General features: G+C 60.9%; 225 protein-coding genes, 3 tRNA genes, 3 pseudogenes and 1 riboswitch (1 of these 232 only partly in view). Of the genes and pseudogenes, 113 read left to right on the plus strand and 118 right to left on the minus strand.

Going from position 1 to position 220,489, the window contains the following annotated elements; genetic code table 11:
- Positions 1–175 carry the 3' portion of a VOC family protein gene (locus EX00_RS22510; RefSeq protein WP_047463147.1) on the plus strand. 692 nt of this gene lie to the left of the window's left edge, so the window shows 175 of its 867 coding nt (coding positions 693–867); its start codon lies beyond the left edge, outside the window; it ends in the stop codon at positions 173–175.
- A 99-nt stretch (positions 176–274) separates the two neighbouring features.
- The gene (locus tag EX00_RS22515) at positions 275–1,447 is read left to right on the plus strand and encodes an AI-2E family transporter (protein ID WP_047463150.1); all 1,173 of its coding nucleotides are present in this window, start codon (positions 275–277) and stop codon (positions 1,445–1,447) included.
- 43 nt (positions 1,448–1,490) lie between these two features.
- Here EX00_RS22515 and EX00_RS22520 read toward each other — a convergent pair whose 3' ends face one another.
- The gene (locus EX00_RS22520) at positions 1,491–2,285 is read right to left on the minus strand and encodes a polysaccharide deacetylase family protein (RefSeq protein ID WP_047463153.1); all 795 of its coding nucleotides are present in this window, start codon (positions 2,283–2,285) and stop codon (positions 1,491–1,493) included.
- Positions 2,286–2,554: 269 nt separating this feature from the next.
- On the opposite strand from EX00_RS22520, the gene EX00_RS22525 reads away from it, so the two are divergent.
- Together EX00_RS22525 and EX00_RS22530 are read left to right on the plus strand one after the other, a co-directional pair.
- A complete protein-coding gene (locus tag EX00_RS22525) occupies positions 2,555–3,466 on the plus strand; it encodes a DnaJ C-terminal domain-containing protein (protein ID WP_047463156.1) in 912 nt (303 codons plus the stop codon).
- 3 nt (positions 3,467–3,469) lie between these two features.
- Positions 3,470–3,802: a chaperone modulator CbpM gene (locus EX00_RS22530; protein ID WP_047463158.1), complete on the plus strand. Its 333-nt coding sequence runs from the start codon at positions 3,470–3,472 to the stop codon at positions 3,800–3,802.
- 7 nt (positions 3,803–3,809) lie between these two features.
- Here EX00_RS22530 and EX00_RS22535 read toward each other — a convergent pair whose 3' ends face one another.
- Positions 3,810–4,199: a DUF930 domain-containing protein gene (locus tag EX00_RS22535; protein WP_047463161.1), complete on the minus strand. Its 390-nt coding sequence runs from the start codon at positions 4,197–4,199 to the stop codon at positions 3,810–3,812.
- A gap of 293 nt (positions 4,200–4,492) precedes the next feature.
- Here EX00_RS22535 and EX00_RS22540 point away from each other — a divergent pair, with 293 nt between their 5' ends.
- From EX00_RS22540 to EX00_RS22550, 4 genes and pseudogenes are all read left to right on the plus strand, one after another.
- Positions 4,493–6,586 (plus strand): S9 family peptidase, encoded by a 2,094-nt coding sequence (locus EX00_RS22540; protein ID WP_047463164.1) that lies wholly within the window; start codon positions 4,493–4,495, stop codon positions 6,584–6,586.
- 21 nt (positions 6,587–6,607) lie between these two features.
- Positions 6,608–6,706 (plus strand): annotated as a pseudogene (locus EX00_RS31245) (DUF1697 domain-containing protein); the annotation flags it as partial.
- 50 nt (positions 6,707–6,756) lie between these two features.
- Positions 6,757–7,194 (plus strand): VOC family protein, encoded by a 438-nt coding sequence (locus EX00_RS22545; RefSeq protein ID WP_047463166.1) that lies wholly within the window; start codon positions 6,757–6,759, stop codon positions 7,192–7,194.
- Positions 7,195–7,289: 95 nt separating this feature from the next.
- A complete protein-coding gene (locus tag EX00_RS22550) occupies positions 7,290–8,798 on the plus strand; it encodes a protein adenylyltransferase SelO (protein WP_047463169.1) in 1,509 nt (502 codons plus the stop codon).
- 110 nt (positions 8,799–8,908) lie between these two features.
- On the opposite strand, the gene bla is transcribed toward EX00_RS22550, so the two are convergent.
- From bla to dmeR, 3 genes are all read right to left on the minus strand, one after another.
- The gene (gene bla / locus EX00_RS22555) at positions 8,909–9,898 is read right to left on the minus strand and encodes a class A beta-lactamase (protein WP_047463172.1); all 990 of its coding nucleotides are present in this window, start codon (positions 9,896–9,898) and stop codon (positions 8,909–8,911) included.
- Between the two features lie 85 nt (positions 9,899–9,983).
- A complete protein-coding gene (gene dmeF / locus EX00_RS22560) occupies positions 9,984–10,949 on the minus strand; it encodes a CDF family Co(II)/Ni(II) efflux transporter DmeF (RefSeq protein ID WP_047463175.1) in 966 nt (321 codons plus the stop codon).
- Between the two features lie 37 nt (positions 10,950–10,986).
- Positions 10,987–11,259 carry a Ni(II)/Co(II)-sensing transcriptional repressor DmeR gene (gene dmeR, locus EX00_RS22565; RefSeq protein ID WP_047463178.1) on the minus strand — a complete coding sequence of 91 codons (273 nt, stop codon included), beginning with the start codon at positions 11,257–11,259 and terminating at the stop codon, positions 10,987–10,989.
- A 351-nt stretch (positions 11,260–11,610) separates the two neighbouring features.
- On the opposite strand from dmeR, the gene EX00_RS22570 reads away from it, so the two are divergent.
- On the plus strand, positions 11,611–12,099 hold the full coding sequence (locus EX00_RS22570) for a GNAT family N-acetyltransferase (protein ID WP_047463181.1): 489 nt from the start codon (positions 11,611–11,613) through the stop codon (positions 12,097–12,099).
- 37 nt (positions 12,100–12,136) lie between these two features.
- Here EX00_RS22570 and EX00_RS22575 read toward each other — a convergent pair whose 3' ends face one another.
- Complete coding sequence (locus tag EX00_RS22575; protein WP_404944036.1) at positions 12,137–12,763, minus strand: C39 family peptidase; 627 nt, start codon at positions 12,761–12,763, stop codon at positions 12,137–12,139.
- A gap of 110 nt (positions 12,764–12,873) precedes the next feature.
- Between EX00_RS22575 and EX00_RS22580 the strand changes: the two genes are divergently transcribed.
- Positions 12,874–13,644 carry a class I SAM-dependent methyltransferase gene (locus EX00_RS22580; protein ID WP_047463185.1) on the plus strand — a complete coding sequence of 257 codons (771 nt, stop codon included), beginning with the start codon at positions 12,874–12,876 and terminating at the stop codon, positions 13,642–13,644.
- A gap of 19 nt (positions 13,645–13,663) precedes the next feature.
- On the opposite strand, the gene EX00_RS22585 is transcribed toward EX00_RS22580, so the two are convergent.
- The 3 genes from EX00_RS22585 to EX00_RS22595 all read right to left on the minus strand — a co-directional run bounded on the left by EX00_RS22585 (position 13,664) and on the right by EX00_RS22595 (position 15,922).
- Complete coding sequence (locus EX00_RS22585; RefSeq protein WP_047463188.1) at positions 13,664–14,578, minus strand: cytochrome c; 915 nt, start codon at positions 14,576–14,578, stop codon at positions 13,664–13,666.
- A 107-nt stretch (positions 14,579–14,685) separates the two neighbouring features.
- A complete protein-coding gene (locus EX00_RS22590; RefSeq protein WP_047463191.1) occupies positions 14,686–15,132 on the minus strand; it encodes a c-type cytochrome in 447 nt (148 codons plus the stop codon).
- Positions 15,133–15,286: 154 nt separating this feature from the next.
- The gene (locus EX00_RS22595) at positions 15,287–15,922 is read right to left on the minus strand and encodes a LysE family translocator (RefSeq protein WP_047463194.1); all 636 of its coding nucleotides are present in this window, start codon (positions 15,920–15,922) and stop codon (positions 15,287–15,289) included.
- Positions 15,923–16,050: 128 nt separating this feature from the next.
- On the opposite strand from EX00_RS22595, the gene EX00_RS22600 reads away from it, so the two are divergent.
- Complete coding sequence (locus EX00_RS22600) at positions 16,051–16,752, plus strand: helix-turn-helix transcriptional regulator (protein WP_047463197.1); 702 nt, start codon at positions 16,051–16,053, stop codon at positions 16,750–16,752.
- Positions 16,753–16,835: 83 nt separating this feature from the next.
- Here the strand turns inward: EX00_RS22600 and EX00_RS22605 are convergent, their stop codons facing one another.
- Together EX00_RS22605 and EX00_RS22610 are read right to left on the minus strand one after the other, a co-directional pair.
- Complete coding sequence (locus EX00_RS22605) at positions 16,836–17,684, minus strand: metallophosphoesterase (protein ID WP_047463200.1); 849 nt, start codon at positions 17,682–17,684, stop codon at positions 16,836–16,838.
- Between the two features lie 101 nt (positions 17,685–17,785).
- Positions 17,786–18,388, minus strand: a complete 603-nt coding sequence (locus EX00_RS22610) for a superoxide dismutase (protein ID WP_047463203.1) — start codon at positions 18,386–18,388, stop codon at positions 17,786–17,788.
- A 388-nt stretch (positions 18,389–18,776) separates the two neighbouring features.
- Between EX00_RS22610 and EX00_RS22615 the strand changes: the two genes are divergently transcribed.
- The 5 genes from EX00_RS22615 to EX00_RS22635 all read left to right on the plus strand — a co-directional run bounded on the left by EX00_RS22615 (position 18,777) and on the right by EX00_RS22635 (position 20,984).
- Entirely contained in the window at positions 18,777–18,983 is a 207-nt protein-coding gene (locus EX00_RS22615) for a cold-shock protein (RefSeq protein ID WP_047463206.1), read from the plus strand.
- A gap of 198 nt (positions 18,984–19,181) precedes the next feature.
- Positions 19,182–19,397: a hypothetical protein gene (locus EX00_RS22620; protein WP_047463209.1), complete on the plus strand. Its 216-nt coding sequence runs from the start codon at positions 19,182–19,184 to the stop codon at positions 19,395–19,397.
- A gap of 251 nt (positions 19,398–19,648) precedes the next feature.
- On the plus strand, positions 19,649–19,981 hold the full coding sequence (locus EX00_RS22625) for a hypothetical protein (protein ID WP_047463833.1): 333 nt from the start codon (positions 19,649–19,651) through the stop codon (positions 19,979–19,981).
- Between the two features lie 13 nt (positions 19,982–19,994).
- Positions 19,995–20,246: a BON domain-containing protein gene (locus EX00_RS22630; RefSeq protein WP_047463212.1), complete on the plus strand. Its 252-nt coding sequence runs from the start codon at positions 19,995–19,997 to the stop codon at positions 20,244–20,246.
- Between the two features lie 48 nt (positions 20,247–20,294).
- Complete coding sequence (locus EX00_RS22635; RefSeq protein WP_047463215.1) at positions 20,295–20,984, plus strand: aspartate/glutamate racemase family protein; 690 nt, start codon at positions 20,295–20,297, stop codon at positions 20,982–20,984.
- Here EX00_RS22635 and EX00_RS22640 read toward each other — a convergent pair.
- Positions 20,981–21,325, minus strand: a complete 345-nt coding sequence (locus EX00_RS22640; RefSeq protein ID WP_047463218.1) for a nuclear transport factor 2 family protein — start codon at positions 21,323–21,325, stop codon at positions 20,981–20,983. The two genes, EX00_RS22635 and EX00_RS22640, sit on opposite strands and share 4 nt — an antisense overlap.
- A 185-nt stretch (positions 21,326–21,510) precedes the next feature.
- Between EX00_RS22640 and EX00_RS22645 the strand changes: the two genes are divergently transcribed.
- The 3 genes from EX00_RS22645 to EX00_RS22655 all read left to right on the plus strand — a co-directional run bounded on the left by EX00_RS22645 (position 21,511) and on the right by EX00_RS22655 (position 24,351).
- Positions 21,511–22,323 carry a helix-turn-helix domain-containing protein gene (locus EX00_RS22645; RefSeq protein ID WP_047463220.1) on the plus strand — a complete coding sequence of 271 codons (813 nt, stop codon included), beginning with the start codon at positions 21,511–21,513 and terminating at the stop codon, positions 22,321–22,323.
- 109 nt (positions 22,324–22,432) lie between these two features.
- Positions 22,433–23,125: a YbhB/YbcL family Raf kinase inhibitor-like protein gene (locus tag EX00_RS22650; protein WP_047463222.1), complete on the plus strand. Its 693-nt coding sequence runs from the start codon at positions 22,433–22,435 to the stop codon at positions 23,123–23,125.
- A complete protein-coding gene (locus EX00_RS22655) occupies positions 23,122–24,351 on the plus strand; it encodes an MFS transporter (protein WP_047463224.1) in 1,230 nt (409 codons plus the stop codon). Before EX00_RS22650 ends, EX00_RS22655 begins: the two co-directional genes overlap by 4 nt.
- A gap of 8 nt (positions 24,352–24,359) precedes the next feature.
- On the opposite strand, the gene EX00_RS22660 is transcribed toward EX00_RS22655, so the two are convergent.
- The gene (locus EX00_RS22660; protein ID WP_047463225.1) at positions 24,360–24,611 is read right to left on the minus strand and encodes a DUF1488 family protein; all 252 of its coding nucleotides are present in this window, start codon (positions 24,609–24,611) and stop codon (positions 24,360–24,362) included.
- 71 nt (positions 24,612–24,682) lie between these two features.
- On the minus strand, positions 24,683–24,805 hold the full coding sequence (locus tag EX00_RS32165) for a hypothetical protein (protein ID WP_267884789.1): 123 nt from the start codon (positions 24,803–24,805) through the stop codon (positions 24,683–24,685).
- A gap of 157 nt (positions 24,806–24,962) precedes the next feature.
- On the opposite strand from EX00_RS32165, the gene EX00_RS22665 reads away from it, so the two are divergent.
- Complete coding sequence (locus EX00_RS22665) at positions 24,963–25,499, plus strand: GNAT family N-acetyltransferase (protein WP_047463227.1); 537 nt, start codon at positions 24,963–24,965, stop codon at positions 25,497–25,499.
- Between the two features lie 25 nt (positions 25,500–25,524).
- Here EX00_RS22665 and EX00_RS22670 read toward each other — a convergent pair whose 3' ends face one another.
- The gene (locus EX00_RS22670; protein WP_047463229.1) at positions 25,525–26,412 is read right to left on the minus strand and encodes a branched-chain amino acid aminotransferase; all 888 of its coding nucleotides are present in this window, start codon (positions 26,410–26,412) and stop codon (positions 25,525–25,527) included.
- A gap of 206 nt (positions 26,413–26,618) precedes the next feature.
- Between EX00_RS22670 and EX00_RS22675 the strand changes: the two genes are divergently transcribed.
- The 5 genes from EX00_RS22675 (at position 26,619) to zwf (ending at position 30,831) form a co-directional block, all read left to right on the plus strand.
- Positions 26,619–27,659, plus strand: coding sequence for a zinc-dependent alcohol dehydrogenase family protein (locus tag EX00_RS22675; protein WP_047463230.1), 1,041 nt, complete (start codon positions 26,619–26,621; stop codon positions 27,657–27,659).
- A gap of 57 nt (positions 27,660–27,716) precedes the next feature.
- Positions 27,717–28,487 carry a trans-aconitate 2-methyltransferase gene (tam, locus tag EX00_RS22680; protein ID WP_047463232.1) on the plus strand — a complete coding sequence of 257 codons (771 nt, stop codon included), beginning with the start codon at positions 27,717–27,719 and terminating at the stop codon, positions 28,485–28,487.
- A 73-nt stretch (positions 28,488–28,560) separates the two neighbouring features.
- The gene (locus EX00_RS22685) at positions 28,561–28,842 is read left to right on the plus strand and encodes a hypothetical protein (RefSeq protein ID WP_047463234.1); all 282 of its coding nucleotides are present in this window, start codon (positions 28,561–28,563) and stop codon (positions 28,840–28,842) included.
- Positions 28,839–29,126, plus strand: a complete 288-nt coding sequence (locus EX00_RS22690; protein WP_047463235.1) for a type II toxin-antitoxin system RelE/ParE family toxin — start codon at positions 28,839–28,841, stop codon at positions 29,124–29,126. The genes EX00_RS22685 and EX00_RS22690 overlap by 4 nt, the downstream gene beginning before the upstream one ends.
- A gap of 184 nt (positions 29,127–29,310) precedes the next feature.
- Positions 29,311–30,831, plus strand: a complete 1,521-nt coding sequence (gene zwf, locus EX00_RS22695) for a glucose-6-phosphate dehydrogenase (protein ID WP_047463237.1) — start codon at positions 29,311–29,313, stop codon at positions 30,829–30,831.
- Between the two features lie 38 nt (positions 30,832–30,869).
- Here the strand turns inward: zwf and EX00_RS30845 are convergent, their stop codons facing one another.
- From EX00_RS30845 to EX00_RS22710, 3 genes are all read right to left on the minus strand, one after another.
- Positions 30,870–31,733, minus strand: coding sequence for a carbon-nitrogen hydrolase family protein (locus EX00_RS30845; protein ID WP_052210923.1), 864 nt, complete (start codon positions 31,731–31,733; stop codon positions 30,870–30,872).
- 124 nt (positions 31,734–31,857) lie between these two features.
- Positions 31,858–33,219, minus strand: coding sequence for a metallophosphoesterase family protein (locus EX00_RS22705; protein WP_047463239.1), 1,362 nt, complete (start codon positions 33,217–33,219; stop codon positions 31,858–31,860).
- An 81-nt stretch (positions 33,220–33,300) separates the two neighbouring features.
- On the minus strand, positions 33,301–33,696 hold the full coding sequence (locus EX00_RS22710) for a hypothetical protein (protein WP_047463241.1): 396 nt from the start codon (positions 33,694–33,696) through the stop codon (positions 33,301–33,303).
- 226 nt (positions 33,697–33,922) lie between these two features.
- On the opposite strand from EX00_RS22710, the gene EX00_RS22715 reads away from it, so the two are divergent.
- A complete protein-coding gene (locus EX00_RS22715) occupies positions 33,923–35,449 on the plus strand; it encodes a helicase HerA-like C-terminal domain-containing protein (protein WP_047463243.1) in 1,527 nt (508 codons plus the stop codon).
- Between the two features lie 127 nt (positions 35,450–35,576).
- Here EX00_RS22715 and EX00_RS22720 read toward each other — a convergent pair whose 3' ends face one another.
- On the minus strand, positions 35,577–36,356 hold the full coding sequence (locus EX00_RS22720) for a VOC family protein (RefSeq protein WP_047463244.1): 780 nt from the start codon (positions 36,354–36,356) through the stop codon (positions 35,577–35,579).
- A gap of 157 nt (positions 36,357–36,513) precedes the next feature.
- Complete coding sequence (locus tag EX00_RS22725) at positions 36,514–37,239, minus strand: DUF899 domain-containing protein (protein ID WP_047463246.1); 726 nt, start codon at positions 37,237–37,239, stop codon at positions 36,514–36,516.
- Positions 37,240–37,309: 70 nt separating this feature from the next.
- Here EX00_RS22725 and EX00_RS22730 point away from each other — a divergent pair, with 70 nt between their 5' ends.
- Positions 37,310–37,756: a MarR family winged helix-turn-helix transcriptional regulator gene (locus EX00_RS22730; RefSeq protein ID WP_047463248.1), complete on the plus strand. Its 447-nt coding sequence runs from the start codon at positions 37,310–37,312 to the stop codon at positions 37,754–37,756.
- A gap of 3 nt (positions 37,757–37,759) precedes the next feature.
- On the opposite strand, the gene EX00_RS22735 is transcribed toward EX00_RS22730, so the two are convergent.
- The 3 genes from EX00_RS22735 to EX00_RS22745 all read right to left on the minus strand — a co-directional run bounded on the left by EX00_RS22735 (position 37,760) and on the right by EX00_RS22745 (position 39,408).
- Positions 37,760–38,512, minus strand: coding sequence for an RES family NAD+ phosphorylase (locus EX00_RS22735; RefSeq protein ID WP_047463251.1), 753 nt, complete (start codon positions 38,510–38,512; stop codon positions 37,760–37,762).
- Entirely contained in the window at positions 38,472–38,855 is a 384-nt protein-coding gene (locus EX00_RS22740; protein ID WP_047463253.1) for an MbcA/ParS/Xre antitoxin family protein, read from the minus strand. The genes EX00_RS22735 and EX00_RS22740 overlap by 41 nt, the downstream gene beginning before the upstream one ends.
- 130 nt (positions 38,856–38,985) lie before the next feature.
- Positions 38,986–39,408, minus strand: a complete 423-nt coding sequence (locus tag EX00_RS22745; protein WP_047463255.1) for an organic hydroperoxide resistance protein — start codon at positions 39,406–39,408, stop codon at positions 38,986–38,988.
- A 132-nt stretch (positions 39,409–39,540) separates the two neighbouring features.
- Here EX00_RS22745 and EX00_RS22750 point away from each other — a divergent pair, with 132 nt between their 5' ends.
- Positions 39,541–40,002, plus strand: a complete 462-nt coding sequence (locus tag EX00_RS22750; RefSeq protein WP_047463257.1) for a MarR family winged helix-turn-helix transcriptional regulator — start codon at positions 39,541–39,543, stop codon at positions 40,000–40,002.
- Between the two features lie 38 nt (positions 40,003–40,040).
- Here the strand turns inward: EX00_RS22750 and EX00_RS22755 are convergent, their stop codons facing one another.
- Positions 40,041–40,781: a L,D-transpeptidase gene (locus EX00_RS22755; protein ID WP_047463259.1), complete on the minus strand. Its 741-nt coding sequence runs from the start codon at positions 40,779–40,781 to the stop codon at positions 40,041–40,043.
- A gap of 162 nt (positions 40,782–40,943) precedes the next feature.
- Positions 40,944–41,747, minus strand: a complete 804-nt coding sequence (locus EX00_RS22760; protein WP_404944040.1) for a L,D-transpeptidase — start codon at positions 41,745–41,747, stop codon at positions 40,944–40,946.
- Positions 41,748–41,905: 158 nt separating this feature from the next.
- On the opposite strand from EX00_RS22760, the gene EX00_RS22765 reads away from it, so the two are divergent.
- Both EX00_RS22765 and scpA read left to right on the plus strand, forming a co-directional pair.
- Complete coding sequence (locus tag EX00_RS22765) at positions 41,906–43,249, plus strand: methylmalonyl-CoA mutase family protein (RefSeq protein ID WP_047463262.1); 1,344 nt, start codon at positions 41,906–41,908, stop codon at positions 43,247–43,249.
- Positions 43,246–45,378, plus strand: coding sequence for a methylmalonyl-CoA mutase (gene scpA / locus EX00_RS22770; protein WP_047463265.1), 2,133 nt, complete (start codon positions 43,246–43,248; stop codon positions 45,376–45,378). Before EX00_RS22765 ends, scpA begins: the two co-directional genes overlap by 4 nt.
- 54 nt (positions 45,379–45,432) lie before the next feature.
- Here the strand turns inward: scpA and EX00_RS22775 are convergent, their stop codons facing one another.
- From EX00_RS22775 to EX00_RS22790, 4 genes are all read right to left on the minus strand, one after another.
- Entirely contained in the window at positions 45,433–46,416 is a 984-nt protein-coding gene (locus tag EX00_RS22775) for an alpha/beta hydrolase family protein (protein WP_047463268.1), read from the minus strand.
- 89 nt (positions 46,417–46,505) lie between these two features.
- Positions 46,506–48,143: a cisplatin damage response ATP-dependent DNA ligase gene (locus tag EX00_RS22780; protein WP_047463271.1), complete on the minus strand. Its 1,638-nt coding sequence runs from the start codon at positions 48,141–48,143 to the stop codon at positions 46,506–46,508.
- The gene (locus EX00_RS22785) at positions 48,143–49,153 is read right to left on the minus strand and encodes a ligase-associated DNA damage response exonuclease (RefSeq protein ID WP_047463274.1); all 1,011 of its coding nucleotides are present in this window, start codon (positions 49,151–49,153) and stop codon (positions 48,143–48,145) included. The genes EX00_RS22780 and EX00_RS22785 overlap by 1 nt, the downstream gene beginning before the upstream one ends.
- Before the next feature lie 28 nt (positions 49,154–49,181).
- Positions 49,182–49,952 carry a carbon-nitrogen hydrolase family protein gene (locus EX00_RS22790; RefSeq protein ID WP_047463277.1) on the minus strand — a complete coding sequence of 257 codons (771 nt, stop codon included), beginning with the start codon at positions 49,950–49,952 and terminating at the stop codon, positions 49,182–49,184.
- A 179-nt stretch (positions 49,953–50,131) separates the two neighbouring features.
- Here EX00_RS22790 and EX00_RS22795 point away from each other — a divergent pair, with 179 nt between their 5' ends.
- A complete protein-coding gene (locus EX00_RS22795) occupies positions 50,132–51,505 on the plus strand; it encodes a TIGR03808 family TAT-translocated repetitive protein (protein ID WP_047463280.1) in 1,374 nt (457 codons plus the stop codon).
- Positions 51,506–51,508: 3 nt separating this feature from the next.
- Here EX00_RS22795 and EX00_RS22800 read toward each other — a convergent pair whose 3' ends face one another.
- From EX00_RS22800 to EX00_RS22830, 7 genes are read right to left on the minus strand one after another with little or no spacing between them, the layout of a single operon-like run.
- On the minus strand, positions 51,509–52,291 hold the full coding sequence (locus EX00_RS22800) for a crotonase/enoyl-CoA hydratase family protein (protein WP_047463282.1): 783 nt from the start codon (positions 52,289–52,291) through the stop codon (positions 51,509–51,511).
- On the minus strand, positions 52,288–53,157 hold the full coding sequence (locus tag EX00_RS22805; protein WP_047463285.1) for a hydroxymethylglutaryl-CoA lyase: 870 nt from the start codon (positions 53,155–53,157) through the stop codon (positions 52,288–52,290). The genes EX00_RS22800 and EX00_RS22805 overlap by 4 nt, the downstream gene beginning before the upstream one ends.
- Entirely contained in the window at positions 53,154–55,142 is a 1,989-nt protein-coding gene (locus EX00_RS22810; RefSeq protein ID WP_047463287.1) for an acetyl-CoA carboxylase biotin carboxylase subunit, read from the minus strand. Before EX00_RS22810 ends, EX00_RS22805 begins: the two co-directional genes overlap by 4 nt.
- Positions 55,143–55,151: 9 nt before the next feature.
- Positions 55,152–55,535, minus strand: a complete 384-nt coding sequence (locus tag EX00_RS22815; RefSeq protein ID WP_047463289.1) for a RidA family protein — start codon at positions 55,533–55,535, stop codon at positions 55,152–55,154.
- Between the two features lie 10 nt (positions 55,536–55,545).
- Complete coding sequence (locus EX00_RS22820; RefSeq protein ID WP_047463292.1) at positions 55,546–57,153, minus strand: carboxyl transferase domain-containing protein; 1,608 nt, start codon at positions 57,151–57,153, stop codon at positions 55,546–55,548.
- A 36-nt stretch (positions 57,154–57,189) separates the two neighbouring features.
- Positions 57,190–58,353, minus strand: a complete 1,164-nt coding sequence (locus EX00_RS22825) for an isovaleryl-CoA dehydrogenase (RefSeq protein ID WP_047463295.1) — start codon at positions 58,351–58,353, stop codon at positions 57,190–57,192.
- A 30-nt stretch (positions 58,354–58,383) separates the two neighbouring features.
- Positions 58,384–61,884: an indolepyruvate ferredoxin oxidoreductase family protein gene (locus EX00_RS22830; protein WP_267884790.1), complete on the minus strand. Its 3,501-nt coding sequence runs from the start codon at positions 61,882–61,884 to the stop codon at positions 58,384–58,386.
- Positions 61,885–62,153: 269 nt separating this feature from the next.
- Between EX00_RS22830 and EX00_RS22835 the strand changes: the two genes are divergently transcribed.
- Positions 62,154–62,813 (plus strand): glutathione S-transferase family protein, encoded by a 660-nt coding sequence (locus EX00_RS22835; protein ID WP_047463301.1) that lies wholly within the window; start codon positions 62,154–62,156, stop codon positions 62,811–62,813.
- Between the two features lie 7 nt (positions 62,814–62,820).
- On the opposite strand, the gene EX00_RS22840 is transcribed toward EX00_RS22835, so the two are convergent.
- Positions 62,821–63,717, minus strand: a complete 897-nt coding sequence (locus EX00_RS22840) for a LysR substrate-binding domain-containing protein (protein ID WP_047463304.1) — start codon at positions 63,715–63,717, stop codon at positions 62,821–62,823.
- A gap of 149 nt (positions 63,718–63,866) precedes the next feature.
- On the opposite strand from EX00_RS22840, the gene EX00_RS22845 reads away from it, so the two are divergent.
- Positions 63,867–64,052: a hypothetical protein gene (locus EX00_RS22845; RefSeq protein WP_047463306.1), complete on the plus strand. Its 186-nt coding sequence runs from the start codon at positions 63,867–63,869 to the stop codon at positions 64,050–64,052.
- 119 nt (positions 64,053–64,171) lie between these two features.
- Here the strand turns inward: EX00_RS22845 and EX00_RS22850 are convergent, their stop codons facing one another.
- Both EX00_RS22850 and EX00_RS22855 read right to left on the minus strand, forming a co-directional pair.
- Positions 64,172–64,792, minus strand: coding sequence for a glutathione S-transferase family protein (locus EX00_RS22850; protein ID WP_047463837.1), 621 nt, complete (start codon positions 64,790–64,792; stop codon positions 64,172–64,174).
- 137 nt (positions 64,793–64,929) lie between these two features.
- Positions 64,930–65,286, minus strand: coding sequence for an NUDIX hydrolase (locus EX00_RS22855; protein ID WP_047463310.1), 357 nt, complete (start codon positions 65,284–65,286; stop codon positions 64,930–64,932).
- A gap of 126 nt (positions 65,287–65,412) precedes the next feature.
- On the opposite strand from EX00_RS22855, the gene EX00_RS22860 reads away from it, so the two are divergent.
- Positions 65,413–66,168, plus strand: a complete 756-nt coding sequence (locus EX00_RS22860) for a DeoR/GlpR family DNA-binding transcription regulator (RefSeq protein ID WP_047463839.1) — start codon at positions 65,413–65,415, stop codon at positions 66,166–66,168.
- Between the two features lie 7 nt (positions 66,169–66,175).
- On the opposite strand, the gene EX00_RS22865 is transcribed toward EX00_RS22860, so the two are convergent.
- The gene (locus tag EX00_RS22865; RefSeq protein WP_047463313.1) at positions 66,176–67,183 is read right to left on the minus strand and encodes an asparaginase; all 1,008 of its coding nucleotides are present in this window, start codon (positions 67,181–67,183) and stop codon (positions 66,176–66,178) included.
- Positions 67,184–67,342: 159 nt separating this feature from the next.
- On the opposite strand from EX00_RS22865, the gene EX00_RS22870 reads away from it, so the two are divergent.
- Positions 67,343–67,624, plus strand: coding sequence for a hypothetical protein (locus tag EX00_RS22870; protein ID WP_047463316.1), 282 nt, complete (start codon positions 67,343–67,345; stop codon positions 67,622–67,624).
- A gap of 74 nt (positions 67,625–67,698) precedes the next feature.
- Entirely contained in the window at positions 67,699–67,944 is a 246-nt protein-coding gene (locus EX00_RS32315; protein WP_162184555.1) for a type II toxin-antitoxin system RelE/ParE family toxin, read from the plus strand.
- On the opposite strand, the gene EX00_RS22875 is transcribed toward EX00_RS32315, so the two are convergent.
- Positions 67,927–68,565: a helix-turn-helix transcriptional regulator gene (locus EX00_RS22875; RefSeq protein ID WP_047463319.1), complete on the minus strand. Its 639-nt coding sequence runs from the start codon at positions 68,563–68,565 to the stop codon at positions 67,927–67,929. The genes EX00_RS32315 and EX00_RS22875 overlap by 18 nt on opposite strands.
- 101 nt (positions 68,566–68,666) lie before the next feature.
- Here EX00_RS22875 and EX00_RS22880 point away from each other — a divergent pair, with 101 nt between their 5' ends.
- Entirely contained in the window at positions 68,667–70,091 is a 1,425-nt protein-coding gene (locus tag EX00_RS22880) for an MFS transporter (RefSeq protein ID WP_047463323.1), read from the plus strand.
- Here EX00_RS22880 and EX00_RS22885 read toward each other — a convergent pair.
- From EX00_RS22885 to EX00_RS22900, 4 genes are all read right to left on the minus strand, one after another.
- On the minus strand, positions 70,072–71,070 hold the full coding sequence (locus tag EX00_RS22885; protein WP_047463326.1) for an NAD(P)H-quinone oxidoreductase: 999 nt from the start codon (positions 71,068–71,070) through the stop codon (positions 70,072–70,074). The two genes, EX00_RS22880 and EX00_RS22885, sit on opposite strands and share 20 nt — an antisense overlap.
- A gap of 81 nt (positions 71,071–71,151) precedes the next feature.
- Positions 71,152–72,957 (minus strand): GGDEF domain-containing protein, encoded by a 1,806-nt coding sequence (locus EX00_RS22890; RefSeq protein ID WP_047463329.1) that lies wholly within the window; start codon positions 72,955–72,957, stop codon positions 71,152–71,154.
- 210 nt (positions 72,958–73,167) lie between these two features.
- Positions 73,168–73,419: a ribbon-helix-helix domain-containing protein gene (locus EX00_RS22895; protein ID WP_047463332.1), complete on the minus strand. Its 252-nt coding sequence runs from the start codon at positions 73,417–73,419 to the stop codon at positions 73,168–73,170.
- A gap of 221 nt (positions 73,420–73,640) precedes the next feature.
- Positions 73,641–74,189: an HdeD family acid-resistance protein gene (locus tag EX00_RS22900; protein WP_047463336.1), complete on the minus strand. Its 549-nt coding sequence runs from the start codon at positions 74,187–74,189 to the stop codon at positions 73,641–73,643.
- A 150-nt stretch (positions 74,190–74,339) separates the two neighbouring features.
- On the opposite strand from EX00_RS22900, the gene betI reads away from it, so the two are divergent.
- The 4 genes from betI (at position 74,340) to EX00_RS22920 (ending at position 79,840) form a co-directional block, all read left to right on the plus strand.
- Positions 74,340–74,954 carry a transcriptional regulator BetI gene (betI, locus tag EX00_RS22905; protein ID WP_047463339.1) on the plus strand — a complete coding sequence of 205 codons (615 nt, stop codon included), beginning with the start codon at positions 74,340–74,342 and terminating at the stop codon, positions 74,952–74,954.
- Entirely contained in the window at positions 74,951–76,420 is a 1,470-nt protein-coding gene (gene betB / locus EX00_RS22910; protein ID WP_047463341.1) for a betaine-aldehyde dehydrogenase, read from the plus strand. Before betI ends, betB begins: the two co-directional genes overlap by 4 nt.
- A gap of 221 nt (positions 76,421–76,641) precedes the next feature.
- Entirely contained in the window at positions 76,642–78,291 is a 1,650-nt protein-coding gene (gene betA, locus EX00_RS22915) for a choline dehydrogenase (protein ID WP_047463344.1), read from the plus strand.
- Between the two features lie 187 nt (positions 78,292–78,478).
- Positions 78,479–79,840, plus strand: a complete 1,362-nt coding sequence (locus EX00_RS22920; RefSeq protein ID WP_047463346.1) for a chloride channel protein — start codon at positions 78,479–78,481, stop codon at positions 79,838–79,840.
- Between the two features lie 3 nt (positions 79,841–79,843).
- Here EX00_RS22920 and EX00_RS22925 read toward each other — a convergent pair whose 3' ends face one another.
- Positions 79,844–80,290, minus strand: coding sequence for an RrF2 family transcriptional regulator (locus EX00_RS22925; RefSeq protein ID WP_047463349.1), 447 nt, complete (start codon positions 80,288–80,290; stop codon positions 79,844–79,846).
- A 485-nt stretch (positions 80,291–80,775) separates the two neighbouring features.
- Here EX00_RS22925 and EX00_RS22930 point away from each other — a divergent pair, with 485 nt between their 5' ends.
- From EX00_RS22930 to cysN, 3 genes are all read left to right on the plus strand, one after another.
- On the plus strand, positions 80,776–81,513 hold the full coding sequence (locus EX00_RS22930) for a phosphoadenylyl-sulfate reductase (protein WP_047463841.1): 738 nt from the start codon (positions 80,776–80,778) through the stop codon (positions 81,511–81,513).
- 132 nt (positions 81,514–81,645) lie between these two features.
- Complete coding sequence (gene cysD / locus EX00_RS22935; protein WP_012651087.1) at positions 81,646–82,599, plus strand: sulfate adenylyltransferase subunit CysD; 954 nt, start codon at positions 81,646–81,648, stop codon at positions 82,597–82,599.
- 1 nt (position 82,600) lies between these two features.
- Positions 82,601–84,085: a sulfate adenylyltransferase subunit CysN gene (gene cysN, locus EX00_RS22940; protein ID WP_047463354.1), complete on the plus strand. Its 1,485-nt coding sequence runs from the start codon at positions 82,601–82,603 to the stop codon at positions 84,083–84,085.
- A 69-nt stretch (positions 84,086–84,154) separates the two neighbouring features.
- Here the strand turns inward: cysN and hisC are convergent, their stop codons facing one another.
- From hisC to EX00_RS22955, 3 genes are all read right to left on the minus strand, one after another.
- Complete coding sequence (gene hisC, locus EX00_RS22945) at positions 84,155–85,213, minus strand: histidinol-phosphate transaminase (protein WP_047463357.1); 1,059 nt, start codon at positions 85,211–85,213, stop codon at positions 84,155–84,157.
- Positions 85,214–85,360: 147 nt separating this feature from the next.
- Positions 85,361–86,530 carry an MFS transporter gene (locus EX00_RS22950; RefSeq protein WP_047463842.1) on the minus strand — a complete coding sequence of 390 codons (1,170 nt, stop codon included), beginning with the start codon at positions 86,528–86,530 and terminating at the stop codon, positions 85,361–85,363.
- 63 nt (positions 86,531–86,593) lie between these two features.
- On the minus strand, positions 86,594–87,526 hold the full coding sequence (locus EX00_RS22955) for a LysR family transcriptional regulator (RefSeq protein ID WP_047463359.1): 933 nt from the start codon (positions 87,524–87,526) through the stop codon (positions 86,594–86,596).
- 189 nt (positions 87,527–87,715) lie between these two features.
- On the opposite strand from EX00_RS22955, the gene EX00_RS22960 reads away from it, so the two are divergent.
- From EX00_RS22960 to EX00_RS22975, 4 genes are all read left to right on the plus strand, one after another.
- Positions 87,716–89,284, plus strand: coding sequence for an MFS transporter (locus EX00_RS22960; protein WP_047463361.1), 1,569 nt, complete (start codon positions 87,716–87,718; stop codon positions 89,282–89,284).
- A 343-nt stretch (positions 89,285–89,627) separates the two neighbouring features.
- Positions 89,628–89,975: a hypothetical protein gene (locus EX00_RS22965; protein WP_047463844.1), complete on the plus strand. Its 348-nt coding sequence runs from the start codon at positions 89,628–89,630 to the stop codon at positions 89,973–89,975.
- A 428-nt stretch (positions 89,976–90,403) separates the two neighbouring features.
- A complete protein-coding gene (locus EX00_RS22970) occupies positions 90,404–91,462 on the plus strand; it encodes a porin (RefSeq protein ID WP_047463363.1) in 1,059 nt (352 codons plus the stop codon).
- A gap of 351 nt (positions 91,463–91,813) precedes the next feature.
- Positions 91,814–92,899, plus strand: a complete 1,086-nt coding sequence (locus EX00_RS22975) for a 3-deoxy-7-phosphoheptulonate synthase (RefSeq protein ID WP_202903755.1) — start codon at positions 91,814–91,816, stop codon at positions 92,897–92,899.
- 83 nt (positions 92,900–92,982) lie between these two features.
- Here the strand turns inward: EX00_RS22975 and EX00_RS22980 are convergent, their stop codons facing one another.
- The 6 genes from EX00_RS22980 to EX00_RS23005 all read right to left on the minus strand — a co-directional run bounded on the left by EX00_RS22980 (position 92,983) and on the right by EX00_RS23005 (position 96,185).
- Positions 92,983–93,396: a DUF6314 family protein gene (locus EX00_RS22980; protein ID WP_047463366.1), complete on the minus strand. Its 414-nt coding sequence runs from the start codon at positions 93,394–93,396 to the stop codon at positions 92,983–92,985.
- On the minus strand, positions 93,397–93,924 hold the full coding sequence (gene msrA, locus EX00_RS22985) for a peptide-methionine (S)-S-oxide reductase MsrA (RefSeq protein WP_047463367.1): 528 nt from the start codon (positions 93,922–93,924) through the stop codon (positions 93,397–93,399). It lies immediately after the preceding gene.
- Entirely contained in the window at positions 93,921–94,370 is a 450-nt protein-coding gene (gene msrB, locus EX00_RS22990; RefSeq protein WP_047463369.1) for a peptide-methionine (R)-S-oxide reductase MsrB, read from the minus strand. The genes msrA and msrB overlap by 4 nt, the downstream gene beginning before the upstream one ends.
- A 188-nt stretch (positions 94,371–94,558) precedes the next feature.
- The gene (locus tag EX00_RS22995; protein ID WP_047463371.1) at positions 94,559–95,056 is read right to left on the minus strand and encodes a GAF domain-containing protein; all 498 of its coding nucleotides are present in this window, start codon (positions 95,054–95,056) and stop codon (positions 94,559–94,561) included.
- A gap of 45 nt (positions 95,057–95,101) precedes the next feature.
- Entirely contained in the window at positions 95,102–95,884 is a 783-nt protein-coding gene (locus EX00_RS23000) for a pentapeptide repeat-containing protein (protein WP_047463847.1), read from the minus strand.
- A 224-nt stretch (positions 95,885–96,108) separates the two neighbouring features.
- A tRNA-Pro gene (locus tag EX00_RS23005) sits at positions 96,109–96,185 on the minus strand.
- Positions 96,186–96,490: 305 nt separating this feature from the next.
- Here EX00_RS23005 and EX00_RS23010 point away from each other — a divergent pair.
- The 4 genes and pseudogenes from EX00_RS23010 to EX00_RS32055 all read left to right on the plus strand — a co-directional run.
- Complete coding sequence (locus tag EX00_RS23010) at positions 96,491–96,895, plus strand: hypothetical protein (protein WP_047463373.1); 405 nt, start codon at positions 96,491–96,493, stop codon at positions 96,893–96,895.
- Between the two features lie 311 nt (positions 96,896–97,206).
- Complete coding sequence (locus EX00_RS23015; protein WP_047463375.1) at positions 97,207–98,469, plus strand: hypothetical protein; 1,263 nt, start codon at positions 97,207–97,209, stop codon at positions 98,467–98,469.
- Between the two features lie 37 nt (positions 98,470–98,506).
- Positions 98,507–98,597: transfer RNA gene (locus EX00_RS23020), tRNA-Arg, on the plus strand.
- 47 nt (positions 98,598–98,644) lie between these two features.
- Positions 98,645–98,917, plus strand: a pseudogene (locus tag EX00_RS32055) (IS481 family transposase); the annotation flags it as partial.
- Between the two features lie 40 nt (positions 98,918–98,957).
- Here EX00_RS32055 and EX00_RS23025 read toward each other — a convergent pair.
- Positions 98,958–99,031 (minus strand) — tRNA-Gln (locus tag EX00_RS23025).
- 158 nt (positions 99,032–99,189) lie between these two features.
- Here EX00_RS23025 and EX00_RS23030 point away from each other — a divergent pair.
- Entirely contained in the window at positions 99,190–99,492 is a 303-nt protein-coding gene (locus tag EX00_RS23030; RefSeq protein ID WP_047463377.1) for a cupin domain-containing protein, read from the plus strand.
- Complete coding sequence (locus tag EX00_RS23035; RefSeq protein WP_047463378.1) at positions 99,489–100,397, plus strand: MBL fold metallo-hydrolase; 909 nt, start codon at positions 99,489–99,491, stop codon at positions 100,395–100,397. Before EX00_RS23030 ends, EX00_RS23035 begins: the two co-directional genes overlap by 4 nt.
- 86 nt (positions 100,398–100,483) lie before the next feature.
- Here EX00_RS23035 and EX00_RS23040 read toward each other — a convergent pair whose 3' ends face one another.
- A complete protein-coding gene (locus tag EX00_RS23040; RefSeq protein WP_047463379.1) occupies positions 100,484–101,416 on the minus strand; it encodes a DUF1499 domain-containing protein in 933 nt (310 codons plus the stop codon).
- Positions 101,417–101,650: 234 nt separating this feature from the next.
- Between EX00_RS23040 and EX00_RS23045 the strand changes: the two genes are divergently transcribed.
- Entirely contained in the window at positions 101,651–102,064 is a 414-nt protein-coding gene (locus tag EX00_RS23045; protein ID WP_047463380.1) for a hypothetical protein, read from the plus strand.
- 88 nt (positions 102,065–102,152) lie between these two features.
- Positions 102,153–102,428, plus strand: a complete 276-nt coding sequence (locus EX00_RS23050) for a hypothetical protein (RefSeq protein WP_047463381.1) — start codon at positions 102,153–102,155, stop codon at positions 102,426–102,428.
- 23 nt (positions 102,429–102,451) lie between these two features.
- Here EX00_RS23050 and ppdK read toward each other — a convergent pair whose 3' ends face one another.
- Entirely contained in the window at positions 102,452–105,118 is a 2,667-nt protein-coding gene (ppdK, locus tag EX00_RS23055; RefSeq protein ID WP_047463382.1) for a pyruvate, phosphate dikinase, read from the minus strand.
- Positions 105,119–105,303: 185 nt separating this feature from the next.
- Between ppdK and EX00_RS23060 the strand changes: the two genes are divergently transcribed.
- Positions 105,304–105,594: a type II toxin-antitoxin system ParD family antitoxin gene (locus EX00_RS23060; RefSeq protein ID WP_052210924.1), complete on the plus strand. Its 291-nt coding sequence runs from the start codon at positions 105,304–105,306 to the stop codon at positions 105,592–105,594.
- Positions 105,591–105,881: a type II toxin-antitoxin system RelE/ParE family toxin gene (locus EX00_RS23065; protein WP_047463384.1), complete on the plus strand. Its 291-nt coding sequence runs from the start codon at positions 105,591–105,593 to the stop codon at positions 105,879–105,881. Before EX00_RS23060 ends, EX00_RS23065 begins: the two co-directional genes overlap by 4 nt.
- 12 nt (positions 105,882–105,893) lie before the next feature.
- On the opposite strand, the gene EX00_RS23070 is transcribed toward EX00_RS23065, so the two are convergent.
- The 6 genes from EX00_RS23070 to EX00_RS23095 all read right to left on the minus strand — a co-directional run bounded on the left by EX00_RS23070 (position 105,894) and on the right by EX00_RS23095 (position 113,052).
- Positions 105,894–107,219 (minus strand): hemolysin family protein, encoded by a 1,326-nt coding sequence (locus EX00_RS23070; protein WP_047463386.1) that lies wholly within the window; start codon positions 107,217–107,219, stop codon positions 105,894–105,896.
- A 140-nt stretch (positions 107,220–107,359) separates the two neighbouring features.
- The gene (locus tag EX00_RS23075) at positions 107,360–110,821 is read right to left on the minus strand and encodes a chromosome segregation SMC family protein (RefSeq protein ID WP_047463388.1); all 3,462 of its coding nucleotides are present in this window, start codon (positions 110,819–110,821) and stop codon (positions 107,360–107,362) included.
- 186 nt (positions 110,822–111,007) lie between these two features.
- Positions 111,008–111,745: a DsbA family protein gene (locus EX00_RS23080; RefSeq protein WP_047463389.1), complete on the minus strand. Its 738-nt coding sequence runs from the start codon at positions 111,743–111,745 to the stop codon at positions 111,008–111,010.
- 170 nt (positions 111,746–111,915) lie between these two features.
- Positions 111,916–112,224, minus strand: coding sequence for a type II toxin-antitoxin system RelE/ParE family toxin (locus EX00_RS23085; RefSeq protein WP_234709090.1), 309 nt, complete (start codon positions 112,222–112,224; stop codon positions 111,916–111,918).
- Positions 112,211–112,486 (minus strand): type II toxin-antitoxin system ParD family antitoxin, encoded by a 276-nt coding sequence (locus tag EX00_RS23090; RefSeq protein WP_047463391.1) that lies wholly within the window; start codon positions 112,484–112,486, stop codon positions 112,211–112,213. Before EX00_RS23090 ends, EX00_RS23085 begins: the two co-directional genes overlap by 14 nt.
- A 65-nt stretch (positions 112,487–112,551) precedes the next feature.
- On the minus strand, positions 112,552–113,052 hold the full coding sequence (locus tag EX00_RS23095; protein ID WP_047463393.1) for a DUF721 domain-containing protein: 501 nt from the start codon (positions 113,050–113,052) through the stop codon (positions 112,552–112,554).
- A gap of 97 nt (positions 113,053–113,149) precedes the next feature.
- Between EX00_RS23095 and mutY the strand changes: the two genes are divergently transcribed.
- Genes mutY through EX00_RS23110 form a run of 3 tightly spaced genes read left to right on the plus strand, consistent with a single transcriptional unit; the run spans position 113,150 to position 115,240 of the window.
- A complete protein-coding gene (gene mutY / locus EX00_RS23100) occupies positions 113,150–114,238 on the plus strand; it encodes an A/G-specific adenine glycosylase (RefSeq protein WP_155294126.1) in 1,089 nt (362 codons plus the stop codon).
- Positions 114,239–114,255: 17 nt separating this feature from the next.
- Positions 114,256–114,870 (plus strand): HAD family hydrolase, encoded by a 615-nt coding sequence (locus tag EX00_RS23105; RefSeq protein ID WP_047463394.1) that lies wholly within the window; start codon positions 114,256–114,258, stop codon positions 114,868–114,870.
- A gap of 4 nt (positions 114,871–114,874) precedes the next feature.
- A complete protein-coding gene (locus EX00_RS23110) occupies positions 114,875–115,240 on the plus strand; it encodes a nuclear transport factor 2 family protein (RefSeq protein ID WP_047463395.1) in 366 nt (121 codons plus the stop codon).
- A 178-nt stretch (positions 115,241–115,418) separates the two neighbouring features.
- Here EX00_RS23110 and EX00_RS23115 read toward each other — a convergent pair whose 3' ends face one another.
- The 3 genes from EX00_RS23115 to EX00_RS23125 all read right to left on the minus strand — a co-directional run bounded on the left by EX00_RS23115 (position 115,419) and on the right by EX00_RS23125 (position 117,369).
- Positions 115,419–116,549 carry a site-specific DNA-methyltransferase gene (locus tag EX00_RS23115; protein ID WP_047463396.1) on the minus strand — a complete coding sequence of 377 codons (1,131 nt, stop codon included), beginning with the start codon at positions 116,547–116,549 and terminating at the stop codon, positions 115,419–115,421.
- 119 nt (positions 116,550–116,668) lie between these two features.
- Positions 116,669–117,043 carry an antibiotic biosynthesis monooxygenase family protein gene (locus tag EX00_RS23120; protein ID WP_047463398.1) on the minus strand — a complete coding sequence of 125 codons (375 nt, stop codon included), beginning with the start codon at positions 117,041–117,043 and terminating at the stop codon, positions 116,669–116,671.
- Entirely contained in the window at positions 117,040–117,369 is a 330-nt protein-coding gene (locus EX00_RS23125; protein ID WP_047463400.1) for an NIPSNAP family protein, read from the minus strand. The genes EX00_RS23120 and EX00_RS23125 overlap by 4 nt, the downstream gene beginning before the upstream one ends.
- 71 nt (positions 117,370–117,440) lie before the next feature.
- Here EX00_RS23125 and EX00_RS23130 point away from each other — a divergent pair, with 71 nt between their 5' ends.
- The gene (locus EX00_RS23130) at positions 117,441–118,163 is read left to right on the plus strand and encodes an ArsR/SmtB family transcription factor (protein ID WP_047463402.1); all 723 of its coding nucleotides are present in this window, start codon (positions 117,441–117,443) and stop codon (positions 118,161–118,163) included.
- 25 nt (positions 118,164–118,188) lie between these two features.
- Here the strand turns inward: EX00_RS23130 and EX00_RS23135 are convergent, their stop codons facing one another.
- From EX00_RS23135 to EX00_RS23145, 3 genes are all read right to left on the minus strand, one after another.
- Positions 118,189–118,614, minus strand: a complete 426-nt coding sequence (locus EX00_RS23135; protein WP_047463403.1) for a DUF1284 domain-containing protein — start codon at positions 118,612–118,614, stop codon at positions 118,189–118,191.
- A complete protein-coding gene (locus EX00_RS23140) occupies positions 118,611–119,201 on the minus strand; it encodes a biotin transporter BioY (RefSeq protein WP_047463406.1) in 591 nt (196 codons plus the stop codon). Before EX00_RS23140 ends, EX00_RS23135 begins: the two co-directional genes overlap by 4 nt.
- A gap of 160 nt (positions 119,202–119,361) precedes the next feature.
- Entirely contained in the window at positions 119,362–120,030 is a 669-nt protein-coding gene (locus EX00_RS23145) for a GntR family transcriptional regulator (protein ID WP_047463408.1), read from the minus strand.
- A gap of 214 nt (positions 120,031–120,244) precedes the next feature.
- Here EX00_RS23145 and EX00_RS23150 point away from each other — a divergent pair, with 214 nt between their 5' ends.
- Positions 120,245–120,937, plus strand: coding sequence for an HAD family hydrolase (locus EX00_RS23150; RefSeq protein WP_047463410.1), 693 nt, complete (start codon positions 120,245–120,247; stop codon positions 120,935–120,937).
- Positions 120,938–120,984: 47 nt separating this feature from the next.
- Here EX00_RS23150 and EX00_RS23155 read toward each other — a convergent pair whose 3' ends face one another.
- Positions 120,985–121,620: a hypothetical protein gene (locus EX00_RS23155; protein ID WP_047463412.1), complete on the minus strand. Its 636-nt coding sequence runs from the start codon at positions 121,618–121,620 to the stop codon at positions 120,985–120,987.
- A gap of 313 nt (positions 121,621–121,933) precedes the next feature.
- On the opposite strand from EX00_RS23155, the gene thrC reads away from it, so the two are divergent.
- The 7 genes from thrC (at position 121,934) to EX00_RS23185 (ending at position 129,592) form a co-directional block, all read left to right on the plus strand.
- Positions 121,934–123,331 carry a threonine synthase gene (thrC, locus tag EX00_RS23160; protein ID WP_047463414.1) on the plus strand — a complete coding sequence of 466 codons (1,398 nt, stop codon included), beginning with the start codon at positions 121,934–121,936 and terminating at the stop codon, positions 123,329–123,331.
- Between the two features lie 20 nt (positions 123,332–123,351).
- A complete protein-coding gene (locus EX00_RS23165) occupies positions 123,352–124,650 on the plus strand; it encodes a M16 family metallopeptidase (RefSeq protein ID WP_047463416.1) in 1,299 nt (432 codons plus the stop codon).
- Positions 124,651–124,701: 51 nt separating this feature from the next.
- A complete protein-coding gene (locus EX00_RS23170; RefSeq protein ID WP_047463418.1) occupies positions 124,702–125,316 on the plus strand; it encodes a GNAT family N-acetyltransferase in 615 nt (204 codons plus the stop codon).
- On the plus strand, positions 125,313–128,225 hold the full coding sequence (locus tag EX00_RS23175; RefSeq protein ID WP_047463419.1) for an EAL domain-containing protein: 2,913 nt from the start codon (positions 125,313–125,315) through the stop codon (positions 128,223–128,225). The genes EX00_RS23170 and EX00_RS23175 overlap by 4 nt, the downstream gene beginning before the upstream one ends.
- 156 nt (positions 128,226–128,381) lie before the next feature.
- Positions 128,382–128,834 carry a hypothetical protein gene (locus EX00_RS23180; RefSeq protein WP_047463421.1) on the plus strand — a complete coding sequence of 151 codons (453 nt, stop codon included), beginning with the start codon at positions 128,382–128,384 and terminating at the stop codon, positions 128,832–128,834.
- Positions 128,828–129,073 carry a DUF4440 domain-containing protein gene (locus EX00_RS31260; protein ID WP_234709091.1) on the plus strand — a complete coding sequence of 82 codons (246 nt, stop codon included), beginning with the start codon at positions 128,828–128,830 and terminating at the stop codon, positions 129,071–129,073. Before EX00_RS23180 ends, EX00_RS31260 begins: the two co-directional genes overlap by 7 nt.
- Before the next feature lie 243 nt (positions 129,074–129,316).
- Positions 129,317–129,592, plus strand: coding sequence for a hypothetical protein (locus EX00_RS23185; protein WP_047463423.1), 276 nt, complete (start codon positions 129,317–129,319; stop codon positions 129,590–129,592).
- Positions 129,593–130,471: 879 nt separating this feature from the next.
- Here EX00_RS23185 and EX00_RS23195 read toward each other — a convergent pair.
- The 3 genes from EX00_RS23195 to EX00_RS23205 form a co-directional block, all read right to left on the minus strand.
- Positions 130,472–131,527 carry a zinc-binding metallopeptidase family protein gene (locus EX00_RS23195; protein ID WP_047463427.1) on the minus strand — a complete coding sequence of 352 codons (1,056 nt, stop codon included), beginning with the start codon at positions 131,525–131,527 and terminating at the stop codon, positions 130,472–130,474.
- A gap of 140 nt (positions 131,528–131,667) precedes the next feature.
- Positions 131,668–131,859, minus strand: coding sequence for a CsbD family protein (locus tag EX00_RS23200; RefSeq protein ID WP_047463429.1), 192 nt, complete (start codon positions 131,857–131,859; stop codon positions 131,668–131,670).
- An 88-nt stretch (positions 131,860–131,947) separates the two neighbouring features.
- Entirely contained in the window at positions 131,948–132,553 is a 606-nt protein-coding gene (locus EX00_RS23205; RefSeq protein ID WP_047463431.1) for a YqgE/AlgH family protein, read from the minus strand.
- A gap of 140 nt (positions 132,554–132,693) precedes the next feature.
- Here EX00_RS23205 and EX00_RS23210 point away from each other — a divergent pair, with 140 nt between their 5' ends.
- From EX00_RS23210 to EX00_RS23230, 6 genes are all read left to right on the plus strand, one after another.
- Positions 132,694–133,533, plus strand: coding sequence for a protein-disulfide reductase DsbD domain-containing protein (locus EX00_RS23210; RefSeq protein ID WP_234709092.1), 840 nt, complete (start codon positions 132,694–132,696; stop codon positions 133,531–133,533).
- An 81-nt stretch (positions 133,534–133,614) separates the two neighbouring features.
- A complete protein-coding gene (locus EX00_RS23215; protein ID WP_047463435.1) occupies positions 133,615–134,100 on the plus strand; it encodes a peroxiredoxin in 486 nt (161 codons plus the stop codon).
- 336 nt (positions 134,101–134,436) lie between these two features.
- Entirely contained in the window at positions 134,437–134,565 is a 129-nt protein-coding gene (locus tag EX00_RS32170) for a hypothetical protein (protein ID WP_267884791.1), read from the plus strand.
- Positions 134,562–135,344: a metal ABC transporter ATP-binding protein gene (locus EX00_RS23220; protein WP_047463437.1), complete on the plus strand. Its 783-nt coding sequence runs from the start codon at positions 134,562–134,564 to the stop codon at positions 135,342–135,344. Before EX00_RS32170 ends, EX00_RS23220 begins: the two co-directional genes overlap by 4 nt.
- Positions 135,341–136,213: a metal ABC transporter permease gene (locus EX00_RS23225; RefSeq protein ID WP_047463438.1), complete on the plus strand. Its 873-nt coding sequence runs from the start codon at positions 135,341–135,343 to the stop codon at positions 136,211–136,213. Before EX00_RS23220 ends, EX00_RS23225 begins: the two co-directional genes overlap by 4 nt.
- A 20-nt stretch (positions 136,214–136,233) precedes the next feature.
- Complete coding sequence (locus EX00_RS23230; RefSeq protein WP_047463441.1) at positions 136,234–137,136, plus strand: metal ABC transporter solute-binding protein, Zn/Mn family; 903 nt, start codon at positions 136,234–136,236, stop codon at positions 137,134–137,136.
- Between the two features lie 50 nt (positions 137,137–137,186).
- On the opposite strand, the gene EX00_RS23235 is transcribed toward EX00_RS23230, so the two are convergent.
- On the minus strand, positions 137,187–137,495 hold the full coding sequence (locus EX00_RS23235; protein WP_047463443.1) for a Dabb family protein: 309 nt from the start codon (positions 137,493–137,495) through the stop codon (positions 137,187–137,189).
- Between the two features lie 527 nt (positions 137,496–138,022).
- On the opposite strand from EX00_RS23235, the gene dgt reads away from it, so the two are divergent.
- The gene (gene dgt / locus EX00_RS23245) at positions 138,023–139,447 is read left to right on the plus strand and encodes a dGTP triphosphohydrolase (RefSeq protein ID WP_052210934.1); all 1,425 of its coding nucleotides are present in this window, start codon (positions 138,023–138,025) and stop codon (positions 139,445–139,447) included.
- Complete coding sequence (locus tag EX00_RS30850) at positions 139,444–140,295, plus strand: hypothetical protein (RefSeq protein ID WP_052210926.1); 852 nt, start codon at positions 139,444–139,446, stop codon at positions 140,293–140,295. The genes dgt and EX00_RS30850 overlap by 4 nt, the downstream gene beginning before the upstream one ends.
- Here the strand turns inward: EX00_RS30850 and rnhA are convergent.
- The 5 genes from rnhA to EX00_RS23275 all read right to left on the minus strand — a co-directional run bounded on the left by rnhA (position 140,282) and on the right by EX00_RS23275 (position 144,225).
- Positions 140,282–140,722 (minus strand): ribonuclease HI, encoded by a 441-nt coding sequence (gene rnhA, locus EX00_RS23255; RefSeq protein WP_047463447.1) that lies wholly within the window; start codon positions 140,720–140,722, stop codon positions 140,282–140,284. The genes EX00_RS30850 and rnhA overlap by 14 nt on opposite strands.
- A complete protein-coding gene (locus tag EX00_RS23260; protein ID WP_047463449.1) occupies positions 140,719–141,684 on the minus strand; it encodes a homoserine kinase in 966 nt (321 codons plus the stop codon). The genes rnhA and EX00_RS23260 overlap by 4 nt, the downstream gene beginning before the upstream one ends.
- A 199-nt stretch (positions 141,685–141,883) precedes the next feature.
- Positions 141,884–142,891 (minus strand): 4-hydroxy-3-methylbut-2-enyl diphosphate reductase, encoded by a 1,008-nt coding sequence (gene ispH / locus EX00_RS23265; RefSeq protein ID WP_047463451.1) that lies wholly within the window; start codon positions 142,889–142,891, stop codon positions 141,884–141,886.
- Between the two features lie 160 nt (positions 142,892–143,051).
- Positions 143,052–143,813, minus strand: a complete 762-nt coding sequence (locus tag EX00_RS23270; protein ID WP_047463452.1) for an SURF1 family protein — start codon at positions 143,811–143,813, stop codon at positions 143,052–143,054.
- The gene (locus EX00_RS23275) at positions 143,806–144,225 is read right to left on the minus strand and encodes a DUF983 domain-containing protein (RefSeq protein WP_047463453.1); all 420 of its coding nucleotides are present in this window, start codon (positions 144,223–144,225) and stop codon (positions 143,806–143,808) included. The genes EX00_RS23270 and EX00_RS23275 overlap by 8 nt, the downstream gene beginning before the upstream one ends.
- Before the next feature lie 141 nt (positions 144,226–144,366).
- On the opposite strand from EX00_RS23275, the gene EX00_RS23280 reads away from it, so the two are divergent.
- On the plus strand, positions 144,367–145,017 hold the full coding sequence (locus EX00_RS23280; protein WP_047463455.1) for a chloramphenicol phosphotransferase CPT family protein: 651 nt from the start codon (positions 144,367–144,369) through the stop codon (positions 145,015–145,017).
- A gap of 46 nt (positions 145,018–145,063) precedes the next feature.
- On the opposite strand, the gene EX00_RS23285 is transcribed toward EX00_RS23280, so the two are convergent.
- The 10 genes from EX00_RS23285 to coxB form a co-directional block, all read right to left on the minus strand.
- Positions 145,064–145,480, minus strand: a complete 417-nt coding sequence (locus tag EX00_RS23285) for a GFA family protein (RefSeq protein ID WP_047463457.1) — start codon at positions 145,478–145,480, stop codon at positions 145,064–145,066.
- Between the two features lie 48 nt (positions 145,481–145,528).
- Positions 145,529–145,993: an SRPBCC family protein gene (locus tag EX00_RS23290; RefSeq protein WP_047463459.1), complete on the minus strand. Its 465-nt coding sequence runs from the start codon at positions 145,991–145,993 to the stop codon at positions 145,529–145,531.
- Complete coding sequence (locus tag EX00_RS23295) at positions 145,990–146,319, minus strand: ArsR/SmtB family transcription factor (RefSeq protein ID WP_047463461.1); 330 nt, start codon at positions 146,317–146,319, stop codon at positions 145,990–145,992. The genes EX00_RS23290 and EX00_RS23295 overlap by 4 nt, the downstream gene beginning before the upstream one ends.
- 243 nt (positions 146,320–146,562) lie before the next feature.
- Entirely contained in the window at positions 146,563–147,423 is an 861-nt protein-coding gene (locus EX00_RS23300; protein ID WP_234709093.1) for an MBL fold metallo-hydrolase, read from the minus strand.
- Between the two features lie 112 nt (positions 147,424–147,535).
- A complete protein-coding gene (locus EX00_RS23305; RefSeq protein WP_047463465.1) occupies positions 147,536–148,414 on the minus strand; it encodes a cytochrome c oxidase subunit 3 in 879 nt (292 codons plus the stop codon).
- A 63-nt stretch (positions 148,415–148,477) separates the two neighbouring features.
- The gene (locus tag EX00_RS23310) at positions 148,478–149,092 is read right to left on the minus strand and encodes a cytochrome c oxidase assembly protein (RefSeq protein WP_047463468.1); all 615 of its coding nucleotides are present in this window, start codon (positions 149,090–149,092) and stop codon (positions 148,478–148,480) included.
- 9 nt (positions 149,093–149,101) lie between these two features.
- The gene (locus EX00_RS31780) at positions 149,102–149,242 is read right to left on the minus strand and encodes a hypothetical protein (RefSeq protein WP_047463470.1); all 141 of its coding nucleotides are present in this window, start codon (positions 149,240–149,242) and stop codon (positions 149,102–149,104) included.
- Positions 149,239–150,198 (minus strand): heme o synthase, encoded by a 960-nt coding sequence (locus EX00_RS23320; protein WP_047463472.1) that lies wholly within the window; start codon positions 150,196–150,198, stop codon positions 149,239–149,241. The genes EX00_RS31780 and EX00_RS23320 overlap by 4 nt, the downstream gene beginning before the upstream one ends.
- Before the next feature lie 59 nt (positions 150,199–150,257).
- Positions 150,258–151,952, minus strand: a complete 1,695-nt coding sequence (ctaD, locus tag EX00_RS23325; protein ID WP_047463474.1) for a cytochrome c oxidase subunit I — start codon at positions 151,950–151,952, stop codon at positions 150,258–150,260.
- 15 nt (positions 151,953–151,967) lie between these two features.
- A complete protein-coding gene (coxB, locus tag EX00_RS23330) occupies positions 151,968–152,858 on the minus strand; it encodes a cytochrome c oxidase subunit II (RefSeq protein ID WP_047463476.1) in 891 nt (296 codons plus the stop codon).
- A gap of 338 nt (positions 152,859–153,196) precedes the next feature.
- On the opposite strand from coxB, the gene EX00_RS23335 reads away from it, so the two are divergent.
- The 3 genes from EX00_RS23335 to maiA all read left to right on the plus strand — a co-directional run bounded on the left by EX00_RS23335 (position 153,197) and on the right by maiA (position 156,006).
- On the plus strand, positions 153,197–153,808 hold the full coding sequence (locus tag EX00_RS23335; RefSeq protein WP_047463859.1) for an invasion associated locus B family protein: 612 nt from the start codon (positions 153,197–153,199) through the stop codon (positions 153,806–153,808).
- 64 nt (positions 153,809–153,872) lie between these two features.
- Positions 153,873–155,288 carry a metalloprotease TldD gene (tldD, locus tag EX00_RS23340; RefSeq protein WP_047463478.1) on the plus strand — a complete coding sequence of 472 codons (1,416 nt, stop codon included), beginning with the start codon at positions 153,873–153,875 and terminating at the stop codon, positions 155,286–155,288.
- Between the two features lie 85 nt (positions 155,289–155,373).
- Entirely contained in the window at positions 155,374–156,006 is a 633-nt protein-coding gene (gene maiA, locus EX00_RS23345; RefSeq protein ID WP_047463480.1) for a maleylacetoacetate isomerase, read from the plus strand.
- A gap of 43 nt (positions 156,007–156,049) precedes the next feature.
- Here the strand turns inward: maiA and EX00_RS23350 are convergent, their stop codons facing one another.
- Both EX00_RS23350 and EX00_RS23355 read right to left on the minus strand, forming a co-directional pair.
- The gene (locus EX00_RS23350; RefSeq protein WP_047463483.1) at positions 156,050–156,358 is read right to left on the minus strand and encodes a nucleoside triphosphate pyrophosphohydrolase family protein; all 309 of its coding nucleotides are present in this window, start codon (positions 156,356–156,358) and stop codon (positions 156,050–156,052) included.
- Positions 156,359–156,468: 110 nt separating this feature from the next.
- On the minus strand, positions 156,469–157,764 hold the full coding sequence (locus EX00_RS23355; RefSeq protein WP_047463485.1) for a D-alanyl-D-alanine carboxypeptidase family protein: 1,296 nt from the start codon (positions 157,762–157,764) through the stop codon (positions 156,469–156,471).
- 228 nt (positions 157,765–157,992) lie between these two features.
- Between EX00_RS23355 and EX00_RS23360 the strand changes: the two genes are divergently transcribed.
- Positions 157,993–159,054: a polysaccharide deacetylase family protein gene (locus EX00_RS23360; protein ID WP_047463487.1), complete on the plus strand. Its 1,062-nt coding sequence runs from the start codon at positions 157,993–157,995 to the stop codon at positions 159,052–159,054.
- A gap of 100 nt (positions 159,055–159,154) precedes the next feature.
- Here the strand turns inward: EX00_RS23360 and pdxH are convergent, their stop codons facing one another.
- Positions 159,155–159,775: a pyridoxamine 5'-phosphate oxidase gene (pdxH, locus tag EX00_RS23365; RefSeq protein ID WP_047463489.1), complete on the minus strand. Its 621-nt coding sequence runs from the start codon at positions 159,773–159,775 to the stop codon at positions 159,155–159,157.
- A 64-nt stretch (positions 159,776–159,839) separates the two neighbouring features.
- Here pdxH and EX00_RS23370 point away from each other — a divergent pair, with 64 nt between their 5' ends.
- The 4 genes from EX00_RS23370 (at position 159,840) to EX00_RS23385 (ending at position 163,325) form a co-directional block, all read left to right on the plus strand.
- Positions 159,840–160,298, plus strand: coding sequence for an RT0821/Lpp0805 family surface protein (locus tag EX00_RS23370; RefSeq protein WP_047463491.1), 459 nt, complete (start codon positions 159,840–159,842; stop codon positions 160,296–160,298).
- A 319-nt stretch (positions 160,299–160,617) separates the two neighbouring features.
- Positions 160,618–161,769 carry a DnaJ C-terminal domain-containing protein gene (locus EX00_RS23375; RefSeq protein WP_047463493.1) on the plus strand — a complete coding sequence of 384 codons (1,152 nt, stop codon included), beginning with the start codon at positions 160,618–160,620 and terminating at the stop codon, positions 161,767–161,769.
- Between the two features lie 121 nt (positions 161,770–161,890).
- Positions 161,891–162,709 carry an enoyl-ACP reductase FabI gene (fabI, locus tag EX00_RS23380; protein ID WP_047463495.1) on the plus strand — a complete coding sequence of 273 codons (819 nt, stop codon included), beginning with the start codon at positions 161,891–161,893 and terminating at the stop codon, positions 162,707–162,709.
- A complete protein-coding gene (locus EX00_RS23385) occupies positions 162,678–163,325 on the plus strand; it encodes a histidine phosphatase family protein (protein ID WP_052210928.1) in 648 nt (215 codons plus the stop codon). Before fabI ends, EX00_RS23385 begins: the two co-directional genes overlap by 32 nt.
- A gap of 34 nt (positions 163,326–163,359) precedes the next feature.
- On the opposite strand, the gene EX00_RS23390 is transcribed toward EX00_RS23385, so the two are convergent.
- The gene (locus EX00_RS23390) at positions 163,360–163,620 is read right to left on the minus strand and encodes a DUF1344 domain-containing protein (protein ID WP_047463499.1); all 261 of its coding nucleotides are present in this window, start codon (positions 163,618–163,620) and stop codon (positions 163,360–163,362) included.
- Between the two features lie 309 nt (positions 163,621–163,929).
- On the opposite strand from EX00_RS23390, the gene aroC reads away from it, so the two are divergent.
- Both aroC and ribB read left to right on the plus strand, forming a co-directional pair.
- Entirely contained in the window at positions 163,930–165,027 is a 1,098-nt protein-coding gene (aroC, locus tag EX00_RS23395) for a chorismate synthase (RefSeq protein ID WP_047463861.1), read from the plus strand.
- Positions 165,028–165,037: 10 nt separating this feature from the next.
- A complete protein-coding gene (gene ribB / locus EX00_RS23400; RefSeq protein ID WP_047463500.1) occupies positions 165,038–166,141 on the plus strand; it encodes a 3,4-dihydroxy-2-butanone-4-phosphate synthase in 1,104 nt (367 codons plus the stop codon).
- 300 nt (positions 166,142–166,441) lie between these two features.
- On the opposite strand, the gene EX00_RS23405 is transcribed toward ribB, so the two are convergent.
- Positions 166,442–167,635 (minus strand): winged helix-turn-helix domain-containing protein, encoded by a 1,194-nt coding sequence (locus tag EX00_RS23405; protein WP_047463862.1) that lies wholly within the window; start codon positions 167,633–167,635, stop codon positions 166,442–166,444.
- A 107-nt stretch (positions 167,636–167,742) separates the two neighbouring features.
- Here EX00_RS23405 and EX00_RS23410 point away from each other — a divergent pair, with 107 nt between their 5' ends.
- From EX00_RS23410 to EX00_RS23420, 3 genes are read left to right on the plus strand one after another with little or no spacing between them, the layout of a single operon-like run.
- Complete coding sequence (locus tag EX00_RS23410; RefSeq protein WP_047463502.1) at positions 167,743–168,420, plus strand: energy-coupling factor ABC transporter ATP-binding protein; 678 nt, start codon at positions 167,743–167,745, stop codon at positions 168,418–168,420.
- A complete protein-coding gene (locus EX00_RS23415) occupies positions 168,420–169,022 on the plus strand; it encodes an energy-coupling factor transporter transmembrane component T family protein (RefSeq protein WP_047463504.1) in 603 nt (200 codons plus the stop codon). The genes EX00_RS23410 and EX00_RS23415 overlap by 1 nt, the downstream gene beginning before the upstream one ends.
- 28 nt (positions 169,023–169,050) lie before the next feature.
- Positions 169,051–169,608 carry a biotin transporter BioY gene (locus tag EX00_RS23420; protein WP_047463506.1) on the plus strand — a complete coding sequence of 186 codons (558 nt, stop codon included), beginning with the start codon at positions 169,051–169,053 and terminating at the stop codon, positions 169,606–169,608.
- Between the two features lie 3 nt (positions 169,609–169,611).
- Here the strand turns inward: EX00_RS23420 and EX00_RS23425 are convergent, their stop codons facing one another.
- Entirely contained in the window at positions 169,612–170,013 is a 402-nt protein-coding gene (locus EX00_RS23425) for an acyl-CoA thioesterase (RefSeq protein WP_047463508.1), read from the minus strand.
- A gap of 168 nt (positions 170,014–170,181) precedes the next feature.
- Between EX00_RS23425 and EX00_RS23430 the strand changes: the two genes are divergently transcribed.
- From EX00_RS23430 to dxs, 4 genes are all read left to right on the plus strand, one after another.
- Positions 170,182–171,123, plus strand: a complete 942-nt coding sequence (locus tag EX00_RS23430; protein ID WP_047463510.1) for a histone deacetylase family protein — start codon at positions 170,182–170,184, stop codon at positions 171,121–171,123.
- Between the two features lie 2 nt (positions 171,124–171,125).
- Positions 171,126–171,377: an exodeoxyribonuclease VII small subunit gene (locus EX00_RS23435; protein WP_047463512.1), complete on the plus strand. Its 252-nt coding sequence runs from the start codon at positions 171,126–171,128 to the stop codon at positions 171,375–171,377.
- 74 nt (positions 171,378–171,451) lie between these two features.
- Positions 171,452–172,375 carry a pirin family protein gene (locus EX00_RS23440; RefSeq protein WP_047463514.1) on the plus strand — a complete coding sequence of 308 codons (924 nt, stop codon included), beginning with the start codon at positions 171,452–171,454 and terminating at the stop codon, positions 172,373–172,375.
- A 125-nt stretch (positions 172,376–172,500) separates the two neighbouring features.
- Positions 172,501–174,417 (plus strand): 1-deoxy-D-xylulose-5-phosphate synthase, encoded by a 1,917-nt coding sequence (dxs, locus tag EX00_RS23445; RefSeq protein ID WP_047463516.1) that lies wholly within the window; start codon positions 172,501–172,503, stop codon positions 174,415–174,417.
- Between the two features lie 148 nt (positions 174,418–174,565).
- On the opposite strand, the gene EX00_RS23450 is transcribed toward dxs, so the two are convergent.
- Positions 174,566–176,506 (minus strand): methyl-accepting chemotaxis protein, encoded by a 1,941-nt coding sequence (locus EX00_RS23450; protein ID WP_047463519.1) that lies wholly within the window; start codon positions 176,504–176,506, stop codon positions 174,566–174,568.
- A 339-nt stretch (positions 176,507–176,845) separates the two neighbouring features.
- On the opposite strand from EX00_RS23450, the gene EX00_RS23455 reads away from it, so the two are divergent.
- Entirely contained in the window at positions 176,846–177,586 is a 741-nt protein-coding gene (locus EX00_RS23455) for a TlyA family RNA methyltransferase (protein ID WP_047463864.1), read from the plus strand.
- On the plus strand, positions 177,583–178,833 hold the full coding sequence (locus EX00_RS23460; protein ID WP_047463521.1) for a class I SAM-dependent RNA methyltransferase: 1,251 nt from the start codon (positions 177,583–177,585) through the stop codon (positions 178,831–178,833). The genes EX00_RS23455 and EX00_RS23460 overlap by 4 nt, the downstream gene beginning before the upstream one ends.
- A gap of 9 nt (positions 178,834–178,842) precedes the next feature.
- Here EX00_RS23460 and EX00_RS23465 read toward each other — a convergent pair whose 3' ends face one another.
- Both EX00_RS23465 and EX00_RS23470 read right to left on the minus strand, forming a co-directional pair.
- Complete coding sequence (locus tag EX00_RS23465; protein WP_047463865.1) at positions 178,843–179,595, minus strand: crotonase/enoyl-CoA hydratase family protein; 753 nt, start codon at positions 179,593–179,595, stop codon at positions 178,843–178,845.
- 10 nt (positions 179,596–179,605) lie between these two features.
- Positions 179,606–181,384: an acyl-CoA dehydrogenase family protein gene (locus EX00_RS23470; protein ID WP_047463523.1), complete on the minus strand. Its 1,779-nt coding sequence runs from the start codon at positions 181,382–181,384 to the stop codon at positions 179,606–179,608.
- A 319-nt stretch (positions 181,385–181,703) separates the two neighbouring features.
- Between EX00_RS23470 and EX00_RS23475 the strand changes: the two genes are divergently transcribed.
- Entirely contained in the window at positions 181,704–182,705 is a 1,002-nt protein-coding gene (locus tag EX00_RS23475) for a transporter (protein WP_047463525.1), read from the plus strand.
- Between the two features lie 75 nt (positions 182,706–182,780).
- Here the strand turns inward: EX00_RS23475 and EX00_RS23480 are convergent, their stop codons facing one another.
- Entirely contained in the window at positions 182,781–183,272 is a 492-nt protein-coding gene (locus tag EX00_RS23480) for a BA14K family protein (RefSeq protein WP_047463527.1), read from the minus strand.
- A 262-nt stretch (positions 183,273–183,534) separates the two neighbouring features.
- Here EX00_RS23480 and EX00_RS23485 point away from each other — a divergent pair, with 262 nt between their 5' ends.
- Positions 183,535–184,491, plus strand: a complete 957-nt coding sequence (locus EX00_RS23485; RefSeq protein WP_234709095.1) for a glycoside hydrolase family 25 protein — start codon at positions 183,535–183,537, stop codon at positions 184,489–184,491.
- Here EX00_RS23485 and EX00_RS23490 read toward each other — a convergent pair.
- The 3 genes from EX00_RS23490 to EX00_RS23500 all read right to left on the minus strand — a co-directional run bounded on the left by EX00_RS23490 (position 184,488) and on the right by EX00_RS23500 (position 187,754).
- Complete coding sequence (locus tag EX00_RS23490) at positions 184,488–185,576, minus strand: FAD-binding oxidoreductase (protein WP_047463531.1); 1,089 nt, start codon at positions 185,574–185,576, stop codon at positions 184,488–184,490. The genes EX00_RS23485 and EX00_RS23490 overlap by 4 nt on opposite strands.
- Before the next feature lie 3 nt (positions 185,577–185,579).
- Positions 185,580–186,824, minus strand: a complete 1,245-nt coding sequence (locus EX00_RS23495) for an aromatic ring-hydroxylating oxygenase subunit alpha (RefSeq protein WP_047463533.1) — start codon at positions 186,822–186,824, stop codon at positions 185,580–185,582.
- A gap of 99 nt (positions 186,825–186,923) precedes the next feature.
- Positions 186,924–187,126, minus strand: a riboswitch (cobalamin riboswitch).
- Between the two features lie 214 nt (positions 187,127–187,340).
- Positions 187,341–187,754, minus strand: a complete 414-nt coding sequence (locus tag EX00_RS23500) for an ACT domain-containing protein (protein ID WP_047463535.1) — start codon at positions 187,752–187,754, stop codon at positions 187,341–187,343.
- Positions 187,755–187,858: 104 nt separating this feature from the next.
- Between EX00_RS23500 and EX00_RS23505 the strand changes: the two genes are divergently transcribed.
- From EX00_RS23505 to EX00_RS23515, 3 genes are read left to right on the plus strand one after another with little or no spacing between them, the layout of a single operon-like run.
- Complete coding sequence (locus EX00_RS23505; protein ID WP_047463537.1) at positions 187,859–188,467, plus strand: DUF6656 family protein; 609 nt, start codon at positions 187,859–187,861, stop codon at positions 188,465–188,467.
- A 58-nt stretch (positions 188,468–188,525) separates the two neighbouring features.
- On the plus strand, positions 188,526–189,500 hold the full coding sequence (locus EX00_RS23510; RefSeq protein ID WP_047463539.1) for an L-threonylcarbamoyladenylate synthase: 975 nt from the start codon (positions 188,526–188,528) through the stop codon (positions 189,498–189,500).
- Between the two features lie 34 nt (positions 189,501–189,534).
- Positions 189,535–190,965, plus strand: coding sequence for an FAD-binding oxidoreductase (locus EX00_RS23515; protein ID WP_047463541.1), 1,431 nt, complete (start codon positions 189,535–189,537; stop codon positions 190,963–190,965).
- A gap of 286 nt (positions 190,966–191,251) precedes the next feature.
- On the opposite strand, the gene EX00_RS23520 is transcribed toward EX00_RS23515, so the two are convergent.
- Together EX00_RS23520 and EX00_RS23525 are read right to left on the minus strand one after the other, a co-directional pair.
- Positions 191,252–194,263, minus strand: coding sequence for a DNA translocase FtsK (locus EX00_RS23520; RefSeq protein ID WP_047463543.1), 3,012 nt, complete (start codon positions 194,261–194,263; stop codon positions 191,252–191,254).
- A gap of 162 nt (positions 194,264–194,425) precedes the next feature.
- A complete protein-coding gene (locus EX00_RS23525) occupies positions 194,426–196,933 on the minus strand; it encodes a DUF1217 domain-containing protein (protein WP_047463546.1) in 2,508 nt (835 codons plus the stop codon).
- A 319-nt stretch (positions 196,934–197,252) separates the two neighbouring features.
- Between EX00_RS23525 and EX00_RS23530 the strand changes: the two genes are divergently transcribed.
- Positions 197,253–197,819, plus strand: coding sequence for a DUF6101 family protein (locus EX00_RS23530; RefSeq protein ID WP_047463547.1), 567 nt, complete (start codon positions 197,253–197,255; stop codon positions 197,817–197,819).
- Positions 197,820–197,883: 64 nt separating this feature from the next.
- Here EX00_RS23530 and ubiA read toward each other — a convergent pair whose 3' ends face one another.
- Complete coding sequence (ubiA, locus tag EX00_RS23535; RefSeq protein WP_047463549.1) at positions 197,884–198,843, minus strand: 4-hydroxybenzoate octaprenyltransferase; 960 nt, start codon at positions 198,841–198,843, stop codon at positions 197,884–197,886.
- Between the two features lie 64 nt (positions 198,844–198,907).
- Complete coding sequence (locus EX00_RS23540) at positions 198,908–199,699, minus strand: MipA/OmpV family protein (RefSeq protein WP_404944041.1); 792 nt, start codon at positions 199,697–199,699, stop codon at positions 198,908–198,910.
- A 290-nt stretch (positions 199,700–199,989) separates the two neighbouring features.
- Here EX00_RS23540 and EX00_RS23545 point away from each other — a divergent pair, with 290 nt between their 5' ends.
- Positions 199,990–200,424, plus strand: coding sequence for a hypothetical protein (locus EX00_RS23545; RefSeq protein ID WP_047463552.1), 435 nt, complete (start codon positions 199,990–199,992; stop codon positions 200,422–200,424).
- A gap of 109 nt (positions 200,425–200,533) precedes the next feature.
- A complete protein-coding gene (locus EX00_RS23550) occupies positions 200,534–200,950 on the plus strand; it encodes a hypothetical protein (RefSeq protein ID WP_047463554.1) in 417 nt (138 codons plus the stop codon).
- 87 nt (positions 200,951–201,037) lie between these two features.
- Here EX00_RS23550 and EX00_RS23555 read toward each other — a convergent pair whose 3' ends face one another.
- Both EX00_RS23555 and EX00_RS23560 read right to left on the minus strand, forming a co-directional pair.
- Entirely contained in the window at positions 201,038–202,297 is a 1,260-nt protein-coding gene (locus EX00_RS23555; protein WP_047463556.1) for an SAM-dependent methyltransferase, read from the minus strand.
- Between the two features lie 145 nt (positions 202,298–202,442).
- On the minus strand, positions 202,443–204,752 hold the full coding sequence (locus EX00_RS23560; protein WP_047463559.1) for a Tex family protein: 2,310 nt from the start codon (positions 204,750–204,752) through the stop codon (positions 202,443–202,445).
- A gap of 245 nt (positions 204,753–204,997) precedes the next feature.
- Here EX00_RS23560 and purD point away from each other — a divergent pair, with 245 nt between their 5' ends.
- From purD to EX00_RS23575, 3 genes are all read left to right on the plus strand, one after another.
- Positions 204,998–206,269: a phosphoribosylamine--glycine ligase gene (purD, locus tag EX00_RS23565; protein WP_047463561.1), complete on the plus strand. Its 1,272-nt coding sequence runs from the start codon at positions 204,998–205,000 to the stop codon at positions 206,267–206,269.
- Positions 206,270–206,390: 121 nt separating this feature from the next.
- The gene (locus EX00_RS23570; RefSeq protein WP_047463563.1) at positions 206,391–206,819 is read left to right on the plus strand and encodes a plant virulence effector HPE1-like domain-containing protein; all 429 of its coding nucleotides are present in this window, start codon (positions 206,391–206,393) and stop codon (positions 206,817–206,819) included.
- 391 nt (positions 206,820–207,210) lie between these two features.
- On the plus strand, positions 207,211–209,025 hold the full coding sequence (locus EX00_RS23575; protein WP_047463565.1) for a methyl-accepting chemotaxis protein: 1,815 nt from the start codon (positions 207,211–207,213) through the stop codon (positions 209,023–209,025).
- Between the two features lie 74 nt (positions 209,026–209,099).
- Here EX00_RS23575 and EX00_RS23580 read toward each other — a convergent pair whose 3' ends face one another.
- From EX00_RS23580 to EX00_RS23605, 7 genes and pseudogenes are all read right to left on the minus strand, one after another.
- Positions 209,100–209,594, minus strand: coding sequence for a 2-thiouracil desulfurase family protein (locus EX00_RS23580; RefSeq protein WP_047463567.1), 495 nt, complete (start codon positions 209,592–209,594; stop codon positions 209,100–209,102).
- A gap of 14 nt (positions 209,595–209,608) precedes the next feature.
- A complete protein-coding gene (gene glyS / locus EX00_RS23585; protein WP_047463569.1) occupies positions 209,609–211,837 on the minus strand; it encodes a glycine--tRNA ligase subunit beta in 2,229 nt (742 codons plus the stop codon).
- Position 211,838: 1 nt separating this feature from the next.
- A pseudogene (locus tag EX00_RS32060) lies at positions 211,839–212,293 on the minus strand (endonuclease domain-containing protein).
- A gap of 182 nt (positions 212,294–212,475) precedes the next feature.
- Positions 212,476–214,449, minus strand: coding sequence for a DUF2207 domain-containing protein (locus EX00_RS23590; protein WP_080761318.1), 1,974 nt, complete (start codon positions 214,447–214,449; stop codon positions 212,476–212,478).
- An 87-nt stretch (positions 214,450–214,536) separates the two neighbouring features.
- Positions 214,537–215,793 carry a 3-phosphoshikimate 1-carboxyvinyltransferase gene (locus EX00_RS23595; RefSeq protein ID WP_202903757.1) on the minus strand — a complete coding sequence of 419 codons (1,257 nt, stop codon included), beginning with the start codon at positions 215,791–215,793 and terminating at the stop codon, positions 214,537–214,539.
- An 87-nt stretch (positions 215,794–215,880) separates the two neighbouring features.
- Positions 215,881–216,432, minus strand: a complete 552-nt coding sequence (locus EX00_RS23600; RefSeq protein WP_047463575.1) for a LemA family protein — start codon at positions 216,430–216,432, stop codon at positions 215,881–215,883.
- A gap of 87 nt (positions 216,433–216,519) precedes the next feature.
- A complete protein-coding gene (locus EX00_RS23605; protein WP_047463576.1) occupies positions 216,520–217,479 on the minus strand; it encodes a glycine--tRNA ligase subunit alpha in 960 nt (319 codons plus the stop codon).
- Positions 217,480–217,600: 121 nt separating this feature from the next.
- Here EX00_RS23605 and EX00_RS23610 point away from each other — a divergent pair, with 121 nt between their 5' ends.
- Complete coding sequence (locus tag EX00_RS23610) at positions 217,601–217,885, plus strand: hypothetical protein (RefSeq protein ID WP_047463578.1); 285 nt, start codon at positions 217,601–217,603, stop codon at positions 217,883–217,885.
- 8 nt (positions 217,886–217,893) lie between these two features.
- The gene (locus EX00_RS23615) at positions 217,894–218,208 is read left to right on the plus strand and encodes a type II toxin-antitoxin system RelE/ParE family toxin (protein ID WP_047463580.1); all 315 of its coding nucleotides are present in this window, start codon (positions 217,894–217,896) and stop codon (positions 218,206–218,208) included.
- Between the two features lie 122 nt (positions 218,209–218,330).
- On the opposite strand, the gene EX00_RS23620 is transcribed toward EX00_RS23615, so the two are convergent.
- Together EX00_RS23620 and EX00_RS23625 are read right to left on the minus strand one after the other, a co-directional pair.
- Positions 218,331–218,522 (minus strand): NfeD family protein, encoded by a 192-nt coding sequence (locus tag EX00_RS23620; RefSeq protein WP_007695172.1) that lies wholly within the window; start codon positions 218,520–218,522, stop codon positions 218,331–218,333.
- A 16-nt stretch (positions 218,523–218,538) separates the two neighbouring features.
- Positions 218,539–219,399 (minus strand): S49 family peptidase, encoded by an 861-nt coding sequence (locus EX00_RS23625; RefSeq protein WP_047463582.1) that lies wholly within the window; start codon positions 219,397–219,399, stop codon positions 218,539–218,541.
- A 260-nt stretch (positions 219,400–219,659) separates the two neighbouring features.
- Here EX00_RS23625 and EX00_RS23630 point away from each other — a divergent pair, with 260 nt between their 5' ends.
- Both EX00_RS23630 and EX00_RS23635 read left to right on the plus strand, forming a co-directional pair.
- A complete protein-coding gene (locus EX00_RS23630; RefSeq protein ID WP_047463584.1) occupies positions 219,660–219,839 on the plus strand; it encodes a hypothetical protein in 180 nt (59 codons plus the stop codon).
- Entirely contained in the window at positions 219,829–220,452 is a 624-nt protein-coding gene (locus tag EX00_RS23635) for a helix-turn-helix domain-containing protein (protein ID WP_047463586.1), read from the plus strand. Before EX00_RS23630 ends, EX00_RS23635 begins: the two co-directional genes overlap by 11 nt.
- Positions 220,453–220,489: the final 37 nt, after the last annotated feature.

Consider the following 220,489-nt stretch of genomic DNA (forward strand, 5'->3'; position numbering starts at 1 on the left):
TGTCCGCTCCGAGCATATGACCGGCCTGTCCGACTACACGCTGCGCTTCAACGACAGGCAAGCGCTCGACAAGGCGGTCGCAGCACTTGATGTGCACGAGATCAAGACCGAGAAGCGCAACGGCGGCGTTTCGCTGCGCGACCCCTGGGGCATCGGACTTAATCTGATCGCCTGATCGCAACCATAGATCGATCTTCCAAAGGCCCGTTCCGGAACTGGAACGGGCCTTTCGCGTTTATATTCAGAGGCAATGGGGCTTCGGGGATTGTTCAGGATGGATACCACCAGCGGCACACGCAAGCAGGAGCGCAAGCCGGCAACGGCGCGTGAAGGACGCTCCAGCGACTGGGTCGACGCATTGCGGGCGGATACCGAGCAATTGAACAATTCCACGCCCGCAAAGAGCCTCGAGAAGGACGGCCTGGATGTCGCCTCCGCCTGGGCCGTTATCGGCATCTTTCTCATTCTGACGCTGGCAGCCGTCTATATGATGTCGATCATCCTCATTCCGGTGACGCTGGCTGTCGTCGTCGGCATGATCCTTGGCCTGGCAGCGGAGAGGCTCAGCAAGCTTGGTGTTCCGCGCGTCCTTAATGCCGTCCTCCTGTCGTCGGCGGTGGCGCTGGTCATCTTCCTGTTCATCAATGCGCTCGCCGGACCATTGGCGCGGTTGGCACAGGAAGGCCCTGACGTCTTCCAGCGCACCGTCGACCGGCTGATGCCCTATCTCGAACGGATCAAATGGCTGCACATCACGCCGCAAACCTTTGAAAGCGGTCCGATGTCGATCAACGTATTGCTCGAAAACACCGGCAATGTGCTGCATGTTGTCACGAACAGCCTGACACCGGCCATTGTCCAGGGGTTGATCTTCTTCGCTGCCCTGCTGCTGTTCCTCGCCGGCCGCATCAACCTGCGCAAGACGATCATCCTGGCGTTCTCCAGCCGAACGTCGCGTCTGGCGGCAATCCGTATCATCAATGCGGTGGAACAGGTGCTCGGCTTCTATTTTGCCACCGCCGCGCTGATCTATGCCGGTCTCGGCATCGCCATGACCATCATCGCCTATGTCGGCGGCTTGAGTGCGCCGATCCTCTGGGGCGTCTTCGCCTTTCTCTCCAGCTTCGTGCCCTTCGTCGGCATCGCAACGATGACGATCGCGCTGGCGATTGCCGGCATCATCACCCATGACGACATCATCTTCGCTCTTGCGCCTGCCATCGCATTCTTCTCCGTCCATCTCGCTGTGGAAAACCTGGTGTTTCCGGCAGTCATGGGCCGGCAATGGGAGCTCAATCCCTTTGTCGTCTTCCTCGCCATCATCTTCTGGACGTGGATGTGGGGTGCCGTCGGCGCCATGCTTGCCTTGCCGTTATCCCTGGTCGTCATGACCGTGGTCAACGAGCTGTTCTTCGAGGAAAAGGTACAGCCACAATTGCCTGAATAAAAATCCCGGCACGGCTGGTGATCGACCGTCGCCGATCGCCCGCTCAATTCGTAGTGTCGTCATCGCCCTGTTCGGGAATGTCCTGCAGACGGACGAACTGCACGCCCTTGGCCTTCAGCGCCAGGATGCTCATCGCCACGCCCTCGCCAGCCGCATGGGTCGGCTGGTTGATGTGGGAGATGATGACATCGCCATCCCTAGCGGAGGCGTATTGCTTTTCCACCATCTTGGCCGGCAGCAGCGAGCCACTGTCGCCATTCACGGAATAGCCGGCGATGCGGTAGCCCATGCCACGGATCTCCGCGATGGCCGAGAGGCTGTATTTTGCCGTGGCGCCCCGGAACCAGCGCGGCTGCGGGATACCAGCGGTAAGCATGGCGTCGGCGCCACCCTTGACTTCCTGGGCCACGGCCTGTGGCGAGCCGGCAGCGGCAATGCCATAGACCTTGGTCGGGATATCGACGACGGGAATATGGTTCTGGCCGTGGTTTTCCAGTTCGAAGAGATCGGGATGGGCGAGGAAGACGGCGAGCGCGTCGGGATTGGTCCGCAGCCAGCGGGCTGTGACGAAGATCGTCGCGGGGATCTTCTGATCGACGAGGGTGCTCAGAATACGCGGATCGGTCTTGCCCATGCAGGCATCGAAGGTGAGCGCGATGCGCGGCGCCCCCTTGCCGGCCCGATTGACGTGCAGATGCGGCTCGACCATCTTGACGTTGGATGCCGTCGCCTTCGGCGGAAGCTGCGGCCAGACCACAGGCTTTGCCGCCTGCTCAACGGCAAAGGCAGCCGGCACGGTGGCAAGCAGGAATGCGGACGTCAACAGAAAGCGGTTCATCAGTATCCACCGATCGGATCGAGCAAAATCAAATTTGGCGGAAAAAGCACGCGGGTACCATAGGCCTTTCCCTTTGCACCCGCCATCGTTCGGCAAGGCGACGGAAATATGACGGTTTGCCGGCAAGGGGGTCATTTCCCATCAGAAATGCGTCTATAGTCATTCTGCCGCAGCCGCGGCTTTGGTGACCCCTCATCTATAATACGATTGATACCAGACCGGCCTGCCATTATCTGCATATTTTCCTGTACTCCCAAAGGGAACAATTCATGAGCCGCGATCCCTATGACATTCTGGGCGTAAAACGGGATGCTCCGCAAAAAGACGTCCAAAGCGCCTATCGCAAGCTTGCTAAAAAACTGCATCCCGACCTCAACCCTGGCGACAAGCAGGCCGAGGAGAAATTCAAGGAAGTCTCCGCGGCCTACGGCATCCTCGGGGACGAGGAGAAGCGCGCGCGCTTCGACCGCGGCGAGATCGACGGCAGCGGCGCCGAGAAACCGTCCCGCAACTATTATCGCGACTACGCGGCAAACGAAGGCCAGCGCGGCCCCTACCGTAACACTGGCGGCTTCGCCGATTTTGGCGACACCGACGATGTGCTGTCCAGCTTCTTTTCACGTCGCAGCCGAGGCCAGTCCGCAATGCAGGGTCAGGATCGTAAATATTCCATGGAGGTCGACTTTCTCGACGCCGTCAACGGCACGAAAAAGCAGATCACCCTGCCGGACGGCCCCGCGCTCGATGTGCAGATCCCGCCGGGAACCAAGGATGGGCAGACGCTGCGCTTGCGTGGCAAGGGCGATCCGGGCTTTGGCGGCGGCGCTCCCGGCGATGCGCTGATCGAGGTGCATGTGCGTCCGCACCGCTTCTTCACTCGCGACGGCGACGATATCAGGCTGGAACTGCCGATTTCGCTGATCGAGGCAGTGCTCGGCGGCAAGGTTCGCGTACCCACGCCTTCAGGCCCGGTGACCGTCACGCTCCAGCCGAACTCCAACACTGGCAAAGTCTTGCGGTTGAAGGGCAAAGGCGTGCCCGTCCGTGGCAAAGATGCCGGCGACGCCTATGTTTCACTGAAGATCGTCTTGCCGGACGCGCCGGATGCCGAGCTTACCGCTCTCGTTTCCGATTGGCAGGCCGGCAAGACACATGATCCCAGAAAGACCATGGGAGGCTGATCCATGAACGAGAGCGAGTTTCGTCTGCGCCTCGAGATTGATGTCACGGTGCTGGAGGTCTGGATCGACCAGGGCTGGCTCATCCCCGAAACCACGAATGAAGGCCGGCATTTTCGCGATGCCGACCTCGCCCGCGGACAATTGATCCTCGATTTGATCGACGCCATGGGCCTCAACGAGCCCGGCGTCGACCTGGTGATGGATCTGGTCGATCAGCTTCATGGGCTGAGATCGACGCTGCGCGAGCTGACGGATGCCGTCTCCCGCCAAAGCCCCGATGTGCAGGAACATATCCTCTCCGAACTTGCCCGCCTGGAGCGTCAAGAACGGCGCTGAAGGCCATTCAATCGTAGAGATAATGTTTCTGCCAGGCGTCGCGCGGCACCTTGTCGCCGATCTGAAAGCTGAGATTGCGCACGTCGACGTGCTCCGGGTCGGTCGTGCATTTATAGGAGAGATGATACCAATCGCCCTTGCTGCGGAAGACGGCGCCGGGGGCATTCATCGAATCCGGCTCCATATTGGGATCGCCGAAGGTATAGGCGATCACCTTGTCTGGCTTGAAGCCTGTCTTCTCCGTGCCGATCCGCTTCATCGCTTCCGCATCGCAAGCCTGCTCCATCCGCTCCGAAGGATCGAGCTTTTCCAGCTCCTTCTTCATGGTCGCATCGACGGCGAGCGCCGAGGTTGCGATAGAGGCCAAAGGCAGGAGAATGGCGATGAATTTCAGCATGAAGACCGGTCCCTCATTTGTTTGTTTTCCGGGCTGGGCTGCGTCTGTTCCACGGGGAAAGCGGTTCTAAGAAACACTTATTGTCGACACAGCGCTAAGCGGACTTCGTTAAAGAATGTGGTCACATCAAGGCAACCCCGCGCACGATCTTCCATCATCATCAGCTCGAGACGAGCTTAGGATCATCCGCTTGCATGAGGCTTGAGCCGGCAATTGCCGCTTGAACCTCGGCCAAGCGCCCTCTATTTCTCTTTCATCGCATACCCGACTTTCAGCCCAGAGAAAGCCCTTCAGTGTCTTCATTCAAAAACCTCCCCGCCCCGCCCGCCGCGCCGAAAAAGCCGGTCACGGATACGCGCCACGGCATCACCCGCAGCGACGATTACGCCTGGCTGCGTGCCGACAACTGGCAGGCGATGTTCAAGGATACCTCGATCCTCAACCCGGAAATCCGCGCGCATCTGGAGGCCGAGAATACCTACATGAACGCCGCTATGGCGGATACGAAAGAGCTGCAGAAACTGCTGTTTGCCGAGATGAAGGGCCGCATCAAGGAGGATGACAGCTCCGTGCCGGTCAAGGATGGCCCCTATTCCTACGGCACGCTCTTCGTCACCGGCGGCGAGCAGCCGCACTACTTCCGCGAGGCACGCGACGGCGGCGACCGCAAGCTGCTTCTCGACGGCGACAAGGAGAACGAGGGCAAGTCCTATTTCCGCCTCTCCGGCATCGACCACTCCACGGACCACAGCCACGGCATCTGGGGTTATGACGACAAGGGCTCGGAATATTTCACGCTGAAGGTCCGCAATCTCGACACCGGCGAGGACCTGGTCGACGTGATCGAGAACACCGGTGGCGGCGGTGTCTGGGCGCCCGACGGCAAGAGCTTCTTCTACACGCTACAGGACGAGAACCATCGTCCGTCGAAGATCTTCCACCACATTGTGGGCACGCCGCAATCGGCAGACCGGCTGGTCTATGAGGAAGAGGATTCGGGCTTCTTCATGGGCGTCGGCGGTTCCTTGCTCGACGACTACATCTTCATCGACATCCACGACCACGAGACCAGCGAATACCGCCTCATCCCGACCTCGGACCTGACGGCCGAACCGAAGCTGGTGGCCGAACGCGACACCGGGGTCGAATATGAGATGACGGAAGGCGGCGATGTCTTCTACATCCTCACCAATGACGGTGACGCCAAGGATTTCAAGATCATGGAGACGCCGGTCGACAGGCCGGGCAAGGAAAACTGGCGCGATGTCGTCGTCCATAAGCCGGGCACATTGATTCTCAGCCATATGGCCTATGCCCGCCACCTCATCTGGCTGGAACGCAAGGACGGCCTGCCACGCATTGTCATCCGCGACCGCCTCTCCGGCGAGGAACATGCGATCGCCTTCGACGAAGAAGCCTATTCGCTAGGTCTGCAGGGAGCCGCCGAATACGACACTGACGTCATCCGTTTCTCCTATTCCTCGATGACGACGCCTAGCCAGCTTTACGACTACAACATGGTGACGCGCGAGCGCACTTTGTTGAAGACGCAGGAAGTTCCCTCCGGCCACGATCCGGACGACTACGTCACCCGCCGCGTCTTCGCGCCGGCATGGGACGGAGAAACGGTGCCGGTCACCCTGCTCTATCGCAAGGATACGCCGCTCGACGGCACGGCACCCTGCCTGCTTTACGGCTACGGTGCCTATGGCGTCACCATTCCCGCCGGCTTCAACACCAACTGCCTGTCGCTCGCTGATCGTGGCTTCGTCTATGCCGTCGCCCATATCCGCGGCGGCAAGGACAAGGGCTTTGCCTGGTACGAAGACGGCAAGATGGACAAGAAGACCAATACCTTCAAGGACTTCATCTCAGCTGCCGATTATCTGAATCAACAGAAATTCACGTCTTACGCGAAGATCATCGCCGAGGGCGGCTCGGCCGGCGGCATGCTGATGGGCGCCATCGCCAACATGGCACCGGAGAAATTCGCCGGCGTCATCGCCGCCGTTCCCTTCGTCGACGTCCTCAATACCATGTTGGACGACACCCTGCCGCTGACGCCGCCGGAATGGCCGGAATGGGGCAACCCGATCGACAGCCAGGAAGAATACGAGCAGATCGCTGCCTACAGCCCCTATGACAATGTCGGAGAAAAGCCCTACCCACCGATCCTGGCGCTCGGCGGCCTGACCGATCCGCGCGTCACATATTGGGAACCGGCGAAATGGGTCGCCAAGCTACGTGAGAAGACCACCGGCGACGCGCCGATTCTCCTCAAGACCAATATGGACGCCGGTCATGGCGGCGCATCGGGCCGCTTCCAGCGGCTGGAAGAGATCGCCTTCGAATACGGCTTCGCCATCAAGGTCGCCGGCAAAATGTAAAAGCCTCGGGAGGAGGTCCATATCGTTCTGCTGCGTGCCGTCAATATCGGCGGCACCGGCACTCTGCCGATGGCGGAGTTGAAAGCACTCTGCGAGGAGATCGGCTTTACGGATGTGCGCTACACAATACCTTGTAGATTGGGACCTTGTAGATTGGGGAGATTGGACACATGGCGCTCAAACGGATGGACAACGTAGGAATCGTCGTCGAAGACCTCGGAGGGGCGATTGATTTCTTTTGCGAACTCGGTCTCGAGCTCGAAGGGCGAGCCACGATCGAAGGAGAATGGGCCGGACGTGTCACTGGACTGGGCGATCAGCACGTCGAGATTGCCATGATGCGAACGCCCGACGGCCACAGCCGGATCGAGCTCTCCCGCTTCCTCATGCCGCCTGTCATCGCGGATCACCGCAATACCCCGGTGAACGCTCTGGGCTACCTCCGCGTCATGTTCACCGTTGATGACATCGACGACACGCTTGAAAGGCTTCGCGCACGCGGCGCGCAGCTCGTAGGCGAAGTGGTGCAGTATAAAGACGCATATCGGCTCTGCTACATCCGCGGGCCTGAAGGGCTTCTGATCGGACTCGCCCAAGAACTCAGCTGAGCGTGCCGTCGGCTGTTTGGTGGGACAAAGTCGGATGATTTCCTACTTTGGACAGGCGCCTTGCACCACGTGGCCGTCGGCCCTACCTTAACCTTATGAGCTCTTCTCTCCGCGACAATCCGGTGCTTGAGGCACCGTCCATACCGTTCGATAATAGCTACGCGCGCCTGCCGCCGCAGTTCTTCGCTGAACAGGCGCCGACGCCGGTTGCGGCGCCGCGGTTGATCAAGTTCAATGCGGCGCTCACGCAGGAACTCGGGCTGGACGCCGAGGCTCTGGAACAGGATGGAGCAGCGATCCTTTCCGGCAACGCGCTGCTGCCGGGATCCCAGCCGGTTGCCATGGCCTATGCCGGCCACCAGTTCGGTGGTTTCGTGCCGCAGCTTGGCGATGGCCGGGCGATCCTGCTCGGCGAGGTCATCGACCGCAACGGCAGGCGCCGCGACATCCAGCTGAAGGGCGCCGGGCCGACGCCGTTTTCGCGGCGTGGAGACGGACGAGCAGCCCTCGGGCCGGTCCTGCGCGAATATATCGTCAGCGAAGCCATGTATGCGCTTGGCATTCCGACCACACGGGCGCTGGCGGCGGTTACCACCGGCGAACCGGTCTATCGTGAGGAGGCGCTGCCCGGCGCTGTCTTTACCCGTGTCGCGGCAAGCCATATCCGCGTCGGCACCTTCCAGTATTTTGCCGCTCGTGGCGATACGGATAATCTGCGCATCCTCGCCGACCACGTCGTCGAGCGGCATTATCCGGAGATCAAGGATCGCCAAAACCGCTATCTGGCGCTGCTCGAAGCCGTGGCCGACCGGCAGGCATCCCTGATCGCGCGCTGGCTGCATGTCGGCTTCATCCATGGCGTGATGAACACAGACAACATGACCATTTCCGGCGAAACGATCGATTTCGGTCCCTGCGCCTTCATGGACGCCTATGATCCGGCCACGGTCTTTTCCTCGATCGACCGGCAGGGCCGCTACGCCTATGCCAACCAGCCGGCCATCGGCCAGTGGAACCTCGCGCGGCTCGGCGAAACATTGCTGCCGCTGATCGATCCGACGCTCGATACCGCCGTCGAACTGGCGAATGGGGTAATCAAGGCCTATGGCGAGCGCTTCCAGACCTATTGGCTTGCCGGAATGCGCAAGAAGATAGGCCTCGCAACAGAAGAAGACAGCGATCTTGATCTCATCCAGTCGCTGCTGGCGGTGATGCAGGAACAGGAGGCGGATTTCACCTTGACCTTCCGACGGCTTGGCTCGCTTGCAGCAAGCGACGACAACGAGGCCGCCTTTGCCGCCAGTTTCAAGGATCCGCAATCCGTCGCGCCCTGGCTTGCGCTCTGGCGCGAGCGGCTGGGCCGCGACCCGCAATCGCCGGCCGCGCGCGCAAAGGCGATACTCGGCGTCAACCCGGCCTTCATCCCCCGCAACCATCGCATCGAACAGGCGATCGCGGCTGCCGTCGAAGAGGATGATTTTTCATTGTTTGAGGCGCTGCTGACCGTGCTTGCCAAGCCCTATGAGGACCAGCCGGCCTTTGCACCCTATGCAGAGCCGCCGAAGCCGGCGGAGCGGGTGCTGCAGACTTTCTGCGGAACATAAACATATCCCGTCGCCTGAAGTTCTCGAACAACATGAAGGCGATGCGATCCTGATTCACATCGCGGCCGTAGCGCCCTGATTTATCGATTGCATTTCAGAACGCTACTATTTCACCCCACCATGCCCGCAACGATCTTGCCGACCTCGGCGAAGACAGCCTCGATATCCTTTGCAGGCGCGGTCGCTTCGCCGACATAGGTCACGACGAGGATGGGGCCACGCTCCGGGGGCCAGATGACGGCGACGTCGGCATAGGAGCCGTTCTCGCCGGTGCCGGTCTTGTCACCGACCTTCCATTCCTTCGGCAGGCCGGCGCGCAGGCGGGCATTGCCGGTGGTGTTGTTGACCAGCCAGCTCGACAATTGATCCCTGGAGGTGTCCGACAACGTGTTGCCGAGCGTCAGAAGCCCGATCGTATCCAGCATGGAATCGGGTGTCGTCGTGTCGCGTGGATCGTCCTTGACCGCCTGGTTGACATCGGGCTCCTTGCGGTCGAGCCGGGTTTCGGTGTCGCCGGTCGTGCGCAACCACGCGGTCAGCGCCGCCGGACCGCCGAAGCTGTCGAGCAGCAGATTGCCGGCGGTGTTGTCGCTCAATGTGACCGCCGCGCTGCAGAGCTCGGCAATCGTCATGCCGTCGGTGTCGGCGTGCTTTTCAGTCTCCGGCGAATAGGTGACAACGACATCCTTGCCATAGGTGACACGGCGATCGAGCTTCTCGACGCCCTGATCGACGCGAGCGAGCACAAAGCCTGCGGCAAGCGCCTTATAGCTGCTGCACAGCGCGAACCGCTCCGCTTCGCGGTAACCAAGCGAAATATTGGTTTCCGTATCCAGTATGGAAACACCGAGACGGCCGCCGGTCTTCTTTTCCAGGTCCGCGAGCTGCTTATCGGCATCCTCCGTCACCTGGGAATTGTCCGCGCCCTGGGTGCCGTCCATCCCATCGTCGTCATCGGGTGCCGCCGAATTGTCCGGCGCGTCCGGACTTTTGTTGGCGTTGGCATCCTGTGCAAACAGGGTTTGCGGGCCAAATGTCAGGGCGGGAAGGAGCAGCGCCGAACCTGCCATGAGGCGGCGGCGGGTAAGCAATGTGGACATACGGAAACCTCCAGCGGAATCAGGCGGATTCAGAGCTAAGCGAGGAATATGGCAAGCCTCTGGCACACCCTTCCTTCAATCCGCCTTATGCCGCCTTTTCGACCGTGACTTCAACGGTGACATGCGACAATTCATGCAGATCCGCCAGCCGGGCCTTGTAGAAGGCAGGATCCCGGGGCTCCGGCGTCGCCACGGCAACGATCGCCGCGTGATGGCCGGGGCCGACCTGCCAGACATGCAGGTCGGTGATACGGTCGCCATCGGTTTCGATGACCTCCCGGATTTCATCCGGCAATTCTTCGCCGGACGGGATGAAGTCGAGCAGAATCGAACCGGACGAACGCAGTAGGCTCAGGGACCATTGCAGGATCACCAGGCCGCCGACAATGCCCATCAGCGGATCGAGAAAAGTCCAGCCGAAATGGCTGCCGAGCACAAGGGCGACGATCGCCAGAACCGAGGTCATGGCGTCGGCGATGACATGAACATAGGCCGAGCGCAGATTGTTATCCTTGCCGCCCTGGCCCTGGTGATGATCGTGACCGTGTTCGTGATGATGATCATGACCATGCGCGTGGCCATGATGGTGGTGATCATGATCGTCACGCAGCAACCAAGCGCTGACAATGTTGACCAGCAGGCCTACTGACGCAATGGCGATCGCCTCGTTAAAATTGATCGCGACCGGGCTCATCAATCGCAACAGGCTTTCCCAGCCCATCAACACGGCAATCATAGCAAGGATGATGGCGCTGGCGAAACCGGCGAGATCGCCAAGCTTCCCGGTGCCGAAGGTGAAGCGCGCATTGTGCTGATGACGGCGGGCATAGAGATAGGCCAGCGCCGAAATCAGCATGGCGCTCGCATGTGTCGACATATGCCAGCCATCGGCGGTCAGCGCCATCGAGCCATAGAGCGAGCCCGCACCGATCTCGATCACCATCATCACCGTCGTCAGCGCGATAACCAGCCAGACGCGGCGCTCATTGCGCCGGTGATCGGCGCCCAGAAACACATGGCTATGCGTCAATGCATCCGAAGAACCACTCATGATATCCGTCTCCTGTTGAATGTTCCAAAGCCTCTGCTCAACGCAGATAGGTCTTCAGCACATCGGATATTTCATCGACCGCCTGACGGCGGGCCGTTTCGCTTTCGGCATGGAGCACATGCTCATGCAGATGATCGTCCAGTATCTCACTGGTCAATCCCGTCAGCGCGCCCCGGATCGAGGCGAGAAGTTGCAAGACCTCCCCGCAAGGCCGCTCCGCCTCCAGCGCCCGCTCCACCGCCTCCATCTGTCCCTTCAGGCGACGGACACGGGAAAGAAGCTTGGCTTGCTCGCGAACGGTATGGGACATGGCGACCTCAAATTATAATATAGGGGGGTATACTATATTCAACACCAAGAGCAAACCCTCTCTTGATGAGACGCGGGTGCGATAGACTGACGCGCTCTTGCGGCAATTCGATACTGAAGAGTGGCGCCATGGTCGCCGGCTGGGCGAGCCGCTGAGGCCCCATTGACAAATCCGCCGTTCCGGACCATTGATGCGCCCATGATCAAGAACGCGCTCCACACCTGCTCGTATTTTTGGCTGTACCTGTAAAGGGCGGCTGGACAGATCATATTGTCAACAAGCCGCCGTCAGGCGGCTTTGTTGTATCAGCAGCGTCCTGACGGCTCATTCGAAACAAGGACGCGAAATGCCATGCTAGACGATAGCGAAATTTCCCTTCTCCGCCCGCCGGTGCTGACCATCCGCAGCGCGCATCAGCGCGATATGCCGGAACTGAACGACATGATCCGGCTGCTCGCTGCCCATCATGGCGATCCGTCAGCCGCAACGCCGGAACAGCTAGAACGCGATCTCTTTGGCCCGATGCCATGGATCACGGCGCTGGTGGCCGAGGGAGAGAACGGACTGATCGGCTATGCCATTCTCGTGCCGCTCTACAAGGCACAGGAAGGCCAGCGCGGCATGGATCTGCATCATCTCTTCGTGCGCGACGGACATCGCGGCCATGGCATCGGCCAGCATCTCGTCGACCGCGCCCGCGACGTCGCCCGCAAGGCCGGCTGCAGCTTCCTCTCTGTCGGCGCGGCGACCGGCAACTCCCAGGCGCATCGTTTCTACGAAAATATGGATTTCAAGCCGCGCCCGGTTACCGGGATGCGCTACCTGCAGGCGCTGGCCTAACTGGCCACGACCGGGATCGCCGTTGACCTTCCTATCGTCAGCGATCGATGGCGATCCCGCGACCAGCGAAGAATCGGCCGAATATCTCCAGCGGCAGCTCCACATTCTCGCGCGTAGCGTCCTCATGCCCGGACGGATTGTGAAAGCGGATCGACCCCGCATTGACCGCCGTCACCAATACCAGATGTCCACCCTTTGACGGCGGCTCGGTATTGGACCAGCGGATGGAATGGTGCACTGACGCGATGAAGAATTCGGATTGCGTCAGGATGTCGCCGATGTCCGCGACCGAAATCCCGGTAACGACTTTGGCGTTCAGACCGAACCGGTCTTTGACGAACGGAACGAACGGCGCATAGATCAAGCCTTTGATCCTACCGTCAGCCTCCTCGACATAGCCGCCATAGTCCTTGCATCCCATGGCGAGATCCATGATCGGCACCATCAGGCCTGCGCGGGCGGCGAGAACCATCTTCAGGCAGGCCATGCCGCAGAGATTGCCGGCCCAACGGGCATAATCCTGGACAGTGCGAGCCCCTGAATTCTTCCAAAGCGGATCTCTCAGAAGCGCTGCCTGCGCGCCCTCGGCCAATACGGCCAGTGTCATGTCAGGCGTTTCCCATTGGCTGAAATAGGGAACCTCATGCTTCACCACTGCGTCCACGACCACCCTCTCCCGTTGCTGCACCCGGAGTTCACCGGGCTGTAAAGTTCAACGGAAATACGCTAGAAAAAAGGCTGCGCATCCGCGATTTCTCAACTAAGGACACCCCCTTGGAACAGCGGTTCACTTTCGATGGCGTGGCAGCCCTTTATGGCGGTGTTCGCCCTGTTTATCCCGAGCCGCTCTTCGACGACATCATCGCTTTCGCCGGCTTAACCAGTACCGATCGCATCCTCGAGATCGGCTGCGGCACGGGACAGGCGACGCAAGGGTTTGCACGCCGCGGCTTTTCGGTGCTCGCGCTGGATCCCGGTTCGGACCTAATCGGCATCGCTCGGGAGAACCTGGCGGATTTTCCCAATATCCACTTTGAGGAATCGACTTTCGAGGCTTGGCAGGGCGAAATGTCAGCCTTCAAGCTCGTAGTGGCGGCCCAGTCTTTTCACTGGGTGGCGCCGGATATCCGTTTTGCAAAGACAGCCTCCCAGCTCATACCGGTCGGAGCGCTTGCGGTTTTCGGCAACGTACCGCTGCCACCGGCACCGCCGCTCGGCCCGGAGTTCGCCCGCATCTATTCGCAATACGCGCCATCCCTCGCCGGCCCGCCGGCGGAGGCCTGGTATCTGCCGGATGCCCCGTTCGCGGCGCTGTTCGAAGAGTCCGACTATTTCGGGCCGGTAACACACCGCTGCTATCCCTGGAGCCGAATGCATAACGCGGCGAGCTATACCGACCTGCTGCGCACGCTCTCGGCTCATAGGCTTCTGGCGGACGAGCATAGGGAGCTTTTACTTGGAGCGATTACGGAGACGATCGCTGCGCATGGTGGAGAGTTCGAGCTTCATTACGAAACGCACCTCTATATGGCAAGGCGACGTTAAAGAGGGACCATTCGGCCCTTCACCGCGCCGGCAACGCCTTCAGATAGGCTGCGATCGCCTCACGGTCAGCGGCCGGAAGATGCGCGATATTCTGCTGCACTTCGGCCATCGAGCCGCCGGCGGAATCATAGTCGGGGGTGAAGCCGGTTTCGAGGTAGGTGGCAATATCACCGGCGCTCCAGCTGCCGATCGCCTTCGAACCGGGGGTGATGTCGGGGATGTTGCCCTTGCCTTCCGGGTTCGGTGCGCCGGCCAGCCACTGATCCCTCATGAAGCCGCCGAAGGCGTCGCGCGGGGTGTGGCATTCGCCGCAATGGCCGGGGCCTTCGACCAGATATTGACCGTGTTTGATCTTGTCATCGGCATTGGCGATGACAATGCGCGGCTGATCGTTGAAATAGAGGAATTTCCAGCCGCCGAGCGCCAGCCTGATATTGAAGGGAAAGGGCAGCTCATGCGGCGGCGCGACATTGTCGCTCTTCGGCAGGGTTTTCAGGAAGCCCCAGAGATCGTTGACGTCCTTGTCGCTCATGCGCGCATAGGAGCCATATGGGAAGGACGGATAGAGATGTTCGCCGTTTTTACCGACGCCACGCTTCATGGCATTGCCGAAATCGACCAGCGTCCAGTTGCCGAGACCGGCCTTTTCATCCGGCGAGATATTCGGGACATGGAAAGTGCCGAAGGGGCTGGCCAGAGCCAGCCCGCCGGACAGCACCAGCTTGGCATCGCCCTGTGCGCCGGACGCCGCATGACAGCTTGTGCAGCCGCCCGCCCAGAACACCATCTCGCCGTTCTTGATATCGGGATCGCCGAGATTGGCCCAATGGCTTGCCGGCAAGGGCGATGGCGCGGTGACGACATAGAAGGTGCCGAAGCCGATGATGGCGAGGCCGGCAAGACAGAGCAGCCATCGGACAAAACGCGCGATCATGCCTAGCACCTCCTCCATTCAGCCTGCATCATGAAATACTGAAATCCACACCGGCGGCAAGCCAGTGTGGATGTTTGATCTGATGTCCGGACGATGCCGGCCTACCGCTAGTCCTTCTTGATGCGGTAGGCCTGATGACAGGCGGCGCAATTACCACCCAGTGTCTTCAACGTCGCACCAACACCGGCCTGGTCGGCCGGAAGCTGCGCGAGTGCTGTCTCCGCATCGGTGGACAGCTTGGCGGCCTTGGCCTTGAAGTCATCCAGATTGTCCCAGACCTTCGGATTGACCTCGGCATCGGTCTTGTCGCTTTCGGGGTTGAACTGATCCGGGAAGGCCTTGGCCGTCTCGGCGATCGTCGTCAGCGAGGCCTTGACGACAGCCGCGTCATAGGGCTTTTCGCCCTTGGCGATGGCGCCGAGAGCACCGGTCGCGCCACCGATCTTCTTCATCAGCGCAATACGGGCATCATGCGTGCCGCTATCGGCCGCCAGCACCGAACCAAAGGCAACGCCGGCCAGAGCCGTCGCCACCACAATCGCTCTCCATTTCATGTGCTTCTCCTACCTCTGCATGCGTGATCAGGACCGCGAATGCGGCCGGCGCATAGCCACGCTAGCATCTTTGCCGGTTTAGCGCGGGCGATGAAGTCACAAAGTGGTGAGAGCTGAGCAAAATCAGCGTCATATTCCAGACATATGCCGGCGCTCACGCCGCCCTCCAGCCTTCCCATACGGTGAAGACCGAGACCGCAAACAAGAGCAACCCGGCGGCACGCCCGGCAAAGGCGGTCGCGCCGGGATTGGCGATCAACAGATCGCGGCTACGGCCAGCGGTGACGGCAAGGCCGCCATAGATGAGGAATTGCGTGGCGATGGTCATCAATCCCATGATCGTTGCCTGTATCCAGATCGGACCGTAGTCCGGCTTCAGGAACTGCGGATAGACGGCAAGGATGAAAAGATAGGCCTTGGGGTTGATCAGGCAGGTGACGGCACCCTGGCGAAAGGCCTTCCAGGCGGAGCGGCTGCCGCTAGGCCCCTGATCGCCAACGGTGATCGAGCTGCGCATCAGCGTGATGCCGATAAAGGCCATGTAGCCGGCGCCGGCAAGAAGCAGCGGATTGAAGAGAACGGGCACGAAATGCATCAGCAGGCCGACGCCGAGCGCGCCGTTCAGCGAATGCACCACACCACCCAGCATAATGCCGCCAGTCGCGGCCAAGCCCCTGTTGCGGCCGCCGGTCAGCGAATTGGCCAGCACGAAGAGCATATCCATGCCCGGAACGATGATGATGCCGAAGAGGAGGAGAAAGAAAAGCCAGAGATTTTCGGTGTAGCCCATGTCAGTTGCCTATCGTCCTATGTTGGAAAATCACGGAAGAATTTGTTGATTTTCAAATTGATAGGCAGTCTTATAGTTCAGCCCAACTGACAGGGTATTGTCAGGAGCCTTCAAGCCGGGAGGATGAAATGCGCAAGGCGTCGCGCCTGTTCGAGATCATCCAGATCCTGCGGCTGGCGAAAAAGCCGGTAACGGCGGCCGTCATCGCCGAGCGGCTAGAGGTGACGGTGCGCTCGGTCTACCGCGACATTGTCGCCCTTCAGGCGATGCGCGTGCCGATCGAGGGCGGGCGTGGCATCGGCTATATCATGCGCCCCGGCTTCGACCTGCCGCCGCTGATGTTTTCGATCGAGGAGATGGAGGCGATCGTGCTGTCGCTGGCGCTGCTGGAGCGCACCGGCGACGACGAGCTGAAGCTCGCAGCCAAGCGCGTCAGCGCCAAGATCGCCGGTGCGGTGCCGCCACCGCTGCGCCAGACATTCGAGGCCAATGCGCTGCATGCCTGGGGTTTTGCCGCACCCTTGGCCGGCGCCATCGATCTGGCGCTGGTGCGCCGCGCCATCCGCGACGAGGAGAAACTGGACCTCTCCTACCGCGACGAACTCGGCCGTGCCACCGAGCGCATCATCCGACCGATCGCCCTCATCTACTACGCCGAAACCGCCAACATCGTCGCCTGGTGCGAGCTGCGCCAGGCCATCCGCAATTTCCGCAGCGATCGGATCGAGGGTTGCGAGGCGGCGGGATCATGGTTCAAGGGCGAAGGGGATGGGTTGCGGCAGGTCTGGGTGAACGGGTGGCAGGTGAATGCCCAAGCCGCCGGTGGTTGACGAACGGGCGATTGGACTGTCCTGAAGCATCATGCCGCCGAAGCGGGATGTGGCGGAGATGCGGGTGGCGGCGGAATGAAACGCTAGCTCAAGGACAGCACCCTGCTCTCCTCCCGCCCGAAACCGGCGATCTCCAGCCGATCCTCATAGACCGCGACGATTGCATAGGCGGTGTTGTCTTGGGTATCGACCATGCCTTTGAAATTGACGAAGTAGGTCCCGTCGACGACGCCAAAATTACCGGCATGGTTGTGGCCGTTGAGATAGGCGACGACGTGATCGTGTTCGGCGAGCAGCGCCAGCAGGCGCTCGCTGTCGAGTGCGTTGTGCGAATTCTTCGGGAAAATCGGGTAATGGTTCATGACCACGACCTTTTCGCCGGCGGTTTTCGCTTCATTCAGCTTGGCGGTGAGCCAGGCATATTGCGTGTCGCTGACCGCACCATTCCAGCGCTGTGAATTTGGCGCACCGGCGCCATGCAGCGCCTTCATCAAAGCCCTGGCTTCATCGCGACGCGGGTCGCCTTGCGGTGGAGAAAACAGGCTGGTCTCGTTACCGTCAAGCGCGATGAAGCGATAGCCGGCTTGGGCGAAGTCGTAATAGGCCGACGACAGCCCGACGCGGTTTACGACCTTCGTCAGATGCTCTGGCGCGACCGCGAAATCATGATTGCCGAGCAGGAAATACCGCTCATGCCGCAGGGTCTCGTAGACCGGCAGGATATCGTTAAAACTCTCCCAATGACGGTCGATGATATCCCCGAGGGTGACGACGAAGGCGAGATCGTGCCGATTGAACTCCGTGATCGCCTCTCCGAGTTTGTCGAGGCTCTTTGCCGGATAGCGGTCGAGCTCGAGATTGGGCTCCAGGGCGGCGTATTGCGGATCGGCGACGACGCCGAAGCGGAAGAGCGGAGCAGATGGAGACGACATGCAGCCTCCTTGGGCTGACGGAATGGCAATCGAACGAAAGATACGAAAACACCCGACGCCTGGACAGCGCCGGGTGTGAAAGCAAGCCGTGACGGCAAAGCTTACTTCGTGGCGGCTTCGTAGCGCTCCAGGACGTAGTCCCAGTTGATCAGGCTATCGATGAAGGCCTCGAGGTATTTCGGACGCAGGTTGCGGTAGTCGATGTAATAGGAGTGTTCCCAGACGTCGACGCCGAGGATCGGGGTCGCGCCATGAACCAACGGGTTTTCGCCGTTCGGGGTCTTGGAAATTTCGAGCTTACCGTTCTTGACGGAAACCCAGGCCCAGCCGGAGCCGAACTGAGTGGCGCCGGCAGCGGCGAAATCGGCCTTGAACTTGTCATAGCCGCCGAGATCAGAAGCGAAAGCAGCTTCGAGCTTGCCCGGCAGCTTGTTGCCGCCGCCGCCCTTCTTCATCCAGTTCCAGAAGAGGACGTGGTTGTAGTGCTGGGCAGCATTATTGAAGAGGCCAGCATTGGTGCCGAAGGACTTCTTGACGATTTCTTCGAGCGAGAGATCGGAAAGACCCGCTTCAGCCGCCAGCTTGTTGCCGTTGTCGACATAGGCCTTGTGATGCTTGTCGTGGTGATACTCGAGAGTCTCACGCGACATGAAGGGGGAAAGAGCGTCGTAATCGTAGGGAAGTACAGGCAATTCGAAAGCCATGGTCATATCTCCTCTTGGCAATTGATTGCGTCGGCAGGTGACCCGGAACATAGGAGGGGACGATGGGAAGGGCAACCGGCGATATGCCAAAAAATCGCGGGCTCGAGGAAAATTTACCCGTCTTTCAACCAGATACCGCTTGTACCCATCAAGCCGGCATGAACTGGGTATCGCTGCTTAAATGCGGCATTGAACCGTCTATTCGTCCTTTCACTCGCCAAAGGTCTTATTTAAGCCTTAATCATCTTGTAGTTGTACTCCTATCGTCTTGGGCAGCTTGGCTCTTCGCGGCGTCAGAGTTCTCGACCCGCCGATCTCCTCAACCGTATGGTCTGAATATGGACGGCACGACTGCCGGCATCGGCCATGCCAAGCCCAAGGAGACAGCATGTTCAACGGTATCGTCAAGAGTTTCGATCTGGAAAAGGGCTACGGCTTTATTCAGCCGACGGACGGTAGCGTCGCTATTTTCGTTCACGCGAAAACAGTGGTGAAATCTGGCCTAGACACCCTCAAGAAAGGCCAGAAACTGATCTTCGAAATCGAGCAGGACGGCATGGGCCGCAGCTCGATCTCCAAACTCAGATTGGCCTGATTGGAACGGAATGCGGCGCTGACCACGGATGTACTGGCAGCCCGCGATCACTCCATTGACAATCAAGCCGGAATGTTCGGCAAGCGACATCTCCGTCGTCTTGCCGGACATGCATTTCCCGATAACGACATTCGCGCGTAAGCGCCGTGATATAACAGGGCCATTGCAACAGACAGGGCCGGAAAGACGTAGTGCACCGTGGCTATCCACCGTTTCCCCATCGGCCAGACCGTTCGACTGAAGAGCCTGAAAGGCCTTTCCCCGAAGGCGGCGGAGGTTTACCGGATCACGGCCTACCTTCCAGCGCGGGACAATTCCCCGCAATACCGGATGCGCAATGACGAAGTCGCCCAGGAACGGGTGACGCAGGAAATCGATATAGAACCGATCGCCCCTGCGGCAAAAGCCGAATAACTCGCGTCGTCGCAGCCGCGCTCAGCAACAGCTTTTGAGGTCACTGTTTACTTGATGGTGCGCGGAAAACCGCGTGCCGGCCTGAAGGTAGGCGACAATCGCCGCATCTAGCTCCCAGACCGGCAGCCACGTCGGAAGGATCGATGATGCCCGCCGATAGTCCCCGCGAGACCAGCAACACCGATGGCCCGGTCGACCCAATTCCATTTTTCGAAAGTCGCTCGTCCCGTCATATCAGGGACACGTTTCTCATGGACAGTCGGACGCCTGTCTTTGAAAACGACGATTGGCTGATCGACGATTTCGGTATCCGGGCAAAGATGCCAGCGGGCACCTTCAAGATTCCCGCCAGCCGCCTCGGCGAATTGACGACGTCCTCGGCGGGCGCATTTCTGTTCTGGCCGACGCATATGGCGCAGGAAAGCTGGGCCAGGATCGACCTGTTCATCGAAGTCTATAGACAGGCCCTGACGATCCACAGGGGACGATACGGATCGCACATTCCGGACGCGCTGCTCGACAGCAGCATAAATGCCGCGATGGCAATATCCGCGGGCAAAATGCGAGACACAACCAAAAGCTGAGGAAATCAAGTCAATGACACCCTCATTCTCCCCCAAAACCGCACGGGCCAACACGGCTGAAACGATCGATCTCGAATTCGCGGTGGAAAACGCGCTGGCTATCGCCGAAGACATCGACGGTCCGGATGTTTTCGTGACTGCGGACGGTCCCAAGATCGTGCTCAGCGGCTGGCTTGCAACGAAAGAAGAGATCGATCGCGCCGGCGAAATCGCAGCCACGATCTGCGGCACGGCACGCGTCGACAATCAGATCGTCAGAGGCTAGGCTCCGTGAACCGCCCTCCTGTCGGGTGGCCTCAGCGAGACCAGTTCCGTGAAAATAGCCTGCCTGCACACTGCCGAAAGCAACATCCCGATCTATGAAGACGCTGCAAGGGAGCTTGGCCTTCCAGCTGGCGCCCTTCATCATCATGTGCGCGCCGACTTGCTCCTGACCGCCGAACGGCTGGGAGGACTGACGGCTGAAATCTCGGCGGAAACGGCTGGCGTCCTGCTGCATCTCGCGCGGGAGGCGGATGTTGTCGTGCTCAATTGCTCCACCCTTGGCCCGGCGGCGTCGCTGGCGGCCGACCGGTCCGCAGTTCCCGTTATCAGAGCCGATGGCATGCTGGCGGAAAGAGCGGTGAAGGCGGGCGGCAAGGTCATTGTCCTCTGCACCGTCGAAACGACCATTGCCCCGACCACCCGGTTATTCGAAGAAGCCGCGAAGGCAACCGACGCCGACATCGACGTGCGGCTGATCGAGGGCGCCTGGGCTCTGTTCCGGGCCGACGAACAGGATGCCTATCTGGCCTTGATCGCCGAGGCGGTGGACGCAGCGCAGCGCGCAGGGGCCAAGATGGTTGCCTTCGCACAGGCATCGATGACCGGAGCAGCACGGCTGTTGCATGGAAGCGCTACCCAACCGATGACCGGTCCGACCGTTGCGCTGGAAGCGGCGATCAAAGCCGCCGCCGCAACATCTAAAAGCGGACAGCTTTCAGGCGAGCCCTCCATCCCCTAGACATTGCGCCCAAAATAGACGTTCACTTCCGCGATCTTGTCGCCAGTGAAGCGGAACATCTCCACATTGCGAAAACTGCTTCCATCCATCTTTTCGGCGCGGTAGCCGACAATCACCTCATCGCCATCGGGCACGAGATGTTCGATATGAATGGCACGGAAAACCTTCTGCTTCGGCCAGCAATGTTCAAAATAGCGGTTACGATCGATGTGATCGTCACGCGGGCTGGAGAAGGTGAAATCGCTGGTCAGCATCGGACCGACGACGTCAATATGTTGCGCAATATACGCGGCATACAAACGCCGCACCGTGTCGCAGCGAGCGGTCTCAAGGGTGCTCATGGTGCATCTCCTACCTATCCGGCAACCTATTTGGATCACGATCTCGTTGCCGATAATCCGATTGCAAATTGCAATCAGTTTATATCACGAGGCGAGAGAACCGACAAGGCGCTTTGCAGGCTTGGCATTGCCAGCACCGTGGTCCAGACTATCGTCCTAATCGACATCAGCAGGACGCCGTCGCCATGCCCGAGGCCCATCAGATACTGGAGAAGCTGCGCCGGCTGGCGGGGAAAGACAATCGGCCGGCGGTAATGCCGGCTGACGGCAAAAGCTATTCCACGCTCTTCACCTTCGTCACCCGGCAGCGCGAGCGGATCGCCGGCTCAGCCTTTGCCCATGTCTCGATTGTCGTTCTCGTCGAAGGCTACAAGGAAGTGCTGAGCATGGGGCGGCATCTCCGTTTGCCGGCCGGTGCGGTGCTGGTTCTGCCCGCAGGCTGGCGCGGCGATGTTGTCAACGATCCCGATCCCCGGAGTGGCATCTATCGCGCCATCTTCATCAGCTTTCCCGACGAACTCGTGCGCCGCGCCGTCAGGGCCTTTCCGCCCGGGCGGATGGCCTCACAGATCGACCTGCCGCTTGATCCGATACTGGCAGCAGCCATCCATCATGCCGGCGACGGCATTGCCTCCGGTCAGCTGCCGGCGGAACTGATCGAGCATCGCCTGATGGAGGTGCTGATGGTGCTCGGCATGCGCGGCGCCCTGCCCGCGTCGCCCGAAACGACGGCGGAGGCCGTGCGTGCGCTGGTGCGCTGGCAGCCCGACCGCGCCTGGACCGCCGATCTGATCGCCGTCGAGCTTGGCACCAGCAATGCAACATTGCGCCGACGCCTGTCGCGGGAAGGTTCCTCGCTACGCAATGTGCTGGCAAGCGAACGCGTGGCGCTCGCGACCACATTGCTGGCCGAAGACGGACTGTCGTTGCGCGAGGCAGCCCTTGCCACCGGCTATCGCTCCCCTCGACGCTTCGCCGAACGGCTGCGTGGCACTTGAGCGTTTCCGGCTGCATTTTGAGCGTTTTCGTGCGCAAGCGTGCCGGAACGATCTGTTAGACCCTGCCCCAGGAAAGCTCGAACGGGCTGAAACGCGAAAGGGCAAGACCATGCGACATACCTCCCATCTCCTCGGCGCAATCGCTATCGCAGCGGCAGTCACCACCGGCTCGCCGGCCCTGGCCGCTGATCTCAAGGTCAAGTTTGAAAAGAGCGATGGCCGCATGCTGCTGCCGGAAAACGCCTCGTGTATCGCAACACCAAACAGCAAATCGGCGCCCGGGCCGAACAAGAGCCCGGCCTTGTCATGGTCGAAAGGACCGAAGGGCACACGCTCCTATGCGCTGACCATGGTCGATCCCGACGTGCCGGGCGATTTCTCGTTGTTCAACAAGGACGACACGATCATCCCCAGGAACTTCAAGCGGATGGAATTCGTCCATTGGGTGCTCGCCGATATCCCGGCCTCTCTCACCAGCCTTGCCGAAGGCGCCGATGGCGATAATTCGCCGGCGGCCGGGCTGCCGCTCGAACGGACGGACCATGGCCGGCGCGGACAGAATGGCACAGGCAATGGCTCCTTGAAGAATGGGCCGCATGGGGGCTATATGGGCGCGTGCCCACCCTGGAACGACGAGCGTGTCCACGGTTATCACGTCACCGTCTATGCGCTTGATGTCGACCGCCTCAATCTTCCCGATCTCTTCACCCGCGCGGGCCTGCTTGCCGCGGCGAAGGGGCATATCCTGGCGTCGGGCAGCCAGGAATTATTGTACACGCTGAATGCAAAGGCCGGAAAATGACTGAGACGAGATGGGAGGCAGCCGCACCGGCTGAACCGGAAACCGCCTATTGGATGCGGAATCTGATCATCTGCCTCGTCGGCTCCTTCACCACCATCGTGGCGATGACGCTGCTGCTTCCCTTCCTGCCACTTTATGTCGAGGAACTCGGCGTCACCGATAAGGCGGCGATCGTGCAATGGTCCGGCATTGCCTATGGCGCCACTTTCTTTGCCGCCGCCTTCGTCGCGCCGCTCTGGGGCCGGCTCGGCGACATCTATGGCCGTAAATTGATGCTGGTGCGCGCCAGCCTCGGCATGACGGTGGCGATCTCGCTGATGGGCATGGCGGGCAGTGTCTGGCAGCTGGTGGCGTTGCGCCTGTTCACCGGCCTTGCCGGCGGCTACGCCTCCGGCTCGATGGTCCTGGTGGCGACGCAGACGCCGAAGCATCGCTCGGCCTGGGCGCTCGGCACGCTGTCCTCCGGGATCATGGCCGGCAATCTGGTCGGACCTCTGATCGGTGGCGCCCTGCCGCCGATCATCGGTATTCGCGGCACCTTTCTGCTGGCCGGCGGCGTGATCTTCTTCACCTTTCTGGCGACGACCTTCCTGATCAAGGAAGAGAAATCGCCGGCGCGGAAGAAAGCCGCGCAGGCAAGCGGCGGCTGGGCTTCCATCCCCGACAAACGGCCCGCCATCGCCATGCTGGCAATCGGCCTGCTCTTGATGCTCGCCAATATGTCGATCGAGCCGATCATCACCGTCTATGTCGCGCAGTTCGTCGAGAACGCGCATGTGACGATGACTTCGGGCGTGGTCATGGCAGCGGCGGCTCTCGGCAGTATCCTGTCGGCTTCCTGGCTCGGCAAACTTGCCGACCGTATCGGCCATTGGACGGTCATCATGGCGGCTCTCGCGGTCGCGGCACTGTTGTTGATCCCGCAGGCTTTCGTTACCTCGGCCTGGCAATTGATCGCGCTACGCTTCCTGATGGGTATCGCGCTCGGCGGACTGCTGCCCTGCATCACCGCCGTCATCCGCCACAATGTGCCGGACGCGGCAGCCGGGAGCATCCTAGGCCTCTCGATCTCGTCGCAATATGTCGGTCAGGTCGTCGGCCCGGTCATGGGCGGCTTCGTCGGCGGCCACATCGGCATGCGTGCCGTCTTCCTCGGCACCTGCGTGCTGCTGGCGATCGGCGCGGTCTATTGCTGGTGGGTCAGCCCGAGGAAAGAGGCGGAGTAGATTTTCCGCTACCGGAAATCATTCGGCGTCAGGATGTACATGCGCCGGCGGGCATAGCCATAGGCCTTCATGGCCACCTGCTGTACCCCATCACGCGCGGCATCGAAGGCGGCGAGATAGCCCGCCTCGGTATTGGCCTCCGGGAAGACATCGGCTTCGACCAGAAAAGGAACCTCGAACATGCCGTCATGTCCGATGAAACGGATACGCCGCGCCGACGCATCATAACTGCGGTTCCGGTTGGGAAAGCTCAAACTCATCGTCGACTACCTTTAAACAAGAATGGACCCGGCGGCCTCATAAAGGCCGGCGGTTTCAATTGCTTCCAACATCACCACGTCAATCCGAACAGCATCGAATAGATGACGAACCCGATCGCCGCGATGACACAGAGCTGCAAAAACAGCCTGTAATAGTCGAAAAGATAGACAGAGGCAGGAATTGTGATTTTCATGGCGGCCTCCTCAGTGGTTTTGCCGACCAAACCCATAATAGCACAAAAGCAATTGCCGTGGGAGAATTCGCTACATTTTCTTAGACCGTGAATTATTCTTCCGCACACGATATCTATTCTTATCTTTACGGACATCGATAAGTCAGGAGAAACAACCGTGCTTTCGACCTTTGAGACCGGCCGCCTGATCCTGCGCCCACGCAGCATGGCCGACATCGACGATTGCTTCGCCATGGATCTCGATCCCGAGGTGACGAAATTCATTCCCGGCCCATGGAACGATCCGGAGGCACACCGGCTATTCCTGACAAACCGTATTCAGGCCGACTTTGGCGAGGGCCTCGGCTATTGGTCCGTCTTTGCCAAGGAAAATCCGAAACAGTTTCTGGGGTGGATTTTGCTCATACCTGCGGATGCAGTTGGGCCAGAGATCGAAATCGGCTGGCGGCTGAACAGGCTCACCTGGGGCAAGGGCTATGCGACAGAAGCCGCAAGGCCGGTCCTCGTCCATGCCTTTACAACGCTCGGTCTTGAATGCGTGATCGCCGATATCGCGCCCGGCAACACTGCTTCCATCCGCGTCGCCGAAAAGCTCGGCCTGTCGCCGACGCGTGCAACGGAATATCTCGATCAACCCTTTGCATCCTACCGGATCACCAAGAAAGCCTTCGAAGCCAATTCGAAGGCGCCATGATCCGGCCGCTGCGCTCCGGTATCGCCTATTCTTCGCTGGCACTCCGGCCATGGGCCCAGTCCATGTAGAGTTCCAGCGCCTTGCGCGCGAGCGGGCCCTGCTGGAATTCGCGGCCGTCGAGGCGGGTGACGCCGACGACCTTGGCGAAGTTGCCGGTGGTGAAGATCTCGTCGGCCGTCATGAATTGCTCGACCGACAACGTCTCTTCACGCACCTCGAAGCCTTCCTGGCGCAGCAGACCCAGGACGCGGGCGCGGGTGATGCCGGCGAGGAAGGTGCGGTTGGCGACCGGCGTGTAGACGATACCGTCCTTGACCATGAAGACGTTGGACGACGCGGTCTCGGCGACATTGCCGTTCATGTCGCATGCCAGCGCATTGTCGAAGCCGCGCTTTTTCGCTTCCAGGATCATGCGGCCGCTGTTCGGGTAGAGCGAGCCGGCCTTAGCATCGGTCATTGCGGTTTCCGGCGACGGACGGCGGAACGGCGAGACCGTCAGCGAGATGCCGCCCTGGCCACCCAGCGGCGCCTCGAACAGGCAGAGTGCGAAACGGGTCGATTCCCCATCGACAGCGACGACGCTGCCCGCCGTACCATGTTCGCCCCAATACATCGGCTTGATGTAAAGCGGCGTCTTGCCGTCGAATTTCTTGATGCCCTCCCAGGCGAGCGCCTCGATCTCCTCCGGCGTCTTCACCGGCTTCAGCCCCATGGCGAGCGCCGAGCGATTGATGCGCTGGCAATGAAGATCGAGATCCGGTGCAATACCATCAAACCAGCGCGCGCCGTCGAAGACGGTTGAAGCCAGCCACATGGCATGCGAGGTCGGCCCGATCAGCGGCGGATTACCGGAGAGCCATTCTCCATCGACATGGGTCCAGGTGGTGGTGCGGGGGGATGTATCGACGGCCATGATGATTTCCTCTTGAAGCGACAAAAGGAAATCCCTGTGCAACCTGGGGGTCAAGCGGAATTTTCGGCCCGAAATCCATTCGCAACAAAGCGCCGGATGATGCTTTCCGCGCGCAATTTTCATGCGCCGAAACAACAGCTTGACGAATGGGTCAATCAGGAAAAATGATAAGCCAAAGCAAACGCGGCGCGCTATACGGGATACCCATGAAAGCTATGTATTATGAGGCCTTCGAGGCCACCCCCGAGATCCGTACCCTCCCCGACCCTACACCCGGCGAAGATGGCGTGGTGATTGCCGTCGGCGCGAGCGGACTTTGCCGCAGCGACTGGCACGGCTGGATGGGACATGATCCCGACATCCAGTTGCCGCATGTCCCAGGCCACGAGCTTGCCGGCAAGGTGGTGGCGACCGGCCGTGGCGTTGTCCGCTTCAAGGTCGGCGACCGCGTCACCGTGCCGTTCGTCTCCGGCTGCGGCCATTGCGCCGAATGCCATTCCGGCAACCAGCAGGTCTGCCCCAGCCAATTCCAGCCCGGCTTCACCCATTGGGGCTCCTTCGCCGAATATGTGGCGATCGACTATGCCGATACCAATCTCGTGCATTTGCCGGAAACGGTCGACGATGCCACGGCGGCGAGCCTCGGCTGCCGTTTCGCCACCTCCTTTCGCGCCGTTGCCGATCAGGCGAAGACACGGCCGGGCGAATGGATCGCCGTGCATGGCTGCGGCGGTGTCGGCCTGTCCGCGATCATGATCGCCAGCGCGCTCGGCGCCAACGCCATCGCCGTCGACATTTCCGACGAGAAGCTGGCCTTCGCCCGCGAATGCGGCGCGGTCGCAACCATTAATGCCACCAGAGTTGCCGATGTCGCCGAAGCGGTGCGCGAGATCACCAAGGGCGGCGCGCATGTGTCAATCGATGCACTCGGCCATCCCGTCACCTGCTTCAACTCGATCAAGAACCTCCGTCGCCGCGGCCGGCATGTGCAGGTCGGCCTGATGCTCGGCGAGCATGCGACGCCGCAGATCCCGATGGGCCAAGTGATCGGCCACGAGCTGGAGATCTACGGCAGCCATGGCATGCAGGCCTGGCGCTACGACGCCATGCTCGACATGCTCGCCGCCGGCAAGATCGCCCCGCAAAAGCTAATCGGCCGCCGGATCAGTCTGGAGGAGGCCGTGCCGGCGCTGATGACGCTGGACAAGGCCGAGGGCACGGGGATCAGCGTGATTACACGATTTTGATATATCCCGGTGCTACGCCGGGACGCAGCAAAGTCCATCTCACAAGAGGATACCATCATGGCATGGTCTGCCGGCCAATATGTGAAGTTCGAGGATGAGCGCACGCGCCCGGCGCGCGATCTGCTGGCGCAGGTGCCGCTTACGCGTATCGACCGCGCTATCGATCTCGGCTGCGGACCCGGCAATTCGACCGAACTGATTGTCGAGCGCTATGGCGCTGCCGGCGTTTCCGGCCTCGACAGCGACGACAACATGCTGGAGGCCGCTCGCAAGCGCATGCCCGGCACGGACTTCGTCAAAGCCGATCTTGCGACATGGCAGCCAGATGAGCCCGTCGACCTGCTTTTCGCCAACGCCGTCTTCCAATGGCTGCCCAATCATCTCGACATCTTCGACCGGCTGATGGATGGGCTGAAACCCAGCGGCGTGCTCGCCATCCAGATGCCTGATAACCTGACCGAACTCAGCCATCTGATGATGGAAGAGACCGCGAAAAGCGGGCCCTGGAGCGAGACCTTCGCGAAGAAGAGCGTCCGCCGCAATCCCCTGCCCGCGCCGTCGGTCTATTACAACCGGCTGATCGGCAAGTCCGCCCGCATCGACCTCTGGCACACCAACTACAATCACGCGCTGGAAAACGCCGCCGCCATCGTCGAGTGGGTCAAGGGCACAGGCCTGCGTCCCTATCTCGATCATGCCGGCGCTGAACATCGCGACGCCTTCGCGGCCGATTATCTCACCCGCATCGAAAAAGCCTATCCGCCGCTCGCGGACGGCAAGGTCCTGCTGCGGTTTCCGCGGCTGTTTCTGGTGGCGGTGAAGAAATAGACAGCTGCGCTTGCGACTTGGAATGCGGTCCAGTGCCGACTATATTGGGCCGCATTCGCATTGAGGATCGGATATGCCCAAACAAGCCGTGCTTGAAATCAGCCTCGACCTGGATCTTCACGCCGAATTTCTGGCCGCGGCCAAATCCGCCCATAGACCGGCTGCGGAGATCGTCAGCGAGCTTGTGCGCGATTACGTCGGCAAGCAACATCAAGAGCCCCGATACGAAGAATTTCTTCGGGAAAAAGTGGAAATCGCCAGAACATCTATGCGGGCTGGCCAAGGCCGGTCAAACGAAGAGGTAGAGGCTACCTTTTCCGCTCTTCGCAACCAACTCAGAAGCGGATCTCGATGAGAGTCATCTGGACTCCGCAGGCAGAGTTGGATCGTCTGAATATCTTTCAATACATCATAAACGACAACGAAACAGCAGCGCTACGCATGGATGAGTTGTTCAGCCAAGCGGGCGCGCGATTGGGCCGAGTGCCTCGGATGGGTCGCAAAGGCATCATTAGCGGAACGCGCGAATATATCGTTCATCGGAATTATCGCCTTGTCTACGAAATTTCGGGCGATGAAATCTGGATCCTTGCGTTGGTCCATGCAGCGCGCCAATGGCCGCCAAAGGACGATGCTTGATCCCATCGACAAGCGGCGCTGTAGCACTTCAGATCTGCTGCATAATTTTATCCTTAGATCGATTCCGATCTAAGAAATTATGCAGTAGAACATGCGCAGCCAAAGCAAAAACTGCAACAGGTCCGAGGAGATACCCCATGTCGTCCAGAAACCCGATGTTCACCCGTTTGGCCGAGGTGCACGCATGAGCGGCCCGGATGTTGCACCGGCTCCGCCGCTGACCTTCGTGATCTTCGGCGCTACCGGCGATCTGACGCGGCGGCTGCTAATCCCGACGCTGATCAACATGTCGCGCAGCGGGCTCGTGGGCGACGACCTGCATATCCTCGGCATCGGCATTGAACCGGGCGGCGTCGACATGCTGCTGGAGCGGCTGGATTCATTTCTCGCCACATCGGGCGACATGCAGGAGCCGGAACGGCAGGAGGCATGGCAGAGCCTGCGCAAGCGCATCGCCTATATCTCCGGCGACTTCACCCAGAACGCCGTTTATGACGAGATCAGCAAATACCTGTCGCAGGCGCCAAGCGCCAACGCGGCCTTTTATCTCGCCGTGCCGCCGCGCTTCTTCGGCGATGTCGCCGAAAAGCTCTCCGCCACCGGGCTTATGAACGAAACCGCCGGCGCCTTTCGCCGGATCGCGATCGAAAAGCCTTTCGGCCACGACCTTGCCTCGGCCCGCGAGCTGAACGCCCGGCTGCTCAGCCACGCCAACGAAAACCAGATCTATCGCATCGACCATTTCCTCGGCAAGGAAACCGTCCAGAACATCATGACGACGCGCTTCGCCAACATGATGATCGAGGCGCTGTGGAACAACAACTATATCGATCACGTCCAGATCACCGCGGCGGAACTGGTCGATGTCGGCACGCGTGGAAAATTCTACGATTCGACCGGCGCACTGCGCGACATGGTGCCGAACCATCTCTTCCAGCTTCTGGCCATGGTGGCGATGGAGCCGCCGAACAGCTTTGACGCCGAGGCGATCCGCAACGAGAAAGGCAAGCTTCTAAAGGCTTTGCGCGTCTATTCGCGCGAGGAAGCTGTCCAGAACGGCGTGCGCGGCGCCTATACGGCCGGCCCTCTCGCCGGCAAGGATCTGCCCGCCTACACCGAGACACCCGATGTCGCGTCCGACAGCAGCACCGAGACCTTCGTTGCGCTCAAACTTCTTGTCGATACCTGGCGCTGGGCCGGCGTTCCCTTCTACCTTCGCACCGGCAAGGCGCTGAAGGCGCGCGACACCGAGATCGTCATCACTTTCCGGCAGGTGCCATTCGCGCAATTCCCGCGCCCGGCCTCGCGCCCGCAGCTGCCGCCGAACCGGCTGATCATCCAGGTGCAGCCGGACGAAGGGCTGGATATGGAAATCTCGATCAAGGCCCCCGGTCTCGTGCTGAAGACCGTGCCCATCTCGCTCGATTTCCGCTATGCCGACCGCTTCGACATCGGCAAGCAGACCGGCTACGAGAGCCTGTTCTACGAACTCTTCGTCGGCGACCAGACCCTGTTCCAGCGCGCCGACGGCATCGAAGCCGGCTGGGCTGCCGTGCAGCCCTTCCTTGACCTCTGGGCCGAGGGCGGCAAGCCCGATCCTTACGCCCCCGGCAGCATGGGACCGGCCTGCGCCGACGACCTCATCCAACGCGACGGCCGCGCCTGGCATCAGCCGGATGAGAAGCCGGAGGGCAAGAAGGGGTAAAGATTACAGGCCAGCCCCGGGAAGAGCTGGCCGTACATTCAATCCTCGAATTGATACAGGATACGCTCGGCACGGCGCGATTCCAGAACGGCCGCGAAGAAGCGATCCTGTTCGGGATCGTCGGCGAGCGCATTCAACGTGAAGCCGGCCTCATGGCGCGTGGCCTGCCCGCCCATGTATCCGCCGCGCTCCACCCATAGGCTTGGATAGTCCTGACTATGCCGGCAGGAATTTGAGGAACTGACCGCATAGAGATACTGCCGGCCATAGCCTTGCATCAGCGGCGGGATGGTGTGCGTTTCATTCTTGTCGCGGCTTTGACCATCAGCACAGGCGGAGTGAAAGACAAGTTCGGCCTGCCCTTCATACGCGCGCCAGAGCTCTGGATAACTCCAATCGCGGCAGATCAGGAAACCGCAGGAAACGCCTTCGATATCCAGGATGAGCTGGTGGCGACCCAATTCGAAAGCACGCTGATCATTGGTTGAGCAACAGCGCTTGTCATAGCGACCGGCGAGTTGACCGCCCCGGTTGAAAACATAGAGGGAATTGTATTTCTTCTGCGTGGCTTCGTCGCGATGCACACAGCCAGTCGCGACCCAGACGCGATGGTGACGCGCCGCGGACTGTACCGCTTCCACCCCCGCTTGAAGAGCCGTCCAGTCGAAGCCGGTCCAGTCCGGCCAATTGGCAGAACCATAGCCAGACAGAGCGCATTCCGGGAAATGAGCGACATCGGCTCCTGCCTCGGCCGCCGCTTCGATCAGCGACAGAATCTGCGCAGCATTCGCCGCGATGTCATGTCCAACTGGGATCTGGCACGTTGCCACTCTCAGGCGATCCGGCGCTCCGATGGCCGACGGCCGCTTGTGCCAAGTATAAGCGCCATCCCACTTCGCCATGAACTTTCCCCGCAACGACTCGATTCGGCTATGCGATTAGCCTAACAGAAGCGATCCGCACTCGAACGAACTATGCTACCTGTCGGCAGCTTTCCGATGTGGAGCACCCCAGAACCTCGGTGGATCACTGCACCGCAGCAATCCCAACCTGCAGCCCGCTGCCCATAAAGGGACGATCCGCCGCTCCACCCTGACCATGGCCCACGCTCCATTGGTCCGACCAGATCATACGATCGAGGCCGGTTGCGGAGGCTGCGTCGAAGGAGGTCCATCTGTTATCGCCATGCATGCGGTAAAGCACGCCACCCGGACCCATGCCGGCATGAAAGGCGATATCGATATCAAAAGTTTGGCCGGGAACGAGATCGGGACCAACCCAGTAATGCGGACTGCGGCCGGGATCGCGACCGAGGATCAGGGTCAAGGTTTGTCGCGGGCCGCGCAGACCGAGCCAGAGCGGCGCGATACTATCGGGATTGAAGGCGGAGAAGAGGGTTTGTGCCGGGGCATGTGCTGTCTCCGCCATCAGACCCCGTATCCGCAGTTCGACAATGCGGTCATTGCTCGTCGGGCCGCTAAAGCCAGCTGCATGCGTCCCGGATGGCAGCTCTTGCCAGTTCTCGGGATCGGCCGGCTTGAACGGCCATTGCAGCCGTTCGCGAATAACCCCATCCGTATCCAGCACCTGATAACGAAAGCTGTCCGCATCGAGCGCCGCCTGGATGCAATGAAGATATTCCACGCCCTCCGGCATTCGATGCGCGGTGCCAGCGCCGGCAGTGCAGAGCTGCAGAACGCCGCGGTGAACCTGAACATCGAAGGCGAGTATATGGCTGCAGACATAGGCCAGCACATCCGCTTCGACCAGAATATCCCAGAAGCGCTTGGTGTATTCATGACCTATTTCGCGCTGATACGTGCCGGAAAATCCGTTGACTGGGAAGACCGGATGATGGCCGAGGACGATCTTGTGGCTGATATCGCCGTGTGCCTTCAGCGTTGCCTCGAGCCACTCGGTCTCAACGTGGCCCTCACCGCCGAGGCCGGTCCATAGTGTGTGGACGAAGACCAGCAGAAGATCGCCGCGACGCACCCAGTAAGACAGGCCTTCCTGCCCCGGTGGTCCGTTTTCCGGAAGCTGCAGGACCTCGCGGAAGATCTGCTCGCTCATTTCATCATAGGTGGTGTGGTTGCCGGTCGTGTGCCAAAGCGGCATCTTTTGGCGGTCGAGCCAGCTCATTTCGTGATCGAGCCAATGCCGCCATTGTGCTCTTAGCTCCTCGGCATCGGCGGTCAGACCGATGACTTCATCGCCCGGAAACAGAATGAATTCCGGTGGCGGATCGAGCCGGCGCAAGACTGTATTGACGGTGGCAAAGGTCTTTTCGTGCAACGCGCCGGGAACGCCGGAACAGGAATCGCCATAGAACACGAAGCTGTGGCCTGATCCTTTCGGCAGGAGCGATGGAATGAGATTGGCGGACATAGGCGGCCTGCAATTTACAACATGACAAAACGAAAAACCCCGCAGATCAACCGCGGGGTTCTAGTCACGAATAACAGCAGATTACACGAACTGGCTCAACCCCGGCACGGAGCCAACCACCTTGTCGACCACGTCGTTGCCGGCATGTTCGCGGGCAGCTTCAATGGTTGCCTTGGCGAGCGAAGTGACCTCACCCATGCTGAGGCCGCTGCTCATCAGTTGCTGACCAAGCGCCATGATGCCACCGCCACCGCCGACCGCGCTGAGGAGACCGCCAAGCAGGCCGCCGCCGGAGGCTTCTTCGCTGCCATATTGAGCCACCAAATCGGAAGCACCGGGGATGGCGGCAATCATCTTGGTGACCGGGCCATCCGGAGATTCACGCTGCAGGAAGCCAAGGATCGTGCCGACGGCCTTCTCCGCGACATCGGGGGCGATACCGGCTTTTGCCGCGATTTGATCAATAACTTCGTTCACTTAAACCTCCAGCCAATTAAATCCGACGTTAACGTCAACGTAACCGAACGAACCGACAGACACAAGCCGTGCCGGATATCTCTATTTTACCAGACGCATAACCATGACGCGACTGGTTGTCCGCACTCAACTCTGTTCTTATAACAGTTTCAGGACAAATCGATGAACCGGCCCTGGCAACCTCCTGATAGTTGCCGTGCCGCCGCCCACAGGGAGACGACACCTCATGCCGCAGCAAGATGGACAGATTTTCGTCGGCGCCAGCCGCAATCCGGACGACAGCATCAACAAGAGCGAATATCTGACGCTGAAATTCGGCAACCGGCATGGCCTCATCACCGGAGCGACCGGCACCGGCAAGACCGTGACCCTGCAGGTATTGGCGGAGGGTTTTTCCAAGGCCGGCGTGCCGGTCTTCTGCGCCGACATCAAGGGCGACCTCTCAGGGATCGCCGCCAAGGGCGAGCCGAAGGATTTCCTGTTGAAGCGGGCCGAGGAAGTCGGCCTGAAACCCTATGAGTTCGAGCAATTCCCGGTGATCTTCTGGGATATCTACGGCGAAAAGGGCCACCGCGTGCGCGCCACCATCGCCGAGATGGGGCCGCTGCTGCTGTCCCGGCTGATGGACGCCTCGGAGGCGCAGGAGGGCGTGCTCAACATCGCCTTCAAGATCGCCGACGAAAACGGCCTGCCACTGCTCGATCTCAAGGATTTTCAGTCGCTGCTGAACTACATGGGCGAAAACGCCAGCGAGCTTTCCAGCAAATACGGCCTGATCTCGAAAACTTCCGTCGGCTCGCTGCAGCGGTCGCTTCTGGTGCTGGAGCAGCAGGGAGCGGAAAACTTCTTCGGCGAACCGGCGCTGAAAATTTCCGACATCATGCGCGTCAACAACAACGGCTACGGGCAGGTATCGGTGCTTGCCGCCGACAAGCTGATGATGAACCCGCGCCTCTACGCCACCTTCCTGCTCTGGCTGCTCTCCGAACTCTTCGAGGAACTACCTGAGGTCGGCGACCCGGAAAAGCCGAGGCTGGTGTTCTTCTTCGACGAGGCACATTTGCTCTTCAACGACGCACCGAGAGTGCTGATCGAGCGCGTTGAGCAGGTGGTGCGCCTGATCCGCTCCAAGGGCGTCGGCGTCTATTTCGTCACGCAGAACCCACTCGACGTGCCGGAAACCGTGCTCGCTCAGCTCGGCAACCGCGTGCAGCACGCGCTGCGCGCCTATTCGCCGCGCGAGCAGAAGGCCGTGCAGACGGCGGCCTCGACGTTCCGGCCCAATCCGGCCTTCAAGACCGCCGACGTCATCACCACGCTCGGCACCGGCGAGGCGCTGGTTTCCATGCTCGAGGCCAAGGGTGCGCCCTCGATCGTCGAACGCACCCTGATCCGCCCACCGTCCGGCCGCATCGGTCCCCTGACTGATGCCGAACGCCAGGCCATCATCAATGCCAGCCCGGTCGCGGGCCTCTATGATGAGACCCTCGACCGCGAATCCGCCTACGAGATCCTCGCCGCTCGCGCGGGCAAGGCAGCCGATCAGGCGGCCGCCAAGGAAGACGGAGACAGCACCGGCGGCTGGACGCTTCCGGGTTTCGGCGGCGATAGCAACAAGCCGGCGGGCCGCGGCCGCTCCGGCTATCAGCGCGAGACGATCCTGGAAGCAACGATGAAAAGCGTGGCGCGGACGGTCGCGACGCAAGTCGGCCGGGCGCTGGTGCGGGGAATTCTGGGAAGCCTGAAGCGGTAGTTGACACCTCCCCCTTGAGGGGGGAGGTCGCGGCAAAGCCGCGGGTGGGGGTGAACTGCCGCGAACGTAGCAATCACCCCACCCCGGCCCTTTGGGCCGACCCTCCCCCTCAAGGGGAGGGTAGAAATTACCGCTCCGGCGCGACCAGCGAGAAGAATGCACCTTGCGGATCAGTGGCCTGGACGATCCAGCTGCTGCCGGGGACTTCCATAGGGCCGTTGACGATCTTACCGCCGGCTTCGTTGATCCGGCCAATGGCAGCGTCGATCGCCGGAACGTTGAAGTAGAAGTTCCAGGCTGGCACGGGCATCTCGGCCGTCTTCGTCATGATGCCGCCGAAGTCACGGCCGTCGATCTTGAAGATCTTGTATTGGCCCATCGGCCCCATATCGAAATCGGAACTCCACTCCCAGCCGAACATATCGCAATAGAAATCGAATGCCTTCGGGCCGTCGCCGGCATAAAGCTCGTGCCAGCCGACATAGCCGGGCGCATTGGGTGCCGGCGCCTCCCAGTCCTGCCCCGGCAACGGTGTGAACAGGCAAAAGGCGGCGCCATAGGGATCGCCGACAACGGCGAAACGACCGACACTCGGGATGTCTGCCGGCTCGCGATAGACTCTGCCGCCTTTGGCCGTGATCGTCTTGGCTGCCTCGTCGACATTGGGCACGCTGATATAGCCGGTCCAGCAGGGCGGCGTTCCCATAGCCTTGGCCTCGTCCGGCAGGATCATCAATCCGGCGATCGGTCCGGCGCCGGCGCTGAACAATGTATAGGCCATCTCGATTTCCGGCATGCCGGCATCCTGCGCGTCCCAGCCGACGACCTTGCGGTAGAAGGCTTCCGCCGCCGCCATGTCCGTGGTCATCAGTTCGTACCAGACAAAATATCCCTTCGCGGCAGCCATTGTCTCTCTCCCTATTGCTTGCGGCGATGATTAGCGACACGGGCTGTTCCGGCTCCCGTCCGGCTGGCAAACCCTATTCATAGTCCTAAACACGGCGCTTCGGATCTTGTTCCCCTTGGGCCTTGGCCGTGGCCTCGCGCGATCAGCCTCTCACGCTTCAGTGACAGCAGGATTGCGCCTTGGGGCTCTCCTCATATTCGTCGTGACGACGAACGAAAGACATTGTGCCGTCTTCGTTGCGCCCCTTGGGCGCACGGTCGAGGATCATCAGCGTGCCGATCAGCTCTTCGGGGCCGCGGGCATAGCTGGAATAGGTATGGAAGATATCGCCGGCCTCGTCCTTGTAGAAGGCGCTGAGGCCCGGCAGCTCATCATGTCCTTCGGATGAGTCCATGGCGGTGAAATTGTAAAAGACCTTCTCGCCGGCGAGCTGATCCTTCGTAAAGGAGACGTGATAGTCGAAATTGAAGTCGTTGGCGAAGGACGAGACCCAGGGAAATTTCCACCCCATGCGCTTTTTATAGGCCTCCACCTTCTCAAGCGGAGCGCGGGAAACGGCGACCAAACTAACGTCGTGATGATTGAGATGCGGCAGGGCACCGTCGAAATGGTCCGCAAGGAAGGAGCAGCCGGGACACCCGGCGTCCCAGTCCGGACCGAGCATGAAGTGATAGATCAACAGTTGGCTGCGGCCATCGAAGAGATCGGCGAGCGTCCGCTTGCCCGTCGGCGTGTCGAAGACATAGGCCTTGTCGACCTTGACCCAGGGCAGCGCCAGGCGCTCGGCATTGACGCTGTCGCGCAGATGCGTCGCCTCTTTCTCCCGTGCAAGCAATTTGCGGCGGGCCTCCAGCCAAACTTCGCGGGAAACGATCTGGTTCATTGTCCGCCCTCCTCCGGCGTTCGTTTATCCCAAATCTTGACAAATACATTGATATCAATATTATCTCATCATGTCAAATGCGATTGAGATTCCCTTCGAAACAACGCTTCTGGTGCGCGATACCTGCCTTTGCCTGCATGTGCAGCGCGCCGCCCGCGCTCTGGCACGTCGCTTCGACGAGGCGCTAAGGCCGCTCGGGCTCACCAACGGCCAGTTTTCCCTGATGATGTCCCTGAACAGACCGCAGCCCGCCCCCATGGGACCGGTCGCGACCTTGCTCGCAATAGACCAGACGACGCTGACAGCGGCCTTAAAGCCGCTGGAGCGGCGGGGCTGGGTGAACGTTCTTCCCAACCCGAGGGATCGACGGGCGCGGCTTCTCAGCCTGACGCCGTCAGGCAAGGCGGTACTTGCGGCGGCCGTGCCGATCTGGGAAGCGACACATGCCGAGGTGGAACAGCGATTGCCCGGCGGCAACGGCGATGGATTGCGGCAGGAGTTGTTGGCACTGGCCTGATCGCTATCTCCGCATGCGCGGATCGTCGCCAAAATCGTTGCGCGCGAAGCCGATGCGGCTTTTCGGAAACTCGCAAAGCGCTTGTACGCCGGTTGGCGACAGCCGGATGCGCCAGGTCTGACGCTCGACAGGCTCGCGCGCGGCAAAGGCATTGGCAGTCAGAAGCGCGATATTCTTGCCGCTCTTGGGATCGCGGACGGACTGGTAGAGGATCGCGTCAACGTTCCCTGCCCGCGCCGCATCCGCAAGCGACTGGCATGCCTCATAATTGACGGGATCGGCCCAGGCTTGGCGATCATGCTCCAATGGCGGAAGCGTCAGATCGATCGCTTGCTTGGTCGCAATCGCGGCGGCGAAGGCGGTGTACTCCGCCGCATTGGCCGGCAGCGGCGTTTCCGGAGAATCGCTGAAGAAAAGCAGCCGGTAGAAGCTCATCTCCGCCAGTGCCGTTTCGATCTGTTCGGACGCGTAAAAGACGCCCAGCGTGCGCCCTGCCCGCCGGAAGCGCGAGCCATGGGGATAGATCGCGCCATAGCGAAAGGGTGTCGCCAGCAGATAATCCAGGCCGGTACATTCCGGCGGCAAGGCCGGCTTACTCTCTTCCAGAAGGGTCTCGAGAAGCGCCTGCTCCTCCAGCGTATCGACCAGCTTCAATGTCGAGACCTGATGTTGCGCCTCCACCAGCCGCCAATAGTGACCGGAAATCGGCCTGGCCTCAGACGAGAGCGCGGCGGGCGTCCAGATAGGCGAGGACATCGGTCAATCCAGAAATAGTGGCGATCTTTTCAAGCGGCGTTGCGCTGAAGGCGAGATTGGGGTTGCGCAGCCATTGCCGCGCCACGGCTTCGTCGCCGCCGACGATCGCATCGAGCGAGCGAAAGAGGCGCACGAAGAGCACGGCGAGCTCGAACGGCTTGCTGTGGCGTTCCAGCAAATGATCCCGCCGCTTCATGCGCGACACCGTTGCTTCCGAAACGCCGATGACATCAGCGAGTATGCGTGCGTTCAATCCCAGCCGCTCGGCGGCATTGACGGCCGCCTTGGTGATGACCAGAGCCTCGCCGGGGATTGCATGACTTATTGCTTGAGCATTTGCCATAGCCAATTCCTTTCCTAGGAAAATATATAGCAAATTTCTTGCAAAAGAAAAAGAGGCGGCACGCCGAAAAGCTTGCCGCCTCTTTTTGATCGCCCGCTCCATCAATCAGGAGCGAAGATAAAGCTTATTCTCAGGCAACCGTGACCGGCACTTCCGTCGAGGTGCGCAGGGCGTGGCTGTAAGGGCAGACGATGTGAGCGGCGGCAACAAGCTTCTCAGCTTCGGCCTTGTCCAGGCCCGGAATGTGAACCGACAGGGCCACGTCGATGCCGAAACCGCCACCATCTTCACGCGGACCAACGCCGACCGTTGCGGTCACCTTGGCGTCTTCCGGAATCTTGACCTTCTGCTGGCCGGCGACAAATTTCAGGGCACCGAGGAAGCAGGCGGAATAACCGGCAGCGAAGAGCTGTTCGGGATTGGTGCCGGTGGCGCCATCGCCGCCGAGTTCCTTCGGCACGGTCAGCGTGACGTCGAGAACACCGTTGTCGGAAACGGCGTGGCCAGCGCGGCCACCGGTGGCGGAAGCTTTGGTAGTGTAAAGAATGGGCATATCGGATCTCCTTTGCGTGTTGGGTGAAAGTTGTATATAGCACGATTTAATCGTGCGCAATATATTTTTGCGATTTGATTTTGAAAAGTGAACCTGTGACAATGCGACCAACAAGAAAATGGCGGAGCAGCGATGACGGACAAGGTGAACGGGCAAATAATCCCGGATGAGGAAAAGCGGCTGGAGCGGCAGCTTTGTTTTGCAGTCTACGCCACCGCACATGCCTTCAATCGCGCCTACAAGCCGATCCTCGACCGTGTCGGCCTGACCTATCCGCAATATCTGGTGATGCTGGTACTTTGGGAAAAAGGTTGCTTGCCGGTCAAGACCATCGGCGAGCAGCTCGATCTCGATTCGGGCACGCTGTCGCCGCTGTTGAAGCGTCTGGAACAGGCCGGCCTGATCGGCCGTGCGCGTGATCCGAAGGACGAGCGGCAAGTGATCGTTTCATTGACGGAAAAGGGCGCCGGCATGCAATGCCAGGTCAACACCATCATGTCCGCCATCGGCGAAGCCACCGGCTGCGACATGGACGAAGTGGCCAGCCTGCGCGACCGGCTGCAACGACTAAGGGCGAATTTGACGGCTGAATGAAAGCCGCCAAACCCGCCCTATCGTAAAACCATACAAGCCTAAGCCTGCGTTACCAGGATCGGCGCGCGTTCCGGCACGCGATCGTAGAGATCGATGACATCCTGGTTCAGCAGACGGACGCAGCCGGAGGAAACGGCCTTGCCGATGGAGCGCCAGTCCGGATTGCCGTGCAGACGGTAAAGCGAATCCTGCTTGTCCTCAAAGATGTAAAGCGCGCGCGCGCCAAGCGGATTCTTCAGGCCGGGATCCATGCCGCCATTGGCGATGGAAAATTTGACGAGTTCCGGCTGGCGAGCGACCATTTCGTCCGGCGGGTTCCAGCGCGGCCACTTCTTGCGCCACTGGATGACGCCACGGCCCTGCCAGGCAAAGCCCTCGCGGCCGACGCCGATGCCGTAGCGCATGGCCGTGCCGCCTGCTTCGGTGACGTAGAGGTGGCGCTCGCGCGTATTGACGACGACGCTACCCGGCGCTTCACCGGTCGGATCGACGACGCGCTGGCGATAAAATTGCGGATCGATCTGCTGGTAGGGCACGGGCGGGATGAGAAAACCGCCGTCCTCCACGGCCGCATAAATCACGGCTGGATCCGGTTGCTCGCCGTCATAACTGGAGAACCAGCTACGGAAGGGGCGATAGGCCGGCGCGCCGGTGTATTGCACCGGGCTGACGACAGGGCCGCTTTCGACCGTGGAAGCGCAGCCGGCGAGCGTCGAAACGGCACCGATACCAGCGAAGGCGAGGAAATTTCGTCGGGAAAAAGAAGAGGGCAGGCTCATGTCGACAGCATCATTCCTGTTGGAAGGGAAGCAAGAACCGATGACAACAAAGCTGATTCGGCTTCCCACGAGATTCGCAGAGACAGGAGCAAAACTAAAGAGCGCAAACGGGTCCGGCTATCGCACTTATGCAACATCACGAAAATTTGTTATAAACTGCCGTTATAAAACGACGATTTCCGTCTTCGCGGGCACCCGATTGTAGAGATCGATCACGTCCTGGTTCAGCATACGCACGCAGCCGGACGACGCTTCCTTGCCGATCGACTGCCAATCCGGCGTTCCGTGAACGCGATAAAGCGTGTCCTTGCCGTCCTTGAAAATATAAAGCGCCCTCGCGCCGAGCGGATTGGTCGGCCCCGGATTCATGCCGCCGCGCTCGGCCGAAATCGGCCTGATCTGCGGTTCGCGCGCCACCATTTCAGCCGGCGGCGTCCAGCGCGGCCATTTCGCCTTCCACTGGATGGCGCCCCTGCCATGCCAGGCATAGCCAGCGGCGCCAAGGCCGACGCCATAGCGCATCGCTCGGCCGCCCGGCTCGATGAAATAGAGATAGTGGCTCCGGGTATCGACGACGATCGTTCCCGGCCTTTCATTGGTCCGGTAATCCACCTCCTGGCGCAGGAACTGTGGATCTATGCGCTTGTAGGGGATGGCCGGCAGCGTGAAATCGTCCTCGCTCGCCTGCGCATACATCGCCTGATGTACGGGATTGAAGGTCGGCAGGCCGTAGGTCTGATGGAACTGCGTGCGGAAGAGATCGCGCGATTGCGGCACCGGCTGCACCGGCAGGCGCTTCACCTTCTGCGGATCGATGCCTTCAGGCCGGTAGAAGACGGGCGAGGTTTCCTGCACGAACCGGTCGGGATCGGTCGCGCCCGTATCGGGAACGATACTGCATGCGGAGAGCATGGCAAGAAACGCCATGGCAGGCAGGAGGCGGGAAACGGGCAAAAGATCGGCCATCATCGGGAACCAGTTGGAATACGGATCAGTGAGCCGCATGATGACCGGTCCGGCTGGCGCGAGGCTGGCGTCGGGTGCAAAGATATTGCGCCAGGAGGTCAAACTTCTGTTTTCCCTCGCCCTGGCTTGGGTTAGACCATTGCGAGACGGAGGATCGCATGAATATCGACAGTCTCGACCCGAACCTTTTTGCGCCGGCAAGCCGGGACGCCTGGCTCAGATTGGTGAACCGGGCGCTGAAGGGAGCCGATTTCGAGGAGGCGCTGGTATCGCACACCGATGACGGTATCGAAATCCAACCGCTCTACACCCGCTGCCCCGACGCCACTCCCTTGCCGCGCCGCCGGATCGACGCCCCCTGGACGATCAGCCAGCGCATGGACGACCCGGACATCGAACGTGCTTTCACGCAACTCGATGCGGATCTCGCCAACGGTGCCGGCGGCGTCCACCTCCTGTCGAGAACCAGCCCATCAGCCTTTGGCGTCGGCGTCGATCAGGGAGCGGATGGGCTTGCGGCGAGATTGACGGCCGCGCTATCGGGCAAGGATGCCTCGCTGCGCCTTGATGGCTTTTCCCCGGATTTTGCCGAGGTGGTTGCCGGATCTTCCAAGCTTGCGACACTGCATGCCGGCCTCGACATCTTCACGTCGAGCAGTGCGACCAATGCCGTGACAGACAGCTTCAAGCGCCTGCTTGACGCTGGAGGTGCCGGCACGATCATCAATGCCGATGGCCGCGCCGTTCACAATGCCGGCGGCACGGAAGCGCAGGAACTGGCCGTCGTTACCGCCTCCCTCGTCGGCCATTTGCGGTTGCTGGAGCAGGCGGACTTCACCCCTGAGACGATCCTGAAAGTCGTAAGCCTCTGCCTTTCCGCCGATCAGAACCAGTTCGTCACCATGGCGAAAGCCCGCGCTGCGCGAATGCTCTTTACCCGCATCGCCGAGGCCTGCGGCGTTTCCAATCCGCCGGTGGCGCATCTCTTCATGGAAACCAGCTACCGTATGCTCACCCGGCTCGACCCGGAAACCAATATCCTGCGCAATACCATTGCCGTCTTTGCCGCCGGCACGGGGGGCGCCGACGAGATTTCGGTGCTTCCGCATACGCTCACCCACGGCATCCCGGACCCGCTGGCGCGGCGGCTGGCGCGCAACACGCAGACCGTGCTGATCGCAGAAAGCCATCTCGACCATGTTATCGATCCGGCCGCCGGCGCCGGCGGCATCGCGGCGCTGACGGAGGCGCTGGCGGAAAAAGCCTGGGAGATCTTTGTCGGTATCGAACGGGACGGCGGGTTGGCGACGATTATCGCCGGCGGCCAGTTGGCGGCAATGGTGGCGGAGGCGCGGGCAAGCCGCGTGGCAAAGCCGATCGTTGGGACGACGTTGTTTGCGATGAAGACGGAGCGGCCGGTTGTGATTTTGGGAGAGATTGGCTCTGTTACGGGCGCTATGGGACTGAGGCCGGTACGGCTGGATGGAGAGGCGCCCCTATGACCCCCATCCCCGACTTCAGCAAAATCGGCTGGCAAAAACCAAAGACAGTCACATCGAAAACCGACGCCCCCTCCTGGCAAACCCCGGAAGGCATTGCCGTCAAGCGTGCCTATGACACGACCGACCTTGCCGGCCTGAACTTCCTCGACACCTATCCCGGCTCAGCTCCCTTCCTGCGCGGCCCCTACCCGACCATGTATGTCCAGCAGCCCTGGACCATCCGCCAATATGCGGGCTTCTCCACCGCCGAGGAATCGAACGCCTTCTATCGCCGCAATCTCGCAGCCGGCCAGAAGGGGCTCTCCGTCGCCTTCGATCTTGCCACCCATCGCGGCTATGACAGCGACCATCCGCGCGTTGCCGGCGATGTCGGCATGGCGGGCGTGGCGATCGATTCCATCCTCGACATGCGCCAGCTCTTCGACGCCATCCCGCTTGATGAGATGAGCGTGTCGATGACCATGAACGGCGCGGTGCTGCCGGTGATGGCGCTCTATATCGTCGCGGCGGAGGAGCAGGGCGTTTCCGAGGACAGACTGTCGGGCACGATCCAGAACGACATCCTCAAGGAGTTCATGGTCCGCAACACCTATATCTATCCGCCACAGCCCTCGATGCGGATCGTGTCGGACATTTTCAGCTATACCAGCCAGCGGATGCCGAAGTTCAATTCGATCTCGATTTCCGGCTATCACATGCAGGAAGCCGGCGCGACAGCGGATCTGGAACTGGCCTATACGATTGCCGACGGCATCGAATATGCCCGCGCCGGCGTCGCCGCCGGGCTCGATATCGACAGTTTCGCGCCGCGCCTCTCCTTCTTCTGGGCCGTTGGCATGAACTTCTTCATGGAAGTCGCCAAGATGCGCGCGGCGCGGCTGATCTGGGCGGCGCTGATGCAGAAGAATTTTGCGCCGAAGGATCAGAAATCACTGGCGCTGCGCACCCATAGCCAGACCTCCGGCTGGTCACTGACAGCACAGGACCCGATGAACAACATCATCCGCACCATGGTCGAAGCCATGGCGGCAACACAGGGTCACACACAATCCCTGCACACCAATTCCTTCGACGAGGCGCTGGCGCTGCCGACCGACCATTCGGCCCGCATCGCCCGCAATACGCAGATCCTGCTGCAAAAGGAATCCGGCACCACTGATATCATCGATCCCTGGGGCGGCTCGGCCTATGTCGAGCGGCTGACCCATGATCTGGCGGCCCGCGCCCTCACCCATATCGAAGAGGTCGAGGCGCTCGGCGGCATGGCGAAGGCGATCGAGAAGGGCATTCCGAAGCTCCGTATCGAAGAGGCCGCCGCCCGCACGCAGGCGCGTATCGACAGCGGCCACCAGACTGTCGTCGGCATCAACTTCTCACGGCCGGAACAGGATATCGAAGTCGACGTGCTGAAGGTGGACAATTCCGAGGTCCGCGCCCGACAGCTCTCAAAACTGCAGCAATTGAAGGGCACCCGCGAGACGGCGGCGGTGGAGAGCGCTTTGGATGTGCTAACGGATGCGGCGCGCAACGGTATGGGCAACCTGCTCGATTTCGCCGTCAAGGCGGCGCGGGCGAGAGCCACGGTCGGCGAGATTTCGCTGGCGTTGGAAAAGGCCTATGGCCGACATGTTGCCGAGATCAGGACCATCTCCGGCGTCTACCGCAAGGAAGTCGGCACCACCGATCCCATCTTCAACAAAGCTGTCGCCAAGGTTGAAGCCTTTCGCCGCGCAAAGGGCGAAAAACCCCGCATCCTTGTCGCCAAGATGGGCCAGGACGGCCATGACCGCGGCCAGAAAGTCATTGCCACCGCCTTTGCCGATCTCGGCTTCGATGTCGTCGTCGGCGCGATGTTCCAGACGCCGGAGGAGGTCGCCGATGTCGCGGTGCGCGAAGGGGTCGATATCATCGGCGCCTCGTCGCTCGCCGCCGGCCATCTGACGCTGGTGCCGGAATTGAAGGAAGCGCTCAGCCGCCGCCATGCCGGCCGCGTCCTCATCGCCGTCGGCGGCGTCATCCCGCCACAGGATTTCGCTGCATTGGAAGCTGCCGGTGCCGACGCGATTTTCCCGCCGGGAACGGTGATTGCGGAGGCCGCCGTTGCGCTGATCGATCGGCTGATGAAGTAGGCTTAGTCTGCGATTCCAGACGGAAAACCGCCGCGCACTTTTCCTGGAATTGCGCTACGCCGCCACGCTCTTGAAAAACTGGATGCTCTGCTCAATTTCCGCCGGCAGAGCCGAGGTGTGATTGCCCTGAACGGTCGCAACCTCGATCTTGACACCGCCGGCAACGGCGCGCTTTGCAAGCAGGGCGGCATGGCCATCGAAATGGCTTTCCTCCGTGCCGTGCATCACCTTCACCGGGCATTTGAAACTATGCGCGTAGCAGAGCGGTGAACGCATCTGGAATTCGCGCGGATTCTTGGTGTTGAAGCGGATATCCTCGGGATAGCGGTGGAAAAACGCGAAGGCATCCGGATTGCCGGAGATCGGCGCGACGGCCCGGAAGCGCTTGGTCGACATCGCCGTGAGCATCGCCAGCGTGCCGCCGACGCTGTGGCCGGCAAGGAACAGGCGATGCGGGTCGACGCCGGGAAGATGGCGCAGGCGATCGGAGGCGGCCAGCACGTCGGCCACTTCGTCGTAGAAGCCGGAGAAATTGCCCTTCTGGCCGTTTTCGCCGCGCATCGACGGGATCATGACGACATAACCGGCGTCGATGTAGCCTTTCATCAGCAGCCAATGACCCTGGCCGATGGCATTGCCGCCATGTAGGAAAAGCACCGCCGGCCTCGGCTTCGGCGTGCGCTCGTAGCGCGACACCCAGGTAATCAGCTCCAGCTCACCGCCGAGTCCGCTGCGATAAAAGATCTGATCGGCGCCGGAAGGTGCGGCCAGCGGCTCATATTTGTCAGGCGCCGGACCCTTGCTGAGAAGATCGGTGCGAAACTTGTGGCGCTCCTTGGCATAATCGCCTGCCAGCGAGGGCGGATCCAACAGTGCCTCGACCGCTTTGGCAACCGGAGCCTTGGGGTCCACGGCCTTGGTTTCCAAGACCTTGGTCTCGGTTGCTCGAGCGATATTAGGAGCCAGGAGAGTTGCGGCAAGACCGGCGAGAACGATGCGACGGTTGGGGCGAAATGCTTCTTCTTCAGACGATGTCATATGCTCTGTCCAAATATGCCCGGCAAAACGATATCTGCACCGGTTGAAAGGCGAGGCCAATTCACTTTGTGGTGAGGAATCAACCTGACCTATTCATCAACCGCGGGAGCCTTGGCGTCAATTAGCGCCACCAAAGTTTCAAGCCGGTCCGCCTCATAGGGCGGCTTCTCTGGCCGGAGACGGGAAATGCGCGGAAACCGCATGGCGACGCCGGATTTATGCCGCGTCGAGCGGTTGATCCCCTCGAAGGCGACTTCAAGGACAAAGCCGAAATCGCGGTCGGCCCGCACTGCCCGCACAGGACCGAAACGATCGACCGTATTGTTGCGCACGAACTTGTCGAGCACTTCGAGTTCGGCATCCGTGAAGCCGAAATAGGCCTTGCCGACCGGCACTAGCTGTTCGCCCTCCGGCGTCATCGACCAGACCCCGAAGGTGAAATCCGAATAATAGCTGGAGCGCTTGCCATGTCCGCGCTGGGCATACATCAGCACCGCATCGACGTTATAGGGATTGCGCTTCCATTTGAACCAAGGCCCCTTGGCCCGGCCGGCGAGATAGGCGCTGTCGCGGCGCTTGATCATGACGCCTTCGATGACGGGATCGGGCGGAGACGAACGCAGCTGATCGAGCTCCTCCCAGGAGGTAAAATCGACCAGCGGCGACAGATCGAAACGATCGTGTGGTGCCGCCTCGATGATCTCCTTCAGCCGCTCGCGCCGGTCGAGAAAACCACGAGCGCGCACATCTTCTTCGCCGTCGAACAGCAGGTCATAGGCGCGGATGAAGGCCGGATACTCCTCCAGCATCTTCGCTGTCACCGTCTTGCGGTTCAGCCGCTGCTGTAGGTCGGAGAAGGTGCGCGTCGGACTGTTGGAGCGCACGGTGCCGCCGATCAACAGCTCACCGTCGACGACGCCATCGAAGCTGATCGCATCGACGATATCGGGGAAAGCGCCGGAGATGTCGTCGCCCGAGCGGGAATAAAGTTTGCTCGTCGCGCCCGCCCGCGACAGCTGGACGCGGATGCCGTCCCATTTCCATTCGGCGGCAAAATCCTTCGGGTCAAGCCCCGCGAGATCGCCCTGTTCGACTGGATTGGCCAGCATGACGGAATGAAAGATCGCCGGCGTCGCCAATACCGGCCGATCGCCTTTGCCCTCCAGCCATTGGAACAGGCTTTCATAGGGCGGCTGCAACCCGTGCCACAGCGTTTCGATCTCGGTCACGTCCTTACCGCTCAGCTCCGCCAGCGCCTGCTTGGCAAGCCGTGCCGACACGCCGATCCGCAATGCGCCGGTCGCGAGCTTCATGAAGGCGAAGCGGCCCGATGTGTCCAGCTGGTCCAGCAGATCGCGAACGAAGCCGCGCACCTCGGTACGCCCCAGCGCATTCATGCGGCGCACGACCTCGCCGAGCCTCGGCTGCTCACCGGGCGGGCGGACGATATCGCTTTCCTTGTCCCAGACCAGCGAGATGGTCTCGGCGAGATCGCCGACATAATCATAGGAATAGCGGAACAGCACATCGTCCATGCGCTCCAGCACCAGTTCACGCAGCATCGCCGGCTTGACGTTACGCACTTCCAGCGTGCCCGCGATCGCGGCCAGCCCGTAACCGCGATCCGGGTCGGGCGTATCGCGGAAATAGTCGGTCAACAGCTTCAGCTTGCCGTTGCGGCTCGGCGTCAGCACCAGACGGTCGAGAAGATCAGCGAAAGCTTTCATCAGTCGCCCTCATCTTCATAGCCGATCAGATGCAGCGGCTTGGCCGTGATGCCCTGTAATTCGCACCAGCGCACAAGGGCCTCCTCGCGCCCATGCGTGACCCAGACCTCGCCCGGCTTCAGCTCCGAGATCGTCTCGGTCAGTTCCGGCCAATCGCAATGATCCGAGATAACCAGCGGCAGCTCGACGCCGAGTTGCTTGGCGCGCTGGCGCACCATCATCCAGCCCGAAGCAAAGGCCGGCAGGGGATCATGAAACCGCCGCGCCCAGCGATCCTGGAAAGCGGAAGGCGGGCCGACGACGATGGCGCCTTTGAAGATCGACTGATCGCGGCTTTCCACGGTTGCCGGCAACAATTCGCCAAGCGCAATTCCCTGCCCGGCATAATAGTCGCACAGGGTCTCCAGTGCGCCGTGGATATAGATCGGCCTGTCGTAGCCGGCATCGCGCAACAGCCGGATGACGCGCTGCGCCTTGCCGAGCGCATAGGCGCCGACCAGATGGGTGCGCTCCGGAAACTGCCGGAGCGAGGCCAGCAGCTTTTCCGTCTCCGCCATCGGATCGGGATGGTGGAAGACCGGCAGCCCGAAGGTCGCCTCGGTGATGAAGACGTCGCATGGGACCGGCACGTAAGCCGCGCAAGTCGGGTCCGGTCGCCGCTTGTAGTCGCCGGAGACGACAATGCGCAGCCCATCCTTCTCCACCGCGATCTGCGCGGAACCGAGCACATGACCGGCCGGATGGAACCGCACCTTCACATCGTTGATGATCACTTCCTCACTGAGGCCGACCGCCTGCTCCGATCCGGCGAAACCGCTGCCGTAGCGTATCCGCATGATATCCAGGGTCTGGCGGGTGGCGAGCACATGGGCATGGCCGGCGCGGGCATGATCGGAATGCCCATGCGTGATCAACGCCCGCTCCACCGGTCGCACCGGATCGACATAGAAGCCGCCGATCGGACAGAACAGCCCCTCGGGGGCGGGATAAAGCAGTTGCTCCGGTTTCATAGATGAAAGGATAGCGCGATTTGCGCAATTATGTAGCGATCAGCGATGCTTTTCGACCGAATCCGCGTACAGGCGGCTGATCGGGCAGGTCGAAGACTAGGACATCCTCGCTATAGGGCTTCGCCTTGGCAACGACGACACCGTTCGGATCGACGATCGCGCTGCTGCCATAACTCAGCCAGCCATCGTCATTGCTGCCGACGACATCCGATGCCATGACCCAGCACCCCGTATGCCGGGCGCATACTTGTAGGCCGGAGATGCCTGGCTTATGCCACTTCTCCGCCTTGTGCGGCCGCAGCATCAAATTGATGGGATTGCAGATCAGGCCCGCGCCCTGTCTGGCAAGCCGGGATGCCGTGTAGGGATATCTGAGATCGGCGCAGATATTGATACCAAATCGCCAATCGTCCAGCGCCCAGACCGGAAAATCCGTTCCCGGCGTACAGCCGCTTTCCAGCGGATGCGCCTTGGCATAGACCCCGATTATCCGGCCCGCCTTTACGACCATCGCGCTATTGTAGATCGCCTCCCCCCGCCGCTCGAAAAGCCCGATGATCGCCGTCGTCCTTGCCGATGCGCAGCGGCCGACCAAGGCAATCAGGGCGGGGTCATCGAGTGAGAGTGCGCGCCGCCTGGCAATGGCTTCGTCGTAGCTGTGCCCCTGAAGATAGCATTCGGGGAAAAGAGCGAGGTCGATCCCTTGTGCATCCGCCCATGCGAGGTCACGCGCAAGCACCTCGCCCACCGCATCGACGGCGTCGAACAGTGCCAGACGTTGAAAGGCCGCGATCCGCATGGCGAAGGGCTAACATGCTTCGCGAGTCGTCCACAGAGCGGCGCGTGATTATTTCCGCGTCGGCGCGGAGGTAAACGAAGGAATAAGGCAGAAGGCTTATCGACGCATTTCCGTATCAAATCGGCACAGATACGCGTGGCATGCTTTCTGCTTCAGGAAGGCGTGTTCAGGAGTTCCAGATGCTGCAGCGCCGCGCATTCATCGCCTACATCGCCGCCACGGCCGCGGCCGGCTTGCTTGCGCCGCGCAGCTTTGCTGCGCCACTCGCCAAGATCGCCGGGGCCGAAATGCGCGGGCCGATCGATGCCATCGTCTACAAGACGAAGCCGGGCACCAGCGATGTCAGGAGCGGCAAGCTGCAGGCAATGATCGACAGTGCCGCACGCGACAACCTGCCTCTCTTCCTGCCGCCTGGAAATTACAACATCTCGAACCTGACCCTGCCGGACAACACCCGTATCAGCGGCGTGCCCGGCGCCTCGCGGCTGGTCTATAGCGGCGACGGCCATCTGATGAGCGCCGACAAGGCCAAGCGCATCGAACTCTCCGGCCTGGTGCTCGACGGCGGCAACCGCTGGCTTGCCGACTATACCGGCGGGCTGCTGCAATTTACCGGCGTCGACGAGGTGCTCATCGACAATTGCGAGATTGCCGGCAGCCGCAAGCATGCGCTGCAACTGGAGCGCTGCGGCGGGCGGATCGAGCGCAGCCGGATATCGGGTGCTGCCGATGCCGGCCTCTATTCCGTCCAGTCGGCCGGTTTGATGGTTACGGACAACACGGTCGAGGATTGCGGCAATGGCGGCATCCTCATCCACCGCTGGGACAAGGGCGAGGACGGCAGCATCGTCACCGGCAACCGCATCGCCCGCATCGGCGCCAATGACGGCGGCACCGGCCAGAACGGCAACGGCATCAACATTTTTCGCGCGGGTGGCGTTCTCGTCTCCAGCAACCGAATCGCCGATTGCGCCTTCACCGCTGTGCGAGCCAATTCGGCATCGAACGTGCAGATATCAAGCAATCAATGCCTGCGCTCCGGCGAAACGGCGATCTTCTGCGAGTTCGAATTCGAGGGAGCCATCGTCAGCAACAACCTGGTCGACGGGGCTGCGAACGGCATCGCGATTGCCAATTTCGACAAGGGCGGCCGGCTTGCCAGCGTCACCGGCAATATCATCCGCAACCTGTCGCTGACCGGCCCCTATCCACAGGAAAGTGGCTTCGGCATCGGCATCTCCGCCGAAGCCGATACGTTGATTGCCTCCAACGTTATCGAAAACGCTCCGCTCTGGGGCCTGAAACTCGGCTGGGGTCCCTATCTCCGCGATCTCGTCGCCACCGGTAACATCATTCGCCAAACGCCGATCGGCTGCGTCGTCTCCGTCGTCGAGGGCGCAGGTTCGGCGGTGATTTCGGACAATCTGTTCCAAGAGGTGGAAAAAGGCGCGATCATCGGCTTCCGCTGGGACAAGCCGGCGACGGGCGATTTGACGGTGAAGGGACAAGAAGAGTTTCCGCAGCTGACAATCGAGAAAAACAGGCGGGCCTAGCCGCTATCTCCACTTCGGCTGCCGCCGCTCGAAGAAGGCGGCAAGCCCTTCTCTTGCCTCCTCGCTCTCCCACGCCTCCACCAGTTGCTCGATGACGCGATCGATGAGTTCATCGGTGATCGGCATACCGAGAGAGCGAGCCAGTGCCTTTGCGCGGGCGGCTGCCTGTGGCGAGGCGGCGAGAAAATGACGGACCTCGGATTCGACGGCATCGTCCAGCGCATCCTCGGGAACGACACGGGAGAGCAGCCCGGCGGCATGGGCCTGCCAGGCATCGATGATCTTGCCGGAAAGGAAGAGCGGCCGGGCATTCGCTTCACCGATGCGGGCGATGACATAGGGGCTGATGGTAGCCGGGATGATGCCGAGACGCACTTCCGTCAGGCCGAAGCGGGCGGTGGCTGCGGCAATCGTCATGTCGCAGACGCTCAAGATGCCGATGCCGCCGCCGAAGGCGTTGCCGTGCACCCGGGCGAGCAGCGGCTTCGGCATCTCGTTCAAAGCCTTGAACAGCATCGCCAGCCGGCGGGCTTCAACGATACGGCCGGCGCGGGTGGCGTCGAATTGGGCGCGCATCCAATCGAGATCGCCGCCGGCGCAGAAACTTGCCCCCTCGCCCGTAAGGACGACGACGCGCACGCGCTCATCGCCGCCGAGATCATGGGCCGCCGCCGTCAGGGCATCGATCATCTCGGCCGACAAGGCGTTGTGCTTTTCCGGACGCGCTAGGGTGAGCCGGGCAACACCGCGTTCGTCGATGGCGATACGGATCGTTTGCGATGTCATGCGGCACTCCTGAGACTGCGGGCGAAGGTGGCGGCGTGGGTGAGTTTCTCCTCATCAAGGCCGGTTTCGAAGCCTCGCATCGTCAGATAGTCGTGGACCGCAACGGTGTCGACATTGCCCTTGGCGCCCGGTGCGAAAGGGCAACCGCCGAGGCCGCCGGCGGAGGCGTCGAACACCCTGAGGCCGCGTTCCAGGGCGACGGCGATGTTATCCAGCGCCCGGCCCGACGTATCGTGAAAATGGCCGGCCAGCATGGCGGCGGGAAGCTCGCCAAGCACGGCTTCCAACATCCTGTTCACCGCCTCCGGCGTGCCTCTGCCGATCGTGTCCCCCAGGCTGATCTCGTAGCAGCCGAGCCCGCCCAGCAACCCGGCAACGCTGGCGGCATTCGCCGGCGGCATGGTGCCTTCATAGGGGCATTCGACAACGCAGCTCACATAGCCGCGCAGGGGAATGCCGCGATTTCGGCACGCCTCGGCCACCGGCCGGAAGCGCTCAATGCTTTCGGCGATGGAGCAATTGATGTTGCGCATCGAAAAACTCTCAGAGGCCGAAGCGAAGATCGCCACCTCGTCGGCACCGGCCGCAAGCGCTTCCTCGAACCCTCGCCTGTTCGGCGTCAGCACCACGTATTTGATATCAGGCCTGCGTTTGATCCCGGCCATGACCTCGGCGGCATCGGCAAGCTGTGGCACCCATTTCGGGCTGACGAAACTGGTAACCTCGATGCGCTCGAAGCCGCAGTCGGAGAGCAGATCCACCAGTTTGATCTTGTCCTGCGTCTCGATCTGCCGCTCTTCGTTCTGCAAGCCGTCTCGTGGCGCCATTTCGACGATGGTGACATGGTTGGGAGCACGATCGATCATTGCGTATCCTCCGGACGGAGCGACAGCAGCACCGCGCTTTCGCTGGTCTGGTCGCCTTCGCCGACATTCAGGCTTTCCACCACGCCATCGCGTGTCGCGGCCAGCGTCAGCTCCATCTTCATGGCCTCCATGACGATCAACGCCTGGCCCTTCGCCACAACGTCGCCTTCCCGCACCCGGACGATCTTGACGAGGCCGGGCATCGGCGCAATCAGCCGGTCGCCGCCGGCCGCCTCTTCCGCCCCACCGTCCAGCGGATCGGGCCAATGGAAATGATGGGTGCGGCCATCGAGGAAAAGCGTCATGCCGTGTGGCGCCCGGAAGACGGTGGCGCTCATTTGCCGGCCATCGATCTCCACTCGGCAAATATCGTCACCACGATCGACAAGACGAACGGCGACAGAACGATCATCGACATGTACCGAGAAGAGATCCCATCCTTTCGCAATCACGCGGCAACTCGTTTGACCGCCGCCATGATGCAAAACGACGGGACGGCTTGCCTCGCCCCAAAGCTGCCATGCGCCAAGCGACGCCCAAGGGTCATCGCTCAAGGAGCGCGTCAGACCACCCACCTCGACGATGGCGGCAATGGCGAGCGCAATATCGTCAGGCGGCTGCACCGACGTCAACGCCTCCACCTCGCGGTCGATCAGGCCCGTATCCGGATGGCCGGCGACGAAATCCGGTTGTTCGCTCAGGCGGATCAGGAAATCGAGATTGCTCGCCGTCCCCGCCACCTGCGTATCCCGCAGCGCCCGCGTCAGCTTGCCGAGTGCCGCCTCGCGGGTCGGAGCGTGGACGATAAGCTTGGCGATCAGCGGATCGTAGTATGGCGTGATGCTGTCGCCCTGGCGCACCCCAGCATCGATGCGGGCATCGCCCTCGGGAAATCTCAGATGCGCCAGTGTGCCTGTCGCCGGTAAGAAACCGCGCGACGGATCCTCGGCGTAAAGCCGTGCCTCGAAGGCCCAGCCGTCTATCGCCAGTTCGGCTTGCGTCTTCGGCAAGGGCTCGCCGCTGGCGACCCGCAATTGCCACTCCGCCAAGTCGACGCCTGCAATCGCCTCGGTGACGGGGTGCTCGACCTGCAAGCGCGTATTCATCTCCATGAAGAAGAACCGGTCCGGCAATAGGCCCTGCGAGACATCGGCGATGAATTCGACGGTACCGGCGCCGCGATAGTCGATGGCGCGCGCCGCCCGCACCGCGGCTTCGCCCATGGCACTGCGCATCTCCGCTGTCATGCCGGGGGCCGGCGCCTCCTCGATCACCTTCTGGTGCCGCCGCTGAAGTGAGCAATCGCGCTCGAAGAGATGCACGACATTGCCTTGGCTGTCACCGAACACCTGGATTTCGATGTGACGGGGCTGGATTAGATATTTCTCGATCAGCACGGCGTCATCGCCAAAAGCCGATTTCGCCTCGCGCCTTGCCGCCTCCAACGCCGCCGCGAAATCCTCCGGCCGGTCGACGCGGCGCATGCCCTTGCCGCCGCCGCCAGCCCGCGCCTTGATCAGGACTGGAAAGCCGATCTCCGCCGCCCGCTTGGCGAGAAAGCCCGCATCCTGCTTGTCGCCGTGATAGCCGGGGACGACCGGCACACCGGCTTTCTCCATGAGCGCCTTGGCCGCATCCTTGAGGCCCATGGCCCGGATGGAAGCGGGCGATGGGCCGATGAAGGTCAGTCCGGCCGCTTCAATGGCCTCGGCGAAATCGGCATTTTCCGAAAGAAAGCCATAGCCCGGATGGATGGCTTCAGCGCCGGATCGCTGTGCGGCCGCGATGATCCGCTCCTTCGAAAGATAGCTCTCGCTGGCGGTGGACGCCCCGATATGGATCGCTTCATCGGCAAGCGCCACATGCAGAGCACCGACATCGGCGTCGGAATAAACGGCGACCGTGCGGATGCCCATGCGCCTTGCCGTCCGGATGATCCGGCAGGCGATTTCTCCGCGATTGGCGATCAATATCTTCGAAAACATCAACAGATCCTATTGCGCGGCAATGACCTCGACTTCGAGCAGCCATGCGGTGTCGAAAATGCCAGCGATCACCACCGTCATCGCCGGAGCAAGCGAGCCCAGATATTCGCTGCGGATCTCGCGGTTCTCGAGCGTGTGGTGACGATCGACGAGATAGGTGGTGACCTTGACGATATCGGTCTTGCCCATGCCGGCGGCCTTGAGCTGGGCATCGACATTGAGCCAGACCTGCCGGGCCTGCGCCTGAAACCCCTCGGGAAGCGCATCGTCGGCGGTCGTCGGAATCTGGCCGCTGACGAACAGCAGTTTCTGGAAATTCTCGAGCTTCACCGCCTGGGCGTAGCCGCCGCGCGGCTGGGGGGCGTTCTTGGCATTAATAGCGTCGCGTTTCATCTCAATCTCCTCACATCCTGAACAAGCCAAAGCGTGTGTCTTCGATCGGCGCGTTGAGCGCGGCCGACAGCGATAGCGCCAGCACATCGCGGCTCTTGCGCGGGTCGATGACGCCGTCGTCCCAAAGGCGGGCCGAGGCATAGAGCGGGTGGCTCTGGGTTTCGAACATCTTTAGCGTCGGCGCCTTGAAGGCCGCCTCCTCTTCTTTCGTCCAGGGCTTGCCGGCACGTGCTAACGCTTCGCCGCGTACGGTCGCAAGTACACCGGCAGCCTGCTCTCCACCCATGACGGAGATGCGGCTGTTCGGCCAGGTCCAGAGAAAGCGCGGCGAATAGGCGCGACCGGACATGCCGTAATTACCCGCGCCGAAGGAGCCGCCGATCAGCATGGTGATCTTCGGCACCTTGGTCGTCGCCACCGCCGTCACCAGCTTGGCGCCGTGCTTGGCGATGCCCTCGGTCTCGTATTTTCGGCCGACCATGAAGCCGGTGATGTTTTGCAGGAAGACCAGCGGGATCTTGCGCTGCGAGCAAAGCTCGACGAAATGCGCACCCTTCAGCGCCGATTCCGAAAACAGTACGCCATTGTTGGCGATAATGCCGACCGGAATACCGTGGACATGAGCGAAGCCGCAGACCAGCGTCGCGCCATAACGCGCCTTGAATTCATCGAAGCGGGAGCCGTCGACGACGCGGGCGATGACCTCGCGGACATCATAGGGCGTGCGCAGATCGGAGGGCACGATGCCGAGGATTTCTTCCGGGTCATAGAGTGGTGGCTCCGGTGCGCGCAGTTCGACCGTCACCGGCTTGTGGCGATTGAGATTGGCGACTGCTTGCCGCGCCAAGGCGAGCGCATGGGCATCGTCACGCGCCAGATGATCGGCAACACCGGAGAGACGCGTGTGCACATCGCCGCCGCCCAGGTCTTCGGCCGATACCACCTCACCGGTCGCGGCTTTGACCAAAGGCGGGCCTGCGAGAAAGATCGTTCCCTGCCCCTCGACGATGATGGTTTCGTCGGACATCGCGGGCACATAGGCGCCACCCGCCGTGCAGGACCCCATGACCACGGCGATCTGCGGAATGCCCGCCGCCGACATATTGGCCTGATTGTAGAAAATACGGCCGAAGTGATCGCGGTCCGGAAAAACCTCGTCCTGGTTCGGCAGATTGGCGCCACCGGAATCGACAAGATAGAGGCAGGGCAGATTGTTTTCCGCCGCGATCTCCTGCGCCCTCAGATGTTTTTTCACCGTGACCGGATAATAGGTGCCGCCTTTGACCGTGGCATCGTTGCAGACGATCATACAATCACGGCCGGAAACGCGGCCAACGCCGGTGATCAGCCCGGCGCCCGGCGCTTCATCGCCATAGAGGCCATGTGCCGCCGTCGCGCCGATTTCGAGAAAGGGCGTCACCGGATCGATCAGTCCCGCCACCCGATCGCGCGGCAACATCTTGCCGCGACCGACATGCCGCTCACGCGCCTGCGCGCCGCCACCTTCCGCTGCCCGCAAGGCTGCCGCCTCGGCCACTCCGATCGCCTCCAGCATCGCGGCGCGATTGTCCCTGAACCGGTCCGAATGGGTGGAGATCTCTGATTTCAGGACGGTCATGCGGCATCACCAAAGTGCTGGGGTGAAATCTTGAAGTCAAATGGTCTCGGCAAACAGCTCCCGCCCGATCAGCATGCGGCGGATTTCGGAGGTGCCGGCGCCGATCTCATAGAGCTTGGCGTCGCGCAGCAGCCGTCCGGCGGGGTAATCGTTGGTGTAACCGTTGCCGCCGAGCGCCTGGATGCATTCGAGCGCCAGCGCGGTCGCCTTTTCGGCGGCGTAAAGAATGCAGCCGGCGGCGTCCTTGCGGGTCGTTTCGCCGCGATCGCAGGCGGCGGCGACCGCATAGACATAGGCGCGGGCGGCATTCATCGTCACATACATGTCGGCAAGCTTGCCCTGCATCAGTTGGAATTCGCCGATCGGCTGGCCGAACTGCTTGCGCTCGTGCAGATAGGGCAGCACGACGTCCATGCAGGCGGCCATGATGCCGAGCGGGCCGCCAGAGAGGACGACGCGCTCATAATCGAGACCGGACATCAGCACGCGGGCGGCGCCATCGACCTGACCCAGCACATTCTCCGCCGGGACTTCGCAGTCGATAAAAATCAGCTCCGAGGTGTTGGAGCCGCGCATGCCGAGCTTGTCGAGCTTCTGGCCGACGGAGAAACCCTCGAACCCTTTCTCGACCAGAAAAGCGGTGATGCCGCGCGGGCCGGCATCCGGCGTGGTCTTAGCGTAGACGACCAGCACTTCGGCATCCGGGCCGTTGGTGATCCACATCTTGCTGCCATTCAAAATATAGCGGTCACCGCGCTTTTCAGCCTGCAGTTTCATCGAGACGACATCGGAGCCAGCGCCCGGCTCGGACATGGCGAGCGCGCCTACATGCTCGCCGGAAATCAGCTTCGGCAGGTAGCGCGCCTTTTGCGCCTCGCTCCCGTTACGATTGATCTGGTTGACGCAGAGATTGGAATGGGCGCCGTAGCTGAGGCCGACCGAGGCCGAGGCGCGGCTGATTTCTTCCATGGCGACCGTGTGCGCGAGATAGCCGAGGCCGGCGCCGCCATAGGCATCATCGGCGGTGATACCGAGCAGGCCCAGCTCCCCCATCTCCTGCCACAGATGCATCGGAAAGCCATTGTTGCGATCGATCTCGTCGGCAAGCGGCGCGATACGGCGGTCGGCAAAACGGCGCACGCTGTCGCGCAGTGCCTCGATCTCCTCGCCGAGCGCGAAATTCAATCCCCCCTCATACATGGCGTTCTCCTCCCGCTTCTCTCCTGAACATCACGCCGCGTCGGCGGGAACGTGCTGCTTCTCCTGCGGCATTTCATAAGTCTTGAGCTTCTCGGCGATCCGCGCCATGACCTTCCGGGCGGCCTCTTCCTTCACCGGTCCGTAGCCTCTGATCTCATCGAACAATGACAGAATAGCAAGGGCCTCCGTCTCATTGTCCGCACGCAGGCGGCTGAGGACACGCTCGGCGATTGCTTCATATTCGCCAATCAACCGACGCTCGAGCCGACGTTCGGCCATATAGCCGAAGGGATCGAAGGCGGTGCCGCGCAGCCGTTTCATCGGCGCGAGCCACCGTAGGACCGGCAAGATCCAGGGTCCGAATTCACGCTTCCTGGGCCGTCCGTTCGGATCCTTGCCGGCAAGCATCGGCGGGGCGAGATTGAGGGCCAGTTTGAAATCGCCTTCCATCTCATCGCGCAAATGCGCCTCGAAGGCAGGATCGCTCAAAAGCCGCGCTACCTCATATTCGTCCTTATAGGCCAGCACCCGCGCATAGGTGACGGCAACGGCGAAGGGCACCTTGTCGGAAAGCTGGGCTTTGGCGGCTGCTGCCGAAGCGCGCGTGACGAAAGCGACATAACGGTCGGCAAGAGCGGCATTCTGGTAGGCGGTCAGATGCGTCTTGCGGTGGGTGATGAGCTCGCCGAGGCTCATCTCCACTAGCGTCTTTTTCGCATCCGGCTCGGTCATCATCTCATGCACGGCTTGCGGATCATGCGCCAGCAGCCGGCCCCAATGGAAGGCGGAGAGGCTGGCCTTGACCGCCACACCATTGAGCTCGATCGCCTTCTCGATGGCTTCCAGCGACAGCGGCAGAAGACCGCGTTGCCAGGCAAAGCCGGTGAGCAGGATATTGGTCGACATGGCATCGCCGGTGACTTCGCTCGCGACATGGCCGAAATCCAGGAAGACGGATTTGTCGGAGACGGTCTTGGCAATGGCGTGCTGCACCGAACCGACCTTGAAATCGAAATCGCGATTGCGGACAAAATCTGCAACCGGCATCAGGCCGGTGTTGACGATGGCGGTGGTGCGGGCGGAAGAGCAGAGCGTGATCGCATCCTTCGACGCGCCGACCACTTCGTCGGCGGAAAGCAACAGGTCGGCGCCGCCGTTGACGATGCGCGACGAGGTGACGTCGGCCTGATTGTGGCCGATGCGCAGATGGCTCATGACAGCCCCGCCTTTTTGCGCGAGACCCGCCATATCGAGGATCATCGGCACCTTGCCGTCGAGATGCGCGGCCATACCGAGGATGGCGCCGATGGTCAAAATACCGGTGCCGCCGACGCCGGCGATGGCGATGTTCCAGGGACGCTCGCCGAGAGCCGGGACTTCCGGCATCGGCACCTCAACATCGGCATGTTCCAGCGCCTTGCGCTTGCGGCGCTTGCCGCCGTGGACGGTGACGAAGGAGGGGCAGAAGCCCTTCACGCAGGAGAAGTCCTTGTTGCAGCTCGACTGGTTGATCTGCCGCTTGCGGCCGAATTCGGTCTCCAGCGGCTCGACGGAAATGCAGTTGGACTGCACCGAGCAATCGCCGCAGCCTTCGCAGACGGCAGGATTGATGAAGACGCGCTTGGCCGGGTCTTCGAGCAGACCGCGGCTGCGACGGCGGCGCTTTTCCGCGGCGCAGGTCTGGACATAGACGATGGCCGAGCAGCCCTCGGTCTCGCGCAGCGTCAGCATGACCTGATCGATATTGTCGCGATGCAGGACCTTGACGCCGGGAGCCAGATCCGATGCCGAATAGGCCTCCGGACTTTCCGAGAGCAGATAGATCGGCTTAACACCTTCGCCGTGCAGCTGGCGGGTGACGAGTTCCGGCGTCAGATAGCCGTCGATCGGTTGACCGCCGGTCATGGCGACGGCGTCGTTATAGAGTAGCTTGTAGGTGATATTGACCTTGGCGGCGACGGACTGGCGGATGGCGAGAATGCCGGAATGGAAATAGGTGCCATCGCCAAGATTGGCGAACATGTGCTTCTCGTCGGTATAGCGGGCGATTGCCGTCCACGGCACGCCTTCGCCGCCCATCTGCGTGAAGGTCTCGGTCTTGCGGTCCATCCAGGTGACCATGTAGTGGCAACCGATGCCGGCCATGGCGCGGCTGCCCTCTGGGACGCGGGTCGAGGTATTGTGCGGACAGCCGGAGCAGAAAAACGGCGTGCGGTTCACCGGCGCAACATGGGTGCGGCTGATCTGCCCGCGCTCGGCGAGATAGGTGAGCTTGGCGGCGATGCGATCATGCAATGAGGAATCGAGATCGAGCTTGACGATGCGGCCGGCAATGGCGCGAGCCACCGAGCCGACGGTCAGCGCCGCCGACAGGCTGAGATAGGGCTTGTCGTGCTCGTCGAACTTGCCGACGATGCGCGGGCGCACATCGGAGCGCCAGTTGAAGAGCTGCTGCTTGATCTGGTTTTCGATGATCTCGCGCCGTTCCTCGATCACCAGCACCTCGTCCAGCCCCTCGGAGAAATGCCTGACGGCCTCCGGCTCCAGCGGCCAGGGCATGCGGACCTTCAGGATGCGCAGGCCGATGGCGGCCATTTCCCTCGGGCCGATCTCCAGCTCTCGCAGTGCCTGCAGCACGTCCTCATAGGCCTTGCCGGAGGAGATGATGCCGAAGCGGGCGTTGGGCACGTCATGCGTGACTTCATCGACGCGATTGGCGCGGGCAAAGGCGATGGCCGCATAGGCCTTGTAGGTCTGCAATCGATCGTCCTGCACCAGCGGCGGATCGGGCCAGCGTAGGTTCAGGCCGCCGGGCGGCAGCTCGAAATCTGTCGGCAACACGAATTGTCGCCTTTCGCCGGAGAGATCGACGGCAGCCGTCGTCTCGATGGTGTCGGCGATGAACTTCATGCCGACCCAGCAGCCGGAATAGCGCGACATGGCGATGCCGAGCAGGCCGTATTCGAGGAATTCGTGAATGGAAGAGGGATAGAGGACCGGGATGACGGCCGACATGAAATCATGGTCGGTCTGGTGCGGAATGGTGGAAGATTTGGCGGAATGATCGTCGCCGGCGAAACAGAGGACGCCGCCATGCTTCGAAGTCCCGGCGGCGTTGGCATGTTTCAACACGTCGCCCGAGCGATCGACACCGGGGCCTTTGCCGTACCAGATGCCGAGCACACCATCCTTGCGCACGCCGGGCGACAGGCCGACCTGTTGCGTGCCCCAGACGGCGGTGGCGGCGAGGTCTTCATTGATGCCGGGCTGGAAGGTGACGTCGTGCGCGTCGAGATATGTCTTGGCTTTCAGAAGCTGCTGATCGTAGCCGCCGAGCGGCGAGCCGCGATAACCGGATATGAAAGCGGCGGTGTTGAGACCGGCGGCGCGGTCTCGCAGCATCTGGGTCATCGGCAGACGCACCAGCGTCTGCAAGCCGGTCATGAAGACGCGGCCTTCGTCTGCGGTATATTTGTCGTCAAGCGATACGCTCGTCGCCAGCATCTGCTCTCCTCCCGAGATCGCAGTCACCAATTGTGCATGGACTTTTTCGCCGAATGCCTCCTATCGCACCCGATGAAAACCACGACTCGAAATCTAACATGCACGCACGCTAATTTCCGAACAAAGGAGGTGGCGAGACAGCATGATTCGCAAAGATTCCGGGCTTTCTGTGGATATTTTCGTGCTTAGCCCCGCGCACCCATCAAAAGCTTTCATCCAGATATCAGTGGACACCCCTTCCTTTCGCCAATAGCTGCCAATACCCTCGCTCGACTCGAAAACGTCGGAGACGGAACATGCTGACAATCTATGGCGTCTATCGCTCGCGTGCATCGCGCAATTACTGGATGGCGGAAGAACTCGGCATCGAATTCAAGTCCGTGCCGGTCGTGCAGGCCCGCCGGCTGGATAACCCCTTGAGCCCCGATGCGCCGCTCAACACGCTGTCGCCGGAATTCCTGGCCGTGAACCCCATGGCGATGATCCCGAGCATCAAGGACGGCGATCTCGTCATGAACGAATCCCTGGCGATCAATCTCTATCTCGCCCGCAAATATGGCGGTCCGCTCGCCGGCAAGACGGTGGAGGAGGAAGGGCAGCTGTTGATGTGGACCATGTGGGCGGCAACCGAGGTGGAGCCCTATTCCATCGCGCTTGTCAGGATCTACGATAATGGTCTGGAAAACAGTGAGGCCGGCAAGGCCGGGATCGCGGTTGCCTGCCGTTCGATGAAGAAGCCGCTGGATGTGCTGGAGCAGCATCTTCAGAATCAGGATTATATCGCCGGCAACCGCTTCACCGTCGCCGATCTCAACGCCGCCGAGGTCCTTCGCTATGCGCAGACGGAACAAGCGCTGTTCGACAGCCATCCGAAGGTGAAGGTCTGGATCGAGCGCTGCCAGTCGCGCGCCGGCTACAAGGCGATGCAGGCTGCGCGCGGCAAGGAGCCGGCCTGAGACCAACTTACTGGAAGAGCCGCATACTCACTTCCATCTCCTCGCGCATCCAGGCCTTGAAGGCGGTCACCTTCTTGGCCTCGCGCGCACCTTCGGACGTGATAAAATAGTGGCCGAAGCCTGTTTTGGCGCGGATGCCGAAGGGATCGACGAGGCTTTTGTGTTCCAGAGCATGTACCGCCAGCGTCTGCCAGGCGAGCATTACACCCTGGCCGGCCATGGCGGCATCGAGACAGAGCGAAGCATCGTTGAAGATATGGCGCGTTTCCATGCTCTCGCCCGAGAGGCCAACCTCGCTTAGCCAGACATCCCACGTGAACATGGCGTGTCCGTCGATGATTGCGGGCACCTTCAGCAGATCGGCGGGCTCCTTGAGCGTGGCGGCGATCTGCGGCGTGACGACGGGAAACACTTCCTGCGCCAGTAGCAGCTCGGATTTGACGCCCGGCCAATGTCCGCTGCCGACGCGGATGCCGATATCGACATCCGACGTCGCCGGATTGACCAGTTGGGTGGTGGCATCGATGCGCAGGCGGATATCCGGATAACGCTTGGCGAACCGGTCAAGCCGGAACACCAGCCAGCGAGCGGCGAGAACCGGCGCAACCGAGATGGTGAGAATATTGTCGTCGCGATATTGCGCCACGGTCACTGCCGCCGACAACGCCTGAAACCCCTCGCGAAGCCGCGCCAGCACCGCGATACCCGCCTCTGTCACCGCCATGCCCTTCGGCGTACGCTCGAAGACCGGCCGGCCCAGTTGCGCCTCGGCCTTGATGACCTGCTGGCTGACCGCGCCGATGGTGACGCCAAGCTCGTCAGCCGCCGCCTGCAACGACCCAAGCCGGCCGACCGCCTCCAGGGCTCGAAGCCCGTTCAGATGAACGCTGTTGAGATTTCTCATATAGAATATCTATATCAGCATCCTGGCATTCTCAATTGTAATAGTGCGAAATTCGCGCGATCATTGCAGCATACCTACGGAAACCGCCACCGTCCCGCTGATTGACCCGCCGTGAGGCGCGCCACAGCCGGAGAGCAAGGAGGCATGTCATGTCGATACTGAAGCTTTTCTTCAATCACCTGCTGGAGGAAGATCGAGGGCGGGAAGATGACCCACTCAGCCATCCAATGCTGGAAACCATGTCGCTGGAAGAACTGGCCGATCTGCCACTCATGCCGGAAAATCTGGGGCGGCAGATGGAAAGACGGGAAGCCTGTTCGAATGAATGCGCGTAAAGAAATGCGGCGCTGACGAGCACGGCATGAAATCGAACGGCGAAACCGTCGCGATGTCCCTGCCCATCGACCGGTTCCGCGCGCCGAAAAAGCTGCGGGCTACCTTTGACGCCGTCTGATTAAGCCTGCTGCGCAGCCAGTGCCCTTTGCACGGCCGGGCGTTCCAGCATGCGCGCGTGATGAGCGCTGACCTTTTCGAAACGGGCCAGATCGACGCCGTCGCCGGGAAGCCACCGTGTCAGGGTGAAGAGATAGCCGTCGGCGACGGTATATTGCTCGCCCATCACCCATGGACCTTCCAGCATCGTCTCTTCGATCAGCGCAAAGCTTTCGCCCATGGTCTGCGGCACCTTGGCTTTCATCGCCTCAATCGCTGAGGCATCGTCGGTCCAGCGATGGCCACGCATCTTGTGAGCGTGATTGGTATGCACCGTCGATGCGAGATAGCTGTTGAACGCCTGCATGCGGGCGAATTCGAAGGGATCGTCGAGCGGCGCCAGCTTTGCCTGCGGGGCGATCTGGGCGACATAGGCGAGGATCGCCACGTTCTCGGTGAGGACACCCTTGTCGGTGATCAGCGCGGGAACGCGGCCCTTGGGATTGATCGCCAGATACTCCGGCGAACGCTGCTCGCCCTGGGCGAAGCTGACGGGCTTGGCTTCGTAGCCAAGACCGGATTCTTCAAGCGCGATCAGGCTTGCGAGCGCACAGGTTCCCGACGCAAAATACAAATTCAGCATGGTGTCGATTTCCGCTTCGTTGAAGACTGCGCGAACTATAGCCGGTTTGGATTTGGGCGAAAGCATATTCCAGCGCAAAGGTCATTGGGTCGCCCCTCCCGCGCCAGTGCGTCGCAGGGAGGGGCGGCGGCATGCCTTCATGCGCAGCCGGGCACATCCTCCAGCCGATGCCAGACGGGAATGCCGCGCTCGCGGGCGATGCGAACATCGTTGTCAGCACCCTTGGAGTCGCCCGGCAACCTCAGAACACCCTCGCAAAGTTGCAGCAGCCGATGGGCGGTCGGGTGGAAAATCTCTTCATAGAGATCATCGCCGATGCTCTTGCCGCCGGCGGCGTGCCAGACCGGCAGGGCGACCCATTCACCGATCATCGGCAGGTGCCCTGCCCTGAACAGCGCATGGGACGGCTCCTCCAGCCGCTTGAGATTTTCTGCCATCTTCCGGGGATCGTCTCCGGTTCCGGAGCGATAGGGTCCGGCAATCAGGATCAACATGTCACATCTCCTCTTACTCCTGCCTCTTGCAGGAATTTGCACGAAAATGCATTAAATTTCTTGATTGTCGACTCATTTCTGATAAATTCACGATGTATCATGAATTATCGTGCAAAAGCAGGCAACATGCTCACCAGTCAGCGAAAGACCCTCATCCTCGATATCCTGCGCCGCGACGGCCAGGTGATCGCCAAGGCGGTCGCCGACGATCTCGGCCTGTCAGAAGATACGATTCGCCGGGATCTTCGAGAGATGGCGGCGGAAAAGCTGCTGAAGCGCGTGCATGGCGGCGCGCTGCCGCTCTCACCGGAGCTCCCGGATTTTTCAGCGCGGCAAAGCGTATCGTCGGAGGTGAAGCGTCAACTCGGAGCTTATGCGGCGGGGATGGTTCGGCCGGGGCAGACCGTGCTCCTCGACGGCGGCACGACAAATGCGGAGATCGCGCGCCATCTTCCCAGGGACTTTGCCTTCACCATTGTCACCCACAGCCCGACGATCGCAGGCGAATTGGAGCATCACCCCACGGCCGACGTCATCCTGATCGGCGGCAAGCTCTACAAGCATTCGATGGTGGCGACGGGAGCCGTGGCAATGGCTGCGATCTCGCTGCTGCGACCGGACATCTTCTTCCTCGGCGTCACCGCCATTCACCCTGCCCGCGGGCTCTCGACCGGGGACTTCGAGGAGGCCGCCATTAAGCGGCATATTGCCCAATGCTCGGCGGAAACCTATGTGCTGGCGACGCAGGAGAAGCTGGATGCCGCCTCGCCCTGCCACATCCTGCCCATCACGGCGGTTTCGGGCATGATCGTGCCGTCAGGCATTACCGAGGGAAGTCTGGCACCCTATCGAGACGCCGGAGTGAATATCCGCTTCGCATAGAACTTTATCAAGCAGTCAGCACCGCCGTCGCCCTGATATCGCCAACATGAATGAGGTTCCAGTTTTTGAGCGCCTTGTTGGCCATGGCCATCAGCCTGGCATTGATATCACTGTCCTTTTCGAAGAAGCGGGCGAGCGTCGCGGCCACCATCGCTTCGGCGGCGCGGGTGGTGCCGTCATCGCATTTGACTGCGATGGCAATGCCCTGCTCGGGGATCGCCGCGCAGAAGACACCCTCGGCACCGGTCTTGGCGAAAATCTTGCCGGGAGCGATCTGCATCAGCTTTGTGCAGGCACGGTCGGTGCCGGCGACATAGAAGGGCTCGGCCATGCAGGCGTCGATCAGGCGGCGGGAAGCCTTGGCGCGTAGCGGCTCCAGTCCGTTACCGCTCGCCATTTTGGCAAAGCCATGCGCCAGGCTCTTGAGCGGCACGGCGTAGCTCGGGATGGCGCAGCCGTCGATGCCGCAATTGTCGTGGCCGAGCGGCGTACCCGTCAGGCTCTGCATCGTCGCACGGATCTGCTGCTGCAGTGGATGATCGTAGCCGACATAGCCCTTGGGATCGATATCCTGATGAGAGCAGGCGCAGATGAAGCCGGAATGCTTGCCCGAACAGTTGTTGTGAAGCGCCGTCGGCTTGTCGAGGGTGCGCGCCTGATGGATGATCGTCTTCTGGTCGAAGGACCAATGCGCGCCGCATTCGAGCGTGGCGACGTCACGACCAGCCCGCGCAAGCATGGACGCGGCCAGCGCCACATGCTCGTCCTCGCCATTGTGCGAAGAACAGGCCAGCGCCAGCTCCTTATCGCCAAAGCCATAGGCATCCGCCGCGCCGCTCTCGACCAGCGGCAAAGCCTGCATCGCCTTGCAGGCGGAGCGCGGAAATACGCCGCGTTCGATATCGCCAAGCGAGAAAACCAACTTCCCGTCACCATCGACCACCGCGACCGATCCGCGATGACGGCTTTCAACAAGATTTCCACGGGTGACTTCGACGCAGACGGGATTGGACATGATGGAAAGCGCTCTTTGATTTGCGGGATGAGGTATTGTTAGCCGCTGCCGGGAGGGTTGCCAACCGGCATGGGAAGTTGAGGCGTAAGCCTGAAAAGGAATCTGGTCCTCCGACTGGTTCGTGCTATTATCATGAGCACAGCTGATCTGGAGAAGTCCATGCCGCAATCGGCGCGAACCATGCATATCGATTTTCCAAATGAATTGCAGTCCCAGGTCGATGACCTTGCGGTGCAGACCGGTCGCTCGCGCACGGATATTGTAACGGACGCAGTGGAAACGTACCTTCGCAATCAGGCGCGCTGGCAGCTGGATATGGATGCCGCGTTGAAAGATGTCGATGACGGCCTGGGTTATGCCGGCGATGATATCCTGGCATGGCTCGAGAGTTGGGGAGAGGATGCGGAGTTGCCGCAGCCTTCGCTCTTGCGCAAGCAATAGCTTCACTCATGGATATTCGCTTTTCCCGCGACGCTATGCACGATCTGTAGGAACTCAAGCACTGGCTGAGACCGTTGAGCCCACAGGGATATGGCAACGTATCCAAACGTCTCGCTGCCGCGATACAATCACTGAAACAGCAGCCGAATTCGGGTCGCCCGACAATACGCGAGGATATTCGAGAGCTCGTCGAGCCTCGATATGGATTCATAGTCCCCTACATTGTCCGCGATCAAACCATTTGGATACTTCGGGTCTACAGCGCCAGACGGTATCCGCTCAACTATGCCGACTTTCCAGGCTCAGCTGATCCCGCTTGATGCCACCCTTATCCGATAGGCACAACGCCGCGCCCCGAGCAGAATATGCTCTTCCCGCTCCACGCTTGCCGCTAGTGCCGCGCGAAACGTCTCAAGCTCCGACCGGCAGAAGCCGGCGCAGACGCTTGCGGCGGCGCAGATGGGGCAGTGGTTTTCCACCAGCATGACGGAGCCGTCCTCCTCCAGCCAATGATCGGCCATGTAGCCTTCGCGCGTGCGGATGGCCGCAAGCGTGGCAACGCGCGAGGGGAGATCGGAGCCGATATCGATTTCGCTGCGGTAACGCTTCAGCGTCTCCACCTCACGGGCGGAAATCACCGCGTCGACCGCCCCTTGCCCTAGCTGGTCGGCCATGGTCGCCAGAAGCGTCGCGGTCAGGTCAGCATGGCCGTCGGGAAACTGACGGTTGCCGGCAGCCGTCAGATGCCAGAGCTGCCGTGGTCGCCCCCTGCCCGATGCCGCCTCCGTCACGGGTTCGACCAACCCCTCCTCCGCCATCTTCGTCAATTGCTGGCGCACCGCTTCCGACGAGATGCCGAGCGCGCTGCCGAGCGTCGTGGCGAGCTGCGGGCCATCGGTTTTCAACAGGATCAGGATTCGGTTGACGGGCGACTGACGCATTTTTCCAAGTTTTCTCTTGTTTTAATTCCACGACGATGTAATTTTCCAATTTATAACTTGGAAAATAATTATTCGCTAGGGAAAATACCGAGGATCATCCGATGTCCAGCATCGACCACGCAGATACGTCCCACTCCGACTCCATTTTCACCCTCTTCTCACCCCGTCTCCTGCCCGCGACACTGATGCTCGGCGGCGGCGTCACGCTCTACGCGGTCGAATCCTACATCACCGCGACGCTCGCTCCATCAATCGTTCGCGATATTGGCGGCATCGAGCTGTTTTCCTGGATGACGACGCTTTTCGTCGCGGCCGGCGTACTCGGCTCGATCACGGTTGCGACGCGACCGAGAGGCATGGGCCTGCGCGCAGTCTATGTCGCGGCGGCGCTGATATTCGGCGCCGGAAACCTGATCTGCGCCATAGCACCGACGATGCATGTCGTGCTGGCCGGCCGCGCCGTACAAGGTTACGGCGTCGGCATGCTTGCGGGCCTCGCCTATGCCTTCATTCGCTTCGTTTACCCCGAACCGATGTGGCGCAAGGCTTCCACGCTTTACGCCGCAATATGGGGCGTCGCCACTGTGCTCGGGCCGACGCTGGGCGGGATGTTCTCCGCCGGTCACGCATGGCGCGAGGCCTTCGTTATTCTCGTGCCCGTGGCCGGCCTCATGGCCCTGTCCGCACGTTGGCTGCTGCCGAAGGTCAAGGACGATCGCGCGGAGGGGAAAACGCCTCTGGTTCAGATCGCGCTTCTGCTCACCGCGGTCCTGCTGACGAGTTTTGCGAGCACAAGCGATCATGGATCCTACAAGATCCTGCTGATCGGCCTATCCGTCGCTTTCATCGCGGCAATGTTGATCTTCGAACGCAAGGGGCAAACCACGCTCCTGCCGAAGGGCGCCGTCATCCTCGCCAAGCCAATCTCCCGGCACTATCTGATGATGTTCACCATGATGCTGGTGCTGACGAGCGATATCTACATTCCTTATTTCCTGCAAAACCTGCACGGCGTTGCGCCGCTCGCCTCCGGCTATCTCGTCGCGCTGGTGGCGCTCGGCTGGACCGTGGCCGCCTTCTTCAGCGCCTCGTTTTCGGGACGGCAGGCCGCCATTGCGATCATCATCGGCTGCGTGCTTGAAACCGTCTCCACCGCGTCGCTCATTCCCTTTGTCGCCAGGAACAATCCGGCCGGCGAACTCCTTTGGCTCGCGCCCGCCGTCGTCTCCATGTTCTTGATGGGCTTTGGCGTCGGTCTCGGCTGGGGGCATCTGATCGCCAGGATCATCAGCCTTGCCGACCAAACAGAACAGGACAAGGCTTCGGCAGCCATCTCGATGGTGCAGTCGCTTGGCGGCGCCTTTGGCGCAGCACTCGCGGGCGTCATCGTCAATAGTGCCGGACTTGCCCATCCCGGCGGTATCGCCGGCAGTCTGTCGGCGGCGACATGGCTCTATGCGCTGATGGCCCTGCCCGGCCTCGTCGCCATCACCATGTCGTTCACCCTCAAGCCAGCTTCAGCATGATCTTGCCGATGTGATTGCTGGTCTCCATCAACCGATGCGCGTCGATGACGTCGTCGAAGGCGAAGGTCTTGTAGATGACGGGGGCAATCCTGCCCTCGTCGAGCAGCGGCCAGACCTGCGAGAGAAGATCGTCGCGGATGGCGCGCTTTTCCTCCGCCGTGCGCGGTCGCATGGTCGATCCCGTCACCGTTAGGCGCTTGACCATGATCGGCTGCAGGTTGGCCTTTTCGGCCACCGCGCCGCCAAGGAAGGCAATGATCGACAGGCAACCGTCCTTGGCAAGCGAGGCGAGGTTCTTTTCGAAATAGGCAGCTCCGATCATGTCGAGGATGATATCGACGCCATCACCGGTTTCCGCCTTGATCACCTCGGCGAAGTCTTCGTCCTTATAGTTGATCGCCCGTTTCGCGCCGAGCTTTTCACAGGCCTCGCATTTCTCCTTCGAGCCGGCGGTGGCATAGACCGTGGCGCCGAAGGCGTAAGCAAGCTGGATCGCCGTGGTGCCGATGCCGCTGGAGCCGCCATGGATCAGGACGCTCTCGCCTTCGGTGAGGCCCGCCATCTGGAAGAGGTTGGCCCAGACGGTAAAGAACGTCTCCGGCAGCGCCGCCGCGCGAACGGCGTCATAGCCATTCGGAAACCGCAATGCCTGGCTGGCCGGGATGGCACAATATTCGGCATAGGCTCCGCCATTAGCGAGACCGCAGACCTTGTTGCCGATGGCAAATTCCGTGACGCCGCGCGCGACGTCGACGACTTCACCGGCAACTTCCAGTCCGAGTATGGGGCTGGCATCCTTCGGCGGCGGATAGATACCCTGCCGCTGCGCCACATCCGGCCGGTTGACGCCGGTAGCCTCGACCCGAACGAGGATCTCCCCGTCTTTCAGCACCGGCAGGGGCTTGCGGGCAATAGTCATGACCTCGGGGGCACCGAAAGACGGCAAATCCACAAAACGCATTTCAGACGGCAAGCGCATGGCTCGACTCTCCTCATCCCAGTAAAGCAGTGGAGATAGTTTAGCGCATGTCGCTTGAAAAGAAGCCGGTAAGGTAGGGCGTCAATTCGTCTCGCCCAGGCTCAGGAACGAAACGCCGATTTCGCTCTCCTTCGCTCGCGCCTTGATGCCGGCGATCGAGGTGCTGACGCGGTTGATATCGTCGATGACCAGCCCTTGGGACAGCTCGAGAATGCCGATGGAGCAGCGCATCAGCGGGAACATGGCCTCGGCACCGCTGCGGTCGTGGCCGCGGATACGGCCGGCGGCGCGATCCTCAGCCGAATAGAATTCCAGAACATCGGCGTGGAAATCGGCAAGCAGCCTGTCGAGGATTTCACGCAGTTCCTCCACAGGCCAGCCGGAGACGCCGATGAAAAAATCGTCGCCACCGACATGACCGAGGAACTGGCGCTCGGCGAAGAAATAACGCCGCATCAGCGCCGCGAACAGCGAGATGGCGTGATCGCCGAGATGGAAGCCATAGGCATCGTTGAACGGCTTGAAATTGTCGAAGTCGCAATAGCAGAAGTGCCTGATCTCATCGCCATCGCGGCCGGCATTCTGCATGAAATCGTGAATGGCGCGGTTGCCCGGCAGGCCAGTCAGCGGGTTCTGATCCTGGGCGACCTTGAGCTGCTTTTCGTTGATGACCTTGATCAGCGATGCGGCCGAGACGATGCCGGCATAATGCGTGCCCTCGGTAACGATCAGGCAATCGCTGCTGTCCATATTGGCGAAGATCGCCATCAGCGTGTCGGCATCGGAATCCAGGCCGACGATCGGCGCCATTTCGACGAAATGTGAGATCGAGCGCTCATAGACTTTGTTCTTCAGGAGGTCGCGGCCGAAGGGCTGGTAGATATATTCCTTGAGCTGGTACTCGTGGATGATGCCGCGTGGCTCGCCATTGGCGTTGACGACGGGGAAATAGGCGCGACGCGGATTGCGGCGGAAGAGTTCGAAAACGCTGTCGATGCTGTCGTTCTCACCGATGGTCGGCAAAACCTCGATCTGCTTGCGGATGAGAATTTCGTCCAGAGATTGACTGTTGCGCGCCATCTTGCCGAGATCCTGCAGATGCGGAAAGGCGGGCTTCAGCTCGTTGACCAGCATCGTCGGGCGGGCGATGAACCAGCCCTGGACGAGATCGACGCCGAATTCGCGGCAGGTCAGGAATTCCGCCTCGGTCTCGATCCCCTCGGCAATGACGCGGGTGCCGAGGACATGGGCGATATTGACGATGTTTCTTAAGATATGACGCTTGCGGGCGTTGCGATCGACATTGGCGACGAAATGCCGGTCTATCTTGAGATAGTCGACGGGATAGTCGGCCAGGAGCTTCATCTCGCCATGGCCGACGCCAAAATCATCGATCGCCAGCTTGAAACCGGCATCCCGCATCTTGGCGACCAGATCGGAAAACTCCGGCACGCTGGTATTGTCGAAGCGCTCGGAGAGTTCGAAGCAGATGGAGGACGGCGCAATGCCGGTCTTCCTCATATGCTGTAGCAAACCGTCGACCAGCAGGTCACCCTGCGGGATCAGGCGAACATCGAGATTGAGGAAAAGGGTCGCGGTGCCAGCGTTGGGGAGCGTTGCGAATTTCGCCAGCGCGCGGCTGGTCACCATCTGCTCCAGCCCCAGGAGCTGGCCGGTGCGCTCGGCCTCATCGAGAATTTCGATCGGGCTGTCGAAACCGATCCGCTCCTGCCCGCGCATTAGGGCTTCATAGCCGAAGACCGTGCCCGTGCCGGCTTCGACGATTGGCTGGAAGGCATTTTCGATCACGAGTTTGGCAAGCGTGACAATCTGGTCGCTGGCATACCGGCGCAATACGCCAGGCTCAACGGCGGCAGTCAGGGACATGCCAATCTCCACTAAAGAATTTTTGATCTAAGTTTTTGAGTAAACTTCGGATTTAGCGCGTTTTCGGCCCAAGATGGGCCACAAGCATCAACGAAACCTTTCCCCTATGTGAAAGTTTCGTGAATGGTAAAAGAACGTTAACCATCAATGCAACAGCCCCGATCCGGGGATCGGCGAAACCGGCTTCGCAAGACGCGACGCCCTTGACGCTCAGTTATGCCGGTGTGTTTCCGCCTCGTAATCGGCGAACATATCGGCGACACACCGGCTGCTCTTCACCACACCATCCGGATCATTGGCCGCACGCGGCACATCGCAAATCTCGCCACGCTTGCGCGCGGCATCCCACATGCGCAAAGCCTCGCGCACGACTTCGCTGCTCGATGCATAAGCACCCGTATCGACGGCCGCTCGAATGCCGGCAGCCTGAAGCGGAGAGATGGAAACCGTTACCATCGGCATGATATTCCTCCCTTTTCGTTGTTAGGCAGAATTCTTCGCTGGAGATCCGCTCCAGGATATGGAACCGGAGCCTTCAGGACGTGTCTCCATGGACACCTCCGCTCCGGACAATGGCACCTCTCCCGGCGCCGCGTCATCCTGCATGACAGCCCGCAGAGAGTAATCCCGCTCACGCCTGTTGTCAAAAAGTCGTATTCCGTTACCGCCGGTTTGGCTCGCTTTTATCGCCTGAGCGCAAAGCCGAAAGCCATCAGTGTCCAGCCCTGAAATGTCAGGTCGACCGCGAGAAACAGGCCGAGAACCCAGAGGCTGTTGACCGGCCAGCCGAGCGCAACGGCAATGCCGGCAAGCGCCGTGACCACGCCGCCGATGACAATCCAGATCCAGCCCTTTTCCGGCTTCAGCTTACGGCCGACCCAGACACGAAACGTGCCGGCGATCAGCAAGGCGATGGCCAGAAAGAGCGTCAGCGCTTCCGACGCGAGCAAGGGATTGGCGAAGGCAAGAATACCGGCGAGCGTATAGAGCAGGCCGCTCAATATCCAGAACAGGATATGCTCCCATCCCCGCACCTGAAAGGCATGCGCCAGATGGATGATCCCGCCGATCAGCATCAGCATGCCGACGTAATAAACCGACGCGACGGTGGCGACGAAAAGATTGCCGAAGGCGATCGCGCCACAGATGAGCAAAAACACGCCGAGTGCGACAAACCACCCCCATTTGTCTCGCATTGCAGACGGGGGAACCTCATCCAGAACATTGACCATGACTGTACCTCCTCCTGCCTAAGAGTATGGCACAGAAATGCAACTCGGAAAGGGGTAGTGGATTTTCAACTCATACTCGGCCGCCAAGTGATTTTTTTATTGATTGATCAGTCAATCAAAAATACACTGCTGCGATCTCAGGGGTAAGTGATGCCGAAAGTCGGAATGGAACCGGTGCGCCGCAAGGCACTAGTGGATGCGGCGATGCGCGTGATCGGCGATCATGGCTCGCTGACCGTCACCATGTCCGAAATCGCCAAGCAGGCCGGCGTTTCCCCGGCGCTTGCGCATCACTACTTCGGCAGCAAGGAACAGTTGCTGATCGAGACCGTCCGTCATCACCTACAGCGGCTGCGCGACAGCACGGTGACGGCGATGAAGACGGCAACGGCCCCGCGGGAAAAACTGTCCGCCGTCATCCATGTCAGCTTCCACGCCGATCAATTCGCGCCGGAAACGATTGCCGCCTGGCTTGCCTTCTACGCCGAGGCGCAACGGTCCGAAGAGACCCGCCGCTTCCTCGTCATCTATGCACGGCGGCTGCGCTCCAACCTGCTTGCCAACCTCAAGGCGCTGTGCCCGCGCGAAGACGCAGAACGCATCGCCGAGGGCGCTGCCGCGATGATCGACGGGCTCTATATCCGTCAAAGTCTGAGATCAGCGCCGATCAGCATCGAGGCTTCGATCGCGCTGACGGAAGACTACATCAATTCACTGCTTGCGCCGCTTTCCCGAGAGGCCGCCGTTCAAAGGACTGAAACATGACCCTCAAAGCCCAGCCCACCGCCTCCCACTTCATCGACGGCGAATATGTCGAGGATACCGACGGCACCGTCATCGAAAGCATCTATCCGGCAACCGGTGAAGTGATCGCCCGACTGCATGCGGCCACTCCCGCCATCGTTGAACAGGCAATCGCTAGCGCCAAGCGCGCGCAGCCGGAATGGGCGGCGATGAGCCCGACAGCCCGCGGCCGCATCCTGAAGCGTGCCGCCGACATTATGCGCGAGCGCAACCGCGAGCTTTCCGAACTCGAGACGCTCGACACCGGCAAGCCGATCCAGGAAACCATCGTCGCAGACCCGACCTCCGGCGCCGATAGCTTCGAATTCTTCGGCGGCATCGCAGCCGCTGGCCTCAACGGCTCCTACATCCCGCTCGGCGGCGATTTCGCCTATACCAAGCGCGTGCCACTCGGCGTCTGCGTCGGCATCGGCGCCTGGAACTATCCGCAGCAGATCGCCTGCTGGAAGGGGGCACCCGCGCTGGTGGCCGGCAACGCCATGGTGTTCAAGCCCTCGGAAAACACACCGCTCGGCGCGCTGAAGATCGCCGAGATCCTGATCGAGGCCGGGCTGCCGAAAGGGCTCTACAATGTCATTCAGGGCGACCGCGAAACAGGGCCGCTGCTGATCAACCATCCTGACGTAGCGAAGGTATCCCTGACCGGCTCGGTGCCGACGGGCCGCAAGGTCGCGGCGGCGGCCGCCGGAAGCCTGAAGCACGTCACCATGGAGCTCGGTGGCAAGTCGCCGCTGATCGTATTCGACGACGCCGATATCGACAGCGCCATCGGCGGCGCCATGCTCGGCAATTTCTATTCGACCGGCCAGGTCTGCTCGAACGGCACGCGCGTTTTCGTCAACCGCAAGATCAAGTCCGAATTCCTGAAGCGCCTGAAGGCGCGCACCGAGGCAATGGTGATCGGCGACCCCATGGATGAGGCAACGCAAGTCGGCCCGATGGTGTCCTGGGCGCAGCGCGAGAAGGTGCTGTCCTATATTGAGAAAGGTAAGACCGAAGGCGCGACGCTGGTGGCCGGCGGCGGCATTCCCAACAATGTCTCCGGTGAAGGCTATTACGTGCAGCCGACCGTCTTTGCCGATGTCACCGACGACATGACCATCGCCCGCGAGGAGATTTTCGGGCCGGTCATGTGCGTGCTCGATTTCGATGACGAGGCCGAGGTCATTGCCCGCGCCAACGACACGGAATTTGGCCTCTCCGGCGGCGTCTTCACCGCCGACCTCACCCGCGCCCACCGCGTCGTCGACCAGCTCGAGGCCGGGACACTCTGGATCAACACCTACAATCTCTGCCCGGTCGAAATCCCCTTCGGCGGCTCCAAGCAATCCGGCTTCGGCCGCGAGAACTCGCTGGCGGCACTCGAGCACTATTCCGAGCTGAAGACGGTCTATGTCGGCATGGGACCGGTGCAGGCGCCTTATTGAACAAATTCCTTCGCCCCGTGAAACGGGGAGAAGGTGGGTTGGAGAAATCGAACGGAGTGAGATTGCGACAAGCCGGATGAGGGGCTGCTCCAAGCACGCTGCATCTAACTGCCCCGCCCCTCACCCTAGCCCTCTCCCCGCTCATGCGGGGCGAGGGAACGACCGAGCCCAGTCATTGCCTGCCAGCTCAAGAAGAACGTCCGCACAGAAAGCACCTCGTCATGCAAGCAGATTTCGTCATCATCGGCTCAGGTTCCGCCGGCTCCGCCATGGCCTCTCGCCTGTCGGAAGACGGCAAGCATACGGTCATTGTGCTGGAATTCGGCGGCAGCGATGTCGGGCCGTTCATCCAGATGCCGGCGGCGCTTGCCTGGCCGATGAGCATGGATCGCTACAATTGGGGCTATCTCTCAGAACCCGAGCCGCAACTCAACAATCGGCGCATCACGGCGCCGCGCGGCAAGGTGATCGGCGGGTCCTCGTCGATCAACGGCATGGTCTATGTCCGCGGCCACGCCGAGGATTTCAACCGCTGGGAAGAACTCGGCGCCCAAGGCTGGGCCTATGCCGATGTGCTGCCCTACTTCAAGCGGATGGAGCATTCGCATGGCGGCGAAGAGGGCTGGCGCGGCACCGACGGGCCGCTGCATGTCCGGCGCGGCGACGCTCGTAATCCGCTGTTTCATGCCTTCATCGAGGCCGGCAAGCAGGCCGGCTTCGAGGCGACGGAAGACTATAATGGCGGCAAGCAGGAAGGCTTCGGCCTGATGGAACAGACGACCTGGATGGGCCGGCGCTGGTCTGCGGCGACCGCCTATCTGAAGCCGGCGCTAAAGCGGCCGAATGTCGAACTGGTCCGCTGTTTCGCCCGCAAGGTCGTCATCGAAAACGGCCGTGCCACCGGCGTCGAGATCGAACGCGGCGGCAAGATCGAGATCGTCAAGGCAAACCGCGAAGTCGTCGTCTCGGCGTCCTCCTTCAACTCCCCGAAATTGCTAATGCTCTCCGGCATCGGTCCCGGGCAGCATCTGCAAGACATGGGCATCGAGGTGAAGGTGAACCGGCCGGGTGTCGGCGCCAATCTGCAGGACCATATGGAATTCTATTTCCAGCAGACCAGCCTGAAGCCGGTCTCGCTCTATTCCTGGCTGCCCTGGTACATGCAGGGCATTGTCGGGGCACAGTGGATGTTCTTCAAATCCGGCCTCGGCACCTCCAACCAGTTCGAGGCCTGCGCCTTCCTGCGCTCGGCGCCCGGCGTCAAGCAGCCCGATATCCAGTATCATTTCCTGCCCGTCGCGATCAGCTATGACGGCAAGGCGGCGGCCAAGAGCCACGGCTTCCAGGCGCATGTCGGCTATAACCTGTCGAAATCACGCGGGGCGGTGACGCTACGCTCCTCCGACCCCAAGGCCGATCCGGTCATCCGCTTCAACTATATGAGCCATCCGGAAGACTGGGAAAAATTCCGCCATTGCGTCCGCCTCACCCGCGAAATCTTCGAGCAGAAGGCGTTCGACGAGTATCGCGGCCCGGAGATCCAGCCCGGCCCGGACGTCCAGACCGACGACCAGATCGACGCCTTCCTGCGTGAACATCTTGAAAGCGCCTATCATCCCTGCGGCACCTGCAAGATGGGCGCGAAGGACGATCCAATGGCTGTGGTCGACCCCGACACCCGCGTCATCGGCGTCGAGGGCCTGCGCGTCGCCGACAGCTCGATCTTCCCCAGTCTCACCTACGGCAACCTCAACGGCCCTTCGATCATGACCGGCGAAAAGGCAGCCGACCATATTCTCGGCAAGCCGAGGCTGGCGCGATCGAACCAGGAGCCGTGGATCAATCCGCGCTGGGAAGTGAGCGATCGGTAGGTTTGGCGGACCTCAATGATAGTCATCTTCGCGCTGATGCCGGATTGTTGTCAGCGCGAAGAAGTTTCGGCGGTAAAGTGAAGTCTTGTAAGACAGTGTGAATATCCTGCCCCCTCGTTTTTAAGCAGACTGTTTAGAATTGAGTCCCAAGCGGACATATCGCTCAGCCCCCCCGGTTCAAAATCCCATGCCCCCCATCTACCGCAAGTCCAAACTTCTCCGCCGTTCCCGCGTGATCTGGGGATCGTACAATCTCTGGCGGCCGCGACTGGTATTCTGGACGGGGGCTTTGGCGATCGGCGTGATCAGCGTCGGTTTTGCCAAGCTGGCCGATCTGGCGCAGCACGCTTTTACTGGAGTGACGAGTAGCGGAGAATGGGGCTGGTTGTTGCCGCTGGTGCTGACGCCGCTTGGTTTTGTGCTCTCCGCCTATTTGGCGGCGACGCTGTTTCCGAATTCGCAAGGCAGCGGCATTCCGCAGGCGATCGCGGCGCGGCATCTGCACCATGACGAGGACCGCACGAAACTGCTGTCGCTCCGTCTTGCCTTCGGAAAGATCGTGCTGACCATAATCGGGCTGTTCTGCGGCGCTTCCATCGGCCGCGAGGGGCCAACCGTGCAGGTCGGCGCCTCCTTCATGCTGGCGGTTGCCCGCTTCGGCGGCATGGCGCAGGCCAAGGGGTTGATCCTGGCGGGTTCAGCGGCAGGCATTGCGGCGGCCTTCAACACGCCGCTCGCCGGCATAGTCTTTGCGATCGAGGAGATGAGCCGCACCTATGAATCGCGCGCCAACGGCCTAGTGCTGACCGCCGTCATTCTCTCGGGCCTGGCGGCGCTTGGGCTCTCCGGCAGCTATAATTATTTCGGCACGGCCAGTGCTGCGCCGGTAGCGCTTGTGGATTGGGCTCTCGTCCTGATCTGCGGCGTTGGCGGCGGCGCGCTTGGGGCGGCCTTCAGCGGCTTTGCACTTTACGCTGGCATCCGTATCCGCCGCTGGGCACAGCCGCAGCCCCTCAAGCGCATGCTGCTGCTCGCCGGCGGTTGCGGTCTTCTGGTTGCCGCCATCGGCGTCTCCTCCGGTGGCAACACCTTTGGCACCGGTTATGATCAGGCGCGTGGCGCGGTGGAAGGGCATGCCCTGCCGCTGCTCTTCTTCCTGGAAAAGCTGTTGGCAAGTTTCCTGTCGATGATCTCGGGCATTCCCGGCGGCATCTTTGCGCCGTCCCTTGCCGTCGGCGCCGGCTTTGGCAGTACGGTCGGCACGCTGATCGGCGGCAGTATCGCGCTCGCGGCGATCCTCGGCATGGCGGGCTATTTTGCTGGTGTCGTACAGGCCCCGATGACCGCCTTCGTCATCATTCTGGAAATGACGGGCGACCATCAGGCCGTGATCCCGATCATGGCGGTGTCGATGATCGGCTATGTCACCTCGCGCCTGCTGTCACGCGAGCCGCTCTATCACGGTCTGTCGCGGGTCTTCATCGCGGCGGCGATCCGGTCACGGCGCGCGGTGGAGAAGGAAGCTGGCGGAGAGCATACCGCCCACTGAGACCTATGCCAGCAGCCGGGCGACTTGCACCTCGTCTGGCGCGATTACCGCATCGGCGATGGTGGTCGAGAACAAGACCTTGCGGGTGGCGTCTGCGACCCTTGCGAAGACATGGCGGATTTCGCAGGTTTGCTCGCCGTCGCAATCCTCGCAACGGCGATAGGCGGTGATGGAAAGACAGGGCAATGGCGCGATCGGACCGTCGATGATGCGCAGGATCTCGCCGAAGGTGATCTCCTCGGCCGGCTTACGCAGGAGATAGCCTCCCTGCTTGCCGCGGCGACTGATGACGATGCCCTGATGCTTCAGGTCGAGCAGGATCTGCTCCAGGAACTTCTTCGGGATTTTCTGTTGCGTAGCAATATCGGAAATCATCATCGGCGCGCCCGCTTCGGCCTGAGCCAGAGCAGATAGCGCCCGCAACGCGTATTTTGCTTTCTGAGTGATCATTTCGAACCGCTTACACACACATACGATGCGTTGCCCGATATCTCCGGCCGCATCGTTCCGGAACTCTCAAACCCTTGGTCGACCCCATTCCGCTTCAAACACCCGAGCGCGGAAAGATTGGAGTACCAGCAACCCAGCCTTGTTTTCATTTCTTATTACTATGCCCATAGTTTAGCGCAGAATTTGGCGTTCCGCATCTTTTTCGCCATCACTTCCGATTTCCGTTTGACAAGCCGCGTGTAACTCTACTATTTCTATAGACATTAAAGCAAGCGCTCAGATATGACTAGTCTTATCTGTGCCTCTCCGTCGCCCCGCTTCAGGGGGCAAAACGCCTTGGTTAACAGCCGAGGCGGTTGCTTTTTCGCATGGGAGCGGCTTCGTGGAGATATTTGCTCCCTATCCCCTTGCTTTCGAAATCCGTTTTTCTGTCCGCTGTCCTCTCGAACTGCGATACTCGCGGCAATATCAGCACAGGATTCCCCATGACTGCCATCAATCGTATCGAAGAAGCCGGGACACTGAACAGCCGGCTGGCGGCGCTTGATCTTGCCGGCCGACTGTCGCTGGTCGCCGGCCTTGGTGGCCGCGCCGTGTTTACGACCTCCCTCGGGATCGAAGATCAGGTCATCACCGCCGAGATCGGCAATCATCGCCTGCCGATCGACGTCGTGACGCTCCAAACCGGCCGCCTCTTCCCCGAAACCCTGGCGCTGATCGACGAGACGGAAAGCCAATACGATATCCATATCAATCGCTATGAGCCGGAGCAGGCCGACATCGACGCCTATGCGGCGAAGTATGGCCTCAACGGTTTTTACGAGAGCGTCGAAGCCCGGCATGCCTGTTGTGGCGTGCGCAAGCTGAAGCCGCTTGCGCGCGCTCTTTCCGGCGCCACCATCTGGGTCACCGGCCTGCGCCGCGGCCAGTCGAACAATCGCGCCGACACGCCATTTGCCGAGTACGATCCGGAGCGCAACCTCATCAAGGTCAACCCGCTGGCCGACTGGGATATCGATGTGATCCGCACCTATGTCGCCGACAATAGCGTGCCGGTGAACCCGCTGCACCAGCGCGGCTATCCCTCGATCGGCTGCGAGCCCTGCACCCGCGCCATCAAGCCGGGCGAACCGGAGCGAGCCGGCCGCTGGTGGTGGGAAAACGACGAGACGCGCGAATGCGGCCTGCACGTTGCGGAAGAAGCCGTCGTCGCCGCGCAATGACATACCCGCCGGTTCCCGGCATCGGTTCAAGGCGCGGTTCTCGCCGCCGCCAAACCTACCGGGACCCAAAGCATCCTATTCTTTCCGGCCAGCCTTCCGGCCGGGACAAATGATTAAGTTCTGGAGTTGAAAATGCCCGATAGCCGTCCGGATACGGAACTCTCCAATCCGCAAAGCACCAAGCCGCCGCTCGACCCGCATCTGAAGGCGCTGGAAAACGAATCCATCCACATCTTCCGCGAAGTCGCGGCCGAATTCGAGCGTCCGGTGATGCTCTATTCGATCGGCAAGGATTCCTCCGTGCTGCTGCATCTGGCGCGCAAGGCCTTCTATCCCGGCCGCGTGCCCTTCCCGTTGCTGCATGTGAACACCGGCTGGAAGTTCGCCGAGATGATCACCTTCCGCGACGAGATCGTGAAGAAGTACGATCTCGACCTGATCGAGCACATCAATCCGCGCGGCAAGGCGGAGAACGTTACCCCGTTCACCCACGGCTCGGCGCTCTATACCGATATCATGAAGACGGAAGGCTTGCGCCAGGCGCTGGACGCCGGCCAGTTCGACGCCGCTTTCGGCGGTGCCCGCCGCGACGAGGAAGCATCGCGCGCCAAGGAGCGCATCTATTCCTTCCGCACGCCCGATCATCGCTGGGATCCGCGCAACCAGCGCCCGGAACTCTGGAACGTCTATAACGGCCAGATCCGCAAGGGCGAGAGCGTGCGCGTCTTCCCGCTGTCGAACTGGACCGAAGTCGATATCTGGCGCTACATCCAGGCCGAAAACATTCCGATCGTGCCGCTCTATTTCGCCGAAAAGCGCCCGGTCGTCGAGCGCGACGGCATGATGATCCTCGCGGCCGATCCGCGGCTTGAATTGTTGCCCGACGAAGTCAAGCGCGAGGAGCTTATCCGCTTCCGCACGCTCGGCTGCTTCCCGCTGACGGGCGCAATCCGCTCCACCGCCACCACCCTTGAAGATGTTATCGCAGAGCTGGAAATCGCCACGGTTTCCGAACGACAGGGCCGCGCCATCGACCGCGACCAGTCCGGCTCCATGGAAAAAAAGAAGCGCGAAGGATATTTCTGAGATGACCGCAGCCGTAACCGCAAACGTCGTCACCTTACCCGCAGCCGAGCCCCTCAAGGCTGCGCGCGATACGCGTCCGCTTCGCCTGATCACCTGCGGCAGCGTCGATGACGGCAAATCCACGCTGATCGGCCGACTGCTCTGGGACACCAAGGCCGTCAAGGAAGACCAGGCCGCCACGCTGCAGCGCGATTCCACCGGCAAGCAGAACGATCTCGGGCTGCCCGACTTCGCGCTGCTGCTCGACGGCCTACAGGCCGAGCGTGAACAGGGCATCACCATCGATGTCGCCTATCGCTACTTCTCGACCGACAACCGCTCCTTCATCGTCGCCGACACCCCCGGCCATGAGCAGTACACCCGCAACATGGCGACGGGCGCCTCCACCGCCGATCTCGCCATTCTGCTGATCGACGCGCGCTTGGGCATTCTCGAGCAGACGCGCCGCCACGCAACGATCGCCTCGTTGCTCGGCATCAAGCAGTTTGTGCTGGCCGTCAACAAGATCGATCTAACGAATTACGATCGCGCCGGCTTCGAGAAGATCTCGCATGATTTCCGCGAATTCGCGCTGTCGCTCGGCGTCAAGCAGATCACCGCCATCCCGATGTCGGCGCTGAAAGGCGAAAACGTCGTCTATTCCGGCCAGGCCGCCATGCCCTGGTACAACGGCCCGACGCTGGTCGAGACGCTGGAGTTTGCCACGGTGCGCTCGGCTCAATCAGTCGGTTTCCGCCTGTCCGTCCAGCGCGTGTCGCGCCCCGGCGAGAGCTTTCGTGGCTATCAGGGCACGGTTGCCGGCGGCTCGGTGAAGCCGGGCGACAGCGTCATGATCCTGCCGTCGGGCATGGTTGCCAACGTCTCGAAGATCGTCACCTTCGATCTGGTGCGCAATGCAGCCGTCGCCGGCGATGCGATCACGCTCGTGCTCGACCGCCAGGTCGATGTCTCCCGCGGTGACATGATCGTCGCCATCGACAGCCAGCCGCAATCCGGCCTTGCCTTCGACGCGCAGATCGTCGCACTGCAGCCGGAAGGCATCGAGCCCGGCAAACGTTACTGGCTGAAGAGCGGCAGCCGCCGCCAGCGCGTGCAGGTGCAGCCGATTGCGCAGCTCGAGCTGAAGACCGGCGCCTGGGCACCGGCGCAGGCACTCTGGATGAATGCCATTGGCAAGGTTCGCCTTTCCTTCGATGAAGCCGCCGTCTTCGATCCTTACGATCAGAACCGCTCGACCGGCTCCTTCATCCTGATCGATCCGGACAGCAACAACACGATCGCCGGCGGCATGATCACCGGCAAGCGCACCGATCTCGGCGGCATCCACAAGGAGGGCCAGCGCGTTCTCCTGTCGCTGCCGGCCGATCTCGCCGACCAGATCATGGCGAGCGAACTCTTCGCCAGCCGCCGAGACGAGACGGAAGTCCGTCGCGTCACCGCCGCGCAAGCCGCCGATATCTGGGCGAACGCGGCCAGCGATATCTGATCGAAGCAGGCAGGGCCAATATGGCCCTGCCGTTCACAGACCGCGAAAATCCGGATTTCCAGCTCCGGCTCAGCTCAAAATTTCGCGCAGCGACGCCACGAGCCGATCGCATTCGGCGTCTGTCCCGATAGTGATGCGCAGGAAATCGCTAATCCGCTCCCCTGAAAAGCGCCTTATCAGAATTCCCCGGCTCCTCAATTGCGCAGCCAAGTCCGCACCCGATTTACCCGGATGCCGCGCGAACAGGAAATTGGCGGATGAGGGAAGAACGTGGAACCCGAGCTCTTTCAGAGCGACAGCCAAGCGCTCCCGGCTGGCAATAATCAGGGCGCGATGGTTCTCGAACCAGTCTTGATCTTCCCAAGCCGCGATTGCACCTGCCAGGGCGAGCCTGTCGATAGGATAGGAATTGAAGCTGTCCTTGACCCGTTCCAAAGCCTCTATCAGCGGTCTTTGTCCGATGGCAAAGCCAACGCGAAGTCCGGCAAGACCACGAGACTTCGAGAGTGTCTGAATCACAAGGAGATTTGGGTATTTGCGAACAAGCGGAATAGCGCTCGTGCCGCCGAAATCGACATAGGCTTCGTCGACGACCACCACCTGATCGGCATGGTTTTCAAGCAGAGTGTCTATATCCGCCAGAGGTCTGGCAATTCCGGTCGGAGCGTTGGGATTGGGCAGGATGATCGCACCGCAAGGCTGCCTGTAATCATCAACGCGAACCTGCATCTCGGCATCGAGCGGGATTTCACGAAACTTGATTCCGTACAGACGGCAGTATGTCGGATAAAAGCTGTATGTGACATCCGGAAAAAGCAGCGGCTCTTCATGATTCAAGAGTGCCTGGAAGGTATGCGCCAGAACTTCATCCGACCCGTTGCCCACAAACACCTCGTTCCGATCGAGCCCAAAGCTTTCGGCGATTGCGGCACGCAACCGTAGCGCCGTCGGATCCGGGTAGAGACGAAGAGTGTCGGTCGTAGCCCGCGAAATCGCGGCAAGAGCCAAAGGAGAAGGACCGTAAGGGTTTTCGTTGGTGTTCAACTTGATCAAATCGCCCGTGGCCGGCTGTTCGCCGGCGACATAAGGGGTCAAGGAATGAACAATCGGACTCCAGAAACGGCTCATCGTGATTTCCAAATCTTGGCGGGTACAGGCGGGTTTGGTATCGCTTGGTTCAGTTTTACGGACTTATGTAGCAAATGCACCGTCGAACGGCATATTTTGGCGCGCAGCGGTCGTCAGATATCTGAGCCTGACAAGAAGGGCGCTGCTTCAATCGGAGCCCCGGAGCGGGATGAGCGATAGCAACGCGAAGGTCGAAATCGTTGCGCCCGCTATCGCCAGCGGCCAGAGACCAACAGAAATGTATGGAGCGACAGCGGTCGTCCCAACCGCAGCGATGCCCAAAATCGCCGCGATAACAATGGCCGCGGCACGCGAATGATCTCCGCGGGCAGCGGTTATTGCCCGATGAAACCCTATCGGTCCTCGGATGCCGAACCCGAAATTCACGACCATCCACATTGGGACAAGAACGTAAAGACTGCTTCCGTCGGCGAGTGCGTAGGCAAGGATTGCTAGAAACGCGAGAGGCATGATCGCTGTGCCCGTCCGGATCGTCCTCAAGGTGCCAAATTTCACCGCGAGCCACGCGGAAGAATTCGCTGCGAGAATGAATGTGGCGATGCCGAAGACCTGGAGGACGACGAAATCCTCGATCCCCTTACCCAGGGGGCCGGTCAATACGGCCGGCGCACCAAAGACGAAAACAAGTAAGGCGCCCAACGAAAGAGCCTGGCTCAATGCGTAGCTGACAAATCCAAGATTTTTCAGAATGGCCAGGTAGCCGCTATGATGTTGAAGGGCCTGCGATTGACGCGGGAAATATGCGCGTTGCGAGAAAGTGGCTGCGCCTACCAGCACCGTAAGGACTGCTAATAGGACGAAGGAAAGCTTCCAGCTTCCGATCTCCAGCAAATAAGCTCCGACGATTGGTGCCAGTGCGGGCGCCAATGATTCGATGGAACCGAGCCGTCCCATGGCCGAAGCGGCTCTATCATGCGAATAAAGACCTTGAATGAAACCGGGAGCGAATACAGCGGGACCCGATCCAAACGCACCTTGAGCAAAGCGCAGAACAATCAGCCACTCGATTGAAGGGGATGCCACGGCGGCCAAGGAGGCTATCCCGAACAACGCAAGTGACGAAATCAACAACACACATGGATCAAATCTCGCGCCAAGTTCGCCAAAGGTGAGAAGCCCAATCAGCGTGCCGAAAGCATAGGATGCAAGGACGAGCTGTGCGACCTCCACGCTTCCTCCAAGCTGCAATGGTAAGCTTGGCACGGCTGGAAGCACCAAATCGGTCCCGGCAATACCGAGAACGGTTCCGCTGGCGATCAGGATGAATAAGACTGACGTTTTCGAGGTCGTAGACATCATTCTCTGGTATCAGAGCCAAACATAACGACCAATCGCGTCGCATTAATTTCTGCTATTCAATTATTTGATCTTTCCAGCCGGATCAGTAGGCGAAACCCCGCAGGTTTTTGCAAAAAGCCTTTCGCTCAGAAAATCGACAAAGACGCGGACCTTTGGAGATAGATGGCGGTTCGATGGCCAGAGCAGGTGGAAATGGCTAGGTCCGTCGATGTGATCGTCGAGCACCGTATGCAGCTTGCCTTCGCTGAGCGGACTGCGCGCGAGAAAATCCGGCATGCATCCGATGCCGAGGCCGCTGATGACGGCGCCGCGCAGGGCCTCCATATTGTTGCAGGATAGAGCCGTTTTCATGCGCAATTCCGGCCCGCCATCCGGCAGGGTCAAGGGCCAACTCTGCAGCTTGCCGCTGTTCGGGAAGCGAAACCGGATCGCCAGGTGATCGTCGAGGTCTCGTGGGCAACCCGGGACGCCGTGACGCTCGAGATAGGCGGGGGCAGCGCAAAGCAGCATCTGGAACGGCCGCAGGGTCCGCGACATCAGCCGCGAGTCCGGCAGATCGCCGCTGCGGATCGCGACATCGACGCCCTCTTCGATCATATCAACGATGCGATCGTTGAAATCGATATCGAGTTCGACTTCCGGGTAACGGGCAAGGAATTCCGGCAGCACCGGCAGCAGGAAATGGTAGCTGACAATGGGAACGCTGACGCGCAGCCGCCCGCGCGGCACGGCCACCGCCTGGGCAAGCGAAGCCTGGGCATCGTCCAGATCGTCCAGCACACGCCGGCAGCGTTCATGGAAAAGACGTCCCTCCTCGGTCAGGCGAATGCTGCGGGTCGAGCGCTGCATCAGTCGCACACCGAGCTGCCGTTCGAGATTGGTCACCGCCTTGCCGACGGCGGAGGCTGAAAGGCCAAGCACGCGCCCGGCGGCGGCAAAGCTGCCGAGGTCGGCGCTTCGCACAAAGGCATTCAGGCCGCTTAACCGATCCATCTTCTTTCCATTCGATCGTTTTTTTCCGGTATATATGGAAACTTAGCCCCATTTTCAGTCAATTGCATCAAAACTATCTTGCGTGGGTACTCCGATGCTCCCGCAGATGATGACGATCGCCGTTGAAGGCGGCTCGTGCTCCCAAGTCATCCGCAGGGTCTCTTTTGCTCAAACCCAGCGGATATCCCGATGCATCCCGATAAGACAAAGGCCGCGAGCCCGGCCGAGAAACTCTTCGTTCTGATCGCCGTGTGCTGCGCCGCCGCCGCGATGCCCCTCACCTTCACAGGCCCCGCCGTTGCGTTGCCAGCAATCAGCCGTACGCTCGGTGGCAGCCCGATCGCGCTCAACTGGGTCACCAATGCCTTCATGCTGACCTTCGGCAGCAGCCTGATGGCCGCCGGCGCGCTCGCCGACAGTTTCGGGCGCAAGCGCATTTTCCTCATGGGGCTTGGCTGCTTCGCCCTGTTCTCGGCAGGTCTGGCTTTCGCCGGCAACATCTTCTGGTTCGATATTCTGCGTGCCTTGCAGGGCATGGGGGCGGCCGCCGCCTTTTCCGGCGGCATGGCGTCGCTCGCGCAGGAATTCGAGGACACCGCGCGACTGCGCGCGTTCAGCATCGTCGGCTCCAGTTTCGGCGTGGGGCTCGCTTTCGGGCCGATCGCCTCCGGCCTGATGGTCGAGATGTTCGGCTGGCCGGCAATCTTCATTCTGGTGGTCATCCTGGCCGTTCTCGCTTTTGGCCTCGGCGCACGCTTTCTCACCGAGTCCAGAGATCCGGATGCCACCGGTCTCGACTGGCCGGGCGCCCTCAGCTTTACGCTTGCCCTGACGCTGTTCACATACGGCGTACTGCGCGCTCCGGAAAACGGCTGGACCGACCCGCTGGTCATAATCCTGCTGGTGGGTGCGGCCTTGTTTTTCCTCGCCTTCGGCATCATCGAACACTCGGTGAAGCGGCCGATGCTGGACCTCACCCTGTTCCGTTATCCGCGTTTCGTCGGCGTGCAGTTGCTGGCGGCGGCCCCCGCCTATGCCTTCGTCGTGCTGCTCATCCTTCTGCCGGTCCGCTTCGTCGGCATCGAGGGCATGAGCGAGGTTGCCGCTGGCCGCATGATGGTCGCCTTGTCGGCACCGCTTCTCGTTCTGCCAATCGCTGCCGGCCTGCTGACGCGCTGGTTCACGGCCGCCACAATCTGCGGCGCGGGTCTTATCATCTCCGCCGCCGGCCTGTTCTGGCTCAGCCGTATTGCCACGGGATCGGCGCCGCTCGAGCTGATCGGTCCGCTGCTGACGATCGGTGTCGGCATCAGTCTGCCCTGGGGTCTGATGGACGGACTTGCGGTCAGTGTCGTGCCGAAAGAACGCGCCGGCATGGCGACCGGTATTTTCAGCACAACGCGTGTCGCCGGTGAAGGCGTGGCGTTGGCCGTGGTCAGCGCCATCCTCTCCGCTTTCATTCAATCTCGCCTCGGTGCGGCGGCAGGAGAACATGCCGCCGCCGCCGCGCAGCGGCTGGTGACTGGCGATCTCCTCGAGGCAGCATCGAATGTGCCAGCGATCGGACATACCGCACTGATTCAGAGTTACAGCGGTGCCTTTGGCGAATTGTTGTGGCTGCTGACGATAATCACGGCCGTCACGGCGGTTGTCATTTTTGCGTTTCTCGGCCGCCGCAATGCTGAGGGGAGCGCTACCGAAATCGGAAAACCGGGACCAGAAGACAATGCGGAGGCACCCGACCCATCCCGTGCATGACACTGCTTCCGCATCCAAGGCGGGTCGGCGCGAGAGTGCCAACCCGCCCGCGCCATCGTCTATAGCGGGCGCCGACGAGCCGAAGTGACGAACCGGCGACACTGCTCTCGTGACCCACACGGAATCATGTCGGAATCTCTTCCGCATTTCCTCCGACCAATAGGCTGGCGCGCGGACGCTTGAGTAGAAACCGCCTCCTCTCCTCCCGATCGGCTACAAAATATTTCGAAGACACATAAAATGTGTGCGATGCTGGAGACCGATCCAAGCTCCGAAAGCCTGACGAGGCTGGTGTTTCGGCGCGCCGCTGCTATATGACATCCCCATGATAACAGAGCGCTTTTTGAAGATTGTTGCTTGGGGCTATATAGCGGCGCTGGTTGTCGTGACCTTTGCGCATCTCAATTGGCAGGCCGAGTTTGGCAATCCCTTCAATCTCTATCGAGCAGTTGCGCTTTGTCTTGCCGGCATGCTGGCGAGACTGGCCTATCCGCAATCGCCGTCCTTCACCTGCCTGTTGATGATTGCCAGCGTCTCAGCACTCTGCTTCTCGCATTTCCTGGCAAACGGCAATTACGGTTCGCCCATGGATATCATCGTCGCGATGACGGGCGCGCTCTGGGGTATCGCAATCGGCGCCATGCTCAGCAGACTGATGTCGCTGACCTCGAAGCGAACCGCGCTGTATTAAGCGAACATCCTTCCCTCATCAGATTCAGACGGCCGTTTACCCACGCCGGCAAGGGCCGCAACTGAGCCTGCACGCGGCATATCCGCGCCTTCAAATAGCAGCTACGGCGAAGGCCCGGAAGGCCGTCGCCATGCGGCGTCATTTCCGGATTCCCTACCTCGAAGTGATCATTACGGAGCCAATATTATGGCTTCCTTACTATCTATGTTTGCAATTGTGTCTTTCATGCAACTTAAAATGAAAAATCACGAAAACGTCATTCTGAGAAAAATATATCATATAACTTTGCAGGAATTCGTCTCTAATAGGGCGCAGAAGCGGGTGGGGCCCGTTTCTCCCGAGTCGGGGTTTTTAACAGGGATAGGGTGAGGCACGTCGATTTTTCGGCGCGATAGCCTATGCCCAATCTATATTGGATTGGAGTTTTTATGAACATCAAGAGCCTTCTTCTCGGCTCCGCTGCGGCACTCGCAGCAGTTTCCGGCGCTCATGCTGCTGACGCTATTGTTGCTGCCGAGCCTGAGCCGCTCGAATATGTTCGCATCTGCGACGCATACGGCAATGGTTATTTCTTCATTCCCGGCACTGAAACCTGCCTCAAGATCGGCGGCTATGTCCGCACCGAAGGCAAGTGGTACAATGCTTACAACCCGGGCGACCGTTATGGCACGCTGTGGCATACCCGTGCTCACCTCACCCTCGACACCGCTTCGGACACCGAATACGGCCCGCTGAAGACGGCTACCGTCCTGCGTTGGGACTGGCAGGATGGCGGTTCGACCACCACCAAGCTGATCGCAGCCAACATCAGCCTCGCCGGCTTCACCGTCGGTAAGCTCGATTCGGCTTACAACCTGTACGCCGGTTACGCTGGCAACGTCATCAACGACGACGTTGTCCATGACGGCCCGTATGAACTCAACCAGATCACCTACAACTATGATGCCGGCAACGGCTTCACCGCTGTGGTCTCGCTCGAAGACAGCAACTCCGGTACGGGCGCCACGGGCCTCAACGGCGAAGACAGCGCCAACCATTACGCTCCGGACGCTGTCGCCGGTTTCGGCTACAAGGCTGGTAACTTCGGCTTCAAGATCGTTGGCGGTTACGACTCCATCGTTGAAGAAGGCGCTATCAAGGCTCGCGTCGATGGCGATTTCGGCGTCTTCAAGGCCTTCTTGATGGGTGCTTGGAACACCGACGGCGACAAGCTGAACAAGTACGCAGGCGCCAACGGCGGCGGCGTGGCCAAAATTGGCTGGGGCGATTGGGCTGCCTGGGGCGGCGTGACCGTTCCGATCAACGACAAGCTGCAGGCCAACGCTCAGGTTGCTTACACCGACTCGAAGATCTTCGCAGCGACCGCGAACGTCAAGTTCAACCCGGTCAAGAACCTGCAGGTCACGCCGGAAGTATCCTACACCAACTGGGACTCCATCAATCAGGACCAGTGGGCTGGTATCCTGCGCTTCCAGCGTACTTTCTAAGACCTCGTTTTCGAGATCTGATCTGACTTGACCCCTGATCGGATGGGGACTGGTCCTGCTTCCAGCGAAGTGGGACCAGTCCTTCCGATCTGGGGTTCGTCTTTTCGCTACTGCCGTCAAATTGGGAGCTGGGCCAAGCATCCGCGATCAGTCCCCAGGCGTATCAACGGCATCGACAAGCCATATTTTTTGTCGTAGAGACACCGAATGTCGTTCACCTACGCAAACGCCTCGCGATTTTATTCGTACCGCTGCTCTCAGCGGAGGCGGGCCTGTGCGTAGATAAAACTGACGCAATAAAAGACCCGAACAGCCGCTAGTCTACCTGGCGGCTTTTTTTGTCGCCATGGTATGATCCCAAAAGGAACCGATACCGTGTTGAATTCCACTGATGATCTGCGCATTGTCGAAATTACCGCGCTCACGCCGCCCGCTCGCATCATAAATGAGATCCCGCGAGACGCCGCCGTCACCACGACCGTGACAGGCGCACGCCGCGCCACCCACAACATCCTGCACAATCACGACGATCGATTGATCGTGGTTATCGGCCCCTGCTCCATCCACGACCCAGTCGCGGCGCGGGACTATGCGGCCCGGCTGAAGGAAGCGCGCGACCGCTTCGCCGACGACCTTGAAATCATCATGCGCGTCTACTTCGAAAAGCCGCGCACCACGGTCGGCTGGAAGGGTCTCATCAACGATCCGCATCTCGACGGAAGCTACCGCATCGAAGAAGGATTGCGTCTTGCCAGGCAGCTCCTCGTCGACGTCAACGAACTCGGGCTGCCAGCCGGCTGCGAATTCCTCGACACCATCACGCCGCAATACATCGCCGACCTCGTGAGCTGGGGCGCGATCGGCGCCAGAACGACCGAGAGCCAGGTGCATCGCGAATTGGCTTCCGGCCTCTCCTGCCCGATCGGCTTCAAGAACGGGACGAATGGCGACACAAGGATCGCGCTCGATGCGATCCTGGCGGCTTCGCAACCGCATCATTTCCCCGCCGTGACCAAGGACGGTCTTGCCGCCATCGCCTCGACGCGTGGCAACGACGATAGCCATATCATTCTGCGCGGCGGCAAGCAGCCCAATTACGATGCCGCCAGCGTGCAGGCAGTATCGGAACAGGCCTCCAAGCTTGGGCTCGATCCGCAGATCATCATCGATGCCAGCCACGCCAACAGCAGCAAAAATCCGGAAAACCAGCCGGCAGTGGTCGGCGCCGTCGCCGAACAGGTATCGGCCGGCGACCACCGCATCAAGGGCATGATGATGGAGAGCAACATCGTTGCCGGCCGGCAGGACCTCGTTCCCGGAAAGGCGCTGGTCTATGGCCAGAGCATCACCGACGGCTGCATCGACTGGCCAACCTCGGTGCGGACATTGGAGGAACTGGCTCGGGCGGCCCAGGCAAGACGGCGAGTGTCCCGGTAAGGCTTCGCACATCCGCCATGGTTCGGCGAACGGTCGAAAAGAGAGGCGGAGATATTCTCCGCCTCGCATCAAGTCCCAACCGGCTATGCGCGCCGGTAATGAGCGAGACTTAAATAGCGCTTTCGCGGCCCTTCAACGTGCCACATCTCAGCCCAGGCGTCCGGCCCGCGAAAGAAAAGGCGGCCCCGATAGAGATCCGGACCACATTGATGGATGACACGCTGCGATGCACCGTCGCCGATACGGATGAATTCGGTGAGGTCGGGGAAAGAAACGATGAGACGCTCGGCCTTGCAGCCCAGCCTGTAGGTGCGGCTACTCCTGAGCATCGCGTGATCGCTCGTGGTGTCGCCATGTTCCTCGAACTGGACAGGCGTCACCAACGCCTGTCCTTCAAAGGTTATCAGGGTCGCGTTGAGGCGGTCGATGATCCGCCGCTTCACGTCCCATGTGCCGAGATAGCGTTCCAGCCGCTCACTCGCCGCGGCCTGCATCATTCAGGACGCCGCGCGCTGCGTTGCGTCGGCTTGCCTGACAGGAAGCTTCCAGCCCGGCCGGACAAAGTGGCAGGTGTAGCCGTTCGGGATACGCTCAAGATAATCCTGATGTTCAGGCTCGGCTTCCCAGAAGTCGCTCACCGGCACCACTTCGGTGACGACCTTGCCCGGCCAGAGACCGGAAGCGTCGACATCGGCGATCGTGTCCAGGGCGACCCGCTTCTGCTCGTCGCTGGTATAGAAGATCGCCGAGCGATAGCTCGCGCCGACATCATTGCCCTGACGGTTGCGCGTGCTCGGATCATGGATCTGGAAGAAGAATTCCAAGAGATCGCGATAGCTGATCTTCTCGGGATCGAAGACGATCTCGATCGCTTCCGCATGGGTGCCGTGATTGCGATAGGTCGCGTTGCGAACCTCGCCACCGGTATAACCGACGCGGGTCGAGATGACGCCCTTGTAGCGGCGGATGAGATCCTGCATGCCCCAGAAACAACCGCCGGCGAGAACTGCACGTTCCGTAGTCATCGGATATCCTCCACTTGGTCGAGATAGGCGTCGTAGCCTTCGGCTTCCATGCGATCACGATGCACGAAGCGAAGCGAGGCGGAGTTGATGCAATAGCGCAGACCACCGCGATCCTGCGGCCCGTCGGGAAAAACGTGACCCAGATGGCTGTCGCCGTGCAGCGAACGGACTTCCACGCGCAGCATGCCATGCGACAGGTCGGTGAGTTCGTTGACGTTGGCGGTCTCGATCGGCTTGGTGAAGCTCGGCCAGCCGCAGCCGGAATCAAACTTGTCGGAAGATGCAAACAGCGGCTCGCCCGATACGATATCGACATAGATGCCCGGCTGTTTGTTGTCGAGATGTTCCCCCGTGCCGGGGCGCTCCGTGCCGCTTTGCTGCGTGACGCGATACTGTTCGGGAGACAGCTTCGCAATGGCCTCGGAGGTCTTGCTGTAATTCCGCATTCTTGTTCTCCTTGCTCTTGGACGCATACCTCAAGCTTCACCAGTCATTACGGGAGAATGCCGGACATCGTTACAGACGTTAAGCTCAATAAGCGTCGCGGGAGTGGTTGCGACGGAAATATAGGTATGGGGCGGTCGATTTGCCATATCGCACACGACGGCGTGATGTGCCGAGCAGTGACTGGCCGTCACTCATCCCAGTCGCAGGCAGCGGTGTAAATTGCCGAGAGCGCCTCGATGCCGGCCTGGTCATCCTTGTCAAAACGGCCGGGAAGCGGGCTGTCGAGATCGATGACGCCGAAAACAAGACCATCGCGGAACAAGGGAACCACCAGTTCCGAGCGAGACGCGGCATCGCAGGCAATATGCCCGGGAAAGGCATGCACATCCTCGACGAGGATCGACTGTTCCTTCTCGATCGCCGTGCCGCAGACGCCGCGCCCGACAGCGATGCGGACGCAGGCCGGCTTGCCCTGGAACGGCCCGAGCACCAGCTCGTCGTCCGACTGCAGGAAATAGAAGCCGGCCCAGTTGAGGTCCGGCAGCATCTGGAAGATCAGCGCCGAGGTATTGGCGGCATTGGCGATCGGATCGGCCTCGCCGTCAAGCAGCGCCTGCAGCTGGCCTGCCAGCTCACGGTAGAATTCGGGCTTGCTGCCGTGCCGGATCGTCTGTTCTTCAAACATAGCGTTCGTCTTTCGATTGCGCCGCCGCCGGCGGGATTATTGCCGTCAGTCCTTCTCATCGGGCGGGCATGGCCAGGAGCCAGGCGCCCTCAATCCAGGAGGCAGTATGGTCGTCTGGTCGCCGCAGGCCAAATTGACCTGGGTCTGGACCAGACCGGTTGCCGCCGACAGGTCTATCCCCTCGATGCGGGTCAGATACAGGAAGGCACCACCGAAGGTGACCGGCCCCTGGATGGTCGCGCCGTTCAAGGTGGCGCGGGAAAGATTGGCGAAGGAGAAATTGACGCCCGTCAGCACCGCCTTGTCGAAATCGGCGCGGCCGAGCTCAGCCTTCTGAAAATCGACATTCGCGAGCTGCGCACCGCTGAATTCAGCGCGCTGCAGCTCGGCATTGGCAAAGATGGCGCCATTGGCGACGACATTGCTGAAATTCGAGCGATAGGCTTCGATCTTGGCGAAATTCGCCCCCTCGGTGCGCGCGTTCTTCAGCCAGGTCCGCACCAGCGTTGCCTTCTCCAGATTGGCCGAGGTGAGATTGGCGTCACTGAGATCGGTGCTGTCGAAATGAGCACCGGCAAGATTGGCGCCATGCAGATCGCTGCCCGGCAGCATGATGTTGGTCTTGCTGCATGCGCTCCAGTCTATGCCGGGTGCCGCGACCACATTGTCGCAATCGCCGGCGAAGGCGGATTGCCCGGCTCCCGAAGCAAGCAGGAGCGCCACTACGGAGGTGCTTGCGAGACGACCAAGGGCGGCACCGCCAATATTCCGGCCCTGCCGGAATTCCGCTCCAGCCTGCCAGGCCAGTCTTTCAAAAAGGCTGCTCATCTCGTCGCTCCGCTCCGCAACCATTGGCCCATCCTTGACATCGAGTCGGATGCGCTCATCCTCCCCTTGTATATGGTGCCGCGAGCGACAAAAAGAGCCTTGGCCGCAAAAGGATATTCCGAAGCGGATGAAGGGCTTGGCGTAGAGGCATGACGGGATGCGGATATGGCGACCAGCTACCGGACGCGGGTCAAATTTTCGGGAAAAGATCGGGAATTTAGAGCTGGTCGGAGTGGAGTGATTCGAACACTCGACCCCCACGTCCCGAACGTGGTGCGCTACCAGACTGCGCTACACTCCGTGACCAGCGGCGCTTCTATAGACCAGCCATTTTTGATGTACAAGCACCAAATTCAAAAAAACCATTTGTTTCCTGACGAAAAGATTACAGAGGCAATTGCCTGGAAAATCGGCAGGAAAAACAGGCGGCGAACAGAGCAAAGTGCATAAGACGCAACACTTTCGTCAAAATCCCACTTGTACACGCGGATGGGAATTTTCTTTTGCCGGCTTTGGCGCTAAAGCCCTTAGCGGGACAGGTGGAAATGTCGTGGGACAGCGGCGTTTCCGCAACCGAATGCGAGACAGAAGCTCAAGGACGAAACGATGAATATCCGCATGATCACCGCGGCGGGACTGTTGCTGGCACTGGCCGGCTGCGCCAGCACGACCACGACACCAATTCTCCCGGCGCTTGTAAGCAACCCGGTTCAGGACCGCTGGGAAGGCCAGTCGGCCGGGCGCTTCTTCGCCTCCTACGGCCCGCCGATCTCGGACCGCGACGATAGCGGCAACCGCGTCTACACCTGGCGGGGCGGCTACAAGACCATCACCATCGCGGCCAAGGACGGGAAGAAGGGCGGCAAGCGTTATCTCAGCTGCAAGGCCGATATCGTCACCAGCCAGAGCTACGTCATCCGCTCGGTCCGCATCCTCGGCGACCAGCCCGGCACCAGCGGCTCTTCCTACTGCGCCGAACTGCTGGCACCGCCGCCGGCAAAGGCGAGCTAAGTCTCACGGAATATCGGGGACGAAGATTTTGCAGGCGGCTCGAAGGGGCCGCCTGTCTTTTTATCAGAGGGCGCTTCAGCCTTCCGACATCAATGGGCGGCGGCCAGCTGATGACCAGATAACGGAATAAGTGTCCTCGCTGTTCAAACTACGCGTAAGGGTCCTGCGGCCCGCTTGTAGCCCGAGCGGGCTTTCTAGTGCGTGCTGATTTGCTAATGTCTTTGAGACCATCTGTTTTCGTTTCCCGAAGACCGCCGTTAGGCTAATAATCCGAGCGCGACCTTAAGCGAAGCCTAAAGCCAGTTCGACAGATGACTTCTTCGGCAATAGAAAAGCTAATCCCCTACCTCCGCAGTGGAGATCGCATACCGCATCGCGTTGTTCTCGATGCGCTTAACGAAGCGAGCGATGGCCGTCGTGGCGACGCGGAGCGCCGGGTCGCTAGAGAAATCTCGACGGAAGCAGGGGACTATCTTCCGGGGTTTCATCTTCTGGATTTTATTAGCGCCAAATTGAGCGACGATGACTGCCTTCGGGCCGTCGTCGAACGCAAGGTTATCATCGCCAGAATGGAGGACTTGCTTCCGGCAGTCTTCGGTTTTCTAGGGGAGATGGAAGCACGCGCGGTAAGTTCCGTTGTCGAACAAGTCTTTGATTGCTCTATAGGATACCAATACATACAGCGCGCCGCCTACTCGTCGCAGCAGCGAAAGGTTATCCTAAATGATGTTCATGCGCTGGTGGGCCTTCTCAACCAAATCGAACCGCTGCTTGAGCGATCAGGATGGCATGTCAGAGGGGAATATGAAGAACACAAAAGAGCAATGGCGCGCATCCACTCGCGTGATACATCTGATTTGGCCAGCTTCGACGAGCTTCGGAAAGAGATAAAAGGTCTGCGACTAGCAGCTGAGGTCGCCCTCGTTCGCGACTCAATTGGCGACGAACCGTTCTTGGTGGGCGACAACAAAGCCCGAACGCACATCGTTGAGTTCGCCTACAATCTGTCTTTGCGCTTTGGCCAACCTAGCTTCGTCACAACTCCAGGCTCTGACTTCTCCAACTTGTGCAGCCTCCTCATCGAACTGGCCACAGGCGTACAAGATGAGAGCTTGGCCGGTGCGATAAACCGATTTGCCCGAAGCGAATTGAAGGCGCGGATAGATCGAGAGGAGATAGAATTTCGTGATGAGGAGAGCGACGAGGGCATCGCACGAAGGGAGGCCGACAACTTTGCGCACATCAAAGGAAGCCTCCTGTCGCTGGATGCATCCAAGGAGCTTTGGCTTCGTATCCTTGCGTCGCGCTCGTGGGACACGTTTTCTGAGGAGCAGATAGCGCTCCGGCTGTCCGATATTAGAAATGAACGCGAAATCGCAGAGAAAACGCAGGGACCGCATTTGGTTTGGGCAAGCCAGATGAGCCCAGCAGTGCACGAGCAGTATCGACAAGAAATAGAAGATCACGAACGGACCATGTTGCGGCTGGCGATCGAACTTGGCCTACTGACGCGCGCGCAGCGCGCTCAACATTCTTTCGGAGAAAATCAAGAAAGTGGGTCAACACAGCCCTGACCGATTTTCCTAAAGAGATGTCAGGCTGTCATGGCCGCGCAGCGTAGCTCAATGGATAGAGTACTCGCTTTCTACATCTGAACTATCGGATGGGCGGGAAGATGTGGGTTCAAGTCCCGCCGCTGCATCACATACGCTTCTTAATTCAATCGCGAAGCCCCCCTTCAAACGCGCGCCACGGTATCACGGCTTGCCGGAGCTCGACTATCCGTTCCACGACCAGACCGTGACCGTCACAACATGCGGCCGCATCTGCTACAAGCGAAAGAAGATCAATCTCAGCCTGGTCTTCGCCGGGTAGGCCGTCGGAATCAAATAGGTCGAAGACCATATCTGGCTCGCAAGCTTCATGGATTACGATCTGGGATACTTCGACGACGAGACATGCAGGCTCGAACCACTGCAGAACCCTTTCGGCTCAAAAGTGTTACTTATGTCTCAGGAATAAACCGTAACCCATGTGTCCAGAACGGACCCCTGAAGAGCCTTGGCTGGGGCGCCTGGATTCGAACCAGGGATGGCGGTACCAAAAACCACTGCCTTACCGCTTGGCTACGCCCCACCAGAGTGACATGGCAACTATTCGCGCCAAATCACCGCCTGATTAGCAAAGGTCGCATCCGCTCACAATCATTAAGTTACGCGCGTGCGCATATTTTTATACGCTTCGGCGGTCGCTATGCTAGGTCTTGTCATCCCCAAATCCGGCCAGGAGATCCAATGAGCCAGTATCGCGCCCGCCCGCCCGCTGTCCCGACAGTGCTTCTCGACGATGATGTCGTGCGGATTACGCGTTGGGATTTCGAGCCGGGCGCCGATACCGGCCATCATGTTCATGGCCTCGGCTATGTCGTGGTGCCGATGACCGACTGCCAGTTCCTGCTGGAGGAGCCGAACGGAGAGAGGCGCGTCGACATTGCCAAGGGCGCGGCCTACCGGCGGGAAGCCGGGGTCGAACATAATGTCGTCAATGCCGGCTCCGAGCCGATGTCCTTCATAGAGGTCGAATACAAGCAATCATGAGCAATCCAGACTTCGACCTTGCCTTCGAGGCCGCCTATGGCCGCGCCGTGCCGGTTGCGCCCGGCATCGAGCGGATGACGGTCAACAATCCCAGCGCGTTTACCTTTCACGGCACCAACAGTTATATCGTCGGCCGCTCGTCGGTCGCAGTCATCGATCCCGGGCCGGAGAATGAGGAGCATTTTGCAGCCCTGATGGCGGCGTTGAAGGGGCGCGAGGTCACGCATATCTTCGTCAGCCACACCCATCGCGACCACTCTCCGCTCGCGAAGCGCCTAAAGGAAGCGACGGGAGCGCTGACGGTCGGCCAGGGGCCGCACCGCGCCGCGCGGCCGCTGCACGAGGGCGAGGTCAATCCCTTCGCCGAGAGTTCGGACATGGATTTCCGGCCGGACATCACGCTTGGTGACGGCGAAAGCGTCGCGGGGGACGGTTGGCAGCTGACCGCGCTTCTCACGCCCGGCCACACGGCCAACCACGCCTGTTTCGCGCTGGAGGGCAGCGGCATCGTCTTTTCCGCCGACCATGTCATGGCCTGGGCAACGACGATCGTCGCCCCACCCGATGGCTCCATGGCCGACTACATGGCCTCGCTCGAGCGGCTGCTTGCCCGCGACGACCGACTGTTTTTCCCCGGCCATGGCGGGCCAGTGAAGGAGCCAGCCTCCTTCATGCGTGGGCTCAGGACTCACAGGCGCATGCGCGAGCGCGCCGTGCTGGAGCGCATCAAGGCCGGCGATAGGCTGATCCCCGATATGGTAAAGGCCATCTACCGCGACACGGACCCGCGCCTGCATGGAGCGGCGGCCCTCTCGGTGCTGGCGCATCTGGAGGATCTGGTGGAAAAGGGCCAGGTGGAGACGGACGGGCCGCCGGCGCTGCTCGGGGCCTACAGGCCCACATAGAGCGGTTAGCCGCCCTATGTCGTTGTTTTGCGAAATTCCGGACGGAAAACCGTTAGACACTTTTCCTGGAATTTCGCTGAACAACATCAGCTTCCGGCTATCCCCAGCAGTTCGGCGTCCAGCGCCTTCAAATAGCTTTCGGCTATATCGGCGCTGATGCCGAGGTCGTCCTGGCCGTAGCGCGAGGCGACGCGGACATCGACCAGCGTCGTCTCCGCCTCCTCGCGCAGGCGGATCACTACGTCGAAAGGCAGGCCGAAAATGCGGGTGCGGGTCTGCCCCTGCAACACAACATCGGTGCTCTGGCGGATAAGGTCCGCCACGCCGTCGCGATAGGGGCGCGGCGTCGGCACCGGGATGATATCGGGCATATCGGTGACGGCGCTGTCATCCGCCGTCGGGCTCGGGCGCTGCCGGGGCGTGCGACGGCGCGGTCTTTGATCGCCGTTCGGATCGACTAAATCGGCGCCTTCGGCCTTGACGATGGTGATGTGATTGTCACCGGCGACCTTGCGCACGGCTTCCAGCACACGGTCGGAGGCCCCCTCATAGCGGCGGCTGGTGAGCGCCGGATAGGCGACGTTTTGCGCCTCGCGATCCCCCGATGTCACAAGCCGCCTTGCCGGCAGCCAGAGTTGCTTGGCCTCCGGCGTCGCCAGCCATTCCGGAGCATCGGTGAGATCGGTAGATACATCGTAGATCGCCGGCCGGCTCCAGTAGCGCTCCACACCAACACCGACGATTGCCAGTGGCAGCGCGGCATAGATCAGCGCCTTGACAGCCGAAACGCCGCCGAGCGCCGCAATCCGCCAGAGCTGCGCCAGACCAACGACCGCAAGCAGCACGGCAAATGCGGCGAAGCCGGCCGAAACCAGCAGCAGCAAAACGAAATAGGGTGTTTCCAGCGGCCCGAACCGATGGCCGATCAAGATCACCCCGCACAGCACCAGCGCAAAGGAAGCAATCAGGCGCGCGGCGCGTGCGGCATGCGAAACGGGACGGTCGAAGCGAATGGTCATCAAGGGCTCGTCGGCGCGTCGGATCGGAAAGCGGATGCACCGAATCCCGGAGGTGGACCTCATGTTTAGAGCAAGAAACGGCGAAAATAAATCGGATGTCGCGGCACGAATAAACAAGCTTCGACTGCGGGTCGATTTGGTGTCGCCTAGCACAAAAACGTGAGTACTTGCTTAAATTCCGAAAAAAGGCGATGATTTTCGTGTTTTACCGTGGCTATGAAAGGACTTGAGGAGATGGGAACGAAGCAATCGCCCGACATCGCCGCCAAGCCGTCGCCTGCAGCAGCCAATGCCGCCGAGCATGCCTTGCCGCTCGAACTGCTGGAACTCGAGCTTTCTCTCGACGGTTTTTCCGGTGGGGAAGCGGGATTTTGCGAAGCGGTGCGAACCGCCGCCAAGGCCGTGGGCGGCGAACTCCTGTTCGATCTTCCGGCCACCGGATTGATATCGGAATACCGCCGGCTGGCCGTTCTGTGGATACCGGAGGGCGGAGAGAACATGCGGATCATCTTCGCGGCGCTCGACCTGGACGGCGTGGAAATTCGCGTGCTGGAGCCAAGTGAAGAAACCGAGCATCTGCTCAGCTTCACCGATGCCTTCGTCGATCTGCTGCAACGCCTGCCGGAAAGGCTGGACGACGCCGCCTGAACGTTTTTAGCCGTGCGACAGGCCTTTCGCACCCCGCCGCGCGGCATTATGATCTCAGCCTGCACATCTCTATTCAGGACATCAGGCCATGCGTATTTCTCCGGCACTCCTCCTCATCGCCACAGGCTTGCTCTTATCCGGCTGCCAGACGGCGGAGGAGATCAGAGCGGCGGACCAGTCGCGATGCAGCGGCTACGGCTTCAGGGCCGGCACGCAGAATTTCGCGAATTGCATGATGAACCAGGATCTCAGCCGCCGCGCCGACCAGCGCGCCTTCATGGAAAGCAATGACGATTTCTTCTGGGGGCCGCCCTATGTCATCGGGCCGCGCTATTACCATCATCGCGGATATTGGCGGCGTTGATCGCGCCGCCTGTCGCGTGAACGTCAGATCCTGGCCTTGATAGCCGCCTGCGCCGCCGCGAGCCTGGCGATCGGCACGCGGAAGGGCGAGCAGGACACGTAATCCAGCCCGATCTCCTCGCAGAAATGGATCGAGGCGGGATCACCGCCATGCTCGCCGCAGATACCGAGCTTCATGTCGTTGCGCGTGCGGCGACCACGCTCGGTGGCGATGCGGATCAGCTCTCCAACGCCGTCGAAATCCAGCGAGATGAAGGGATCGTGCTCGATGATGCCCTTGCGCTGGTAGGTCGGGATAAAGGCGGCGGCATCGTCACGCGACATGCCGAAGGTTGTCTGCGTCAGGTCGTTGGTGCCGAAGGAGAAGAATTCGGCCGCTTCTGCGATGATATGGGCGCGAAGAGCGGCGCGCGGCAGCTCGATCATCGTGCCGACGAGATAATCGATCTTCATCCTGGCTTCGGTCATCACAGCGCCGGCCACCTCGTCGATGCGCGCCTTGACGTAATCGAGTTCGGAGCGCAGGCCAACCAGCGGCACCATGATTTCCGGCACCACCGCCGCACCCGTCTCCTTTGCGGCGGCAACCGCCGCCTCGAAGATGGCGCGTGCCTGCATCTCGACGATTTCGGGATAGGAAATCGCCAGCCGGCAGCCGCGATGGCCGAGCATGGGGTTGAACTCATGCAGCGCATCGACGCGTTGGCGCAGGATCGCCGGCTCCATACCCATGATGCCGGCAACCTCGGCGATCTCCTCGTCCGTCTTCGGCAGGAACTCGTGCAGGGGCGGATCGAGCAGGCGGATGGTCACCGGCAGGCCGTGCATGATGGTGAACAGGGCGGTGAAATCGAGCCGTTGCATCGGCAGGAGCTTGGCAAGCGCGGCGCGGCGACCCTCCTCACCTTCCGCGAGGATCATCTCGCGCATCACATGGATGCGATCGCCTTCGAAGAACATATGCTCGGTGCGGCAAAGGCCTATGCCTTCGGCGCCGAAAGCACGGGCCGCCCGCGCATCCGCCGGCGTATCCGCGTTGGTGCGCACCGTCATGCGCCGCGAACGGTCGGCCCAGGCCATGATGCGGCCGAAATCGCCGGAGAGTTCCGGCTGGATCATCGGCACCTCGCCCTTCAGCACATGGCCGGCGGAGCCGTCGATGGTGATGATGTCGCCCTTTCTCAGGGTAATGCCGATGCCCATCAGCTTTTCGTTGCGCAGGTCGAGGCGCATGGTGCCGGCGCCAACCACGCAGGGGAGGCCCATACCGCGGGCGACGACCGCCGCATGGCTGGTCATGCCACCGCGTGTGGTCAGTATCCCCTCGGCGGCATGCATGCCGTGAATATCCTCCGGGCTGGTCTCGATACGCACGAGGATGACCTTGCGGCCCTCCTCCTCGGCGGCGATCGCTTCCTCGGCGGTGAAGACGATCTCGCCGGTGGCCGCTCCCGGCGAAGCCGGCAGGCCGGAACCGATGACTTCGCGATGAACGCGCGGATCGATGGTCGGGTGCAGGAGCTGATCGAGGGTCGAGGGCTCGATGCGCGCGACGGCCTCGTCCTCGGTGATCACGCCTTCGTCGACCATGTCGACCGCCACCTTCATCGCCGCCTTGGTGGTGCGCTTGCCGGCACGGGTCTGCAGCATCCAGAGCTTGCCGCGCTCGATGGTGAATTCCAGATCCTGCATGTCGCGGTAATGCGTTTCAAGCTGGGTACAGATGCGGCGGAATTCGGCAAAGGCCTCCGGCATCAGCTTTTCCATCGACGGCCGCTCATAACCGGAGGCGATACGGGCGGCCTCGGTGATGCTCTGCGGCGTGCGGATACCGGCAACGACATCTTCGCCTTGGGCATTGACGAGGAATTCGCCGTAAAGCTCCTTCTCGCCGGTCGAGGGATTGCGGGTGAAGGCGACGCCGGTCGCCGACGAATTGCCGAGATTGCCGAAGACCATGGCCTGGATATTGACCGCGGTGCCCCAGGCTTCGGGAATATTGTGCAGATGCCGATAGGTGACGGCGCGCGGGTTCATCCAGCTGGAAAAGACGGCGCTGACCGCGCCCCAGAGCTGCACTTCCGGCTCCTGCGGGAAGGCCTCGCCGAGTTCTTCTTCGATGACGGTCTTATAGAGCGAGACCACATGCTGCCATTCGACAGCGGACAGATCGGTATCGAATTCATGACCAAGGCGGGCTTTCTCGTCCTCGAGGATCTCCTCGAAAACCTCGTTGTCGAGGCCCATGACGACATCGGCATACATCTGGATGAAGCGGCGGTAACTGTCCCAGGCGAAACGGGCGTCTCCGGCATCATGACCGAGGGCCTGCACTGTGGCATCGTTGAGGCCGAGATTGAGGACGGTATCCATCATGCCGGGCATGGAGGCACGCCCACCGGAGCGGACGGAAACGAGCAGCGGCCGCGCGACATCGCCGAACTTGCGCCCGGTGATCGCTTCCATCTGCTTCAGGCCCTGCATGACCTGCGGCTTCAGCTCATCCGAAACGCTGCGGCCGTTCTTATAGTAGAAAGCACAGGCTTCGCTGATGATCGTCAAGCCGGGAGGGACCGGCAGGCCAAGGCTGCACATTTCGGCAAGATTGGCACCCTTCCCCCCGAGCCGCTCATAATCCCTAGCGCGACCCTCGGCCTTGCCATCGCCGAATGTATAGACCCACTTCGTCATTTTCCCCCATCCAACTCCTCAAGCTGAACTTAATTCATTGAGACGGAAATGAAAATCGACAAATGCGGCAAATTGTTGCGCTGCACAATAAATATGGGTTGCAGGCTCGTTTATCCGCACTTTCTCAAGGATCCGATAGGATTAAATCCTACTCTGTGCTAGAAAAGCGCGATAAGGAGATCGCTATGAGAACGACCCAGGCCCTTAGCATCACACTTCCGTTGGAAATGGCGCAAATGGTGAAAAGCAAGGTTTCGTCCGGCGAATATGCCAGCGAAAGCGAAGTGATCCGCGATGGTCTGCGTGCGCTCGCCGCACGCGACGCCTCTGTCGAAAAATGGCTGCGCGAAGAGGTCGTACCGACCATCCAGGCACATGACGTCGACCCCGGTCGGGGCCTTTCCGTCGAGGAGACCCGGAAACAACTCCACGCACATATGGACGTAAGAAGCGGACTAAAGACCTCCCGCGCATGAAATATACGGTCGTTTTCGACGTAGATGCACGGGCCGATCTGGCTGAACTTTATGAATATCTACTGCCGGAAGCCGGCGAACGCATCGCCCGCGACTATATCGATCGCCTCACGGCATTCGAGACTTTTCCGGAACGCCGCATGCGCCGCGAGGACATCAGCCCTGGCCTTCGCGCGGTGGGATATCGCAATAGGGCAACCATCGCTTTTCGGATTAAGGACAATACCGTCACCATCATGCGAATATTCCACGGCGGCAGAGAGATACGATTGACCGCCGAGGAATAGGTTTCAAACCCGCTAAGCCCCCAGCTCCCGCCGCGCCAAGATCTTGTCGATCCGCATGCCGTCCAGGTCGATGATCTCGAAGTGCCAGCCGTCGAATGCGAAGCTTTCGCCGACATCAGGGAGATGACCCAGATGATAGAGCGCAAAGCCGGCGAGCGTGTGGAAGTTGCTGTCTTCCGAGCGATCGCGCAGGCCGAGCCGCTCGAAAGCGTCGTAGGCCGGCATCATGCCTTCCATCAGCAACGACCCATCGGCGCGCTCGACGACATCAGGCCCTTCGTTTTCCATATCAGGCAGATCGCCGGCAATGGCTTCCAAGAGGTCTGTCTGGGTGACGATCCCCTCCAGGCTGCCATATTCATCAATGACCATGGCAAGGCGGACGGGCGCGCGTTTGAAGCTTTCCAGCACCTTGAAGACGGCGGTCGCTTCATGGACGATCAACGGCTGGCGAATGACCGCCATCGGGTCGAGCGGCTTGCCGTTCAGAAGCTGATCGAGAAGATCCTTCTTCAGGATCATGCCAATCGGTTCGTCTATCGATCCGCGACTGACGAGAAGCTGTTCGAAACGGCTTTCCCGGATGGTTTTCTGTATCTCCTCGGGCGTGTCGTTGGCGTCGATCCAATCAACTTCCAGCCGTGGCGTCATGATGTCGGAAACATCTCGGTCGCCGATATTGAAGACGCGTTCGACCAACTCCTGCTGCGCCTGCTCCAGGAGGCCGGCCTCCTGGCTTTGGGCAACCAGAAGCTTGATTTCCGCCGGTGAATGCAGCGAGCCTTCGCCGGTACCCGGCCGCAAGCCGAAAACGCGCAAGACAAGATTGCCAAGGCCGTTCAGCACCGTGATCGCCGGGCGAAGCAGGAACAGGAAGAGGCCGAGCGGCCGCACGACGCTCAAGGCCGTGCCTTCGCTGCGCTGCAATGCCAGGCTCTTCGGCGCGAGCTCGCCCAGCACGATATGCAGGGCGGTGATGATGATGAAGGAAATCGCAACCGCGATGGCATGCGATCCGGCGGCGGCCCAGGAACCGGGCAGAAAAGCCAGAAGCGGTTCCAGGAGGTGGGCAAGCGCGGGTTCACCGACCCAGCCGAGAGCAAGCGAGGAAATCGTGATGCCAAGCTGAGTGGCCGCGAGATTGGCGTCGAGATTGTCGACCGCCTTTTGCAGCGCCTTGGAGTTCGTCCGCCCTTCGGCGACAAGCTCGGTCACGCGGCTGCGCCGCACGGAGACGAGAGAAAACTCAGCGGCGACGAAGAATCCATTGGCTGCCACAAGAAATAATACGGCGAGTATTCCGAGGATATCGAAAATACTGCCATCAGACCCAGACATGCTTCCCTTCCGGGCGGTTCAGCGCCACGTATTATTGATCGAAAACGAAACTATCACGCTTTGTAGCTGTACGGCAGCCGAAGCGGCAATTTCTTGTCGATATGGAAATAGTTTTCCCACTTTCCGGTCAGGGAGAGCGCTCAAGCTATCTCCCGCAGCCGCTCGGCGGTCTGCAGGTCGACGGAGACGAGCTGGGAAACGCCCTGCTCGGCCATGGTGACGCCGAAGAGGCGGTCCATACGCGCCATGGTGATCGGATTATGGGTGATGACCACAAACCGTGTCTCGGTCGAAGCGGACATCTCGTCCATCAGATTGCAATAGCGCTCGACATTATGGTCGTCGAGCGGCGCATCCACTTCGTCCAACACGCAGATCGGCGCCGGATTGGTGAGGAACACGGCAAAGATCAGCGCCATCGCCGTCAGCGCCTGCTCACCGCCGGAGAGCAACGTCATGGTCTGCGGCTTCTTGCCCGGCGGGCGTGCGAGAATTTCGAGGCCCGCTTCCAGCGGATCGTCGGATTCGATCAGTTGCAGCTCGGCCGTGCCGCCGCCGAAAAGATGGGTGAACAGCCGCTGGAACTGCGCGTTGACGACGTCGAAAGCGGCGATCAGCCGTTCGCGACCTTCACGATTGAGGCTCTGGATCGCGCCGCGCAGCTTGCGAATGGCGTCGATGACATCGTCGCGCTCCTTGATCAAGGCTTGCAGCCGTTCGGTCAGCTCCTTGCTTTCCTCCTCGGCACGCAGGTTGACGGCACCCAGGCGCTCGCGCTCGATCTTCAGCCGTTCCAGCTCACGCTCGACCTCGCGCAGATCGGGAATATCCTGTATCACCGCAAGTCCGGTGAGCCGCAGCGCCTCGTGCGGCTCGATATTGAGCGCTTGGCGGATGCGTAGTTCGCTCTCCTGCCGGCGCTCACGGGCCGACACCAGCCGTTCCTCAATGCGTCCGCGCTTCTCGCGGCTTTCCGCCAGTTCAGACAGAGCGGTCGTGGCTTGCCGATCGGCGTCGCGCTGCACGATTTCCGCTTCCGCCAGGCGGTCGGCCGCGATACGACGCGCCTCCTCGGCCTTTTGCAACTCATTCATCAGCGCGCGGCGCTTGTCGTCGAATTCGTCCGGAGCGAGGTCAAGCTCGGAAGCTTCGTCACGCGCTTCTTCCTCGCGGTCGCGCAGGGTCTGGATATGCTCCTCGGCACTGGCGGCGCGCTGGTGCCAGCCATCACGCTCCTGCTGGATCGCCAGGATGCGGCGCTGCCGGGCCTCATTTTCCCGGTTCAATCCCTCGTGACGGGCGCGGGCTTCGGCTAGCACGCCGCGATCGGTCGCAACCTCCGCCTGCTGGTCGCGCAGCTTGAGGTCGATGACCGTCAGATCGGGCGCGTCTTCCAGCTCGACGCGGGCATTTTCATCCTGCATCGTCATCTCTTCCATCTGCGCCCGCAGCTGGCTGGCAGCCTCGCTGACGACATCCCGGCGGCGGATCAGATCGCCGGAGGCGCGTTCAGCCGCAACCAGTGCTTCACGGGCCTCGCTAAGATGGCGTGCCGCAAGACGGCTGGCATCGCGGGCGACGGCAAGGCGGCCCTCCTCACTCCGGATCGCCTCGCCGGCCGCGGCTAGACGCTCTTCAGCCTCAAGCAGGACGTCGCGTGCGAGTTCGGCTTCGGCCTCGAGCTCGGCAAGGCGGTTCTTCTGCGCCAGCCGCAGGGCAGCAGCACTCGGCGCATCCGCACCGGTCACATGGCCGTCCCAGCGATAGACCGCGCCTTCCCTGGTCACGAGCCGCTGTCCCGGCTTCAACGCGGACATGAGACGCAGGGCATCCCCGGCAGCGACAAGGCCGATCTGGCGCAAACGACGCGTCAGGGGAGCCGGCGCTCCGACATGAGAAATCAGCGGCTTCACGCCTTCCGGCAAGGCGGGATCGGCAATGCCACTGCCATTGTCCGACCAGTGCGCGGGTGCCTGTGGATCCAGCGGCGATTCCAGATCGTCACCGAGCGCTGCGCCAATCGCGGTCTCGAAGCCGCGATCGACACGCAGTTCCTCGGCAACCGGAGCGAACGCGCCAGAAGTAGCGCCCGCCGCCAGCATCTTGGAGATCGTGCGCGCTTCCGTTTCCAGGGCATTCAGCCGCGAGCGGGCCTGATCGGTCGGCGCGCGCGATAGTGCTTCGGTCTCGCGGGCCTTGGCAAGGGCCGTCTCGACGAGCTGGATCGCCGCCTCGGCATCGGCAACGACGCCCTCGGCGGTTTCGACCATATCGCGTTTTTCTCCGGGATCAGGCAGGACCGCCATCTTCTCATCGATGGCGGAGAGCTCGCGGTTTGCCTCATCCATCTGACGTTCCAGCCGCATCTTGCGGTCAGCAAGATCGCGAATGGCGCGCTCGAGTTGGTTACGTGCAGCAGCGGTCTCAGCGCGTTCCGCCGTCAGCGCAGTGAAAATACCCTCGCTATTGGCAAGCTTGGAAGCAGCCTCCTCGAAAGCCTCGCGCGTCTCCTCGGCGAGCCGGCCTGAATCCGCGAGGATCTCGGCGATATCGGCCTCTTCTGCGTCGAGCTTGGCCAGGATCGCGGCGTTGTCGGCGACAAGACGCTCTTCGCGACGAATATCCTCGCCCAGTTGCGCCAGCCGGCGGGTCAGCTCATCGCGACGGCGCAGGATGCGATTGGCATCCTCTTCCAGCTGGCTGCGGGCGAACTGTAAGCGTTGCAGGGCGGCGGCGGCCTTCGCCTCGTCGTCACGCAGCTCCGGCAGCTTGAAGCTGGCAATGCCCTGCGCCTTTGCCGCCTCCATCTGCAGCTGCGCCTTTTCGGCGACCAGGGCGGTTGCCTGGTTGAGGCCGCTATCGGCTTCCGCTTCCGCCTCCTTTGCCTGCACCCAATGGATATGCAGGAGCATGGCCTCGCGGGCACGGATGTCGGCGGACAGCGTCTTGAAACGGTTGGCCTGACGGGCCTGACGCTTCAGGCTCTCGATCTGACTTTCGAGCTGCGAGGTCACGTCATCCAGACGCTCGAGATTGCCTTCTGCGGCGCGCAGGCGCAGTTCGGCCTCATGGCGGCGTGAATGCAGGCCGGAAATACCCGCCGCTTCTTCCAAAAGCTGGCGGCGGGCCTGCGGCTTGGCCTGAATCAGCTCGCCGATACGCCCCTGGCCAACCATGGACGGAGAACGCGCGCCGGTCGAGGCATCGGCAAACAGCAGCTGCACATCCTTGGCGCGGGCTTCCTTGCCATTGATGCGATAGAGCGAGCCCTGCTCGCGCTCGATACGGCGGGTGACCTGGATTTCGTCGCTGTCGTTGAAGGCGGCAGGCGCGGTGCGATCGCTATTGTCGAGATAGAGGCCGACTTCCGCGGTGTTGCGCGCCGGTCGATTGCCCGAGCCGGAGAAGATGACGTCGTCCATGCCGGAGGCGCGCATGTTCTTGTAGGAATTCTCGCCCATCACCCAGCGCAACGCCTCGACAAGGTTCGACTTGCCGCAGCCATTCGGGCCGACGACACCGGTCAAACCGCGCTCGATGACGAATTCCGCTGGTTCCACGAAGGATTTGAAGCCGACGACGCGAAGCCTGTTGAACTTCATGGGCTGATCTCCACCCTCCCCTTGAGAGGGAGGGTCGGACCAAAGGTCCGGGGTGGGGTGATCATTTGTTCACCCGAAAAATCACCCCCATCCGCGCGTATCGCGCGACCTCCCCCCTCAAGGGGGAGGTAATAAAAAGCGGGCGCGCGGGTTTCCCCGCCGCCCGCCATTTGCAAAATGCGCGGATCAGAGAAGGCTGTCGATAAGCTTCGACATGGCACCAACCGACATGTCTCCTGCGTAACGCTTGCCGTTGATCAGGAAGGTCGGCGTCGCATTGACGCCGAAATCCTTGGCTGCACGTTCCCTAACTGAGTTGACATCATCCAGAAGCTTCTGGTTCGTCAAGCACTTCGTAAAGCTATCCTCAGTAAAACCTGCAAGTTTCGACATTTGCAGCAGTGCGGCACGGCCATCGACGTCAGGCGAAGCCCAGGCGATCTGCTGCTTGAACAGCATTTCGACCATCGGCATGTACTGTTCCTGCGGCGCGCAACGGGCCAGCATGAAGGCGGCGGCGGCGCGCGGATCGAACGGGAATTCACGGATGATGAAGCGAACCTTGCCGGTGTCGATGTATTTCTGCTTGATCGCGTCGAAGGTCGTGACGGCGAAATGCGCGCAGTGTGGGCAGGTCAGCGACATGTATTCGACGATCTTGACCGGAGCATCTTCCTTGCCGAGCGCGATTTCCGGCAGGGAGCCGGGTTTCAGCACTTCGTTCATGTCGACGCTGCCGTCGGCGGTCGGAATTGCGTCCTCCGCCGTGGAGGCCGTGCTGGTGGTCTCCTGCGCGCCACCGGCCGTCGTGGCATTGGCGGCGGATGCCGTGTCGGCAATGGCAGCGAACGCTACCGAGAGGGCCGCAACGGCGCTGCCGCCCAGCAGGCGGCGTTTGGTCAAGAGCATGTCGGACATCGGCATAAAGTCACCCGTCGTTAAAGAGGTCTGTGAATGGACCATTGCGATATAACGGCTAGTTGCCGCTAACAAGGCACGGTTGACCAACTTTCTTCAAAGAATTGTGACCTGGAGAAGACGAAGAGGTTAAATTATCGTCAGAATTGCATGGGGATGGACAATGGCGCGCAGGCTTAGCGCTCATCCAGCAAGGTCGACGGGATATTTTGACCGGCATAAAAGAGACGCAGAACGATAACGTGCTCGTCCTTTATGTGATAGGCAACGGTAACACGCCTTTCGAACACCATGATCCGAACGCTCGGCCCTAGGCTTTCGCGTTGAGGACCCCGAGCGGCCATCGTCTTCAGTGTTCTGCATTGCACCCGAAGCCGCTGGATAAACGACAGCGCGCGGCTCGGACTATCTTTTGCTATAAATTCATAAATACCGATGAGGTCGTCTTCGGCAAGGGGGCTGAAGACAACTCTATAGCTCACCACCAGCCGCTTTCATCCGTTCTGCGTGCTTTCTTTCAAGGCGATCGAAAACGTCTTCAGCGTCTGTGCCCGGGCGTGGATCATCAAGCGCTTCTTGGATCTTTGCGCGCATGATTTGATCGATGACTTCTTCTTCGCGATCCAACGCCCTCAAAGCGGCGCGCAGAACTTCGCTGGCAGAATCATAGGCTCCAGATTCCAGCCGCGCATCCACGCGGCGTTGCTGGCTACCAAGGGTCACCGTTATCGGCTTGCTGCTTCGCATACCCAGCTCCTCAATAAGCATCTCAACGCCTAGTATGACAGTGTCATCAACAAAGGCAAGCAGAGCTATCTCCCGCCCCGCCTCCAGACCATCGCCGTACCCAGCCTCTGGATTGCAGCCCGCAGTTTATCATCCTCGATGCCGTCCATCATGCCCTCGAGCTTACGAGCCGCCTCGCCTTTCAACGGCGGCGGGATACGGGAACGTCTTGAAGCCACCGAGACCGGTTTCTGGACGATGCGGATCTGGCTGACGGCGTGGAAGCCGAAGAAGCCGTTGATGCGCTGGATCAGTTCGCCTTGCGCATGGGTCAGGAACAGGGCGCGGGCGCCCTCGCAGGCGATGGTCAGCACGCCGGGCTGATAGCGGCTATCCTCGCCCGACCCTACACGCTTGGCCCAGGCAATCTTTTCCGGCCGCGTGCATTCGGCGAAATCCTCGCCGGCGATCTCATCCCAGGATCCGAGCAGCGCCGTATTGATTCCGGCACGCTTCGCCAGCACCGGATCGATGATGCCGTTGGTCAGCTCGGAAATCTGCTTCTCGCCTTTTCGGGGATAACTCATCTGAATAGCGGTCCGGAACCTCGTTTGCACGTCCGGGACCTTGATCGTCCGACGCAGCTGGCCAAGTATAGAGCACTTCCCCTCGATGCGGCAAATCATGACGATGACATCTCAATTCCCGACGGCCGCATCCCTTCTTGCCTGGTACGACCGCCATCACCGCGACCTGCCCTGGCGGATCTCGCCGTCGATGGCAGCGCGGGGCATTCGGCCCGATCCCTATCATATCTGGCTATCGGAGGTGATGCTTCAGCAAACCACCGTGCCGGCGGTCAAAGCCTATTTCACCAAGTTCCTCGCGCGCTGGCCGACGGTCGGCGATCTCGCGGCAGCGCCCACCGACGATGTCATGGCCGCGTGGGCGGGGCTCGGCTATTACGCCCGCGCCCGTAACCTGAAGAAATGCGCGGAAGCCGTGGCCGCGGAGCATGGCGGGCGCTTTCCCGACACCGAGGACGGGCTGCGGGCCTTGCCGGGGATCGGCGACTACACAGCCGCAGCAGTCGCGGCCATCGCTTTCAATCGGCAAGCGGCCGTGATGGACGGCAATGTCGAGCGGGTCATCTCCAGGCTCTATGCCATCTCGACGCCGTTGCCCGCCGGCAAGCCGGCAATGAAGCAGAAGGTGACGCTGCTGACGCCTGCCGATCGCCCCGGCGATTTCGCGCAGGCGATGATGGATCTGGGTGCGACGATCTGCACGCCGAAGCGACCGGCCTGCGCGCTCTGTCCTTTCAACAATGCCTGCGAGGCGCTGGCCTCGCATGATCCGGAGCATTTTCCGGTGAAGGCGGCGAAGAAGGACAAGCCCGTGCGGCAGGGAGCCGCTTTCGTTGCGGTCAATGGCGACGGCGAAATCTATCTGCGCCGGCGCATTGCCAGCGGCCTGCTCGGCGGCATGACCGAAGTTCCGACCACTGGCTGGACGGCGCGGATCGACGGCGAAACCGGCACCGATGCCGCCCCCTTCCCGGCCAATTGGCAGGCAGCGGGGACCGTGACGCATGTCTTCACCCACTTCGAACTGCGGCTGTCGATCTATCGCGCTCAAGTGGCGGCGGGCGCCAACCGCAATGACGGATGGTGGGAACCGGTTACAAATCTTGAAGCGCAGGCCCTGCCGACCGTCATGAAAAAAGCGATCACCCAGGCTATTCCTCTCGCGTTTAGCAAAGCCAGCGCCTAACCATCAGGAAATCATTCATGACGACGGAAATCCGGCACATTGTCTTCGATATCGGCAAGGTTCTCATTCATTACGATCCGAACATTCCCTACAGCCGTATCATTCCCGACAAGACGGAGCGTGACTGGTTCCTCACCAATGTCTGCACCCACGAATGGAATATCGAGCAGGATCGCGGGCGCACCTGGGAAGAGGCCGAGGCGCTATTGATCGCCGAGCATCCGGAGCGCGAAGAGCAGATCCGCGCCTTCCGCAAGCATTGGCACGAGATGGTGCCGCATGCCTATGACGACAGCATCGCCATCTTCGAAGGATTGATCGCGGAAGGCCGGGATGTCACCATGCTGACCAATTTCGCCTCCGACACGTTTCGGGAGGCGCAGAAGCGTTTCCCCTTCCTCGACAAGCCGCGCGGCGTTACCGTCTCCGGCGACATCGGCCTGATCAAGCCGGATGTCGCGATCTATGAAACGCATGTGAAGAGTTTCGACCTCGACCCGGCGTCGACGATCTTCATCGACGATTCCATCGCCAACGTCGAAGGCGCAAAAGCGGCCGGCTGGCATGCAGTTCATTTCACCGGCGCCGAGAAGCTGCGCAGCGATCTCGCCGCCTACGGCATTAAGGTTTGAGCCCATGATTTTCGACCCGGCAGAGCGCATCACCCTGTTTCACGACGCCATCAACAGGCTCGACTACGAGACGATCGAGAATTTCTTTGCGGAGAACGCCACCTATGTCTCGAACGGCGTCGGCAGCCTTGCCGGCCGCGAGGTGATCATGGAGGCCTTCCGCGGCTATTTCGACACTTATCCCGATCAGACAGCCTCCAACTCATTGGTGGAAACGCTGACGCCGCTGTCCGGCCGCTCAGTCTGGTCCGTCCGTGCAACAAATAGCAAGACCGGCAAGCCGCTCATCCGCGAGGGCGAGGAGACGATCACCTTCGACGAGGATGGTCGCGTCGTGCGGGTCGATGTGACGGACTATCAGGAATTCTGAGCCGTCAGGCCGCAGCCTCAAAATGATGACGCCCAGGGTTTTGGCCCTGGGCGTTTCGCCTTCCTCCCTAACTGGAGGTACAAGACAGAGAAAGGCGAGTGTCCGGAATGGGTTGCATACGATCCCGAAAGCCGTGGGGCGGCTCTGGAGTCGGATCGGGGCCGTCAGATGAGTGGAATTACCCCACCTTTCCCATATCATTGCGGATAATCGTCCGGAGATCGTCGATCGGGCGCAGGGACTGCCCGTCGTCGAAGTGCCAGAAGGTCCATCCGTTGCATGCATCAAGACCCTGGACTTTCGCGCCAAGGCGATGAATGGAGCCGGCCTCGCCACCGGCGGCGACCGTGCCGTCGGCGCGAACGATGGCGCTATGCCGGCGCTTCGCGTCCGTCAGCACCTGGCCGGGCTTGATCAGACCGCTTTCGACGAGCACGTTGAAGGCGACGCGAGCCTCGGCCTTCTTGCCGGTCATCACCGTCAGCTCCGCCTTACCGAGCGGCTCGACGGAGGCAATGCGGGCGCTGGCCGCATCAATATAATCCTGCTCGCGCTCGATACCGACGAAGTGGCGGCCGAGGCGCTTGGCGACGGCGCCGGTGGTGCCGGAACCGAAGAAGGGATCGAGGATGATGTCGCCGGGCTTGGACGAGGCCATGATGACACGCGCCAGCAGGGCTTCCGGTTTCTGCGTCGGATGCACCTTCTTGCCGTCGTCACCCTTCAGGCGCTCGCCGCCATTGCAGATCGGGAACAGCCAGTCCGAGCGCATCTGCACATCGTCATTAGCGGCTTTCATGGCGTCGTAGTTGAAGGTATAGCCCTTGGTCTTGGCGTTCGGGCTCGCCCAGATCATTGTCTCATGGGCGTTCTGGAAACGACGGCCCTTGAAATTCGGCATCGGGTTGGTCTTGCGCCAGACGATGTCGTTGAGGATCCAGAAGTTCAGATCCTGCATCGTCGCGCCGACGCGGAAGATGTTGTGATAGGAGCCGATGACCCAGATGGTGCCGGTCGGCTTCAGGACGCGACGGCAGGCGAGCAGCCACGCGCGGGTGAAAGCATCATAGGCTTCGAAGGAAGCGAACTGATCCCACTCGTCATCGACAGCGTCGACCAGCGACTGGTCTGGGCGGTGCAATGTGCCGCCAAGCTGCAGATTATAGGGCGGGTCGGCGAAGATAACATCGACGGAATGCGTGGGCAGTGCTTCAAGAGCCGCCACGCAATCGCCCTTGATGATCGTGTCGACCCAAGAGCCCGGCGTTGCGGAAGTTCTAAGGTCGGCAAGCGGGAAAACTGACGCCATGTGATACTCGCTGTTACACTGATACGTTACGCTTAACTGAGTGTTATGGTTACCTAACTTGGTTACCAAAGGCTAAAGCAGGCCCCAGATTTTACGATTTCCCGGAAATAAGTCTGTCTTCAGTCGTCGCTGGACTCCATCGTCTTGTGTTCGTCATGCACTCCCCGGCTATCGGCCGGCGCCTCGTCGCGTTCGTTCATCCCGTAATCGCGCACCACATGCGCGATGCGCAGGCGGTAGTCGGCGAACACGCCCCCTCGCCCTGCCTTTTGTGCGGCGCGATGCGCTTCGCGATTGCGCCATTCCTTAACCGCAGCCTCGTCGCGCCAGAAGGAAAGCGACAGGATCTTGCCGCGCGAGCTGAGGCTCTCGAAGCGTTCGATGGAGATGAAACCGTCGATCGTCTCGAGTTCGGCGCGCAGCTTGCCGGCAAGATCGAGATAGTGGTCGCGTTCGTCGGGATAGGGCACGACCTCGAAAATGACGGCGATCATGGCGTTACCTTCGGGCCATGCGGCAGCGACACGTTCTTCAGAAAGATGCGGTCTTCCTTGACGAAGAGACGCTCGCGGCGGGCGAAATCGAAATTCGCCTGGCCGAGCGGGTCGGCGGCGAGACGGGCGCGATAGGCCTCATAGGCGGCCAGGCTCTCGATGTTATAGACGCCGTAAGCCGTCGTCGCCGAGCCCTCATGCGGGGCGAAATAGCCCATGAGATCGACGCCGTTGCGTGGGATGACCTGGCCCCAGGCTCTGGCATATTCGGCGAAGGCATCTTTTTTGAACGGGTCGATCTCATAGCGGATGAAACAGGTGATCATGATTTTCTCCTTTGCTGACGGAGATGTTTTCGCACATTGCCTGACGTCGATGCTTCGGTTACGATCGAAGTATGAAGGAAGGTCCTGACATAGCACAGATCGGCGCACTCATCGGCGATCCGGCGCGAGCGAATATGCTCACCGCGCTGATGGGTGGCCACGCGCTGACGGCAACGGAGCTGGCGGCGGCCGGCGGTATCACGGTGCAGACCGCGAGCACGCATCTGTCCAAGCTCGAAGCCGGCGGGCTTTTGGCACAGCGCAAGCAGGGTCGGCACCGCTATTTCACGTTGGCCGACGACACCGTCGGCAAGCTTCTCGAGAGCATCATGGGCTTTGCCGCAACGCGCGGACACTTGCGCCATCGCCCCGGCCCTAAAGAACCAGCACTACGCAAGGCGCGCATCTGCTACGACCATCTGGCCGGAGATTACGGCGTGCGCATGCTCGACAGTCTGATTGCGGCCGGCGCGATCTCATCGGTCGATGATAGCTTGAGACTGACGGAACGCGGCGAAACGCATCTCACCTCGATCGGCATAGACGTGACGGGATTGCGTTCGACACGCCGTCCGCTCTGCCGCTCCTGCCTCGACTGGAGCGAGCGCCGCGCCCATCTTGCCGGCAGCCTTGGCAAGGCGCTGCTATCCAGCTTCTTCGACAAGGGTTGGGCGCGCCGAATGGAAGACAGCCGCTCGATCCTGTTTACCTCGGAGGGCGAGCGCCGTTTCCTGGCACTATTTCCGCTTGAAACCAACCGGACAGACAAAGCGTTGGATCACGCAGACGCCTGACTATTCATGATATCAGGCATCCCGGTCAGGCCTGCCCCACCAGCACGCCTTTGAAACTGTTCGTGGCAATACGGCTGCAAAGCCCCGTCCATTCGCAGCCGAGACAGGCATGGCGAATGTCTCCGCTGGCAAAATGCCGGCGCAGCTTGGCGAGAAGGCTGGCATCGGGAATGACGACCGAGCCGGGCTTGAGCTCTTCACCCAAAAGCGCGACCATATCCGCCAGGGCGGCGGCGTCGCGCTCGATTACCGAATCCTTGAAACAATGCGGCTCCTTCTCGTCGAGAAGCGGCGCGCAGATGTCGTCGGGGCCGGAGACGAGCTTGATCTCCTCTCCGGCCGTCAGACGCTCGGCTATGCGGCGATAATTGGCGGTGAAGGCCGGCGTATAGCCTTCACCGACAAAGGTCAGCATGCAGAGCAGATGGTGGGCACGAAGCCGGATGGTCAATTCAGGCGCGCCTTGCCGCCATAGATCTTCACACCCTTGAGCACGGCGGCGGCAAGCGCCGACTTCAGGACAGCACCGAGGATGAAGGGGGCAACACCGAGGAACCAGCCCTTTTCGGCGCCGATCAGCATGGCAAGCCAGGCGCCACCGATCGCCAGGCCAAGGGCGTTGGCGGCAAGATGTGCCATAAAGCTGCGCACGACGCGATCACCACTCCAGCCGCGCTCGGCAAGCCAGCCGACCAGCACGCCCATGATCGGGAAGGAGACGAGATAGCCGGCCGTCGGCCCCATGAAGGGCGCGATGCCGCCGGCGCCGCCGGCCAGAACCGGGAAACCGACCATCGCCTCGCCCAGCCAGGCAAAAATGGTGAGCGCGCCAAGGCGCCAGCCATAGAGTGCGCCGATCATGGTGACGGCAAAGGTCTGCATGGTGATCGGCACCGGCACCATCGGCACCGAGATCCACGAAGCAAGCGTCAGCACCAGCGTGCCCGCGAGAACGAAGATCGCCTTGACGACCATCGACCGCTCGCCGAGGCGCAGCGGATCGAAGGTAGTCTCTTCATGATGATGCAACAGGGACATGTGGCTCTCCTTTTAAAATTATAGATAATTTATGAGTCTCATCTATTTTTATGAAGAAGATTGGGGCGCAAGGCAAGAGGCAGTCGGGCGCAATCCTCCTTTCCACCGCAAAGATAGGCGAAAGGCCGTTGCTGAAATTATCTATAATTTATGCGGAGAGCTATCCGACAATCGCAAATGCTTCGCGCGTCACCCCGGACGGTGTCCGCACCGGCGCGCGGCCGATCCACTGCACATGCTTCTGCAGGATGGACGCAGCCTCCTCCACCCGCCCCTGGCGCAGGGCGGAAAGGATGGCGCGATGGTCATGGTCGGTGCGCTTTTCCCAGCCCGATTGCCAGGCGGAAAAGAGAAAACGGGCGCTGGCGGCGTGCAGATCATCGATCGACGCCAGCAGCCGCCCCATGCCGCAGGGGGCGAGAATGAGGCGGTGGAACCGGCGATTCGCCTCTTCCCAGGCGCGAACATCGGCGGCGGCGTCCCCTTCTCGCGTCGCCTCCTCGGCGGCATCGAGAATTGCCGGCGTCAGGTGCTGAGCCGCATGCTTCAGCGCCAGACTTTCGAGCGCTGCCCGCATTTCCGCGACTTCACGGACTTCCTTGAGATCGAAAGAAGCAACACGAACGCCGCGGCGGGGCTCGCTGATCGCCAGCCCTTGCGCCTCCAGCCGCCGGAACGCCTCGCGCACCGGCACATGGCTGGCGCCGAACTCCTCGGCAATGTGATCCTGCCGCAGCCGCGCATCGGGCGCGATCTCGCCACGGATGATGCGGTCGGCAAGCACCCGGCTGATACGGCTGGCAATCGTGTCGTCGCGCTCTTTGGCCATGGCTGATCCTTAAAGGCGGGATTACGGATTGTCGAGCGCCCAAGGACCCTTTCCGCCAGCGCAGTCCAGCCATGCCCGCCGAACGGTTGAGCTTTGCCGGCACATCGTGTAAAGCCGCACCATCCCATTTCAGAGCATGCCCTGGAAGCCGTCAGACGGTTTTCGGACAAGGCCATGCCCGATCCAGCGCCCTCTTCAAAGGCAGTATATCTTCATGAGCAATGGCTTCGACCTTATCATCTTCGACTGCGACGGCGTTCTGGTCGATTCGGAAATCATCGCGGCGGAGGTCGAATCCAAGCTGCTGACGGACGCCGGCTATCCGATCAGCACCGAGGAAATGGGCGAGCGCTTCGCCGGCATGACCTGGCAGAACATTCTGTTCCAGGTCGAGCGCGAGGCGAGCATCCCGCTCTCCGCATCGCTCCTCGACAAATCCGAGAAGCTGCTCGACCTCAAGCTCGCCAGCGACGTCAAGGCCATTCCCGGCGTACCGCTGACCCTGTCGCGTCTGCCGATGCCGCGTTGCATCTGCTCGAATTCCAGCTCCGCACGGCTCGACATGATGCTCACCAAGGTGGGCTACAAGGAACTGTTCGCGCCGCATATCTATTCCGCCAAGGACCTCGGCGCCGACCGCGTCAAGCCGAAGCCGGATATCTTCCTGCACGGCGCCAAGCAGATGAATGTCTCGCCGGCCAACACCATCGTCGTTGAAGATTCCGTTCACGGCGTCCAGGCGGCGCGCGCCGCCGGCATGCGTGTCATCGGCTTCACGGGAGCATCGCACACCTACCCATCGCATGCCGACAAGCTGACGGATGCCGGCGCGGAAACGGTCATCGCCCGGATGGCGGACCTTCCGGGCGTGGTGATGGCTTTGGCGGAATGGGACGGCGTTTTGTAAGCAGCGGCAGGCAATAGTTTCAACCTATTGCCTGCGGCCCAAAATCCTTAGTTTGTCGCAGCGTGCTTCCTGCGGGCCGACTTCTCGGCTTTCGCGGGCTTCTGCGGCCCCTGATCGAAGCTGAGCTGGACAATGGTGAAGCCGCCGGAACCACCGGCGACCTTGATGTCGTTGGCCGTGAAGAGGAACTGCGTCGTGGTCTCGCCCGGCGGGATTTCGGCGACAAAGTTGATGGTCTGGTCGTAAAGCGCCGTGTTGTTGTCCATGACGGCGACATGGACCGGCAAGGTGACCTTACCGGAGCCGCCCTGCGGGCCGGAGACAAGACGCCCTTGCGCGGCAATGTTGATGCCGAGGCTGGTGCCGTCACTCGTGCACTGGCGCGTCGCCTGGGCGAGCGATGCCTGATAGGTCAGCTGGTTCGGATCGTCCTTGGCGCCCTTGGCGTAGGTGCGATAGGTGGACGCCTCGTCGCGGATCACCACTTGCGGGCATTTGCCGGCGATATAGGCTTGGCCGCCGGTAACCGGCTGAGCGGAGCCAGTGGCTCCCGTCTGCGGTGCTACCGTCACGTCCGTGGCCGGCTGCTTATCGCCGCCACCGCCGAAACCGAGAGAACTGCAACCAGCCAACAATGCCAGAAGCGAAGCGGAGAAAAGACGACGCGAAACCCTGCCAAACACTATAATTCCACCCTCTGCATATAATTTACATTATCGGCCTGCAGCCTGTTCGACGGGCCTTTTATGACACTTGGCGATGGTCTATACCAGCGACGCAGCGAAAAATCGATTGGGTAGACACCGTTTTGGCTCACTTTTCGACGTCGACAGATTGGCGAAAGCCGCCGCCCGCCGGAAGCGACCGGATGGACATTGCGCAAACGCGAAAACCACGCGGCTGATCCGACGCAAAAAGACGGACGGCCATCGCTTCGTTCCTCTACTCTCTCAACCCATCACTCAGGCAATTTTGCGACCAAAGGAATTCTAGACCGTGGACTATATCTCAACGCGGGGAGAAGCCCCTGCCCTTGGCTTCTGCGACGCTCTTCTGGCCGGCCTTGCTCGTGATGGCGGGCTCTATGTCCCCCGGCAATGGCCGACCCTGACGAAAAAAGAGATTCGCGCCTTCCGTGGCAAGAGCTATCAGGAGGTCGCCTTCGCGGTGCTATCGCCCTTCACCAACGGCGAGATTCCCGATGATACCTTCCGCGGTATGATCGACGAGGCCTATGCCACCTTCCGCCATCCAGCCGTCGCACCGCTGGTGCAGACCGGGCCGAACAGCTTCGTGATGGAGCTGTTCCACGGCACGACGCTTGCCTTCAAGGATGTCGCCATGCAGCTGCTCGCGCGGCTGATGGACTATGCGCTGGAAAAGCGCGGACAACGGGCGACCATCGTCGGCGCGACCTCGGGCGACACCGGCGGTGCCGCGATCGACGCCTTTGCCGGACGCGATCGTACCGACATCTTCATCCTCTTCCCAAACGGCAAGGTCTCGCCGGTGCAGCAGCGGCAGATGACGACCTCGACGGCCGCCAACGTGCATGCGCTGGCAATCAACGGCAATTTCGACGATTGCCAGAACCTCGTCAAAGCGATGTTCAACGACACGGCCTTCCGTGACGGCGTCAGACTGTCCGGCGTCAATTCGATCAACTGGGCGCGCATCATGGCGCAGGTGGTCTACTACTTCACCACCGCCGTCGCACTCGGCGGGCCGGACCGAAAGATTTCCTTTACGGTTCCCACGGGTAATTTCGGCGATATTTTCGCCGGCTACGTCGCCAAGCGCATGGGCCTGCCGATCGACCGGCTGGTGATCGCCACCAATGAGAACGACATTCTTGCGCGCATGCTGAAAACCGGACGCTATGAGATGCGCGCGGTCAAGGCGACCACGGCGCCGTCGATGGACATCCAGATCTCCTCCAACTTCGAACGGCTGCTGTTCGAAGCCCATGGCCGCGATGCATCTAAGGTGCGTGCCGCGATGGAAAGCCTGAAACAATCGAATGGTTTTTCGATTAGCGAAGACGCGCTGAAGTTCATCAAGAAGGACTTCCGAGCCGGCCGCGCCAGCGAAAAGCAGGTGGCCGCGACGATCCGCAAAACACTCGACGATACCGGCTATCTCATCGATCCGCATACCGCCATCGGCGTCTTCGTGGCGGAAAAGAATGAGAAACCAACGAGTCCCATGGTGACGCTTGCAACCGCGCACCCGGCAAAATTCCCCGCCGCAGTAAAATCGGCATGTGGTATTGACCCGGCGCTTCCGACGTGGCTTGCTGGACTGATGAACAGGGAGGAGCGTTTCGACGTCCTCGATCCCGAGCTTAAAGCCGTTGAGACTTTCATCGGCAAGCATGCCCGGGCCGGGGAATGATAAACGCAGAAAGACAAGCGATGACAGTGGAGTGCACCCGGCTTGCGTCCGGGTTGACAGTAGCGACCCAAACGATGCCACATCTCGAAAGCGTGGCGCTCGGCGTTTGGATCAAATCGGGTTCGCGTAATGAAACCGAGGCGGAGCACGGCATCGCCCATCTGCTCGAACACATGGCGTTCAAGGGCACGGCCCGCCGCTCCGCGCGGCAGATCGCCGAGGAAATCGAGAATGTCGGCGGCGAAGTCAATGCCGCCACATCCACCGAAACGACCTCCTATTATGCCCGCGTGCTGCGGGACGATGTGCCGCTCGCCGTCGATATCCTTGCAGATATCCTGACCGAGTCCGCCTTCGACGAAGAAGAGCTTGCCCGCGAAAAGCAGGTCATCCTGCAGGAGATCAACGCGGCGAACGACACGCCCGACGACGTGGTCTTCGACAAGTTTTCCGAAGTTGCTTATCGCGGCCAGACGCTCGGACGCGCCATCCTCGGCACGCCGGAAACCGTCGTTTCCTTCTCGCCCGCGCAGATTCGCGGCTATCTCGACCGCAACTACACAACCGACCGCATGTTCGTGGTGGCAGCCGGCGCGGTGGACCACGACAGCTTCGTGCGCCAGGTCGAGGAGCGCTTTTCCAGCCTGCCGACCAAGCCGTCAGCCCCGCCCGTCATCGAGCCGGCTCGCTATATCGGCGGCAATATCCGCGAGACGCGCGACCTCATGGACGCGCAGATCCTGCTCGGCTTCGAGGGCCGCGCCTATCACACGCGTGACTTCTACTGTTCGCAGATCCTTGCCAATGTCCTTGGCGGCGGCATGTCTTCGCGGCTGTTTCAGGAAGTGCGCGAGCTTCGCGGCCTCTGCTATTCCGTCTATGCCTTTCATTGGGGCTTTTCCGACACCGGCATTTTCGGCATCCATGCCGCCACCGGCGGCGAGAACCTGCCGGAACTGGTGCCTGTTATCGTCGATGAGCTGCACAAGGCCTCCCACAAGATCGAGCAGCAGGAAATCGAGCGCGCCCGCGCCCAGATCCGCGCGCAATTGCTGATGGGCCAGGAAAGCCCGGCAGCCCGCGCCGGCCAGGTCGCCCGACAGATGATGCTCTATGGCCGGCCGATCCCGAACCAGGAGATGCAGGAGCGGCTACAGGGCATCACAATCGACCGCCTGACGGATCTTGCGGGCCGTCTGTTCTTCGATACTGTACCGACGCTGTCGGCAATCGGACCGTTGGAACAGTTGGCGCCGATGGAAGACATCGTCACATCGCTGTCTTCATCGACCCCCGCCTCCAAAAGCGCGAGCGGCTAAGGCACGCTTCGCGTGCCGATCGGGTCAATTCTCGGGGGAGTGTTGGGCGGAATGCAAAAATCGGTCTTTCGGTTTCTGTCACGTCATCCGGACGCGGTTGAACTTGAAGACGCGACCTATGTGCTGCGCCTGCCGCGTTATTCCGATTTTAACCAATGGCACAGGCTGAGAGCCGAGAGCCGCCGCTTCCTGGAACCCTGGGAGCCGACCTGGCGCCACGATGAGCTGACCGAAGGCGCTTATCGGGCCAGAGTCATCCGGGGGAAACAGGAATACAGCTCCGGTCAGGCCATCCCACTTTTCGTTTTCCTCAAGGAAAACGGTACATTACTTGGCGGCATCACGATCGGCTATATTCGCCGGGGTGCCGCGCAAAGCTGCATGATTGGATATTGGATGGGCGAGCGTCATTCCGGTCAGGGCCATATGTTCGCCGCACTTCGGTTGGTTATACCCTATATCTTTTCCGGACTTGAGTTGCACCGTATTGAAGCAGCCTGTATTCCGGATAACGAGCGTAGCATACGGCTTTTAGAAAAGGCCGGTTTCCAACGGGAAGGTCATTTGCGCGGTTATCTTAAAATCAACGGTCAGTGGCGTGATCACGTGATGTTTTCCCGGTTGGCGTCCGACGCCGACTTGCACGGAAACTCCGACAAGCGATGACCACCGCGCTCAAGCCATCCCTGCCGGTGACCAAATGGCTGCCCGCGATCCTCGCGACGCTTGCGGTCACCTTCCTGTTTTTCCTTGCCGGCATGGCGCATGCGGCCGAACCCGTAAAGATTTCGCGCGACGACACAGCGCTGGACCTGACGGCGACGACGGAAATATACACCAACCAGGGCGAGGCCTTTCAGGTCTCAACAGCCGCCGGCGCCGACGGTATCCGGCGCCGAATCGAGGTACGTTCCTCTTCACCGAACCATCAGGGCGACTGGGCCGTTTTCGCGCTCGCCAATGTCTCGGAAGAGCAGCTCGAGCGCGTCATCGTCGCGCCGCATTTCCGCCTGGTGAATTCGAAGATGTTCTGGCCTGATCTCGGCTCGCAGCGCATCGTCGCGATCACACCGAGCGAAGGCTTTGCGCTGGACCGCCAACCGAGCGACGAGGCCGATGTTTTCCGCATCACGCTCAATCCCGGCGCCGTCGTCACCTTCGTTGCCGAGCTCTCCTCGCCAAGCCTGCCGCAACTCTATCTCTGGGAACCGAATGCCTACAAGGATACGGTCAACGCCTTCACGCTCTATCGCGGCATCGTGCTCGGCATTGCCGGCCTGCTGGCGGTGTTCCTGACCATTCTCTTCGTCGTCAAGGGCACCTCGATGTTGCCGGCGACGGCAGCACTTGCCTGGGCGGTGCTTGGCTATATCTGCGTCGACTTCGGCTTCCTCGGCAAGCTCATCAGCATCACCTCCAGCGATCAGCGCATATGGCGCGCCTGCGCGGAGGTGGCGCTCGCGTCGAGCCTGGTGATCTTCCTGTTCACCTATCTGAATCTCAATCGCTGGCATGCGCATCTGGGCTACGTGACGCTTGCCTGGGTGCTCGGTCTCGCTTTGCTCTTCGGCGTGGCGATCTACGACCCCTCGATCGCGTCCGGTATCGCGCGCCTGTCGCTGGCGCTGACGGCGACCGCCGGGCTGCTGCTGATCATCTATCTCGGTTTCAGCCGCTACGACCGCGCCATTCTGCTGGTGCCCGCCTGGGCTTTGATCCTGGTCTGGCTGTTCGGCGGCTGGATGACGATCACCGGCAGGCTCGACAACGACATCATCCAGCCGGCGCTCGGCGGCGGGCTCGTGCTGATCGTGCTTCTGATCGGCTTTACGGTGATGCAGCATGCCTTTGCCGGCGGCGCGTTCCAGCAGGGCCTGTTCTCCGATCTCGAGCGACAGTCGCTGGCACTCACCGGCTCCGGCGACACCGTCTGGGACTGGGACGTGGCGCGCGACCGCGTCGTGACGACGCCGGACATCTCGACGAAGCTCGGCCTGTCGCCCGGCACCATGCATGGCGCGGCGCGCAACTGGCTGCCACGGCTGCATCCCGACGATCGCGACCGTTTCCGCGCGACGCTCGACGTGCTTCTCGAACACCGCCGCGGCCGGCTGAACCATGAATTCCGCATTCGCGCCGAAGACGGACATTTCCATTGGCTGTCGATCCGCGCCCGGCCGGTGCTCGGCTCGAACGGCGAAATCATCCGTTGCGTCGGCACCGTCGTCGACGTCACCGAGCAGAAGAATTCGATCGAGCGGCTGCTGCACGACGCACTGCACGATAATCTGACAGGCCTGCCGAACCGTCAGGTCTTCCTCGACCGCCTGCAGGCCGTTCTCACCCTGGCGCCGGAAGGCAATCAGCTCCGCCCGACCGTGATGGTGATCGACATCGACCGCTACAAGCTGGTCAACGATACCCTCGGTGTTGCGGCGGGCGACAATATCCTCATTGCCCTGACGCGTCGCCTGCGCCGCCTGATGAAGCCGCAGGATACGCTGGCGCGGCTTTCCGGCGACCAGTTCGGTCTGATCCTCGTTTCTGAGCGAGATCCAGCCAAGGTTGCCGATTTCGCCGATGCGATCAGCAAGGCGATCATGGTGCCGATCAATTTCGCCAATCGCGAGATCATTCTGACGGCTTCGATCGGCCTGACGTCCTGGGTCGACCAGCAGGAAAACGCCTCCGGCCTGTTGAGCGACGCGGAGCTTGCCATGTACCGCGCCAAGCGCGCCGGCGGCAACCGCGTCGAGCCTTTCCAGCCCGCCTTCCGCAGCTTCGGCACCGACCGTCTGCAGCTCGAAACGGATCTCCGCCGCGCCGTCGAGCGCAAGGAACTGTCGCTGGTCTATCAGCCGATCGTTCGACTGGAAGACGCCGAAGTCGCCGGTTTCGAGGCGCTGATGCGCTGGGAACATCCCAAGCGCGGCAATATTCCGCCATCGGAGTTCATCCCGATCGCCGAAGCGTCCGATATTATCGGTCCGCTCGGCATGTTCGCGCTGGAACAGGCAACCAACGACCTGATGGCCTGGCAGCGCCAGACCGGCGACCTGCCGCTGTTCGTCTCCATCAATCTGTCCAGCGTGCAGCTTCTCAACAACGAGCTATACGACGATATCCGCGCGCTACTCGCCAAAACCCATTGCGAGCCGCACCGCATCAAGCTCGAATTGACGGAATCGCAGGTGATGGAAAACCCGGAACAGGCACGCCTCGTGCTCGGCAAGCTGCGCGATGCCGGTATCGGCCTGGCGCTTGACGATTTCGGCACCGGCTACTCCTCGCTCTCCTACCTCACCCGCTTCCCCTTCGACACGATCAAGCTCGACAAGTCGATGGTCAGCGACGAAAGCGACAAGAAGGCCATACTCTTGCGCTCCGTCATCTCCATGGCGCGTGAGCTCAACATGCGCGTCGTCGCCGAAGGCATCGAATCGGAAGAGGACGCGCTCGAACTTGCCAAGATGGGCTGCGCCTACGGCCAGAGCTTCATCTTCGGCCCGCCGATGGGCACGGACTCGGTGCTGCGGCTGCTGAAGGAACGCTTTCCGCTGACGAAGAGGGCCTAGGGGCCGGTCTATCCCGCCCCCTGCGGGCGGGAAAGCAAAATCAGCATTTAGCCGGAAAGCTAAGTGCTAGATTTTTACGGCATTATGGAGCAAGTGCCACAAGATTCTGACGACTGCTGATGCCTATCTCCTGAGAGTGCCTCTGGAGTGTTGCGTATGGTGGAAGTCGCCGACGAATTGAAAGCGAAACTGAGCGAGATCGACGCCAGGATCGAAGAGCTGCGGCGGGAGATCGTCGTTCTCGATGATAAAAAGGCCGCCTTTGAGAAGGTGATCAAGGTCTACGAACCCGAATTCGAGCCCCACCCAGCGCGAGCGAAACGAGTCCGCACGTCGCCACGAGAAACGGCAAGTGGTCGGGTAACTGAACTTCTGAGGGGCGGGAACAACCGCCACATTGTGCTCGACATCCTCCGTCGCTCAGAGCGCCCGACGACGACCGCAGAGATCGCCGAGAGGTTCGCGAGCGAGGCCGACCTCGGGAGCAAAGCGTCACGGCTGGAGTCCGCCCTCACCAGCAGGTTCTCAGCGACGCGGAACGGCTTGGTAAAGCAGGGTCTGTTGCGACAGGCTGGCACCGCCGACGGCCATGGCAGTTGCCAGTGTTGACCAGCGCTCCCAGCCTTGAGGAAGTCCAGTCTCTCGAAGAGGCCCTTCACCGTCCAGAGGTAAGGTGTTCCAGAGAGGCCGTCGAAAGGTTGCTCGCAGAAGGATTTGTGGAATTTGGAGCTTCTGGCAGCGTATACGACCGAACAACCATAATCGATCTTCTCGTGCACGAGGGCGGGACCGATGAAGGCGATCTCCGAACAGCGAACCACTCCCTGAAGCGGCATTTGCTTACATAAGTCCGCAAATTTACAAAGCGGTTGTATTTCGCTTGCAGTCGCGCTGCATCCGCTGTCATGGGCCGCCCAATTGCCGGATACCGGGCCACTGCACGGTATCCGCGGTCCCGAACAGCGCTATCCTTGCGATTTGTTTCCCACGCGACACTACGCCCATGCTTGTGTCCCGATTGACCGGAGGTCGCAAAAGGAGCATGTTTGGGGGGTATTCGAGTACGTCTGGATAGTGCGCTGGGGGTGTACATGGCTTTTAACAACGTCGGTCCAGTGGTTTGGCTGGATGAGGGGCAGTCGGTGACATGGTGGTACACGCGCGACGGCGGCGCTGACTTCGGCACCCAGTTTGCCAGCGCAGATATCAAAATCAGCGACCCCTTCAGCCCCGGTGCTATTCTCGTCGCAGAACAACAAGGCAAGCAAACCAATTCGTGGACAGGGATAACTACTTACTACGTCACGATCAAGAGTATCGCCCACGGTGGTGCCTATTATAACCTGCAAGGTGGAGGGATGGCATAGGCATGGACCTCACCCTCATTCGCGATAGGCATGGCAAGATCATCGGCGCGGCGCACGGTCACATTGCGGACCGGCCGCCACATCAGCTCGCCCCAGGGGATCAGGCGGGGCCAATGGCTGTGGCAGGCCAGACGTTCGAACACGTCACTGTCTCAGATGAATTCGCTCAGCTCAAGGGTGACCCCCAATCGTTCGGGCAACGAATCAAGGAACACTTCCGGGCGGAGGCACCGGCAACGGGGCGATCGCCCAAAAGGCGAGGGCCAGAACCAGGCTGAGAACGCCGAAATGAAGAGACTGATTGCGAGTCGTACATAGCACCGTCCCTTCTCTGCAAGCGAGCCGCCTTGACGCGCCATCCAGTCGAAGTTGCGGACTCGGCCGAGCGATAGCATCGTCTGGAAGTCGATTCCCAGCCGACGAAGGAACTCGCCGCCATCAACGGCACCGGCTCCCCGGCCGTCAGCGACGGCGGGTTCTCCGTCGCCTATCCGCTCCCGGATTCCATGGTCCCGTCGAAGAAGGAGCGAAATCCACCCGCCGCGCTGCCCCCTTCGACCGCGACGGTCGCCAAGTCCTCGCGCCCCGCGCAGATCGCAACGATGCGGCGTTATGGAGCAGTTGTGGCACTTGCTCCATAACGCCGGATTTTTGTAAGGGCGGGGGTAGGTAGGGACGCACTTAATCCTTGGAATGATTTAAGCAAGAACGTGACCCCCGCTCTGGCAATTTCAATGGCTTAGAAATTGCGCTTAGTCTCAAATATGCTGAGACCTCGGTATCGCAATTCCTAAACCAGTGAAATTGCTTTCTCGCCCGCCGAGGGCGAGATAAGGCCCCGAATTTGCGGCCGCCACCTATCCTAACAGGATATTGTACTTACACCCCGCCAATCACCTGCCGTATATATTCCAGCTTCGTCACCACCGGCGACGACAGGATAAAGGGGTAGGAATCCGGCTGACCCATGCTGCGCTGGATGGCATTGATCGCGACGCTCAAGGGAATCCAGGCGCTGACCAGCTGTGCGGCGCTTTCGGCCCTGTAAGGATTGAAATCCACCTCCGCCGCCATATCGTGATAGCCGAAGGGATCGACCGCCAGGCCGAAGGAGCGGGCGGTTTCCAGTGTGTCGACAATGTGGAGATAATGCGCGAAACATTCGGCGAAATCTTCCCAGGGATGGGCGCTGGCATAGGCGCTGATGAAATTGTCCTGCCAGTTGGGCGGCGGACCATTGTCATAGTGCCGCTGCAGGGCTTCGCCGTAATCCACCCGCTCGTCGCCAAAGACGGCCCGGAAGGCGTCGAACTGGTTGCGGTCACGGATCAGCTTGTTCCAGATAAAATGGCCTGTCTCATGACGGAAATGGCCAAGTAGCGTGCGGTAAGGCTCGTTCATCGAGGCGCGCGCCTGTTCGCGTGTCACATCATCGGCCTCGGCGGCGCGGATGGCGATCAACCCTTCCTCATGGCCGGTCCTGGCCGGCACGACGTAGCCGCCCTGCACCTCGTCCTCGAGGAAATCAAAGACCAGCCCGCCCTGCGGATCCTGTTTGCGATCGGGATGCGGCAAGTTCCAGCGCAAGAGCGAATAGAACAGATGCCGCTCAGCCTGGCCAATCCGCCGCCAGCGGTCCCTGCCCTGCTGCGTATCGGTGTTCGGCACCAGGCGATTGTGACGGCAGGCCAGGCAGAAAGGTTCCGGATCCGCCGCATCCACGAGCCAATTGCAGATGTCGAGTTCGGCATTGGCGCAGAAACGCACCATGTGGTCTGACTCGGCAACCACGCGCCAGTTCTGCCCATCACCGGGCTCCAGCGCATAGATCGCCAGACGCTCGGGAACAAAGCCGAGCTGATGACCGCATCGTATGCATTGCCTGTTATCGAAATGTACCGGCTGACCGCAATGATCACAGGCAAAAAGCCGCATGGAAGACCCCCGTAATTAAACCATGACGGACATAAAAGAGCCTGCCGCGACATCGCGGCAGGCTCTTTGCTTTGCCGCATACGCGGCAGCATATCAAATGGTTCGGCGATTCATAAGCTGATGCTCAACCACCAGCCGGATTACATCCGGTCGACCGCGCCCTTGACCTTATCTTTCGCCTTACCGACTGCGCTTTGCACCTTGCCCTTGGCTTCCTGGGCGGCGCCTTCGGCGCGCATGCGCCTGTTATCGGTGGCCTTGCCCGCGGCCTGCTTGGCCTTGCCAGCCATTTCGTTGGCTTTGCCGGATATCTTGTCACTCATGCTGCCCATGTCGAGCACCTCCTCATTCGGCACTGGCGGAGTTGCCGGTGCTGTCTTGGGAAACGTCACGGACAATACTTCGTTCCGCGCGAGCGGCTCAAGCGTGTCCCGCATGCGGCGACAGCATCGCGGCATTGATGCCCATCAGAGCCAGAGCGCGCTCATATTTGTCGTCAAGGCTACGGTCGAAGATCAGCTCGTCATTGGCCGGGCAGTTCAGCCACCCGTTGCTGCCGATCTCCGCCTCCAGCTGACCCGCGCCCCAGCCGGCGTAGCCAAGCAGCATGGTAGCCCGCTTCGGCCCGCTTCCCCTGGAAATGGCGCGCACGATATCCAGCGTCGCCGTCAGGCTGATGTCGTCACTGACCGGAATACTGCCGTCGCTCAGATAGTCGTCGGAATGCAGGACAAAGCCCCGGCCGCTTTCGACCGGCCCGCCGGTCTGGATCGGGAAATCCCGTGCGACCGGTGGCAGGACGATAGCGTCGTCATCCTTGATCATATCCAGATGCAGCAGCACATCGGCAAAGGTCAGGTTCTGTGCGCGGTTGATGACGAAACCCATGGCTCCGGCATCGGAATGAGCACAGATATAGATCACCGTACGGTTGAAATTCCGGTCTTCCATGCCAGGCATGGCAATCAGGAACTGGCCGTCGAGCAAACCTCTTTCGCGTCTATTCTTCAACGTCGATAGGGACATCGTGCCTCCTGACTGCAGTCCATAACTGCGCCCCCAAGAAGAAAGATGGGGCAATGTCATAAATCAATCAACTGAAAATGATCATTTCTTTCTCCCGCTGTTCTGGCACAGCACGACGCCATCCGGTAAACCCTTGCTTCATGTTGGAAAAACTCTGTTTTGCTGGCCTATTGAGAATGCCGCTGGGCGTGCTCGCGGCAACGATACTGGCCTCTTCGCCTGTCCATGCCGCCACGAGCGACTGGGCCGACAATCCGGGCGGCCGCATGCGGTTGGTGGCGCTGGCGCCGGACGCTCACGGTCATATTCGCGCCGCGTTGCAGATCGAGCCGGCGCCCGGCTGGATCACTTACTGGCGCGAGCCTGGAGAAAGCGGAATTCCGCCACAGGTGAGCCCCGCGCCCAATAGCGGCGTGACGCTTGCGAAGATGGGGTTTCCCGTGCCCAAGCCGATCACCGTCGGCGCGATCCAGGAGATCGGCTATGATGCGCCGGTGACATTGCCGCTGGATTTCCGTGTCGAGGGCAAGCAACCGGCAAAACTCGAGCTTACGGCCTTTATCGGCCTCTGCAAGGATATCTGTATTCCATTCCAGGCCGAGCTTTCGCTGCCGCTTTCGGCCGCCGGTCAGTCGACCCCGCATGAACAAGCCTTGCTCGACGCCGCCGATGCGTCACTGCCGCAGGCTCCTGCCCCGGATTTTGCCGTCGAAAGCCATGGTCTCTCAGCTGATTCGAAGACACTGTCGCTGAGCCTGACGCTGCCGGAGACAAGCGGAGACGCACCACTGATCTATGTGACCGGACCGACCGGTTACGTCTTTTTCAAACAGACAAGCGGCAAGCGCGATGGCAAGAGCTTTGCGACCGATATCGCCATCGGCAAGCTGCCTAAAAATTATGACATCAAGGGCAAGAGCTGGGGCATTCTCGTCATCGACGACGAGCACGCCATGGAAACCATGCTTGCGTTCGAATAGGCCGGATCTATAGTTTCGCCCAACATCTTCATCCAGGGCGGCAGTCCCACCGCCCCACAATCGCAACCCAAGGAGAGAGCCATGACCATCGCTATCGGCGACAAACTGCCCGCCGCCACCTTCAAGGAAAAGACCGCCGACGGCCCGGTGGAGATCACCACCGAGCAGCTGTTTGCCGGCAAGCGCGTCGTGCTCTTCGCGGTTCCCGGCGCCTTTACGCCCACCTGCTCGCTGAACCATCTGCCGGGCTACCTGGAAAACCGTGACACCATCCTCGCCAAGGGCGTCGACGATATCGCCGTGATCTCCGTCAACGACTGGCACGTCATGGGTGCCTGGGCGCAATCTTCCGGCGGCATGGGCAAGATCCACTTCCTCGCCGACTGGGACGGCGCCTTCGCCAAGGCCGTCGGCCTCGACATCGACCTCTCCGCCGGCGGCCTCGGCGTCCGCTCCAAGCGCTACTCCATGCTGGTAGAAGACGGCGTGGTGAAGACGCTCAACATCGAGGAAAGCCCCGGCCAGGCCACGGTTTCGGCGGCGGCTGCGATGATCGAGCAGCTTTAAGCTCTTTAGTAAGGTAGCGAACCACGGGGCCAACCCTCGTGGTTCGAGGCCCCGCTGCCTTTGCTTCGCTGCGGCCACGGCGCACCTCACCATGAGGGTTTGAGCGAATGCGCAGATGTCGAGAGAGCCTCACCCTGAGGAGCTCTTTGAGGCGTGAGCCGAAAAGGGCCTCGAAGGGCGATGGCGGGCGCGCATAAGCGGCGACCATTCGACACCTGGACTTGCAGCCCCTCCCCAACTTTCGATCCTGTCAAACACTCTATCCACACCCCGCCTCTTTTTCGCCGCATTCTCTCGGCTACTACACGTAACGTTATTACATTAAGAGAACCCCGCATGCCTTTCAGCAACGATCCCTTCGCCGCCTCCCTGATCGGGCGCTCCGTGTTGACGCGCCTGGTCTTTGTCGCGGTCGGCATTGCGGTTCTCTGGGCGGCCATCGGCTGGGCGGTGGCTTTGGCATGAGCGCTCTGATCCGCCTTGACAATCTCACCGTCACCTATGAGCGCCATCCGGCCGTGCACCATGTCTCCGGCGCGTTCCAGGCGGGCAGCCTGACGGCGATTGCCGGGCCGAATGGGGCGGGCAAGTCGACGCTTTTGAAGGCGATCATCGGTGAGCTCAGGGTCGCTGAGGGATCCATCGATCGCGGCTCGTTGACGCGCAATGATTTCGGCTATCTGCCGCAGGCGGCCGATATCGTCAGGCGCTTTCCGATTTCGGTTGCCGATACGATCATGCTCGGCGCCTGGAAGAATTCCGGCGCCTTCGGCCGTTTCTCGCGCGCGGATGCCGAGCGGGCGCGGGATGCGCTGGCCGCCGTTGGCCTTTCCGGCTTCGAGCGCCGGCATATCGGCTCGCTCTCGGCCGGGCAGTTCCAGCGCGTGTTGTTTGCCCGGCTGCTGCTGCAGGACGCCCGCGTCATCCTGCTCGACGAACCTTTCACCGCCATCGATCAGCGCACGACGCGCGATCTGCTCGACATCGTGCTGCGCTGGCATGGCGACGGACGTACCGTAATCGCCGTGCTGCATGATTTCGATCAGGTGCGGGCGCATTTTCCCGAGACGCTGCTGATCGCGCGCGAGCTGGTCGGCTGGGGCCGGACCCAGGATGTGATGAGCCCCGCCAACCTCATCAAGGCGCGGGCCATGGCCGAAAGCTGGGATGAGGAGGCTGAAAGCTGCTCGCCCGAGCCGGATCATGCCGGCCACCAACTGGCAAAGCAGGAGCCGGCCGAATGACGGCCTACGATATTTTCCTGGCGCCCTTTGCCGATTACGGCTTCATGCGGCGCGCGCTCATCGCCTGCCTCTGCCTCGGCCTCGGCTCCGGCCCAATCGGCGTCTTCCTGATGCTGCGGCGCATGAGCCTGATGGGCGACGCCATGAGCCATGCGGTGCTGCCCGGTGCTGCTATCGGCTATCTCATCGCCGGCTCGCTGTCGCTGACGGCCATGGGGCTTGGCGGGCTGGTGGCGGGCCTCTCCGTGGCGCTGCTCTCCGGGCTTGTCAGCCGCATGACGGTGCTGCAGGAGGATGCGAGTTTCGCCAGCTTCTATCTGACCTCGCTGGCGCTCGGCGTGCTCATCGTCTCTCTGCGCGGCTCCAATATCGATCTGCTGCATGTGCTGTTCGGCACGATCCTCGCCATCGACGCTCCTGCCCTTTACCAGATCGGCGCGATCACCACCGTGACGCTGCTGATGCTCGCCGTCATCTATCGGCCACTGGTGATGGAGTGCTTCGATCCGGGCTTCCTGCGCGCCGTCGGCGGGCGCGGGCCGGTCTATCATTTCCTGTTCCTGCTGCTCGTCGTGCTCAATCTCGTCGCCAGCTTCCAGGCGCTCGGCACGCTGATGGCCGTGGGGCTGATGATGCTGCCTGCGGCGATTGCGCAGCTCTGGTCGCGCAGCCTGCCGGCGATGATGGCGATCGCGACGGCAACGGCGGCGGCCTCGGGCTATATCGGCCTCGTCGCCTCCTACCATCTCGAATTCGCCTCCGGCCCGACCATCATCATCACGGCGAGCATCATCTACGGCTTTTCCATTCTGTTCGCACCGTCGGGCATCGCCCGCCGGTTCATCCCCCGTCCCCATCTCAGGGGCTAATCTTGATCAAGGAGACATTCATGAGCAAACACAGACTGCTTCTCTCCACTGCGGCGGCGGCCTTCGTCGCCTTCGGTGTTGCGGCTCCCGCCTCCGCCGAGACACTGAACGTCGTCGCCTCCTTCACGGTGCTTGCCGACGTCGTCAAGCAGGTCGGCGGCGACCATGTGAAGGTGTCGAGCCTCGTCGGCCCGAACGGCGACCCCCATGAATTCGAGCCCTCGCCGGCCGACGCCAAGAAGCTGAATGCCGCCAAGGTCACCTTCGTCAGCGGCGAAGGCCTGGAAGGCTGGATGGACCGGCTGATCAGCGCCTCGGGCTACAAGGGCACGCCGGTCGTTGCGTCGGAAGGCATCAACACCCGCACCATGGTCGACGACGGCAAGACGGTTACCGATCCGCATGTCTGGAACAGCCCGGTCAATGTGAAGATCTGGGTCGCCAACATCGAAAAGGCGCTGTCCGCCGCCGATCCGGCCGACGCCGCCGATTTCAAGGCCAATGCCGAGCGCTACACCAAGGTGCTCACCGAGCTTGACGCCTATGCCCACGGCAAGTTCGACAAGGTCGCTGAGGATCGCCGCAAGGTGCTCACCAGCCACGATGCCTTCGGCTATTTCGGCCGCGAATACAATGTCAGCTTCCTGTCGCCGCTCGGCGTCTCGACGGAAACCGAAGCCTCGGCCGCCGGCGTCGCCAAGCTGATCGAGCAGATCAAGACCGAGCATGTGAAGACCTATTTCTTCGAAAACTCCAACGATCCGCGCCTGGTCAAGCAAGTCGCCAAGGCCACCGGCGCCGAACCCGGCGGCGAGCTCTATGTCGAATCCCTCTCCAAGGCCAACGGCCCGGCTTCGACATATGAAAAAATGTTCCGTTATAACGTTGACCAGATCGCCGCCGCGATGGCGAAATCGAGCTGAGCCAGCCGGACGAACATGGCCGCAGGCACCAGCCTGCGGCCACTTTTTATTTAAAGATTGAGATCGAAGACCAGCAGCCCGGCAAGCCCGCCATCGGTCGATGAGACGATGCGCTCGCCAACGGCGACATGCTCCGGATGCACCAGATAGACATCCCGCGCCTCGACACTTTCAAACGTCACCGCGAAGCCATCGACAAAGCCGCCATGCAGCCCTTCCGGCGAGACATTCGGCCCGTATTTGATATCGACGATGCCGGGAATGACCTGCTGCAACGCGGCCACGGATTCGAAAAGCGCTTTCTTCTCATCCTGTGTCATGGCGGATTTCAGCCGCAGGAAAACGCAATGCAGGATCATGGATACAGCCTCCCTGGATGTTGGGGGCAGCATAGAGGGAAAGGGGGATGGGGCAAGATGGGGTGTGGGTGATGTTTGGGGTTTTTGGTGGTGGTGGCCGAGGTCGCAGTTTTGGCCCAAAGCGGACGTCTGTTCGTTGTTGAAGAATAAGGCTACTTCGCGCCCCAAATCGGACATAGGCGATAGCTTTGCGCTGTGTCAAAATAAACATCAGTGATGATGGTGCCGCCGAAGCTTTACTCCTCATACCCTTTTCCGAGCGCACTGACCTCCCATTCGACGAACTCACTTGCAACAGGGCGATCTTCTGCTGCAGTGCCTCGTTTTGAGCTATATTATCCTTGAATTTCCAGGATAGTCGATATAGAACAAAAAAGGAACATAGCTATTTTCGATGGATTGTGCCGAGATCGAGCGTCTGTTTGCGATTGCTTATCCATCAACATGGTTTTGTAGGCTTGGAAGGCCAGCCAATTGACGAATCAGAGCCTTCCGCAGAGAACTTGGCCGACACAGGGGAATGGACATTGGGTGACCTGAACTGGGAAAAGCTGCTCAATTCGCAGCGCCGCAAGCACAAGGTCAAAGGAAAGGACGCAGAGCGCTCTGCCAAGACCGCCGAGCATCGTACCGAGCTCGAGCGCGACCACGACCGAATTCTGTTCTCTACGCCGGTCCGGCGTATGCAAGACAAGACTCAAGTTTTCCCCCTTGACCCTCATGACAGTGTCCGCACCCGCCTGACTCATAGCCATGAAGTCGCCAACATGGCGCGCAGTTTCGGTACAGCCCTCGTGTACGCCTATCCAGAGCAGTTCAACTTGCCGAAGAAGCTCAAGCCGGAACGAAACGTCCCGGCCTTGCTCGAAGCGATTGGTCTTGCGCATGACCTCGGCAACCCGCCATTTGGCCATCAAGGTGAGGACGCCATTCAGTCATGGATGAAGGCTCGGGCACCAGAAGTTTTCGAGGGGCTTGACGAAGCCGCACTTAAGGAAGACTTCCTCAAGTTCGAAGGCAACGCCCAGGCGTTTCGCCTTCTGACTCGCTTGCAAATTGTCAACGACTCTTACGGTCTGAACATGACTTACGCCTTCCTCGCGGCGCTCATGAAGTATCCCAGCCCATCGGACAAGGTGAACAAGGCGAAATTGGCGCGCAAGAAGTTCAACTATTTTCAATCAGAAGCCGATATTGCCAAGGAAGTATGGGCGGAAACGGGCTTGGCGGAGGGTGTTCGGCATCCGCTGACCTTCATCATGGAGGCCTGTGACGACATCGCCTATTCCGTCGTCGATGTCGAAGATGCTGCAAAAAAGGGCTTGGTAAATTTCGATCAGCTAGTAGGTTTCCTTGAGTTCGAAGGCGGAGTTAATTCCTGCGTCGCTTCTGTGATTGCCAAGGCGAAGCAACAGCACCAAGAATATCGTGCGCAGTCTTTGTCTGCCGCGGAACTTGACGACATCACGATGCAGATGTTCCGGGTCAATGCAATCGGAGTGATGATGGAGGCGGCGACCAAGGCTTTCGCTGATAACTTGCCGGCGATGATGGCGGGCACTTTCGACCAAGAACTGATGGGAGAGTCGGATGCCAAGTGTTTGTGGGCTCTACTGAAACAGTTTGCCGGAAAGCACATATATCCGCACCGCCAGGTGCTGGAGGTCGAGTTGAAGGGGCATCAAACGATTCACGGGCTCATGGACATCTTCTGGGCCGCGATCGTCAACCGGAAAGATCCGCTGGATATAGCGTCGAAGCGAACCTCTCCATTACATCGCTATGTTTATTCACGCATCTCGGAGAACTATAGGCGAGTTGCCGAGTCTAAAGATAATCGGATGCCAATCCGCTATCGTGAACTGCAACTGGTGACGGACATGATGTCGGGTATGACAGATAGCTTCGCGATTTCGCTGCTGAAAGATCTGCGTGAGCGGGGGACGGTATGAGCGCTGGCCACCACTTTCGGGACCGGGATCTAAGTCACGACATTGCCGACTTCATCAGAGGACCGCAAGGCGGCGAGATCGGCACCCTGGTAGATATTCTAAGCGGTGCTGGCGATAGCGCAATTTTTGGCGGCCTGCCGCGTGATTTCGCACGCGAGGGGCGCAATGCCTTCAACTCCGATGTCGATTTGGTGGTGGATGCGTCGCCGGACGTGTTGGGTACTCTGCTTGGCGCGCTTGGCGGTCACCGCAACCGCTTTGGCGGATACAGGCTCAGATACGGTCGATTCGATTTCGACGTGTGGGCGCTGCAATCGACATGGGCTGTAAGCAATGGCTACGTGGCCGCGCACTCTCTGAACGATCTGATCAAGACCACGTTCTTCGACTGCGATGCAGTGCTCTTCCATTGTCGCACGCTTGAAATCACAAGTTCGGACCGGTTCTGGACAAGCATCAAATACGGCATCGTCGATATCAACCTCGAAGCCAATCCACATTATATCGGCACGCTGGCACGCACCTTGCGGATTTTGTTGGATTGGCGTCAGGACCTGGGTCCCAAGCTTACGAGCTATCTCGCTAAGGGCATGGCCCGCAACGGCGGCGAGATTGTGGACTATGTTGCCCGCAACGGCCTTGGGCGCCGTCTGGCAGCAGGAAGCGATCCGAATGCCGTGATTTTGGAGCTCTACAAAGACGTTGCGGTCCGATCACCTTGCAATTGTTCGGTAAAGTTCAACCCGCTTCACTACGGCCGTTACGTGGCGGAAGCGCAGGGGACGTGTCCGGAGACTATTAGGGGCCTAAATATTGGCCCCACCTCACGACCCCCTACTTCCGCTTAAACGGCTCCATCCCCTTGCGCGCCAGTTCATCCGCCCGCTCGTTCTCGGGATGCCCGGCATGGCCCTTGACCCAGTGCAGTGTCACCTGATGCCGGTTGCGGGCTTCTTCGAGCGCCTGCCAGAGTTCGGCGTTTTTCACCGGCTTCTTGTCGGCGGTTTTCCAGCCGTTTTTCTTCCAGCCGAAAATCCACTTGGAGATGCCGTCCATCACATATTTGGAATCGGTATAGAGGTTGACCTCGCAAGGGCTCTTCAGCGCGTTGAGCGACGAGATCGCCGCCATCAGTTCCATGCGGTTATTGGTCGTCTCGGCTTCGCCGCCGCACAATTCCTTTTCCTTATCGCCATAGCGCAGCACAGCACCCCAGCCGCCCGGGCCGGGATTGCCGGAGCAAGCGCCGTCGGTAAAAATATCGACCTGTTTCATGCCTTCAGCCCATATTCGGCTGATGAGGCGATCTGGCGATGGAAGCGCAGCTTGCGCAGATATTCGAGCGGGTCCTTCTTGGTGACCATGGCGCCGGCCGGCGTCGTCAGCCAGTCGTAGAGGCGGGTCAGGAAGAAGCGCAGCGCCGAGCCGCGCGCAAGCGTCGGCAGGGCGGCGATTTCGGCCTCGCTCAGTGGCCGCACGCTCTGGTAGCCCTCCAGCAGCGCCATGCCCTTGGTGATGTTATAGGCGCCATCCTTCTCGAAGCACCAGGCGTTGAGGCAGATCGAGACGTCGTAGGCGAGCTGATCGTTGCAGGCGAAATAGAAGTCGATCAGGCCGGAAAGCTCGTCGCCGAGGAAGAAGACGTTGTCCGGGAAGAGATCGGCATGGATGACGCCATCCGGCAGGTCCTTCGGCCAATGGTGGCCGAGAAAATCAAGCTCGCCGCGGATTTCGTCCTGCAGGCCGGGCTCGACCTCGTCGGCACGCGCCTCGGACTTTTCCCAAAGCCCCTGCCATCCCTGAAGCGACAGCGCGTTCGGCCGCTTGATATCAAAGCCTTCGCCCGCGACATGCATGGCGGCCAGCGCCCTGCCGACTTCGCGGCAATGCTTCGCCTCGGGCTTCCTCAGCCACATGCCCTCAAGGAAGGAGATCAACGCCGCCGGGCGGCCGGAGAGATGGCCGAGCAGCTCGCCGTCTCTACGCGGCAGCGGCAGCGGGCAGGAAAGGCCACGGCTCGACAGATGCTGCATCAGGCCGAGAAAGAACGGAAGGTCGTTCTTTTCCACGCGCTTTTCGTAAAGCGTCAGGATCAGCGGATCGCGCGAGGTGTGCAGCAGGAAGTTGGAGTTTTCGACGCCCTCGGCGATGCCCTTGTAGGAGAGCAATGTGCCGACATCATATTCCGTCAGGAACCACTTCAGATCGTCTTCGGTAATATCGGTATAAACGGCCACGAATTATTCCCTGTTAGATACATGCCCGCCACCAGTAGCCACCCGCCCTCGTGGTTCGAGACGGCCCTGCGGGCCTCCTCACCATGAGGACTGATCTTTGGTGCCTGGTGGCGAAACTCTCTCCACCTCATCCTGAGGTGCCTTGCCGATGCAGCGTGAGCGCAAGCGGCAGGGCCTCGAAGGACGAGGTGGCCACTCTTCACTCGCCGTTGACGAAAGCCATGTCGGCCGTCGTCAGCTCGATGTTGCGCAGCTCGCGGTTGACGAGGAAATTCTCGGTTTCCTTGACCGTCTCGGCCAGCTCCACCACCGCATTGTAGCGGGCGCGGAAGGCTTCGATGATCTCGTTGACGATAACTTCCGGCGCAGATGCACCGGCGGAGAGGCCGACGGTCTTGATATCGCCGATGTCGTCCCAATCGATCTCGGCGGCGCGCTGCACGAGCACGGACTTCGTCGCCCCTGCCCTCAGCGCCACTTCGACCAGACGCTTGGAGTTGGACGAGTTCGGCGCGCCGACGACGATGAAGAGATCGCAGCCGGGAGCCGCCTGCTTCACGACTTCCTGACGGTTTGTGGTGGCGTAGCAGATCGAATCGGCGGATGGGGCCGTCAGGTTCGGGAAGCGCTCCTGCAGCCGCGCGATAACGCCGGCGGTGTCGTCGACAGAGAGCGTCGTCTGGGTGACGTAGCCGAGATTGTCCGGATCAGTGGGCTCATAGACATCGACATCCTCGACCGTCTCGATCAGCGACACCGTGCCTTCGGGAAGCTGGCCCATGGTGCCGATCACTTCCGGGTGGCCGGCATGGCCGATGAGGACGACGTGGCGGCCGAGGCGATTGTGGCGCATCGCCTGCTTGTGCACCTTGGACACCAGCGGGCATGTGGCGTCGAGATAGAAGAGATTGCGGGCATCCGCATCCTCCGGCACGGCCTTCGGCACGCCATGGGCGGAAAACACCACCGGCTGGGCGCGATGTTCCGCCGGGATTTCGTCCAGCTCCTCGACGAAGATGGCGCCCTTGGCTTCCAGCCCTTCGACCACGTAGCGATTGTGCACGATCTCATGGCGGACATAGACCGGCGCGCCATAGGACTTCAGCGCCAAGACGACGATCTGGATGGCGCGATCGACGCCGGCGCAGAAGCCGCGCGGGCCGCAGAGCCGGATGGTCAGGTCAGGTTTGGAAACTGCTATGTTCATGTCTCTTCCGAAATCCGGGACGATGGCTAAGCGATAGATAGGTTCGCCTTGCCGCTTATCCCACTCGTCCGCATGATCTTATCCAAAAACCGCTGCGCACTTTTGGGATCATGCTCTAGCCGAATATTCCATCGAAATGAAGCTATTCTATTGCATGCCTCTATTGCTGAGGCGCGCCCGGATGATGTTTGCGCCACCAGGAGATCGCGACGATGGCGACCAGCGCCGCCGCCAGGCCATACCATGTGACGGCATATTGCAGGTGGCTGTTGGGCAGGTCGACAATGGTGACGCCGCCGATCGGCAGGCCGCCGGGGTTTGGAGCCTTGCCGGCATCGACGAAGAAGGGCAGCACCTTGTCCTTCGGCAGCCCGTCGCTCGCCGCCATGGCGTCCAGGTCTTTCCAGTAGAAGATGTCCTTGGCGAGATCATTATCCGGCATGCCGGAGGGCTGGCTGGCGAGCCTGGCGCGGGCAAGGCCGGTGACGGTCTGCTCGTCCGTCAGCTGCCCCTGCATGCGCATTTCCGGCGCCTTGTCGACATCGGGGACGAAGCCCCGGTTGACGAAGAGATAGCGCCCGTCGGCAAGCTGCAAGGGCGTATAGACATGATAGCCGGCATCGCCTTCATTGGTGGTGAAGAAATGCCGTTCCTTGTCGTTGAGGTAATGGCCTGATGCCGTGACGACACGATATTCGATATCGCCGCCGGACGCCGCCATGGCCTCGATCGCCGACAGCGGCACGGCAGGCGCGGACTGGCGCTCGGCGATATCGGCGAGCAGGCCTTCCTTCCAGTGCAGCCGCTCGACCTGCCATGTGCCGAGCGCCAGCAGGATGCCAAGCGCCACGAGCAGGATCAGCGCCTTGCCGACCTGCCAGAACGGGTTAGCGCGGCGAGCCGGGATGGTGGCCTCAGTCACGGTGAAGACGCCCTTCGCTGGCCTTGTTGCGGTATTGCAGGGCAATCAGAATGCCCTTGCACCAGCGCAGCGACAAAAGCGACAGGATGATGGTCAGCGGCGCGAACAGCAGGATATGCACCCAGATCGGCGGCCCGTAATTGGCCTGCAGCCAAAGCACCAAACCGATGACGATAAAGCCGACGATGAGGATGACGAAGACCGCCGGCCCGTCGCCGGCATCGGCAAAGGCATAATCGAGATCGCAGGCCGCGCAGCGTGGTTTCAGCCCCAGCAGCCCGTCAAAGAGCTTGCCATTTCCGCAACGCGGGCAACATCCCTGAATGCCGACCTTGAAGGGATCGACAGGCGGGAAAAGCGCGCTGTCATTGCTTGCCTCGTGATCTGGTCCGCTATCTTGCTCTGAATTCACGGTTTAATCTCTATCATTTCGGACAAGCTCCACCTCTCGTCCCCTTTCATCATCAGTAACCGCGATGCGGCCCTCCGTGCAATCCAAAAGCTTGGCGAGCGCGTCGGGACTGCTACAATAAAGACGCCACGGAGGATGCCCATGGACACCCATCAAGATCACGAAGCCGGGCGGATCATCATTCTGAACGGTGCGCCGCGATCCGGAAAATCCAGCATTGTCGAGGCCATTCAGGCCAGTTTCGATGGTCTGTGGATGAATCTTGGCGTCGACGCCTATGTCAGGCACGTCACGCCAAAACGTTACGGGCCGGGGATCGGCCTGCGGCCAGGCGGCGAGAGGCCTGATCTCGAGCCGCTTGTCCCGCGCTTTTATGCCGCGCTCTACGCTTCCATTGCCGCCCATAGCCGGCTGGGGCTCAACGTCGTCGCCGAGTTCGGCCATCATGACGCCCATTCGCGTCCGCTTGGCATTCTGGAGGATTGCGCAAAACAGTTGGCAAGTCTGCCTGTGTTCTTCATCGGCGTACGCTGCCCGATCGAGACCATTATGCAACGACGTCTAGCGGAAGGCCCTGAACGGCGCGGCACCTATGTCGGTGTTTCCGCCGATGCTCCCATTCCCGCGCCGGTGCTTGCCTGGCAGGAAGCGGTGCATCGGCCAGGGCTCTACGATCTGGAGGTCGATACCTCGATCAAAAGCGCGGAGGCCTGTGCCGAAGAGATCAGACAACTGATGGACCGGAGTATTCCACGACCGACGGCATTCGAGCGGCTTGCGGCGGGCCGCTGAGCGACTGTAAAGGCTCGTTGCTGATCATTAAGTCCTGAGCCCAGCTTCACATCGGCGGCATCTTCTCGAATTTCGGCACGGCCGGATCGAGCTGGTCCCAGGCGCGACCGCGCACCGTGTACGTCACCATCTGCGGTTCGTATCGGCCGGGATCATCAAGGCTCGCGGCGTGAATGGTGAAGAAGTCCGGCATGGCCGCGAAGGTCAGATAGACGGGCGATCCGCAGGCGGGACAGAAGCCGCGCGTCTTCACGTTCCCGCTGTCGCCAACCATATCCCAATGCGTCGCCTCGCCCTCGAGCTTCACCGCCGCCCTGCTCGGGAAGGTCAAATAAGATCCGTGCCCGGTGCCACTCGTGCTCTGGCAGTCGCGGCACTGGCAGTCGTTCATCGCGATCGGCTCGGCCGAGATTTCATAGTGGATCGCACCGCAGGCGCATCCGCCGGTGTAGGGCTTGCTCATGTCTCTCTCCTGGTTAAGCGCTTCATTGGCCGCGACACTTCCGCCGCGTCAGTCTTTCCCGTCGGCGATAGCGCCAATGTTCTGGACTACCTTCTTCCAGCCGTCGCTCATCTTCTGGAAGGCGGTATCGTTCTTCGGAACGACGAAGCCGGAATGGATGAGGCGGAGGCGCGTGCCGGTTTCGACCTTGGAAAGGATGAACGTGACCACAGTGTCGAGCTGTGAGCCGTATCCGACATTTCCCTCGTGGCCGCCTTTCCAGGCATAAGCCAAACGTTCGTACGGCTTTACCTCCAGCACCTCGCAATGAATGGTGCCGTCCCACGCGCCGGCCGGCGTGGTCTGGTAGGTGAAATGCTTGCCTTCCACGGCCTCGAAGCCAGCCGGCATCATCAACCAGCGGCCCATCAAACTCGCCGTGGTCAACGTTTTCCAAATCGCCTCCGGCGTATGCGGGAAAACCTCGTCGACCACTATGTCTTGCGTGCTGGGTTCCAATACGGTGTCGTTCATGGATCAATTTCCTTCAGCAGTGTCCTGAGATTTGCAAAACGTTCGCGCCAGAAGACGCCATAATGGCTCATCCACTCGACAAGCGGCTCGAGGCCTTCCGGCTGGGCACGGTAATAGACTTTCCGGCCCTCGGGGCGCTCGGCAACCAGGCCGGCCTGCTTCAGGGCCTTGAGATGTTGAGAAATGGCGCCCTGAGTCACTCCGCTCCCTCGCGTCAGTTCGACGACGGTAATCTCGTCGGAGCCGACGACCCTCTCAAACAAGGCCCTCCGTGTGGGATCGGCAAGTGCGCGCATGATGGCGTTGATGGGAGCGGCTTCGGTCATGACAAACCAATAGCCGATACTAATTGATGAGTCAACGCTAATTAGTTTATGGATTGCAAGCCGCCTTGCGCCGCGATGAACCAACTGATCGTCATGCCTACAAGCGGTTCAATAGGTCCTGTGCCCAGTGAAAGAGGATCTTCCAGCCTTCATCCACGCACGCCTGATGGTCGGGCGGTGTTGTCTCACCCGACCCGGCTCCCGCGATAAATATCAGCGTGGCTTTTCGGCGAAATCCTACGGCTATGATTCAAGCAGCCGGATGTAGCGTTCGGCGGAGCGAGCGACACTGTCCTTTGCCTTGCTCGCAATGAACTTGTCGCTCCAGGCGCCGTAGATGCGATCAAAGCGAATATCTGCAACGCGGTTTGCAATGCGCCGAACTTCGCGCGCTGGCAGAGGGATCAGATTGGGGAAGGAATACATGAAGGAAACCCATCCCCTTGCCGGGACCACCTGAATGGTATCGCCGACGAGCAGCGCGCCATTTCCGTCCGCGCCGGCCTGCCATTCCAGAACGCTGCTTCCCTCGAAATGCCCGCCCAGCCGATGAAGAACTACGCCGGGCAGCACGTCGCGGCGATCTCCCCGCCAAGGCTGGATATGCTCACTCGGGCGCTGGACATGGGCCAGATCAGCCTCAGGCAGCAGGATCGGCACGCCGTCCAGAGCTTCGCTCCACTCCACCATGCCGGTGTAGAAATGCGGGTGAGACAGGCAGATGGCCTTGATGCCGCCGAGTGCCAGAATGCGCTCCCGAGTCTTCTCGTCGAGAACAGGGGTGCAATCCCACAGGACATTTCCATGGGGAGTGAGCACCAGAAGCGCGCGCTGGCCGATGCCGATGGCTGGAGAAACACCAATGGCAATCAAGTTTGGTTCCAGCTCGCTCCACTCGTTCGCATGGGTGGAGACCAGCTCTTCCCGGCCGATCCACTCCTGGCCGCCTTCGGGAACGAACTGTCGTTCATCCTCGCAAATGGAACAATTTGGAGGCGGCGCGCTGTTCAGTGCAGAATGCGCGCCACATGTCTTGCAGATCCAAATGGGCAACGGAGCAATCCCTATGCACGGACGGAGACCCTGGAGGTGGAGAACGAACATGATGTTGCAATGCCGAAAAAATGCCGCCGCAAACGTTCCGACCCGAGCCAGACTTTGCGGCGGCAAGCATTGTTCGTTTCGGTCAAGGGCCGAACGCCGAAGTAGCGGTTGGTTAGCCTGCCGCTATCGGTGCGCCCCAGCTGCCCCAGATGTAGATGCAGAAGAACAGGAACAGCCAGACGACGTCGACGAAGTGCCAGTACCAGGCAGCCGCCTCGAAGCCGAAATGCTGTTTCGGCGTGAAGTCGCCCCTGATCGCGCGGATCAGGCAGACCAGCAGGAAGATGGTGCCGATCAAGACGTGGAAGCCGTGGAAGCCGGTCGCCATGAAGAAGGTTGCGCCATAGATCGAGTTTTTGAACTCGAAGGGTGCATGGGCATATTCATAGGCCTGCACGCAGGAAAAGAACGCGCCGAGCAGAACCGTGAGCGTCAGGCCCTGGATCATGCTCTTGCGGTCATTATGCAGCAGCGCATGGTGCGCCCAGGTGACGGTCGTGCCCGACAGCAGCAGGATGATGGTGTTGTAGATCGGGAGGTGCCACGGGTCGAGGACCTCGACGCCCTTGGGCGGAAATTGCCCGCCGAGGAAGGCCGTTCGCGACGCCTGGATCGCCTCGTTCGGGAAGAGGCTGACATCGAAATAAGCCCAGAACCAGGCGACGAAGAACATCACCTCGGAGGCGATGAACATGATCATGCCGTAGCGCAGATGCAGCGAGACAACGCGGGTATGCGCGCCCTCATGCGCTTCCTTCACCGTGTCCGACCACCAGCCGTACATGACGTAGAGGATCAGCGCCAGACCGATGAAGAACAGCCAGGGCTGCGCCCAATCGAGGCCGAACAGGTGCAGCGAGCCGCCATTCAGGTAGCGCATGAAGCAGACGCCGCCGAAGGTGATGACAAAGGCCCCGAACGCCGCCGTGATCGGCCACGGGCTGGGGTCGATGATGTGGTAGTCGTGTTTTTTTGTATGCGCCTCTGCCATGTCAGCAATCCCCGAATGACTTTTTCCCATATTGCTCTCGGCCCCGCCGAAGAGCACTCTCCATCAAAGCTTCTTTTCCGCCGCCTTCGTCGCCGCACCCTCGTTCGACGCCACGGGCTTTGCGCCCTCGCGCGGATAGAAGGTGTAGGACAATGTCAGCGCGGTGATCGTCTTGGTCTCTTCCGCCTTGGCAATCTCGGGATCGACATAGAAAACCACCGGCATCTCGCGCTTTTCCCCCGGCGCCAGATCGGTCTCGTTGAAGCAGAAGCACTGCACCTTGTTGAAATAGGCGCCCGCTTCCACCGGCGAAACATTGAAGATAGCCTGCCCGCGCGTCGGCTGGTCGGATTTGTTCTCAACCAGGAACTTGATCTCCACCGTCTCGCCGATCTTTGGCGTTACCGACCTCTGTTCCGACTTGAAATCCCATGGCACGCCCGGCGCCACATTCGCGTCAAAGGAGACGGTGATCGACTTGTCGAGGATGACGCTGGATGCCTGGTCGACGCGCTGCGTCGTGCCGTTAAAGCCCGTCACCTCGCAGAAGATGCGATAGAGCGGCACGGCGGCGGCGCACATGGCGCTCATGCCGACGACGAAGCTCAGGCACATGGCGACCACCAGGCCGTTGTTGCGGCCTGTCGTCCTCACCTTGTTCGTTGTCCCCTCCTCCATCACGCCTCCTCAAACGTGTCCGGTGCCGACCTTGATGATGGTGATCGCGTAGAACAGGATCACCAGGCCGGCGAGCACCAGGCCAAGCGCGATATTGCGCCCTCGCCGTGATTTCTTTTGTGCGTCTGTAAGCTTGACAAGTTCGATCATAGCCAGCCTCCCGCACCGCCCGACATCAGCACGGCAACGAGCCTGTCGATCAAGAGCGCCGAAAAGATTGCGAAGAGATAGAAGATCGAAAAAGCGAAGAGCTTCTTTGCCGGCACCATCTTCACGTCGCCATCCGGCATCCGCCAGACAGAGATGGAACAGTGGACGAAGATCACACCGAGAACGGCGGCAACGATGCCATAGCCGAGGCTCGCAAAGCCCATGAAGGATGGGACGATGCCGATGATGGCGGTCAGCACCGCATAGGCGACGATCTGGTTCTTCGTGGTGGGGATGCCCGCCACGTTCGGCAGCATCGGGACGCCGACGGCCTCGTAGTCACCCATCTTGAACAGCGCCAGCGCCCAGAAATGCGCCGGCGTCCAAAGGAAGATGATCAGGAAGAGCACGACGCTTTCGATTGTCACGTTGCCGGTCACGCAAGCCCAGCCGATGACCGGCGGGAAAGCGCCGGCGGCACCGCCGATGACGATGTTCTGCGGCGTCGAGCGCTTCAGCCACATCGTATAGACGACGGCATAGAAGAAAATGGTGAAGGCGAGAATGCCGGCCGACAGCCAGTTGACGGCAAGGCCGAGGATCGTCACCGAGAAGCCCGACAGCACCAGGCCGAAAGCCAGCGCCTCCGAGGGCGCGATCCGGCCAGCCGGGATCGGACGTTTCGCAGTGCGGGTCATGATCGCGTCGATATCGGCGTCGTACCACATGTTCAGAGCGCCGGACGCGCCAGCGCCGACGGCGATGCAGAGAATGGCGATCAGGCCAAGGACCGGGTTGATATGGCCGGGCGCCAGAACCAGGCCGGCAAAGGCGGTGAAGACGACCAGCGACATGACGCGCGGCTTCAGGAGCTCGAAATAATCGCGCGCACTCGCTTCCGAGAGGCCATTTTCGCCTTCCTTCGCAAGCGCTTCGTGATTGTCGATGACCGTCATTCTTTCATTTCCAATATCAGTTGAGCCGGACGCCGTTTATCACGGCGTCCGGAAACAGGCTACTTGATGCGCGGCAGCTCTTCCCACTGATGGAACGGCGGCGGCGATGACAGCTGCCATTCGAGCGTGGTGGCGCCCTCGCCCCAAGGATTGTCGCCAGCAACACGCTTCTTGGCGAAGGCGTCATAAACGCCATAGAGGAAGATGACCACACCCACGGCTGCGACATAGGAGCCCATGGAGGAAACGAAGTTCCAGCCGGCGAACGCATCCGGATAGTCAATATAGCGACGCGGCATGCCGGCACGACCAAGGAAGTGCTGCGGGAAGAACACCATGTTGACGCCGATAAAGGTGACCCAGAAATGCAGGTTGCCGATCTTCTCGTTATACATGTAGCCGGTCATCTTCGGGAACCAGTAGTACCAGGCGGCGAAGATGGCGAAGACGGCACCGAGCGACAGCACGTAATGGAAGTGCGCCACGACATAGTAGGTGTCGTGCCATACACGGTCGAGGCCAGCATTGGCGAGCTGGACGCCGGTGACGCCACCGACCGTGAACAGGAAGATGAAGCCGATCGCCCAGATCATCGGCGTGCGGAACTCGATAGAGCCGCCCCACATCGTCGCGATCCAGGAGAAGATCTTCACGCCTGTGGGAACGGCGATGACCATCGTCGCGAAAACGAAATAACGCTGCGTGTCGAGCGACAGACCAACCGTGTACATGTGGTGAGCCCAGACGACGAAGCCGACAGCACCGATCGCGACCATGGCATAGGCCATGCCGAGATAACCGAAGATCGGCTTGCGCGAGAAGGTCGAGATGATGTGGCTGACCATGCCGAAGCCGGGCAGAATCAGGATGTAGACTTCCGGGTGACCGAAGAACCAGAACAGGTGCTGGTAGAGGATCGGATCGCCGCCGCCTTCAGGGGCGAAGAAGGTCGTGCCGAAGTTGCGGTCGGTCAGCACCATGGTGATGGCGCCCGCCAGAACCGGCAGCGACAGAAGCAGCAGGAAGGCCGTGATCAGCACCGACCAGGCAAAGAGCGGCATCTTGTGCAGCGTCATGCCCGGAGCGCGCATGTTGAGGATTGTCGTGATGAAGTTGATCGCGCCGAGGATCGAGGATGCGCCGGCGATATGCAGCGCGAAGATCACCAGATCGACCGCGGGTCCGGGATGACCCACCACGCCGGATAGTGGCGGATACATCGTCCAGCCACCGCCCGCGCCGTAAGCGCCGGCAGGACCTTCGACAAACATCGACAGGATCAGCAGCAGGAAGGCCGGAACGATCAGCCAGAAGGAGATGTTGTTCAGGCGCGGGAAGGCCATGTCCGGCGCGCCGATCATGATCGGCACCATCCAGTTGGCAAAGCCGCCGATCATCGCCGGCATGACCATGAAGAAGATCATGATCAGCGCATGCGCGGTGACGAAGACGTTGTACATCTGCTTGCCGCCATCGATGGAGGCATCGCCCGAATAGCCGTAGACCATGGAGGCCAGGCCGCTGAAGATCTGGATGCCGGGTTCCTGCAACTCCATGCGGATGGCGAGCGACAGCAGGAAGCCGATAAGGCCGGCGAAGATCGCGAAGATCAGATAGAGAGTGCCGATGTCCTTGTGGTTGGTCGAGAAAAGCCAGCGGTTTGCGAAACTGGGCTTGTGAGCGTGATGATCGTCATGCGCGTGAGCGTCGTTATGATCGTGCGAGTGATCGTCGTGTGCCGTTGATCCAGCCATTGTCCCTAATCCCTCTTACTTCGCGACGTTTTCAGCGACATTGACGGTAGCCGGCTGATCGACGGCGGCCATCAGGGCCTTGTTCGCCTTGCTCAGGTCGCCGGCGGCGGCGGTCAGCCACTGCTGGTATTGATCCTGGGAGACGATGCGGATGGCGATCGGCATGAACGCATGGTCCTTGCCGCAGAGCTCGGAACACTGGCCATAGAACAGGCCTTCACGGTCGGCCTTGAACCAGGTCTCGTTCAGACGGCCCGGAACGGCGTCGATCTTGAGCCCGAAGGATGGCATGCCAAAGGAATGAATGACATCCGTGGGTGCGGCGGTGACGAGAACGCGCACGACCTTGCCCACCGGCAGCACAAGCTCGTTATCGACGGCGAGAAGGCGCGGATATTTCGACTTGTCTTCCTTACCGGCGGCGGTGCGGTCCTGATCCTTCAAGAGGAAAGAATCGAAAGCCAGCGGATTATTGCCGCTGTTTTCATACTCATAATTCCACTGCCACTGCGTCGCCGTCGCCTTGACGGTCACGTCGGGATTCTGCGGGAAGGTCAGCTGTGCGGTGAGAAGATCAAAGGAGGGAACGGCCAGGAACAGGAGAACAAGGACCGGCCCCACGGTCCAGATAACCTCGATCACCGTGTTATGGCTCGTCCTGGAGGGCACCGGATTTTTGGAGGCCCGGAACTTGACCATAACGACAATCAGGAGAACGAGAACCAGCAATGTAACCGGAATAATAAACCAAAGCGTGTATGCTTCGAACCAGCGTATTTCATGCATATTGCCGGTCGCCGCCTCCTGCAGACCGGTTTCCCATGGTTTTGGCTGATCGGCATAGCTGCCAGTCGCAAAAAGCAGACAGGCGATAGCCGCCAGAGCTGCATAAGCCCTCTTAATCACGATGTCTCTCCCTCCAGCGTTTGATCCCAGATCAACCTCAAACGCAGTATCCCTACAGTCCTCTGCGCTTCAAACCACAGTTTGGGGCACTCCGCAACAACTCACGACATTTGTCCGTGCGGCATTTTTGCGCGAAATATACTCCCCCGACCCGTCTAAACATGACAAGCATTTCATCATCATACGAAAAATTGCATGACGGTCCATCGCATAGCCGTGACAAAATAGGATAGAGGTCGTATTTCCGCCGCACTCGATTGGAATTCAGCAGGCGGGGCTTTTCATTTGCCAGGCTGGGCTTCAACAATAGCGGCACTGATTCGAATCTAGAGGTTTCCATGGGTTTTCGTTCCCTCGCGCGGCTTTGGTTTGCCACCGCCAGCATCGCTGCCGCGGTTGTCGCACCCGCTTCGGCGCAACAGGCACAGCCGGCGCCGCAGGCCCAGCAACTGCAACCGCAGCAGCAGGGTCAGCAGCCGACTCATACCCAGCAAGTCCCCACCACCCAGGTTCCGCAACCTCCGGGTACGGTGCGCTCGAGCCATGGCGCATGGTCCGTGGTCTGCGACAAACCGGCGGGCGCCGCAACCGAGCAATGCGCGCTGATGCAGAATGTCATCGCCGAGGACCGGCCGGAAGTCGGTCTCTCGGTTGTCGTGCTGAAGACCGCCGATCGCAAGTCGAAGATCCTGCGCGTGCTTGCCCCGCTCGGCGTGCTGCTGCCCAACGGCCTTGGTCTCAACATTGACGGCAAGGATATCGGCCGCGCCTATTTCGTGCGCTGCTTTGCCGATGGCTGCTATGCCGAAGTCGTGCTTGAGGACGAGCTGCTGAAAACGCTGCGCAGTGGCGCTACCGCCACCTTCATCGTCTTCCAGTCGCCGGAAGAAGGCATCGGCATTCCTGTCGATCTCAAGGGCTTTGCCGACGGCTACGACGCGCTTCCGTAACGCGGCGGGGCTTGCTCTCTCGTCGCGCGACGCCTACATCCGCTCTGAACGGAGCACCTGACCCATGAATACCGATCTCCTTACTTTGTTCGATGCCGACGAAACCAAGCTGCGCGCCATCGTCGCGGAGGCACTTGCCGGCGCCGATGACGGCGAGCTTTTCGTCGAGCATGTCCAGGCGGAGTCGCTGACCTTCGACAACGGTCGGATGAAGGGCGGCAGCTTCAACACCGAACAGGGCTTTGGCCTGCGCGCCGTCGCTGGCGAGGCGGTCGGCTACGCCCATGCGGGCGATCTCTCGGAAGCGGCGCTGAAGCGCGCCGCCGATGCGGTACGCGCGGTTACCTCCGGTTATGCCGGCTCTTATGCAGCCGCACCGCAGCGCACCAATAAGGTTCTCTACACGGATGAAAATCCGATCGGCGCGCCAAGCTTCGAGGAGAAGGCGAAGCTCCTGCAGCAGATCGACAGCTATCTGCGCGACAAGGATGGCAAGGTGCGGCAGGTGACAGCCTCCGTCGCCGCGAGTTGGCAGGTGGTCGATATTCTGCGCGCCGACGGCCATCGCGTCCGTGATATCCGGCCGATGACGCGCATCAACATCTCCGTCATGGTCGGCGATGGCGACCGGCAGGAATCCGGCTCTTTCGGCACCGGCGGCCGTGTCGGTTTCGGCGATTTCGTCACGGAAGAGAACTGGCGCCGTGGTGCCGACGAGGCGCTGCGCCAGGCGCTCGTCAATCTCGAAGCGATCGATGCGCCGGCCGGCACGATGGATGTCGTTCTTGGCTCCGGCTGGCCGGGCGTGATGCTGCACGAGGCCGTCGGCCACGGGCTGGAAGGCGATTTCAATCGCAAGAAGACCTCGGCCTTTGCTGGACTTTTGGGCCAGATGGTGGCCGCACCCGGCGTCACCGTCGTCGACGACGGCACGATCGAAAACCGGCGCGGTTCGATCACGGTTGACGACGAAGGCACGCCTTCGGCCTACAATGTCCTGATCGAGAACGGCAAGCTGGTCGGCTACATGCAGGACCGGCAGAATGCCCGCCTGATGGGCATGAAGGCGACCGGCAACGGCCGCCGCCAGGGCTATGCTCACACGCCGATGCCGCGCATGACCAACACCTATATGCTCGGCGGCGACAAGACGCCGGACGAAATCATCGCCTCGGTGAAGAAGGGCGTCTACGCCGTCTCCTTCGGCGGCGGCCAGGTGGACATCACCTCCGGCAAGTTCGTCTTCGGCTGCACCGAAGCCTACCTGATCGAGAACGGCAAGATCGGCGCGCCGATCAAAGGCGCCATGCTGATCGGCAACGGCCCCGATGCCATGAAGCGCGTCTCGATGATCGGCAACGACATGAAACTCGACACCGGCATCGGCAATTGCGGCAAGGCCGGCCAATGGGTCCCCGTCGGCGTCGGCCAGCCGCATCTCAGGATGGATCAGGTCACGGTCGGCGGGACGAAGACGTAACCTCTGCCTTCGGGAATTGTCGGGAACATCGCTCGGCGACAGGATTGGTCCTATCGGCAACTATTGAACCTGTGAGGCTTCCCGGATGCGCTTGCTGTCACGCTGGCAGAATTCCGCAGGAGAAAGAGTGCGCATAGCACTTCACCTCAAGGGCATATCCTTTGCCTATGTTCCCGTGAATTCGTTGGCACCGGGAGAATATGCGCGGCTTAATCCTCAAGGTCTCTTGCCCGCCCTCGATATCGACGGCCGCATTATAGCCCAGTCTTCGGCAATTCTCGATTATCTGGAGGAGACATATCCTCAACCGAGCCTGTTGCCTGCCGATCCCGTCGTTCGCGCGGAAGCAAGAGCTTTTGCCGCCCTTATCACCTCGGAGATGCATTCCCTCAGCGTCCAGCGCGTGAGGCGCTTCCTGCAATCCGACATGGAGGTCGATGACAACAAGGTCGCGAACTGGGTCAATCACTGGCTGGTTCTCGGTCTGAATGCCCTGGAAGAAACGTTGCAACGCCGGCCAGTTCCATGGCGTTTCTGTTTCGGTACTCAACCCGGCTGGGCCGATCTGCATCTTGTTCCGCAATTGAGTGCGGCCCGTCGCCTGGGTATCGATCTATCCGTTTATGCGCTGTTGTTGGCGACAGAGGAGCGGTGTACCGAGCTTGAAGCATTTCGTCTTGCTCGCCCGGAAGCACAGGTCGACTTCCCCCGTTCGTAAGTGTTGGTGCAAACGCGCAAATCCAACTGCCTATAGCCGGATCTCACCCCTCCTCCGGCCGAAAGCGCCATTTCCGTTCCACGGCGGCGGCGAGATCCAGATCGTTGCGGTGAGCGAACAGCAGGATATGGCCGAGCACGTCGGCCGTTTCGTCCGCCAGCGCGGTCGCCAGTTCTTCATCCGTCATGCCCTTGCGCCGGCCGCGGCCGGTCGTCTTGTTCCAGATCTGGGTGAGCTCGCCCATTTCCTCCTGCAGTTTGAGCACGAACCAATCGTCGTCGCGATCGACGTCATTGGCGGCAGCGTAAGTGGCGGAAGCTTTTTCGAATTGCTGGATCAGGCCGGAGAGCATCGCTATCGTTCCCTTTATGTTCAGGGCATCAATGAACGATTCTCCAAAAAATGTCGAGACGGCGGAGCTTACGCCCCGCCGTCTCGATCGTTCCAGATTTTGATTTTCGCTCAGCCCTTGTGCGGCAGAAGCAGGCAGTCGAAATCATTCCGCTTCAGCGCAGCACAGGCGGAGTTCGCGTCGTCGCGGCTACCGAAGCCGACGAAGCGGGCGCGATAGACCGTGTTGCTGCCCTTGCCGACGGCTTCGGTATAGGGCGAAGCATTGGCGAGCGCATTGCCGGCCTTCGACTGCGCGGCGGAAAGCAGATCCTTGGCGGCCTGTGCCGTTGGGGTCGCGGCGATCTGTACCTGCCAGCGGCCCGTGGCCGGCTTGCCGGCATTCAGAATTTCATCCATCGCCACCGGGCGGTCCATCGGCACGGTCACGTTCGGAACGGCGGCGAAGGCGAGCGGGGCCGGGACCTGCGCTGGATTGAACTCCGCGCGCTTGCGGGTTGTCGCCGTGGTCTGCGTATCGACGTCGACGGCAACGTCATCCGATGCCGAGGCTACCTCGACCTGCTTGACCTTGCCGCCACCGATGCTTGCAACCAGACGTGAGGTGGCGACAGAGTTGGCCTTCGGCACGTAGCGATCGAGAAGCGAAGCCATCAGCGCATCGCGGCCGCGGGCGGTCGCGCCGCCCATGACAACACCAATAACACGGCGATTGCCCTGGCGCACGGCGCTGACAAGGTTGAAGCCGGAAGCGTTGGTATAGCCGGTCTTGATGCCGTCCATGCCCTCATAGCGATACATCAGATTGTTGTGACCGCGAACGCGCTGGCCGCGATAGCTGAAGCCCGTCTGCGAGAATAGCCGGTATTCCTGGGGATAGTTGTTGATGAGCGCGACGGCAAGCGTCGACATATCGCGCGCCGTGGTCACCTGTGCCATGCTCGGCAGGCCCGAGGGATTGGTGAACACCGTGCGGCGCATGCCGAGTTCGCGCGCCTTCTGCGTCATCATGCGCGCAAAGCCGTTCTCGCTGCCACCGAGCGCCTCACCCATGGCGGCGGCGGCATCGTTGGCCGACTTGATGATCATGCCGTCGACAGCATCACGCACGCTGACGGTGCTGCCCGCCTTCAGGCCGAGCTTGGTCGGGCTCTTGCCGGCGGCGTTGCGCGATACCGGTATCCTGCTGTCCCAGCTGAGCTTGCCGCGATGGATCGCCTCGAATGCCATATAAAGCGTCATCATCTTGGTCAGCGATGCCGGGTGATTGAGATCATCGGCATTGCTCGAAGCCAGCACCGAGCCGGTCTTCGCGTCCATGATGAAATAAGCGCTGCCCGCAAAGCTCGCCACGGGCGCCGCCAAAAGCACGACGGCCGCGGAGAGGGCCATCAGAATTTTTTTCATATTCGTCCCCAAACGAAACAAATGCCAATACACCGCGTCAAACCGTTGTACGCTTTTGCGACAGAAGCCTGATATTCGGTGCGATATTGAGGCAACACCCTCAAGAGATTCCCAATTTTGCCTTTGCTGGTAAAATAACGGTTAACATATTGAAAATATGGCGCAGATTCAGCAAGGATTAACGGCGGTCAGGTACAGCATGGGGCTTCGCTAATCGGGTCAATCCCAATGGAACAGGGCATCAGAGATCGTCTCAAGCGCGCCGCGATCTCCGGCGGGCTGGAAACCGCCACATTTCTAAAGCGCCTAGGACTGATGCGCGACGCCGCCGGCCTCGGCGCCATCTTCACCCTGCATCATGTCCGCCCGACGCTGTCCCGCCGCTTTGCGCCGAATGCCCATCTGGAAATTTCTCCGGAATTTCTCGACCTCACACTGACGCGGCTGAAGCACGACGGTTATGATTTCATCGCCCTCGATATGCTGCCGGAGCGGATGGCAAGCAAAGACGACAAGCAGCCCTTCGCAGCCTTCACCCTCGATGACGGCAATCGGGACAATCTCGACCATGCGCTGCCGGTCTTTGCTCGCCATGGCGCACCCTTCACGGTCTTCGTCGCCCAGGGCCTTTCGGAACGGACGCACAGCCTATGGTGGGAAACGCTGGCCGATCTGCTGGAGCGGCTGGATCGCCTGACATTCGATTTCGGCGTGGGTCTGGAGAGCTTCGATCTCAATAAAGCCGGCCAGCGGCGGGCCGTATTCGCTCGTTTCGCGGCCTATGTCCATGACCACGACGAGACGGAGGCTGTCGGTCGGATCGATGAGCTTGCCCGCCAGAACGGCCTGGAACCGCTCGATCTCGTGCGTGCCTCGATCATGGACCGAACGGAATTGAAGCGGCTTGCCATGCATCCGCTCGCCTCGCTCGGTGCCCATACGGTGAGCCATCGCGCGCTTGCCCGGTTGCCGGAGGCAGAAGCGGCGGCGGAAATGTCGCTGTCGGCAGACTATGTTGCCGAGATCATCGGCCAGCGGCCAGTGGCGATCGCCTTTCCCTATGGTACGATTGAGGCAGCCTCATCCCGCGAAGCCCGGCTTGCGGCGAAACTCGGCTTTGAGATCGGCGTCACGACCCGGCCCGGGACGATCACGGCAGCAAATGCCGCTGCCGCCACCCTCTTGCCCCGGCTATCGCTGAACGGCCACTATCAGAAGGCGCGTTATGCCTCGGCGCTTGCCTCCGGCATCCCCATGCGACTAGCGCATAACCCCTTAAATCGGAATTGATTTAAGGGGTTATGCGCTAACTCAAAGTGTTACTGCGACCTTAGCGCGGCCGATTGGACGCGCGGCGCAGTAGTGGCGCGCCGGGCGCCGGTATAGTTCGTTACGGATACATCCGCACCTTTTCCCAGGCACCTTCCGGCACCTCGCGGCGGAATTCGACCCGGTCGTGCAGGCGGAATGGACGATCGTGCCAGAATTCGATCGACAGCGGCCGGATGCGGAAGCCGGACCAATAAGGCGGGCGCGGAATGTCGCCGAGGGCATAGCGCGCCGTATATTCGGCGACCGCCTTTTCCAGCGCAAAACGACCCTCGAGCGGGCGCGACTGCTTTGAAGCCCAGGCGCCGATGCGGCTGCCACGCGCCCTCGTCTTGTAATATTCGTCGGCTTCCCTGTCGCTCACCACATCAACCAGCCCGCGTAGCCGCACCTGCCGTCGTAGCGACTTCCAGTGGAAGCACATGGCCGCTTTCTTCTGGGAAAGAATTTCTTGGCCTTTCTGGCTCTCAAAATTTGTATAGAATACGAATCCCTGACTATCGAAACCTTTCAGAAGAACCATGCGGACATTTGGCAATCCATCCTTATCGACCGTTGCCAAGGCAACCGCATTCGGATCATTCGGCTCCGTGGCCTCTGCTTCGCGCAGCCAGGCGGCGAAAAGCGTGAAGGGTTCATTCTGTTCGGTGAAGTCACCGCTTGTTAACTCGTTTTCCGACATATTAGCTCAAATGCTCCGCAATTCCTAAAAATCGCCAGTCCTTGATGCTGGCCAAGATACTCGGGTGGAAGTCATAACAAAGTCGACGGTTCATACAAAGCGCAAGCTTGTAAAAGGCGCGGCGATGGCGGTTGCCATTCTCTCCCTTTTCTCCCTTGGCGGCTGTGTCAGCGGCGGCATGGATATATTGAGTTCGGCGAAAGTGGATCGAAGCGTATCCACGGGCACCGTTCCGACAGCACCCGTCACCACCGACAGCATTTCCGACGAGACCACCGTGCGCAACGCCGTGACCTCGGCGGACCTCCACAAGCTCAATGGACAACCCGTGCCGTGGGCAAACGCCTCGACGGGCAGCGCCGGCGTCATCGACATGATCGTCGAAAACAATGGCTCCGGGCAGGTCTGCCGCCAGTTCCGCACGACCAGGCATTCCTATCAGGGTATCGCCAATTTCTCCGGCAGAACTTGCCTCCTCGGGCAAGGCGAATGGCAATTGCTAAGTTTCCAGCAGGCCGGCTGACCGCACCCCCTCCTCTTTCATGCCTCTGAAGCGACCCGCCTGAACAGACGGGTCGATGAGACGCGTATTGGCGAGCAACCCGGTGGAGACATTTTCGTTCTCCCGCGTCGAAGCTTAGCGAACGGCTAACCATTCCGGCAGATCGCCTGAGCAGGCTTGCCCGGCGTAACAACTGATTAGCAACTGTTCCCGCAGGATCACACCATATGCGCGTCGACCCTCTTCGCATCCGCGGCACGGAGGGAGCGCGATCCATTCTATTGTTTCTTTTTGGGCGCCCCAATCAGGCCTGGCGCCGTCCAAATCGGTGGTTGAGATGATGCGCGATCCGTACAAGCTACTTGGCGTGAAGAGAGATGCAGGGCCGGACGAAATCAAGGCGGCATGGCGCAACTTGGCGAAGGCGGTTCATCCCGATCATAATATCGGCGATCCCACGGCAACGGAGCGCTTTGCCGAAATCGGCCGCGCATACGAGACGCTGAAGGACCCGCAGAGGCGCAGCCGTTACGATCAGGTGGCACAGATGGCCCAAGCCAAGACGCAGAGCCGCGAGCAGACCATTATGCAGCAACGCCATGCGGCCCGTGAAGCCGAGGAACGCGCCAAAGCTGCCCGCGCCAACGCCGAAAAAATCATGGAAGAACTCGCCCGCGCCAATGCGCGCAAGGCACAGGCAGCGGCGCCCGCCAATCCGCAGGCCACCGGCGCGAGCGAATCGCCCGAGGATATGGTCGAGCGCATTTTCGGAGCGAAGGCCGCGCGCGTGGCCCCAAGCCAGGCCGCGGCCGATACCGACACCGCAGAGGCGGAAAAGGCGAACAGCGCTGCGATCGACGAAACCCTTGCCGATGAGGAGCAGCTTGCGACGGGAACCGGTTCGAGCACCTCGCGCTCCCCTTTCGGCATACTCGGTTCTCTCGTGCGTCGCATCACCGGCGTCGCTCCGGATAAGCCACCGGAGAAAACGCCGGAGATCGCCGCCGAGGCGACCATCACGCTCGACGACATGCTCAAGGGGCAGTGGATCACAGTGCCGCTTTCCGAAGGGCGGGAAGCACGCTTCCAGGCGACGACCGATATCGGCAACGGGCAAGTCCTCCACCTGAAGAATCAGGGGCTGAAACTGCCGGGCATGCTGCGCGGCGATGTGGCGATCACCGTCCATCTTTCCACCGACAACCGCTTTACGCTGGACGGCTTCGACGTCCGCACGACGCTTCCGGTCACCATCGAAAATGCCGTGCTCGGTTATGAGACAGAGGTCGAAGGGCTGAACGGTCAGGTCCGGCTAACGGTTCCCGCCTGGTCCGGTTCGGATCAGATCATCCGAATCTCCGGTGAAGGCTTACCGGACGGACAGGGTGGAAAAGGCGACCTGGTGGTGGAGTTGCGCCTGATGCTCTGGGAAAAGCCGGATGACAAAGTCACCGATTTGATGCGCAGCATGCGGGAAGGCTTTTTTCTATGAAATTTCAGTGACAACCGCACCCTTTGTTACGCTCCCTAACAGTTGATGATCTTGACAATGCTTGAACAGGGGATCGGCCTATGCCATAGGCAGGTTCAATTGTAATTCAAGGGAGCATAATATGGCTCAAGCCACTGGCCTCATGGCAGGCAAGCGCGGCGTCATTCTCGGCGTCGCAAACAACCGTTCCATAGCGTGGGGTATTGCCAAGGCCTGTTCGGACGCCGGTGCCGAAATCGCATTGACCTGGCAGGGCGACGCTTTGAAGAAGCGCGTCGAGCCGCTCGCTCAGGAACTCGGCGCCGTTATGGCCGGCCATTGCGACGTCACGGAACCCGCGACCATCGACGCCGTCATCGATGCGCTCGAAGCCAAGTGGGGCAAGATCGATTTCGTCGTGCATGCCATCGCCTTCTCCGACAAGGACGAACTGACCGGCCGTTACGTCGACACGAGCCGCGATAACTTCGCGCGCACGATGGACATCTCGGTCTATTCCTTCACCGCCGTTGCCCAGCGCGCCGAGCGAATCATGAATGACGGCGGCTCGCTGATCACCCTCACCTATTACGGTGCGGAAAAGGTCATGCCGCATTATAACGTCATGGGCGTCGCCAAGGCTGCTCTCGAAGCGAGCGTTCGTTATCTCGCCGTCGACCTCGGCGGTCGTGGCATTCGCGTCAACGCGATTTCGGCCGGCCCGATCAAGACGCTGGCCGCTTCCGGCATTGGCGACTTCCGCTATATCCTGAAGTGGAACGAATATAACGCGCCGCTGAAGCGTGGGGTTACGATCGATGAGGTCGGCAATTCCGCACTTTATTTGCTCTCCGATCTCTCCACCGCCGTCACCGGCGAAATCCATCATGTCGATTCCGGTTACCACACCGTCGGCATGAAGGCTGTGGATGCGCCCGACATGTCGGTTCTCAAGGACTGAACAACAGGAAGTCTGCACCGTGCCGCCCATCCTTTATGTGATCCGCCACGGTCAGACCGACTGGAATGCCGAACGCCGGCTGCAAGGCCAGAAGGACATCGACCTCAATGCCATCGGCCGCGCGCAGGCGCGGCAGAACGGCCTTGAACTGGCCGAGATCCTCGCCTTCGAAAACCAGCCCTTCGACTTTGTTGCAAGCCCCATGCGGCGTACCCGCGAGACGATGGAGATCGCGCGGGAAGCCATTGGTCTGCCGCCGAAAGACTACCGCACCGACGAGCGGCTGGTCGAAGTCTCCTTCGGCGCCTGGGAAGGCTTCACCATCAAGGAACTGAAGGCGACCGAGACGGAGCGCCTTGCCGAACGCAATGCCGGCAAATGGGATTTCATCCCGCCCGGCGACGATGCGGAAAGCTATGAGATCCTCTCCTGGCGCGTCGGCGCGTGGCTGACATCCGTCGACAAGCCGACGGTCTGCGTCACCCATGGCGGCGTCATCCGTTCGCTATTCCGGCTGGTCGGCGATGTCTCGAAAGAAGATGCGTCGGAGACGGAAATCCCACAGGACCGCATCCTGAAGATCGATCTACAGATGAAGATCATCGGCTGGATCTAGGAGCAGCCGTTTGCTCGGCTAACGGCCACCAATTTCACTGCACGATATCGAGATCGTTGATGACGCGCTTGCCGTCGACTTCGGTGTAGAAAACGTCGACCTTGACGCCGACCTTCAGGCCGCTGAAATCGAAATCCTCCGGCGCCTGATAGTTCTTGCCGTCATCGAGCGTGATGCTGAAATTCTTCGCATCGACCTTCTTGATGGTGGACTGAACGTCGGCGCTTTCGGCAAAGCCGGCAACGGGGGCAAGAAAACTTGCCGTGGCCAGGAGCGTCGCAACAAAGAAGCGCATCGGAGGGACCCTTTTATTCCATTTCAGTGCCAATTTTGATCTGACATAGATAATACTTTGAATATGGCGGAAGTTGCCCGCAACAATGGCTTTCGCCGCCCAATTGATAAATGTGTCGTCACAATCCACAGCATGGTCTAATCTTTGTTTACCATATCAGGTGCTTGGCGGGCTTTCACCTTGCCGGTGCTCGCGCCGTCATCATGGAAAGAAAGATTTGCCTCGGCGGCTTTTTGGCCTATGAGTGTGCCGCAATTCCAAGAGACAAGACGCGGCCCGCCGCCGGGCCGCCGCAATCCGGTTGTTCCCATGTCGCATAATAGCTTTGGTCACCTCTTCCGCGTCACCACCTGGGGCGAAAGCCATGGGCCGGCGCTCGGCTGCGTCGTCGATGGCTGCCCTCCCGGCCTGCGCTTCAAGCTGGAAGACATCCAGACCTGGCTCGACAAGCGCAAGCCCGGCCAGTCGCGGTTCGTGACGCAGCGGCGCGAGGACGATCTCGTCAAGATACTCTCCGGCGTGATGCTGGACGAGGACGGCGAAACGATGATTTCGACAGGCACACCGATCTCGATGCTGATCGAAAATACCGACCAGCGTTCCAAGGACTATGGCGAGATCGCGCGTAGCTATCGCCCCGGCCATGCCGACTATACCTATGACGTGAAATACGGCATTCGCGACTATCGCGGTGGCGGTCGTTCGTCGGCCCGCGAGACCGCTGCGCGCGTCGCCGCCGGTGGCATTGCCCGTCTCGTCGTGCCCGGCGTCACCGTGCGCGGCGCGCTGGTGCAGATCGGCAAGCACAAGATCAACCGCGCCAACTGGGATTGGGCGCAGGTCGACCAGAACCCGTTCTTCGCACCCGATCCGGCGATCGTGCCCGTCTGGGAAGAGTATCTCGACGGCATTCGCAAGGCCGGCTCCTCGATCGGCGCGGTGGTCGAAGTCATCGCCGAGGGCGTGCCCGCCGGCCTCGGTGCGCCGATCTATGCCAAGCTCGACCAGGATATCGCCTCACTGCTGATGTCGATCAACGCCGTCAAGGGCGTCGAAATCGGTGAAGGCTTTGCATCCGCCGAACTGACCGGCGAGGAAAATGCCGATGAAATGCGCATGGGCAATGACGGCAACCGTATTTTCCTGTCCAACCATGCCGGCGGCATTCTCGGCGGCATTTCCACCGGCGAACCCATCGTCGCCCGCTTCGCCATCAAGCCGACCTCCTCGATCCTGACCGAGCGCCAGTCGATCGACGCCGACGGCAAGAATGTCGATATCCGCACCAAGGGCCGCCATGACCCCTGCGTCGGTATCCGCGCCGTTCCGATCGGCGAAGCGATGGTTGCATGCGCCATTGCCGATCATTACCTCAGAGACCGTGGCCAGACAGGCCGGCTGAAATAAGGACTTTCTCATGCCCTATGACCAGAAGCGTGTCGTGGAAGCCCTCCGGGCATTCGAGGCCGGCGAGATCGTCGTCGTCATGGACGATAACGACCGCGAAAACGAAGGCGACCTGATCGTCGCCGCCGTTCATTGCACGCCCGAGAAGATGGCCTTCATCGTCCGCCACACCTCGGGCATCGTCTGCACGCCGATGCCGCGCGAGGAGGCCAAGCGCCTGAACCTCAATGCCATGGTGGCGGAAAACGATTCGGCGCACACGACCGCCTTCACCGTCTCTGTCGACTTCAAGCACGGCACGAGCACTGGCATTTCCGCCGACGACCGGACGCTGACGGTGCGCAATCTCGCCAATCCGAATGTTGGCCCGACCGATTTCGTCCGTCCCGGCCATATTTTCCCGCTGATCGCCCGTGAAGGCGGCGTGTTGATGCGCTCCGGCCATACGGAAGCCGCTGTCGACCTCTGCAGGCTCGCCAATCTGCCGCCGATCGGCGTCATTAGCGAACTCGTCAATGACGACGGCACGGTAACGCGCGGCCCGCAGGTGGTCGAATTCGCCGAGCAGCATGGGCTGAAGCTCGTCTCCGTCGCCGATCTCATCGCCTATCGCCAGCGCAAGGAAACGCTGATCGAGCTCGGCACCAGCTTCGACATCGACACGCCGTTCGGCAAGGCACGCGCGCATACCTATTCGCTGCCCTGGGACACGATGCAACACCTCGCCGTCGTCTTCGGCGACATCCGCGACGGTATCGACATTCCGGTCCGCCTGCATCCGGAAAGCGTCGCCGAGGACCTCTTCGGCAAACGCCGCCCGGTTGATTTCTACATGAAGAAGATCGCTGACGAAGGCCGCGGAATCATCGTCTATCTGCGCGAAGGCTCCGTCGGCGTCGGCCATTTCGACAATGGCCGCAAGGCGCGACAGGCCGAGCGTGAAAGCCATGCGGAAGCGCAGGCACGCGACAGCGAATGGCTGGAAATCGGCCTCGGTGCCCAGATCCTCAAGGATCTCGGCGTCAGCTCGATCAAGCTACTCACCAGTCGCGAGCGGCACTATGTCGGTCTGGAAGGCTTCGGCATCAAGATCGCCGCGACGGAGATTTGTTGAGAGATTTATCTCGCCCCTGGCGGGCGAGAAAGTAAAAACTTGGGCTTAGATGAGGGCTTGTCCCTCGTCTAAGTCTTAGTTTTTACAAGAGAGGGGGTAGGTAGGGACGCACCCAATCTCTGAGGGGCATAATCAAGAAACGGACCCCCGCTCTTGCAATTTCAATGGCTTAGAAATTGCACTAAGGTTTAAGACAAGCTGAACCTCCGGTGTCGCAATTCCTAAACCAGTGAAATTGCTTTCTCGCCCGCCAAGGGCGAGATAGGGTTCCACATGCCCTGCGCCTTCTGCGGTTAAAAGCTAGCTTCCCCGCCACCCCTCCAGAAACACCACCTTCTCAACGCCCGTAAACCGCGCAACGCGCTCCAGTTCCGCCTCCAGCTTCTCCAGCCGACCGGCTGATGCCTTGACGCCCGGCTCCAGCCACAGGCGCTTGACATCCAAAGTCCCCGCCTTGCGGTCGGCCTTCATGTCGATCCGTCCAATTAGACGGTCTCCTTCCAGGAGCGGGAAGACGTAATAGCCATATTCGCGTTTCGGTTCCGGCACGAAGATTTCGATGCGGTAGAAGAAGCCGAAAAGGCGTTCGGTTCGGTTGCGATCACGCAATGTCGGATCGAAGGGGCTGAGGACACGGATGCGTGCCGGCGCTTCGGGGAAGCTGTCGAGCGTGGCCGGAAAATCGGCGAAGGCGAAGGAAGGGCGCGGCTTGCCGTCGCCCACGGGCTCGATCAGCATTTCCGTGAGTTCGTCGCGACGCGCTTCCACCCAGGCTTTCGCCTCCTGCGGCGTCACCAGAGCCCAGAAGGCGGCGATTTCGCCCGAGGTGGCGAAGCCCAGGCGCTGCAGGGCGCCGCGGCAAGCCCAGTCGACGAATTCGTCATGATCGACCTCGGGTGTATGGACATGATCCGGCAGCACGCGTTCGACCAAGTCATAGACCTTTTGGAAGTTCGTGCGGCCGGCGATGGCGAACTTGCCGGTGCGCCAGAAATATTCGAGCGCGGTCTTATTCGGATGCCAGTTCCACCAGCCGCCGGAGACGTGGTTTTCCGCCTTGATCTCACGGGCCATGATGGCGCCGTTCTTCAGCACACGCTCGTAGGTCTCCTCGAAAGCAGACTCGAACCCCTCGCCGCGCCACTTGCGCCAGCGTTCGACCAGCGCCAGCTCCTCGCGGCGGAACCGGTGTTTCCAATAGACGAAGAAGGCGCTGGGCAGGATTGAAGCGTCGTGCGTCCAGTGTTCGAACAGCGCGCCGTCCTTTTCGAGGAGTTCGGTCAGATGTTCGCGCCGATAGGTCTGATTGCGCGAAAACAGGATCTGGTGATGCGCCCGCTCGACGGTGCCGATGCTGTCGACCTGCACAAAGCCGATCTCGTGGATCAGTTGCAGCAGCCCCGCCTTGGTCAAGGCGCGGTTTGGCGGATTGGCAAGCCCCTGCTTGGCGAGAAAGACCCGGCGGGCGTCGCGATTTGAAAGCAGATTCGTCATGATGCGATCATAGGCATAAATTCCCATGCTTTCAAACGGCTCTGATTTGATAATTCTCTGCGATGGGCTATAGGACCGCAACACCACCACGAAATGGGACCAGCCGCTTGGATATCCGCTTCGACAATGCCGGCGTCGATTTCGGCAAACGGGCAGCTCTTGTGCCGCTCAGCCTGACGCTGAGGGAACGGCGGATCGGCGTGATCGGGCTGAACGGTTCCGGCAAGACGACATTCGCGCGGCTGATCAACGGGCTGACCAAGCCAACGACGGGCCGCGTCATCGTCGATGGGCTCGACACTGTCGGTGACGCCAAAGCCGTGCTCGGCAAGGTCGGCTATATCTTCCAGTCGCCGCAGAACCAGATCATCCTGCCCATCATCCGCGACGACATCGCCTTCGGCCTCAAGGCGCGCGGGCTTGGGAAAGCCGAAATCGAGACGGCGGTTGATGGCATTCTCGACCGTTTCGGCGTGCGCCATCTGGCGGAACGGCGGGCGCATGAGCTTTCGGGCGGCGAGTTGCAGATGGCCGCCCTCTGCTCGGTGCTCGTCACCGGGCCTGATATCCTCATCCTTGACGAGCCGACCAACCAGCTTGACCTGAAAAACCGGGCGCTGGTGCAGAAAACCATCGCCGCCCTGCCGGAAAGCGTCATCGTCATCAGCCATGACCTTCCGCTGATTGCGGATTTCGACCGCGTGCTGCTGTTCGACCAGGGCCGCCTTGTCGCAGACGCGCCGCCGGCCGAAGCCATTGCCCACTACAGGGAGCTGGCTGCCTGATGCGGACGCTGCATGTCGATGCCGATACGTGGATGCACCGGATATCGCCACGCCTGAAGCTCGGCGTGCTGGCGGTGCTCGGCATTGTCCTGTTCCTGATCGACTCCGTGGCACTACTCGCTCTCGCCGTTGCAATCGGCGCCCTCCTCTATTTCCGCACCGGTCTACCGGTCGGCGAAGCATTGAAACGGCTGCGGCCGATCCTTCTCTCCATCGCCGTCGTGGCGCTGTTCGGCCTGATCTTCAACCCGATTCATGTCGCTATCGTCACCGTGCTGCGACTGGTCGCGCTGGTGCTGTTCGCAGCCACAGTGACGGCGACGACATCGATCGCGGCCTTCATGGACGAGATCACGGCGCTTGCCGCGCCGCTGGAAAGGTTCGGCCTCCTCAGAGCCGCCGACATCGGGCTTGCAGTCGGCCTCGTCGTCCGCTTCGTGCCCGAAATTCTTGATCGCTACCGCGCCATCCGCGAGGCGCATGAGGCGCGCGGGATCAAGATCCGCATCGCCACGACGCTGGTGCCGCTGATCATCCTGACCTTGCGCGATGCCGATAATATCGCGGCGGCGATTGACGCCCGCGGCATTCGGCGGCATTGAACAGAGACTGTTTTTGAATGGAGCCGCCATGACGACCCGCGACCTCGTCCTCTCCGCGCTGTTTGCCGCCATCATCGTGGCGCTCGGCCTGCTGCCGCCGATCCCGATCGGCATCATTGCCGTGCCAATCACGGCGCAGTCGCTCGGCGTCATGCTGGCGGGCGTGGTGCTTGGCGCGAAACGTGGCGCGATCGCGGTGCTGATCGTCGTCGTGCTGGTCTCAATCGGCCTGCCGGTGTTGTCGGGTGGCCGTGGCGGACTTTCCGTCTTCGCAGGACCGACGGCCGGTTTCTTCGTCGGCTGGGCCTTTGCCGCCTATATCACCGGCTATCTCTCCGAACGCCTGGTAAAGACTGAGCAGACCGCCATCGTTCAGGGCATCGGCTTCTTTATCGCCTCGGTGATCGGTGGGGTCGTCGTTCTCTACGCCTTCGGCATTGCGTGGCTCGCCACCAATATTGGCTTGCCCACGGCATTTCTCGGCTCGATGGGTTTCATACCCGGCGATATCGTCAAGGCAGTGGTCGCCGCCCTCGTCGGCCGCGCCGTCATGGCCGGTTATCCGCTGCTGCCGCAGCGGACCTGATCCTCAATCAAGATATTTATAAAGCCAGTCGCGGGTGTCTTCAGGCAATGGCACTGGCTCTTGCTCCTCGCCGCGCACGGCGAGCCAGAGGATCTCCACCTCGGCGGCCAGCTCATGGCCGGTTTCGACTGTGATCTTGAAGCCGACGGACCTGCCGCCGATCTTGCCGATCCGGACCGAAAAGCGGGCGAGATCGTCATGGCGCAGTGCTCGAAGCAGCGAGCAGGAAGCCTTGGTGGCGATGTAAGCCGGCTCGTCGTCGACCAGTGGCCGGGTCCGCCAGAAATTCGACAGCGCTGTTTCCGCCTGGGAAATGTAGGACGCTATGAACATCCGCCCATGCCTGTCGACATCGCGGGGTGGCACCCGCATCTCGACGACATCGGATCGCTCTGCACTTGTCATCACGAAAAGACCTTGGCCGGCGCTATTCGCGCCTGTTTGAAAGTTTAACACCGTGCCCCCGGAAGTAAACGGCGCGGTCCTTCCCCTCGTACCGGTAATTGTTGACATTGCGGTGATACCGCCCATGTCCTGTAGCAGCCGTCATATCTCCTCTATAGATTGGTTTTCATGAGCACACGTCTTTACGAACATCCGATCTTTCTCGAACACATCGTTCCACCGGGCCATCCGGAGAGGCCGGACAGACTGCGGTCGCTGAATATTGCGCTCGAGCATCCGAACTTCGACCGGCTGGACCGGCGCAAGGCGCCGCTGGCGCATGAGGACATGGTGCTACTCGCCCATCCCGAGGAGCATCTGGATTTCGTCCTGCGCTCGATCCCCGACAAAGGCGACGAGGGTGAGATCAACCAGCTTGAAGCCGACACCTATGCCAGCCCGAAGACGTTGCAGGCGATCCTGCATGGCGTCGGTGCTGCGACGGCGGCGGTCGATGACGTGTTTTCAGGTGCCGCTGACAACGTCTTCGTCGCGGCCCGCCCGCCGGGCCACCATGCCGAGAAGAACAAGGCCATGGGCTTCTGTTTCTTCAACAATGCCGCGATCGCTGCCCGCCATGCCCAGAAGGCCTATGGGGCCGAGCGTGTCGCCATCGTCGACTGGGACGTGCATCACGGCAACGGCACGCAGGATATCTTCTGGGACGATCCGTCCGTGCTCTTCTGTTCCACCCACCAGATGCCGCTCTATCCCGGCACCGGCAAGAAGGATGACCGTGGCGCGCATAACACCATCGTCAATGCGCCGCTCTCGCCCAACACCGGCAGCGATCATTTTCGCGAGGCGTTCAAATCGCGCGTGCTGCCAGCGCTTGACGACTTCCGCCCAGACCTCATCATTATTTCCGCCGGCTTCGATGCCCATCACCGCGATCCGCTGGCGCAACTGAACCTCACCGGCGAGGATTTCGACTGGGCGACCGGGCGGATTCTGGAGGCCGCCGACCGCAGTGCCAAGAACCGGGTCGTCAGCCTGCTCGAAGGCGGCTATGATCTAGAAGGTCTGGCCGAATCGGCCGGGCTGCATATTCTGCGCATGATGAAGGGTTGACGATGAGCGAAAGCGCCAAGGTGGATGTATCCGACTATTCCTTTGAAAAGGCTGTAGCGGAGCTCGAAAGCATCGTTGCGCGGCTGGAACGCGGCGACGTGGCACTGGACGAATCCATCGCCATCTACGAGCGCGGCGAAGCGCTGAAGAAGCATTGCGAGACCCTGCTTTCGGCGGCGGAAAACCGGATCGAAAAGATCAGGCTCGACCGCGCCGGCAAGCCGCAAGGCACGGAGCCGCTGGACGGGCAGTGAGCCGGAGCGTGGGAAAGTTTGAGTTTCCCGCCTATTCCCGGTAGGTTGCGCTTCAACCGAATGGAGCGCTCATCATGTCCTTCTTTCCCGGAAAAGATCCGCAGCCCGGCGACGCCTTTGCCTGCGACGCGATCGAGCATCTGATCATTCCGCGCACCAGTGACATCGGCGGCTTTTCCGTGCGGCGCGCGCTTCCGAGCAGCCGGCGTCGACTTGTAGGGCCGTTCATCTTTTTCGACCGCATGGGACCGGCGGTGCTGCGGCCCGGCGAGGCGCTCGATGTCCGGCCGCATCCGCATATCGGGCTCTCCACCGTGACCTATCTCTTCGATGGTGAGATCCGCCACATGGACAGCCTCGGCACGGAAAAGGTCATCCGCCCCGGCGATATCAACCTGATGACGGCCGGGCGCGGCATCGTGCATTCGGAGCGCACGCCGGACAATCTGCGCGGTCATCCGCTGGCCATGTCCGGCCTCCAGACCTGGCTGGCGCTTCCAGACGACAAGGAAGAGATCGATCCGGCCTTCGCCCACACCGAAAAGACCGACCTGCCGCTGATCAGCGACGGCGGCGCGACCGGGCGGGTGGTGATCGGCAGTTTCGAGGGCGTGACCTCGCCCGTGAAGGTCTTTTCCGACACGCTGTATGTCGATCTTCAGCTCCGACCCGGCGCGAAGTTTCCTTTTGGGGCAGCGCATGAGGAGCGCGCGGTCTATATTCTCTCCGGCTCGCTCGTCGTCGCCGGCGATCGTTTCGAGCAGGATCAACTCCTGGTATTTCGCCCCGGCGACGCCATAACCCTGGAAGCGGCCGAAAAAGACTGTCATTTGATGCTTTTTGGTGGTGCGGCGCTCAATTCGAAGCGCTATATCTGGTGGAATTTCGTATCGTCTTCCAAGGAGCGCATCGAAAAGGCAAAGGAAGAATGGCGCACCGGCCGTTTCGATATCGTACCGGGAGACGAGGAAGAGTTCATTCCCTTGCCGGAGAGCTAACGGGTTCATAACAGTGCCAAATGTTTCTTGTTCGGCCACTCCTTGAATTCGTCGGCTTTTGTCGCAATTTGTTTTGACGCAAAGGCGGGCCGCCGCCCAAGAATAGCAAGAAAGAGGCTCCAGCCTTGACACACATGCCAGAGACGCCCCTGCTGGATCAGGTCCATTATCCCTCCGACCTGCGAAAGCTGGAGGACCGGGATTTGCCGCAACTCGCCCGCGAAGTCCGAGACGAGATGATCGATGCGGTATCGCGCACGGGCGGACATCTCGGCGCCGGCCTCGGCGTCGTCGAACTGACCATCGCCATCCACAATGTCTTCGACACGCCGAACGATCGCCTGATCTTCGACGTCGGTCATCAATGTTATCCGCACAAGATCCTGACCGGCCGGCGCGACCGTATCCGCACGCTGCGCCAGGAGGGCGGACTGTCCGGCTTCACCCGCCGGGCCGAGAGTGAATACGATCCCTTCGGCGCGGCCCATTCGTCCACGTCGATTTCCGCCGGTCTCGGCATGGCGGTCGCCGCCGATCTCGATAAGACCGATCGCCGCGTCATTGCCGTTATCGGCGACGGCGCGATGTCGGCCGGCATGGCCTATGAGGCGCTCAACAATGCCGGTGCGCTCGACGCCCGGCTGATCGTCATCCTCAACGACAACGACATGTCGATTGCGCCGCCGACAGGCGCCATGAGCGCCTATCTGGCGCGCCTCGCCTCCGGCCGCACCTATATGGGCTTCCGCGATCTCGGCAAGAAGCTGACCGCCTATCTCGGCAAGAATGTCGACCGCGCGATCACCCGCGCCGTCGAACATGCGCGGGGCTATGTCACCGGCGGGACGATGTTCGAGGAGATGGGTTTCTACCATATCGGCCCGATCGACGGTCACTCCTTCGAGCATCTGCTGCCGGTCCTGCGCAACGTCCGCGACAATGCACAAGGTCCGGTGCTGATCCACGTCGTCACGCAGAAGGGCAAGGGCTATGCCCCGGCCGAAGCAGCGGCGGACAAGTATCACGGCGTCAACAAGTTCGATGTCATCACCGGCGCGCAGGCCAAGGTGAAGCCGAATGCGCCGAGCTACACCAGCGTCTTCGCCGACGCCCTGGTGCAGGAAGCGACGTTCGACGACAAGATCGTCGGCATCACCGCCGCTATGCCGAGCGGCACCGGTCTCGACAAGCTGCAGGAAGTCTTCCCCAAGCGCTGTTTCGACGTCGGCATCGCTGAGCAGCATGCCGTCACTTTCGCCGCCGGTCTGGCCGCCGAGGGCTTCAAGCCCTTCGCCGCGCTCTATTCGACCTTCCTGCAGCGCGCCTATGACCAGGTCGTGCATGATGTGGCGATCCAGGGCCTGCCGGTCCGTTTCCCGATCGATCGCGCCGGTTTCGTCGGCGCCGACGGGCCGACCCATGCCGGTTCCTTCGACACGACTTTCCTCGCTACCCTGCCCGGCTTCGTCGTCATGGCGGCCGCAGACGAGGCGGAGCTGAAACATATGGTGCGTACGGCCGCAGCCTATGATCTCGGCCCGATCTCCTTCCGCTATCCGCGTGGCGAAGGCGTTGGCATCGACATGCCGGAACGAGGCCAGATTCTCGAGATCGGCAAGGGCCGTATCGTCAAACAGGGCTCGAAAGTGGCGCTGCTGTCCTTCGGCACGCGTCTCGCCGACAGTCTCGCCGCCGCCGAAGACCTCGATGCAGCCGGCCTGCCGACCACCGTCGCCGACGCCCGTTTCGCCAAGCCGCTCGACCACGATCTCATTCGCCAGCTCGCCAGCCACCATGAGGTGTTGATCACCATCGAGGAGGGCTCCGTCGGCGGCTTCGGCAGCCAGGTCATGCAATTCCTCGCCAGCGAGGGCCTGCTCGACAACGGCCTGAAGATCCGCACGCTGGTCATGCCCGATATCTGGGTGGAACAGGCCAAGCCCGAAGTCATGAACGCCCTGGCCGGCCTCGACCGGGCCGGCATTGTCCAGACGGTGTTCAAGGCGCTGGGTCGCAGCCGAATTGTCGGGGCGGCTGGGTAGGTTTACCTCCCCCTTGATGGGGGAGGTCGCCACAAAACGGCGGGTGGGGGTGATCTCTCGCGAAATGGAGTGAGACTACGGCGTATGCCGTCGTCACCCCGCCCCGGCACTGCATGCCGACCCTCCCCATCAAGGGGAGGGTTATAAATCAGAACTCTTCCCACTCATCCTGAACAGCCGCGGCGGCCGTTGCCTTTCCGCCGAAGGCCTTGGCGACCGTGCGGCCAAGAGCCCTTGCCGGCGATACGGCGGGTTTTGAGCGCGCGGTTGCCGCCGCCGGTCGGGCAGGCGCCGCCCGCGATACGTCGCTCAGTCTGAACTGATGCAGCAGATCGTTCAACGCCGCCGCCTCGCGGGCGAGCGCATGGCTGGCCGCCGTCTGCTCCTCGACCATGGCGGCGTTCTGCTGCGTGCCCTGGTCCATGTTGTTGACGGCGGTGTTGATCTCCTGCAGACCAATCGACTGTTCACGGGTGGCCGTGACGATCGCGCCGACGTGGCGATTGATCTCCTGTACTTCGGAGACGATCAGCTCCAGCGCCTTGCCGGTCTCGCCGACCAGGGAGACGCCGGTATTGACCTGATCGCTCGAGGTGGTGATCAGCGCCTTGATCTCCTTGGCGGCGTTGGCGGAGCGCTGCGCCAGCTCGCGGACTTCCTGGGCGACGACGGCAAAACCCTTGCCGGCATCGCCGGCACGGGCAGCCTCGACGCCAGCATTCAGCGCCAGCAGGTTCGTCTGGAAGGCGATGTCGTCGATGACGCTGATGATGTTGCTGATCTCGCCCGAGGACTTTTCGATCTGCTGCATGGCGGAAACGGCCTTGCGTACCACGTCTCCGGACTTCTCGGCGCCCAACCGCGCACGTTCGACCAGATGGCCAACATCCTCGGCGCGCTTGGCCGAATCGCGAACGGTCGTCGTTACCTGCTCGAGGGCGGCGGCGGTTTCTTCGACGGCAGCGGCCTGCTGCTCGGTGCGGCGGGCAAGGTCATCGGCCGCCGAACGGATCTCGCCAGCGCCGGCATTGATCGCCGATGCATTGCTGCCAACCGACTGCAGGGCCGCTTCCAGCTTCTCGACGGCATTGTTGAAGTCGGCACGGACGCTGTCGAACTGCGGCGCGAAGGCGCGGTCCAGACGTGCCGCGATATCGCCGCCGGCAAGTCCGGCGAGTCCATTGGCCAAGGCGTCCATGGCAAAGCGGATTTCACCGTCTTCGCGCGCCTTCTGCTCGTCGGTCATCTGGCGCTGGCGCTCGGCATCGCCGCGCATGCGCTCGGTCTCGCCGGCAAGACGCAGCTTCTCGATCGCCGCTTCCTTGAAGACGAGGACGGCACCGGCCATGCGGCCGACTTCGTCACCGCGACCCACGGCCGGAACGTCGATATCGTGTTCGCCACCGGCAAGCCGGTCCATGGCGACGGTCATGCCGACGATCGGGCGAACGATGGTACGGGCGAGCAACCAGGCCAGCACGGCGGCGGCCAGCGAAGCAACGATGCTGCCGACGAGCAGCGTCAGGCGCAAGTCGGCATTGGCGTCGTCCTGCGTGGCCGTCAACTCGCTGGCCTTGGCGCGCGCCGCCTGCTTGATCTTGGCTGCGGCCTCGCGGAAGCCGTCAAGCTGACCCTTGGTCTCGTTCTGGCCGATCTTGACGATCTGGTCGAGCGGCATCTCGGTTTCCTTGCGGGCCTTCGACTGCGGCTCGGCAAGCTGATGGAAATAGACATCAGCGGCTTTCCGCATGCTGTCGATTGACAGTAGCAGGTCCGGCGCATCGGCCGCCGCCACCTTGGCCGCGTCGATGCTCTTCAGCATACGGTCACGATTTTCGAAAATGCCGCCATAGGTACTGTCGCTGCGCAACAACAGGAAGCCGCGCAGGTTGACGGCCTGTTCCAGCATGGCCTGAAGCGAATCGTCGATCAGGCTCACGAGCTGCTGCGACCTAGCCTGTTCGTCGGCAGCCCCGGCGGATACTTCTTCCTTGGTGTAAACGAATGCACAAACACCAGCAAAAATAGCAATAAGAGCAGCAAAAGTGATGGCAAGCTTGCCATTCAAAGAAAGATTTTTCGCAAACATGGGCGAGCGCCTCCTGAGCGCTGGTCCTGGCGAACATCGACGAACCCACGGAGACGCGTGCGGCCGGATGCTCGAAAATTCAGGGAATAGGCATGATTGGACGCAAAGGGCGCAAAGCCGTCATGGCAGGCGATCATTTCCGAACCGGATAATCGCAATCACAAGCATAGTTAGATGCCACGGCTTTAAATTCATTTAATTTTACGGGATGCCCGAAACGAAACGGATACCCTAATTTTGCGGCTTCAGGCTCAGTATCCGCATAGCGTCGAAGCCGACATTCGTGGCCATCACCACAAAACGCTTGCAACCTCGGCCATTGCCCTGCATGGACTGCCCATGTCCGAACCACAACGCCTAGACCAACTTCTTGTCTCCCTCTCGCTTTTCGCCAGCCGATCGCGGGCGCGCGACGCTATTCAACGCGGCACGGTGAAGGTCGGCGGCACGGTGGTGACCAAGCCGGGCACGCTGTTTACCGAAGATGTAGAGATCGCCATCAACGATCCAGCGCAGGACTACGTCTCGCGCGCGGCGCTGAAACTGGTGGCGGCACTCGATCATTTCAAGCTCGACCCCAAGGGACAGCACTGTCTCGACGTCGGCGCATCGACCGGCGGCTTTACCGAAGTCCTGCTTCTGCGGGGTGCCGAGCATGTCACCTCGATCGATGTCGGGCATGGACAGATGCATCCACGCATATCGGCCGATCCACGCGTGACCAGTATGGAGGGGCTGAACGCCCGAAACCTGACGGCTGAAGATGTCGGCAAACCCTTCACCTTCCTCGTTTCCGACGTTTCCTTCATCTCGCTGAAGCTTGCGGTGGCACCAGCACTTGAGCTTGCCGAGCCCGGCACGCGCACGGCCCTCTTGGTGAAGCCGCAGTTCGAGGCCGGGCGCGATGCGGTCGGCAAGGCTGGCCTGCTGAAGGACCCATCTTCCGCGCCCGCCGTAGCGGAGGAGCTGGAGCGCTGGCTTGTCGAGGATATGGGCTGGAAAAGCCTCGGCCTTATCCCCTCGCCGATTGCAGGCGGCGACGGCAACAACGAATTTCTTCTTGCGGGGATCAAGCCATGAGCACCGAAACCGTCACCATCCAGAAGCTCGGCGCCCAGGGCGACGGCATTGCGCAGGGCTCGGACGGGCCGATCTACGTGCCCTTCGCGCTGCCCGGCGAGACCGTCGCCATTGCCCGCGTAAAGAGCGAAGGCACACTGATGTCGATTGCCTCGGCCTCGCCCGACCGCCGGGAGCCACACTGTCGGCACTTCGGCCCGGATGGGGTCAACGGCACCTGCGGCGGCTGCACGCTGCAGCACTATGCCGATCAGCCCTACCGCGCCTTCAAACGCCAGCTCGTGATCGACGCACTGCGCTCCAAGGGGCTGACGCCCGAGGTGGACGATATCATCGCCGCCCATCCCGGCGAGCGCCGGCGTGTCGTCTTTGCCGCGCGCAAGACCGAGAAGGACATGCTGATCGGCTTCAATCAAGCCGAAAGCCACCACATCGTCGCCATCGAGGAATGTCCCATCGCGTCGCCCGGCATCATGGCGCAGCTACCGGCGATCAGGGCTGTCGGGGCAGCGCTTGCCATCAATGCGGAAGCATTTCGCATCTCGGTGCTCGAAACGCGCACCGGCCTCGACCTTGCCGTCGATGGCATCAAGGGTCTCTCCGACAAGCACCGACGCAGCGCCATCGAGACCGTACTTGCCCTTCGCGGTGTTGGCCGTGTTTCGCTGAATGGCGAAGTCCTGGTCGAGACGACGAAGCCGATAATCGATTTCAGCGGCGTGCAGATCTCACCACCATCGGGCACCTTTACCCAGGCAACGAAGCCCGCCGAAGAGGCGATGGTCGAGCTGGTCGCCGCCCATGTCGGCAAGGCGAAACGCATCGCCGATCTCTTCGCTGGCAGCGGCACCTTCTCGCTGCGTCTTGCACGCATCGGCCGCGTGCACGCCGTCGAAAGCGAGGAAAAGGCCCTGGCAGCCCTCGACCATGCTGCCCGCAACACACAAGGGCTGAAGCCTGTCTCGATCGAACGCCGCGACCTCTTCCGCCGACCGCTGATGGCACAGGAGTTGAAGAACTACGACGCCGTCATCTTCGACCCGCCGCGCGCCGGCGCGGAATTCCAGACCAAGGAACTGGCCCGCTCGGTCGTCAAAAAGATCGTCGCCGTCTCCTGCAACCCGCTGACATTGGCGCGCGACCTTGCCATCCTGACGGAGGCCGGCTACCGGATCACGAGGGTGACCCCGATCGACCAGTTTCTCTGGACCTCGCATGTCGAGGTGGTGGTGGCGCTGGAGAAGTAAGGCCTCGCCTCACCGCTTCATGAACGCCTCGAACGCCGCCCTGGCTTCCGCGCTCTTCAGCTGTGCGGCAAAGAGCGTTGCTTCCTCATCGATGCGGGCGAGAACGTCCGCTGTCGAGCCGCGGATCAGGTCGCGTGCGATCCGCAGCGCCTCGGGTGGTTTGGCGGCGAGCCTGGTGGCGAGCGACAGGGTTTCGGCCTCCAGCGCATCAGGCGTCGTCACTTTCCAGATCAGGCCTGCATCCTTTGCATCCGCAGCGGAAAGACCTTCGCCGAGCGCCAGCAAGGCGAAAGCGCGTTGGTGACCCATCACGCGCGGCGCAAGCAGGCTGGAGGCGGCTTCCGGCACGAGGGCGAGATCGACGAAAGGTGTTTTGAACAGGCTGCGGTCGGAAGCAATCGTTAGGTCGCAATGCATATGGATGGTCGTGCCGATGCCGATCGCCAGGCCATCGACGCCGGAGACGATGGGCTTTTTCGCGGTGGCGAGCGCGGCCAGGAAGTCCAGCACTTCGCGGCCCATGCTGCCGCCCATGGCGAAGGCCAGGAAATCGCCCATGTCGTTGCCGGCGGAGAAGCAGCCTTCGCTGCCGAGAAAGGCGGTGACGCGGATATCCGGATCCTCATCCGCCGCCCGCAGTGCGTCCGTCATCGTCTGATACATGACGCGGGTGATGGCGTTTTTCTTTTCCGGTCGATTGAAGCGGATGACCTGCACATGCGGTGCTGTCTCGGGACGCTGGATCAGGATATGGTCGGTCAAATTGTTGTCCTCAGGCAAGAGCGATGCGTGCGGCTTCAAGGCTGGACGCGCCGGTCACGACACGATCGGTGAGCGCGGCGGTTTCGGCCAGCATGTTTTCGGCGGCAAAGCGGCAAAGTGCGATGCGCTTTTCGCTTTCACCATCCGCGACATCCACCAGGCCGCCCTTGGCGAGATAGCATCCCGTCAAGACGAGGCCGAAGAGCCGCTGATAAGGTGTTGCACCCGCTAAAGCCTCGGCCACATGCCCGCCGGCCTGCTGTGCCAACAGCCATTCGCTTGCCGTCTCGAGATCTGCGATGGCGGCATTCAGCCGGTCGGCTGTCTCACCGAAACCGTCGAGATTGGATTTGGCGACGGCATCGGCGGTCGCGCGCAATTCGGCGATGAAGCCACGCACATGCTCGCCATTGGCGATGGTCAGTTTACGCGTGACGAGGTCGATCGCCTGGATACCGTTGGTGCCTTCGTAGATCGGCGCGATGCGAGCGTCGCGCAGCAGGCGGGCAGCACCGGTCTCCTCGATGAAGCCCATGCCGCCATGCACCTGGATGCCGAGCGAGGCAACGTCGACACCGGCGTCGGTGGAGAAGGATTTGGCGATCGGCGTCAACAGCGCGGCCCGCTCCTGCCAATAGCGCGCCTTGCCGGCATCGCGATGCGACATGTCGATCGCCTCGGCGCAGGCGTAGCAGATGGCGCGGGAGCCCTGCGTCAGCGCCTTCATGGTCAAAAGCATACGGGCGATGTCGGGATGTTCGATGATCGGGCTCATACCGAAAGCTGTCGTGCCCGGCGCCCTGCCCTGCGTGCGTTCTTTTGCGTAAGCAATGGCCTTCTGCGTCGCCGCCTCGGCGATTGCCACGCCCTGAATGCCGACGGCAAGGCGCGCATTATTCATCATCGTGAACATGCAGGCGAGACCCTTGTTCTCCTCACCGACGAGCCAGGCAACCGCGCCTCTCTCGTCCCCGTATTTGCCGTCGCCATAGATCATCGTGCAGGTCGGCGAGCCATGGATGCCGAGCTTATGTTCCAGAGAATGGGCGAAATAGTCGTTGCGGGCACCGAGCGAACCATCATCGTTGACGAGGAATTTCGGCACGAGGAACAGCGAAATGCCGCGCGTGCCGGCCGGCGCATCCGGAAGACGGGCGAGTACAAAATGGATGATGTTCTCGGCTGCCTCGTGATCGCCCCAGGTGATGAAGATCTTCTGGCCGAAGAGGCGATAGGTGCCATCGTTGTGGCGATCGGCGCGAGTGCGCAAGGCACCCACATCGGAGCCGGCATGCGGCTCTGTCAGGTTCATCGTGCCGGCCCATTCGCCGGTGACCAGTTTCGCAAGGTATTTTCTCTTGAGGTCCTCGCTGCCATGGGCGACCAACGCCTCGACGGCGCCCATCGTCAGTGTCGGCGCGAGGCCAAAGGCCATGGAGGCGGAATTCCACATTTCCAACGTCGCGACGTTCAGCATATGCGGCAGGCCCTGGCCGCCAAATTCCTCCGGCGCGGTCAGCCCGTTCCAGCCGCCGGCGATCCAGTCGCGATAGAGCTTCTCCCAGCCATCGGGCAACACCACCTTGCCGTCGACAAGCCTGGCGCCCTGCCGGTCGCCGATCTCGGCCAGAGGCTCCATCTCGTCGCCGGCGAAACGGCCGGCCTCCGTCAGGATGGCATCGAGGACATCGCCGCTCAGATCGCCGAGACGCCCCTCCTCCATCGCCTGCCCCATGCCGGTGACATGCTTCAGCGTGAACGCGATTTCTTCGACAGGCGCCTTGTACATGGTGTTTTCCTCCGCGGTGATGATGCCGACAGTTTACCTCACCCAAACCATCGGCCGCTTATTGCCTATAGCTAATTGATTTTTACGTAAGCGTCAATTTTAGGAAAGGGGGATGTTGCATCAAAATTGCGACTGCCCGAACTGGCGTCTCCAGCTCCAGTCGCCGGAAAGAATTTCGAGCCACTCGACCGTCCTGGCGATAAAAGCTGCGGTATTTTCACCATTCCGCGCGATTGTCCCGCAGCCGTCCGCACTTGCATAAACAATCGTCATGAACAATGACTATGGCAACTCTCTTGATAATGCGAAACCTCCAGCCATGAACACGATCACGACAGCCAACAGGATTCCGGGTTTTGTCTGGGCCTATCGCTTCAGCCCCGGCGCGGGCAAGGCCGAGCGGCTATCCGACGAGACGCAGCGCACCCGGCTATTCGATGGCGAAGGTTTCGTCTGGCTGCACCTGAACCTTGTCGACGCCCGTGTCGCCGCATTCCTCGAAGATATCCCCGGATTGAACGAACCATCCCGCACGGCCCTGACCACGCATGAGACCCATGCGACGATCACCGTCGACGAGCAGATGCTGTTCGGGACGCTGGTCGATTTCCAGCGCGAATTCGATCAGGAGACGAGCGATATCGGCTGGCTGCATTTCGTGCTCACCGACCGCATGCTCATCACGACCCGGCTACAGCCGCTGCGCAGCGTCGAACGGGTGCGTATGGCGGTGGAGAAGAACGCCGCGAAATTCGCAAACCCGATCGACCTTTTCGAGCTGCTGGTCGTGGAGTTCCAGCGCACGCTGATCTCACTGGTGATCGAGATCACCGAGGAACTGAACCTCATCGAGGATTTCGTCTATGACAATGCGCCGCGCGACGAACGGCGACGGCTGGCGCCGGTGCGCCGCACGATCGTGCGCCTGCACCGGCATCTGCGCAATGTGCTGACGCTGATGCGGCGGGCAGGCGCCTCCGACGACGATGAGATGCCGCTTGGCTTCGAGGATGTCGCGGGGCGGCTGACCGGGCGGCTGGAATCGGTCGACCACGATATTTACGCACTGCAGGAGCGCGCGCGCTTGCTGCATGAAGAAATCGACTCGAAGCTTTCCTCGGAAATCAACCGTCACCTCTACATCCTGTCGATCATGACGGCACTGCTGTTACCGCCGACGCTGGTGACCGGCTTTTTCGGCATGAACACATCACATCTGCCGTTTTCCGAGGGCAGTTCGGGCACCACATATGCCATCGGCCTCATCGTCGCTTCGATTGCGCTCGCCTGGTGGCTGCTGAAGCGGACAAACATTCTCTGACATCAGGACATCCGCCAACAAAAACCGCCCGGCGGATGACCGGGCGGTTTGTTTCGATAGATCCTGATCTCTCGCTCAGAAATAGGGCGAGTAACACTGCTGACGCGGGCCGTTATAGGGCTGGAACGTGTTGTCGTAGGACCTGTAGGAGCGATAGCGCGCATAGCACCAGTCGACATGGCGCGGATTGACACCCGCGGCTCTCGGCGGAGCCGCATAGCGCGGCTGGCTGGCGATAGCGCCGCCAATGAGAGCCCCGGCGCCGAAGGCTGCCAGCGGGAACCAGTAGCCATCACGATAGCGATAGCCGCGACGATAGTCCCGGTAGCCACGATGACCGCCGTACCAACCTTCACGATAGTAGCCCCGACGATAATAGCCGCCACGGTAACCGCCGTAGCCGCCATACTCACGCCATTGAACCTGCTCGACGCCGGCAGGCGCGGCCTTGTCCGCCGCAACAACGGGTGCGGCAGGCATCTGCATTGCGAAGGACGGCGTGAAACTCGTCAGAGCCACGGCGGCCGAAAGAGCGATAGTCGTAATTCTCGCACGGAAACCAAGCATTTACTTCTCCATTCCCTGGCTTGTCTTGTGCTCAAGCAAACAATGTTCCGTATCGGGGACGGCTCCCCTTACTGCTCTGCGCATCCACAAGTCGCGCGGACATTTAGTCCACCCTTAAATATGCACCTATTTAAGGCCTTATGCACAGACTCCACGGCAAATTTATAGCGATCCCATTCTTAACCCGCGATTAACCATTCGTCCTTACCCTTAGTTCATGAAGGGATACCGGCAGACTCACCCTCTGATTTGCAGTCTCCTGATGGTCCTGGCGTTGCTGGGACTGGCCTCCAGGCTTGCGGCCGGCGAAAGCCAGCCCTGGACCGACCCGCAAAACGCTCTCATCGTCGATGCCTACGAGCTGAATACCATCGATTGGGAACAGCTCCTGCAGGACAAGCGCATCTCCGCCTTCATTTCCAAAGCCTCAGATGGCCTGCCCGAGAGCTTCAGCTGCACCGGCGACCATGCCGGCGACACCTTCGCGCACTGCAAGACCATGTGGCGCAAATATGCGGTCAGCCGCGAACTCTATCAGACGCGGCGGATGCTGGCGAAAATGAACGGGCTGCTATGGGGTGCCTATCATCTCGGACGCCCCGGCAATCCGGTCGATCAGGCCAATCATTTTCTCGACTACGCCGATCCGAAACCGGACGAGCTGATGGTGCTCGACATAGAGGGCCTCGATGTCATGCGCTATATGTCGCTCTCCGACGCGCAGGTCTTCGTGGGCCATATCAAGGTGAGGACCGGGCGCTATCCGATCCTCTATACCAACCACAATACCGCTCAATACATCGCCGACCACCGCCAAGATTACCCGATCCTGGCGCGGCTGCCGCTATGGTATGCACGCTACAAATCCGATGTGAAGGACACTTTCCCGCTCGGCAACTGGGATACATACGCCCTCTGGCAATTCGCCTCGTCCGACAATTGTTCGGAAAGAAGCTGCCCCTACCGGGTGCCCGGGACGCTGAAGGACATCGACGTCAATGTCGTGCCGATGACGAAGATGCAGCTCGCCAGGGTCTGGCCGCAGGGCGATCTCCTGCCCGCCAAACCGATGCCCGCACCTGAGATGATCGCCAAGGCGCCGAGCTGCGTCGAACCACTACAGACACTCGTGTCGCTGCTGGTGGACCCGGTCGTCACCGCCTCGACACAGCAAACAAAACCGGTCGAGGTCAACGAGCTGAACTATCAGGATTTCTAGGCTTCGATCTGCACATCCGTCTTCGGACGCGAACAGCAGGCGAGGATGTAGCCTTCCTCGATCTCGTCATCGAGAATGCCGCCATTGTGGCTCATCTCGACCTCGCCCGAGAGCTTCAAGACCCGGCAGGTACCGCATAGGCCCGACTCACAGGCAGCACCGATGCGTACGCCGGCACCGCGCGCGGCCTGCAGGATCGTCTGGCCGGGAGCACAGGGGACATCCTTGCCGGCCATGGTGAAGCTGATCGAGGTGGCTGCTTCCGTCGGTGCGTCATCGCTGACTTCGGCCAGCGGCGTTGTCGCCTGCGCCGGCTGGAAGCTTTCCTGATGAAAGCGCGCCATGTCGAAGCCATGGGCTACCAGCATGGAGCGAACGGCATCCATGAAGATTTCGGGGCCGCAGCAGAAGATCGTGCGGTCCATGAAATCGGGCGCCAGCAGCCCTATCTTCGCCTTGTCGATACGGCCTTTCAGTCCCGACCAGAGATCCGTGCGACCACAGCCCTCGACGATGAAGCCGAGATCTAGGTTCGGCATGAAGCGGGCGAGATATTCCAGCTCCGAGCGGAAGATGATGTCGGCGGGGCTGCGCGAGCAATTGATGAAGGTGATGTCCGATAGCGGCGCGGTATCGGCCATGTAGCGCGTCATCGCCATCATCGGCGTGATGCCGGACCCAGCGGAGACGAAGAGATATTTCTCGCCGGGATGACGAATATGGCTGAAATCGCCGAGCGGACCGAAAGCCTTGACACGCATGCCGGGCTTCAGGTTCTCGAACATCCAGCGCGTGCCGATGCTGTCCTTCTGCGCCTTGACCGTGATGGCGACGGAAAACGGCCGCGACGGGGTCGAGGACAGCGTGTAGGTACGCATGACCGGCTCCGCGGCCGCCGGCAGCTCCAGGGTGACGAACTGGCCGGGCAGATAGCGGAACCAGTTGTCCTTATCGGAGCGGAAGGTGAAGGTCATCACATCGGGTGCTTCCGGCGTTGCCGAAAGGCATTCGAGCAGATGCTGCCTGTCGCTCCAGGGTTTCATCTGATCCAGGTGCTGATGGCGGAGGGAGACGGTCATGTTCATAACTCAGGCAACCGCCGACAGCTTGGCCTGATCGCCCTGTAGCCGGTTGATCATGAAATTCGCGTACCATTCGACGAACTGCATCACGCCGCCTTCATCTTCCTGCGAATAGGGGCCGGGCTCGTAGGCGGGCGAGCGGATGCCGAAGGCATTTTCCTCGACAATCCGGCGGTCCTGGTCGTTGGTCTCGGTCCAGACGTGGGTCAGCTCCTTGAGATCGTAGTCGACGCCTTCGACCGCGTCCTTGTTGACGAGCCACTTGGTCGTGACCTGCGTTTGCTCGGGACCGAGCGGCAGCACGCGGAAGGTGATCGCATGGTCGGCGAGCACATGATTCCATGTCGTCGGATAGTGGAAAAGCAGCAAGGTGCCGATATGGCTTTCCAGCACGTCTTTGGAGAGCGGCCGCTGCACGGCGCGCGCGCCCGACATGGTGTAGCTCTCGGCATCCTGGATGAGCGGCATGCGTGCGGCGCGGAACTGGCCCGTCGGCGTCATGCGGAATTCGCTTGGAAGACCCGCCGCCTCGCACTTTGCCCAGTGTTCCGAAATCACCGGATCGTCCTTGGCGCCCTGTACGCCGGTCGCGCTCGGTGCTTCCGGATAGGTGCGGCAGAGTTCGGGATGGTTGGCCGCGCAATGATAGCATTCGCGATTGTTTTCCCACACGAGCTTCCAGTTGCCCTTCTCGATGATCGTGCTTTCGAAGGCGACCTTGGTCTCACCGAGGTGGTGACGGGCGAGATAAGGCTCGACCATAGCGCGGAACGGCGCGAAGTCCGGCGCCTGATCTGCAAGGCAGATGAAGATATAGCCGCCAACGCTTTCGCAATGGACCGGCTTCAGCGAGAACTGGCTCTTGTCGAAATCCTCCGGCATATGCCGGGCAAAGAGCAGGCTCCCGTTCAGTTCGTAGGTCCACTGATGATAGGGGCAAACCAGCTTTGCCGAGGAACCGCGCTCGGAAGAACAGACGCGCGAGCCGCGATGGCGACAGCTATTGTGGAAGGCGCGGATCACCTGATCGCGGCCGCGAACGATGACGACGGGATAATCGCCGATCTGGACGGTGAAATAGTTGCCGGCGCGCGGCACCTCGCAATCATGGCCGATGAACAGCCAGTCGCGATAATAGATCATCTCCATATCGAGCTTGAAATAATCCTGATCGGTATAGAAGGGCTGCTCCAGGCTGAAGCCCTCGCGGCGGTTCTTCAGTTGCCGCAAAACATTGCTGCTGATGTCCATTTGCCTATCCTTGCGCAGTAGCGGTCAGCAGGCAGAGGACACGCATGATCGGCCGCGAACGACCGCAACGCAATGTCCCGACCGCCCGCCGCGGTCAGTAAATCATATCTCCCCAAGGCTGGTTTCCGGGCTCTGGAGCGGTCCCCTAGGGGACCCCATGGCACCTTCCCAGGCTGTCTCAGCCCAGTGGCTTTATCCGCCATGCCTTACTCCACCACCGTTGCGGGGGCAGCGCCGGATTTCGACCGGCTTCCCAATTCTCCGCCTCCCTAGCAGGCGGCACCTTGAGATTGATATCATCATAATCCCCGCCCCTCCCGCTGCTCTGCTGCAATGCGACATCGGCTTCGAAATTGACGACAGACGAAAGAAGATTTTCGGAGACGTGGCGCGGCCAAAATATCCGAAGACAATTCAAACCGTTATGCTCCCGCGAAGAGTATTGGTTCCCACCCCGGCCACGCATTGTCCACGGCGCTTTGTCTTGATTGCGACAGGCCCGTCGGCAAGCGGGCTTTAGAGAGGATATTGCCCCGCCGAGAGTGCCTGCAGCGCGGCCATCGCGCGCCCGGCATCGACCGCCGGCACGAAGATATGATCATGGTAATAGCCGGCGACGACATTGGCACTGATCCCTTCCTGCCCCAGCGCCGTCGCAAAGGCAGCCGTGAGACCCACGGCTTCCAGTGAGGAGTGAATCTCAAGAGTGATCATCCGCATTGCCGGCGCAACCGGAAGTCCTGCCTGCCGGGCTGTCTCGACCGGCAGGATCAGCGTCACACCTTCTCTTTCCTGAAACAGTCCGATCGGTTTGAGATCGATATGATCCATCAGCGACGAAGCCGGCATGCTGCAATAGACGAACTCGCCCTCGACGAGATCAGGTTTCATGCCGGCAAGCAGCTGCTTGAGGTCGGTAATGCCAGGCATGGTTCTCACCCTCTTCAACAATCCGCCGACAAAGGCACAGGCTTCAGCCCGGCTCAAGCTAGGTGATCTATCATGCGGTATTCAGACCTCCATGGCGAGCCGGCATGGCAAAACTCAGATATTTCGATGCCAAGAAACCCGCCGACCCGGAGCCGACGCTGCCGGCAGCTGGATATACGGAATTCCTGCGCACCGGCCGCATCAATCGAGACAAGACACATTGGCTCGCCGAGGAGCGACGTTACCTCACGTTCGAGGAAGTGGCCGAACGCACGGCTAGCAAGCTCAGAAGCGCCGGCGAGACGACCCATGACCGCCTCAACAGCTTTCACCAGTCGATCCGCTTTCCGAAACTGATCTTCCATCACACGCTCAGGGATACGCCGCATCTCGGCTATTGCCACGTCACCGCGGCGCGGACGCAATTCGCGCAATATGAGGAGGTAAGCTGGGCCTTCTACATCGCCAATTTCTTTGCCCGCCTCGGCCAGAACGACAATTTCTTCGAAGACATCAGCCTGAAATATTCGCGGATGTATTTCGCCGTCGCCATAAGGCCGGATGAGGATGCGTCGAAGAAGTTGACGATCAATCGCGAAGTGCGCGGCAACGGTGTGCTCTTCCACACCCATGATCCACAGATCGCCATCCGCAATGTCTTGCTGCTCGGCGCGCGCAACGAACAGCTCCGCGACATCATTCGCCAGCTTTGATCATTGATCCGCAAACTCGAAAAGCATAAGAACGGCCTGAACGGCAATCGGTCAGGCCATGGCGCGACATATAGACATTCTCCAGCATCCCGAGGCGGCAATAGCGGCGGCGACTGCCACCCTCGCCGAAGGATTGCCGATCGGGCTGCCGACTGAGACGGTTTACGGGCTTGCCGCCGACGCCACCAATCCCGCCGCCATCACCCGCATCTACGAGACCAAGGGCCGGCCGCGCTTCAACCCGCTGATCTGCCACATGAGCGACCTCGCCATGGCCGAGCGATACGCGATCTTCGATCCGGTTTCGCGAAAGCTGGCGGAAGCCTTCTGGCCCGGCCCCTTGACGTTGGTGCTGCCGCTGCGCCCGGAAAGCGACATTCATCCACTGGCGACCGCCGGGCTCGATACGGTCGGCATCCGGGTGCCGCAGGGCTTTGCCGGCGAGCTGATCCGCGCCTTCGGACGGCCGCTTGCCGCGCCCAGCGCCAATACGTCCGGCAAGATCAGCGCCACCAGCGCCGATCATGTTCATGACGATCTCGGCGAGCGGATTTCACTGATTCTCGATGCCGGCGCTTCGGTCGTCGGCGTCGAGTCGACCATCGTCAAGGTCGAGAATGGCGAGATGCGCCTGCTCAGGCCCGGCGGGCTGGCGGCAGACGAGATAGAGCGGATCGCGGGTCAATCGTTGAAACGCAAAAACGGCGCGTCAGCAGCCATCGAAGCGCCGGGGATGCTCGCCTCGCATTATGCGCCGGGTGCCGCCGTTCGGCTCGATGCGACCGCCGTTACCGCCGGCGAAGCGCTGATCCGCTTCGGCAGGCCCGATATCGCCGGCATCGAAACGGCGTCCATCGTGCTCGACCTCAGCCCGTCCGGCGACCTCACGGAGGCCGCCGCCAATCTCTTCGATTTCATGAAGCGCGCCGATGCCAGCGGTGCTGCAACCATCGCCTTTTCCAGCATTCCCGACGAGGGCCTCGGCGAGGCCATCAACGACCGGCTGCAACGCGCGGCCGCGCCGAGACAGTAAATCCGACCACACGCAATTCGGTAAAGGACACGCCATGAGCAGCGCCGCCCCCTCCTCCGCCCTTCTCGATCGCTTTGCCGCCATCGTCGGCGAAAAGCACGCATTGCGGGAGGCGGCGGATATCGCCCCGCATCTGGTCGAAAATCGCGGTCTCTATCATGGCGCATCACCGATGCTGCTCAAACCCGGCTCCGTGGAAGAGGTTTCGGCGATCCTGAAGCTTGCCAGCGAGACCGGCACGGCGATCGTGCCGCAGACCGGCAATACCGGCCTTGTCGGCGGCCAGACGCCACGCGAGGGTGGCTCCGATATCATTTTGTCGCTGGAGCGGATGAACCGCATCCGCGACGTCGATCCCGTCGGCAACACCATGGTCGTCGATGGCGGTTGCATCCTTGCCGAGGTGCACAAGGCCGCGGCGGAGCATGGCCGCATGTTTCCGCTGACGCTCGGCTCGGAAGGCTCCTGCCGCATTGCCGGCAATCTCTCCACCAATGCAGGCGGCACCGCCGTTCTTGCCTATGGCAATATGCGCCAGCTCTGCCTCGGCCTCGAAGTGGTGCTACCGACCGGCGAAATCTGGAATGGGCTGCGCCGGCTGAAGAAGGATAATACCGGCTACGACCTGCGCGATCTCTTCATCGGCGCCGAAGGCACGCTCGGCGTCATCACCGGCGCGGTGCTAAAGCTCTTCCCGCAACCGCTCGGCCATCAGGTGGCCTTTGCCGGCATCCAGTCGGTCGAAGACGCGCTCACCCTGTTCAAGAACGCCTCCGGCCTTTGCGGCACGGCGCTGACCGGCTTCGAACTGATGCCGCGCATCGGCATCGAATTCACCGTCCGCAATATTCCCGGCGTCCGTGATCCCCTGGAAACGATGCATCCCTGGTATGTGTTGATCGACGTCTCCACCTCGGATTCATCCGAAACCGCCGAGCGGATGATGATGACGCTGCTGGAGCAGGGTTACGAGGCCGGCCTGATCCAGGATGCAACAATCGCCAGCTCCGAAGCACAGCAGAAGGCGCTATGGCACATGCGCGAGAGCATGTCGGACGCGCAGAAGCCGGAGGGCGGCTCGATCAAGCACGACGTTTCCGTACCGGTCGCGCGGATCCCGCAATTCATGGCCGAGGCCGAGACGGCAGTGATGGCTGCCCTGCCCGGCGCCCGCATCTGCGCCTTCGGCCACATGGGCGACGGCAATATCCACTACAACATTTCCCAGCCCATCGGCGCCGACAAGGACGAATTCATCGGCCGCTGGCACGACATGAACAAGATCGTCCACGGGCTGGTGCTGAAGTATAACGGCTCGATCTCCGCCGAACACGGCATCGGGCAGTTGAAGCGCGACGAACTGGCCTCAATCCGCTCCGACATCGAGATGGACCTGATGCGCCGGATCAAGACGGCGTTCGATCCGGCGGGGGTGATGAATCCGGGGAAGGTTTTGAGGGTCTGAGAGCTCTCTGCGTAGGAATAGCTTGGCTTTGAGTATGCCGAGCCTCTGATACCCCCCTCTGTCACTTCGTGACATCTCCCCCACAAGGGTGGAGATTGGTAACTCGTGGCTCGTACTCGCCTCAAACAAGCATCGTATCCGCAGAGACCAAAGCATGATCATTTGGTTAGGCGGCACAGCATACTCCTAACGATCTCCCCTCTTGTGGGGGAGATGTCACGTCAGTGACAGAGGGGGGGTGCGCACTCTCCACGACTACCGCGGCCAATGTCATCCCCCTGCTGGATCAATCATAGTCCTCATTGCTCGCCTGCGGAGCCGCTGCATTCCGGTTGCCGGAGATGATTTCGCGCTTGCCGACATGGTTGGCAGGGCCGACGAGGCCGTCCTTTTCCATGCGTTCGACGAGCGAGGCGGCACGGTTGTAGCCGATGCCGAGGCGGCGCTGGATGTAGGAGGTGGAGCACTTCTTGTCGCGCATGACGACCTTGATCGCCTGTTCGTAGAGATCGTCGCCGTCTTCGGAGGCGATCGCGCCCTTGTCGAAGACCGCGGTGTCCTCTTCGTCGTCCTCTTCATCCTCGTCGGCGGTGACCGTGTCGAGATATTCCGGACGGCCTTGCAGCTTCAGATGCGCCACGACCTTCTCGACTTCTTCATCTGAAACGAAGGGACCGTGGACGCGGGAGATGCGGCCGCCACCGGCCATGTGCAGCATGTCGCCCTGGCCGAGGAGCTGTTCGGCACCCTGCTCGCCTAGAATGGTGCGGCTGTCGATCTTCGAGGTCACCTGGAAGGAGATGCGCGTCGGGAAGTTTGCCTTGATCGTGCCGGTGATGACATCGACCGACGGACGCTGTGTCGCCATGATCAGGTGGATGCCGGCCGCACGCGCCATCTGCGCCAGGCGCTGGATCGCACCTTCGATTTCCTTGCCGGCGACCATCATCAGGTCGGCCATTTCGTCGACGATGACGACGATGTAAGGCATCGGCGTCAGGTCCATTTCCTGGTTCTCCTCGATCGGAGCGCCAGTGCCCTTGTCGAAGCCGGTCTGAACCAGGACGTGGATCGTCTCGCCCTTTTCACGGGCCACGGCAACCCGGCTGTTGTAGCCGTCGATGTTACGGACGCCGAGGCGCGACATCTTCCTGTAGCGGTCCTCCATCTCGCGCACCGCCCATTTCAGCGCCATCACGGCCTTCTTGGGATCGGTGACGACGGGGGTCAGCAGATGCGGGATGCCGTCGTAGACGGAAAGTTCGAGCATCTTCGGATCGACCATGATCAGGCGGCACTGTTCCGGCGTCATCCGGTAGAGCAGCGACAGGATCATCGTGTTGATGGCGACCGACTTGCCCGAACCGGTGGTGCCGGCGACCAGCAGGTGCGGCATCTTGGCGAGTTCGGCGATGACGGGCTCGCCGCCGATGGTCTTGCCGAGGCCGAGCGCCAGCTTGTAGCCGCTTTTTTCAAAATCGGCTGATTCGATCATCTCGCGGAAATAGACAGTTTCGCGAATGACGTTCGGCAGTTCGATGCCGATGACGTTGCGGCCGGGGACGACAGCGACGCGGGCCGACAGCGCCGACATGGAGCGGGCGATATCGTCGGCGAGGTTGATGACGCGCGAGGATTTGACGCCGGGAGCCGGCTCGAATTCGTACAGCGTCACGACCGGGCCGGGACGGACATGGATAATCTCACCCTTGACGCCGAAGTCTTCGAGAACGCTTTCGAGAAGGCCGGCATTCTGTTCCAGCGTTTCCTGCGTCATGATCACGCCGGGTCGGGCGACAGGCTCTTGCAGCAGCTCGCGCGGCGGCAATTCATACTCGCCTTCGCCACTGCGGGCGATCGGCCGCCATTCCGGCGGGGTCAGGGCGTTGGGCCTGCGCGGCGTAAACTGCGACGGCGGCGGATCGATCAGCCGCTGCTTGGCGGCCTCGACAGCGGGAATGACGGGTGCTGCTTCGACAACAGGGGCCACTGCCGGAGGCACCGGTGGCTTGACCGGCATCGGAGCGACGACCATGACCGGAGCCGGCTTGGCCGGGGCGACCTTCGGCGCGGCAACAGCCTCGGCTTCATTGGCAAAGACGGCCGTGACGAAAGCGGGCGGCACGAAGGCGGCGGGCTCGATCGTTTCCGGTTTCACGGCGACTGGAGCGACCAGTTCGATCGCTGCCGGTACGGCGGGCGCCAGGGCAATGGCTTCCAACGCGGCAAGCTCGTCCATGACGAAGGTGTTGACCGGAGCGACAGCTGCGACAACCGGCGAGACTATAGCCTCCTGCGGCACGTCAACGACCAACGACGGACGGCGGCACTCGACAACGCGGAATTTCGCGACGATCGATTCGACCTCGGCCTGGATCTCGGCAACGGGCACCGGCTGGGCCAGTGTACCCTTGATGGCGGACACGAACTCTCCCTCGAAGGGCATGGCGTCCCAGAAGGCGAAATCGGAGAGATGGGCGAGCCGTGACTCGACCACAGGCGCGGCAACGGATTCTGCAACGTTCGACAATGACGGCGAGGCATCCAGCGCGGTCGCGGGAGCCTTATAAAATGCGGTAGCGATGACAGTCATCTCCAATGCGTCCGGCGCAGTCGCCGGAGAGTTCTGAATTACGGCGGGCTGGTAGGTTTCGGCCGCAAACGACACGCCCTCCCATGGCGGCAGATCGAATTCGACCGACGGTTCCACTGGGCGAGCGACAATCAGAGCCGGTGATTCGACCACCGGCGGTTCCATGACCCGCATCGCGGCATGGTTCGCGGCCGGCGGCACGAGGACAGGCACGGGCTCCGCTGGCGGGCGGCGGCTGACGATCTCGTTCTCGCGCGTACGGGTGAAGCGGACGTTCGGCCCCATCAGAAAGGCATTCTGCCAGCCGGGCGAGGCAAGCTCCTCGGCCGAGATCCCCTGCGGCGTGACAGGCATGATCGGACCGCTGGCCGCCACGGTGCTCGCCTGCAGGGCCTCCACGACCGGCTTTGGCGCTGCCGCGATCCGCAAGCGTGCCTCCTCGGCAATCCGCCGCTCTTCCGCGCGGCGGCGCTCTTCGGCCTGGCGCTTGGCTTCACGGACGGTGCGAATTTTTTCTTCCAGGAATGCGCGGCGGGCAGCGATCTGCTCGGCACGGCGGGCTTCTTCCGCAACCTGTTCCGGGTCGGGCTCGCCCTCTGGCTGGGAGCCATTTGCAGCATTGGAAATGTTCGTTCGGGAAAGACGCATGAGACCTGCAACCCAGTCATTGATATTGCCGATGGCTTCCCAAATCGAATAGGGCAAAGACGGTTAATAAGTTCCTTCTGATCGTCGTAGAATGCACTTATTCCGTATCCCCGACCCAAGAGAGCGACCCATAGCGGCACGGCGGCAACAGGCACGCCGATCGGTTCCACGTCGCTCGGGAAAGCGACGCGAATCGACGATGATCGTTTATGGGATTGATTACTTGGCCGAGGAAAGCTGCGCGATCGACAGCAGCGTATCGGCGCTGATTCCGACGCTTGAGGAGCTCGTCAGGATCGAGAGTGCTGGCGATGTCGACGAGGTGGTGTTGTTCGCCAGGTCATACATCGCCGAGAAACGCTGCAGGAGCTTATTGACCTTGGTCGGATCCTGCAGATCGCTGACGTCGATGAATTTGGCAAGCAGCTTGGCCTGGGTGTCGACATCCATCGAGGACATCGAGCTCGGCAGGCTATAGGTCGTGGTGATGACCTGATAGAGCGCGGTGTCGCCCATGATATCGTAGATCGAATTGATATCCGGAGCCTTGCGCTGGAAATAGAGCGCCAGGCGCACGCCGGCATTGGTGTCTCCCTCCTGATCCTCGAGGGTCTGATGCAGGAAGAGGTCGTTCGTATCGGCGATCGTGCCCTGATTTTGCGCGGTCCCCAATTTCGTGTCGGTCAGATTCCCGTCCGCGTCGAAATTGAAAGCGTTGACGATGCTCTTGAACTGCGCGCCGTCGTCCGTGTTGATGAAGCTCTTCGAATCGCTCGGATCGGAGGCAAAAGCCTTTTTCAGCGTCGCGGTATCGACCGTCTTCGGATCGATGCCGTTGGCCGTCAGGATGAAATCGGTGAGCTTGCTGTCGGCGAGAAGGTCGTTGACGCTGGTAACCTTGACGATATTGGTCGCGAAATAGGTCGCTGCATCCTTGGCATCGCTGGTAGCCTTAGTGAGCTGGGCGCCTGTCAGCCCGATCTTGCTGCGGCTGGAATATTCGGAGACGTAGCTGTTGATCTGCGTTTGCGACAAGGCCTGGACGGGCGGCTTCAGCTTGCCGTCGCTGTCGAAGTTGAACGCCTTGGCAAGGTTGGTGAAGCGCGTGTCCTTGAGCGAATTGACATAGCTTTTCGGATCGTAGGGATCGCTCTCGAGGACCTTCTTCATCTGCGTCTTCGTCATCTCGTCCGGGCTGATGCCATAAGCGCGCATCGCCATCCGGTAGAGTTCGGGAAGACTGTCGTTGCTGGCATCGCTATCGGCCGCGACATTGGTGGCGAAGAAATCGTCAATGGTCTTCACCGCGGCGATGCGCGTCTGGTAGTTGCTGACGGCGTTGGTGGTCAAGGACGTCTGCGACGTCTGATAGTTTTTCAAATAAGCGGTCGACGCGGCATCGATCGCCGTCTGGGATTGCGCCGTGTCACCCGAAGCAAGCGTGCCGTCCGACTGGAAATTGAATGCGGCAACGACATCGGTGAGGCCGAAAATAGACGCGGTGGTAGGACTCGCGAACGCGTTCTTCAATACGGCGGCGGACGTATCCGCATCGATCCCATAGGCGGTCTTGATGTAGTCGAACAGGCGGGTATCCGACGTCAATTGGTCAACGGTGGTGATAGAGCCGATATTATCCTTGTAATAAAGGTCGTTGTCGGTGGCGCCGACATCCGTCGTGTACGATGGCACCGCAGAATTGTAAGCGCTCATGACATCGGCCGTCTGGCTGAGTGTCTGCGGACCACCTTTGTAGTTCGCCGCGTAGCCGTCCGTGGTCGCGCTTATCTGATCCGACGTCTGCGCCTGCGTGCCGTCGGCAACGGTGCCATCGGACTGGAAATTGAATTGCGCCATGACGTCGGTCAGTCCTTTCGACGCCGCAGTGGTCGCGCTCTTGGCCGAAGCGTTGAACTGGCTGGCGGTGATATAGGCCGGGATGTCGAAGGCCGTTTTGACATAGTCGAACAGGCGAGGATTGGAGGTCAGCTGGTCGACGGAGGTGATCGCGCCGATCTGGCTCTGGTAATAGGCCGTGTCGGTATCCGCCGTCGACGTCTTCACCGTTCCGTCGGCATTGAAATTGAATTCCGCGACGATCGCCTTGTCGGCGGCACTGCCATTCTGATCGACGAAGCTGTCGGGATCGCTGAGATCGCTCGTCAGCATCTGTTTCAGGAAAGAATTCGACGTATAGGTCGGGTCGAGGCCATAGGCCTGCAGCACGTAGTTTCTGAGGCGGCTGTTGCCTACGAGGTCGTCGACGGTCTTAACGCTGCTGATATTCTGGCTGAAATACGTGGTTTCGGTCTGCGCGTTCGTTGCCTCAGTCGTAAAGGACTGATTGTAAAGGCCGATCAGATCGTCTTCCTGAGTGCTGGTTTGCGCCGTCGAAGAGCTACCCGTGCCAAAATTGAACGCGGCGGCGAATTCCTTGTAGCGCGTATCGGTCAGTTTGTTGGCGAAACTGGTGGAATCGCTGAGGTCGCTGGTCAGCACCTGTTTCATAAAGGCCTTGGCATAGGTCATGTCCGACAGGCCGTAGGCTTCCATCGCATAGCTATAAAGCTGATAGTCACCCATGAAGTCGTCGACATCGGTTACCTTGCCAATATTGGCATTGTAGTAGTCGATCTGACGCTTGGTCTGTGACTGGGATGCCACCTGATTGAGCGTCGTCGCCATATTCCTGGTTGCTACCGCATAACCAAGATAAGTGGATATCATCAGCCCGACCCCAATAAATCTCTAATATAAGCCAGCAAATCTCTCCGCAGTATGGCAGTTAAACCTTACCCGAGACTTACAATACTTCATCTATTGCGTGTATCAGATCGGTACGTCCCGCTTGCGCCGTGTATTCACTTTATGGAAACCCTGATCGATTCGGTTTTGCTAACCATTTGAGGATGCAAAGTTTTCTTAACCGCAATTTTTAAGCTGTCTGGAAGGGACGCCGCCTAATCTGAACCCAACGAGAGGACATGACGTTCTCCGTAAGAAGACCGGAAAACCGGCTCTCAGGTAAAGCAAGGGTAGAGATTAGATGACAAATACCGTCCTGAAGCCCGATTGGGCTGGAAACACACTGCGGCTTGATCCGGCGCGCTTTCCGCAACAGGTCAGCTATGCCATGCGGGGTGCCGAAGGTGACGTCACCATCACGATCGACGAGCGCGGCGCGGTGCTGCGCAAGATCCTCCCGTCCAGCGGCCTGCCGCTGTCCGTCGCCTTGCCGAAGCGCGCCTTCATGGGTGTTGCCGCCCGTGCCATCGACCATGGCGACGGCGAAGTCACCGTGACGCTGGAACTGCATCATTCCGATCCGGATCTCTGCATCCCCCTCCTCGTTGCCCACGATCTGAGCGACATCGCCGCCGACTGGCGCTCGTGGTCGGAAGCCTTCCGCATTCCGATGCTGATGATCGAAGCCGATGGCGTCGCCCGGCCGCTGGAAGAGCATCTGGGCGGGGTCGCCGCCCGCGATACCCAGCCGCGCCGCCGCCATTCCTATTTCGCCGAGCGCCGCCCGCGCTTCCTCGTACGCCGCTCGACCGGCTCGCTCGGTCTCAAGATGAAGATCCAGGGCCGCGAGATCATCGCGCGGCGCTGAAACTAATCGATTTTGATTGCATCAAAGCCCGACGCCCAAAAGGTGTCGGGCTTTGTGATTCTCATCAGGAAACGAGAAGCAGGAACGACAGGAAGAGACTGGCGAAGATGATCAGGCCGACCCGATTGTTGGATTGGAACAGGGCCAGGCACTGCTCGCCATCGTTGATATCGAGCACGACGATCTGATAGGCGAACATGCCGCCTGCGACGAGAAGGCCGAGATAGGACAGCCAACCCGCCCCCGCCAGCGCGAAGGACAGCAGCATCAGCACCAATGTCGCGCCATAGAGGCCGATCAGCCAAAGACGGGTGTTGTCGCCGAAAAGCCGGGCGGTGGAGCGCACGCCGATCAGTTCGTCGTCCTCCTTGTCCTGATGGGCATAGATCGTATCGTAGCCGATCGTCCACAGGATGGCGGCGGCATAAAGCATGATGGGCGCGAGCGACAGGCCGCCGAACAGCCCGGCCCAGCCCATCAGCGCGCCCCAGGAAAAGGCCAGGCCCAGGAAAAACTGCGGCCAGTCGGTGAAACGCTTGGCGAAGGGATAGAGCGCGACGATGCCAAGCGACAGCACGCCCAAAATGACGGCGAACCAGTTGAATTGCAGAAGCACCAGAAGGCCGACCAGCGCCTGTAGTACGATGAAGACCTTGGTCTGAAAGCGCGTCACGCGGCCCGATGGCAGCGGGCGCGAGCGCGTGCGGGCCACTTCCATATCGATCTTGTGATCGACCAGATCATTGTAGGCGCAGCCGGCCCCGCGCATGGCAACCGCGCCGATGAAATAGAGGAAGAGGTGATAGATCACTAGAAAGCCGGGCGACTGACCCATCGCGGCAGCCGCATTGGCAGCCAGCGCCGCCGACCAGAAGCATGGCCACATCAAGAGTTCCCAGCCGATCGGCCGGTCCCAGCGCGCGAGCTGCGCATAGGGCCACAGCACCGGAGGCAGGATGCGGTAAACCCAGTTGCCGGACGGCGCGTCGGCGACGCGCCCGTGGATGTCGCCTGTCTTTTGCATAGGCGAGTAGTAGTGATATCCGCCGCCCGCGGTCAAGCGGCGGGGCCGCAGCCCCGCACTTTTCTCAGTTCATCGTGAAGTTGAACTTGTAGGTGGCGGAGACGCCGACCAACAACTGGTTGCGGTCGCCGCGTTCACGCACCAGGCTGCTGTCACCGGCCGGGCCGGTAAGACGCGTATATTCCAGGAAAGTGCTGGTGGTCCAGTTCTCGGATGGCTTCCACGTCAACGCGCCGCCGGCACCGACGGACTTCACCCCACCGCCTGGATTGTAGCGGCTGAGGCCGGATGCCGCCGCCTCCCGAGCATTCACGCCATAATAGCTGTTGAAATAATCGTTGGAGGCGAGCGTCATGCGCGGGCCACCGGACAGGCGAAGTTCCGGGGTGATGTCGACGAAGGCATCGACGGCGGCGTCGGCAACGATGCCGCTATGGGCACGAATGCCCTGGCGGACTTCGATGCGGGCGCGCAGCCAGTCGGTCGGATACGCCTCGGCAAAACCGCCGGCCTCAACGCCCCACTTTACCTTCTTCAGGCCCTTCAGCTCGTGACCGTCGCTGCTGTCGCGGCTCGGCACGAACTTGCCGACGATACCGACGCGGAAGGCGTCGCTCTCGATCAAAGCAAAGGACGGATTGTCGTTGCGCGAGGAAAAGCGCGGGCCTGGCCCCTGCCTGCCGACGGAGATCAACGGCGACCACTGCAATTTGTTGTGCTTGCTGCCTTCGAACTTCGGCGCCGAGAAACCGGCCGCACCGACGCTTAGGTACCAGTTACCCGACCATAAATACTGGCCATCTCCGGCCGAAGCCGCGCCGGCGGACGCAACGAGCAAGCCAAAAGTAAAAAGCAGACGCGATTTCGTAGGCACAATGCAACTCCATAATACGCAATACAAAGGGCCGCACACGCAGCCCTAGAGTTGCCTCAAACTATCCGGATCGCGTTACCGCTCTCTTAACCACGCGCGATTGGATTCAGGACCGACGACAAATTTTCGACGAGATTTGCGCTGGCTTCCGGCTTGCGCCGATCTGTCGCAGCGCTTTAATTTCGCCATGCGTTACTCAATCAGGGGTGTGTCCCCCAGGGCCCAGGCAAAGACAGTGAATTTCCGATATAAAAATTAAACGAGAGAGTGGAATGAAAACCAGATCTTTGATGTATCTCAGTGCTTTTCTCAGTGTCGGCATGGCGCTTTCAGGCTGCGTATCCGCGCCAATCGGCGGCGCCAAGCAAATCCAGTACTCGCGCAACGTTGCGTCCGGCAAGAAGACACACATCACGGGCGCTTCACTGGTGAAGCCGGATTGTACTTTTGCGACCTTTCCCTACACCGGCATCGTCAAACAGCCGGCCCATGGCAAGGTCGAAGTCGAGCACGGTCCGGTCGCCGCGACGTTTCCCAAGGGCAGCAACGCCTACATTTGCAGCGGCAAAACCGTCCAGGGTAACAACATCTTCTACACCTCCAACCCCGGCTTCGTCGGGACCGATCAATTCACGGTACGTCTCACAGGGCTGAATACGGACGGCACGGTGCAAGACGGAACATTCGTGGTTCATGTCGGCAAGTAACTGGATCATCGCTGCATCACCTCCGCAGGAATGAGGCGGTGGCGAGGTCGAAAATCGAACACTGAACCATGGCGCCAAGGTTCGGTGTTCGATTTCGAAAGGGGACAAAATGCAAAACAGCTATCTGATCCGCGGCGGCATCTTGCTCGCTATTTTCGCTGCCTCGCTTTCAAGCTGTGCCAGCGGGCCGTTCGGCGGAGGGAGACAAGAGCAACATGCGGTAACAGCCGTCTCCGGCAAGAAAACATCGCTTTTCATCATGTTCCAGGGAACAAAGGACTGTAAGTTTTTATCCTACACCTATCCGGAGACCGTCATATACCCGGAGCATGGTAATGTCAGTTTTGAAGTACACTCTGGTCGCGCCAATACAATTAAAGAGGGCTTCAATCGGGTGTGCAGCAACAAATCGGTGCAAGGCGCCGTCGTCTTCTACCGATCCGATCGAGGGTTTGTCGGCTCCGATCGGGCGACTTTTCGCCTGCCAGGGCTGACGTCTAATGTCGCGATTAAGGTGGTTAAATAGCAGCTCGATGTTTGGCCATACGAAGACAAAACGCCGGCCCCATGTTCTCCATGCGGCCGGCGCAACCTTCCAAACGATGACAAACCTTCAGAACACGATCTTCTCCAGCGGCGCGCGGGTCGCCTCGAATTCCCTGAGCTTGGCCTCCCGCTCGCCGATATAGTTGCGGTTATCAGGAACGGCAAACTGGTTCTTGGTGATCTGGATCTGCATGATGAAGAGCTCATCCCAGCGGAAGCCCATTTCCGAGCCGGCCAGGTAGAACTCCCACATGCGGAAGAAGTTCTCGTCGTAGAGCGCCACGGCCTCGGCCTTGCGCGCCACGAAACGGTTGCGCCAATGCCGCAGCGTATGGGCATAGTGCATCGGCAGGATTTCGACATCCTTGACCAGGAGCCCGGCCTTTTCCAGCGGCGGTAGGGTCTCGCCGACCGAGGGAATATAACCGCCGGGGAAGATATACTTCTCGATGAAGGCGTTGGTCGCAAAGCTCGGCTTCGGACGCGCGATAGAATGCAGCAGCATGACGCCGTTGTCGTCGAGCAGCTCCGAAACCTTGTTGAAGTATTTGCGGTAGTCGCCGATGCCGACATGCTCGAACATGCCGACCGAGACGATGCGGTCGAATTTTTTACCCTTGAGGTAACGGTAGTCCTGCAGCTCGAAGCGGACGCGATCGGACAGCCCTCGCTTGGCGGTGCGCTCGCGCGAGACCTTGAGCTGCTCTTCGCTCAGCGTAATGCCGGTGAAATCGAGGCCGGGATTGGCTTCGGCAAGATACATGCCCATGCCGCCCCAGCCGGAGCCGATCTCCAGAACGCGCTGGCCGGGCTCGACCAAAAGCTTGGCGGCGATATGGCGCTTCTTGGCCACCTGTGCCTCATCCAGGCTGATGCCCGGCGGCACGAAATAGGCGCAGGAATATTGCCAGTCGTCGTCAAGGAAGAGATCGAACAGCTTGGCCGACAAATCGTAGTGATGCGCAACATTGTATTTGTTGCGATTGATCGGCGAACGGCTCTTGAGCTGCTGCCAGACGATGCGGCCGATCAGCAGCGTCGCCATGCGCATATCAAAGATTTCGTTGGTGGTATTCTGCTTCACCAGCGCGAGGAAATCATAGATATCCCCCTGCTCGAGAATGAAGCGCCCTTCCATATACATTTCGCCGAGCTTCAGGGTCGGATCGCGGGCAACCGCGTCCTCCGCCTGTTGGTCGGCGATGCGGACGGCGACTGTTTCGCCGGACCCGTCGCCGATCATATGCGTCTCGCCGGAAGCAAGCGTAAGTTTCAGGGAGCCTTTACGGACCAGTTTTTTGACAAGAGAGAACAGTGCCGACGCCATGGACGCCTCTAATGTTATGACATGACAATAGCGCTAACTTTAGCGCCTCAGAACATTGTGGCAAGCGCAGCTTTTCGCACTCTGTGGCACTCCGGCAACAACGCTGCCAGAGTGTGATATTCTTGCAATATTTCGTTCTAAGTCCTTATTTTCGCTTGAATGCGTCGGCCAGAGCGGCGCCGAAACTACCCTGTTGAGGCATGTTCGGGCGGCTATTGTTCTTACCGCCAGCGTTGCGCGCGCTGTTTTGTTCTCGCGACTCACGCGCAACCGGGGCCGTCTCAACGCCGCCGTCCTTGCGCATCGTCAAACTGATTCGCTTCCGTTTCGCGTCAACGTCCACAACCTTCACTTTCACGACATCGCCAGCCTTGACGATCTCGTGCGGGTCCTTCACGAAGCGATCGGCAAGCTGCGAGACATGCACGAGACCATCCTGATGAACGCCGATGTCGACGAAAGCGCCGAAAGCGGCGACGTTGGTCACCGTGCCCTCCAGTAGCATGCCGGGCTTGAGATCGCTGATCTCATTGATCCCCTCGGCGAAGGTCGCGGTCTTGAAGCTCGGGCGCGGATCGCGGCCGGGCTTTTCCAGCTCGGCGATGATGTCACGCACGGTCGGCAGGCCGAATTTCTCATCGATGAACTGGCGTGGGTCGACCGCCTTTAGCGCTGTCGCGTCGCCCATCAGGCTGCGCAGGTCACGGCCGCAGGCAGCAACGATCTTCTTGGCGACGCCATAGGCTTCCGGATGCACCGAGGAGGCGTCGAGCGGCTCCTTGCCATTGGGGATACGCAGGAAGCCGGCGCATTGCTCGAAGGTACGCTGGCCGAGACGGGCGACCTTCAGGAGATCGCGGCGAGTCTCGAAGCGACCTTCGCCATCACGGTGCTTGACGATCGCATCGGCAATCGACGGCCCGAGGCCGGAAACGCGGGCCAGCAGCGGCGCGGACGCCGTGTTCAGATCGACGCCGACGGCGTTCACCGCGTCTTCGACGACAGCATCCAGCGAGCGCGACAGCTTCAGCTGATCGACATCATGCTGGTATTGGCCAACGCCGATCGACTTCGGCTCGATCTTGACGAGTTCGGCCAGCGGATCCTGCAGACGTCGGGCGATGGAGACGGCGCCGCGCAGCGAGACGTCGAGGCCGGGGAATTCCAGCGCCGCGGTCTCGGAAGCCGAGTAGACGGAGGCGCCCGCTTCCGAGACGATGACCTTGGTCGGCTTCGGCGCCGGCACGTCGGCAAGCATATCAGCCACCAGCTTCTCCGTCTCGCGGCTGCCCGTGCCGTTGCCGATGGAGATCAGCTCGACATTGTGCTTGCGCACCAGCGCCGCCAAAGTCACTTGGGTGCCGCGCACGTCGTTCCTCGGTGGGAAAGGATAGACCGTCGTCGTTTCCAGCACCTTGCCGGTGCCGTCGACCACGGCGACCTTGACGCCGGTGCGGATGCCCGGATCAAGGCCCATGGTCGCGCGCGAGCCGGCGGGTGCGGCGAGCAGCAGATCCTTCAGATTGCGGGCGAAGACGTGGATCGCTTCTTCCTCGGCGCGCTCGCGCAGCTCACGCATCAGATCGAGCGACAGCGACATGGAGAGCTTCACACGCCAGGTCCAGCTCGCAACCTCCGTTAGCCAGCGGTCGCCGGGACGGCTTGGGCCGATCTCATAGGCCGTGGCAACCATCCGCTCCACCGGCTTGTTGGGCGAGACGGCATCGACGTCGATTTCGATGGTGAGCGTCAGGAACTCTTCGTTCCAGCCGCGCAGCATGGCGAGCGCGCGGTGGCCGGGGGCGGTTGCCCAACGTTCCTGATGGTCGAAATAATCGGAGAATTTCGCGCCCGCGTCCTGCTTGCCGTCGACGACCCTGGCCTTCAGCGCAGCATTGGTTTTCATGTAGGTACGCAGCTTGCCGAGCAGGTCGGCATTTTCGGCAATACCTTCGGCAATGATGTCGCGCGCGCCTTCAAGCGCCGTCTTCACATCGGGCACGTCGGCGGTGAGGAAGCCCTCGGCCAGAGTGGCCGGCTCCCGGGAGCGGTCGGCGAGAATGGTATCGGCAAGCGGACCGAGGCCGCGCTCCCTGGCGATCTCGGCGCGGGTGCGGCGCTTCTGCTTATAGGGAAGATAAAGGTCTTCCAGTTCGGCCTTGGTGGCAACCACGGCGATCTTGCGCATCAGCTCGTCGGTCATCTTACCCTGGCCGTTGATCGAGTCGACGATGGCAGAGCGGCGGGCTTCGAGCTCGCGCAGATAGACGAGGCGTTCGGCCAGCGTTCGCAACTGGCCATCGTCGAGGCCGCCGGTCACTTCCTTGCGATAGCGGGCGATGAACGGTACCGTCGAGCCTTCGTCGAGAAGCTCGATCGCGGCCTTGGCCTGCTCCGGACGCGAATTGATCTCGTTGGCGATGGTTGCGGCAAGGGAACGAATGTCGGCGGCCATATGTCTCTCTGAACTGAACTCGGGGACGGGACCATAGGCGTGATCCCGGAAAGTACGAAGCGGTTTCCGATAATATCCCGCCAATCAGGGCAACTGAGGGGATCGCGACTCGAAACCAGCATCCCGCTTTAGCGACATAAAAAGGCAGGGCAATGTTGCTGCCCGCGCCTCCACAGGATTTGCCGCTTGACCTTTGGGCTCTCCCCCCTTAACCGCGCACAAGAACCTAATGAAGAGGGCAAGCCATGAAAGTTCTGTTGATCGGATCGGGCGGACGCGAGCATGCGCTGGCCTGGAAACTGGCGCAATCGCCGCTGATGACGGAACTCTATGCCGCGCCCGGCAATCCCGGCATTGCCGAACATGCAACGCTTGCCGCGATCGATATCGAGGACCACGGTGCGGTCGCTGCCTTCTGCAAGGAAAAGGCCATCGACTTCGTCGTCATCGGCCCGGAAGCACCTCTCGTCGCCGGCATTGCCGACCACCTGCGCGCTGAAGGTATCGCAGTCTTCGGACCGTCCACAGCGGCCGCCCAGCTCGAGGGCTCCAAGGGTTTCACCAAGGATATCTGCGCCCGTTACGATATCCCGACCGGCGCCTACCAGCGTTTCAACAATGCGCCGAAGGCCAAAGCCTATATCCGCGAGCAAGGCGCGCCGATCGTCGTCAAGGCCGACGGGCTTGCCGCCGGCAAAGGCGTCACCGTCGCCATGACGGTCGACGAGGCGCTTGCCGCTGTCGATGACTGCTTCGAAGGCGCATTTGGTGAGGCTGGTGCGGAAGTGGTGATCGAGGCCTATCTCGACGGCGAGGAGGCGAGCTTCTTCTGCCTTAGCGACGGCAAGCACGCGCTGGCGCTCGCCACCGCCCAGGACCACAAGCGTGTCGGCGACGGCGATACCGGCCCGAACACCGGCGGCATGGGCGCTTATTCCCCCGCCCCGGTCATGACGGCGGAGATGGTCGAGCGGACCATGAAGGAGATCATCGAGCCGACGATGCGCGGCATGGCGGAAAGCGGCCATCCCTTCTCCGGCGTCTTTTTCGCCGGACTGATGATCACCGCCAAGGGGCCGGAGCTGATCGAATACAACGTCCGCTTCGGCGACCCGGAATGCCAGGTGCTGATGATGCGGCTGAAGAGCGACCTGCTGCCGCTGCTGCTCGCCTGCGCCAACGGCACGCTGGATCAGGTCAACGCCGAATGGAGCGACGACGTGGCGCTGTCCGTGGTCATGGCCTCAAAGGGCTATCCGGGTTCCTACGCCAAGAACACGCCGATCGCGGCGCTACCCACCGACAGCGACGGCGCCAAGGTGTTCCATGCCGGCACGGCGCTGAAGGACGGCGCGCTGGTCGCGACCGGCGGCCGGGTGCTGAATGTCACCGCGACCGGCAAGACCGTCAGCGAGGCGCAGAAGCGCGCCTATGCCCTTGCCGGCAAGGTGGAGTGGGAAAATGGCTTCAGCCGCAGCGACATCGGCTGGCAGGCTATCGCAAGGGAAAAGGCCTGAAACGGAAACACGAAGCAGGTCCTGAATTTCAGGTCTCCACTAAACTTTTACCTAATCTCCTGACGAGATGGAAACAAAGACGCGCTAATTTCGCCGTCACGATAAGACGGAGTGGTTTGTTATGCGTCCCTTCTTCCTGACCTTGGCATGCATGCTGGCCGCCGGTTCGGCCATGGCGTCGTCGATCCAGCCCATCGACAGCAAGACGCAGACAGGCGGCGGCAGCATTCTCGACAAGGTCTGCACCGATTGCCCGGCCATCAAGCCGCAACTCGTCAAGAAGGAGTATGTGGTGCCGGAATTGACGCCGGGCACACAATCCATCGTCATCCGCGACGTCGACGGCCAGAAGAAGGTGGTGCGTACCGAGGCCTGGATGGGCGGCTCGCCGGTCGTCTTCATCTCCAAGCCAACGCCCGAGGCCCTGGCCGCTGCGAACACCGCGCCCGACGGCATCGATATGACAGCAAAGACCGCTGCCTTGCCCAAGCCCGCCCGGACGCGGGAGCCCGCGCCGCTCGACCTCTCCGGTTTCCAGCTTCGCCAGTAAAATAGCTTCCCGATCCAGTTCCCTGCCCCGCCCGGCCAAAGTTTCGGTCGACGGGGTCCGCCGCAAGGCGGACCAATGCGCCCCTGAAGAGAAGCGGGGGCGCATTTGTTTTTCATGGACGAAGTGCGGAAGTTTCGCTTGCGGCCTAAGATAATATTGAGGTTGATTCAATATTATTTACTGCGGCGCAACACATCTCGCGCTCAAAGCCACTTAATTGTCGATCGCGCTGTTTTGATTAAAACTTTATTAGACATAAACCGGGATTTTACTTGAACCGGACAGCAGCATGTCTTTTCGAGCAGCAGCAAGCGTATTGGGACTCTCTCAGGCGATCGCACAGGCGGTAGGAAACCGCGCCGGTATTCACCTTACCCTGTTGCGAGGCACTATGAAGCATCTCAAGATCGCACATCAACTCTTCGCCCTTCTGGGCGTACTTATCGCCGCTTTCTCCGTGGCGACCTATTTCCAGATTCGGTCGCAAGCAGACTCTATTTATGCCGACCGTTTTAATCTGCTCCGCACGCAGGTCGAATCAGGCATTTCGATCATGAATCAATATTATCAGCGCGAAAAATCCGGCGAGATGACGCATGAGGCCGCCCAGGCCGAGGCTTTCAAAATTCTCTCGCATGTCACCTTCGAACCGTCGGGCTATTTCTTCGGCTTCGACTACAACGTCGTTCAGCGGATCCATCCGAGCCCGGTCAACATCGGTAAAGACATGTCCGGTCAGGTTGACCGTAACGGAACGCATTTCAGCAAGGAAATGGTCGAAAAGGGCATCAAGGGCGGCGGACGCACCGTCTACTACTGGGTCAAGCCCGGTCATCCCGAGGGAGAGCTTTTCCTGAAGGGCAGCTATTCCGCGGCCTTCGCGCCCTGGCAGATCGTTCTCGGCTGCGGCGTCTACATGGACGATCTCGAAGCACAGATCAACGCGACGATGTGGCGCGCGCTGATGATCTGCGGCATCGTCTTCCTCATCGGCGTCGGCGCTTCGCTCTACTTTATTCGCGGCATCACCAAGCCGCTGACCGAAGTGCACACCGCCCTTAAAGCTGTCGCCGACGAGGATGTGCAGGTCGCGATTCCGCATGCGGCCATGCACAACGAGATCGGCCTGATGGCCCAGGCCACTCTGGCGTTGCAGGAAAAGATCCGCGAGCGCCACGCGTTGACGGAGCGCCAGGCCGCGCAGGAAGAGGAAATCAGCGCCGAACGCCAGCAGAACCTGCGTCAGCAACACGACGAGGCCCAAGAACAGGCTCGCGTCGTCTCCATCATCGGCAGGGCGCTGGAGCAACTTGCACAGGGCGATCTGACCGTGCGCTGCGGCGATATCGGGATCAGCTATGCCGGTCTGCGCAACAATTTCAACGAAGCGCTCTCCCATCTCGAGGCCGCCATGGGCCGGGTCAATGCCAAGGGCAACGACATCGGTGTCAGCAAGGAGGAGATTCGTCGCGCCTCCAACGAACTATCGCAGCGCACCGAACGCCAGGCCGCCAGCCTGGAAGAAACCTCGGCAGCACTCGACGAGTTGACTGTCGCCGTCCGCCAGACGGCCGAAGGCGCGCATGAGGCCAGCAAGCGGGTTCACTCCGTCAGCACCGAGGCATCACGCAGTGACGCCGTTGTCGCCCAGGCGATCGAGGCAATGAGTGGTATTGAAAAGTCGTCCGCCGAGATCAGCAAGATCATCGGCGTCATCGATGAGATCGCCTTCCAGACCAATCTTCTGGCGCTCAACGCCGGGGTCGAGGCCGCTCGTGCCGGCGAATCCGGCAAGGGCTTTGCCGTCGTCGCCCAGGAAGTGCGCGAACTGGCCCAGCGGTCCGCGGCAGCCGCCAAGGAGATCAAGGATCAGATCGCCCGCTCGTCCGGCCAGGTCGACCAGGGTGTCCGTCTTGTCGGCGAGGCCGGCGAAGCGCTGAAGCGCATTTCCGACCAGATCAAGGCAGCCAACGAGATCGTCTCGAAGATCGCCCACAGCGCCTCCGAACAGGACACGACGCTGCGCTCGATCTCGTCGTCGATGAACCAGCTCGACGCCGCGACGCAGCAGAACGCCGCCATGGCGGAGGAGACGACGGCATCGGCCGAAACGCTGGCCGCCGACACCGAGGACCTGCTCGACCTGATCCGTGGCTTCCACGTCAACGACGGCCGGCCGGTCGCACAGACCCGCCGCGCCGCGTAGACTGGGCCGCAACAGACAGGACAAACCGCCGGGCGCAACCCGGCGGTTTTTCTTTGTCCAGATGTCAAAGAGGGTCACTCGCCGGCGGCAATCCGCGCGGCCAGCCGGTCGATCTCGCGATCGGAATAGACCTCGATACCAGCCCGTTTCAGCAAGGCTGCGGTGACGCCATCGCCTGGATGCCGTCCGCCGGAAAATGTGCCGTTATAGATAAAGCCGGAACCGCAGGACGGGCTGCCGTCGATGAGCAGCGCATAGCGGCAGCCGGTTTCCCTGGCAAGCGCCAAGGCGTTCTCGGCCGCCTGGCGAAATCCTTCGGTCACGTCACCGCCGCTGATTTCCATCACGCGCGCCGTGCCCGCGAGCACATCCTCGCCGGTAGCTCCACCAGCAATCTCCGCCGGAGGCCGGGGCACGACCATGCCGGCTGACATCTCGGGACAGATGGTCACGAGACGGCCTTCTTCGCGCCACCGGTCGATGGCCGGATGGATGAGCGGTTTGGCGCGGCCGTCGTAACGGACTGCATGGCCCATGAGGCAGGCGCTGACGAGGATTTTTCCGATCATCGCGCCTCCCTTTTCTATCCCGCAATCTTCGAGAAGTCCGCAACCGTTCCCGTTGCCTCTCGGATCAGCCGCAGTAGCGCCAGACGGTTGGCGCGGATGGCGGCGTCTTCGTCGTTGACGAGGACGTCTCCGAAGAAGCGGTCGACGGGCGCGCGCAGCGTCGAAAGCGCAGCCATGGCGGAGCGGAAATCCTCACCGGCAATCGCCTTGGCGGCTTCGGCCGAGACCTTGGTGACGGCGGCGAAAAGGTCTTTTTCGGCGTCGAGCGTCAACAGGGTTTCGGACACGCTATCGGCAACGACAGTGCCCTTCTTTTCCTCGGCGGCGAGGAGCTGCGTGGCGCGCTTGGTGCCGGCGAGCAGGTTCTTGCCGTCTTCCGAGGTGATGAAGGCCGTCAGTGCCTCGACGCGGCGGGCAACCATCAGGAGATCGTCGGCTTCCGGCGTCAGCACGGAATCGATGAGATCGTAACGGGCGCCCTGATCGCGAAGATAGACTTTCAGGCGGTCGTGGAAGAAGGCGAGGAGATCCGCATCCTTCGTCACCGCCAGCAGCGGCAGGCGCACCTTACGTTCCAGCAGAATGCGGACCACGCCCAAAGCCGCGCGGCGCAGCGCATAGGGGTCCTTGGAGCCGGTCGGCTTCTCGTCGATCGTCCAGAAGCCGATCAGCGTATCCAGCTTGTCGGCAAGTGCTACGGTGACTGCCACCTTGTCGTCCGGCACGCGGTCGGATGGGCCTTGCGGCTTGTAATGATCCTCGATCGCGGCGGCCACGGAGGCGTCCTCGCCCTGCAGCACCGCATATTTTCGGCCCATGAGGCCCTGAAGCTCGGGGAATTCGCCGACGGCTTCGGTGCGCAGATCGGCCTTAACCAGTACCGCGGCGCGATCGACCTTGATCGGATCGGCGCCTGTGATCTTGGCGAGCTCGGCCGCAAGCGTACGGATGCGGGAAACGCGCTCGCCCTGGCTGCCAAGCTTGGCATGGAAGGTGACGTTCAGCGCGTCGAGCTTGGCCATGCGCTGGTCGAGCGGCTTTTTCAGGTCGAGGCCGAATGTTGCGGCGGAGGCTTCCAGCGTTTCGAGGTCCGGCAGATAGCCCTGGTCGCGCTTCCAGAAATGCAGCGCGTCGGAGAGACGAGCGCGCACGACCTTGCCGTTACCGTGAATGATCTCCTTGCCGCCATCCGTCGCCTGGATATTGGAGACAAGGATAAAGCGGTTGGAGAGCACACCCTCCCCTTGAAGGGGAGGGTCGGCACGAAGTGCCGGGGTGGGGTGATTTTGCTGGAACAAGGCGTCACCCCCACCCGCAGCTTCGCTGCGACCTCCCCCTTTAAGGGGGAGGTGGGAGTCTTGCCGGCGGGTGACGAAACACTTCTGGTTGGTCTTGATCGTCAGGCGGATGATTTCCGAGGGGATCGACAGGTAATCCTCTTCGAAGGACCCCATCAACACCTGCGGCCATTCCACCAGGCCGGAAACCTCTTCCAGCAGACCCTCGTCCTCGACCAGTTCCAAGCCATTGGCGAAAGCGATGTCGCGGGCATCGTGCAGGATGATGTCCTTGCGGCGCTCGGCATCGAGAATGACCTTGGCCTTGTCCAGGCTGGACACGTAATCGTCGAAACGCTTGACTGTAATCGGGCCAGGCGCATGGAAACGATGGCCGTAGGTCACATTCGAGGCGACGATGCCGTCGATCTCGAAGGGGATGACGACAGTCTCTTCATGCTCGGTGCCGAACGTGCAGACGATCGACTGCAGCGGGCGGACCCAGCGCAGCGAGCCGGGCTTGGCCGACGCCTTGCCCCAGCGCATCGACTTCGGCCAGGGAAAATCGCGAATGATCCCAGGCATCACGTCGGCGATGATCTCCTCGGCGGCGCGGCCGGGCTTCGAAATGATAGCAACATAGAAATCGCCCTTCTTCGGGTCGCTCTGCACCTGTGCTTCAGAAACGGAAGATAGGCCGGCACCGCGCAAAAAGCCTTCGATCGCCTTTTCGTTGGCGTCGGTGCGTGGTCCCTTGCGCTCTTCCCGCACATCGGCGGAGCGCGCCGTCACGCCGCGAATATCTAGTGTCAGGCGGCGCGGCGTCCAATATTCGCGCGCGCCCTCATAGGACAGACCCGCCTCGACCAGCGCGTCGGTGACGAGCTTCTTCAGATCGCCGGCAGCCTTGCGCTGCATACGGGCGGGAATTTCCTCGGAGCGAAGTTCGAGAAGGAGATCGGGCATGTCAATGTTCCTCACCCTCCCCTTGAGAGAGAGGGTCGGCACGGTGTGCCGGCGTGGTGTGAAAATGGTCGGCCTCTGCTAGCAAAATTTGCCGCTGCTGCACAATGGCAAATATCGTATCCAGAACAGCCTCAATCTCATCCGTTACCTCGGCATTCCAAAATCGGATGACGTGATAGCCTGATGTTCGAGAAATGCCGTGCGCTCGGCATCGTATCGTCTTGCCGCATCTTCCGCGTGCTGGATGCCGTCAAGCTCGATAATCAAACCTATCTGATGACAAACGAAATCAGCGAAATAGCGCCCAATCGGAACTTGCCGTCGAAAATGCGTGCCTTCGATGGGGATGCGCCATAGATGCTTCCAAAGCTTGGCTTCAGCATCTGTCGAACCAGCGCGCAGACGCCGGCTATTCGCGATTTTGAAGCGATCGAGTTTGGAGGGTTTCTTCGGCATAGAAGATCTCTAACCTATTGAAATAGCAGGTCTCTATACGACTACAAACACCCTCCCCTTGAGGGGGAGGGTCGGACCAAAGGTCCGGGGTGGGGTGATCCCGACAGACTCTGCAGCCAGCCAATTGTCACCCCCACCCGCCGCTTCGCGGCGACCTCCCCCCTCAAGGGGGAGGTGTTCAATCACCACCCGCCTCCACCGCCTCCGCCACCCCCGCCACCGGAGAAGCCGCCGCCGCCTGAGAAACCACCGCCGCTGCTGCCGCCGAAGCCGGAGGACGAGCTGGAGACTGGCGCGGGAATGGTGGAGGCGATGGTTGAGGCCATGGAGGAGGAGAAGTCGCCGATCCGGCCGCCAAGATTGCCGCCGTAGACATTGCCGATGTACCAGCCGGGAGCATAGCTTGCCGCGATTGCGGCACCCGCTGCCGTTGCCAGCCAGGCATCGAAAGCGCTTGACCACGGCTTTTCGACGCCGAGAGCGACGGCGTAGGGCAGCAGCTTTTCGAAGTGCTGCGGCGACATCTGCGGCGCGCCCTGCATGTTCATCCGGTCGCGTTCGGCCAGCGTCAGATATTGCCGCAGACCGGCAATGCCATCCATCATCTTCCGCCCGATCGGCGTCGGTGCGCCCATCAAAAAGAAGAACACGACATTGAGGGCGAAAATGCCCACGATCCCGACCAGTAGCGGCAGTTCGCCCGCCTCCATCAGCGGCACGACGACAGCCGCGAAAAGACTGGTGACGATAGACACGATGACGAAGCCGATGAAGGCGAAGACGAGGACCGAGAAAATCCGTCGTCCGAGGCCCGCGTTATGGCGAAGGAACATCCGGCCTATGGCGCCGGCAAAGATGGTGACCACGATCGAGAGGAAGCCGGGAATGACGATGAGCGGCAGCGCGTTTTCATGCAGTCGGCCGAAGATGACAATGGACGCCAGGATCAGCACCGACAGCGCGATACCGATGACGATATAGAGCCGGTTGGCCTTGTAATATTCGTCGCGATGATCGCGCTCGATGGCGCTGCGGAATTGCTGGCCGAGCTTTTGGACGGCCGCTCCGTTCGCCGCGTCGATCACCAGCGGCGTGAACGGGCCGATTGCGCTGAACAACACCTTCTCGCCGCTGCCCAGATCGCGGCCGGCCGTCTTGCCGGTCGCCTTGAGGATCACCTTATCCTTCAGATCGTCGAGAATGACGTAACCGCGTACGGCAAGATCGATCGCCGTCGCCGATAGCGCCGTCCATCCGGCGCCCGAAAAGCCCCTATTGTCGATATAGTTGACCAGCGCCGGCGAGACACCATCCGGCGGATCCCAGCGCGGCACCATGACGCCCCGCGGCGGATCACGCCCGACCGCGATCCAGCTCCTGAGATAATAGGCAAACACGAGGATCAGGCCACCAATGGCAATGATCGCGTCGAGATGATCGGCGATGAACCAGCGCCATTGCTGGCCGCTGCTTGGCGGCAGAATTACCCCCTTCGGCAGCTTGACGGCAATCGTCAGCCCCTCGCCTTGAGCCAATGGACGCGTCGTGGCGAAGGTGACCTTGCCCGCTTGCTGGCTGGCGCTTGCATCCTGGCCTTTGCCGCCGATCGGGCCGGTATAATAGGCAAGCTGCTGCGCCATCACCCCATCCGGCAGAGTGACCGTGGCCGAGGCCCGCAGGATCGGGAAGAGCCAGCCATTGCCGGTGACGTTCCAATAAAGCTCGTCGTGATCGTCGAAATATCGGATTTGCCGGTTGGTCATATAGGTGATGCGGAAGGTATGCGGGCCGGGACTGAGGAGGAATTGCGTACTCCCCTGATCCGCCCGGCCGATATAGATGCGCTCGCCGCCTTCAATCCGCTCGAGCCGCCATTCCTCCGGCTGCCCGTCGCGCTCGACGGAGACGACATCGAAATCCACCTGAGCCCGGTGGCCGTCGGCATCGAGGAAGGTCAGCGGAAAATCCCGGAAGATGCCGCGACGGATGGCGCGGCCTTCGGCATTCACGGCAATGGTCTCGGTGACATTCATCGAGCCATCGCGATTGACGGCAATCGCCTGGGCGAAGTTTGTGATGACTTCGGCCGTCAGGGCTGCCGTTGCGGAGAACAGCAGGATCAAGGCCAGGAAAATCCCGGAAAGCCAGCGCATCATCACACCCCCATGTGATCCCCCGCAACGCCCGATGGAGGGCGCCGCATAGCATGAATGCAAATCCACGCTCCCAGGGGGAGCGAGGCATCAGTCGTCGTAGGCGACACCCAGCGACGCCAGTACCCGCCAATAGGCCGGGAAGGTCTTGGCGACGCAATCGGGGTCGAGAATGGTGATGCCACCGATCTTCAGGCCGGCGAGCGCGAAGCTCATGGCGATGCGGTGATCGGCGAAGCTGTCGATTTCGGCGGGTAAAACCTTGCCAGCCAAGCTCGGATCGGAAGCGACGATCAGATCATCGCCTTCTTCCGTACCAAGGCCGGGAACGATACGCGACAGACCGCTCGACAGCGCGCGGACGCGGTCACATTCCTTGACGCGGAGGTTGGCGATACCGACGAAGCGGACGGGCGTCTCGTTGAAAGCGGCAAGGACGGCAAGCGTCGGGATGGCGTCCTGCATCTGCGATCCGTCGATGACGGCGGGCAGATGCGGGAATTGCGAGATGAGATCATAGGCGCGCGCGTCCGGCTGCGAAAACTCCGTCGCCGGCGTGCCAAGATCGATTTTGCCGCCCGTCAGCACTTCCGCCGCCCAGAGATAGGTCGCGGCCGAAGCATCCGGCTCGATAAGGAAATCCGCTGCGTGGTAGCCGGTCGGCTCGACCCGCCATGTGACCGGGCTGGTGCGCTCGACCTTGGCGCCGAAAGCGCGCATGGCAGCAACCGTGAGATCGATATAGCCGAGCGCGCCGATATGCTCGCCGAGCAATTCGACATCGACCGGCCGGTCGCCGCCGGCGGCCATCATCAGGAGGGCGGAGACATATTGGCTGGAAAGGCCGCCGTCGATTTGCACGCGGCTCGCCTCGAAGCGGCCCGTGCCGTTGATGGTGACCGGCGGGCAGCCGGTTTCGGCGATCGCATCAATGCCGAGCGAACGCAGCGCATCGACCAGCGGGCCGATCGGCCGCTTGCGCATGTGGGCATCGCCATCGACCACGACCTTGCCGTCGACCAGGGCGGCGGCGGCCGTCAGGAAGCGGGTCGCGGTGCCGGCATTGCCGAGGAAAAGCGGTTCCGTCGCCGGCTGAAGCTTGCCGCTGCCGGTGACGATGAAGGTGGTGTCGTCGGGCTCGTCGATGGTCACGCCCATGGCACGCAGCGCTTCGGCCATATAGCGGGTGTCGTCACTCTTCAGCGCACCGGTCAGTCGGCTGGTGCCTTTGGCAAGGCCGGCGAGCAGCAGCGCGCGATTGGTGATCGACTTCGATCCCGGCGGCATGGCGCGGCCGGTCAACGGCTTGCCAGGCGGGATAATCGTGAGTTTGGCTCTACCCATCATCATTCTCTTTGGTCAGTCAGGAAAGCGGCCGATGGCCTGCGGTCGGCTTCCTTTACCGCCTCACATGCAAAACCGATAGCTGGAATCTCAGAACTTGACGGTCGGAACGGCGCGGTCGGCTTCGTCGGTAATCTCGAAGAAAGCGCGCTTGGCGAAACCGAACTGGCCGGCGATGAGATTGGAGGGAAAACTCTCGACCTTGACATTCAAGTCGCGGGCAGCACCGTTGTAATAGCGCCGCGACATCTGGATCTCGCCTTCGATGCCCTCCAGCGAGCGCTGCAATTCGAGGAAGTTCGTGTTGGCCTTCAGATCCGGATAGGCTTCGGCAAGGGCTATCACGCGACCGAGCGCCTGGCCGAGAAGACCTTCGGCCACGCCACGGCCTGCGACATCACCTGCCGGCACGGCCTGCGCCTTGTTGCGCAACTCGACGACCTCTTCCAATGTCTGACGCTCATGGCCAGCATAGCCTTTGACCGTCTCGATAAGATTGGGAATGAGATCGGCGCGGCGCTTCAACTGTACGTCGATGCCGGACCAGGCTTCTTCGGCCACCTGCCGGGCGCTGACGAGACCGTTGTAGACGAAAACGGCATACAGCGCGGCAAGGACGATGACCGCCAGGATAATATACATCGCGAACCCCCCGTTGCGATTACAATCAAGGGGACACTATGCGGCTTCGCGACTATTGTCACCCGCTTTCGCTGTGCTGGCAGTATCTTAGGCAGCCTGCTTGCCCCAGTTGACGCCACCGGCATCCGTCAGCAGGAAAGCCTCGCCGCATGCCTTGGCGAGCGTGCGCACGCGCAGGATGTAGCTCTGGCGCTCGGTGACGGAGATCACCCCGCGCGCGTCGAGCAGGTTGAAGACATGGCTCGCCTTGATGCACTGGTCATAGGCCGGAAAGACGCATTTGTGCAGACGCTGATTGTCGCTGTCGCCGGGCGCGCCGGCGGCCAGAAGCGCCAGGCATTCCTTCTCGGCATCGATGAAGTGGCGATGCAGCATCTCGGTATTGGCATATTCGAAATTATGCCGGGAATATTCCTGCTCGGCCTGCAGGAAGACATCGCCGTAGGTGATCTTCTCATCGCCTTCGAGGCCGTTGAAATTCAGGTCGTAGACGCTGTCGACGCCCTGGACGTAGGTGGCAAGGCGCTCGAGGCCATAGGTCAGCTCGCCAGCGACCGGCGCACATTCGATGCCGCAGATCTGCTGGAAATAGGTGAACTGCGACACTTCCATGCCGTCGCACCAGCACTCCCAGCCGAGACCCCAAGCGCCGAGCGTCGGGCTTTCCCAATCATCCTCGACGAAGCGGATGTCGTGCAGGAGTGGGTCGAGACCGATCGCCGCCAGCGAGCCGAGATAGAGCTCCTGCAGGTTCGGCGGATTCGGCTTCAGGATGACCTGATACTGGTAGTAATGCTGCATCCGGTTCGGGTTTTCACCGTAGCGACCGTCGGACGGGCGGCGGGACGGCTGCACATAGGCGGCCTTCCACGGCTTCGGCCCCAGCGCGCGCAGCGTGGTGGCCGGATGGAACGTGCCGGCACCGACTTCCATGTCGTAGGGCTGAAGAACCGCGCAACCCTTGTCGGCCCAGTAATTATGCAGGGTCAGGATCAACGCCTGAAAGGAGCGCTTCGGGTTCATATGGTCGGGCACGGTGGCGGTCATGGGGATCAGCTACTATTTGCTTAATGTACGTTGGCGCGACAGGTGCCACGATGGAAGACAAGGGTCAAGAGATGACGTATAGATATGGCTATGCGTCTCCGCGCCGCCTTGGAGAAGAATAATGAACGTCAAAACCGAAATCACATTGTCCGAACACCATCTTCGGCTTGCGGAAAAGATGGTCGAGGAAGGCGCATTTCCTTCGATTTCCAGCCTCGTTGAAGCGGCAATCGAGCAGATTGACCAGACGACGCATCATGATGGCACACCCAATGATGTGGTGTCTGGCATGGCGGATGAAATTCGTCGGCGTATGGAATTGCCTGCTGACCAATGGCTACCCTGGGACGGTAAGGAAATGGCCTCAAGGGTGAAAGACAAGCTGCGCCAGAAATACGCTAAATAAGTTAGCTCATGCGCTATGTGATCACCAAGCATCCACTTGTCGAGCACGATCTCTTCGACATCGTCGACTTCATTTCCAACTATGCAGGCATCGAAGTTGGACTAGCCAAGACCGATGAAATCACGAAATTCATCGATAGGCTTGCCGACTTTCCGCACATAGGCACCGTACGCACCGATATGGCGCCAACATTGAGGGCAATTCCCGCTTCAGAAAAAGCGGTCGTGTGCTTCACCGTGGATGATGCCACCAAGGTCGTCCGCATTGTGTGCATCAGCTATGCGGGCGCGGATTGGATGTCTCGGGTAAAGGAACGACGCTGATATCCGTGTCATCGCTACGTACATTGGCTTGATCGCGATCAAATTTCCAATCGACGGGAAGCTCCAATCGGAATGACTTTACCTTCTCCAAAGCCCGCTTGCGCCGCTCTGTCTTGTCCATCTTACTCGTCATCCCGCTTCACCCGATATTCCCCCGTCTTCGGATCCTTCACCAAGGTCCCGACGGCACCCGTGCGTCGTTCGTTTTCGGCCCTGCGCGACTTTTCGGTGAGCTTTTGCGCATCGCGCACGAAGCGTCGATAAAGCCACCAGATGCCGCCGATGACGACGGCGAAGAATATGATCTGCGGCATTTCGCAGCGCTCCCGATTACAATCCGTACCGTCCCCACAATGCCTTTTCCTCCGCCGCTTGCGCAAGTCCGGAGGCAAGGCCGGCGCCGATGTTATCCATGCCGGAAAGCGAAATGCCGGGCGCGCGGCGGCCGAAGAGGCTGCGCGGCGTGGTGACCAGCTCGAGCTTGGTCTTGTCGCCGAAGCGTTTCTTCAGCTCCTGGCGCATATCGCCGAGCCCGTCGATCAGGCCAAGTTCCAGACCGCGTCCACCAGTCCAGAAAAGACCGGAAAACACCGTCTCGTCGTCGGTCAGCTTGCCTGCCCGGCGCTCGCGCACCATGTCGATGAAGACTTTGTGGATCTCCAGCTGCAGGCTCTTCAGATATTCGATGTCCTTTTCCTTTTCCGGCTGGAATGGATCGAGGATCACCTTGTTCTCGCCGGCGGTATAGACGCGACGCTCGACACCGAGCTTCTTCAACAGCTCCGGGAAACCGAAGCCGCCGGAGACGACGCCGATGGAACCAACGATGGAGGTGGCGTCAGCAATGATCTCGTCGCCGGCGAGTGCAATCATGTAGCCGCCAGATGCCGCGACGTCCTCGACGAAGACCAGCACCTTCTTCTGCTTCTCCTGCGCGAGATCGCGGATGCGGTTATAGATCATCCGCGACTGCACCGGCGAGCCACCGGGCGAGTTGACGACAATCGCGACCGCAGGCGCGGCCTTCATCTCGAAGGCCTTTTCCAGCGCCTGTGAGACACCGGCAAGGTTGAGCGACTGTCGAAGAGGCCCGCTGCCGGACGCAATGACGCCGCTCAGCCGGATGACCGGGATGACCACTCTTTCCTTGCGAAACCGCTTCGGAAGCATGCGCTTGAAAAAACCAGCCATTCGTCGTCCCTGAATTATGATGTTTGCCGCCGTGATGTATGCATGGAAACGGCAAACGCAACATCGATCATTGCATTTTCGCGCCAGGATTGCTCCGGGCGGCGTGTTTTTCATCGATGACACAGGAGAGGACGTGCTTTCGCCGCCAGCGCAAAGGTCCGGAAAAACATTCCCCCCTGTCCATGAAGATTGGGCGCTGCGCCCTCTACATCTGTCGATCAAAAAAATAGGTTTATGGCATCGAACTGCAGGAGCATCGCATGTCCAGCCAGGCTGCCAACATCATCGATTTCCAGGCCTATCGTGACGCCCGCGCCAAGAGCGTGCCGGTCGAGCAGGCTCCCGTTTCCGCGTGGCCTCAGCAGCCCTTCCTGATGTGGGTTCCTTTCATGGGTTTCGTCCCGGTGATGCCGCTTGGCAACCCGAACTATGGCGCTTGAATTCGTTGAGCCGCTGCATGTGCTCTCAAGAGCCGAGTCGGTCGACGAAATCTCGGCTCTGACGGGTCAAAATCTGCGCCGGCTGCGCACACGCCGCGGCTATTCGCTGGACCGGCTGGCTAAAATCTCCGGCGTCAGCCGCGCCATGCTCGGACAGGTCGAAACCGGCAAGAGCAGCCCGACAATCAGTATCCTCTGGAAGATCGCCGCCGCGCTGGATGTCCCCTGCGGCTCGCTGATCGCCCAGCCACACGACACCTCGTTGCAGGTGCTGACCCATGCCAAGGCGAAGGTCTTGTCCGCCTCCGAAGGCAAATTCCAGACACGGGCGCTCTTTCCCTATGAAAGCGAACGCAAGGTCGAATTCTACGAGCTGCGCATCGCGCCCTATCATACGGAGATCGCCGAGGCGCATCATCATGGCACGATCGAAAACCTTGTGGTTTCGCGGGGCACGGTCGAAATTGTCGCGGGCAAGCATCCGCCGCAGATCCTCGGCGAAGGCGACGCCGTGATCTTCGACGCCGACGTCGCCCACAGCTATCGCAACATGACCAGCAGCGAAGCCGTGCTCTATCTGGTCTCGACCTATGTCGAGGAAGTTCGCGGCTAAGGCAGGCTTGACCGGAAAAGCAAAAAGGCCGCCCTTG

Source organism: Martinezella rhizogenes (assembly GCF_000799715.1).
Lineage (GTDB): Bacteria > Pseudomonadota > Alphaproteobacteria > Rhizobiales > Rhizobiaceae > Rhizobium > Rhizobium rhizogenes_C.

What these genes read in the sequence shown, in the direction of transcription:
- EX00_RS22515 (WP_047463150.1), top strand. Translation starts at nt 275, where the DNA reads ATGGATACCACCAGCGGCACACGCAAGCAGGAGCGCAAGCCGGCAACG.
- EX00_RS22520 (WP_047463153.1), bottom strand. Translation starts at nt 2,285, where the DNA reads ATGAACCGCTTTCTGTTGACGTCCGCATTCCTGCTTGCCACCGTGCCG.
- EX00_RS22525 (WP_047463156.1), top strand. Translation starts at nt 2,555, where the DNA reads ATGAGCCGCGATCCCTATGACATTCTGGGCGTAAAACGGGATGCTCCG.
- EX00_RS22530 (WP_047463158.1), top strand. Translation starts at nt 3,470, where the DNA reads ATGAACGAGAGCGAGTTTCGTCTGCGCCTCGAGATTGATGTCACGGTG.
- EX00_RS22535 (WP_047463161.1), bottom strand. Translation starts at nt 4,199, where the DNA reads ATGCTGAAATTCATCGCCATTCTCCTGCCTTTGGCCTCTATCGCAACC.
- EX00_RS22545 (WP_047463166.1), top strand. Translation starts at nt 6,757, where the DNA reads ATGGCGCTCAAACGGATGGACAACGTAGGAATCGTCGTCGAAGACCTC.
- EX00_RS22550 (WP_047463169.1), top strand. Translation starts at nt 7,290, where the DNA reads ATGAGCTCTTCTCTCCGCGACAATCCGGTGCTTGAGGCACCGTCCATA.
- bla (WP_047463172.1), bottom strand. Translation starts at nt 9,898, where the DNA reads ATGTCCACATTGCTTACCCGCCGCCGCCTCATGGCAGGTTCGGCGCTG.
- dmeF (WP_047463175.1), bottom strand. Translation starts at nt 10,949, where the DNA reads ATGAGTGGTTCTTCGGATGCATTGACGCATAGCCATGTGTTTCTGGGC.
- dmeR (WP_047463178.1), bottom strand. Translation starts at nt 11,259, where the DNA reads ATGTCCCATACCGTTCGCGAGCAAGCCAAGCTTCTTTCCCGTGTCCGT.
- EX00_RS22570 (WP_047463181.1), top strand. Translation starts at nt 11,611, where the DNA reads ATGCTAGACGATAGCGAAATTTCCCTTCTCCGCCCGCCGGTGCTGACC.
- EX00_RS22585 (WP_047463188.1), bottom strand. Translation starts at nt 14,578, where the DNA reads ATGATCGCGCGTTTTGTCCGATGGCTGCTCTGTCTTGCCGGCCTCGCC.
- EX00_RS22590 (WP_047463191.1), bottom strand. Translation starts at nt 15,132, where the DNA reads ATGAAATGGAGAGCGATTGTGGTGGCGACGGCTCTGGCCGGCGTTGCC.
- EX00_RS22595 (WP_047463194.1), bottom strand. Translation starts at nt 15,922, where the DNA reads ATGGGCTACACCGAAAATCTCTGGCTTTTCTTTCTCCTCCTCTTCGGC.
- EX00_RS22600 (WP_047463197.1), top strand. Translation starts at nt 16,051, where the DNA reads ATGCGCAAGGCGTCGCGCCTGTTCGAGATCATCCAGATCCTGCGGCTG.
- EX00_RS22605 (WP_047463200.1), bottom strand. Translation starts at nt 17,684, where the DNA reads ATGTCGTCTCCATCTGCTCCGCTCTTCCGCTTCGGCGTCGTCGCCGAT.
- EX00_RS22610 (WP_047463203.1), bottom strand. Translation starts at nt 18,388, where the DNA reads ATGGCTTTCGAATTGCCTGTACTTCCCTACGATTACGACGCTCTTTCC.
- EX00_RS22615 (WP_047463206.1), top strand. Translation starts at nt 18,777, where the DNA reads ATGTTCAACGGTATCGTCAAGAGTTTCGATCTGGAAAAGGGCTACGGC.
- EX00_RS22625 (WP_047463833.1), top strand. Translation starts at nt 19,649, where the DNA reads ATGGACAGTCGGACGCCTGTCTTTGAAAACGACGATTGGCTGATCGAC.
- EX00_RS22630 (WP_047463212.1), top strand. Translation starts at nt 19,995, where the DNA reads ATGACACCCTCATTCTCCCCCAAAACCGCACGGGCCAACACGGCTGAA.
- EX00_RS22640 (WP_047463218.1), bottom strand. Translation starts at nt 21,325, where the DNA reads ATGAGCACCCTTGAGACCGCTCGCTGCGACACGGTGCGGCGTTTGTAT.
- EX00_RS22645 (WP_047463220.1), top strand. Translation starts at nt 21,511, where the DNA reads ATGCCCGAGGCCCATCAGATACTGGAGAAGCTGCGCCGGCTGGCGGGG.
- EX00_RS22650 (WP_047463222.1), top strand. Translation starts at nt 22,433, where the DNA reads ATGCGACATACCTCCCATCTCCTCGGCGCAATCGCTATCGCAGCGGCA.
- EX00_RS22655 (WP_047463224.1), top strand. Translation starts at nt 23,122, where the DNA reads ATGACTGAGACGAGATGGGAGGCAGCCGCACCGGCTGAACCGGAAACC.
- EX00_RS22660 (WP_047463225.1), bottom strand. Translation starts at nt 24,611, where the DNA reads ATGAGTTTGAGCTTTCCCAACCGGAACCGCAGTTATGATGCGTCGGCG.
- EX00_RS32165 (WP_267884789.1), bottom strand. Translation starts at nt 24,805, where the DNA reads ATGAAAATCACAATTCCTGCCTCTGTCTATCTTTTCGACTATTACAGG.
- EX00_RS22670 (WP_047463229.1), bottom strand. Translation starts at nt 26,412, where the DNA reads ATGGCCGTCGATACATCCCCCCGCACCACCACCTGGACCCATGTCGAT.
- EX00_RS22675 (WP_047463230.1), top strand. Translation starts at nt 26,619, where the DNA reads ATGAAAGCTATGTATTATGAGGCCTTCGAGGCCACCCCCGAGATCCGT.
- tam (WP_047463232.1), top strand. Translation starts at nt 27,717, where the DNA reads ATGGCATGGTCTGCCGGCCAATATGTGAAGTTCGAGGATGAGCGCACG.
- EX00_RS22685 (WP_047463234.1), top strand. Translation starts at nt 28,561, where the DNA reads ATGCCCAAACAAGCCGTGCTTGAAATCAGCCTCGACCTGGATCTTCAC.
- EX00_RS22690 (WP_047463235.1), top strand. Translation starts at nt 28,839, where the DNA reads ATGAGAGTCATCTGGACTCCGCAGGCAGAGTTGGATCGTCTGAATATC.
- zwf (WP_047463237.1), top strand. Translation starts at nt 29,311, where the DNA reads ATGAGCGGCCCGGATGTTGCACCGGCTCCGCCGCTGACCTTCGTGATC.
- EX00_RS30845 (WP_052210923.1), bottom strand. Translation starts at nt 31,733, where the DNA reads ATGGCGAAGTGGGATGGCGCTTATACTTGGCACAAGCGGCCGTCGGCC.
- EX00_RS22705 (WP_047463239.1), bottom strand. Translation starts at nt 33,219, where the DNA reads ATGTCCGCCAATCTCATTCCATCGCTCCTGCCGAAAGGATCAGGCCAC.
- EX00_RS22715 (WP_047463243.1), top strand. Translation starts at nt 33,923, where the DNA reads ATGCCGCAGCAAGATGGACAGATTTTCGTCGGCGCCAGCCGCAATCCG.
- EX00_RS22720 (WP_047463244.1), bottom strand. Translation starts at nt 36,356, where the DNA reads ATGGCTGCCGCGAAGGGATATTTTGTCTGGTACGAACTGATGACCACG.
- EX00_RS22725 (WP_047463246.1), bottom strand. Translation starts at nt 37,239, where the DNA reads ATGAACCAGATCGTTTCCCGCGAAGTTTGGCTGGAGGCCCGCCGCAAA.
- EX00_RS22730 (WP_047463248.1), top strand. Translation starts at nt 37,310, where the DNA reads ATGTCAAATGCGATTGAGATTCCCTTCGAAACAACGCTTCTGGTGCGC.
- EX00_RS22735 (WP_047463251.1), bottom strand. Translation starts at nt 38,512, where the DNA reads ATGTCCTCGCCTATCTGGACGCCCGCCGCGCTCTCGTCTGAGGCCAGG.
- EX00_RS22740 (WP_047463253.1), bottom strand. Translation starts at nt 38,855, where the DNA reads ATGGCAAATGCTCAAGCAATAAGTCATGCAATCCCCGGCGAGGCTCTG.
- EX00_RS22745 (WP_047463255.1), bottom strand. Translation starts at nt 39,408, where the DNA reads ATGCCCATTCTTTACACTACCAAAGCTTCCGCCACCGGTGGCCGCGCT.
- EX00_RS22750 (WP_047463257.1), top strand. Translation starts at nt 39,541, where the DNA reads ATGACGGACAAGGTGAACGGGCAAATAATCCCGGATGAGGAAAAGCGG.
- EX00_RS22755 (WP_047463259.1), bottom strand. Translation starts at nt 40,781, where the DNA reads ATGAGCCTGCCCTCTTCTTTTTCCCGACGAAATTTCCTCGCCTTCGCT.
- EX00_RS22760 (WP_404944040.1), bottom strand. Translation starts at nt 41,747, where the DNA reads ATGGCCGATCTTTTGCCCGTTTCCCGCCTCCTGCCTGCCATGGCGTTT.
- EX00_RS22765 (WP_047463262.1), top strand. Translation starts at nt 41,906, where the DNA reads ATGAATATCGACAGTCTCGACCCGAACCTTTTTGCGCCGGCAAGCCGG.
- scpA (WP_047463265.1), top strand. Translation starts at nt 43,246, where the DNA reads ATGACCCCCATCCCCGACTTCAGCAAAATCGGCTGGCAAAAACCAAAG.
- EX00_RS22775 (WP_047463268.1), bottom strand. Translation starts at nt 46,416, where the DNA reads ATGACATCGTCTGAAGAAGAAGCATTTCGCCCCAACCGTCGCATCGTT.
- EX00_RS22780 (WP_047463271.1), bottom strand. Translation starts at nt 48,143, where the DNA reads ATGAAAGCTTTCGCTGATCTTCTCGACCGTCTGGTGCTGACGCCGAGC.
- EX00_RS22785 (WP_047463274.1), bottom strand. Translation starts at nt 49,153, where the DNA reads ATGAAACCGGAGCAACTGCTTTATCCCGCCCCCGAGGGGCTGTTCTGT.
- EX00_RS22790 (WP_047463277.1), bottom strand. Translation starts at nt 49,952, where the DNA reads ATGCGGATCGCGGCCTTTCAACGTCTGGCACTGTTCGACGCCGTCGAT.
- EX00_RS22795 (WP_047463280.1), top strand. Translation starts at nt 50,132, where the DNA reads ATGCTGCAGCGCCGCGCATTCATCGCCTACATCGCCGCCACGGCCGCG.
- EX00_RS22800 (WP_047463282.1), bottom strand. Translation starts at nt 52,291, where the DNA reads ATGACATCGCAAACGATCCGTATCGCCATCGACGAACGCGGTGTTGCC.
- EX00_RS22805 (WP_047463285.1), bottom strand. Translation starts at nt 53,157, where the DNA reads ATGATCGATCGTGCTCCCAACCATGTCACCATCGTCGAAATGGCGCCA.
- EX00_RS22810 (WP_047463287.1), bottom strand. Translation starts at nt 55,142, where the DNA reads ATGTTTTCGAAGATATTGATCGCCAATCGCGGAGAAATCGCCTGCCGG.
- EX00_RS22815 (WP_047463289.1), bottom strand. Translation starts at nt 55,535, where the DNA reads ATGAAACGCGACGCTATTAATGCCAAGAACGCCCCCCAGCCGCGCGGC.
- EX00_RS22820 (WP_047463292.1), bottom strand. Translation starts at nt 57,153, where the DNA reads ATGACCGTCCTGAAATCAGAGATCTCCACCCATTCGGACCGGTTCAGG.
- EX00_RS22825 (WP_047463295.1), bottom strand. Translation starts at nt 58,353, where the DNA reads ATGTATGAGGGGGGATTGAATTTCGCGCTCGGCGAGGAGATCGAGGCA.
- EX00_RS22835 (WP_047463301.1), top strand. Translation starts at nt 62,154, where the DNA reads ATGCTGACAATCTATGGCGTCTATCGCTCGCGTGCATCGCGCAATTAC.
- EX00_RS22840 (WP_047463304.1), bottom strand. Translation starts at nt 63,717, where the DNA reads ATGAGAAATCTCAACAGCGTTCATCTGAACGGGCTTCGAGCCCTGGAG.
- EX00_RS22845 (WP_047463306.1), top strand. Translation starts at nt 63,867, where the DNA reads ATGTCGATACTGAAGCTTTTCTTCAATCACCTGCTGGAGGAAGATCGA.
- EX00_RS22850 (WP_047463837.1), bottom strand. Translation starts at nt 64,792, where the DNA reads ATGCTGAATTTGTATTTTGCGTCGGGAACCTGTGCGCTCGCAAGCCTG.
- EX00_RS22855 (WP_047463310.1), bottom strand. Translation starts at nt 65,286, where the DNA reads ATGTTGATCCTGATTGCCGGACCCTATCGCTCCGGAACCGGAGACGAT.
- EX00_RS22860 (WP_047463839.1), top strand. Translation starts at nt 65,413, where the DNA reads ATGCTCACCAGTCAGCGAAAGACCCTCATCCTCGATATCCTGCGCCGC.
- EX00_RS22865 (WP_047463313.1), bottom strand. Translation starts at nt 67,183, where the DNA reads ATGTCCAATCCCGTCTGCGTCGAAGTCACCCGTGGAAATCTTGTTGAA.
- EX00_RS22870 (WP_047463316.1), top strand. Translation starts at nt 67,343, where the DNA reads ATGCCGCAATCGGCGCGAACCATGCATATCGATTTTCCAAATGAATTG.
- EX00_RS22875 (WP_047463319.1), bottom strand. Translation starts at nt 68,565, where the DNA reads ATGCGTCAGTCGCCCGTCAACCGAATCCTGATCCTGTTGAAAACCGAT.
- EX00_RS22880 (WP_047463323.1), top strand. Translation starts at nt 68,667, where the DNA reads ATGTCCAGCATCGACCACGCAGATACGTCCCACTCCGACTCCATTTTC.
- EX00_RS22885 (WP_047463326.1), bottom strand. Translation starts at nt 71,070, where the DNA reads ATGCGCTTGCCGTCTGAAATGCGTTTTGTGGATTTGCCGTCTTTCGGT.
- EX00_RS22890 (WP_047463329.1), bottom strand. Translation starts at nt 72,957, where the DNA reads ATGTCCCTGACTGCCGCCGTTGAGCCTGGCGTATTGCGCCGGTATGCC.
- EX00_RS22895 (WP_047463332.1), bottom strand. Translation starts at nt 73,419, where the DNA reads ATGCCGATGGTAACGGTTTCCATCTCTCCGCTTCAGGCTGCCGGCATT.
- EX00_RS22900 (WP_047463336.1), bottom strand. Translation starts at nt 74,189, where the DNA reads ATGGTCAATGTTCTGGATGAGGTTCCCCCGTCTGCAATGCGAGACAAA.
- betI (WP_047463339.1), top strand. Translation starts at nt 74,340, where the DNA reads ATGCCGAAAGTCGGAATGGAACCGGTGCGCCGCAAGGCACTAGTGGAT.
- betB (WP_047463341.1), top strand. Translation starts at nt 74,951, where the DNA reads ATGACCCTCAAAGCCCAGCCCACCGCCTCCCACTTCATCGACGGCGAA.
- betA (WP_047463344.1), top strand. Translation starts at nt 76,642, where the DNA reads ATGCAAGCAGATTTCGTCATCATCGGCTCAGGTTCCGCCGGCTCCGCC.
- EX00_RS22920 (WP_047463346.1), top strand. Translation starts at nt 78,479, where the DNA reads ATGCCCCCCATCTACCGCAAGTCCAAACTTCTCCGCCGTTCCCGCGTG.
- EX00_RS22925 (WP_047463349.1), bottom strand. Translation starts at nt 80,290, where the DNA reads ATGATCACTCAGAAAGCAAAATACGCGTTGCGGGCGCTATCTGCTCTG.
- EX00_RS22930 (WP_047463841.1), top strand. Translation starts at nt 80,776, where the DNA reads ATGACTGCCATCAATCGTATCGAAGAAGCCGGGACACTGAACAGCCGG.
- cysD (WP_012651087.1), top strand. Translation starts at nt 81,646, where the DNA reads ATGCCCGATAGCCGTCCGGATACGGAACTCTCCAATCCGCAAAGCACC.
- cysN (WP_047463354.1), top strand. Translation starts at nt 82,601, where the DNA reads ATGACCGCAGCCGTAACCGCAAACGTCGTCACCTTACCCGCAGCCGAG.
- hisC (WP_047463357.1), bottom strand. Translation starts at nt 85,213, where the DNA reads ATGAGCCGTTTCTGGAGTCCGATTGTTCATTCCTTGACCCCTTATGTC.
- EX00_RS22950 (WP_047463842.1), bottom strand. Translation starts at nt 86,530, where the DNA reads ATGTCTACGACCTCGAAAACGTCAGTCTTATTCATCCTGATCGCCAGC.
- EX00_RS22955 (WP_047463359.1), bottom strand. Translation starts at nt 87,526, where the DNA reads ATGGATCGGTTAAGCGGCCTGAATGCCTTTGTGCGAAGCGCCGACCTC.
- EX00_RS22960 (WP_047463361.1), top strand. Translation starts at nt 87,716, where the DNA reads ATGCATCCCGATAAGACAAAGGCCGCGAGCCCGGCCGAGAAACTCTTC.
- EX00_RS22970 (WP_047463363.1), top strand. Translation starts at nt 90,404, where the DNA reads ATGAACATCAAGAGCCTTCTTCTCGGCTCCGCTGCGGCACTCGCAGCA.
- EX00_RS22975 (WP_202903755.1), top strand. Translation starts at nt 91,814, where the DNA reads ATGATCCCAAAAGGAACCGATACCGTGTTGAATTCCACTGATGATCTG.
- EX00_RS22980 (WP_047463366.1), bottom strand. Translation starts at nt 93,396, where the DNA reads ATGATGCAGGCCGCGGCGAGTGAGCGGCTGGAACGCTATCTCGGCACA.
- msrA (WP_047463367.1), bottom strand. Translation starts at nt 93,924, where the DNA reads ATGACTACGGAACGTGCAGTTCTCGCCGGCGGTTGTTTCTGGGGCATG.
- msrB (WP_047463369.1), bottom strand. Translation starts at nt 94,370, where the DNA reads ATGCGGAATTACAGCAAGACCTCCGAGGCCATTGCGAAGCTGTCTCCC.
- EX00_RS22995 (WP_047463371.1), bottom strand. Translation starts at nt 95,056, where the DNA reads ATGTTTGAAGAACAGACGATCCGGCACGGCAGCAAGCCCGAATTCTAC.
- EX00_RS23000 (WP_047463847.1), bottom strand. Translation starts at nt 95,884, where the DNA reads ATGAGCAGCCTTTTTGAAAGACTGGCCTGGCAGGCTGGAGCGGAATTC.
- EX00_RS23010 (WP_047463373.1), top strand. Translation starts at nt 96,491, where the DNA reads ATGAATATCCGCATGATCACCGCGGCGGGACTGTTGCTGGCACTGGCC.
- EX00_RS23015 (WP_047463375.1), top strand. Translation starts at nt 97,207, where the DNA reads ATGACTTCTTCGGCAATAGAAAAGCTAATCCCCTACCTCCGCAGTGGA.
- EX00_RS23030 (WP_047463377.1), top strand. Translation starts at nt 99,190, where the DNA reads ATGAGCCAGTATCGCGCCCGCCCGCCCGCTGTCCCGACAGTGCTTCTC.
- EX00_RS23035 (WP_047463378.1), top strand. Translation starts at nt 99,489, where the DNA reads ATGAGCAATCCAGACTTCGACCTTGCCTTCGAGGCCGCCTATGGCCGC.
- EX00_RS23040 (WP_047463379.1), bottom strand. Translation starts at nt 101,416, where the DNA reads ATGACCATTCGCTTCGACCGTCCCGTTTCGCATGCCGCACGCGCCGCG.
- EX00_RS23045 (WP_047463380.1), top strand. Translation starts at nt 101,651, where the DNA reads ATGGGAACGAAGCAATCGCCCGACATCGCCGCCAAGCCGTCGCCTGCA.
- EX00_RS23050 (WP_047463381.1), top strand. Translation starts at nt 102,153, where the DNA reads ATGCGTATTTCTCCGGCACTCCTCCTCATCGCCACAGGCTTGCTCTTA.
- ppdK (WP_047463382.1), bottom strand. Translation starts at nt 105,118, where the DNA reads ATGACGAAGTGGGTCTATACATTCGGCGATGGCAAGGCCGAGGGTCGC.
- EX00_RS23060 (WP_052210924.1), top strand. Translation starts at nt 105,304, where the DNA reads ATGAGAACGACCCAGGCCCTTAGCATCACACTTCCGTTGGAAATGGCG.
- EX00_RS23065 (WP_047463384.1), top strand. Translation starts at nt 105,591, where the DNA reads ATGAAATATACGGTCGTTTTCGACGTAGATGCACGGGCCGATCTGGCT.
- EX00_RS23070 (WP_047463386.1), bottom strand. Translation starts at nt 107,219, where the DNA reads ATGTCTGGGTCTGATGGCAGTATTTTCGATATCCTCGGAATACTCGCC.
- EX00_RS23075 (WP_047463388.1), bottom strand. Translation starts at nt 110,821, where the DNA reads ATGAAGTTCAACAGGCTTCGCGTCGTCGGCTTCAAATCCTTCGTGGAA.
- EX00_RS23080 (WP_047463389.1), bottom strand. Translation starts at nt 111,745, where the DNA reads ATGCCGATGTCCGACATGCTCTTGACCAAACGCCGCCTGCTGGGCGGC.
- EX00_RS23090 (WP_047463391.1), bottom strand. Translation starts at nt 112,486, where the DNA reads ATGCGAAGCAGCAAGCCGATAACGGTGACCCTTGGTAGCCAGCAACGC.
- EX00_RS23095 (WP_047463393.1), bottom strand. Translation starts at nt 113,052, where the DNA reads ATGAGTTATCCCCGAAAAGGCGAGAAGCAGATTTCCGAGCTGACCAAC.
- mutY (WP_155294126.1), top strand. Translation starts at nt 113,150, where the DNA reads ATGACGATGACATCTCAATTCCCGACGGCCGCATCCCTTCTTGCCTGG.
- EX00_RS23105 (WP_047463394.1), top strand. Translation starts at nt 114,256, where the DNA reads ATGACGACGGAAATCCGGCACATTGTCTTCGATATCGGCAAGGTTCTC.
- EX00_RS23110 (WP_047463395.1), top strand. Translation starts at nt 114,875, where the DNA reads ATGATTTTCGACCCGGCAGAGCGCATCACCCTGTTTCACGACGCCATC.
- EX00_RS23115 (WP_047463396.1), bottom strand. Translation starts at nt 116,549, where the DNA reads ATGGCGTCAGTTTTCCCGCTTGCCGACCTTAGAACTTCCGCAACGCCG.
- EX00_RS23120 (WP_047463398.1), bottom strand. Translation starts at nt 117,043, where the DNA reads ATGATCGCCGTCATTTTCGAGGTCGTGCCCTATCCCGACGAACGCGAC.
- EX00_RS23125 (WP_047463400.1), bottom strand. Translation starts at nt 117,369, where the DNA reads ATGATCACCTGTTTCATCCGCTATGAGATCGACCCGTTCAAAAAAGAT.
- EX00_RS23130 (WP_047463402.1), top strand. Translation starts at nt 117,441, where the DNA reads ATGAAGGAAGGTCCTGACATAGCACAGATCGGCGCACTCATCGGCGAT.
- EX00_RS23140 (WP_047463406.1), bottom strand. Translation starts at nt 119,201, where the DNA reads ATGTCCCTGTTGCATCATCATGAAGAGACTACCTTCGATCCGCTGCGC.
- EX00_RS23145 (WP_047463408.1), bottom strand. Translation starts at nt 120,030, where the DNA reads ATGGCCAAAGAGCGCGACGACACGATTGCCAGCCGTATCAGCCGGGTG.
- EX00_RS23150 (WP_047463410.1), top strand. Translation starts at nt 120,245, where the DNA reads ATGAGCAATGGCTTCGACCTTATCATCTTCGACTGCGACGGCGTTCTG.
- EX00_RS23165 (WP_047463416.1), top strand. Translation starts at nt 123,352, where the DNA reads ATGACAGTGGAGTGCACCCGGCTTGCGTCCGGGTTGACAGTAGCGACC.
- EX00_RS23170 (WP_047463418.1), top strand. Translation starts at nt 124,702, where the DNA reads ATGCAAAAATCGGTCTTTCGGTTTCTGTCACGTCATCCGGACGCGGTT.
- EX00_RS23175 (WP_047463419.1), top strand. Translation starts at nt 125,313, where the DNA reads ATGACCACCGCGCTCAAGCCATCCCTGCCGGTGACCAAATGGCTGCCC.
- EX00_RS23180 (WP_047463421.1), top strand. Translation starts at nt 128,382, where the DNA reads ATGGTGGAAGTCGCCGACGAATTGAAAGCGAAACTGAGCGAGATCGAC.
- EX00_RS23185 (WP_047463423.1), top strand. Translation starts at nt 129,317, where the DNA reads ATGGCTTTTAACAACGTCGGTCCAGTGGTTTGGCTGGATGAGGGGCAG.
- EX00_RS23195 (WP_047463427.1), bottom strand. Translation starts at nt 131,527, where the DNA reads ATGCGGCTTTTTGCCTGTGATCATTGCGGTCAGCCGGTACATTTCGAT.
- EX00_RS23200 (WP_047463429.1), bottom strand. Translation starts at nt 131,859, where the DNA reads ATGGGCAGCATGAGTGACAAGATATCCGGCAAAGCCAACGAAATGGCT.
- EX00_RS23205 (WP_047463431.1), bottom strand. Translation starts at nt 132,553, where the DNA reads ATGTCCCTATCGACGTTGAAGAATAGACGCGAAAGAGGTTTGCTCGAC.
- EX00_RS23210 (WP_234709092.1), top strand. Translation starts at nt 132,694, where the DNA reads ATGTTGGAAAAACTCTGTTTTGCTGGCCTATTGAGAATGCCGCTGGGC.
- EX00_RS23215 (WP_047463435.1), top strand. Translation starts at nt 133,615, where the DNA reads ATGACCATCGCTATCGGCGACAAACTGCCCGCCGCCACCTTCAAGGAA.
- EX00_RS32170 (WP_267884791.1), top strand. Translation starts at nt 134,437, where the DNA reads ATGCCTTTCAGCAACGATCCCTTCGCCGCCTCCCTGATCGGGCGCTCC.
- EX00_RS23220 (WP_047463437.1), top strand. Translation starts at nt 134,562, where the DNA reads ATGAGCGCTCTGATCCGCCTTGACAATCTCACCGTCACCTATGAGCGC.
- EX00_RS23225 (WP_047463438.1), top strand. Translation starts at nt 135,341, where the DNA reads ATGACGGCCTACGATATTTTCCTGGCGCCCTTTGCCGATTACGGCTTC.
- EX00_RS23230 (WP_047463441.1), top strand. Translation starts at nt 136,234, where the DNA reads ATGAGCAAACACAGACTGCTTCTCTCCACTGCGGCGGCGGCCTTCGTC.
- EX00_RS23235 (WP_047463443.1), bottom strand. Translation starts at nt 137,495, where the DNA reads ATGATCCTGCATTGCGTTTTCCTGCGGCTGAAATCCGCCATGACACAG.
- EX00_RS30850 (WP_052210926.1), top strand. Translation starts at nt 139,444, where the DNA reads ATGAGCGCTGGCCACCACTTTCGGGACCGGGATCTAAGTCACGACATT.
- rnhA (WP_047463447.1), bottom strand. Translation starts at nt 140,722, where the DNA reads ATGAAACAGGTCGATATTTTTACCGACGGCGCTTGCTCCGGCAATCCC.
- ispH (WP_047463451.1), bottom strand. Translation starts at nt 142,891, where the DNA reads ATGAACATAGCAGTTTCCAAACCTGACCTGACCATCCGGCTCTGCGGC.
- EX00_RS23280 (WP_047463455.1), top strand. Translation starts at nt 144,367, where the DNA reads ATGGACACCCATCAAGATCACGAAGCCGGGCGGATCATCATTCTGAAC.
- EX00_RS23285 (WP_047463457.1), bottom strand. Translation starts at nt 145,480, where the DNA reads ATGAGCAAGCCCTACACCGGCGGATGCGCCTGCGGTGCGATCCACTAT.
- EX00_RS23290 (WP_047463459.1), bottom strand. Translation starts at nt 145,993, where the DNA reads ATGAACGACACCGTATTGGAACCCAGCACGCAAGACATAGTGGTCGAC.
- EX00_RS23295 (WP_047463461.1), bottom strand. Translation starts at nt 146,319, where the DNA reads ATGACCGAAGCCGCTCCCATCAACGCCATCATGCGCGCACTTGCCGAT.
- EX00_RS23300 (WP_234709093.1), bottom strand. Translation starts at nt 147,423, where the DNA reads ATGTTCGTTCTCCACCTCCAGGGTCTCCGTCCGTGCATAGGGATTGCT.
- EX00_RS23305 (WP_047463465.1), bottom strand. Translation starts at nt 148,414, where the DNA reads ATGGCAGAGGCGCATACAAAAAAACACGACTACCACATCATCGACCCC.
- EX00_RS23310 (WP_047463468.1), bottom strand. Translation starts at nt 149,092, where the DNA reads ATGGAGGAGGGGACAACGAACAAGGTGAGGACGACAGGCCGCAACAAC.
- EX00_RS31780 (WP_047463470.1), bottom strand. Translation starts at nt 149,242, where the DNA reads ATGATCGAACTTGTCAAGCTTACAGACGCACAAAAGAAATCACGGCGA.
- EX00_RS23320 (WP_047463472.1), bottom strand. Translation starts at nt 150,198, where the DNA reads ATGACGGTCATCGACAATCACGAAGCGCTTGCGAAGGAAGGCGAAAAT.
- ctaD (WP_047463474.1), bottom strand. Translation starts at nt 151,952, where the DNA reads ATGGCTGGATCAACGGCACACGACGATCACTCGCACGATCATAACGAC.
- EX00_RS23335 (WP_047463859.1), top strand. Translation starts at nt 153,197, where the DNA reads ATGGGTTTTCGTTCCCTCGCGCGGCTTTGGTTTGCCACCGCCAGCATC.
- tldD (WP_047463478.1), top strand. Translation starts at nt 153,873, where the DNA reads ATGAATACCGATCTCCTTACTTTGTTCGATGCCGACGAAACCAAGCTG.
- maiA (WP_047463480.1), top strand. Translation starts at nt 155,374, where the DNA reads ATGCGCTTGCTGTCACGCTGGCAGAATTCCGCAGGAGAAAGAGTGCGC.
- EX00_RS23350 (WP_047463483.1), bottom strand. Translation starts at nt 156,358, where the DNA reads ATGCTCTCCGGCCTGATCCAGCAATTCGAAAAAGCTTCCGCCACTTAC.
- EX00_RS23355 (WP_047463485.1), bottom strand. Translation starts at nt 157,764, where the DNA reads ATGAAAAAAATTCTGATGGCCCTCTCCGCGGCCGTCGTGCTTTTGGCG.
- EX00_RS23360 (WP_047463487.1), top strand. Translation starts at nt 157,993, where the DNA reads ATGGAACAGGGCATCAGAGATCGTCTCAAGCGCGCCGCGATCTCCGGC.
- pdxH (WP_047463489.1), bottom strand. Translation starts at nt 159,775, where the DNA reads ATGTCGGAAAACGAGTTAACAAGCGGTGACTTCACCGAACAGAATGAA.
- EX00_RS23375 (WP_047463493.1), top strand. Translation starts at nt 160,618, where the DNA reads ATGCGCGATCCGTACAAGCTACTTGGCGTGAAGAGAGATGCAGGGCCG.
- fabI (WP_047463495.1), top strand. Translation starts at nt 161,891, where the DNA reads ATGGCTCAAGCCACTGGCCTCATGGCAGGCAAGCGCGGCGTCATTCTC.
- EX00_RS23385 (WP_052210928.1), top strand. Translation starts at nt 162,678, where the DNA reads ATGCGCCCGACATGTCGGTTCTCAAGGACTGAACAACAGGAAGTCTGC.
- EX00_RS23390 (WP_047463499.1), bottom strand. Translation starts at nt 163,620, where the DNA reads ATGCGCTTCTTTGTTGCGACGCTCCTGGCCACGGCAAGTTTTCTTGCC.
- aroC (WP_047463861.1), top strand. Translation starts at nt 163,930, where the DNA reads ATGTCGCATAATAGCTTTGGTCACCTCTTCCGCGTCACCACCTGGGGC.
- ribB (WP_047463500.1), top strand. Translation starts at nt 165,038, where the DNA reads ATGCCCTATGACCAGAAGCGTGTCGTGGAAGCCCTCCGGGCATTCGAG.
- EX00_RS23405 (WP_047463862.1), bottom strand. Translation starts at nt 167,635, where the DNA reads ATGACGAATCTGCTTTCAAATCGCGACGCCCGCCGGGTCTTTCTCGCC.
- EX00_RS23415 (WP_047463504.1), top strand. Translation starts at nt 168,420, where the DNA reads ATGCGGACGCTGCATGTCGATGCCGATACGTGGATGCACCGGATATCG.
- EX00_RS23420 (WP_047463506.1), top strand. Translation starts at nt 169,051, where the DNA reads ATGACGACCCGCGACCTCGTCCTCTCCGCGCTGTTTGCCGCCATCATC.
- EX00_RS23425 (WP_047463508.1), bottom strand. Translation starts at nt 170,013, where the DNA reads ATGACAAGTGCAGAGCGATCCGATGTCGTCGAGATGCGGGTGCCACCC.
- EX00_RS23430 (WP_047463510.1), top strand. Translation starts at nt 170,182, where the DNA reads ATGAGCACACGTCTTTACGAACATCCGATCTTTCTCGAACACATCGTT.
- EX00_RS23435 (WP_047463512.1), top strand. Translation starts at nt 171,126, where the DNA reads ATGAGCGAAAGCGCCAAGGTGGATGTATCCGACTATTCCTTTGAAAAG.
- EX00_RS23440 (WP_047463514.1), top strand. Translation starts at nt 171,452, where the DNA reads ATGTCCTTCTTTCCCGGAAAAGATCCGCAGCCCGGCGACGCCTTTGCC.
- EX00_RS23450 (WP_047463519.1), bottom strand. Translation starts at nt 176,506, where the DNA reads ATGTTTGCGAAAAATCTTTCTTTGAATGGCAAGCTTGCCATCACTTTT.
- EX00_RS23455 (WP_047463864.1), top strand. Translation starts at nt 176,846, where the DNA reads ATGTCCGAACCACAACGCCTAGACCAACTTCTTGTCTCCCTCTCGCTT.
- EX00_RS23460 (WP_047463521.1), top strand. Translation starts at nt 177,583, where the DNA reads ATGAGCACCGAAACCGTCACCATCCAGAAGCTCGGCGCCCAGGGCGAC.
- EX00_RS23470 (WP_047463523.1), bottom strand. Translation starts at nt 181,384, where the DNA reads ATGTACAAGGCGCCTGTCGAAGAAATCGCGTTCACGCTGAAGCATGTC.
- EX00_RS23475 (WP_047463525.1), top strand. Translation starts at nt 181,704, where the DNA reads ATGAACACGATCACGACAGCCAACAGGATTCCGGGTTTTGTCTGGGCC.
- EX00_RS23480 (WP_047463527.1), bottom strand. Translation starts at nt 183,272, where the DNA reads ATGCTTGGTTTCCGTGCGAGAATTACGACTATCGCTCTTTCGGCCGCC.
- EX00_RS23485 (WP_234709095.1), top strand. Translation starts at nt 183,535, where the DNA reads ATGGTCCTGGCGTTGCTGGGACTGGCCTCCAGGCTTGCGGCCGGCGAA.
- EX00_RS23490 (WP_047463531.1), bottom strand. Translation starts at nt 185,576, where the DNA reads ATGAACATGACCGTCTCCCTCCGCCATCAGCACCTGGATCAGATGAAA.
- EX00_RS23495 (WP_047463533.1), bottom strand. Translation starts at nt 186,824, where the DNA reads ATGGACATCAGCAGCAATGTTTTGCGGCAACTGAAGAACCGCCGCGAG.
- EX00_RS23500 (WP_047463535.1), bottom strand. Translation starts at nt 187,754, where the DNA reads ATGCCTGGCATTACCGACCTCAAGCAGCTGCTTGCCGGCATGAAACCT.
- EX00_RS23505 (WP_047463537.1), top strand. Translation starts at nt 187,859, where the DNA reads ATGGCAAAACTCAGATATTTCGATGCCAAGAAACCCGCCGACCCGGAG.
- EX00_RS23510 (WP_047463539.1), top strand. Translation starts at nt 188,526, where the DNA reads ATGGCGCGACATATAGACATTCTCCAGCATCCCGAGGCGGCAATAGCG.
- EX00_RS23515 (WP_047463541.1), top strand. Translation starts at nt 189,535, where the DNA reads ATGAGCAGCGCCGCCCCCTCCTCCGCCCTTCTCGATCGCTTTGCCGCC.
- EX00_RS23525 (WP_047463546.1), bottom strand. Translation starts at nt 196,933, where the DNA reads ATGATATCCACTTATCTTGGTTATGCGGTAGCAACCAGGAATATGGCG.
- EX00_RS23530 (WP_047463547.1), top strand. Translation starts at nt 197,253, where the DNA reads ATGACAAATACCGTCCTGAAGCCCGATTGGGCTGGAAACACACTGCGG.
- ubiA (WP_047463549.1), bottom strand. Translation starts at nt 198,843, where the DNA reads ATGCAAAAGACAGGCGACATCCACGGGCGCGTCGCCGACGCGCCGTCC.
- EX00_RS23545 (WP_047463552.1), top strand. Translation starts at nt 199,990, where the DNA reads ATGAAAACCAGATCTTTGATGTATCTCAGTGCTTTTCTCAGTGTCGGC.
- EX00_RS23550 (WP_047463554.1), top strand. Translation starts at nt 200,534, where the DNA reads ATGCAAAACAGCTATCTGATCCGCGGCGGCATCTTGCTCGCTATTTTC.
- EX00_RS23555 (WP_047463556.1), bottom strand. Translation starts at nt 202,297, where the DNA reads ATGGCGTCGGCACTGTTCTCTCTTGTCAAAAAACTGGTCCGTAAAGGC.
- EX00_RS23560 (WP_047463559.1), bottom strand. Translation starts at nt 204,752, where the DNA reads ATGGCCGCCGACATTCGTTCCCTTGCCGCAACCATCGCCAACGAGATC.
- purD (WP_047463561.1), top strand. Translation starts at nt 204,998, where the DNA reads ATGAAAGTTCTGTTGATCGGATCGGGCGGACGCGAGCATGCGCTGGCC.
- EX00_RS23570 (WP_047463563.1), top strand. Translation starts at nt 206,391, where the DNA reads ATGCGTCCCTTCTTCCTGACCTTGGCATGCATGCTGGCCGCCGGTTCG.
- EX00_RS23575 (WP_047463565.1), top strand. Translation starts at nt 207,211, where the DNA reads ATGAAGCATCTCAAGATCGCACATCAACTCTTCGCCCTTCTGGGCGTA.
- EX00_RS23580 (WP_047463567.1), bottom strand. Translation starts at nt 209,594, where the DNA reads ATGATCGGAAAAATCCTCGTCAGCGCCTGCCTCATGGGCCATGCAGTC.
- glyS (WP_047463569.1), bottom strand. Translation starts at nt 211,837, where the DNA reads ATGCCCGATCTCCTTCTCGAACTTCGCTCCGAGGAAATTCCCGCCCGT.
- EX00_RS23590 (WP_080761318.1), bottom strand. Translation starts at nt 214,449, where the DNA reads ATGATGCGCTGGCTTTCCGGGATTTTCCTGGCCTTGATCCTGCTGTTC.
- EX00_RS23595 (WP_202903757.1), bottom strand. Translation starts at nt 215,793, where the DNA reads ATGATGGGTAGAGCCAAACTCACGATTATCCCGCCTGGCAAGCCGTTG.
- EX00_RS23600 (WP_047463575.1), bottom strand. Translation starts at nt 216,432, where the DNA reads ATGTATATTATCCTGGCGGTCATCGTCCTTGCCGCGCTGTATGCCGTT.
- EX00_RS23605 (WP_047463576.1), bottom strand. Translation starts at nt 217,479, where the DNA reads ATGACCGCCACCGTGCCCGACCATATGAACCCGAAGCGCTCCTTTCAG.
- EX00_RS23610 (WP_047463578.1), top strand. Translation starts at nt 217,601, where the DNA reads ATGAACGTCAAAACCGAAATCACATTGTCCGAACACCATCTTCGGCTT.
- EX00_RS23615 (WP_047463580.1), top strand. Translation starts at nt 217,894, where the DNA reads ATGCGCTATGTGATCACCAAGCATCCACTTGTCGAGCACGATCTCTTC.
- EX00_RS23620 (WP_007695172.1), bottom strand. Translation starts at nt 218,522, where the DNA reads ATGCCGCAGATCATATTCTTCGCCGTCGTCATCGGCGGCATCTGGTGG.
- EX00_RS23625 (WP_047463582.1), bottom strand. Translation starts at nt 219,399, where the DNA reads ATGGCTGGTTTTTTCAAGCGCATGCTTCCGAAGCGGTTTCGCAAGGAA.
- EX00_RS23630 (WP_047463584.1), top strand. Translation starts at nt 219,660, where the DNA reads ATGTCCAGCCAGGCTGCCAACATCATCGATTTCCAGGCCTATCGTGAC.
- EX00_RS23635 (WP_047463586.1), top strand. Translation starts at nt 219,829, where the DNA reads ATGGCGCTTGAATTCGTTGAGCCGCTGCATGTGCTCTCAAGAGCCGAG.